This window comes from Arcobacter sp. F155 (assembly GCF_004116455.1).
Lineage (GTDB): Bacteria > Campylobacterota > Campylobacteria > Campylobacterales > Arcobacteraceae > Halarcobacter.
The window spans coordinates 1-171,804 of record NZ_PDJU01000007.1; the positions used below are offsets into that span (position 1 = coordinate 1).

The window sequence follows — 171,804 nt, forward strand, 5'->3', positions numbered from 1 at the left end:
CTGCTGTTTCTTCTAATGAAGCTGCTTGTTCATTTGCTTTTGCTGCTAGGTTATTCATTGATGCTGTCATTGTTGCTGAGTTATGTTCTAGTGTTTGTCCATTATTTAGGTTCGCTTTTGCGTTATTCCCTAAGGCCTCTCCTAGTTTGTTGATACTTTGCATTACTTCAAGCATTTTATCTTTTAGTTTAGGATTAATATTAACTTTATCTCTATAATCATCACTTGCAAAATGAGATACAGTTCTAACAACCTCAGTCATATTTCTTTCATTTTCATCAAGCATTTTATTGATTGTATTTTTTAAAGTAACGATCATTGGGTTTTCTGAAGTTGCATGGATTCTACATTTATAAATACCTTGTTCAACTTTATCACTTGTAAGAACAATTTCACCGATAACTCTCATATCTTCTTTTAGTTTTTTATCAAAAATATCAGCTGTCTCATTTAACATCACTAACATTTGACCAACTTCATCATTTGTATAAACAGCAGGTTTAGTAAAAGTATTTGTCTTAAATGAGATAAAATCTAAAAACTCGGCAAAAGAACGTTTAAACTTGTTTAATCCACCAGTAATAATTTTCTTAAATAAATAGTAAATTACAAAGACAAGAACTAAAGTTAAAATAACCATCATCACAAGCATAAAATAAACTAAGTTTGCAGATTCATTAAAACTTGTATCTACATGTTTGATATGGTCACCAACTAAATATGCCCCAATTGTATTTCCTTGGAAGTCTTTTATAGGAAATTGAGTATAAAAATAAGAACTATCAGTTAAATATCCCTTATTTATTAACTTTGTAAAGTCTAAAGATTTTACACTATTTTTAAAACTTTCATCAATAACTTTTTGTGAGATATAGTAGTTTCCAATTTTATCCTGAGATGTTAAAGCATTTCCTCTTTTTAATTTTTCATCCATTAAAACTAAAAGGAATTCATCATCTGCTTTAAAATCTTTTACTACAGAGTTAAAACCTTGAATAAACTCTAAAGAACCAATATATTCACCTGCATCGTTAAATACAGGAGCAAGTCCTCTTAGAACTAATCCTGCTCTACCAACTTCAATTGCAGCTAAAGGTTTTTGTGTATTTTTAACTTCTAGAATTGTTTTTCTAAAAGAACTTAAATCATCACCGTATTTTTCTGTTTTCCAGTTTCTTAAAAAAGAGTTTACATTTTTGTCATGAATATGAACTTTTACATTTTTAAATGAAGTTCCATTTTTCATGGCATTAGAGATAGAACTTAAAGCAGCTATTGCTAAATCTCTATTGTTTGTTTCTAAAGCTTCTATTACATCTGCATTTTTTGAAATTGTAACAGCATTTGAAATACCAATATCAAGCTTTGCTTTGATTCTTTCTTTTATTAAAATTTCAAAGTGTTCTTGTGTTTGAAGCTCAATATCTTTCTTCATTCCCATCACTAAATAGTACGAGACACCAGCAGCTATAACAATAACAATTGCAGCAACAATTAAAATCCTAAGTAGGATCTTATTTGCAATAGAACTCTCCTTCATACAAACTCCTTAAGAATGTTGCTATATTTTATCTACTGTAAACTTAATTTATTATTGTTTTTTTATCTCTTCAATCGTACATAAAGCAATTGTTTTCGGTGTCTGTAGAGTAACCTTATCATTTAAGTCAAGTTCTTCAAGATTAACTATTTTATTATTTATTGATAATTGAGCATATCCAGTTTTATATTTTCTATCAGGATTACTAAGAAGTAGTTGCTCTTTTAATAGCTCAATTCTGCTTTGTTTGTTTTGTATATTTTGTCTTAAAAGATTTGTAAACCTCTCCTTTAAAACCTTGATTTGTTCACTTATAAAGTTAAATTTTGCATCTAAAGAGTTTTGTTCAAAAAGAGAATACATATTTTTTAATTCAACTTCTTTTCTAGCAATTATGTTTTTTAATCTATTATCAAAATCCATTGTAATATTATCAAGATAAATTCTATTTTCATTTATATCAGGGAGTGAGATTTCCATTGCATTTGAAGGTGTTGCAGCTCTTACATCTGCAACAAAATCTGAAATTAAAAAGTCTGTTTCATGTCCAACTGCTGAAATAACTGGTTTTGAACAAGAGAAAATAGCATCTGCAACTATTTCTTCATTGAAAGCCCAAAGGTCTTCAATACTTCCTCCACCTCGTCCAACAACTATCAAATCTACATCTAAAGAGTTTGCATATCTTATTGAATCTACTATATCAAATTTTGAACTCTCCCCTTGAACTAAAGTTGGAATAAGTACTAACTCAATAAGTGGCCATCTATTTGTAGCTACTTTTTTCATATCTTCAATTGCAGCTCCTGTAGGAGATGTTACAAGTGCTATTTTTTTAGGGAAAAGAGGAAGTCTCTTTTTTCTTTCTTGGTCAAAATATCCCTTTGCTTGAAGTTTTGCTTTTAACTGCTCATAAGCTAAAGCTAGCGCTCCTTGTCCTGAAGGTTCAATCTTAGAACACATAAGCTGATAACTTCCCCTTGGTGTATAAACAGTTATAGTTCCAGAAACAATAATCTTCTGCCCTACTTCAAGTCTAAACTTTAAATATTTTGCATTACCTTTAAACATTACACAAGAGATTGTTGATTTTTCATCTTTTATTGAAAAATAGATATGTCCTGAGTTGTGGTAAGTTAGATTTGAGATTTCACCTTCAACACTAACATTTATAAAAGTAGTTTCCAGTAAGGATTTAATTTGAGTATTTAAAGTAGATACAGAAATGGGAGAGTTCAATTGTTTCCTTTGCAATACTATTGCAAGAAATTATATTTTTCTTGCAATTATAAGTGTAGATATTTTCATAGAGAAAGATTTAACATGAATTGGTTCAAGTCCTGCTTGTCTTAGCTCTTTGCATAAATTATCAGTTGTTAAAAACTCATCAATTGAGTCTGGTAAATATCTATATGCTTCTTTATTTTTTGAAATGATTCCACCAATAGTTGGTAAAACTTTATTCATATAAAAGTCTGTTAAGTGATCTAAGATATTTGTTTTTTCTTGTTTTGTAAACTCAGAAATAACTACTAACCCATCTTTTTTAAGTACTCTTGCAAACTCATCAAAGGCTTCTTGTCTTTGAACTACATTTCTAATTCCATAAGAAATAGAGATAATATCTGCACAATCACTATCTAGTGGCATTTGAGCAGCACCTGCTTCAATAAACTCAACTTCTGGAAACTTCTGTTTTGCAACATCCATCATTCCAACACTTGGGTCTACTCCAACAATATTTTTTAATTCAATACCATTTTTATTTGCAATTGTTTTCCAAAAGTCAATCATATCACCTGTACCACAAGCAACATCAACAACTTTTTCTAAACTATCTTTGTTATATAAACTTAATGCTTTGTTACAAGCCTTGTTTCTCCAAGACTTATCAATTCCCATACTTAAAATTCTATTTGCTATATCATATCTTCCAGCAATATCATTAAACATTGATACAATTTTTTCTTGTTTATCCATCAATTATCCTAAATTATAATAAATATTTTCCAACAAATAAGCCACCAATAAAACCAATATTAAGCATAATAATTAAATATAAAATTGATATTTTTTTATCTTTTTCTGGTAGCTGTTTTAAAACTTTTTTTTGTTCCATTACAGAATCATCTAACGATCTTCTTGCATGGTCCATGCTATCAAATGAGTTCCTTAAACTAAGTTCTGATAATTCAAGCCTTTCAACTATCTCTTTGGCTTGTTTAAAAGTCATATCACTCATATTTCAACACTTTACTTCTTAATCTCAAGCCACTTATCTAAATCAAAGAAGATTTTATTTAAAGTTCCTAAAACATAATCTTTTGCTTCTGTTTGAATTCTTCTAAAGAATAAAAACTTTCTAGCACTCTCTAAATCACCTAACTCTTTTGCTTGAATAGCTTTCTTAGCAAAATCAGTATTGTTGTAAGCCATTTCCCAAACAGTACTTCCTAAGTACCTACTCATAGTAATTACTTTGTCATTTTTTACTGCAAAATATTTTGGGTCTTTTAAAAAGTCACAAAGCACCGAATTACTATCTAAATATTTATGACCAAAGAAGTTAATAAACTGCTCTTCAATATACTCTTGGTCCATAGAGATAGCTCTATTTAAAGCAAATAGAACATTTTCTTCAAGATTATCTTCAATCTTTTTGATTTTTTTCATAGTTGCAATGGCATTTTTACCATCAAGTTCACCATCACCTAATGGAATAATCCATTTGATATTACCAAAAGAACCTACTTTTTTAATCTCTTCTAAAACCAATGAAGAGGTTTTATTTCCACCAACATCAACAATAATTTCATGCTTATCATCCATTAAGATAAGCTCATCAAGCTCTGTTAATTTGTTTGTTCCAAGCATTCTTTTTTCAACAATTTCAGTTCTTGTAAAAGACTTACTGTCATTGTTTTCATCATCAATTTCAATATAAGTGATTTTTTTACCATGCTTTTTGAATAAATAAGGAGCAATTACTTGCATTGCTACAGTAGATTTACCAACACCACCTTTAGTTTGTGGAATTATTATCATTTTTTTCCCTTATTAGACTGTTTATTTCTTATTTTCATATACTCAATAATCTTACCGTGAAATCGACAGTATAATTTATTAAGTGATATTTCATATCCGTAAAGTTCAAATATTTTATCTAAATTATCATTAATTCCATATTCACACCAAGCTTGTAAATCCTCATAGCTTTCAAACTCATAACCAAAAGAAGCAACTAACTTTTGTGTATATTTATCTACTACCATAAACTCTTGTTTACAAGCATAACAAAGTATTGCATCTGCTGTTTCTAGACCAATACCTTTTTGTTCTAAAAGCCACTCTTTACTAACTTTTTCACAAAAAGATTCAAAAGAGCCAAACTCTTCTAAAATATTTGAAACTATTTTTTTAATTCTTATTGATTTTTGATTTTTAAAACCACTTGGAGTAATTGCTAAAATAAAACTTTCTAAGTCTACTTCTTTTATAGCTTCTAAAGATAAAAGTTTTTTTTCTCTTAAGTTAGATAATGACTTTTCAACATTTTCCCATTTTGTATTTTGAGTTAGAATTGCACCTAGAAATATTTCAAAAGAGTTTGAGTTTGGCCACCAAAATTCGGGGTGAGCTTCAAGTAAGTTTTGTTCTTTTAAGTACTTTAATAAATCAAAGCTATCACTTATATCTACTTTTTCTTTAGTCAAAAATAGCCTCAGTTTTTATAATATCAGGTTTATCACAATATTTTTTTAGTTTAAAACAATCAACTGCTTTTCCATCTTCAATATCTATAACCATCATTTGAAGTATTGATTTACAAGCATTAGGAATAGTAAAGTGTCCACCTAAACCTGTAGTTGCCTTTTCAATTGGTATTTTACTATCCATTCCAATTACATTGTCTCTACAACCTGTAAGTCCAATATCTGTTAAGTATGCTGTTCCATTGATAACTTGTAAATCATCAGTTCCAATGTGAGTATGTGTTCCACAAACTCCACTTACTAATCCTTTTAACATCATAAAGATAACTCTTTTTTCACTTGTTGCTTCCCCATGAAAATCAATAAAAATATTTCTTATACCTTTTTCATGTAACTCATCTACAAGTTTAACTGCCCAGTTAAATGGATTTTCAACTGTTGGCATTGAGAACTGTCCCATTAAGTTTATTACTGCTAATTTTTCATTATTTACATCAAAAACTTTTATACCAGTTCCTGGAATACCTTTAGGGTAATTGTCAGGTCTTAAAACTGGTTTTGTTTCAAGAAGAGTAAACATTTCACTTTTCTTATCAAAAGAGTGATTTCCGCCAGTTATAACATCAATTCCTGAGTTTAAAAGTTCTTGACAGTTTTTTACTGTTAATCCAAAACCATGACTAGCATTTTCTGCATTTGCAATTACCATATCAAATTTATATTTTTCTCTTATATTTTGCAAATGTTGTTTAATAATCTTTCGACCAGGTCGTCCTACAATATCTCCTATAAATGCTATTCTCAAAATAGTCCTTTAATTAAAATAGTTGAAATTGTAGCTACTTATTCTTGTAATTTCAACTTTACATCAAATACTGCACCAACTTCATTGTTATATACTAGAATTTCACCCTTATGGTCATCGATAATCTTTTTAGCAATATTTAGTCCAACACCCATTCCACTATGAGTTTTAGAACTTACAAATGGGTCAAAGATTTTATCAATAATCTTTTCATCTACTCCACCTGCATTATCAGAGAATCGTACAATTACCTCATCAGCTTCAGAGAAGACATCAATTCTAAGTTCTCTTTGTTCATAGTCTTTTAAAGTTTTTAAAGCATCTAAGGCATTATTTATGATGATAATCCAAACTTGCTCTAACCTTTGCTTTTGAACTTTAGCAAAAACTTCAAAATCATTTTTATCAATATTTGTTGGAGTAAACTCTTTATTATTTAGATATATCTTACTTATTTGTTTTGAAACATTATATGCCATCGTTAAAGAAGTAAATAAAGTAGCATAAATATTTGTTTTCTCTTTAGCTTCTATTGATGTTTGAGACATCTCTCTCATTGATTCAACAATAACAGCAATACGATTTATCGCATCTTCCATCTTTTCACAAGAAAACAGCATATTGTTTTTAGTATCTTCATCTTCTAAATCTTCAATATCCATTGTTAACATCTCAAAGTTACCCTTTAAGTATGTCAAGGGAGTATTAATCTCATGGGTAATTCCAGCAGCTAAAGTACCAATAGAAGTAAGTTTTGCATTTTTAATTTGCTCTTCTTGATGAATTTTATCTTTTTCAATATTCTTTTTAACTTCTTGTGCAACTCTAAACTCTAAGTTATGGTTTAGCTCTTGAAGTTTTCGTTTATCTTCTAAAGAGTTTGCAACCATAACCATGTTTTTTCTATCTGGAAGAAGATTTAAAGATACATCTAAATATATCTCTTCTTGATTTTTTGATATAAAAACTAACTCTATATTTAAAATAGAGCCATGTTCTTTTACTTCATTAACAACTTTTCTTAATAAATCAATACTTCCTGCATCTACTAAATCAAATATTTTTTTCTCTATTATCTCATTTTCTGTATAGTTAAAAAGATTAAAGAACTTTCCATTAAATCGTTTGAAGTTTCCATCAAAGTCTACTAAGGCTATTCCACTATTTGCATTTTGGAAGATTGTATTTAATTGTTCAATCTGATAGTTTAACTCGTTGTACAGCTTTTCAATTCTTTTGTTATCACTAATATCTGTTCTAATATCTGTATATCCAATTAATTCGCCATATTCATTATAGTCTGGTTCAATATTTGATTTAACCCAATAATCACCAGCAATCTTTTTAATACTCTGAAGTTCTCCATTCCAAGAAACTGCATTTTCTAAAACTATTTTTACCTTCTCATTGAAAGTTTTTGTACTATTTTTATTTAATAAGAAAGTATAGTCTTGACCAAGAAGTTCTTCTTTTTCAAAACCTGTTACCCTTGAAAGATAAGAACTTATATTTAAAACTTTAAACTCAGTATCAAGTTTTACATACATAACATGTTTATCTAAAAGAGCTAAACTATCATTTAACATCAAACTATTTTTTCTAATAGAGTCACTTAGAACATTTTTTTCACTCTCTAGTTTTTTATTTATATTTGATAAAGGTGTTGTAAAAAGCATTGAAATTATAAATGAAATAACAAACATTAAAAAAGCAATATTATAAAAAGAGTTTTCATATCTATTAAAAAACTCTTTATAGGTAATTCTTTTATTATTGTCAACTAAGGTAAAATAGTGTTCATTATTGAAAAATATCTGTTTTAAATAGTTTGTATTTGTAACGATAAAACTATCACTAAAGACCCTATTGCTAAAGCCTTTTATAATACTTTTTATATCTAATGAAGGATTATAGTACTTTGACCAAGAGTTTAAACCTGTACTATCATAGATAATATTTAAATCTTTATCTACTAAATATTTTACATCTTTTAATTGTAAAGATTTAAAAAGCCTACTTATATCATAAGAGATGAAAACTGTTTTATCTTCTGTTTTATATACAAGTTCAATTAAAGGCTTCAAAGGTAGTGTTATCTCACCTTTTTTTTCTAAAAGATATGGTTCAGTTATAAAAAGTCTATTCTTTACAATCTCTTCACTACTTAGATAATAATGAATAATAGAGCTTAATACTAACTCTTTTTTCTCTATCTTATTTTCATTTTTATATAAAGAGATGATATTTTCACCACTGTTTTTGATAAGCTTTAAAGAAGTGATATCTTTATTACTTTTTAGTAAAACCTCTAACTTTGGTTCCATACCTGAAATATCACTATTCTTAACTGCTTTATCTTCAAGTATTGTTTCAATAATAGTTTTGTTTTTTCTAATAAAATCATCAACTCTTTCTTGAAAAAGTTCTGCTTTTGTTAAAAAGTTTTCTATATTTTTATGTTCTACTTTTGTTTGAAAAGTTTTATATGTTAAAAATGAAGTCAATAAAAAGAATATAAACGAAAATACTAAAAATGCTAAAAAAAGCTTTAATGAAAATTGAACCTTCAAACTACTGTACTCTCTTACTTTCTCTTCTATCTCTTGTGATTAGTTTTATATAAAAACAACACCCATCATCTTCATTTTTAGCCCAAATATCACCATCAAGTTTTTTTACAATAAGTTTTGCAATATGCAATGGTAATCCCCTTGAAGATAGATTCTCTTTAGTACTAAAACCTGTTTCAAATATCTTACTTATAAACTCTTGAGGAATTCCTCCTGCATTGTCTTTACACTTAATAAGGATATTTTCATTTGTTCTATTTACAGAAATAGTTATTTTACCTGATGTAATTCTTTTCTTTCTAAACTCTTCAAAGGAGTTATAAACTATTCCTAAGATGATTTTTCTTAAGTCGTATGAAACACCAAAAGTCTCTAAGTTTTCATCCCCTGATAACTCTATTTTAATATCTTTTTGAGGAACAGAAGCAATTGCTGTTTTAATTGCATTAAAAACACTATATTTATCTTCATTTGAGTTTTGAGAGAAAAGAGTTTTAAACTCATTTAAATGCATTGATAAAATCTTTAACTCTATACTTAACTCTTTAGATAAGTTTGTTAAATAGTTTTTATCATAAGTATTTTTATTTACACTATTTTCAAAGGCAAGTATTTTTGAAGATAGGTTTGAAATTGGTTTTTTCCATTCATTTGAAAAGGCATCTAAAATTTGTCCCATTAGAACAATTTTAGATTGATCAATTTTCATTTTATCTCTTGTTTTTATCTCATTTAGTTTTAAAAATAGGTCTCTTTTTAATAAAGAGTTCACTTTTAGAAGTTGTTTTTCATCACTAATATTAACCCTAATAGACCTATATCCTATTTTTTTATTATTGATATCAAAGATAGGTAAAATATTTCCTCTAACCCAATAAGAGTTTCCATTTTTATCAATATTTTTTATCTCACCTTCCCAAACTTCATTTGTAGAGAGTTTTTCCCACATATTTTCATAAAACTTTTTAGAAATATCAGGATGTCTTACTACATTTATTGGTTTTCCAATTAACTCATCCTTTTTATATCCACTAACATTACAAAAGGCTTGAGAAACATAAGTGATTTTTCCCTTTAGGTTTGTTTCTGCAACAATTACATATTTATCAATACTCTTACTAATATTATTGAGTTTAGATTTAGTTATTTTGTATTTATAGTAATACAGATTTATTAAAAATAGTAAAAGAACAATAATAAAAGAGATTAAAACACTTGCATAGGTATAAATATTATATCTTTCAACTATTTGATTATACTCTTCACATTCAACTGTTAACATCATATAAGAGGAATTATTTATCTCATAAAAACTTGTAATAAAACACTTCTCTTTTATTCGATAATCTACTACAAAGTTTTGTTTATTTTTCATCTTAGTTTTTATTTCAGATAAAAGCTCTAAGGGTAAGTTATTTATTAAAAACCTATTTTTATAAAATGATTGTACATACATAAAATTTGGATTTATATGATGGGCTAGATAATTTTTAAAATAGTTTTGATTCACATTACTTTTTAAAGAAGAACGCTCTATCATAAATTCAACATTTAAACCTTTTTCTATAAAGCTATTATGAGATAGTCTTGGAAGATCCATCACTATTTCAAATACAGCTACAGCTTTTAGGTCTTTATTAAAAACAGGTTTTAAGTAGTTTAGTGAAGCACTTGTGTCATTTATAGCAAAGATAACTTTAGGGTTAAACTTCTTTGCTACTTTAGTAATAAGAATTTTATGTTCTTCATTTAAACTCTCATCATAGGAGTTAAAAGAGCTTTTATAAATAGGCTTTCCTGAAGTTGAATAAAAGTTTATCTCTTTTATGTTGTGTTTTCTAAAGAAGCTCAACTTCTCTTCGTAGATTTTTTCTATCTCTTTAAAGTTTTGCTCATCTTTCTTTGGTTTTTCTAAGATAGCTAATAGTTTTTCATTTTTTAGCACATAGTTAAAGAAAAAAAGTTCTGATATCTCCAAAGTCTCTTTTTTATAAAGAGACAAGACTTTACTATTTTTCTCTTTAACTTCATTTTTTTGAAGTTCTATCTCTTCATTTTTATTAAATAAAAGAGCAAGGATTAAAACTGTTGACAAAAAAAGAAAAAGTAAACTATACCTAAATACTAATCTATTGCTCTTCATTTAACTCATTTCTCTAAAAGTGTTTTTATCTTTTCGTTTAAAGCTTCTAAAGAAGGAAATGGCTTCATAATATAATTCTCAGCTCCTTGCTTATGAGACTTTAAAACTTTATCTAAAGTAGAATATGCTGTCATCATGCATACCTTTTGTGCTGGTATCTCAGCTTTTATTTTCTCTAAAAACTCTAAACCATCCATTGCAGGCATCATAATATCTAATAATATTAAATCATACTTTGTTTTAATACAAGAGTCAAGGGCAATTTTAGGATTTGAAAAAGTAGTTACTCTATATTTCTTTGTTCTTTTTAGATACTTATCAATTATCTGTAAAATCTCCACTTCATCATCAACTACTGCTATTTCATAAATTTTTTCTTCCATTTTACTTCCTACTAATTAAATAGTTTTGTAGCTGCATCTTTCATCACAGCTGTATTTTTTTCTTCTAGGATTTTGTCTAAGTAAATAAATACATCTTCACTAGCATCCTCAACTAAAGCAATTTTTTGTTCAATTAACTGTTTAGAACAAGAGATTTCATTTCCAGAACACTCACTTGCTAACTCATTTGCTTCTTTATGAACAATTGAATGACAATGTTCTAAGTGTCTATAAGAAGGTACAAAACTAAACTCTTCTTTACCTAAGCCAGAGTCATACCATTTTCCTAATCTACAGTTATGGTGGTCAACTGCTTTAAAGTTGTGCTCTGCACCAAAGATTAATTGATAAAGATTGTTTTTATAAATTACGTGGTCTAATTTTGCAAGATTAATAAAGATTTTATTTGAAACACTCTCTACTTCATAAACAGACCTACTAGAATTTCTTTGGAAACCATTCATTAGTTCACTTAAGATTTCTACTCTACTTTTTGTTTCCCCAACTACTTGAGAAACCACATCTGAACTATTTTTAATCTTATGAGTTTCTTGTTGGATAGAATCAACTACATTTTTGATTTGTGAAGCTGCCTCGGCAGACCTATTTGCTAGATTTCTTACTTCTTGTGCAACTACAGCAAAACCTTTCCCTGCTTCACCTGCTGTTGCTGCTTCTACTGCTGCGTTTAGTGATAAAATATTTGTTTGGAATGCAATCTCTTGAATGATATTAATAACATCAGCAATATCCTTACTTTTAGAAACTAAAGAGTTTACAACTTCATGTTCTATCTCTATTTCTTTATGTAAGTTCTCAGTATCACTTACAATATCATTTGTTAAGTCTAATCCCTTTGTAGAACCATCTGCTGTCTCTTTAGACTCTTTCATCATACTTCGTAATTCATCTAAAAGGTCTAAATACGCATTTTGTGTTGAAGTTAAAGAGTTAGTCATATTTTTATTATGTCTTTCTAATAAACCACCCTCTTTATTATCATGAACAGAGGTTTGTCTTAATGAAGCAATTATCTTATCATCATACTTCTCTAATAAAATGAAAGCTTCACAATCATTTAAAACAACAGTATCACTTCCACTTTTGATTGCTTTTAATAAAGCTTGAGTATCAAGGTTATGATTTTTTGCTCTTCTATTTATAAATAAAACTTCATCATTTGTGTTAAATGCAACTAATCCCTCTTCTTGTGAGATTTCAGCAAGTCTTTTATAAAACTCACTTTTCTTTTCTAAACTTTCAATCTTTTGTTCATCATTTGAAACTAGTTGAATTTTATTTTCTAAGTTTTGGATTTTTTTGTCTTTTAAAGCTACTTCTTCTTTTAGTAGCTCTAGCTCTTTTTTAAGTTTTTCTACTTCTTGAGCATTTTTCTTTGAGTTCGAAAAAAACATCTCTTACGTGCCTTCATAATATTTTTTCAAGTTAAGTAAATATTATATCTCAATATCACTTTATAATCAAAGAAATTGCTTAATACTATTTAAAATTATTTGCACACAAATAAGCTTGAGAGAAGTAAAGCTGGAAATTATATCCACCTAATTCACCCGTTGGTTCTAAACACTCACCTAAGAAATATAACTTTTCTTGATGTTTACTCTCAAAACTATTTTTATCTATTGAAGAGATATCTATTCCTCCACTTGTAACTTCTGCTTTTGTATATCCAAAAGTTCCAGCAGGTGAAAACTCATAGTTTTTTATAGTTTTTAACTTATCTTGCTCTTCAGATGAAAGTTTACTAACAGGCTTATCTTTTAATTCAATTGAATCTAAAAACTCTTGCATAAACCTTTTTGGTAAAGGTAAGGCTGTAGAGATGTTTTTATTTCCCTTTAATAAAGGTTCTAACTTCTTTTTAGGCATAAAATCAATAGTAATCTTTCCTTTTTGCCAATATAAAGAAGCATTTAAAACAGCAGGACCAGAACAACCTTTATGAGCAAAAAGAAGTTTTCCATTGAATTTTTTCTCATCTACTTTTATATCAACTTCACAAGAAATACCACTAAGTTTTTTAAACCAAAACTGCTCTTTTTGAACAGTAAAACCAACTAGTGCTGGTTTTGTAGGTGTTACTTCATGTCCAAACTCTTTTGCTATTTCATAAGCAATTGGTGAAGCTCCAACACTAGCATAAGATAAACCTCCACTTGCAACTACTAAGTTTTTTGTTTTGATTAAGCCCTTCGAAGTATTTACTAAAAACCCTTTATCATACTTTACATCTATAACTTTTGTATTTAAAAACTTTTTTGTATGAGAAGTTAGTTTTGTAAACATATCAATAACATCTTGGGAAGAGTTACAAAAGTACGTTCCTTTTACTATTTTAGGGTTTACTTTAGGATAAACACCATTTTTATTTAAAAAGTTCAATAAATCTTTATTTGAAAAAAAGTCTAAACTATTTTTTACAAACTCTTTATCTCCTAAATAGTTTTTGAAACTTACATTTTCATTTGTGATATTACACTTTGCTCCACCACTTATTTTGATTTTTTGCCCTATTTTTGCATTTGATTCTATTATTGCAATCTTTTTATTCTTAACTTGTGATGCAAACATCAAACCACTTGCACCAGCTCCAATTACTACGATATCGTATTCTATTTCTCTTCCTTTTTACAAATAAAAATATTTTTTTCATCTTCATATTTATACTCTAAACAATAACCATTTGCTTTTAAAATATTATGAACTATATAAAGTCCTAATCCAAAAGAGTTGCTACTATTTTGTTCATTTGCAAAAAATGGTTCATAATAGTTTTCTAAGTCATACTTTAAGGCTTTTCCACTATTTTCAAAAATGATATTCTCTCTATCTGTTTTTACTAATACTTTTTTGTCATTTGAGTATTTTATAGCATTATCAAGTAGGTTTTTTAAAGCGATTGAAAATAGTTTGAAGTTTACTTCAAGTTTTAGATTATCGTGTTTTTCTTCTACAACATCATCTTCAAGCATCAAAATATCTTTTGCATTGTCTAAAATATCATTTAAAAAATATATTTTTTTATCTACATTTTTTGAAGAAATTAGCTCTTCAATAGAAGCAAACTCATTGATTAAAAGTTCAAGTCTATTAAATACTTCTTTTAGCTTTTCATCATTCTCTTTGTTTCTTTCAATCTCTGTTAAAAACTTTCCTTTTGTAATAGGAGTTTTTAGTTCATGCATGATATTTCTAATAAATATATTTCTAGCTTCTTTTAGCTCTTTTAACTTTTTAGCACTCTTTTTAAACTCTAAAGCAAGTAATGAAACCTCATCTTTTCTATCTGTGTTACAACACTCAAAATCAAAGTTTTCATCACCTAAAGTACTAACTTTATCTTTTAATATTTTTAAAGGCATTAGTTTTCTAAGTGTTACTAAAAATGAAAGGATAAGTGTAATCAAAATAATTGCAAAAACTGAAATTATATAAATAGAACTATTTTGTGTAAACTCATTTTTATCTTCCACTAAAAAGGTTTTTCCTTTTCTATTTAAGTATAAAAACTGTCTATCATTTAATTGAAGTACTCTCATAACTGTAGCTCTAAACTTTCTTTCTACAAGTACCTTTGTATTTATATTATAAGTTATAGCATCAATTCTATTTTTCTTTAAAAACAGATCATAATTAAAAGGTTCTAAACTCTTTTTAAAGTCCTCATTTAATTTTCCAAACTTGTAGTGTTGTCTATAAACCATTTTTGTCAAAGGTTGATATCTTTCAAAAAGATGATGCTCTAGCCTTTTTTGGTTTCCTATCATTATAATTATGAAACTAACCACAACTAATATCAAAGAAATAATAAATGTAACGGTAACTGTAAAAAATAAAGATTGTCTATTCATTTGTAAATTTGTACCCCATTCCTCTTATTGTATGAAGATATTTTGCTTCTTTTGGATTATCTTCAATCTTTTGTCTTATTCTATTTATTATAACAGCTAATGAGCCAGAATTTTCATAATCTGAGTTTAGTAGGTTTGAATTATCAAAAATATCTTCTCTACTTATTACAAAGCCTTCTCTTTTTATCATTAAAGAAAGAACTTCATACTCAGCGGCTGTTAGCTTAATAAACTTGCCATTTTTTGTAATCTCTTTTTTATCACAATTTAACTCAAAAACTCTTTTAATATCATTTTTTTCTTCTTCTATTTTGTGATTAAATCTTCTTAGGATAGTTTTTATTCGAACTTCTAGTTCTCTTGGGTCATAAGGTTTTGGAAGGTAGTCATCAGCTCCAAGCTGTAAAGCTGTAACTTTATCTGTAATATCACTTCTTGCACTTGAGATAATAATTGGTATATCAAAGTTTTTTACAACCTCTTTACATACATCAAGTCCGTCCATTCCTGGAAGTGTTAAGTCTAGGATTAATAAATCATATTTTTGCATTTTCAGACTACTTAGAGCCAAAAAAGGCTCTTCGTAGTTTGTAACTTCAATGTTATATTGCTTTAAATATTGAGTTAGAACATCTGCTAATTCTAAATCATCCTCTACCATTGCAATTTTTATCAAAGTTCATCCTTTTTTTCATCATAGAAGAGAATCTCTCTTTTCTTTTATCCATCATCTCTTTTAACTGTTTCTTTTGGTCTTTATTTAAAACTTTATAGATTTTATCAATCATTTCAGCTTTAGATTCTATCATATTCTCTCTTTTTTGTTTCATTAACTGAATATATTTCTCTTTATCAAAATCTGTAGCTGTAAATGCACTATCTTTCTTAGCAAATCTTTTTTCCATCATCTCTTTTTTAATAGTTTGAATTTGCTCTTTTTGTTTATCATCTAAATCTAAGTTGTAAACAAAAGACATAAATCCACCCTTGTGAGATTTCTTCATCATCTTACTTGATTTATTATAGTCACATCCTCTATCACAATTACCTTTTGCATAAAGACCTGTTGCTAAAACTGTAGCTAATGCCATTGATATAATTACTCTTTTTTTCATAGTAACTCCTTTTTATTTGTAAAATTATGACATTAGCTTTTTAACCACTTCTAAATTTATTATTAACCTAGTATTAACAACATTGCATTTATCATTTAAGTAAGATATAATTTCTTATGAAAATTTCCAATTTTATTTCAAAGTCAATATTCTTAGTCTCTATTATCTCTGTTATCTTTGTTCTTCTTGTAACTATTTTACTTCAATACAATAACTTTCAAAAAGAGAGTGGTGAAATAAAAAAAACCTACTTAAAGCAAAAGAAAAAGCATCTTGAAAAAGAAGTAGAAAAAGTATATAACTATATACAATTCAAAGAAAAAGAGATAAATGAAAAGTTAAAAATAGAACTAAAACAAAAAGTTGATAACGCTTATAACACGGCCATGTTTATCTATAAACAATATAAAAATAAAAAAAGTGATGATGAAATAAAAGAGCTTATTGTTAATGTTTTAAAAAACTATAGTTTTTCAAATGAAAGAAGCTACTACTTTATAAATAGCAATGATGGAAGAGCTATCTTATTTAATAAAAACGACTATCTAAATACTTACAAACATATATGGAATATGTATGACTCAAAGGGTGAATACATAATTAGAAAACAAAGTGCTATTGCATTAAAAAAAGGCTCTGGCTTTGTTAAAAACCATTTTGTAAAACCAGATATTAAAAACTCAAAGCAGTTTCCTAAACTTTCATATATTAGAAATTTTGAGCCTTTTAATTGGCACATTGGAACAGGGGAATATTTAGATGATGTTGAAGAATTAGCAAAAGATGAGATTCTAAACTATATAGCTTCAATAAGATATGAAGAGAGTGGATACATTTTTCTTAATACCATTTATAAAAAGGCTTTAATTTTTAATGGGAAAAAACAATTACCTGCAATTGAATACCCAAATTACGAACTATTAAAAAAACAACTAGATGCTTCTTCAAAAAAAGAAGGTGGTTTTATAAAATACAAATTTAAAAAACTTGATTCAAAAGAAGAGTATGGAAAAATTGCTTTTGTAAAAAGATTTGAAAAATGGGGCTGGATAATTGGAACAGGTGCATATATTGATGAAATAGATGAGATTATAGAACAGAAAAAACTATTTTTAAAAAATAGTGTATTTTTCCAGTTGGAGTTAGGATTTTTATTTATTCTTTTTATCATTCTTGTTATCTATTTTATCTCTCAAAAAACATCTTCTTTAATAAATAGTCATATAGAAAATTTTATTAATGAGTTTGATATAGCAACAAAAGAGTTTAAAAAAATAAATGTACATAATCTAGCATATAAAGAGTTTAAGACTTTAGCTAAGAATTTAAATAAAATATTAGAACAAAGAAATAGTGATTATGAAAAACTTGAAAACTATAATAAGATTTTAAATGAACATGTAATTAGTTCTACTACTGATTTAAAAGGAGTAATCACTGATGTATCACAAGCCTTTTGTGATATTACAGGATACACAAAAGAAGAGTTAATAGGAAAATCACATAATATAATTAGGCATCCAGATATTGAAAACAGCTTCTATCAAAATATCTGGAAAGAGTTAGAAAAGAATAATGTTTTTAAAGGTGAAATAAAAAACATAAAAAAAGACGGTGAAGTATATTGGGTAGACATAATTATTCAACCAATATATGAAAACAATACAAAAATCGGATATACAGCAATCAAACACGATATAACAGATAAAAAAAGAATTGAAGATTATTCAATAACAGATGAATTAACAAAACTTTACAATAGAAGATATTTTAATAGTAAGATAGAAGATGGTATAAAAATAGCAAAAGAGAAAAATAGTTTATTTTCTTTATTTATGATTGATATAGATTACTTCAAAGACTATAATGATACCTATGGACATCAGCAAGGTGATGAAGCACTATATAAAGTAGCAAATACGTTAAAAGAGTTTTTTAAAGGTTTTGATTCTTATAGCTTTAGACTTGGTGGAGAAGAGTTTGCTGTTTTACTATATCCTAAGAGTAAAGAAGAGGCAATAACACTAGCTACAGAGTTTAAAGAGAGAGTTAAAAACCTTCATATTAGACATGATAGCAGTAAAGTTTCTTCATTTATAACAGTATCTTGTGGAGTTGCTTTTTTAGAAGAAGATATGAAAAGTAAAGAGTTTTATATATGTGCAGATAAGGCTTTATATAAAGCCAAAGAGTCAGGAAGAGATAAAGTCTCTACCTTTTAAATATCACTCTTTTCTAGAAGTGTTTTAGTATCATTGAATGTTAAAGGTTTAGAGAATAAGTAACCTTGTCCCATATTACAATCAATCCCTTTTAAATACTCTTCTTGCTCTTCATACTCAATTCCCTCAGCAATAACACTATAACCTAAACTTTTTGCAAGGGCAACAATTGCTGTTGAGATTTGTACATTGCCATGATCCTTTGGAGTACCATCAATAAATGCTTTATCAACTTTAATTACATCAATAGGAAGTTTTGTAAGATAACTCATAGATGAATATCCTGTTCCAAAGTCATCAATTGAGAATCTAAAACCTAACTCTCTTAACTTATTCATACTATCCATATTTGTTTGAGTAAACTCCATCATATATCGTTCTGTAACTTCTAGTTCTATTTCATTTGGTTTTAGATTAAACATTTTAACAATTCTAAAAACATCGTCAACAAAGTTTTTATCTTTAAACTGAACACTTGAAATATTTATAGCCATATATCTAAGAGTTGGGTTAATCTTCTTAAACTCAACAAAATCTTTACAGGCAGTTTTAAAAATATATTTTCCTATATCTATAATCATCCCCGTATCTTCTGCAATAGTTATAAATTTATCAGGTCTAATAAATCCTATTTCTGGGTGTTCCCATCTAACTAAAGCTTCAAAAGAAACGATCTCTTTTGTATCTAATAGATATTGAGGTTGATAACATAAATAGAGTTCTTCCCTTTGAAGTACTCCTTTTAATGCTTGTTCAATAGATAGTTGTTCATGTACATCAATTGATAATTGTTTATCATAGTATTGGAAATTATTCTTTCCTTTCTCTTTTGCATGATACATTGCAGTATCAGCATTTTTAATTAAAGTTGAGATATCAGTTCCATCATCTGGATACATTGATACTCCAATACTTGCACTTGTATTTAGAACATGACCTTTTACTTTTATAGGTTCTTTAATTATCTCTAAAATTCTTTCACAAACATAGCCTGCTGCTTTTTTAGTTCTACTTGAATCTAATGTAACAATAAATTCATCACCACCCATTCTTGATACAGAATCAGTACCTCTTAATACCTTTTGTAATCTTTTTGCTAATACTTTTAATAACTCATCTCCCGTTTGATGACCTAAAGTATCGTTGATAATTTTAAATCTATCTAAATCAATAAACAGTACAAAAATATTTAAATCATTTCTTTTTGCAACTGAAATTGAATAAGATAAATCCTCTTCTAATTTTGCTCTATTTGGAAGTTTTGTTAAAGGGTCATGATATGCTAAGAAGTCTGCTTTTTCTTGAGTTTCTATAATCTCTTTTAGGTTTGTATGAACTGCAATAAATCTACTAAATTTACCATTTTTATCTTTTATTGCTGTAATATTTAACCAAATAGGAATAATCTCTCCATCTCTTCTTCTATCGTAGATTTTACCTCTCCAATAGCCATTGTCAATAATAGAACTCCACATTTTGCTATAGAATACTTTATCATGACGACCAGATTGTAAAATAGTTGGAGTCATTCCAATTAACTCAGATTTATCATAACCTGTAATATTTTCAAAGGCACTATTTACAGTAATGATTTTTTTGTCTCCATCACAAATTAAAATCCCCTCTTGAACATTATCAAAGGCAATAGAAGAAAGCTCTAAGTTCTCTTTTTGTTTTACATACTTTGTAATATCAAGTTTAATAGCAAGGTAATTAACTATTTTATTGTTAAGTAAAATAGGTACAATAGAAGCTTTTTCATAGAAAATTGTTCCATCTTTTCTTTTATTTATAAACTCACCTTCCCACTTTTCACCTTTTTCAAGCTTCTTATTTAACTCTTCATAGATTTTACTCTCTGTAGAACCAGAACTTAAGAATCTTGGATTATGACCTAATACTTCTTCTTTATCATATCCACTATTATGCTCAAAGTTTTCATTTACATAAATTATATTTTGGTCTGGGTCTGTAAGAATTATTGAGTTATCAGAGTTTTCTACAGCGTACTTAAAGCCTAATAACTCATTTTTTATTTTTCTAGTTTTCCTATGTTCAAAATAGATAACAATAATCATAAAAATTAAAAATAAGAAAAATACTGATGCAATAATTAACTGCATTAACATTTTTTTGTTATAACTATCAATTAAGAAAATATCTACTTTATTTAATTTTTTAGCTAAATCTAATTCACTTACTTTCTTATTGATTTCATTGATTTTTTCTATTTTTTCTATTGTTTTTTTAGTGTGAATATATAAAAGTTCTAATCTTTTATCTCTGTTTTTTTCTGATAATTTATGAATTGCTTCTAAGTTTTTAGCTAGTAGTTTTTTATTGTCATTTATATTAATAAAACTCTGCATTAATATAAAAAGAGTCTGGTTAATTAAAACCTTATCTTCATTAGCAAGTTTGCTTTTATTAAAATACTGGTTTAAATCATAGATAAAATAAATTGAGCTTAAATTAGAAGCTTGTAAGGATTTATATCTTTCTATATATTCTAATTTTTCAGTAAATAGTCCATGGGCTTCTGCTAGTTCAATATAAACAATATGAGAAAACTCTGTTTTAATTTCACTTGATAAGATATCATCAATTATTCGATTAAACTCTTTTGTGTTATTAACTATTTCATCAAAATTTACAAACTTATCTTGTTTCTCTAAAAAATTATCTAAATATAAATTTATAAATTTTAAGTCATTTATACCTTTTTTATATAAACTATAGTTTTTGATACTATTTTCTATATGGTATAAATATATAAAAAGAGAGCCAATGAAGAAAGTAAATAAAACTAACTTCATTTCAAAGGTTTTAAAAAGTTTTTTCATCTATTCTATTATTTTTAATTCCCCATTTAATGTTTTTAGAAATGCTACAATTTTTTCTATTTCTAAATCTGTAACAGGTCTACCTAACTGTACTAATGCCATAGTTTTTACTGCTTCTTTTAAATCGTAGTATCTACCATCATGAAAGTATGGTGCAGTTAAACTTATATTTCTTAATGTTGGTACTTTAAAATAATACTTGTCCAACTCATTTTTAGTAACATTATATTTACCTAGGTTTTTACTGTCAACATCTATAAGCATTCCAAACTTACTATATAAGTTTCCACCAATATTTACACCATTATGACAAGAGATACAACCTTTATTTTTAAATAACTCAAAGCCCTCTTTCTCAAAAGAGTTTATTGCATTCTCATCACCTTTTAAATATCTATCAAAAGCAGAATTAGGAGTAATTAATGTTTTTTCAAACTCAGCAATTGCATCTACAAGATTTTCTTTTGTAATTCCATCTTCATATATAGCTTTAAAACTTTTTTCATAAGAACTTGTTTTTAAAACCTCTAAAAGTTTAGTAAAATCATGGCCCATCTCAATTGGATTTTCAATAGGTCCTTTAGCTTGTTCTGCTAGATCTTTTGCTCTTCCATCCCAAAATTGTCTAAAATTAAATACAGAATTTAAAACTGTTGGAGCGTTTATATCCCCTAGTTTCCCATCTATCCCAACAGAAAATTTTAGTCCATCATCTCCACCTTTAGTTAAATCATGACAGCTTGCACAAGAGATACTATTATCCTTTGAAAGTCTTTTTTCAAAGAAGAGTTTTTTCCCTAAAATAGCTTTATTATAATCATATTCAAGTTTTAAAGGAATTGGTTCAATACTTGAAGCAAGAAGTGTTAGCGTAAGAAAGTTGAAAAGAAATATTTTTTTGAAAAACAATTAAAACCTTAGCTTATATATTAATTCGCGAATTATAACAAAAAAAAACAAAAATTTTGATATAATAATAAAAAATCATCAAGGATTATCTATGAAAAATATAGCAATTTTTTATGCTAGCAATACGGGTAATACAAAAGAGATTGCAAAGCAGATTTCAAAAAGTTTAGATGGTATAAAAGAGTATGATCTAAAAGTTACAGGTTGCGAATATATGCAAGACTATGAAAATATAATCCTTGGTGTATCCACTTGGGAAGAAGGTAGAATGCAAGATGACTGGGAAAAGGTCTGGAATCAGTTTTCAAAAATAAATTTTAAAAATAAAAAAGTTGCAATATTTGGCTTAGGAAATCAAAAAAAATATAAAAATAATTTTCTAGATGCCATGGGTAAAATTTATTTACAACTTATTAAAGCAAATGCTCAAGTTATAGGTTTTACTTCTACTTTAGGATATGAATTTGAAAAATCAGATGCAGTTATTAAAAACTCTTTTGTAGGATTAGCACTTGATATTGAAAATGATGAAAATTATTCAGAAAAAATAGAGGATTGGACGAAAGTTTTAAAAAATGAGTTTAAATAGGAAAAGTATTCCTATTTTTACTCTTGACAATCTGGACAAGTACCATAAAGTTGCATAGAGTGACTAGTGATTTTAAACTTGTTCTTCTTAGCAATTCTGTCTTGTCTTTTTTCAATTTCATCATCTAAGAACTCAATAATCTTTCCACAAGATGTACAAATTAGATGATCATGATGCTCTTTTTTATTACTCTCATACTTCTTACCATCTACACCAAAATTAATTGATGCAATTAAATTAACTTCTTCTAGAAAACTTAGTGCTCTATAAACAGTAGCAATACCTATATTAGAGTCTGGATTAGTTGTTTTAATCAGATTATAAATTTCCTCAGCAGTTAAGTGGTCATCAGCGTGAAGTAAAACATTTAGAACAATTTCTCTTTGCTCTGTATATTTTAAACCTTTTTGTTTAACAATTTTTTTCAGTTCATCAATTACTTCATTGCTATCTGCCATCAATCTACCCTTAAATATTTTATTATATAATTATTGCACAAAACAGTTCAATTTTACTTAAACTCTTTCACAAATAGCATTAATTTTAGTTATATTACACCAAAAACTCTTCATAGCAAAGAAATTAATTTAATATTTTAAGTATTTTTTCAGTACTATTGACTAATGATAATCATTATTAATGAAGGACCTTAATTGTATTTAAATGAACTATCTAAAAATGAGTGTGCGAAAATTATTTCTATCTCATGTACAGATAAACTAAAAGCAAGACTTAACTCTTTTGGTATTACAAGAAATTCAGAAGTAGTAGTTATAGAGCAAACCTTATCAAAAAACACAATCGAAATAAAAGTAAATAATACAAAGATTGCCTTACGAAAATCAGAAGCAAGATATATTGAAGTAGAGAAACTATCATGCAAAAACTAATTAAAATTGCCCTTGTTGGGCAACCAAATGTTGGTAAGTCTATGCTTATCAACTCAATTTCAAACTCAAAATTAAAAGTAGGAAACTTTTCAGGTGTAACTGTTGAGAAAACTGTAGTTGAATTTGAGTATGAAAACTATCTTTTAGAAATTACAGACTTACCTGGTTCTTACTCTTTAAGTGATTATACTCTAGAAGAGAAAGTGACAAAAAATTATTTACAAGATAGTGATTACGATATTATTCTAAATGTTGTTGACTCAACAAACTTAGAGAGAAATCTTTATTTAACAACAGAACTTTTAGAACTTGACAAAAAAATGGTTATTGCTTTAAACATGAGTGATGAAGCAAAAAAAGAGAATATCACTATAGATGAGGAGCAACTAAGTAAAATACTTGGCAAACCTTGTATTAAAACATCTGCAAAAAACAAACAAGGTGTAGATGAGTTAATTAAAAACTTAATAAAAAAATTTGAAACTAAAAAACTTGAATCAAAACTTATTTTTTCTGATGTTATTGAAGAAGAGATTTCAAATATTTGTAAACTATTAAAAGAAAAAAACTTCCCTTCAGATGTACCATATAGAGATTTAGCAGTTAAGCTTTTAAAAGAAAATAAACAAACCTTTCTAAAGTTCCACAATGAGCCAATATGGATAGAGTTACAACCTTTAGTAAATAACTCTTTTGAACATCTATATATTCACTTTCATACTAAAAATATGCAAGATATTTTTGATGATGAAAAGTTTGCTTTTGCAAAAGGTGCAGTAAAAGAGACTGTTACTTTAAATGAAAAAATTGAAGATAAATCTTTAAGTGATAAAATTGATAATATTCTAATCAATAAGTTTGTTGGACTTCCTATTTTCTTATTTTTAATGTGGGTTTTATTTCAATTAACCTTTGAACTTGGAAATATTCCAATGGATATTATTGATTCATTTTTTGCAAGCTTAATTGATAGTACAAAAAATGCTTTAGGGGATAATCAAATCTCCTCAGTAATAGCAGATGGTGCAATTGCAGGAGTTGGTTCTGTAATTTTATTCTTACCAAATATTGTGATTTTATTCTTTGGAATTGCCCTTTTAGAAACAACAGGTTATATGAGTAGAGTTGCTTTCTTACTTGATGGCTTCTTTCATAAATTTGGTTTACATGGAAAATCATTTATTCCTCTTGTTACAGGATTTGGATGTTCAGTTCCAGCTTATATGGCAGCTAGAACTTTAAAAAATGAAAAAGATAGATTATTAACTCTTTTCATCATAGGGTTTATGTCTTGTGGAGCTAGGCTTCCTATTTATGTTCTATTTACTGGAGCATTCTTTTCTAAAGAGAATGCAGGAAATATTCTATTTCTAATCTATATTAGTGGTGCACTTCTAGGTTTATTAGCTGCAAAAGTTTTAACTGTAACTGCATTTAAAAATGAAGATGAACCTTTTGTTATGGAAATGCCAAAATATAGAATGCCTTCATTTAAACTTATATGGCATACAGTTTCAAATCAAGCCTTAATGTACTTAAAAAAAGCAGGTACTTTTATCCTTGCAGCTTCTATTTTAATTTGGTTTGCTTCAAACTATCCTAAGCATTTAGAGTATGAAGAGATGGTTAATACAAAAATAGAACAAGCTTCTAGTATAAATGAAATTGAGAAACTTGAAAATGAGTTAGCTTTATACAATCTTGAAAACTCTTATTTAGGTAAAATTGGTAAGTTTTCTCAACCCTTATTTGAACCACTTGGGTTTGATTGGAGAATGACAGTTGCACTTGAAACAGGACTTGCAGCAAAAGAGATTGTTGTCTCAACTTTAGGTATTTTATATGGTTTAGGTGAAGATAATTCAGAAGAGAGTGATACACTTATAAATAAAGTAAAAGCAAATATTCCTTTTGTTTCGGCAATATCATTTATTGTATTTGTTATGATTTATTTACCTTGCTTAGCTGCTTCAATGGTATTTGCAAAAGAGGCTGGAGGTTGGAAGTATCTGGTTTATCTATTTGTTTTCACAACTGTAACAGCGTGGATACTGTCATTTATAGCTTATAATGTGGCAAAAGTAATAGTTAGTTAAACTAACTATTACTTGATTTCGAAAGTAGTTACTGTCTCTCTTTTATTATCTATAACTTTAAATTGCCATATTCCAGGAAGTCTACCTGCAATATATCTAAAATCATAAATTGATCCATGCCCTGCTGGAATAAGTAAAACTCTATCCCTTGAAATCTCACCATCTGGGTCAATCCACTGAACTTGAATCTCTTTGTCTTCCTCTGAACGCTCATGAATATATTTACAAACTATAGAGTTCTCATCCTCTAAAATTAAACAATCTGCACTATATTTTGTATCTTCATCAATTGTCTCTGCAAAAATTGTTGAAAGTAAAAAAAGAGATATTAATATAATTTTTTTCATATCTTCTCACTTTATTTATGTTGGAGAAATTATATCATATTTTGGTTACGATTTGTACTCTTCCCAAATAGCCTCTTCTTTAAGAGTTGCTCTATTAGTTAAAATTTCAAAAGGCTTATATGCATCTTTATATCCCATTGAAAAATGGTCTTTAATCCAATACCCTAAATAGATATATGGAACATTTAACTCTTTTGCTATTTTTATTTGAGCTAGAATTGAAAACTTCCCTATAGATAGGTCTTCGTAGTCATGGTCATAAAAACAGTAAATAGAAGAAATAGCCCCAGATAAAATATCAACTAAAGCTACTCCAATTAATTTATCATCCCTTACATATAAAAACTCTTTTGTAAAATCATCTTTCCCTTGAACGTAAGACCTGTCATACTCAGCAGGTTCAATTGGAGAGTAATTCCAGTTTTTCTTTTTGTTCATGTGGTAATGATATTTATCATAAAGTTTTAAATGGTCTAAAGTAAGAGATGGGGGTTGAATATAAACTTTTGTATCTAGATTCTTTTTAAATACTCTTTTTTCAGAACGAGAAAATTTATAGTTTTTTACATCGATACGCATAGAGATACATTTTGTGCAGTCTCTACATTCAGGTACAAAATGCATTTTACCAAATCTACGCCAACCATGTTCTAGCATGTTTTGGTAGTCTTCTTTTTTGCAATTACTTATGTACCTATATCTTATATCAGATATTTCATCATCAAAATATGAGCACTCTCGTTGCTCTTCTACAAATTCTACGTCCCGTTCTAAAATATGCATAATCTATCTATTCGTTTATCTTCTCTTTTATTTCTTTTGCGATTTTTGTTATTCTATCAATTTTTTCACTATTTGACAATGAAGTATCAATTAAGTGTTTTACAAAAGCACTTCCAACAATAACACCATCAACACCTTTAGCCTTCTCTTTACAAGTTTTTTCATCAACACCAAAACCTATGTATAAAGGAGTGTCTGAGTATTTTTTAACTGTATCAATAATGTAAGTTAAATCTTCACTTTGACCACTTCCCGTAATACCAGCATAAGCAACCATATAAATAAATTTTTCAGCATTTTGAACTACTTGCTTAATTCTATTTTCATGGTGAGTAGGAGCTACAAAGGCAATATTTGCTTTATTGTATTTATCAAATAAAGGTTTAACTAATTGTGCCTCCTCAAAAGGTAAATCTGGAATAATCATACCATTTACACCAAATTCATCGGCTTTTTTTAAGAAGTTTTCTAATCCATAATTATAAAAAGGATTCATATATCCCATCCATAACATATCCATATTTGGTGCTATTTTTGAAGAAACTTCAAATAAATCATTTAAACTAAAATTATTTGCTAATGCAATTTGATTTGCCTTTTCAATAACTGGACCATCTGCTACAGGGTCAGAAAAAGGAACACCTAACTCTAATGTATCAACACCTGCTTCTTTCATACTCAAAGCTAAGTCAACAGAAAAGTTATTATCAGGAACTGAAGATGTAATATAACCTACTAATTTTTTCAAAATATAATCCTAAAATATTAATTCAATAGGATTTATTCTATCAAAATTTATCTTGTAAGGGTATGAGTATTTAGTAAACAAAAATAAAAAGGATAGTTTTGATACAATAATCTTTTAAATATTACATATTATTAGGGAAATTTATGAGTATAATCAAAAACGATTTTGAAAAAATGAATGTAACAAAAATCAAAAAAGCTAAAAATAATAAAAACTTAACAATGATTACTGCATATGATGCACTTTTTGCCAAGCTTTTTGAAGAGATTGCCGATATTATTCTAGTAGGTGATAGCCTAAATATGAGCTTTGCAGGAAAACCAGATACTCTTTCTGCAAGCTTAGATCAAATGATTTATCATACAAATGCTGTTTGTGCTGGAGCATCTAAAGCTTTTGTAGTTTTAGATATGCCATTTGGAACATATATTAATAAAGATGAAGCCTTAACGAATGCTGTAAAAGTATATCAACAAACAAATGCAGCTGCTATAAAAATTGAAGGTGGAGAAGATAAAGCTGATATAGTAAAACATCTTACTTCTAACTCTATTGCAGTTATGGGTCATATTGGTTTAATGCCTCAATATGTAAGAAGTGAAGGTGGATATAAGGTAAGAGGTAAAACAGAAGAAGATACACAACAACTTATCCGTGATGCAAAAGCTATTGAAGAAGCTGGAGCATTTTGTATTGTAGTTGAAGGTGTTTTATCAGATGCAGCTAAAAAAATTACAGAAGCAGTAAATGTTCCAGTTATTGGAATTGGAGCAGGAAATGTAACTGATGGACAAGTATTAGTTTGGTCAGATATGTTAGGTTTCTTTGAAGAGTTTAAACCTAAGTTTGTAAGACACTATTTAGATGGAGCTACTTTAGTGAAAGAAGCTGTTAATAAATATAGAGATGATGTTCAAACAAGAGCATTCCCAGCAAAAGAGGAAGAATATTAGCATGATAAATTTTAAAGTGGAGCTTTAAAAGTGGAAAGAGTTGTAGAAGTAGAACAAGTATCCTTTGAAGATGAAAGTACAGAAGTAAATCTTCGTCCTTCATCTTGGGATGATTATATTGGTCAAGAAAAGATAAAAAAGAATTTAAAGGTTTTTATTGAAGCTAGTAAAAAAAGAAATGAAGCCTTAGACCATATTCTTTTTTATGGACCTCCAGGACTTGGTAAAACTACTATTTCATATCTTATTTCAAATGAGATGAATACAAATATCAAAGTTACTGCTGGACCTATGATTGAAAAAAGTGGTGATTTAGCTGCTATTTTAACAAACCTTGAAGAAGGTGATATTTTATTTATTGATGAGATTCACCGTTTAAGTCCTGCTGTTGAAGAGATTTTATATCCTGCAATGGAAGATTATAGACTTGATATTATTATTGGTTCTGGACCAGCAGCACAAACTGTAAAAATCGACCTTCCAAGATTTACTCTAATTGGAGCAACAACAAGAGCTGGTATGCTTTCAAATCCTTTAAGAGAGAGATTTGGGATGCACTTTAGAATGCAGTTTTATACTTTTGAAGAGTTAGCAAAGATTATTCAAAAAGCTGCATTTAAACTTGATAAACAATGTGATGATGATGCAGCATTAGAAGTATCAAAAAGAAGTAGAGGTACTCCACGAGTTGCACTAAGACTTTTAAGACGAGTTAGAGATTTTGCTGAAGTTGAAAATGAAGATACTATCAAAATAGAAAGATGTAAATACGCTTTAGATGAACTAGGAGTAAATGATTCTGGTTTTGATGAGATGGATATAAACTTACTTGAACTTCTTGTTTCAAATAAAGGTAAACCTATGGGACTTTCTACTATGGCAGCTGCTCTTAGTGAAGATGAAGGAACAATAGAAGATGCTATTGAGCCATACTTATTAGCAAATGGTTATATAGAAAGAACTGCAAGGGGAAGAGTTGCAAGTGTTAAAACATATGAGCTATTTAGATTAACTCACCCAGATGCACAAAAATTAAATGATGAAGGAACACTGTTTTGAAACCACAGTACTTCTTAATAGCTTTAACAATAGTTACTCTATTTTTTATGTTGGAGCTATTTAGTGCATTTTTAAAACCTATGATTGTTGCCCTACTTTTAGCTGTTGCAACAAACTCACTAAATATATATTTTAAAAGACATATTCCAAATCAGTTTGTTTCATCGATGCTTATGACAATATTTTTAACTTTTATTTTCTTTGTTCCAGTTTTATATTGTATCTTCTCATTTGCGACAATGATAAATAAAATCGACCAAAAAGCATTAATTGAAATGTACAATGCCTTGGAACATTGGGTTAAAAATATGCCTAATGACTTACTATTTATAAAAGAGCAATTAAATAAAATCCTTGATAAAGTAGATATTCCAGAGCTTATTCAAAAGCTTATTTCTATAGGTGCTTTTTTAGGTAAAAACTCTGCAAAATTTATTATTGATATGATAATGATTTTAGTATTTTACTTTTTCTTTAACTTTTATAGTACTAGTCTTTCTCACTATTTTAAAGAAGCACTTCCTCTTAAAAAAGAGGATTCAAATGCTCTATTTTATGAATCATCAAATGTTATGAGTGTAGTTTTATACTCTATTCTAGCAACAGCTGTACTTGAAGGTTTCTTATTTGGTATCTTTGTTTCTTTCTTTGGATATGATGGGATTTTATTAGGGGTTTTATATGGTTTTGCCTCTTTAGTTCCTGTTGTTGGAGGACTAATTATGTGGCTTCCTGTAGCTATTTATGAAATCTTTACTGGAAGTACTACAAATGCCTTAGCAATTGCTGGTTACTCAATTATCGTTATCTCTATTGTTGCAGATACTTTTATTAAGCCAGTAATTATAAAATATATCAATCAAAAAGTAGTAAAAACTCCAAGTGAAGTAAATGAATTACTTATTTTCTTTGCAATTGTTGCAGGACTTTCTACCTTTGGTTTTTGGGGAATGATTATAGGTCCAGCGATGGTTACATTCTTTATCTCACTAATTCAACTTCTAAATAAGTTTAGTGATGATTATTATAGTATTAAAAAGAGTATAAAGAACAACGAATAGTTGCTCTTTATATATCTACTTTTCTATTCACCTGATAAAAGTTCACCTCTGAAAGTCACTATTCCATAATCTAAATTTGCAACTGATTTAAAGCCCATATCAAGCATAATCTTTTGGCAATAAGCACTTCTACTTCCACTATGACAATAAACTACTATAGGTGTATCTTTTTTACCTTCAACTTGTTCTAAAGCTTGATAAAATGAAGTTGTAGGAACTAGAAAGTCTGTTCCTTTTATTCTTGCACCAACCCATTCCATCCACTCTCTTGTATCTACTAATAAAAAGTTTACAAGCTTTAGTTCTCTAGCTTCTAATAAAGCTTCTACTTCAGCTGCTGAAACTTGCTCTTTCTTTAAAAGATTTTCACAATCTTCTTTTGAAAGACCTTGAGAGTGTTCAACTTCTTGCTCTACTTCATCCTTTTGAATTAAAGAATCAACATGCTCTTTTGTACAGAATATTCCACAGTGACAGTGACCTTTTTCAGGAATTTCTTTTGTAAGGGCTGGTGTACAGGGACATAATCTATTGTCCTCTTTTTCTCTTTGAGATGGTGTTTCACCAACTACCATAAAACAGGGACAAAATCTTTGTCCATAAATCATCTTATTTCTAGTAAGTCCAAGTTGAATTGACTCATTTACATCTTCTTCTGGATTATAGAAAAAACCATGCTCTTCACATACCTTATCAGTAAACTGTTTTGTTAACTCTAATTGCGTTTGAAACTCATCACTTTGGATATCAATTTTTTTAATCATTACACTTCCTAATTTAAAAATAAAAAATAACATAAAGAACTCTATATAAAAATTAAACAAGAATATTAAAAAAATTAAAAAAGTTTTTACTATAATAATAAATAACAAATTTTAACACAAGAAGTTTCCAATGAAACCTAAGAAATTCTTTCTAAAAATCAAACCCACAATCTCCCTTATTTTAATATTTTTAATCTCCTCCGTTATAGTTACAACCCTTTCTTTACAGTACTACTTCTCAAAAGACTTGGCCTTTGATGCAACAGAAAACAACTTTAAACTCACAGCTGAAAAAATAGAACAAAAAATAATCTCTTTTGATAATTCAAATAGTAATATTTTAGAAGCTATTATACACTCAGAAGAGATGAGAGAATTTCCTTTAGAAAATGAAAGGCACAGACTACTTAAACAACTAACTGTTATTTTAAATAATAATAAACATATCTATGCCATATATGCAGGAAGTAAAAGTGGTAACTTTTATGAAGTAATAAACCTAAATATAACAAAAGATTTAAGAAAAAAATACAATGCAACTAAAGAAGCTAGATGGCTTATAGTAAAAATCTATGAAGAAGATGGCAAAAGATACCAATATGAGCAACTTTTAAATAAAGGTTTAAAAGTTTTAGATACTAAAAGAAAAGAAGCTTCATATGACCCAAGTATTAGGCCTTGGTTTAAAAAGGCTATTAATTCACATAGAAAAGTAATTAAAACAAAACCCTATCAATATACAAACATTGATGAACTAGGGATTACTTATGCAAAAAGAATTAGAAATGAAGATATTGTTTTAGGTTTAGATGTATCACTAAATAGTATTTCTAATTTTTTAAGTAAGCAAACTATTATGAAAAACAATGAAATTATTTTATTTCAAGAAGATGGTGAAATAATTGCTTCTGCAAATTTAGATAAAGATATGAAAACTGTACCATATAAAGAACTTCTTAACTTTGCAAAAGATGAAAAGATAAAAAAAGTACAGTTTAACGTAGGATTAGAAGATGAAGCTTTTGTCTATTATTCACTTATTAAATCTGAGTTTAAAACAAAAGACCACCTTGCAATAACTATTCCTGTTAATACTATCATGAAACCTTTTATTAGTAAGATATATAACTCATTTATGATTACCTTGGTAATTTTAACATTGACTATTCCTTTAATTTGGTATGCAACAAGAATCTTAGTTGAACCAATTCAAAAACTTGAAAAAGAAAATAAGAAGATAATGAGAAGGGATTTTGATAATGTCAAATTAATAAAAACAAGAATAAAAGAGTACCATGAACTTTCTCAATCATTATATAAGATGTCAATATCCATAAAAGAGTTTGAAGAAAAACAAGAAGAGTTAATGGACTCTTTTATTCAACTAATTGCAAGTGCTATTGATGCAAAGTCAAAATACACTGGTGGCCATTGTGAAAGAGTTCCTATATTAACTATTGCGCTAGCAAATGCTGCAGCAGCTTGTGATGAGGGGATTTTTAAAGACTTTAAACTATCTACTAAAGATGAAAAAAGAGAGCTTAGTGTTGCTGCTTGGTTACATGATTGTGGTAAAGTTACTACTCCTGAGTATGTAGTTGATAAAGCAACAAAATTAGAAACTATTTATAATAGAATTCATGAGGTAAGAACTAGGTTTGAAGTTGTTCATAGAGACTTAACAATTAAGATGTATGAAAATATCTTAGCTGGTGCAAATAAAGAGCAAGAAGAACATAAACTTCAAGAAGAACATAAAAAGCTACAGCAAGAGTTTGAAGCTATTGCCAAAGCAAATATTGGTGGAGAGTTTATGAATGATGAAGATATTGAAAAAATCAAGGAAATAGCTCAAAGAAAATGGACAAAATATTTTAATGACACAATAGGTTTATCCCATGATGAAACATCAAGAATAAAAGAGATAAACAGAACATTCCCAAAAGAAGAGAATCTTTTAAGTGATAAAGATGAACATATTATTCAAAGAGAAGACTTCTCTCAAGAAGAGTTTGATAAATATAAATTTAAAATGGAAGTACCTAAGCATCTTTATAATCAAGGAGAAATTTATAACTTAACCGTTAAAAAAGGTACTCTTACAGAAGAAGAGAGATTTAAAATCAATGAACACATGATTATGACAGTAAAAATGTTAGAGGAATTACCTTTCCCTAAAAATCTAGAGAAAGTTCCAGAGTATGCAGGAGCTCACCATGAAACACTTATAGGAACTGGTTATCCAAGAAGACTTAAAAAAGAGGATATGTCTATTCCTGCAAGAATTATGGCAGTTGCTGATATCTTTGAAGCTTTAACAGCTGCTGATAGGCCGTATAAAGAAGCAAAAAAACTTTCTGAATCAATTAAAATACTTAGCTTTATGGTAAAAGATGAACATATTGATGAAGATATATTTAAACTATTTTTAACAAGTGGTGTTTATATGAATTATGCAAAAGAGTATTTAAAAGAAGAACAAATTGATGAAGTAGATATTTCTAAATATGTATAAACAATCACAAAAGTGATTGTTTATCAATTATTAAAAAGAGGCTATATATTCTGATAATACTTCTAAATCTTCTTTAGATAAAGAGCTTACTTGAGCAATCATAACACCTTTCATAGCTGCACCATATGTACCTTCTTTATATCCAACTAAAGCATTTAAAACTTTATCTTTATCCCAACCTTTGATTACTTGAGATTTTCCTAAAGCTTTCATTTCTCCATTTTGTCCATGGCAACCTGCACATTTTAGATATAAAGATTTACCTTTTGAAGTAACATTAGTATCTTTTTTTGTTTCAACAATATTATCAATACTTGATTCAATACTTGTTTTTGCTTCTTTTGTTTTATTAACAATTTCATCTGTTAACTCTTTTGCTACAACTTCAGCCTTTGAGCTAATACTCTTTGCTGCATCAGTTCCTTTTTCAGCAATTTGTTTAGACTCTTCAACTACCTTTGAAGCTACTTCAGAACTTGCACTTTTAACTACTTCTGTAATTTTTGAAGTTGATTCTTTAACTTGATCTACAAGTTTTGATTCAGCACTTGCTTCTTTTTCAACTTTTACTTCAGCTTGTGCTACTGGTTTTTGAGTTTCTGCTTCTGTAGATTCAGAACATCCTGCAAAAATAGCTACTGCTACAAAAGAACTTAGTAAAATCTTTTTCATTATCAATCCTTGTATTTTTTTTATTTTAATTTTTTATTGTGTACTTTTTGTGGTACTTGGTTCTAAAGCTTTATATGTAAAACTAAACTCATCTTTTACAAAATCAATTTTAACTTGACCACCTTTTTTAAGTCTGCCAAATAAAATTTCATCAGTAAGTACATTTTTAATCTTATCAGAAATAACTCTATTAAGAGGTCTAGCACCCATTGTTTTATCATAACCAAGTCTTGCTAACTCATTTTTAGCTTTAGCTGTTATAGAGATTTTAATCTTCTTATTCTCTAACTGTTTTTCTAAATCTAAAACAAATTTACCAGCTACTTTAGCAACAATATCTTGCTCTAAGGCTGCAAAAGGTACTGTTGCATCAAGTCTATTTCTAAACTCAGGAGCAAAGAATTTATTTACAGCTTTATCTTCATTTAATGAATCATTTTTAGCAAACCCCATAACATTTGCTTCACTTGCCCCAAGGTTTGAAGTCATAATTAATACAACATTTTGGAAGTCTGCTTTATTTCCACTATTGTCTGTTAACTCTGCATTGTCCATAACTTGAAGTAAAATAGACATTAAATCAGGGTGTGCTTTTTCAATCTCATCAAGTAATAACACACAATGAGGATGTTTTCTAATAGCTTCAGTTAATAATCCACCATTTTCAAAGCCAACATATCCCGCAGGTGCTCCAATAAGTCTTGATACTGTATGAGCTTCCATATATTCACTCATATCAAATCTTTCAAAATGAATTCCTAATTGATTTGATAACTCTTTTGCAACTTCAGTTTTACCAACACCAGTAGGTCCAGTGAAAAGGAAACTTCCAATTGGTTTTTTATCAAGTCCAAGTCCAGCTTTATTTCTTTTGATTGATTGAACAATTGTAGAAATAGCTGTATCTTGACCAAATACTCTTTTTTGCATTCTAGATTCAAGATTTTTAAGTAATGATACATCTGATTTTGTAGCTGATTTAGAAGGAACATGTGCCATTCTTGCAACTGTATCTTCAATATCTTTTTGTAAAATTTTTACATTCTTTTTGTTTACTTTTGCATACTCGATTTTTTTACTAGCTCCGGCTTCATCAATAACATCAATTGCACTATCAGGTAAAAATCTATCCGAGATATACTTCTTACTTAATTCAACGGCTGATTCAATAGCAGAGCTTGTATAACTTACATTATGGAACTCTTCATATTTTGGTTTTAATCCATCTAAAATTGTAATTGCATCTTCTACACTTGGCTCATCAATATCAACTTTTGCAAATCTTCTACTTAAAGCCTTGTCTTTAGAAAAATCATTTCTAAACTCTGAGAAAGTAGTTGCACCAATACATTTTAGTTTTCCATTTGCAAGCATTGGTTTTAAGATATTTGAAGCATCCATCGCACTTCCACCAACACTTCCAGCTCCCACAATTGTATGAATTTCATCAATAAATAAAATTGCATTAGGAATTTTTACTATCTCTTTTAAAAGGGATTTTAGCTTTTTCTCAAAATCACCTCTATATTTAGTTCCTGCAACCATTGAACCCATATCTAAAGAGTATACTTTAGCGTCTTCTAAAAATTCAGGTACTCTTTTATTTGCAATTTCTAAGGCTAAACCTTCTGCTATTGCTGTTTTACCAACACCTGGTTCTCCTACTAAAATAGGATTATTTTTCTTTCTTCTTCCAAGAATTTGAATAACTCTACTTATTTCAGTTGTTCTTCCAATTACAGGGTCAATATCACCTTTTTTAGCAACTTCAACAAGCTCAGTTGAGTTTTTGTCTAAAACCTTATTATCATCTTTTTCTTCTTTATTTCCTAGCTCGTCTACTTCATTTTCATTTTCTCTATGAGAAATCTCTTCTAGGATATCAATTCTTTCTACACCTGCTGATTTTAGGATATATGTTGCATAGGATTTATCATTTTTTAATATAGCAACAAACATATCCTCTACACTAGCATTTCCTCTTCCACTAGTTTGAGTATGGGCTACCATATTCTCAATTGTAGAAGTTAGTGTAAGAGTTTCAATTGGCTCATCTTCAACATTTTCAGGGAAAACAGGAGTATTCTCTTCAATATATTTTTTAATCTCATTAAATATTTTTTCTTGGTCAAGTCCTAAATCTACAAATAGATTTTCAATAACCTCATCATGCAGAAGCATAAGAAAAATATGTTCTACTGTTAAATACTCGTGTCTGCTTTTTTTAGCATAACTTACAGCTTGCCCAAATATATTTCTTAATTCTTTACTTATCATTTTTTATTCTTCTTCCATAATAGCTTTAAGAGGGAAACCTTTCTCTCTAGCAAGTGTTTTTACTTGAGCAACTTTTGTAGAAGCAATTTCATGGCTATAAATTCCACAAACTTCTCTTCCATTGTTATGTATATTTAACATGATTTGAGTTGCTTCATCAACAGTTTTTCTAAATATATTTGTTAATACATCAATAACAAAATCCATAGTTGAATAATCATCGTTTAATAAAATCACCTTGTATTTTTTTGGTTCTGAAACCTCTAAATTACTGTCCAATTCTATCTCTAATTCATTTGCCACCTAGTTCACCTTTTGTTTAATCTATGAATATTATAACTAAAAAACTGATTAGCTTGGTAAAAGAAAGAGTCAAATAAATATTTTAAGCTATATTTATATTTTACGTTTTATGAACTTTATTAACTCTTCTTTTGAAAGTGGTTTACTGAAGTAATATCCTTGATAAATATCACATCCAAAACTTTCTAAAAGTTCTAACTCTTTTTGTTCTTCCACGCCTTCTGCTACAACTTTTAAATTTATATCTTTTCCAATATTTACAATTGATTTTACAAGCTTCATATTTTCATCATTTAAAAACATATTGTGAATAAAAGACTTATCAATTTTTAATTCAGAAATAGGAAGTTTACTTAAAATACTTAATGAAGAATAACCTGTTCCAAAGTCATCTAAAGAGATACTCACATTGTATGATTTGATTGTATTTAAAAACAGTATAATTCTTTTTACATCCCCAACAAAGATATTCTCAGTTATCTCAATCATAAACTTATCATTTGGGAAACTACTATTTAAAATCACTTTTTTAAATCTATTCATCTCTTTTATTGATACTAATTGCCTTGGAGAAACATTTACAGAAAGTGTAAACTCTTTTGAAGTCTCTTTCCAAACCTCTTTTATATCTGCTTGGGCTTTTTTTATTACAAACTCGCCAATGTCATTTATAATTCCACTTTTCTCAGCAACTTTGATAAACTTTTCAGGGGATACAAAACCTAGCTTTTTGTTATTCCATCTAAGTAAAGCCTCTACTCCTATAACCTCATGGGTTTTTGAATTGATTTTAGGCTGATATACTAAAGAAAACTCATTATTGTGAATAGCTTGTCTAAGTTGTGTTTCTATTTGAACAATTTCTTTTGTATTTCCATAAATTGCCTTTGAGAAAATCACATAAGAGTTTTTATTCTCTTTTGCTTTATATAAAGCCATATCTGCTTGGTTTAAAAGCTCTGAAGTTGTAGTTTTACTTTTGTTATATCTAGAAATACCAATACTTACACCAGTAAATAGTTCAATTTCCCCTATTTTAAAGTTATTTGAGAAGATATCTAAGATTTTCTTTGCAATTGTTCTAACTGTTTCTTCACTTCTTTCATCAATTAAAACAATAAACTCATCTCCAGCATTTCTTGCAATAAAATCTTTTTTAAATAATCTTGCTTTTAAACGCTTTGCAACATCTTTTAAAAGTTTATCTCCAACTAGATGCCCATAGGTATCATTTATATATTTAAAGTTATCAAGGTCTAAGAAAAATACATAAAAGTTTTTAGCTTCTTGCATTCTTTTACTAATCTCTTGATTTAATGAATATCTATTATAAACTCCCGTTAAAGTATCATGGTTTGCGATATATCTTAGTTCATTTCTTGTACGTGTTTGTATTTTAATACTATAACTAAATAAGAAATATAAAATTCCAAGAAGAATAAATAGTAAAACCATAGAGATTATAAGTTTTTTATTAAAATCTTTTGTCACTACTTCATAGGAAATAGAAACCAATGAAAACAAGTCATACTCTTCTATGTAAATTACAGACATCATGCATTTTTTGCCATTTGTAGTAACTGTTATAACATCAGGAGTAAGCTCTTTTATTTTATCAATTTGTCTAAATTTATTAAAATCATACTCATTAGAATAAGTCTCTTCTAAAGTTTTAGTAAGTGGTGTTTCAAACTGTATAAAACCATCACTTCTGATTAGTTGTACCTTTAGATTGCTTGGTAACTCTTTTAGATTAAATACACTACTTTCTCCATCGACTTGTATTCCAGCAGTCATTACTAAAGGGGTTTTTCCTGTTTTATCCTGAACTCCCATTCTAATTGGAATAACCCACTTTCCAAGGTTTTCCATAAAGTAGCTTCTACCTAAGTGCATTTTTTGACTATCTCTTGCTTCTTCAAAACTTTTACTTGTAAGTTTATTGTCCATTAAATTAGGTAAGTTAGTCAAGCTATCAATTGTAGAAACTAATATTAACTGACCATCATATTGAGCTAAACCAAAGGCAACTATTCCTTTATTTACTCTTTTCATATCATTGATTAGTTTTCTTCCATTTTCTGGATTATTTAAAGCGTCAAGCTCTAAAAGGTTCTCACCTAATATTTTTAAAGTAGACTCTTTATTTCTAAAAGAGGAAATTGTACTTTGAACACTGATTTTATTAAAATTTGTTAAGTTTTCCGCATACTTGTTTTTATTTATAATCCATTCATAATAAAAAATAAAAATTGCAGCTGTTAGAATCAATACACTAACAACGATATAAACAAGCCAAAAGTTAACTTCTTTGAGCTTTGACATAAAATTCCTATAAAAATAATTTGCAAATAAATATATATAATTTAATAAAAAATATACAATATATAGTTTTTAATTTTACTTAGGTAGAATTCCAAACAAAAGATAAAAGTAAGATTATGAAAGAAACAATTTTTATTACAGCTACAAATACCGATGTTGGCAAAACTTTCGCTTGCGAAAAGTTTATTAGATATTACTCAAAAAAAGGTTTAAAAGTAGGATACTTTAAACCTATTGAAACGGGAGTAATAAGCTCTCCTTTAGATGGTTCTAAAATGCTAAACTTAGTAAAAGAGTTAAATCCATCTTTTGATTTTGATATGAAAGATGTAGTTCCTTATCAATTCAAACTTCCTGCAGCTCCATTTGTTGCTAAAAATGATACAAAAATAGATTTAGATTTTTTATTGGCAAAAAAGAAAGAACTTGAAGCAAAGTGTGATATTTTGATTATTGAAGGTGCTGGTGGACTTATGGTTCCTATTGAAAAAGATTTTTTTATTATTGATTTGATAAAATTCTTTAAAGCAGAAGCAAAACTTATAACACCATCAAAACTTGGGTGTATAAATGATACTTTACTCTCTATAAATGCTTTAAAAGCAAAAGAGATAGAGTTTGAATGGTATATAAATCTATTTTTAGATAAAGATGAGTTCCCTGAAGTGACTTTACCTTTTTATAAAGATTATTTTAAAGAGATAAAATACCTTCAAGACATATAGAAATCAGATAATTTTTCTATTTCTATATGCAAGAACTATAAGTACTAAAATTACTACTAAAGTAACTGGTACAAAAGTAGGAATAGGAACAGGGTCACCTGCTGCATAAGAGTGTTTTCCTGCAAGATAATAGTTTACTCCAAAGTATGTCATAATAATTGAAGTATACGAAATTGTAGTTAAAACTGCAAATACAAAATCAGATAAAACATCTTTTATATATTTTAAGTGAATGATAATTGCATAAATAATAATAGATACTAAAGTCCAAGTCTCTTTTGGATCCCATCCCCAATATCTTCCCCATGATTCATTTGCCCAAATACCACCAAGGAAGTTTCCAATCACAAGAAGAACAAGTCCTATTAAAATAGACATTTCATTTATTCTATTTGACTCTTTTATACTAACTAAGATATTAAAAAACTTATCATCCTCTTTTTTAGGATTTGCTAAAGCAAAAAGAACTAAACATAAAAATCCAAGTAAACAAGAAAGCCCTAAAAATCCATAACTAGCAGTAATAACACTCACATGAATAGTTAGCCAGTATGATTTTAATACTGGAACTAACGTTGTGATTTGTGGCTCCATCCATGAAAGATGAGCTACAAAAAGAGTGATTCCACTTAAGATAGTAGTTGTTGATAAAGCAAGAATTGACTGCTTTGAGAAAAAGATTCCTGCTAAAACTATCGCCCATGAGATATAAATCATTGATTCATAACCATTTGACCAAGGAGCATGTCCTGCAACATACCATCTTAATCCTAGAGCAAAAGTATGAAAAATAAAAGCTATTACAAGTAATGATAAAACTATTTTAGAAATTTTTTCTAGTTTTACTTCACTTTTAAATATATTTATAAAAATTAAAACTAATAAAAAGAATCCAAGAATTAAATAAACAGGAGTTAGATTTTCAAAAATATTGTATTTATTAAAAGTTAGCTCTGCTTTGATTTTTAAATCACTTGGAATAACATTTGTATTTGCATTTTGTTTTTGGTAGTTTATAATATTTTCTAAAGAAGCATCAACCTCATCCCAAGAAACTTTATCTTTTGTTGCCAAATCAAGTTTTAAATAATAGTCTTGCATTAAGTTCTTTATAGTTTCTGAATCTTTTGAAATAAGTAAATTTACTGCTTCATTTGTATTTAGCCACTTATTATTTGTATCACCTTTTTTAGGGAATACTCTTAAAAAATCACCCGTAAAAAGAGTGTATGCAATATTTAATCTCTCATCAACTTTTATTAAATCTTTATCAAACTCATCTCTTAAAGAGCTTTTCTTTTTATTAGCTATTTCTAAATGACCTTCTAGTTTATAAAAGCCCTCTTTTGTATAAATATCATTAAAAGAGATAGTCTTTGCACTTTTTTCTACATCAACTATTGATTTTAATCTCTCACTTTTTACTTTTATAAAATCTACTTCTTGCCATACTTTTGGATATAACATCATACTTAAGAAAAATTGATTGGCATCTAAACCATAAACACTACTTTTTCTTGTGATTTTATTTATTATTTCTATTGCTAAAGAGTTTACAGGTTTGATTCTTCCTTGATAATCTTGAACTAAAAGAGAACCAAACTTTGTTGCATGAGTTTTATCTATATTTAAAACTTTAGGATTATTCTCTAATACAGTATTTGCAAAACTATTTGTTTGCATAAAGAACATACTAAAAGCAACAAGAATAAAACTAACCACAGCTTTTTTCGCATAATATATTTTCTTTATACTCTCTACATCATATTTTTTTGAACTAAGCTTTTTTAGTCTTCCTTTTTTTACAAAAAGGCTTAATAAAAGTCCTGTAAACAGTAAAAAATACCCTATATAAGTAGGAACTTTACCTGGGTCTTTATTTACTAAAAGTATTGTTCCATCTTCATTTTCTGTGTAAGATGACTGAAATAGTCTATATCCATTGTAATCTAAAGTATTATTCATATAAATTGTGTACTCTAATGTATTTTTATTTTCTGTGTCATAAATTTTAATATCACTCTCATAAGCAGAAGGAGCATTTGAACCAGGATATCTATGAAGTCTAAAGTCATTTAACATAATAGAAAAAGGAAGTTTCAACTGCTTTGTTCCCCATTGTAAAGTTAACTTTTCTCCTTCGATATCAATATTTCTTTTAAAGCCAGTGAAACCACTTTTTCCAAATAAAGATAGCTCTTGTTTTTTACCATCAATTAATAAATCTAAAACAACAGCAGATAATCTCTTGTTTTCAGGAATTTCTTCACTTCCATGTACAGTTTTTACTTCACCTTTTAATGAAGCTTCATTTATTATAAACTGTGTTTGCCCTACTTTATAAATAACATCTGTAAATAACTGCTCTTTTTGATTTGCTTTTATTGTTTTAGTTGAAGAGTAATCTTTTGTAAAAAGAGTTGTTTCAAGATTTGAACTATATAAAATCTTTTCTGCACTTGTTTCAAAATGAACATAGGCTTTATCACTATTTTTAACACTATTATTTAAAGAGAAGTCTAAAAACTTCGTTGTTTTCGTCTGCTTATCCCTTAAATCAATACTTTTAGCCTCTTTAAAACCTTTTACAATAATATTAATCATAGGTTTTCCATTTTCACTTGGAACAATTCTTTCAACAGCATTATCTACAAATCTGTTTAATTTTATCTCTATATCTTTATCTTTTATATTTGTATCATATGAAAAACTATCTTGAGCTAATTTTGTCATCAATACTTTCTTATCGTATATTAATCTTTCATCTTTATATACTTTTATGTACTCATCACTAGAGTACATTTTATTTTCCATTCGTCCTTCATATATAGTGATATTTGCTTCATAGCCCATATATCTAGTTAAAGCAGAACCTACAAAAATAAATACTAATGAAATATGAATCATAAATAAAAAGAATTTATCTTTTTTATACATTTTAAAGACAAAGATATTTACTATTACTGCAACTGTAAGTAAAAGCATTAGAAGTTCAAACCAAGTTTGCCCATAAATAAAAGATTTAGCTCCTAATGGGCCAAAATCATTTTCAATAAATGTTGCAATTGCACATGAAAGTGCAAAAAATAGTAAAAGCACAACAACAATTGGCATTGAGAATATAGTTTTAAGTTTTTTTAACATGATAAATTGCCTTGGTATTTTGTATTAGCACATGTAAGTAACATCAAGATTTAATTAAGTAAGGAGATGATTGCAATGAAAGTCATTGATGTTACTTACATGTACCAATAGAAACAAAGAGAACCGAAGTTCTCTTTATTTTATATTTTAGTTATAAGAAGTTTTATCTTCTACGTCTTTAGTAGACTCAGGGTTATAAACACCTTTTTTCTCTGCTTCTTTTTTCCACTCTTGCATTAATCCATTTCTAAATTTCATTTTTTCTTCAATTAATTTTTCAAATGGTAATCCAATAATCTCTTGAGCTTGTTTTTTGTCTTTAATCTCAGGAGCTTTATAATCAGCAGCACCATATTTAGCTAATACTTTAGCTAATTTGATTCTTGCATCACCAGCTTTTCCTAAAGCAGTACCAAGAACTCTTAAAGTCTCTTCTGGTGCATGGAAGAATGCTGGGTGAGAAGCAACTGCGTAATCCCATCTCCATTGAGCATGTCTAATATCTTTTAAGATAGGAGCCATCTCTTCTTTAGTAGCACCAAGATCCCAAGCTTTTCCTGCTTCTAAGTGAGCTGCCGCAATAGCTTTCATAGCTTTTTTATGTAGCTCATTTTTTCTTTCTCTTTTTTCATTAATATTAGCAAGTAATGATTTTTCACTTACTCTGTGACAATTCATACAAGATTTGTCCATGTTTTCTAATGGGTTACCAATGTTGTGGTCTGTATATTTAATACCACCTTCTTGAACATATGGCATATGGCAATCTGCACAAGATACATTGTTTTTACCATGAGCACCTGTTTTCCACATTTCCCAACCTGGGTGTTGTGCTTTTAACATAGGTGTTTTAGAAACTTTATGTGTCCAATCTTTGAACTCCATATTGTCATAGTATTTTTCCATCTCTTCAACTAATGTACCTTCAGCCCATGGTAAAGTAACAACTGCTGCTTTTTTACCATCTGCTAATGGAGTTTTTGCAAAGTAATACTCTACGTGACATTGTGCACAAACCATAGATCTCATATCTTGTTGAGTTGCTTCAGCTAATGATTTTTCACCTGCTGCTTTTAATCCCTCATCTAAATATTTTCTATTTACTTGAAGTTCCATTGTTTCTGGATTATGGCAATCTACACAACCTATTGGATTAATGATATCTGAACCATATTTAGCCCATTTACCAGTATAATACTCCATATCACCATCTTTATCCATCATTCTAGGAACATCAGGAGACTTACATGTCCAACATGCTGTTGGCATAGGACCTGTTTTCTCATCAACTGGACCACCAGTTCTTAGTGTATTTCTATTATCTTCTATTGCGTAGAAGTGCCCTCTAGGTGCATTATAATCTTTTGCAAAACCATAACCTGCCCATAATACAACTAACTCAGGATACTCTTTTAACATATCATGAATTTCATCAGAGTTTTTAGTTTGTTTCCAAGAATCAAACTGTCTTGGATAATGTTTTCTAAACTCTTCGTTTTTTGTTTCCCATCTATCTACTTTAGGAACCTCATTTAGTTTAACTTGTTCTTCTTTTTTCTCATTAATAGAAGCTACAAGAGCAGTCATTAGACCAATTGCAACTACACTTACTGCCATTAATATTTTGTATTTTTTCATAACAAACAACCTCTACTTATTCTTTTACTTTAACACCAAGATTATATGGAGTTGATGTTAAACTTCTAACTTTTCCGTGTGGCACAAATTTGTGACACTCCCAACATTTACGACCATTCTCAAGACTTCCAACCTCTTCACTGTGATATTTGTCAGCATTCATTTTAAGTGTTGCATTTTCACTTGCATGACATCTAACACAGTTTGCTTGCACACGGCTTGCCCCATCATCACTTATGTGAATATTATTCTCATAAGTGTTAAGAGTGAATGCAACAGAGTGATTCCACCCATCTATAGCTTTTGATTTGTATTTAGCTACAACATCCCCTACAGGTAAGTGACAATCAACACACCCTGCCACATTTTTATGTGAACTTTTTTCCCATGTTGCATACGCAGAATTCATCGTATGACAATTAATACAGGCTTTTGGATCACTTGACAAATATGACAACATATTTGATGCATAAACTGTGTAAACAAAAAGAGCTGAAGCAATTAGAAAACTTAAAATTGAACCGTAAACTACAATTTTTTTATTCTTCTCCATCACCTATCCTTTATTTACTTTGAAAGTATACAATTAGTTCTATATATTCAAATTGACATTAATCAAGAAATTGAATGAGCATTCATATATAGTTAAGTTTTTTTTATAATTAGAATGAGAAAGATTATTTTATTTTAAGTTGTGTTTTTGCTCATACATTCCATTTTAAGGCCTATTATAAGATTTGACATAAGTCAAACTTATAATAAAAAGAAGAACTAAAATGTTAAGTTTTTTTATGTAACTTTCTTGTAATTTTTAGAAATTTAGCTTAAATTCTTGATTTTAACCACTTATAATAAATAGCAACAAGAAAAAAAGCTGAGCCAAGGATTATAGTAATAATTTTTAATGATACTAGTTCAGCCATTATTCCAATGAATAAAGTTGTTACAACTGTAGTTACCATAAAAATCATATCATTATAAGAGATTACTCTTCCTAAGTATTTATTATCAGTTTTTTCTTGCAATAAAGCATAAGTATAAGACCAAATAGTTGTTGTAGTAAAACCAACAAAGAATATTGCTATTAAAGAGATGTAGAAATTACTTTGAACTAATGCCCAGAAAATTATTGCTGAACCTTGAAAGATAAAGATATAAAGTAATCTATCTTTATTTACCCAATTTGAAATAATAAAAGGACCTATCATTAAAGCTGTTGCCCTAAGAGCATTTGTAAGTCCAATTGCAAGGGGAACAGAAATCACATATTTATACTCATTTTTAGCTAATAACGTCACTATTGTATCAAAAATAGTAAGTCCCACAGAAGAGTGTAAAATTATTAGGTGAACTACCAACTTATTTCTCTTTAGATATAAAAAGCCATCTTTCATTAAAGACAAGATTTTCTCTTTTGTATGAATTACTTCTATTTTAAAATTGATATTTAAAAGTAGGATTATTGCAGCTAGTAGTATAAAGGCATCTATAATTATAGCCCATTTTACACCAACTAGATTAACAACTATACCACTAAGAGCCATACCAGCAGCAAAAGTAAATGACCAAATAATAGAGTGAATTTCATTTGCTTTTTGTAAAGCTATCCCTGAAATTAGCTTTGGAAGAAGTGACATTTCAGTTGAGAAAAACATTGAAGCACTTGCCATTCTAATAAAAATAAAAATCATTAAAAGCCAAACCTCTTCTTTACTATCAATAGTTAAAAAAAGTAAGGTCATAAGAAGTTCCATTGATAAAAGGCTTATCATTAAAGGCTTTACTTTAAATTTATCAATAATAGCTCCAGAAAGTGGTGCTATTATAATTGCTGGTAAAAAGTGCATTGCAGTAACTACAGAAATTGCAAAAGCTGAAGAGTTAAATTGCACTAACATAGTATAAATAGCTACATTTGAAAACCAAGCAGCAAAGTATGCTACTAACTGTAAAAGAGACAATTGTCTAATTACAGTATAGTTTGTTAATAATTCACGATAATTCAATTTCTACTAAAACCTCTTGAAATATAGCAGAGTATGCTTCTTGGTCAGTTAAAAAAGGTGTTACATAGTTTGCATATTTATTTCCAGAGTATGCTAATACGCAATTTTCTTTTATATCTTCACTATTTTTTATTTTAATCTTTGTTTCTCCAAACTCAGATTTTAATAAAACCTCATCATCATTATTAAAACCTAAAGATGGGTTTACATATAAATAGTTATCCACTTTAAATTGAGAGTTTAAAGAATCTTTTCTTTTAGCTGTTAAAAAATAGTATTGGTTCTGTTTTTTCTTTTCATATAATTCATTTACTTCTAGCTCTTCTATAAACTCAAAGTTTTCAATATACGAACTATCCTCAACTTTTGTATTTATATAATAGTCTAAAATCTTTTCTTCATCATCAAGTTTTTCAAAATCAAATTTTTCATTTAGAAAGTTAGCTAAGTCATATTCACTTATACTATTTTCATCTTTCTTTTCTGTATAGTTTGAAATAGCTTTTAGCTCATGTCCATATGAAAGTCTCACATCTTTTTTTGTTAAAAATGAAGATGAAGGGATTATTAAATCTGCATATTTACTTGTTTCATTTAATACTGTTCCAAAAAATACAACAAAACTATTTTTTAGTCCTTCAATTACTTTCTTAGTATTTGGAGCAGTTACAACAGGATCTGTTCCTTGTATAAATACTAAATCAAAGTTTGAAAAATCAACTGTTGGAAGAGCTATTTTCTTCTTTGCCTTTGAAACTAGCTGTTTATCATAACCATAAGAAGAGTCATCTAAATACCAAAGTCCACCCTTTTCTTTGTTGTGAACTCCTATATATCCTGCAAAAGAGTCAATTGTTCTAAAGATTTGAGCACCTTCATAATATTTTTGAGGTCCAAGTCCTAAAAGAATAGAAACACTTTTCCCTTCTATTAGCTCAAAGAACTTAGTTACTTCAGATAATGATACTCCTGTAGTATGTTCATATGAAACTACTGGTTTAGACCTTGCTAAATCAAAAAACCAATCTGCACCTTCATGAGTAGAGATAAACTCTTCATCCTCTTGATTTGACATATGAGCAAATCTTGTTAGTAAAAGTGCTAAATCATGGTCTGTTTTTGGATTTATTTGTAAATGAAGTTCTGATTTTTTGGCAATCTTTGTTTTAATAGGGTCAATAGTTATAAAGGTTTTATCTTTTACAAGATTATACATATGAGATGAAGTTACTGTTAGATTTCTTCCCCAAGCAATTATCACATCACTATTAATAAGCTTCTCAATTGGTGGGTTTACATTTATTCCACCTCTTCCTTGTTCAATACCTAGTGAACCAATTGCATCGCAAAGGCTTCCTTTTGTAAGAGTTGAACCATACTTAGCAAAAAAAGTTTTTACGCAGTTTTGCATAATTCCTAGGTTTCCAGCACCTTTGTAAAATAGAGTTTTATCACTATTTGTATTTCTTAACTTTTCAACTAAAATATCTAAAGCTTCATCTAGATTAACTTCTTCATTTTTATAAAATGCTGTTTTTAAAAAGTCTTCTTTTAAAAGATTTGCAAAGTTTACACATAGTTTTTTATTTGTAACTAGATGATCACTACTACCTTTTATATTACCTTTTTCATCAACATACCCCTGACATGTATCATAACAGTCTAAAGGACATGCTACTAAATTATTTAAATTCAACTTTTACTAACCTAGAGAATACTTTTGGGTCAGGTACAACAATCTCTACTTTATATGATGATATGTGTTTTGAATCAGCAACTTTATATACTTTGTCTAACTTAATATTGCTTTTCTTACCATTTAAATAGATTTGTTTTGTTTTAATATCTGCTATATCATCAATAGGAACAAATATTTCTAATTTACCTTTTGATAAATCTTTCGCTTCATAAAGTAAAGTTCCAGGATTAACATAATCACCTTCTTTTACTGCAATATTATAGATATATCTATCTTTCTCTTTAAGCATTTTATTTTTAATACTATCTTTTAAGTTTGCAATTTTAACTTCAATATCTGCTTTAGTAGTTCTATAGTTTATTGCTTTTAATTTTTGAGAATCTTTTTCAAAGCCAGATTTAGATGATACTTGAAGCATTCTATTATAGTTTTTTTCTTCAATCTCTAGCATTTGAGATACTGCTTTTAATTTTACTTTTGATTGTTTTAAATCTATTCTATCAACATATGAATCAATCTCTACAATTTTTGAATTATTTGCTTTTTTACCTTCAATCTCATCATTTACATATATAACCTTACCACTTACAGATGCTTTTATTTCATAAGAGTTTACAGGTTCTAATTTTGCATAAAATTCATAAGCAAATAAAGAGTTAACTAAAAAAAGTAGTGCAAAAATATATTTCATTTTTAACCTTTGATATCTAATTGTTTAACTAAAGAGATAATAGCTTTTTGTGTCCCTTTAAAATCCTTAGTCTTTTCACACTCAAATATTAATTCATCTAATTGTGAATCATATTTCAAATAAGGAAGTAGTAACTTTAACATCTCTTCTTTAGTTTTGCATGACTTTAGTTTTTTTATTAGGGGTTTATCTTCTTTTGTCTTTTGTTTGTAAATCCTAGCATAAATATATAAACCAAATATTAATATTGTAACTAAACTTCCTAATGAAAAATATAGAAGTTTATCTTTTAAAGTTATACTTTTTTCAATAACTTTTTCTATCTCTTTAGGCTCATTTGATTTTTCTAACTTAGAACTTATTTCTTGTTTATTTAGTGAGTTTACTTTTACTTTAAACTCTTTTGTTTCTTTCTCTATAACTTTTTTTTGTGTTTTATCAAAATATCTTAGTTTAAAACTTGGTATAGTAATTGAAGAAGAAGGAACAATTGAAAATATTTTTTCATAACTTCCTTCAAAACCTTTTTTAGAATATGCTGTTTTTATTTGAGGTTTATTATCATAAATAGTTGCATTTTGAATATCAAGTTTAAAATCTTCAAGGTCATCAAAATTTCCAACTCCTTTGATATCTAATTTTAATGATACAGATTCACCCTCTTTAATCTCAGTTTTATCAATAGTTGCATTTATATCAAAATCACCTATTAGATTTACACTCTTAGGTAAAGGCTTAATATCAAAATCTAAAGAGTTAGAATAAACTCTTTTTTCAACAGGAACACTTAAAAAAGAGAAATTCCCATAGTTTGAGTTTTGATTTACTAGCTGAACAATTATTGCTAAAGGATTGACTTTTAACTTTCCTTCTTTTTGAGGAAAAAGTAAATACTCTAACTCTTGAACAATATAACCATTTTCTTCATATCTTCTATTTTTATTATCAACTTTTTTATACCAAAAGTTCTCAAAATGTGGTGGTTCAAATCCTAAGTTTGTTATTTGCAAACTCTTTTTATATTTAAAAATAAGTTTTAATAAAATATCTTCACCCACATAAGCTTCTTGTTTTGAAGCGTTCAATTGTAAATCAAAATTATTAGAGATAGTTTTATTAACTATTCTTTGAGTGATTTTTCTTGAAGGAGATTGAATTTCAACTCCATCTATTTCAAAAGTAAAAGAAGGAATAGTAAAATCTTTTTGAGGTAGGATTTGAAACTTTTGGCTTATTTTTTCACTATAGTTACCATTGATTATCTGTAAAGACCTAGATGTTCCTAAGTTTTGTACAACATAAGAGTCTATTTTTTCTATTTTTGGAAATTTTATTGAACTACCAGTAACTTCAAGCTCAAAAGTAAAAGGTTCCCCTTTTACAAATGAATTTGCAGAGTTAAGATTAACACTTGAAAACAATTCTAAAGTTAATATAAAAATAATAATTAAAGATTTAACTACTGTTTTCATTAAAAGTCTAATGTTCCTTCTATTGCAAAGTTAGCTTTTGAATCAAGTTCTGCATGGGATAATACTGCAACTTGAAGTCCAAACTTCTCATAAATTTCAGAGATTCTTTTTCTTAGCATTGGATCAACAACCATTGCAACCTTACCAAAGCCTTTTGTCTCTATTTGCTCTAATAACTCTTTTGTTTTAGTTACTAAGTTATTAATTTCAGCAATTGAAAGCATTAACTGAGAAACGCCATGCTGTTCTTGTAGTTTTCCAATAAATTGCTGTTCAATTTCAGGTTTTATTGTAACAATATGAAGAGTATCATCAGTATCTTTAAATCTATTTGTAATAAGTCTGTATAACTTACTTCTTACATGTTCAAGTAATACATCAGGAGCTTTCGTAAACTCTGCAATATCTGCAACTGCTTCAATAATTGTTAACATATCAACAATAGGTATTTTCTCATGAAGTAAATCTCTACATACTTTTAATAATGCTCCATAAGAAGTCACTTTCATAGCCTCTTCAATAACAATTGGGAAGTCTTTTTTAAGCCTTTCAACAATATCAACTATATCTTGTCTTGTAATAATATCTTCTGCATGTTTCTTAATAAGTTCAGAAATATGTGTTGAGATAATTGTTGGAGCATCTACAACTGTAAATCCATTCATTAATGCATCATCTTTTTGTGACTCTTCAATCCAAACTGCATCAAGATTAAACACAGGCTCTTTTACTTTAAGACCCTTTAGTTTTCCTGGAATTCCACCCATAGCAAGAAGTTTTTCAACTTCAACTTTACCTTTAGTTAATGGTATTCTTTTTAAATAAAGCTCATACTCATTTGAAGGTAAATTTGCATCATCTGAAATTCTAATTTGAGGAATAACAAATCCTAAGTCAGCTGCAATTGTTTTTCTAATAGCTTTAATCTTATCAAGAAGCTCTGAATTTCCTTGAACTAATTGTAAAAGTCTAATTCCAAGTTTAAGCTCAAGAACATCCATTTTCATGATATTTTCCATTACTTGGTTTTCATCTGGAGCTGATTCTTGTTTTTTCTTCTCTTTTAATGCTTCAATATCTGATTTATCATCAATTGATTTTGCTTTCTTAGTAGTCTCTGGTGTAAATAATCTTGTAAGTGCATTATCTTTCCCATCTTCTATCATTGAAATTGTATATCCAATTGAAGCTAATACTAATCCCATAACAACTAAAATTCCTGTTGGGAACCCTGGAACAAAACCAAAGAAAATAAGACCTACTCCAACTAGAATCAATGATTTTGAGTCTTTAACTAATTGAGAAACAGATTGATTTGCAAACTTATCTTCATCCATATTTGAACGAGTAATAATTACAGCAGTTGCAGTTGAAAGAATTAATGCTGGAAGTTGAGCTACTAAACCATCACCAATAGTTAAAATTGTATATATTTCACCACTTTGTGCAACTGTCATATCATGTTGGAACAAACCAATAAGTAGTCCACCAATTAAGTTTACTAAAGTAATAATAATACCAGCAACGGCATCACCTTTTACAAACTTTGAAGACCCATCCATCGCTCCATAGAAGTTAGCATCAGAAATTAGTTCTTTTCTTCTTACTTGAGCTTCTTTATCATCTATAAAGCCTGCATTTAAGTCTGCATCAATTGCCATTTGTTTACCAGGCATAGAATCAAGTGTAAATCTTGCAGTAACCTCAGCAACTCTTGTTGCACCTTTTGTAACAACCATAAAGTTAATAAGTACTAAAATAATAAATACAATAATACCAATAACCATATTTCCACCAACAACAAATTCTCCAAAGGCTGAAATAATGGAACTTACAGAGTCTGGGCCATTATGTCCCTCACTTAGAATTGACCTAGTTGTAGCAATATTTAAAGATAGTCTAAAAAGAGCTAATATTAAAATAATTGTAGGAAAAGTCGTAAGGTCTGAGGGTCTTTGTATATATAAAGAAATTAATAATATTAATAAAGATAAAGACAAAGATATAATTAAAAAAAAGTCTAGTACCCCTTTTGGTAGAGGTACTATGATAATCATCAGTATTGCAACAAAAAGTGCAACAACAAATAAGTCTTTAGAAAACAGTCTTTTTATATTCATTTAGGTCTTTAGCTTATCTAACAAAATTAACTAAAGTAAGTTGATTCATCTTATTTATAGTTGAATATAAAGCTGTAAATGTTACTTCTAATGCTTTTGCTTCTACAGCAAGTTTAGTTAAATCTGCTGCACCTACCTCATGAGACATAATATCAAACTGATTTATTTTAGATTCTACTCTCTCTAAAGAGATTTCAAATACTTTATTTCTACCACCAAGTTTTGCATGACCAACATTCGCAGTATCAAAAGCTTGTGAAATCATATCTAAGGCTTCACCTAATTCTGCATCAGCTTCTGCTTTTGTAATAGTATTTCCTGCTGCATCTTTTAATTCAAGGGCATTAATAATTTTATCTACTACATCAAAAGTATTACCCTTTGCCTCAAATTTTGTACCATCTACATTTGGTAAAACAACTTCATAATCTTTATTTGTTCCATTTTTTACAGCTAAGACTTCATCTGTTTTATTTCCTTCTTCATCGTACTTAACAATTTGAATTTTACTAAGTTCTGTAGGAGCTGGATTGGCTCCTGAAGGAGTATAAGCTAAGGCACTCATATCTACAGAAAATGGTGCAGGAGCTGGTCCACCTGCTACGGCAATAGAATCTCCAGCATCATTTTCAATTGCTGTACCACCTGCATTTAATCTCCATTCAGTTCCATTTTCATCTATTAATGGTTCATTTGCATCGAAAGAAAGAACAGGAGAAGGAGAAGTTGCTGTTGTTGATGGAGTAACTCCTTCAAGCTTCCACTCAAAACGCCCTTCATCAATAATTCTATCAGTTTTTTCAAAGTTTAAAGTTTCACCCTTTAATCCTATCTCGGCAGTATAAAGAAAAGTCTCAAATCCAGTTACACCTTTTTCTCTATAAGAACCATCTTCAACTGCTGTTTTTCTTAAGAAGCTATCCCCTTGATATGTAACTTTTCCAGAAGCATCTTGCACAAATGGTTTAATCATTGAATCAGAACCAGCATAAATATATTCACCTTCAACCTGCTCATTTGATAACATATAAAGGTTCTCTTTTACACCCTTTAGATTTACAGCAATAGCTTCCCTTGCATTTTGACTAACTGTATCTGTATTTGCTTTAATTAATTCAGTTTTCACATATGTTAGAAGGTTTTTAATTTCATCTAATGTAGAGTCAGATACATTATTTTGGGCATTAGTTTTTTGTATTTGTAGCTTAATACCTTCATATACTTTAATTTTATCATCTAAGTAGATATCCCTAGTAAATAGGTTTGCATCATCACTTCCATATTGTAATATCTTAGTACTACTCATTTGATAACTAATTCTTTGTTGTTCATTATTTAAGTTACTTAACCTAAATAACATTTCTGAAGTTGATCTAATCATTGGAATACCTCCTTAAACTTCGCTACTATCTCATTAAAATTATACTGTTCTTTCATACCTTGTGTCAAGAAAGTTCTAATTTTCTCTTTTCTAGCTAAGGCATCATCTAGTTCTTTGTCCATTCCAGGTTTATATGCCCCTACACGAACTAAAACTTCATTCTCTTTTATCATAGATAATACCCTTTTTAGCTTTAAAAAATAATTATAGTGCTCATCATTAACAACTTTATCCATTACCCTTGATGCCGACTTCAGAAGATTTATTGGAGGATAAAAACCTTGTTCTGTTAATTCTCTTGTTAAAACTATATGTCCATCAAGAATTGATCTACTCTGATCAGCAATAGGATCATTCATATCATCACCATCAACTAAAACCGTAAAAAATGCAGTAATAGAACCCTTAGCATTATTACCAGCTCGTTCCATTAATTGTGGTAAAAGTGCAAAAACTGAAGGTGGATACCCCCTACTTACTGGTGGTTCTCCAGTACTTAATCCAATCTCCCTTTGAGCCATTGCAAATCTTGTTACAGAATCCATCATTAAAAGAACATCATGTCCTTTATCCCTAAAGAACTCTGCAATTGCCATTGCTGTAAAAGCACCATATTTACGCATTAAAGCTGACTCATCTGATGTAGCTGCAACAATAATTGTATTTTCTAGGTTATTATTTAAGTTGTAATGAATAAACTCAGGAATCTCACGACCCCTTTCCCCAATTAATGCAACTACTTTTATTTGAGCTTCGCAACCTTTAACAATCATTCCCATTAAAGTAGATTTACCAACACCCGAACCTGCAAAGATACCTACTTTTTGTCCTTTCCCAGCAGTTAACATAGAATCAATTGCTTTTACACCTGTTGAGAACCTCTCATCAATAACTCCCCTTTCAAGAGGAGACATAGAGACTTTATTAATTGCAGAACTTTCAGCTAAATCCTTGATTTTTCCTTTTTCATCAATAGGCTCACCTAAAGCATTTACAACTCTTCCTAAAAGACCATATCCTGTCTCAACAGATAATCCATCTTTTTGTAAAAATACCTTATCATGTATTCTAAAACCATCAATAAAAGAGAAAGGAACAATTGTAAAATCACTTGACTCAATTGATGCAACCATTCCTAAAACCGTATAGATATGCTGCTGTGACTCAATTCTTACAATATCACCTACAGCAACTTCTATTCCAGAAGCTTTAATTGTAGTTGAAGAGATATGTTTAATTCTTCCAAAAGGGATAGAAAGCTCAGTTGAGTCAATACTATTTAATAACGAATCAATATCCATATTTACATCTCATCACACATTTTCTTATATAAACTATCTGTTGTTCCTTCAATTGATTTACACTTATTGATAAATTCATCTTTTTTAATATTATTCTCAAACTCTTCATATAAAACTATTAACTCATAATAAACTTGTGCTAAATTATTTGGAGTTATTTTTCTTGAGTAATCCAGAGCATCTAAAAGTAAATTTAAAGACTCTTCATTTTTATTGTTTGTTTGAGCTATTTTTGCTAATTCTAATTCTACAAAAGGAGAATATACATGAGCATTATTCTCTTTTTGTTTTTTATATAATTTATTTAATATAACTTCAGCTTCATCTTTAAGCTCTCGTTTCATCAAATAAAGATAGTAATAATAGTAAAAATCTATTATCATAGGATTATTACTATTTGATTCAATAAATTGTTGATTTCGATGGGCATAGTTAAAGAACTTATCCATTGATATAGAGTCTCCTACAGTATTTTTAATAAGAAATCTATATAAAAACTCTTTTTCTAAAATCTTTTTATCATCAACCATATCAATTTTTGCAGAAAAGCTTTTTGCATCTGTAAAGTTTTGTAAAGAAAGTGCCATTCGCTCTAAATATAAATAAATAGTAGCATTTCTACTTGTACTAAAGGTATCTTTTAATAGGTTATATGCTTTTTCAGAAGGAACCTCAACTAAACATTCAAAAAACTTATCTTTTGTTGTTTTATCTTCAATTAAAGCTTGGAACGTCTCTGTTCTCGCACCATTTAAAGTCTCATTTAATAAAAAACACTTACCAGTTGCTAAATACTTTTTAATCATATCAATTGTAACTTCATCAAAGATTTCATCTACAGAGTCATAGCCAAATCTCTGTGCAATTGTGTTAGATATTTTTACATAGATTCTTTTTGATTTTAAAATTAAATCATATTTACCTTGTCTTTTATGATTAAGAAGCTCTTGTACTAAAACCTTTTGTTGCATGGCTTCAGATTCAGGATATTTTGCAGAAACTGCTGCTGGTTCCAAAATCCCTTGTCTCATTAAAATTTCATCAATGTACATTTTTGCTTTTTCGGCATAGATTCCACCTGCAAAATCATTTAAAATATCTTTATAGAGTTCCCTTGCTTTAATTAAATATTTTTCTGTACCATCATACATTTTCATATAAATTTCTGCTAATTTAAATTTGAAATCTTCTACAGATGCAGGTTTATCCGTTCTATTTAGTAACTCTTCTAAAATTCTAACTGCAAACTCTGGCATATCAGCATTAAGCAGTCTATTAACCTTTTCTAATGCTAAAAATGAATCTTTAGCATAATAGTCCATATTCTTTTCTAATACTTTGGAAATAAGTTCATATGCTTCTTTCTTTTGGTCATTTAAAACATATACATCAAACAGTTCATCTGCAACCAATGTTGCAACTAATAAATCAGTAGTTTTTGTTAATACTTCATATAAAATTTTAATTGACATATCATAATTTTTTTGGTGTTTATAAACTTTTGCTAAAAAAATCTTTCCATATGCATTTATAACTTCGTTATCAAAATTGTTTACAATAATATTTGCAAAGTATTTGGCATCATCAGCTTTATTAAGATTTAATTTCAACTCAACTAACACCATATAAGCTCTGGCTAAATCACCCTCATGTATTTTTGAATCATTAATAGCTTTTTCAAGTTCAGCTGCTGCATCAATAATAATTCTTTTAGACTTTTTCTTTATTGCTAATTCTGAGTATAAAATGATAATATCTGAATATAAAATCTCTACTTTATTTTGTTCTTTTAAAGCATTAATTTGAGTATATGCTTCATCGACTTTCCCTTCTTTAGAAAGCTGTCTAGCATTACTAATAGTTGAAAATCCATCATCAATTTCTTGGATTCTTTTTTGAGAAATCTGCTCACCAGTAGAATCTATAAACCCATAATAAAAGTCTTTTTTAGCAAAAGAAAAAGTAAATATCAATATAAAAAAAATAAAAAACTTCAAAATCTACCTTTTTTTCTTTTTCAATTCAAATACATAAGAGAAAATCTCAGCTAATGCCTTATAAAACTCACCTGGTATCTCTTGGTCAACTTCAATTTGTGAGTGTAAAGACCTTGCAAGTGCTGGGTTTTCAATAATAGGTATATCATTTTCCCTTGCAATATCTTTTATTTTTAAAGCAATAAAATCAATACCCTTTGCAACTACTTTTGGTGCATTATCTTTTGTATTATCATATCTTAATGCTACAGCATAATGACTTGGATTTGTAATTACAACATCTGCATCAGGAACATCATTCATCATTCTTTTTTGATGCATTTGCATTTGTATCTTACGAATTCTTCCTTTTACTTGAGGATCCCCCTCCATATTTTTAAACTCATCTTTAATTTCTTGTTTACTCATTTTTAAAGATTTAAAATAATAATGTCTTGTAAAAAAGAAGTCTATTATAGCAAAAAGTATTATAATTAGAAGAATTGCTGCTAAAAAATATATAATCAACTCTATAATAGTATTAAATGTAGCATAAAACTCCTTATCCATCATAGCTAAGAATGCTTTATGAGTTAATGCTAAAACTATAAACATAACAACTATAATTATTAGTAATTTTAGTGTTAATTTTAGAGCCTCTAAAGCCTTCTTAAATGCAAATACATTTTTCATCCCTTTAATTGGATCCAATTTTTGCAAATCAATTTTTAATGGAGTTATCAAAAAACCAAACTGGCTCCAATTTGTTATTAAAGCTAATAAAATCACCAATACAAAAATGGGTAAAAGTGCTTTTACAGCCGTCATAACAAAAGTATAAGCTATTGAATAAAAGACTGTTTCATTCATCTCTTGTCCCATAAAACCATATGAAAAAAGCATTAGTTTTTTTATTGATTCAAAAGTAAAACCAGAAAAAAATAGTAAATAGATTGACCCAAACAATAAAACTGCTGCCCCTGTAACTTCCATTGATTTAGGGACATTACCTTTTTCCTTTGCATCATCTATCTTCTTCTGGGTGGGTTCTTCGGTTTTTTCTTCTTCGTCTGCCATAATACCTACTCAAACTTTGTTATCATGTAATTAGTAAAACTCTCTGTAAAAACTTCCATTCCTAGAATTAGAAATATAAATATCAATGCAAATTTTAGCTGAAAGGTAATTACAAAAGGAGAAAAAGCTGGCATAGATTTTGTACCATAGCCATAATAAATATCTAAAATAAAACCAATAAAAAATAGTGGCAATGCAAAAGCAAATGCAAATGCAAACATTCTTTGAACTTCATCTATAGCAATTTGTATTCCATCATATGAAAAGATATTAAACATTCCTAAATGAACCATTGAAAAACTCTTTACAAGCATAATAATAGTTATTTCATACATTCCTGTTTGAAAAAAAAGCATTAATGCTACTAAATACAATAGTCTATTTACAAGCCCTGTATTACTTCCACTTGCAGCATCAAACATACTTGCCATAGATAAGGCTGTTGCATATTCAACAAACTCTCCAATAACCCTTACTGCTGCAAAAATTACATGTAAAAAGAATGAAGCTACTAAACCTAATGTTATTTCAGAAATTAAAGATAAGATAAAAGTGTCTTGAGAAAAATCACCCTTTACATCAATTAAAGGATATAAAAAAATTGTTAAGTAAAAAGCTACTCCAACTCTTACTGTAGGGTTTACAGAGTTATGGTCAAAAACGGGAGGCATAAAAGCAACAAAGGCTAAAATTCTTGCAAAAAGAAGTAAAGAACTGAAAAGGAGTTCTTCATTTAATAAGGATAAAAGTTGTTCCATTTACAAATAATTTAAATCATCAGCAACATTTTTATTATCATTCACTGCTTCTAAAATATCTGTAGAGGAATGTTGTTGTTGACTTGCTTGTTCCTGATTTCCTTCATTATTTCCTGATGAAGAGTTATTCTGACTTTCACCTTGCATACCAAACTCAAAATTTACATCTGTTTGATTGTTAAAGTTTCTATTTATAGCTTCTCTTAATGAACCTTGATTTTCAACAACTGCATCAAGTGTTGCTGAGTTAGACATATTCATTGAAATACTCATTCCACTATCTCTATCAGTTTTCATTAAAATTGCAATTTGTCCTAGTTGAGCAGGGAAAAGATTAATTCTAAATGCAGTAATAGGAGGCTTATAGTTTTCATACATATTTCTTGCTATATCTGACATCATTGATGACATTTGTTGTTGTGCACCAATAATTCTATTTTGAATAGTTAATGCTGCATTTGGTGAAACAGTTAAGTTAACTGTAGTTTCTTGAGTATTAGAGGAAGAAAGATTTAATTTTGATGTTGTTTCATTTGATATAGAACTACTTTTCATATTATTTTGATCCATAACCATTCTATCTATACTGTCTCTTTGTATTTTTGTATCTACTTGCTTATTAAACTCTTCCTTCTTTTGTGAAACTGCTTCTTTAGTAACAGATAAATCTTTTGCATTTAAATCTAGCTTATCTGCTCCTTTCTTTATATCATCAGTAGTTTTAGCCTCTTTTACAATCTTAACTGCTTCACTTTTAGTAGATAGCATTTGATTATAAATTGAGTTTTTTCGTGAACCCAAATATATATTAGTTAATAAATCACCATTTTTTGAAGATGAATTTACATTTGTTTCTAAGGCTTCACTTGATACAGTCTTAGTTTTGTTAGTATTTATTAGTTGATCCATTAAAGATTTAGTTTTAGTATCTTTTGAATTTTCTGTATTCTCTTGCTTTAGAGTCTCTTTTTTTACTTCAACTTTTTGTTCATCTTGAACAATTGCTTCTTTATCTAATTTTGCTAAATTACCTGGCTCTTTTTTACTATCATTTGTAGAAGTATTTATTTCTGTTTTCTTTGTTGAAGATTCAATATTTGTTGTTTTTTCTTCTTTTGGAATTACTTTTGTATCGTTCGTTTTTGGTTCTTCTTTTGTAGTGTTTTGCTCTACTTTAGATACATTGATATCTATTTTCTTATTTGCTTTTTCTTCATTAGTATTTAGTTCTTTTGTTTCTTCTAAAGAAGTTTTATTTACTTTTTCATCTTTTACATCGATAGATTTATTTTCTTCTTTATTTGAAAAACTTTTATTAATTATTTTATCTTCTTTTTTTTCTACTGAAGTTGAGCTAATTTCTTTTGATAATTTTTGCTCTTTTAAAGTATCTTTTACCTCAACATTATTGGCTACTTTTTCTTCTTTAGGACTATTAACTTCTTTCGCATCTTTATTTTCAACTAAACTATTTTTTTCTGCTTGTACTTTTTTTGTTTCACTTAGTGCTTGAGATATAGACTCTTTAGTATCTTTTTTCTCTTCTACTTTACTTAAAGTAGATTCTTTATCTTTACTTTCTAAATCTTTTTTAGTTTTATTTAATAATTGATCCATTAAAGAGGGTTGAGTCTGTTTTATCTTTTCATCATTAGATTTCTCATCTAATTTTTTAGATTCTTTATTATCGGATGTACTCTCGAATTCAGTATTTTTATTTACTGTCTCTTTTGATTCAGTTGATTCTTTAGTTTTTGACTCTTCTACTTTTTGAGTTTTATTCTCTACTTTATTTTCATTTTCTTCTTCACCAAATAAAGAATTTTGTTTTTGAGATAAATCCTTATTATCACTATTTTTTAAAGTTTTTTCGTCATGTTTTTGATTACTATTATTTTTAACTTTTTTATTAGCTTCTAAAATCATTCTATCTAATAAAGAACTGCTACTTTTTGTTTCTACTTTAGTTGTATCTTTTTTATTATCTGTATTTTCTGAAGTGTTTTCTTTTAAATCTTTCTTTTTGTCAGTATCTAATACATTTTTATTGTCATTTGACTTAGTATCAGTGGAGTCTTTCTTTTGACTATCTGTATCAAGTTTTTTTGAAGTTTTTTCTTTTGTTTTTGTAGTTTCTTCTGAAGAAGTGTCAACTTTTTTTAAGTCTGTAGATTCTTGAGTTTTTTCTTTTGTTTTTGTAGTTTCTTCTGAAGAAGTGTCAACTTTTTTAGTATTTTTAACTAGAAGAGAATCAAATAAAGACATACCTTCTTTTTTTGAACTCTCTGAAGTTTTATTATTAGTACTAGTTTTTGTATCTTGTGTAGTTTTACCAAGATTTAAAAAATTAACTTCTTCACTCATCTACTATGCTTTTAATATATCTAATGTTTTCACATCAATATTCTTATGTGTTGTAAATGCTGTAACATTTGCCTCATAAGAACGTCTAGCTTCCAGTAAATTAATCATTTCAATAACAGGATTAATATTTGGATAAGCAACATAACCCTCATCATTTGCATCTGGATGTGATGGTTCATATCTCATTACAGGATCAGAATCATCTTCTACTATTGATTTTACTCCCACTCCTCTTAAAGCTAATTGATTTTTATCACTATCGTCTTTATTAAAGTCTGTTTTAATATCATTTGATGCTTTCTCGTTTTGTTTTAATAAAACCTCATGAAAAGCAACACTTTGTCTTTTATATGGTCCACCATCTTCTGTGTGTGTAGTTTTTGCATTTGCAATATTTGCACTAGTAATATTTACTCTTGTTCTTTGAGCACTCATACCAGAAACAGCAATATCATATCCATCAAAAAAACCCATAATAAACTCCTACTAAACTGGCATCTTCATTATTTCTCTATAAGCATTAATCGCTTTATTCTTCACTTCTAAACCAAGTTTTAAAGAAAGCTCAGCCTCTTCAATCTTTTGTACAGCTTCTTGAAGATTTTTAACCTTTCCTGTAGCAATACCTTCCATGGCATTATATCCTTGAACTTGCGTATCATTTACTTCATTTACTGCATCTTTTAGCATATCTTTAAAACTTAAATCAGATTGTGCAGCTTGATTTACTTGATTATTTTGTTTTGAAGCAATTGATCCAATTGAATCCGTAATAGAATTAATATTCATCTACTTCTCCTTATTTACTTGAAGTTTCTTTATCTACTTTTTCTTGTGCATCTTGAACACTTAGCTCTGCTAACATAGCATCAATTTTATCTTCATTGTACTTATGTTTTAGTTCTTCTCTTTTATTATCTAAATTAAAAAGTAATATAATCAATGAAAGCATCATATTAGTGACACCTTTCAAAATAATAGTTACACCCATTATTCCAAAAATCATTTCCATTGGTGTAAATAAATCAGCATTTATTACGAAGAAAATTAAAGTTGCAAAAAATCCTGTAGCTATGTACAGTCTAAATATACCACTATTGATAAGATTTTGAGAAAATCTTTCTACAACCATATTTTTCCTACTAGTATAAAAAATATATAATGCTTATTTATTAGCACAAACTACCTTACTTACCTAATTTCTTTTAGTAAAATGTCGATTATTTTTTGTAATTGTAAAGTTATTTCATCGTTTGTGAATTCTTGAACGAATAACTTTCTTAGTCTTGATGTTGTTGAAATATTTGCAGATGTCGACACATTACCTATATATTTTACCATAAATTTTGAATTTAACCTATTTTTTTTAGCTAAATTTACTAAAGATTTAGAAATTGTCTCGCCAATATTATAATTTTTTGTATGATTAAAACAAATCAATAATTTTTCTTTATCTTTTGATAACATTTTTATCAATGCATATACATCAGTTAAGGCGGAAGGGTCCGTTGTAGTTAGGGCTAAAATATTGTCAGAAATTGATAAAAACTCTTGTACATATTCATTTAATCCAGCTCCGGTATCAATAATTATATAATCAAATCTATTTAAAGATTTAACATCTTCTACTATTCTTGTTAATACAAAAGAAGCTTTTAAACTTGAGTATTGATAACCACTTTTTCCTGCAATTAAAGAGATGTTTTCATATGAAGTTTGAGATATAACTTCTTCAATAGTATTTCTTCCTTCAATATAATCAAATAATGAATATCGTGGTTTAATATCAAATAAAACTTGCATATTTGCTAAGCCAATATCTGCATCAATAACAGCTACTTTAAAACCTCTTCTTGCAAGTAAATATGCCATGTTTGCAGTAAATGTTGATTTTCCAACACCACCTTTTCCTGAAGTTATTGTAAGTAGCTTAGTTTTAGATACAACAGATGAGCTTTTTGTTAAGTTTACAAGCTTACTTGCTTGTGCAGAGATTGAATTAAACAATACTATCTCCTTACACAAGCATTATTCATAAAACAATCTATTAAATAAGAAGAATCAGATACTATTAAATCATCAGGTACATTTTGTCCTATAGAGAAGTAAGTAATAGATTTTTTTGTTTTATGAGCAAAAGAGATTAAATTTCCAAAACTTCTTGTCTCATCTAATTTTGTGAAAGTTAAGTAATCAATATTTAATCTTGAATAGTTGGTATAAATATCTACTAAATCACTATGCTTTACGTTTGCAGGAAGAACAAGTACCTTTTCAATAGGTAGTTCATGTACCTTTTCTTGATATTCATTTATCATTTCAATTTTATCAACATCATATTGACTAGACCCTGCTGTATCAATAAAAATATAGTTACAATCTTTAAGTCTAAGTAGTGCTTCCACTAAATCCTCAGGCTTTTTAACTACTTCTAAAGGAAGTCTCATAATATCTGTGTATGCTTGTAATTGTTCTATTGCTCCAACTCTAAATGAGTCTAAAGTAACAATACCCACCTTATAGTTTTGTCCGAGTTTATAAGCATATCTTGCAGCTAATTTAGCAATTGTTGTTGTTTTTCCAACTCCTGTTGGTCCAACCATCATTACAATTTTTCTTTGATGTTTTCTTAATGGGATTTCTTGTTTTATGGGAATAATTCGTCTGAGAACTAGTTTAAAGAAATCATTTACTTTTTTAGGATTATTTTTTAAAGCAACAGGAAGTTGTTTAATAGTTTTTTTCATAATAGTATATGTCATCTCTTGGTCAAACTCATTTTGCTCAAAAAGATTATACATATCTACAAATTCTAAAGGTATTGTTAAATCATAAAGTTGACTTTTAGGGTTCCAAAGAGATTTTTGTACTTGCATAATTGCATCTTGCATTTTAAGAATCTCTTCTTTAAAATCATATACTTTGGCTTCAAATCTTTTATCTTTTTTATCGTCAATATATGAGGAATGTGTGACAGGTGTTGTTATTTTTTTAGTATGTTTAATCTCTTTATCGTCATCTTCTAAAGCAACAATAACCTCATACATATCTTTATTTCCATCTTTAGCACTAGAAATTTTTTTTGTAGAGATTACAATTGCTTCTTCACCACATTCAGCCTGAGCATTTTTAAGTGCAAGAGTAGGAGTTTCTCCTAAGAATGAAAGCATATTCATTTTATTCTTCCATCTTTATAGATTTTTTCAATATCACCATTACTCTTTTTAATCCTAATATATTCATCATTTTCAAAGATAATTTTTCCATTTTTTTCAATTTCAATTGAGCCAAAATTAAATAGTACTGATTTATTATTAAACTCTTTCACATCATCTTTACAAATAACAAAACCTTTTTTCATATAGTGAGTTGCTTGTAGTTTTTTAGTTTTAAAATCATTTATAGTTGTAGGATTACAATGTCTTTTCACATTCTGAACTTTTCCAGGAGTAATCATTTCTAAAGTAATAAACTCATTAAAGTGAATATCATTTTTTGCAATTACTACATTTATAGCAAAAAGTTTAGATGAAAAAATTGCTATTAAAAGTAAAAGACTACTAAGCCTTAACATCGAACATTTGTCCTCCATTTAATTCTGTTATCTCATCAACAATCTCTTTGTACATTTGCTGTATTGGTTGAACTATTAGTGCTAGTTTTCTATTAGCTTCATAAAGTTTTTTAAGCTCATCTTCTAAACTATCTACTTTATCTCTATAAATATTAACATCCACTCCATTTTCCATCTCTTGAACAAGTGCATTGTTTAAGTCTTGTTTATATGAAGTAATTTTTTCAATCATCTCTTCTTTTTCACTATTTCTAGTAAGAAGTTCTTCATGCCTTGCTTTTTTTATATCTTCAATATCTTGGTCAATATAGTCTTCCATCTTTTTAATTAGTACTAACATTTCATCTACAATTGAATTAACCATGCCAAGCCTTTACTTTTTTCTTTCACTTAAAAAATTATATAACATATCACTGATTCCTAAAGTACCAGCTGATTGCCTAGAAATAGTATCTGTGTACATACCTTTTATAATATCTGAACCACTACCTTGCCCTGCAAATGTACTATCTTTTAATGAAATATCTAATAGTTGCTTCATAAAAAAAGCTTCAAAATCATTACTTACTTTTCTTAAACTATCATCTTCAAGTTTTGATGAGTCAAGATTTTTATAATTATCTGCTGGACTCTTTTTTATTGTATTTATATCAAGATAATTAGTATTAATATCCATTTTTACTCCAATCTATCAAAGAAGCTCTCTTCAGATAAAATATCATCATTTGTATTATCTGCAAAAAACTTCATTTCAACTCTTCTATTATCAGAAGCTAACTCACTTTTAGGATGATAAGATGAGTATGCTGATACTTTTAAAGCACTAGGGTCAATTCTATTTTTTATAAGTTCTTTTACCACTGATATTGATCTTAATGCTGATAAATCCCAGTTATCTCTAGGTATCTTCTCATCTTGAAAACCATTTGTTGCTGTATGCCCTATAATCTCAATATTAAATGCTTGAGGCATTGTTCTTATTACTCTAGCAACTTTTGCTATAAATCTCTTTGAATTTGGATTAGTAATTGCATATTCGCCCTCTTCAAACATTATAGTAGAAGGTATGTCTAAAGTAAACTCATTTTGTCCTTTTTCCAATTGAATTTGCTCTGTTTCAACTGTACTTATGTCATTCATTTGATTTACTAATTCTGCAACCTCTTGCATACTCTCTTCCATAGACTCATCATTTGAGTCTGTATCATCATCTGAAGAGTTACTTGATTCAGTAGAATGTTTTTCTGACTGAGTTTGAACATCTGTTGAAGCATCAATGAATCCCATTGCTTTTTTCATAATATCAAAATACTCTTCTACTTTTTTCTTATCCATTACTGCCATAGATAAAAGTAAAATAAAAAAAGTTAAAAGTAATGACATTAAGTCACCAAATTGTACTAGCCAACCTGGTAAACATTTAGGACATTCAGGACACTTTTTATCTGCCATAGATTTTACTCTTCCTCATCATCAACTAAAATTGCATTTAGTTGCATTTTGATATTACCTATTGATTCTTCAGCTGCAATCATAGTTGTACCTAAGATAATTACTTCACATGCTTCTACTTCTTTTGCATGTTTTTGAGATAGTTTACTCTCCATTAAACCTGCAAAAAGAGTACCAATTAATGCACCATACATCGTAGTAAGTAAAGCAACTGCCATTGCTGGACCAACTGATGCTGGATCTGAAAGGTTTGCAAGCATTGCAACTAATCCAACTAGTGTTCCAATCATCCCCATAGAACCAGCTGTTCCACCAATATTTGCAAACATTTTATGCATTGTACTATGTCTTTTTTCCATATACTCTAATTTTGTTTCTAATAAAGGAGTTAGAGTTTCTGCTTTTGTTCCATCAACTAATAACTGAAAAGCTTCTTTAAAGAAAGGATTTTGTTCTTCTAAAACCTTTTGTTCAATATGCATTACACCATGTTTCTTAATCTCAGTAGCATAGAAAGTGATTTTTTCAATTAATTCAGGTAAAGGTTCTACTTTAACCTCATTAAAAGCTACTTTCATAGCTGGAATTATTCTTTTTAAATCAGCTGGTTCAAACTGCCCTGCTGTTACAGCTAATGTTCCTCCAATAACAATTATTACAGAAGGAACATCAATATAAGGTCCAAAACCAACACCACCTAACATAATGGCTAGAGAAACTAAGGCCCAACCACCAGCCAATCCACCTGCAGTACTTTTATCCATATGTTATATTCCTATTTGACTTAGTTTTGTCGAACTGTCGCCAATATTTTTAATTTTTAGACCAAACTTTCCTTCTACGATAACAGCTTCGCCTTCTCCTATTTTTACCCCATTAACTAAAATATCTAAAGGTTCGTTTACCATTTGTTCTAACTCAATGATTTCACCTATATCCCATCTTAGAATATCTTTTAATAAAAAGTTTTTAGTCCCCAGTCTAACACTTAATTTTAATTTGATATTAAAAAGAAGTTGTAAGTTTTCAGCTGATTCTTCTGATAATAGTGAGCTAATAGAACTTACACTTGGTCCCATACTAGGTTGAGAAACACTAGCAGTAGGAGCTGAAATAGCACTTTGTGAACTTGATGCTACTTCAGAAGCAGAAGAGCTATCATATCCTGTTATTGAAGCTAAATAAGGTAATATTATTTCATCAAGAGATAAATAAATTGGTAGTTTTTCACCATCTAAAGCTAAGTCTAAAGTATATACTCTATCGTTATCTTCGATATCACCACATACCTTAATTGAAAAGTCTAAAACTTCTGATTTTATTGAGCTTACATCAGGGAAACCTTGTGCATTTACTGATGTACATAAACTACCACATACATTTGAGATTATTTCATTTACTGCATCAGCAATTTCATCATCAATATGCTCTTTTAAGTCACCCATTCCACCAAGCATAAAATACTCAAACTTAGTTGCAGTAATTGAAGGTATATAAAACTTCCAATTTGAACTAATAGTTGAAAACTCAAATTTAACTGATACTTCAATACATTGTGAATCATCTAAGCTACTAACATCTAGTGCTGCTACAGAATCAACTGTTGTACTTTTTGATAATAACTGCTCTAAAGTATTAGCTAACTCATCTTTTAAAAAACTTGATAAATCAGATGCCAAAAATAAACCCTTTGCTTATATTTTATTATTTTTCTTGTTCATTTATAGACTCAAGCATGTGAGCTTTTATTCTCATCATATCTTCAGTAGGATATTTATACTCAATATCACCTCTTGTAACTTTTACAAAAAAGTCCTGAGATTGTTTGTTATATCCAAACTTTATGTTATCTAGTATAACTTCATTTTTTTCTGTCTCGTGTAATGAGCCTTGTACTTTTTTGTACTGGTCATCCTGAATAGACTTATGCTTTTCATCAACTTCTTGAACAGATTTAATTTTATCTGAATGATTAACTTGTGCATTATCAATTTCAGCAATTCTTCCTAGTTCCATGAGAACCTCCTTGAAAAGTACAGAATTACAATTATTATATCAAAAAAAAATTAAAATTGATGAATATTACTAAAAAAACGAGGGGAATTATATTATTTTTACATTGACTCTAAAAGAGAGTCAAAGTTAAGAAGTTTGAAATCAATTAAAGAATCTTTATAAGGTTCAATAAAATATTGTGAGGCACTATTTAGCTTTAGATCTTGAACAAGTTGTACACCTGTTAAAAAATCTGCTCCAGGGTCTTTTAAAATAGCTTTAATTAATGATATTTGTAAAAGAGCTTCGTTATATTTATTATCTTCTAATTGTGATGCAACAATTAGATACATTGTGTATTTGTCTTCTAATTTATATTTTTTTTGTAAACCATATAAAATTTTTAAACTCTCTTTAGGTTTACTGTTATGTAATTCTCTTAAAGCTTTTGTTCTTAAGTAAGAGGGATTCTCTTCACCTGCTAAAGTTAAATCAGCTTTATGAAATAAACCAATTGCTTTTAATAAATCAACATAATATTTAGTAATTACTAGTGGGCCTTCTAAAAAGTTATTATTTATATTTAATGGAGTTTTATCTTGAAGTCTTGCAAAGTAGTTATAATCATTTTCCCCTTCTCTTCGAATAGTTGACTTCATTAAATAAACTAATGGATCCTTATAATGTTCAACGAATAAAGGATGCTCTAAAGTTATTTTATTAATTGCTAACTTATCTAAATAATCTAAGGCTTTATAAAAAATAGTTTGATTATATGTTAAGGGATCAAAAACAACTTTAAATTTTGGCTCCAAATACTCCTTGTAAATTGTCTGACCAAAATACTTGTACATACCATCTTTTGATTTAATATTTTGAACTATATACTCTTTATCTTTTATATCCCTATTTATTTTTTCAGCACTTATTAATGTCATTACAGAATAAAGCTTATTTCCTGGATTTAGTTTATATGCTTTTGAAAAATATTTATAAGCATTATGGAAATCACTTATTTGAGCATAACAAAGAGCTAAATTATAGTAAATATATGAATTTGAGTCTTCCTTTAAAAGTGACTGCATTTTATTAACCCTAATAATAGGATCATCTTGAATTATTTCAATAAACTTAGCATTATATTTAACCATTTGCTCTAAGCTTTCCACATTTTGTTCGCTATTGAAAATAAATCCTTTTGATATATCATAAAGGATTTCTTGCTTATCAGAGAAAACAAAAGGGGCAAAATAAAAAAGAAAATCTATTTTTCTATCTTTATCAAATTTAGTTACAAACTTCAAGTACTCTTTTGGTGTATATTTTGATTTGTTAAAAAAAATCTTTAGGGGATATTCTTGGTTTACTTTAAAAGTATCTTTAACTTTTTCTAACTCTTTTAATCTATCTAAAAGTTTTTGTATATCATTTGCTTTTAAATCTCTATAAACCATTAACCAAAGTATCAAGTTTGTTCTACTTTGATTAAAGCTTTCTTCTTTTGCTCGCTGAAGATATCTCTCTGCTTTTATATAATCTTTTAATTTTAAATGTAATAAAGCTTTTTTCATATTCATCGGAAACTCCATAGTCTCCAAAATTTTTAAAGCTAATTCATAATCTTTTAATAAAATGAATGTATCAACAACTAATCTCTTTGAATGTTCAGTTAGTGTTTTAAACTTCTTTGTAATATTTACAATAGTTTCAAGGTATTTTCTTTCTTTTTTTATCAAATATAAGTAATAACTTGCAGAAATATATGAGTATGTATCTGAGTATATAGCCTCTTTATAATCATATATATTATTTAAATAGAGTAAAGCATTATCAATTTGACCCAGTTTATAATAAGCAATACCAATGTTTAAAAATGATGGAACCTTAAGCAACTCAGAAGTTACTTTAAAAGTTTCAATTGCCTTTTTATATTCTTCCTTTTCAAGTAATAAAATAGCTTTATTAAACTCAACTTGTAGTCTAAGTTTTTCTTGATTTTCTTTTAGTTTATCATACTTAAAAAGTATTTCTGGTTGGGAATCAATTTTACCCTCATTTGAAAAAGATATAAGAGGTAAAATAAGTATAATAAATAATAAATTATATATCTTTTTCAAAAAAGTATTCCTAAACCATTGTATTTACTTGAGCATAAAGTTCTTCTGTTCTATGTTCTAGTGTCTCAACTTGATGCTTTAATTCTGCATTTTCTAATCTTAATTTTTGTAAGTCATCTCTTGCTACCTGTAAAGAGTCTTGAGAGTTTTTTAGTGTACCTGAACTTACTTTTACTTGTTTTTCATATCTGTCTATTATCTCTTGTAGACGTTTGTTTTCATCTTCCACCATGTTTTTTTCTTCATTCACTTTTCTATATAAAGATTTATGAACATTTGCACTAGAAAAAAAGTATAAAAGTAAAATTCCAATTATTGTAACTAATAAAAAATTATCCAATTTCCCCTCTTTAGTCTATTAAGAAGGCTAAAAGCCTTCTTAATTATTATCTTTTTAGATTGATTAATGTATTTAATAATTGATCTGATGTAGTAATCGATTTAGCATTTGCTTCAAATGCTCTTTGGAATACCATTAAGTTAACTAAACTTTCTGATAAATCTGCTGTTGAAAGCTCTAACGTTTTACCTTCAATTTTTGCAGTCTTGTCATTGTTTAAGTTATATATAGGTTCACCAGACTCATTTGTTTTTGCAAGTAAATTATCTCCACTTGGGTTTAATCCTCTTGTATTATTAAATAGCGCAATAGAAACTTGACCAATGGCAAACTCAGCACCATCTTGCTTCATTGTAATAAGACCTGAACTATCTACAGAAAACTCACCAAATGCAGAATCAGAGATACCTAAAGTATCAAGTTTAAGTTGAAGTGAACTTTGAGTTGTTGTTTGATCAACTGTATTTACTAACTCAATAAATTCAGCCCCTGCACCTTGTCTTCCACTATAATCATTATTTTTATCAAGAGGAACACTTACTGGTGCTGCAAGGTTATTTGTCAAACTATTATTAGCTGCAGCTGGAACTGTAAAGTCAGCACCACCACTTGCAGAAGTAACTACTATATCACCAGCAGCATTAACTGTTGCAGTTAAATCTGCAATTGAGCTAATTTGTGTTGCAATATCAGCTAAACTATTTGCATCTGAAATATCTATACTTCCAGAGATAACACCATCATCATAGTTATAAGTAAAGTCTATACCTTTTCCAAAGTCTATATTTGCACCAGATATAGTTGCTGTTGTTGCTGTTGTTGTAGCATTTACATTAACAGGATTTACTGCATCTTTTAAACTTCCACTAAATTCTACATCATAGTTATCATCTTTTGTTTGAATAACTACATTTCCATTAATATTTAATGCTTCAACATAATCAGATAAAGCAGGAGATGAACTTGATGCTTGCGCATTAAACTGATCAACAAAGTCTTGAACACTTGATACATCTGAAATATTAATATCTACTGGCTGAGGAATTGTTGCATTATCATTTGGCACTGGAATAATTTTCTCTAACTCTTTATCAAAAATACTTAATGAATAAGTGAAATCATTTAAAGTAGAAGTAGAAGATAAGCCTAAATCTGCTGGAGTATAAACATCTTGTTGTTTACCTGTAATAGCTCTTGCTAATGCATCTCTAGCACTTTGTAATGCTCCAACACCTTCACCTGTTAAAGCTAATGTTGTAGTTTGATATGCACCAGCTACAGAGTTTGAACCAGAAATTTCACCTACTTCAGAAATTTCAAAAGCTTCTCCTGGTACTAGTGATTCAATTTGTAAAATACCTTTTAACATATCAGAATTAGATGTTGATAAATCAAAGATATCATTATCCTCTAATACATCATTATTAGTTCCACCATCTTCACTTACCATATATGCTCTAAGTCCTGGAATTTCAGAAATCTGATCAGCTAATGCTCTATACGTAGCAATTCTACTTGCTGCAATATCATAATCAATATCTAAATCACTCTTAAAAGTATTTGTAGAAGCTGAAACAGGAGCTGCACCTAAATCAATAGTTCCTGTTGAACTATCAACTGTTAATGTATAACTTCCAGATAAAGTAGCATTTGAAGTAATTGCATCTTGCAATCCTTCAGTAATCTCTTTTATTGTGGCATTTGAATCAGAGTCATAAAATACAGTTTCTCCATCAATTGTCATCTCATATCTTGCTAGATTTTCAGCTGCACCAACTGTAAAAGTTGTACCTGCAAAAGATAGATGTCCTAAATCAGTTCCTGTATCTAAAAAGCTCTCAATAAAATTATTACTTGCAGATGTTGAAACATAGTTTTGAGAAATCTTATTTCCATCTACATATGCATAAATTTGATCTCCCTCTTTAGTAATCAGTCCATCGGCACCTGATTTAAAGTTAATTTGAGAGATTTGAGAAGTAGAGCTTGCACTCCCTCCATCTGGCTCATCTTGAAGTTTTTGAAGCCAAGAAGCATAGTTAGCAACTAAAGTTTCAACATCTGAAATCTTTGCTGCTCTACTTTTCCCTCCTGCTCCTTCAAAAACTGAATCTGAGTCAGCTTTTGCAGTTTGTGAATAGTCTGTTGCTTTTGCAGTTATTGTCTCAACATAATTTGAGTGTTTAATAACCTTTGATGATAAAAGCTTTGTATAATCACTTGTAAAAGTTTTATTATTTGGATTTGTAGATACTACATCTTTATCAGTATCAATAGGTCTCATTGCCCATCCCTGAACTTCATTACCAGCTGCATCTTGTAGAGTTCCATTATCACCCATTCTGAAGTTACCAGCACGAGTATAATAGTTCTCTCCTGTACCACTAGCAGTTGTGTTCTTTACAGTAAAAAAACCATCCCCACTAAGTGCCATATCATAATCAACACCTGTAAGTTTTAAGTTACCCTGTACATACAACTTTTCTGCATCAAGTACTTTAGAACCTTTACCAATTCTATCTTGATACATTTGATCTGCAAATGAAATTCTTGAAGATTTATAACCTACCGTATTAACGTTTGAAATATTATGAGATTCGTTATCTAACGCTGTTTGATGAGACGAAAGTCCCGAAATCCCTGTCCATAATGCTCCAATCATGATTTATCCTTTAGATAAATTTTTAAACACTTTTACATGTTCAAATATTAATGCTTTAAAAAGCACTGATATTTAGACACAAAAAGTTAAAGAGTTTATCTCTTTAACTGTATTGCTGTTTTTAAAAACTCATCTGATGTAGTAATTGATTTAGAACTTGCTTCAAATGCTCTTTGATATACCATCATATCTACAAGTCCATCACCTAAATCAGTATTACTAAGCTCAATTGCACCACCAACTAAATTATTTACATTATTTGCATTTAACCTATCACCAGTTTCATCTGTGGCTGCATATAGATTATTTCCTTGAGGATTTAATCCTCCAGGATTAGTAAAATATGCCGTCTCTAATTTACCAACTAAAAATTTGTTATCACCATCTTTGGCATAGATAACCCCATCTTCTACAGATAAATTACCAAAAACATTTTCTGAAATATTTAAATTATCTAATCTTAATTGTAACTCACCTATTCCAGTTAAAGCTGCATTACTATTTCCAATAGTATGTGTCATCTCTAATAGTTTTGCGTCTGCTGCTTCTAATGCAGTTTTTAGTGCATTTCTTGCACTATCAACCATAGCTCTTCCTGAACCAGTAACAGGTGAAACAGTTTCAGTTATAGCTGGTGCACTATCATTTATAGCTGCTTCTTTAATATTAAAACTTCTTCCGGGGATTAAAGAATCAATAGTAACTAATCCAGTTCCATCAACACTTGCTGTAAGTCCAGTCACAGAAGAAAGCTTATCAGCAAAAAGATTCATTGTTGTTTGTGTATCAGTATCAAAATATTGTCTTACTTTTTCACCATCAATATTAACTTCTACAAAATCACCATCATTTTGTAGATCAGCTAAAAAAGCATTAAATGAAATCTGTGTTTGCTGAGAGACAGGAGCAGTGCTTGCTGCATTTGGGTTGCTTACAAAAAGATCTAGTTTTTCATTATAGTTCGTTATCATTTCTCTTATATCAGATATTTTAGAAGACCTATCCTTAAAACCATTTCCCGATACTCCACTATCTTGTGCTGTTTGAGTAAAGTCAGTTGCTTTAGCGTTTATTGACTCAACATAATCTGTTGCAGATATCTGTTTTGAAGTAATTGAAATATTATAGTTATTATCAAATTGAGTAGTTCCATCAGAACTAACAATATTAGATAGAACAGTTGATGAACCATAAACTGTTTTATTATCTACAGTTTGTAAAGTTCCATCTGCTCCCATTTTAAAGTTTCCAGCTCTTGTATAAAACTCTTCTCCAGTTAGAGGGTCATTTACAATAAAAAAACCTTTTCCCTCAATTGCGATATCTAAATCATTATTTGTAATTTTAAGTCCACCTTGAGAAAAATCTTTTTGAATAGATTGAACAGCAACACCTTTTCCATAACCTGATTGATACATCATATCAGCAAAACTAATTCTATCAGACTTATGTCCAATAGTATTTGAGTTGGTAACATTATTTGATTGAGAACTTAATGCCTTCTCAAAAGTATCTAATCCTGATATTCCATTCCATAAACCACTAATCATAATTTATCCTTAGAATATTTTTGTAATATTAGAGAAAGGTATACTAACTAACTGATCTGAATATACAGGCATTACACTACCATCAGCAGTGTAACCTGAATCTTCAATAATCTCATTATTCTCATCTAAAATCACGGGGTTGCCATCTTCTCCTAAAATTATTTGTCCAGGATTCTCTAACGCTACTTTATTCCCAGTAGGTTTTCCCTCATCATCTAATATTTCACCTTTTACGTTATAGTAGATATATTCACCATCTGGGTCTTTTATCTGATCTTCAATATAAAGAATCTGCTGAGCTTTTACCATTACTTGTCCATCAATATTCTCTACTGATCGTACAGTATAAGCTTTGTTTACTCCATTTTCTCCAACATTACCATCTTCAACATTTTTTCCAATTACTGTTGCTGCATTTGAAAGATTTGATTGTCTAAATGAATCAGCAAGATACTGCATAGTTTCAATTGTTTGAAGATTTGTATTAATACTTGACATCTGCATTTGAGTAGAAAGCATTTGTTGAGAATCCATTGGTTTAGTAGGATCTTGCATTTTAAGCTCTTCTATCATCAATCTTAAAAAGTCATTGTTTGTTAATTGGTCATTACTTACTGAAGAAGTATATGCATTACCATCCGCACCTGTTGAAGTGTTAACTGTTACATTTTCTACTGCCATAATAATCTCCTAATTTGCTTTCTCATCGAAGAAGTATCTAACAACATTATCTGAGTCCATTGCTTCTTGAACTCTTACTGCAAGTTTTTCATCAATTACAATTATGTCACCAGTACCAATAATTCTTTTATTAACAAAGATATCTCCACCTGATCCTGCTTGCTTATCTAAAGATATAATATCACCTTCTGAAAGTTCTAAAAACTCTTTTACAGTAATATTTGCACTCCCTAGCATTACATCAACAGTAATCTCGGTATCTACTAATAAGTCATAATCTCTTTCACTAATTTCCATAACTACGCTTTTTTGTTAAATTACTAGATTATACCACAAAATTTCAGTAAAAAAGATTATATAGTAAAAATATTTTAATTGTTTATTTTTGTAAGATTTTATTATAAGACATTATCTAAAGATTCAAGCATAGTATTAACTTTTGCTTCAATATTTCCATCAAAGTTTCCAAGATCACTTGCAATTACAACTCCACCTGCTGTAACGTTTGGATCATCAACTAATTGGATAAAACTTTCAAGGTTTAACTCATGTTTTAATATCTCATAATCCCTTGGGTTTAAATGAATTTTAACTTTTGATGCATTCTTGATTTTTTCTAATAAGTGAGTAATAGTCTGTTTTGCTATGGCTGCTGAGTTTTGTCCAACTTCTATTGCAATAATTTTCTGAGCGATAGAGATAGAAGTCTTAAGAATTTTTGTCTCCATTTGAAAAGTTGCTTGCTCAAAAAAGTTTGCATAATGTTTTAAATCTTTTATAGCTTGAACTACTTGTGCATCAATATCTTTAACCTTTGCACCAGCATTTTCTAAACCTGATACTTTTTGATTCATTTGTGCAAGTTGAGTACCTAAACTTTTTATTTCATTTAGTACAGCTTCCATATCACCATTTATATTACTTGTATTTAATACAGATGTTGGAATATTTACTTGTTGTGTTTGTCCTGATTCATCTTGAACAAAAGTACCAAGTTGATACTCTTGAACTTCACTGTTTTTTACAACTTTTGCATTTGAGTATACGTTTGCTTTATTCATTATTGATCATCCATATCTCTATCAATAGAGCCTTCTTCAATCATCTTCTGTGCAACATCAAGCATTTTTCTTTGTGCAGCTTCAATATCTTTAATTTTAACCTTAGTAAGCATTTCAAACTCTTCTTTGAATCTATCACTTGCTCTTTGAGACATTGCACTTGTGATTTTAGTCATATCATCTTCAGTAGCATTTTTCATTGCCACTGCAACATCAGCTGTATCAACATTTTGTAAAATTTTCATAACATGTTCTGATTCTAAGTTTAATAAATCTTCAAATACAAACATATTTTCTTTAATCTTAGTTGCCAATGAAGTATCAACACCATTAATATTTTTAAGAATATCTTGTGACTTAGGTCCCACTCTATTTAACATATCAGCAACAACTTTAACACCACCAACATCAACAATAGAAGAAAGAAGTGATTCAAGTTTCTTCTCTAATACTACAGAAATAGTTCTTACAACATCTGGTGATACATCTTTAATAGTTGCCATTTGCATTGTAACTTTAACTTTTATATCTTCTTCAAGTTGCATTAAAACATCTGCTGCTTTTGTTGCTTCCATATGAGAAAGAATAACCGCAATTGTTTGAGGAGACTCATCTTTAATGAAGTCAGATAACTGTTTTGGATTAATTGCATCTAAGTAAGCAAATGATTGTGCAGCAAGTTTCATTCTTGAAAGTTTTGCTAAAACTTCATCAGCTTCACCTTTTCCTAAAGATTTATATAAAATATCTTTAGCATAATCATAACCACCAGAACTAATAAAATTTTTAGATCTAGTGAATAAGTGAAACTCTTCTAAAATAGCTAAAGATACTTCTTTATCAACAGATTGAATCATTGTAATTTCAGTAGAAATATCTTCAACGATATTTTTTGGTAAATGTTGGAAAATCTTTACTGTAGCATCTTCGCCAATAAGGACACAAAAATGTGCAACCTTACTCAGCATTGACATCCCTTTTAATAAATCTTTATACTCTTCAGCCATCTCTATTTTCTTTCCGGTTTAAATTTTCCACTTCCTTCAGAAAGTAGTAGTTCAATCATTCTTGCTATTTCTTCTGGATTATTATTAATCTCTTTATCAATTTCTTCTATTAATACCTCGTACTTAGCAGCACTCTCTTCATCTAAGCCTTCAATATTATTCATAATTTGACTTTTAACTTTAGACTTAAGTCTACCTTTTGCAGTATTAGAATCAAACTCTTGTTCATAGTCTCCCAAAAACTCATTCATAAAGTCTTCATCAATAGGATTACCTTCTGCATCAACTTTTCTTTTTCCATCATCACCTAAGATAACAACTTCATGATTTACAATAAATTTCTTATAGAAAATAAATAAAAGTACAGCAGCAATTAAATATTGGAAATATTCACTAAATTCTTTAAGTATTGATTTTACCATACTTAAAGTACTTACAGAAGAGTCTGATTCAGTAGCATCTACAATTATAGGGTTACCATTTTCATCAACCTGAACCTTCGCATTTTTCATAGTAACAAACTTAAAGGCTTTTACAGCAATTTTATCACCTCTTTTTGCACTAAAACCTATTGTTTCTTGAACTATAGATTCAATTGATGCTAAGAACTCTTCTTTATTTTCATTATTTTCAAAAACTGTTGAGTCAAAAGTTACAGCTGCACTTACTTTTTTAACAGAAGAGTAGTTATTGTTTTTTTCATCAATTATTTTTTTAGAGATTTCATAGTTAGTTATATTTTTAGAACTTTCACTACTTGATTGAATCCCATTATTTCCATTTGCTTCATCTGGAGGTTGAATATTGTTTTCAACTCCTGCAGTACCACCAGTACCATTATTCCCACCAGTTGCACTTGAAATATTTTCAGTTGTTTGTTGACTTCTTATTGTACCTTCAGGTTCATAGATCTCTTCTTGAATATGTCTTTTCTTAAAATCAAGTTCCATTGTTACTCTTGCAACAACTCTTCCTACTCCAACAACTGGCTCTAATAATTCAACAATTTTCTTCTCATAATCTTTTTCAAGCTTTTGTTTATACTTATTTTGTGTTAATGATTTTTCATTTTCTATTTCATCATTTGACATTTGAAGTAAAGCACCATCTTGATCAATAAGTTTAATGTTTTCAACTTTTAAATCAGGTACTGCTGATGATATAAAATTTTTAATTCCATCAATTTGTTTTTGAGTTAAAAAAACTCCAGGTTTTAAAGAAAGTACAGCAGATGCTGTTGGGTCAGTTTTTCTTTCTGTAAAAATAGTATTTTTAGGAATTGCTATTTTTACACTTGCACTTAAAACTCCAGATAGAGACTCTAAAGACCTTGATAGTTCACCTTCTGTTGCCCTTAAAAATTTTACATTATTTTCAAAGTTTGTTGTACCTAAAGAGGATTTTTCAAATATTTCCCAACCTACGTGTTTACTCGTTGCTGCTTCGCTTGTTACAAGTTTAATTTTTGCAATATTAATGAACTCTTTTGATGTTTTAAGTGTAAGAGAATTTCCACTTCCAATAACAGAAAAAGGAACACCTGATGCTTCAAGTTCATTACTTGCCATCATTACTTGATTTTTTGTTAAGTTACTTGCGATTGTATAATTAAGTTTTTTATCTTCTGCTTTTATATTTGAATATACCAATAATCCAACTAGCAGCACAAATAAAATAGAAAAACCTCCAATTATTACAGCTCTTTGTGCAGCATTTAAGTTGTTAATAAACTTTACAAGTTGATCCATAAAATAATAATCCTAATTAGTTTTTTTGTGATGATTCTATAACTGATCTAAATAGTCTTGAATCTTTTTTGATTGATGATTGGATAGCATCAAAAATAATCTTATTTTTTGACATTTCACTCATTTGATTATCCATGCTAACATTATTTCCATCATTTTGTTCTTTTAATCCCTTTACATTAACTAATCTAGGCTCATTTAGTTTGTTAATATCATTTAAAGAAGGGTTTATGTGTTTTGTATTTGTAGTAAAAAGCTCTAACTCATTATTACCTTTTACTTTACTCATTTCATCTTCAAAAACTAACTCTTTAGTTTTATAACCTGGTGTATTTACATTAGCAATATTACTTGAAATAACATTTTGTCTATCACTTCTAAAGCTTAAATGTTTAAATAATAAGTTAGTTACTCCACTTGCTTCCATTATCTACTTGTATCCCCAATTTTTTGAACTAATACTTCATTCATTTCACTCTCTGATTGAATAGCTTTTTGAGCTTGTTCTAGTCTTCTATGAGCATCAATTAAAGCTACCATTGATGAAACACTATTTACATTTGATTTTTCTAAAGAACCTTGCATAAATTGACCATCATTATTCTCTATTGGAAGAATATTAGCTTGATCATTTTTTGCCATAAAATTATTATCTTTATATTTTTGTAAATCATCATAATTAATTCTTACCACTGCAATTTGTGCCTCGAAGTCTTCACCAGCTTCAATTGCTATTGGTTCATCATCATTTGATAATACAGGCTGTCCATTTGAATCAACAAGAATTCCATTTAAGTTTTTAAATGAGCCATCCCTTGTATAAACAACATCACCAGTGTTTTCATCTCTAACTTTAAAAAAAGTATCAGATTGTGTTAAAGAAAAATCTAATGCATTTCCAGTTGGAACAATTGGTCCAAGTTCTGCATTTATATACTTTGTATCCATTTTTGGAATTGTGTTAACTACTTCATTCAGTTTTGTAGGGTCAAAGCCATCTCTTTGGGCTCTTTGCATATAATAATTAAAAGACCCTTCAGCTGTTCCTTCTTGTTTAAAACCAACTGTATTTACATTTGCTAAATTATTAGAAATCACATCAATTCTATTTATTTGATTGATCATTGATGCAGCTAAAGGATATTTTGCCATTATTATCTCCTACTTATTAAACTCTGCAATTAATGCGTCTAAGTCATCTTCTGCCATTAAATCGCCAGTTGATGAATCTCCATGAATATGTTTCGCAACTGCAATCTCTTTGTAATCATTTTCATCTTCAAAAAGATTATTTAAATATACAGTTAATTTTCTAATAACAGACATAACTCTTTCGATTTTTTGTCTATTAATATCATGGTATTGCATTAATTCCATCGCTTGAAATATTTCCATATTTCCATTATTTATCTTGTCATTAATATCAGAAATAAAGCTACCCATTTTTTCTGCTTGCTCAAGATTTTGCTTGAAGGCATCAATATTAGGAAACTTTTGATTTAATGAAGACAACATAGCTGTCTGTTTTTCATTAAAACTTGCTAACTCTTGTACGTCATTTTGTATTTCATTATTATAATCTAATATATTACTTAATACATCAAATATCTTTGTTGCTTTTTCTTCTGAGTCATTAGCAACTTGACTTAATTGATTTACAACTTTATTATCTTGCTCTACAGGCAAAGGAAAAACTCCACTATTAATTTTTGAATCAATATCTTCTATATCAGGATCAATTGATGGAATATCATCTGGAATTTCTACTTTCTCAGGTTCAGAAATAGCTTCTTCTTTAGGTTCATCCTCTTGTACTCCATCAATAGAAGATAGAATATCATCAAAATTATCTTTTTCTATAGATGTTTCTTCTGTAATACTTTCTTCCTCTGGTTCTTCAACTGAAGGTACATCAGTTTCATCTATTGAAGGAACATCAACAGACGGTATACTACTTTCTGTAATTTCAGGTTCAGATGCATTTTCAATTGCTTCAACCTCTTTTAAAACATCATCAATACTTTCACTTGTATCAACAACAGAAGTTGTTTCTTCAATATTATTTAGAATATCATCAACGGATTCTTCTTCAATATTTTCATCTTTATTACTTACTATCTCTTCAGTTTGCGCAATCAAATCATTGATATCATCTTCTGACATTTTAGAGTTTTCTGTCGTCTCTTCTGCTTGAGGCTCTGGTGCTGCTTCTTGGCTAGGTTCTGGCTGCTCTGCAGGTGCAGCCTCTTCCTTTGAACTATCATCTTCAAAGTCTAAACCATTCATTAAAGCTTCAATTTCTTCTTGACTCATACTCATTTTAAAACCTTTTATTGGTACTGTATATTATTATTTATTATTTTAAAACTCCATCAAGCTTCTCTTTTAAAACTTGCGCATTAAATGGTTTAACAATGTAGTTATTTACACCCGCCTTAAGTGCTGTAATAACTTCCCCTTTACCACCTTCCGTAGTAATCATAATAATAGGAACTTTCTGATGGTTACCTTCTGATCTAACCTTTTTAACTAAGTCTAAACCATTCATGTTAGGCATATTCCAGTCTGTTAAAATAATATCATATTGACCCTCTGTTAAAAGCTTCCATGCTTTAACACCATCTTCTGCTTCATCGAAGTCTTCTTTTGCAAAACCTAGTTGCATAACAACATTACCAATGATTCTTCTCATTGTAGAACTATCATCTACTATCAAAATTTTCATAATTTAACCCTTATCAAAAAACTATATTCAAAATCTATATATTATATTAAATTTGTTTTAAATTTATACTTAATAAATAAAAAATTGCTTAATACAATTTATCAAAGTTTAAATGTACTTTAAATATAATTATTTAATATTACTTTAATTAAAAGGGATACCATGATAAGAGGTTTATATACTGCAGCAACAGGAATGAATTCTATGCAACATCAAATTGATGTTACATCTAATAATATCTCAAATGTGAATACTTCTGGGTTTAAGAAAGATAGAGCAGAGTTTCAAGACTTAATGTATGAAAGTTTAAACTACACAGCAGGTAGAACTTCTCAAAACACAATGAATCCAACAGGTATGGATGTAGGTCTAGGTGTTAGAATCTCTGGTATTCAAAAAGACTTTCTACAAGGTGACTTAAAAAACACTTCAAATCCCCTTGATGTAGCAATAGAAGGAAAAGGTTTCTTTCAAATCACTCAACCAAATGGTGAAATAGCTTATTCAAGAAATGGTCAATTTAAACTTGACAATGAAGGAAATATAGTAAATGGAAATGGTTACCTTTTAGAACCGCAAATTACTGTTCCAGATAATTTAGTTGATATTTCAATTGGTACAGATGGTATTGTAACAGGTAAAGACCCACAAACTGAAGAAGAAGTAGAGATTGGGCAAATTACAATAGCTGATTTTATTAACCCTGCTGGTTTAACACCTGCTGGAGAGTCGCTTTACAAAGCTAGTGAAGCATCAGGTGATCCAATTGTTGGAAATCCTACAGAAGATCAATTAGGTGGATTAAGACAAGGTATGATTGAATTATCAAATGTAAAGCTTGTTAATGAGATGGTTGACTTAATTACAGCTCAAAGAGCTTATGAAGCAAACTCTAAAGCAATTACTACGACAGATAGTATGCTTGATACAGTTAATAGATTAAAAAGATAATTATTAATTTTTTAGTTCCATGGATTTAGAAAGATTAAAAAAACTCAGAGAAGAGAACTTTTTAAAACATAAAAAGAAGAAAAGAGAATATTACTTAAAAAGTAAAAATAAAGACTCTTCTTCTGCTAAGTATAAAGACTTAAAAAGTATTGACTACTCAGAAGAGTTAAGTGATGAAAACTTTTTAAAAAATATGAAACTTATTGCAAAAAAGCAAAAAGGACATATTGATGATAGAAAAGAACAAATCATAAAAAAAATTCAAGACTATAAAAAACAGAAAAAAGATTACTATCAAGAGAATAAAGAAGATAGACTAAACTATGATAAAGAGTATAGAGAAAAGAAAAAAGAAAAACTTCGAGAATATAGAAAAGAATATTACAGAAAAAATAGAGAAAAAATATTAGCAAAACAAAAAGAAAAAAGAAAACAAAATAAAGAGTAGAAAATGGCAGAAAAAACAGACCAAGAGATAATTGAAGAATTAGGTTTAGAACAAGACAATAATCAAGCTACTGATACAGATACACTTCAACCTGTAAATAGTGATGAAAATCTATCTGCAGATAATCCTGCAGAAGAAAACAACTCTGATACTGAAACAAATGAAGAGTATGATAGTAATACTATTGAAAATGAAGATTTAGATGAAGAACCTATTCAAAAGAAAAAACCCAAAATTTTAAAAATATTAATTGGTGTAATTGCTGCTTTATCTGTTGTATTAACTTTAGGAACTATTATGTATTTAGCTGGTTTCTTTGATGATGAAGAAAACAAAGAACCTCAAGCTAAAGCTCAAGCAGTTAAAGTAGAAAAAAAACCTGATGTTGATATTGATGATATTGATAAAAACAAATTGAATAAAAAACTTCAAATGCTAACTAAAACTGAAATTCTAAATAAAGAAGAATTAGAAGCCGAAGAGAAAAGAATTCAAGAAGAAGAAAAAAGAAAAGAAGAAGCTAAACAAAAAGCAATAGAAGAAGAAAAAAGAAAAGAAGAAGAAAGAATTGCAAAAGAGAAAGAAGCTTTAGAAAAAGAGAAACAACTTCTTGAAGAAAGACAAATGACTATTAAAAAAGAGCAAGAAGAGTTCTTGAAACTTCAAGAGCAAATTAAACAAGAGTTTGAAGCACAAAAAGCTAAAATATTTGAAGAGTTACAAAAACAAAAAGAGAGTATTCCTTCAAAACCTGCAGAAGAAACAACAAAAACAAATGTTGAAAAAATTATTGAAAAAACAATTAATAATGAACAAACTTCAACAAATCAAGAGACTGAAGTAACTCAAAACCAAATGGTTGATACTAAAGAAGAGATGATTCCTCCTGCACCAAAAGAAGAGCAAAATGATATTATGAATGCAAATCTTTTCTTATCATTTATTAATGTAGCAGTTATAAAGGGGGATCTTCATAAATCATACTTAGATAAAGTAGAAAGCTTTGATAAGAAAATTTCATTATGTAGAGACTCTAAAAATAGAATTGAAATATACTTTGGACCATATGAGTCACCTATTGAAAGAAACAAAGTATTTAATAGTTTAATGGATAATGGATTTAAAGATGCATTCTTAGTAGATTTTACAAAAGAAGAGTATCAAAAAAGATGTAATTATTAGAAAACTTTATTAAGAGTTTTCTAGTATTACTAATGAATCTTTAACTTCTATTTTCTTCTTATCAGTATCTACACTTACAATATAGTTTTCAACATTATAAGGGATTAAAAAAGTCTTTGGAAGACCTTTATCTACTAACTCAGTAGATGTTTTAATTTCTAAGTAATCTTCAATTGGATATCGATGTATTTCTACAATCTCACCTAAATCTAAATCATTTTCAAATACATGGCATGAAACAATATCAAACCAGAAGTGTTCATTCTCTTCTAATTTACAGTCATTTTTTGTTTGTTCCATTGTTACATATAAAAGTTGATTTGTTAGTTTTTTTGCAGTATCTACATCATCGTAATTCTCAAACTTAACTAAGTCTCTATTTGAATTGTATTCTTCAAGAATTAATGTAAGTTTTTTGTCTGTAGTAAAGCTTGCGCCTTTTTTGAATTGCTCAGGGAAGTCAGAGTCAATAAAAAGTCTTAAGTGACCTTTTAAGCCTACTGCCTTACCTAATTTAGCAACATAGATTTTATCATTCATTCTAGTTTGACAACACTTGTATTTTGTAAGATACACCATCTTTGGCTTTACAACCGTTTGCCATAGTTTTTAATGCATTTATCATGTTTCCATTTTTACCGATAAGTTTACCGATATCTGCACTATTAGCATTGATAGTTATCTCTGTAAAAGTTTCATCTACTACATTCGTTGAGATGCTAACATCTTCAGGGTAACTTACTATAAGTTTTGCATAGTTTTCTATAAAATTAGTAATCATGATAAAATCTTATAATAAATTTACTTTTTTTCAGCTAATTTCTTAACTCTCTCAGATGGTTTTGCACCAACACTTAGCCAATAGTTATATCTTTCTTCGTCTAATTTTAATACTTTTGGCTCAACTACTGGGTTGTAGTAACCAATTGATTCAATCCAACCTGAATCTCTTCTTTTTCTTGAGTCTGTTACAACGATTCTGTAAAATGGTTTCTTGTTTCTACCCATTCTTGTTAATCTAATTACTGTCATTTTTATTCCTTCTGTTTAATTATAGTATTGAATTCTAAACTCCTCTTCTTTCAAAGTAAGTTTACAACTCAATACTATTTAGTTATTACCTATTTAGGTAAGTTAAGTCCTCCTGGACCACCTTGACCTTGCATTTGTTGCATCATGTTTTGTAAACCTTTCATTCCACCTTTAGAAGAAAGTTTTTTAGCCATTTTAGATGCATTTTTAAACTGCTTAAGTATTTTGTTTACTTGCATTTCTGAAAGTCCAGAACCTTTTGAAATTCTTTTCTTTCTACTTGGATTCATTAAGCTTGGATTTTCTCTCTCTTTTGGAGTCATTGAACCAATTAATGCTTTAATTCTTTTAATCTCATCTGAGTTTTCAAAGTCCATATCTTTTATTGGTCCAGCCATTTGAGAAAGACCAGGAATCATTCCAATAATTGACTTCATAGAACCTAATTTACTCATCATCGCAAGTTGGTCTAAAAAGTCATTAAAGTTAAACTCACCCTTTTTAATCTTTTTAGATACGGCTTTTGCTTTCTTTTCATCAATTACTGCTGCAGTTTTTTCAGCTAACCCTTCAATATCCCCTGCACCCATAAGTCTAGATACAATTCTATCTGGAATAAATACTTCAAGGTCTGGCATCTTTTCACCAATACCAATAAATCTTAAAGGAACACCTACTTGATGTGAAATAGAGATTGCAACCCCACCTTTAGTATCACCATCATATTTTGATAATACAACTCCATCAATTCCAATTTTTTCTTTGAATGTAGTTGCTGTTTTAGTAGCGTCATGTCCTGTTAATGAGTCCGCAACATAAAAGATTTCATCAGGTTTTACTGCTTCTTTTACATCATATAATTGCTGCATTAGCTCTTCATCAATAGCAAGTCGTCCAGCTGTATCTATTAAAAGTACATCATAGTGTTCTTTTTTTGCTTTCTCTTGAGCTGCAAGTGCAATTTTAATTGGATTTGTTTCATTATCGTCAAAGTAAATATCAACTTCAATTTGTGCTGCAATTTGTTTTAATTGTTCAACTGCTGCAAGTCTTTGTAAGTCACAAGCTGCAACTAAAACTTTTTTCTTTCTAAGTTTTAAGTAGTTTGCTAATTTACCAGTTGTTGTTGTTTTACCAGAACCTTGTAATCCTGTCATTAAAATAGTTGTTGGAGGAGTAGCAGAGAATACAAAACCTTGATTCCCTTCAGTTGTTAAGATTTTACTAAGCTCACTTTGTAATGCTCTTAAAAATGAGTCTTGACCTATTCCATTCTTTTTTGTTTCTAATTCAACTGCAGTAACAAGTTCTTTTGTAGTTTTATGGTGAACATCTGATTTTAATAACGACTTTCTAAGTTCTGTTGTTGCTTTTTTAAGTGATGCTGCATCATCTTTATGTCTTATTTTATTAACTGCATTTTTTATTGAACCGGTTATTGAATCAAACAAAATAAACTCCAAACTTTAATAATTTTTGTGGATTATATTGAAAGTATACTTTAAGTTAGTTTAAGAGAGGTATTGTTTTAAGGATTTTTTAAATTTATTATTTTAAAGAAATCCCTATTTTAGGGATTCTTTATTTTCGTAAAGCTTAAATTCTAATTAAACTCATACACTTTAAACTCTCTTGGTTCCCTTGCTTCAAAGTCATAATCAAATATTTTTGTTCTTTTTGAATGAAGTAAAACTCTATTTATATTAGCAACAGGTTTTCCATAAATAGTATCTCCAATTATTGGAAGTCCTATATTATTTAGGTGTACACGGATTTGATGTGTTCTCCCTGTATCAATTACAACTTTTACTTTTGATTTATTTCCCTCAACGAACATTGGGTATACAGTTGTTTTAGCTGGTTTCCCTTTTTTATCTACTTTAGATTTTGCTTGACCTCTATCTTTAGTAGTTAAAATTGGTTTATCAATTTCGATTTCATCAATTACTTTTCCATCTACAATTGCAACATACTCTTTGTATACATTGTTTGCTCTAAACTCTTTAATAGCTTTTTTCTGAAACTCTTCATTTTTTGCAAATAGCATAACACCACTTGTCTCTTTATCAAGTCTATTTAGCATAATTGCCTTTGGAAACTTTCTTGCTATTTCATCTGAAGTCAAAAATGCTGGTTTGTCAACTGCTAAAATATCATCATCTTGGAAAATTACTTTAACTACTCCAATCTCTTTTACAGTAAACCTTGTATCAGTATCTATCTCACCTCTGGCAATCATTACTTTTTTTCCACCAGCTTTTACTAAGCCTTTATCAATAAGCTCTTTTGCTTTAGAGTTTGAGATTCCTTCTTGTTTTGCAAGAACTTTATATGCTTTATCATATGCCATGTAATTCCTTTATTATTGGCTGTATATCACCTTCTTGTACTAAAGATGAATTTTCTAAATCTTGAGCATTTTCTAATGCTTCTTTTAATTCATTGTCTTCTATTAACTTATAATTTTTAACACACTCAAATAGTGATTTTTGATTAAAAATTCTTTTTCCTGAAATTAACTTACATCCAAAGTAAGCTGGCTCGACAGGATTATGTCCGCCTACATTTGCAAAAGCTCCACCTAAAATCACAATATCAGAAATTGCATAGATATTGTTTAGCTCGCCTAACTTGTCTACTAAAATTATATCAGAACTGAAGTCTTCTTTTTGTGAAAACCTATGAAAAGTTAAACTATTTTTTTGTGTAAACTCTTCTATTAACTTTGCAACCTTCTCAAATCTTTCTGGATGCCTTGGAACAATAACTAATTTTCCATACTCTCTATCATAAGAGTTCAAAATTAGTTCTTCTTCTTTCTCATGAGTACTTCCAGCTGTAATCAAAGTATCATTTGGCTTTTCAAAACTTCTTGTTACCTTTGGAAGTTGAGCAAGTTTAATATTTCCTATAACTTTTACATCTTTTGCCCCAAGTTCTAAAAGTCTTTCTTTATCTTCTTTTGTTTGAGCAAAAATTTTATCAATATTTGCAAACACTCTTTTATAAAAAAATGAAAACTTTTTATATGAGTTATAAGACTTATCAGAAATACGTGCATTAATTAAATATGTTTTAGCACCTTTTCTTTTTGCAAACAAAAATAAAAAGTACCAAAGCTCTGCTTCCATTACAACTAAAGCTTTTTGCTTTTTTATCCAAAAAGGTAAAAAGATTTCAAAAGGTAGATATCTAACATTTGAAGTTAAACTACTAGCTTCCTCAAAACCTGTATTAGTTATTACACTAATATTTGTTTCATCAAGTTTCTCAACTAGTGGCTTAATAGCTTTTGCTTCTCCCATAGAACAAACATGAAACCAAATAGAACTTTTTTCAAAGGGTTTATTGTTTCTTAAAAAAAATTTTGCAGGTATTGCTTCTTTGTATTTTTTGTTTTTTGTTTTATAGAGTAAGTAGGGAATTGCCAGTATATAAATTACTAGAGAAACTAGATAATATATAATACTAAAAAGGCTCAAAATTAAGCCTCTTCAGTCTCATTTTCTTTGTAAAGAATTCTTCCACAGTGTGGACAGTTAATGATCTCTTCTGATTTAATAACTTCTGAATAAGTTTTGTCATTGATTTTCATGAAGCACCCATAACACGCTTGGTCTACTACAGGAACTACAGCTGAATCTTTTGCCCATCTTCTAATTTTTTCATAGAAAGTTAAAATTTTATTATCAAATTTCTCTAATAATTCACTTCTTTCTTGGTAAACTGCATTTCTTTCTTGGTTGATTTCATCAATTGCATTATCAACTGCAACTTGAATCTCTTTAATTGAATCTTCTTCTTCAGCTAATTTTGCTTGTAATTCTTTTAATTCTTCTTCTTTAGCTGCTGCAATTTCATCTAATCTTTCAATCTCTTCATTAGCAAAAGTAATTTGCTCTTTAGCAATTTCTTCTTCTAATTGTAAAGCTTTTACTTCTTTTTCATTTGTAACTTCGTTATGCTTTTTAGAAATCTCTTCTAATTTAGTTTTTAATTCTGCTAAATGAATATTGTTTTTTGTTCTTTTTGATTTTACATCATCAATTTGTGCATAAGCATCGTTAATTGAAGTTTTAATCGATTCTGCTACTTCAATAAATGTAGATAACTTTGCTTTTTCATTTTCAATTTTTGGTTCAAACATACTGATAGAACCATCATACTTAGATAGTTTTACTAAATCCTGTAAATACTTATTCAACCGTGTCTCCTTGTGTACAAAACTTAAATGGGTTTTTTGAAGCTGTTATTATAGCTTTTAATTGATTTTTTTTCAAATATTCACTGATAAGTCCCTCTAATAGAGTGCTGAAATACTTTTCACTTTCATAGTGTCTTATATCAATTAAGGAAATACCTCTTGCTTTGGCTTCCATTGCATCATGATATTTTATATCTCCTGTTAAAAAACAGTCAGCTTGAACTTCATTTATTAGTGACATACCTGCACCAGTTACTAATGCAACTTTTTTTACTTCTTCGTTACATTTTACATATTTTAAATACTCTAATCCTAAACTACTAGAAATCTTTTTAGCAAAGTTTTCAAAGCTATCATTTACATTTGCATAACAAATAAACTCTTCACTATCAATAACTTCTAAATCTAAAACTTCTTTTGCTACATACTTATTTAAATGTGTTTTATCAATATTAGTGTGCATAGAGATTAAAGCAATATTTTTTTGAATTAATTTTTTTACTAACTTAGAACTATAAGTATCATAGTTAATAGTTCTTAGGGCTTTGAAAATTAAAGGATGATGAGTTATAACTAATGAGTTTTCTTCCATCTCATCAATTATTTCCTCATCTAAATCTATAGAAATATAAACTTGGTTAAACTCATCTTCAAAGTTTCCAATAAGCAGACCTGAATTATCCCATTTTTCTTGTAACTCAAAAGGTGATAATTCATCTAAAAAACTATATATTTCTTTTATTTTCAAAACGTTTCCTAGTTAAATAATTCTGGGTTTGTTTCTTTTAAGTTTGCTAATGCTTTTTTAGCAGACTCACTTCCTACTTTTTTTAATCTTTGAACTTCTTGTTTCTTGTAAAGCACAGCACAACCTTGTGCTAACTCTCTAACTTTAAGAATATAATTTTGTCTTTCAGTAACAGAAATAGCTTTTCTTGCATCAAGAGTATTAAATGCATGTGAAGCAATCATACACTGATCATATGCTGGTAATGGAAGCCCTGCATCTAAACAAGCCTTGCATTCATTAAAAGCATCATCAAAGTGTCTAAATAACATCTCTGTGTTAGCTATCTCAAAGTTATATTTAGAAAACTCATACTCATCTTCTTTGTGAACATCTGCATAAGTAGTTGTCCCATGTTCATTTTTGTTCCAAACAATATCAAATACAGAATCAACACCTTGAAGATACATTGCAAGTCTTTCAGTACCATAAGTAATCTCAACTGCAACAGGGTCACAAGGAAGTCCTCCTACTTGTTGGAAATAAGTAAACTGTGTTACTTCCATTCCATCAAGCCAAACTTCCCAACCAAGTCCCCATGCTCCAAGAGTTGGAGATTCCCAGTTATCTTCAACGAATCTAATATCATGTTTAGAAAGGTCTAATCCTAAATACTCTAAAGACTGTAAATACAGATCTTGAATATTGTCTGGACTAGGTTTAATTAAAGTTTGGAACTGATAGTAAGCCCCTAATCTATTTGGGTTTTCTCCATATCTTCCATCTGTTGGTCTTCTACTTGGTGCAACATATGCTGTACTCCAAGGTGTAGAATCTAAACTTCTTAGAAGTGTAGCTGGGTGAAAAGTTCCAGCTCCCGCAGGGATATCATACGGTTGTACAATATTACATCCTTGCTTTGCCCAGAACTCTTGTAACTTTAATAGAATTTCTGAAAATGTTACCATCTATTTTATTCCTAACTCTTTATTAAATTTTTGTTTATTGAAAGTAATAGCTTACTTCAATTAATATACAGGCTTTTTTGTTTGTACTATAAAATTACTTCTATGTTTTTAGAAACAGTTTCAACTTTTTTAGATTGAACTATTCTATCTTCTTTTAATTTTACAGCCAACTCTTTATCTGAGATTGCTAAAATTTGCATCGCAAAATATGCAGCGTTTATAGCTCCTGTTTCACCAAGTGTTGCACTACAAACAGGAATTCCTGCTGGCGTGTAAACTGTAGAAAAGGATTCATGAATATCACTACTTTTTGTTTGATGTGATACAACTGGCTTAGTAGTTAAAGAACTAACCATTCCTGCTAAATGAGAAACAACCTTAGAAGCAGTAATAAAAACTACAGCTCCTTTTTTTTCAGCGTCTAAAACATACTTTTCTGTTCTTTTGGGAGATTTAAGGGCAGAAGAAACAATAAGCTCATATTTAACTGCAAACTTTTCAAAAGTTTCAACACAACACTTCATTGTTTCATAGTCAGATTCACTACCCATAATAATAGATACAAACTTCATTTTCTCACCTGTGATTTTTTAAACACGTGATTTTATCAAAGTTTTTCTAATAATTTAATTACTTTGGAAGCTTTAAGCTCTTGCCATCCATCAAAGCGATATAAAAGTAACGATTCATTTTTAAATATAAACTGACTATAGTCTTTTGATTTATCTTTTACATAGATTGCTTTAGAGTATTCATACTCTTTTATATCTCTTTTTTGGTCATAATCTGTAAGAACTACAACACTTGGAATAAAAAAGGCATCTGCAACATGATAAGTTGATGTATTAACAGTAAATGCTTTTTCACAATTTGAAACAATATAACAAAAGTCAATAAAACTACTTGAGTCATTTGATAAATCAAAATACCTATCATTTTTAAATTTAGGGTCTAACTTTAAAGTAGAAACAAATACATATTCAGGCATCTTTTCTATCATCTTTTTAAGTAGCTTAATTGCAATCTCTTTAGGTATAGATTTAGCTGCATTTGCTGAATATGGATGGAAAAGTAAAACCTTACCTTTTTGCTTTATTGTTCTTATTTTATCTTGTAAATCTTTTTTAGGTTTGTATGAAGTGAAATTTATTTCATTATATTTTTGTTCATTTGAAATAGCTTTATAGTCAATACCTAACTTATGAAGCCAAGCATCTGTATAGTTTAGTGTTTGATAAAAACTTCTTTTAGTAACTGAACTTGCATCAACAAAAAAATCATAAGAGCAGAACTCTTTAACATCAATTGATAAAGCACTAACTTTATTTACAAAGGCTTGGTTTGAAAAAATCATTTTATCCCTAGAATAAAACCTATTTTCTGAAGCATTGATATATATGTCTAAGCTTACACTTCTAAACTGTTTTGATAGTTTTTCATACAAAATTCTAAGGGCAGTACTAGCACAAATCATTTCAGAGATACTTGAACCTAAACTACCTAAAATTAGAACTTTTACATCTTTTTTTAATGTACCACTAATTTGTTTTTTTAAATCACTTTTCTCTTCATTTAAATAAATAGACTCTACTGAGTTTTCTTCACTTTGTATAGCTATTTTATCTTTATATTTATAGTTTAGATTATTTGTAATATTGTATTCATTGATATTTGTAATACCTAATTCTCTAGGAAACTGACTTAGATATCTAACTTTTGCTTCATCAATAATTTTAGCTTTGTATTTATTACCAACACTTGCGAAGACTTTTTTTAAATCGCTAAAGTCTTCTAGTGTTGTTATATAGATAGTTTCATTTAATAAGTTAGATGGCCCTTTTACTTTTGTATATTTTACTAAAGTTCCATCTGTAGTTTTTATATTTATATTATCTGTAACTCTAAATACTACCATTCTTAACTATTACAAGCACCTTCACAAGAATTACTTTGTTCTTCTTCATTTTTAACTCTAAGCATTGTTAAATAAGGAAGTTTTCCTGGAAGTTTTATTTTATTTGTATTTCCACTATGAACAGATTCTAACTCTTTATTTGTTTCAGTTAAAATCTTTTTAAATGATACATAAAACTTACCATCTTCTTTTTTATAGATTTTTCCTATTTCATTTTCTACTTCCTCAATAGGAGTGCCTATAGGAGCAAAAATTTCAATCTCATCATTTGGATAAGTTTTATATTTACACATAAAGTGTTCTTCATCTTCTGTAATAAGTCCACTTACCTCATAGCTTCCTTTACTTAAAGCATATTCATGGTTTTGTGTATTTGTTCTATCAAAAGGTCTATGTACTAAATAAGCATCAGTAAACCCTCTATTTTTTGTAGTTGCAAGCTCTTCTTGATACTTGTCTGCTTCAAATTTTCCAGCTTCAAAATCATCAATTGCTTTTCTATAGGCGTATGCTGTAACTGCTGCATAATATGGAGATTTTGTTCTACCTTCAATCTTAATAGAATCAACTGCGCCACTTTCTAAAATTTCATCTACATGAGAAGCTAGGTTCATATCTTTTGCATTAAAGATATATGTTCCCACACCTGGTTCTTCTTCAAGTCTAAATAGTGTACTATGGTCTTCATTTGCTGCATATAAAGTATATTCAAATCTACAGTCATTTGCACATGAACCTCTGTTTGGAACTCTTCCCATTTGTACAGCAGATACTAAACATCTTCCTGAATAAGCAAAACACATAGAACCGTGTACAAAAATCTCTATTTCCATCTCTGGTAAATGTTTTTTAATCTCTTGAACATCTTTTAAAGATATTTCTCTAGCTGCAATTATTCTTCTAACACCCATATCCCAAAATACTTGGGCATCTAAATAGTTTAATACATTTGCTTGTGTTGATAAATGAATTGGTATTTGAGGAGCAAGTTCTCTACAAAGTCTTACAACTCCTGGTGCTGCTACAATAAATGCATCTGGTTCTAACTCTGCCATTTTAATAATATGTTTTTTTAATAAGTCTATTTGAGAGTTAAAAGGAAAACCATTGATAGTTGCATAAACTTGTTTACCTCTTGCATGGGCATAATCAATACCCTCTTTAAAAGTTTCAAAGCTAAACTCTTTTCCACTTCTGATTCTTAAACTAAAGTGGCTAACACCACCATAAACTGCATCAGCACCATAGGCAAAAGCAATTTTTAATTTCTCTAAATTACCTGCTGGTGAAAGCAATTCTACTTTATTATCTTTTTTCATTATATTCCTTTGTGTTTCCAAGACACTGTTTTTAAAACGTGATTATATCAAAAAATTCTGTAGATTAAAGTTTAAAAAAAATTAGTTAGATTTTATAAGATTTAGATTATGAAGATGAGAAGAGAAGCTTCTTAGAAGCTTTCCCATTCATCATCGTCGTTATTGTTTGCAGTAATCGTTTTGTTTGATGAAGTAGAAGTTGGCTCTACTTTTTTAGAAGAAGGAGTTTCTCTTACTGCTTGTCTTTTTACAGGTGTCTCTTTCTTAGTCTCTACAGAAATAGGTTCTTTTACTTCTGACTCTTGAGTATAGTTTCTACAATGTTCAACCTTAATGTTATCCATTATGTCAAATAAAGCTTGTGTAGAGTCTTCTAACTTCTTAGAAATCATTTCTAGTGTAGCATTTGAAGCATTCTTAGCATTTTCATCGATATACTCTTGTACAGCTTTATGTACATTTTCATGCTGTTGTTTTAATGTTGTCCAAGTAGAACCTCTAGTGAATTCTTTTCCAGCACTCTCTTGTTCTAAAATCCATCTACCAAAATCACACTCTTTGCAAGTTTTTACTGTCCAAGAACTATTTGAATCCCCTACTTTTGCAAAGTTATCATTCTTGAACTTAATATGGTCATTTTTTAGTTTTGCAATTTCAAATACTAAGTTAATATCACAAATCTCATTCTTTTTGTCTTGATTAAAGTTTGCTCTATCTGCAATCTCAAGCATATTTGTAGATAAGCCTGCTACTTCATTTGCAAGATTACTAATCTGTGTTGAAGACTCAGCATTTCTTTGTGTAGCTTGGTCTAAAGAGTTAACTACATCATTGATTTGAACAATACCTGTTTCTTGTTCTTTACTTGCTCCATTTACATCAGATATTAATCCAATTGTTTCTGTAACTTTTGAACTTAAATCAGAATATCCACCAATCATATTATTAGCGATTTGTTTACCTTCATTTGCTTTTGTAGTTGCTCTTTCAACTAACTCTTTAATCTCTTTTGCTGCTTCAGCAGATCTATTTGCTAAGTTTCTAACTTCACCAGCAACAACTGCAAAACCTTTTCCTGCTTCACCTGCTGTTGCCGCTTCAACTGCTGCGTTTAGTGAAAGAATATTTGTTTGGAAGGCAATTTGATCAATTACAGTAATTGCTTCATTGATTGAACTAACTTGTACATCAATCTCTTCCATTGCACTTGTTGTTTTAGTAGCTAACTCTTGTCCATCTTGTGCTGACTTATTTAAGTCATTTGCTAAAATAGACATTCTATTTACTTTTTCATTACTTGATTTAATAATTGAAGTAATCTCTTCAACAGCAGCTGCTGTCTCTTCTAATGAAGCTGCTTGTTCATTTGCAGATGTTGATAAAGTAGATGAAGAAGAAGATAAGATATCTGTATCATTATTTAACTTTTCACCTGTTGTTGTAATCATAGATAAGAACTCTGATACTGTTCCCCCAAGTTGTTTTGTACTTGTGAAAATTGAACCAATAATACCATTTGATACAGCATGTTTACTGCTTGTTTTATAATCAAAATTAGAGTTACCATACTCAATTAATATTTTATTTATCTCTTCAAGTTTTGTATTAGTACCTTCAATCATAGAGTTAATTGAAGTTTTTAACTCTTGAATTTGAGGATTTGTTGAACTTGCATTTACTTTGTAAACATAGAATCCATTATTAACTTTTTGAATTACATCTTTTACTTCTTCAATTACAACAGCATCTTGCTCATGCTCATCTTGTAAAGACTTGATATAACTATTAAAGGAATCAATAACCTTTCCAACTTCATCATCACTTTTCTTCTTAATCATATCATTAGTACTTGAACTTCTTAGATTATCAATTGCATCTTTTAAGTCCTCAAGTGGGTCACCAATTACTTTTTTTAATAAGTATGAATAAACCGCATAGATAATTACTACAGAAACTAAAATAAAGATAAGAATATATGTAATAATAGAGCTAATCTCATCATTTGTTCTTTGTTCCATTGCTAAGATACTATCTTCTACATCATCAACATATTCACCAGTACCAATAATCCAATCCCATTGCTCAAATCTTTGTACAAATGAGAACTTTTGTTGAGGCACATCTTTCCCTGGTTTTTCCCACATATACTTAACAAGTCCACCTTCAGATTTTGCATTTGCAACTTTAGACATTTCATTAAATAGAAGTTTTCCTGCTTTATCTTTTACTGCTGATAAATCTTTTCCATCAAGAGAAGGTTTAATTGGATGCATAACCATTTTTGGATGAGAATCATTTATCCAGAAATATCCATTATTTCCATATCCCATATTTTTGATAGCTTGTAGGGCATCTTTTTTAAGATTTGCAGAAACATCAGAAACATACTCTCCTGTTCCAACTACCCAATTAAAAGGTTCAAATAGTTTTACAAAAGATACTTTAGGTTGTGGCTTTTCAAAACCAGGCTTTGGCCATACATAATCAACAAAACCTGCACCATCTTTTTTTGCTACATCAGCAAAAACTGTGAAGATTTTCTTTCCACCTTTATCTTTAAACTCAGATAAATCTTTGTTATTTAACTGTGGTTTAATAGGATGCATTACGATAACTGCATCAGTGTCATTTATCCAGAAATATCCAGTCTTTCCATATCTTGTCCCCTCAACGATACTTCTAAGTCTTTGTTTTATTTCTTCTTGAGATACTTTTCCATTTAATCTTTTATATTCTGCTTCTAAGATTGAAAAAAGAAACCCTGTTTGCTTTTTTAGTTCTTCTTGAACTTCAACTTTTACTTTGTCAATAGCTGTTCTTTTATAATAAGAATCAACTGTTTTCATAGCTAAAGAAACATAGTTTTGCAACTCTTTTTCTTTTTTTAAGTAAGCTTCCTTTCTAAAATTTTCAACGTCCTTCTTAGATAACCCTTTTATAGAGTAAATAGATTGTACTGCAGTTATCACTGTAACTAATACAATTGCTATTAAGGAAATAAGTAGTAATTTCCCTTTAATAGATAATGCGCCCATATTAGTATCCCTTTTTATTATTTTGATTTATTTTAGCTTGATAAAACAAAATTTGTCAAGTTAAATAGAGATTTTGTAAAAATTATTTTCATTTTTCTTTATTTATGATAAAATCCAATTTTAATGGAGAAAAAATGATTGGAAAACTATTTAAAAAAACTGCCGATGATTTAATTGAAGAGATTAAAAGTAAAGATTTTAATGAATCAAAAGCAGATTCAATTTTAGAACATATTAATATAAACCATACAAACCAAAATTTACAAAACTTTTTACATATTGCTGCATTAGAAAACAACCATAAAGCTATTGCTTGGCTATTAAAAAATGGAATAAATGTCAGAGATGTTGATGGAGAAGGTCAAACTGCACTATTGATTGCTTGTAAATATAACTATGTAAAATGTATAGAAGAGCTTATCAAATACAATGTTGACGTAAATAAATTAGACTATGATAAAACATCTGCTGTTGAATATATTATTGAAAATAATTTAATTGAAGTTTACAAAAAAATCAAAGATAAAATTACAGACGTAAATAAGAAGAATCATAAAGGGCTAACTCTTTTACAACTTGCAATAAAAAATAAATCAATTGAAATAGTTCAAGACTTACTTGATAATAAAGATTTAAAAAATAAAGAAGACATACTTTTTTATAATGAAACTTTCTTAGATGAAAAGATTTTCAAACTTCTAATTCCTAGGTTTAGTAAGTTTAGTGTAGAAGATGAGCAACAAAGAAATGCTCTATTTTATATTGTAGAAAATGGAGTTAAGAGTAAAAAATTATTTGCTCCTTTTACTCAAATTGTAGATATAAATCATGTAGATGAAAAAGGTAATAATATTCTACTTCATTTACTTTCTATTGTTTTAGAAAAAGAGTACAAAATAGAGAATGATATAGTAGAAGATTTTGAAGAAGACTCTAAAGAGTTAGAGAACTTAATAGCTATGATTCCAATAGTTGCAAATAGTGGAATTGATTTAGAAACATGCAACTATGCAAATGAAACAGCTATATCTTTGCCTGTAAAATATAAATCTATAAAAGTATTAAATATACTACTTGAGTGTGAGATTGATATAAATATATTAAATAGAGATAGACAAACTGCACTTAGTCAATCAATTATTCAAGACGCAAGTTTTACAGAGATAAATCAAACGCTTGTTGATTTTGGGGCAGATCCAAATATAAAAGATAAAGATAATGTAACTGCTATTGAAAAACTAATTGAGGCAATATTAACTGTTAAAAGTGATAAGAAACCAAGGTTTCCAGAGATTAGCTCAAACACAGACTATATTACACTATTTGAAGCAGTACTACAAAATACAAATGCAAACCTTACGATGCTTAATTCAAAAAGAGAACCATACTTCTTTGAAGCACTAAGATATGGAAATTTTGATTTAATCAAACTTCTAATTAAACATGGAGCAGATATAAATCAAACAGATATGGAAGGTGTACATGTTCTTTATAAATATATGGAAGAAGGATTAAAAGAAGAGAATGAAGTTAAGAAGAAAAAGTATTATGAGAACCTAGGTACTATTTTACTTCTTGGGGCAAATGTAAATGCAACTGACTCTTTTGGTGGGGTTGTATTACATAAAGCTATTTTGGATTTAGATATTAGTGTTGTTAGAATATTAATGAAAAATGGAGCAAACCTAAAAGCTGTTGATAATAAAGGTCGACATATGCTTCATAATGCTGTATGGAAAAATGATTTAAAGATGTTTAAATATATCTATGCACATTGTCAAGAGCTTTTAAATACTCCTGATAAGTTTGGTGTTTTACCTATAAATTATGCTGCATTCTTAGGATATACAAAAATAGTTTCTGAGATGTTAGAAAAAGGGGCTCATATTAATAACCCTCATAAAAAGACAAAATATATTTTAACTTTCTTAAAAAAGTTCCATGGTAACTTACCAAAGGTTTTAGAAGGAACAAAAGACCCTATCAAAAAAGAGAAAGTTACTAAACTTATCTCAAATATGAAAAAAGAGTTTGAGGTTTCTTCTTAAACTCTTTTTTCTAAAAGATTCTTTGCAAAAGTGTATGCATCTTCTGTTATATCTGCACCACTAATCATTCTTGCTATTTCATCTACCCTTGACTTATCATCAAGTTTTTTCACAGTAGAAACACCATCTTTTTTATCTACTAAAAAGTGGATATCTGCTGTTGATGTTAACTGTGGTTGATGAGAGATTGCAAATATTTGATAGTTCTCTGATAGTTTTTCTAAAACTGTTGCAATAGCTGAACTCTCTTTACCACTTAAGTTAGCATCTATTTCATCTAAAAATAAAATTCCATTATTTACTATTTCGAACTCACTAATAGAAGTTAATAATGCAAGTCTTAATCTATTAAACTCACCACTACTGATAGTATCAAGGTTAACTCCATTTAGTTCAAAAATAACTTCATCTATTCCAGTTTGGTCTAACTCTTTTTTATCTAAAGTTATAGTTGCATTTGAAAGATATAAATATTTTAAGTAGTGATTTATTTTTTTAACTAAAACTACAACTGCTTCTTTTCTATATGAAGAAATTTTCTCAACTAATACAGAAATGCTCTCTTCTAGTTTTTTTAAGTTCTTTTCTAAAATAGATTTTTCAAAAGAGATATTTTCATAGCCATCTAACTCTTTTTGTTTCTCTTCTTTATAAGCTATTGCTTCTTCTATAGAACCAAACCTTTTTTGTAGACCTGAAAGCTTTTCTAGTCTATCTAAAACTGTTTCAATATCTAACTCTTCTAACTCATAAAGTGAGTCATTAAACTTTTCAAAGATATTATTTAATTCATTTAAACTCTCATCAAAAAAACTTGAATCCTCATCTAATAATTCTAAAGCACTATTTACATGAGAAGTATAATCAAAAATAGGACTAGCTAGTTTTATTGCCTCTTCTATTTTCTCTTTTCGTGATAGTTTCTTTTTTATTGAGTCTAACTCTTCAAACTCATCAACTTTTGGATTAATGCTTTCTATCTTTTCAATTTCAAACTTTGCAAACTCTTTTAAGTCTTCTAATTTTAGTTCATCTTCTTTTATCTTTGCAAGCTCTTTTCTTGTTTTTTCTAACTCTTTAAACTCTTCATCAAACTGCTCTTTTAAAGCTTTAAACTCTTTATTGTTTTTTGTACATAATGAGTCTAAAAAAGCAATCAATTTTTTACTATCAAAATCACTTGTATCTTTTAGGTGTAAATGTTTAATAAGTTTTTTTGAAAAGCCATTTAAGTTCTTTTTAGAGATACTTTGCGCATTTAAAAAGAATCTTACTTTATCTTTTTTAATCTGTTTTATGATGATATCATCATCTTTTTCTATATCATAAGCTTCATCTTCTATTTTAGAATTAATAAGAGATACTTCCCCAAGACTTGGCTTACTATCAGTTATAGCAAATAAAGATAAAATTGATTGCATCAATACAGATTTACCAGCTCCTGAAGGTCCTGTAAAAACTACAAGTCCTTTGTCAAGCTCCATCTCTACTTTTTTAAACGATAAGAAATCTTTTAAATAAATTCTTTCTATCATAAATTAATTACCCCACTGTAGTTTATCATTTAAAACTTCAAAGAAATTTCTTTTTGTTCTATGAATAAGTTTTGCTTTTTGATGTGCAATAGTTACTTTTACTACAGTATTATTTTCAACTTCATAAGTATCTTGTCCATCTATTAATAAAACTGCACCTTGCTCATCTTTTATTTTAAACTCAATTTCTATATCTGCTGGCATTACTAATGGTCTTTGAGTAAGACTATGAGGTGCAACAGGTGTGATAATAAAGGCCTCAGTTAAAGGATAAACAACTGGTCCTCCAACTGATAGATTATATGCAGTTGAACCTGTAGGAGTTGAAATTATCACTCCATCTCCATAATAGTTATTAAAAGAAGCACCATCAATCTTTGCTTTGATTTTAATCATTGAAGATACAGTTTTTCTTGAAATAACAATATCATTAAAAGCAACAAAAGTTTTATCATTTACTTGACACTCTACAAGCATTCTATTGTCAATTCTATAGTTATCATTAAAGAAGTCTATTAAAAATTTTGGTAGTTCCTCATAAACAATATCAGTTAAAAAACCTAAAGTTCCCATATGAACTCCAAGGATTGGAATATCATATTTAAATGAGTTTCTAACAACTGATAATAAGGTACCATCTCCACCAACAGATACTAAAAAATCTACACTTTTACATAAATCTTCAAGTGAATGTCCATTGTTTAGATTAATCATTTTAGAACTTTTTTCTTCTAAAAATGTCTCTATATTATGAGCTTTAAAATAGTCAACTATTTCTAAATACTCTTTTTTGATTTCTGGTGATTCTGGTTTTAAGATAATCCCTGCTTTACTTTTTCTTTCAAGCTTTTTTGCACTTCTTGTAAGTTTCAAATATTTATCCTATTTGATTATATAATTTGTAAGATTTTATCTAATTAAAAGTTAAAAAGCAGTGGGTATAAAAAAAGCCTAAGCCGAAGCTTGAGCTTTGAAGTGAAACTACTCACAATTATGTATGTGCTTAGTTCAGACCTTTTCTATGTAATTACGAAATTAAAATTTCTATTACATATAGAAAAGTTCGTTAATCACTAAAGAAGTGAAGAAATTCACTTCTTATTGACGTGATTAACCATTTCTCTTAGAGATGATTTCTTCAGAAACATTCTTTGGAACTTCAGCATAGTTATCAAATAACATACCATAAGTTGCTCTACCTTGAGACATAGATCTTAAGTCAGTAGAGTATCCGAACATTTCAGATAATGGAATCATTGCAGTAACTAGTTTAACACCAGCTCTTTCATCCATAGATTGAACTTGTCCTCTTCTTTTGTTAACGTCACCGATAACATCTCCCATATATTCTTCAGGAGTTTCGATTTCAACTTTCATCATTGGCTCTAAGATTATAGCTTGTGCAGCTGCACTTCTACAACCCTCTTTGAATCCCATAGAAGCAGCTAATTTAAACGCCATCTCAGATGAGTCAACGTCGTGGTAAGAACCATCGTATAAAGTAACTTCAATATTAACCATTGGATAACCAGCAAGGATACCACCAGCCATAGCTTCTTCACAACCTTTTTGAACTGCAGGAATATACTCTTTTGGTACAACCCCACCTTTAATGTTGTTATTAAACTTGAAGTTATCTTCAGAATCAGATGGTAATGGGTTGATTTCTAAGAATACGTGACCATATTGACCTTTACCACCAGATTGTTTAGCATATTTGTACTCATTTTTAACTGGGTTCTTAATAGTTTCTCTATAAGCAACTTGTGGAGCACCTACTTCAGCTTCAACTTTGAATTCTCTTTTCATTCTATCTACAAGAATCTCAAGGTGTAATTCACCCATTCCTGAAATAATAGTTTGTCCAGACTCTTCATCAGTATTTACTCTGAATGATGGATCTTCTTCTGCTAATTTTCCTAAAGCAATACCCATTTTTTCTTGGTCAGCTTTAGTTTTTGGCTCAACTGCAACAGAGATAACTGGCTCAGGGAATTCCATTCTTTCTAAGATTACTGGATCTTTATCAGAAGCTAGAGTATCACCTGTAATTGTAGTTTTAAGACCAACTACTGCACCAATTTCACCAGCATAAAGTTCTGAAACTTCTTCTCTGTTATTTGCGTGCATTTTAAGTAATCTTCCGATTCTCTCTTTTTTCATTTTAGTTGAGTTCATTACATAAGTACCAGACTCTAATTGTCCTCTATATACTCTTGTAAATGTTAATTGTCCAACAAATGGGTCAGTCATAATTTTAAATGCTAATGCTGCAACTTCACCATCATCAGTTGAAGGAACGATAACAGCTTCACCATCTTGAGTTTCACCTTTAATATCAGCAACCTCAGTTGGAGCTGGTAAATACATAGCTACAGCGTCAAGTAAAGTTTGAACACCTTTGTTTTTGAATGCAGTACCACAAGTCATTGGAGTAATTGTCATTGCTAAACAAGCAGCTTTTAATCCTGAAACAATTTCTTCTTCAGTTAATTCACCCTCTTCAAAGTATTTTTCCATTAAAGCTTCATCTGACTCAGCAGCAGCTTCAACCATTTTTTCTCTATATTCTTCAGCAGTTTCTAATAACTCAGCTGGAATTTCTTCTTCAGAATAAGCAGAACCCATTGCAGCATCATCATCCCAAACGATAGCTTTCATTTTTACTAAATCAACTACCCCTCTAAAGTTCTCTTCTGCTCCAATAGGAATTTGAATAGGAACTGGATTAGCTTTTAATCTCTCAGCTACTTGCTTCTCAACGTTGAAGAAATCTGCACCTGTTCTATCCATTTTGTTTACAAAGATCATTCTTGGAACTTCATACTTGTTTGCTTGTCTCCAAACTGTTTCAGATTGTGGTTGAACTCCACCAACTGAACAAAATACTGCAACAGCACCATCAAGAACTCTCATAGATCTCTCAACTTCAATTGTGAAGTCAACGTGACCCGGAGTGTCAATGATGTTAATTTGTAGTTGTTCGTTTGTTTTTGGGTGAGGCCAGTTACAAGTTGTAGCAGCAGAAGTAATTGTAATACCTCTTTCTTGCTCTTGCTCCATCCAGTCCATAGTTGCAGCACCCTCGTGAACCTCACCAATTTTGTGAGATACACCAGTATAGAAAAGAATTCTTTCTGTTGTTGTTGTTTTTCCTGCATCAATGTGAGCAGCAATACCAATGTTTCTAACTCTGTTAAGTGGTGTTTTTCTAGCCATGAATAATTCCTACCATCTGTAGTGAGCAAATGCTTTATTAGCTTCTGCCATTCTATGCATATCTTCTTTCTTCTTGAATGATGCACCTCTTTCATTAGCAGCTTCGAATAATTCGTTTGCTAATCTCTCAACCATAGTTCTTTCGTTTCTTTTTCTTGCAGCATCAACTAACCATCTTAATGCTAAAGTTTGTCTTCTTACAGCTCTAACTTCAACAGGAACTTGGTAAGTAGCTCCACCAACTCTTCTAGATTTAACTTCTAAAAGTGGTTTAACATTTTCAATTGCTTTTTCAAATAATTCAATACCAGCTTCTTCACCTCTAGCATCTAAGTTTGCAATTGCACCATACATAATTTTTTGCGCAGTAGATTTTTTACCATCTAACATTACAGTATTAATAAACTTTGTGATCACTTTACTATTGTAGATAGGATCAGCCATTACTTCTCTAACAGGAGCTTTTCTTCTTCTCATTATCTTATCCTTCTACTTATTTCTTTGGCTTTTTAGTACCATATTTAGATCTTGCAACAGTTCTGTTTGCAACACCAGCAGTATCTAAAGCACCTCTAACGATGTGATACTTAACACCAGGTAAATCCTTAACTCTTCCCCCTCTAACTAATACGATAGAGTGTTCTTGTAAGTTGTGACCCTCACCACCGATATATGAGATAACCTCAAATCCAGTTGTTAATCTAACTTTTGCAACTTTTCTTAAAGCCGAGTTAGGTTTCTTTGGTGTAGTTGTATATACTCTTGTACATACTCCTCTTCTTTGTGGACATTTGTCTAAAGCTGGTGATTTAGATTTTTTGATCACCTTTTTTCGCTCTTTTCTAACAAGTTGATTGATAGTAGGCATTTCTTTCCTTATAAAATTTGGTTTGAGCTTTAAAGCGGCTCATGCTTCTCGTCTACTTTGACATATGTTTAAGCTACATAATCAAAACGATACTACCATTCTAGGAAACGTTGAGTTTTCTAAAAAAGTCATGGATTATACTTAAGTTAACCTTAAATTAGACTTAGCTTAAACTTTATGCCTTTTGAATTATATGATAGAGATATTTCATATAAATTACATATAAAAATGTTAATATTTCAAAAAAATAAAGAGATTTTATGACTATATTAAATTATAAAAAAATAGGTACTGGTGATATTCCTATTATAGTTTTACATGAACTTATGGGGTCTTGCAAAAACTATGAGCCAATATTTCCATATCTAGATACTACAAAATTCACATACTATTTTACTGACCTTAGAGGTTATGGCTTATCAAAAGATTACAAGGGTGAGTATTCATGCAATGAAGCTTCTAGTGATGTAAAGAACCTCATCACACATTTAAACCTTAATTCTGTACATATTGTTGCGCACTCTATGTCAACAATGATAGCTCAAAAACTTGCTTTAATAGACGCTAGAGTTAAACAACTAATTCTAATCACTCCTATTTCTGCAGCTGGTATAAAAATGAAACCAGATGCACAAGAAAAACTACTTGAAAGTATGAAAAGAAATGAAAACCTAATCGAACATGTAGTTGAAAGTGCAAGTAAAAGATATAACCAAGCTTGGAAAAACTATAGAATCAAGATGGGGTATGAAGCTTCAACCTTAGAGGCTAGAACTGGATATATGACTATGTATCTTACAACTGATTTTATAAAAGAAGTAAAAGATATAAAAGTACCTATAAAGATAATTGTAGGTTACCATGATTTACCTGCTTTTCATAAAAACAATGTAAAAAAACAGTTTGAATCTTATTATAATGATTTTGAGATAATTGAGTGTATGGAAGCAGGACACTATCCTATGATAGAGTGTCCTGTATATTTTGCTACAAAAGTAGAAGAGTTTGTTTTAAAAATATAAATTAAAGTTTTGAAGATAAAAACTCATTAAATTCATAAAAGGAAGTCTTATTATTATGACCTCCTTTTTCTACTAATTTCAAAGAAGAGTTCTTAAGCATTTTTGCTGTTTGTTCTACTGCTTGATATGGAACTTCTGTATCATCTTTTGCATGGTGTAAATATACTTTGGTCTTTACATCCTTTATAGAAAAGCCCCAATCTTTGCTTTGAAGTTTTACTTCTTGTCCTAAAGCTTTATTATCATTACTAAGAGTATCTTTATATCTGTGGCTTTTTTTAAACTCTTCATCAAAGATTTCATTGTAAAAGTTAAACATAAAATCACCATTTTGTTTATTACTCTGTTTTGCAAAAAACTCATAAAATCTTTTTATCTGTTCATAGTTTCCATAACACTTGATAACCTCTTCTTCATTAACTGCTGCCATAGAGCTATATACAAAAATGTTTTTTATTCTATTTGAAATTAAAGTATCTAGACAATAGCAGTGTAAAGCCCCAGCAGAAGTTCCTAAAAGTGAAAACTCTTCTACTTCTAAAGTATCAAGAAGTTTGATTATAATATTTGAATATGCAAGGTAGTTTTCTAGTTCTTTATATGTTGAGTTTCCATAACCAATACGGCTTATAACTATAAGTCTTGTCTTTTTTTCTTCATAAAACTTTGCTAACTCATCTTGTTTTATAGTTCCAAAGGTTCCATAAAGCATAACAAGAGTTTTAGAAAAAGAGCTGTTATATTCACTATATTCTAAAAAATGGTCTTTTTCATATTCAAACTTTCTAATAGACAAAACAAACCTTTATTTTAAAGAGTATCTTTTAGGAATAAAATACATAACTGTCTCATATATTCCTTCCATATAGTGTCTTAAATAAATATCATACTCAGAACAGATATTTAATATTATCTCTGGAACTTTATACCAGTCCTGGGCTTTATGATAGATACAAACAGCTAAGATAGGTTGATACTTTTTGATAGTATTTGTAGCTCCTATTAATGCATCTTGTTCTGCACCTTCAATATCTAGTTTAATAAAGTCAACTTTTTGTTGTATAAGATTATCTATAGTATCTATATTTAAAGCTTGGTAATCATGTGCTCCATGATGTTTTATATGACTGTTCTCTTCACTTACTACTTTCTCTTTTCCTAAACCGCAGTTTATAAACTCAATTCTTTCATGGCTTCCAAAATCTCTTTTAGCAATATTTATATGAAGTTCATTTGGTTCTACGCAATATATTTTTTTATAGTCAGGAAAGTTTTTTATTATTGAAGGAAGAGTATCTCCAACATAAGAGCCACCATCTAAGAAAACAATCTCTTTTATATCTGGAATCAACTCTTTATCAAAATACTGTTCTTTATGGTTATTTGTAAAGCCTTCCATAAACTTTAAATCAAAACTTATTTTAAAGTTTATAACTTTTGTAAAAACCTCTTTAGATTTCTCATCACACAAAGAAGAGTAAACTTTTTCATATTTTGATTTATTGTTTTTATAGTCTTCTTCAAAGTCACATATAAAAGGAGGTTCTTTTAAATCAAAGTTTGAGTGCTTATAAAAGGCTAAATAATTTATATTTTCAAAGCCTCTTTTATCAAGCCCTTCTTTTACTTCTAAAGGACTTCCAGTAGAAACAGAAAGAATAAGTGCCTCTTTAGGAACATCTTCTATTTTATAGATTGATTTCTTTCTTGAGCTTTGTACCCTTGTAAAGTCATCAATTACACCATCTACTTCTACATACTTTTGAATAGATTTTGTAAATTTATTAATTCCTAAAATGAACTTCTTTCTAGTTGAAGAGATAAACTCTTCTACTAGCTGCTTATCTTTTGTATTAATATAGTTTTCATCAATAAGATTTTTCATAGAACTAGTTAACTAATGCTTTTAAACTCTTTATTGTAAATAACCTAAGACTCTCATTTTTTTGAGACTTAAGTTCGTTTGTAAAACCACTCTTTGAAAATAAAACCACATAATCAGGAATAAGTTCTAACTCTAAACAAAGCTCTTTTAGTTTGTTAATCTCATTACTTTTCATTTTTGAATTAGTATATTTACAAAGTCCAACTATAACTTTTCCACTAGTGGTTTGGGCTAAAAGATTTATTTCTCTTTTTTCATCATCCCAATATCTTCCTATCTCTTCTATCTCATCATCTGAGAAGATTTCTTTTATATACTCATGACATAACTGTTCAAAAATAAAGTCCATAAACTCTGCTTGATAATTATCAAACTTTTTGAAACACTCATCATAATTTTCCCTTGCTATTCCCTTATATAAAGGAGAAACAAAAGCAAACCAAAATCTTAAAAATGGTGTTGTAAAAAGAAGTTTATCAGCAGATTCATTCTCTTCAAATTGATTTGTTAAAAAGTCCATTGAAGTTTCTTCAGTAATAAATTGTAAATCTTCTAAGTCATCAATACAATCAATTGCTTCTTCATAATCTAAATCAGCTCTTTTAAAAGCACTATTGATTCTTCTATCGCCTAAAGAAATCCCTGTTAAAATCTTATGAAAAAGTGATGAGTTTTTAGTTTTCTTCTCAATATAGTCATGTATCTCATAATATTCATCTAAAATATGTCTGATAATCAAAGTTCGTAGAGGTTTTGTTAAATCAAGTTTAACATTTAGTCCACCAAATACCGCAAAATAGTTTACTGCTGTTTGCATATCCTTTGGTTTATTTGTTTCACAAAAGTCTTGAAACTGTTCAATTAGAGTTTTATTAGTTAATATAATAATAAAGCCTTTTTTAAATTTTTTAATTACCGTATTATATCAGATAAATGACATATTATTTTGCTAAAATTATAAAAGATATTTATATTACAAAGTATTCTCTATGAAAAAACATCTACTTGAACAATCAGTTATATTTTTTAGCGTATTAAAATGGGTGCTTCTATCTTCTGCAATTGGAGCTATAATTGGAGCTATAGTTACATTTTTTTTAAATGTTATACATGAGTCAGATAACTTAAAAGAGTTCCTACCCTTCCCCTCATACTTTTTATTACCCTTTGGTTTAGTTATTACTGTATTTCTTATTAGAACTTATGCGCCAAGTGCTTCAGGCCATGGAACAGAAAAGATTATTGAAGCTGTGCATAAAAAAGAAGGGAAAATAGATTTTGCAGTTATTCCTATAAAACTTGTTGCAACTGTTATTACTATCTTCACTGGTGGTTCTGTAGGAAAAGAAGGTCCAGGAGCACAAATTGGTGCAGGTGCTGCTTCTTTTATCTCAAAGCTTGCCAAATTTTCTGCAAAAGATAGAAAAAAACTTGTAATCTGTGGTATTAGTGCGGGTTTTGCTTCAGTATTTGGAACGCCTATTTCTGGTGCAATTTTTGGTATTGAAGTACTAATTGTGGGTATTATTATGTATGATGTTTTATTACCCTCATTTATTGCAGGTTTTGCAGCTTATACAACAGCTAAACTATTAGGAGTTCATTATACTTATTATTTCATGGACTTTATTCCCTTTGATATAACTCTTATTTTACAAGTTGCAGTTGCTGGGGTATTTTTTGGTTTGGTTTCATATATGTTTATTATATTTATCAAACAAGCTGAAGTAACTATAGGAGCTATCAAGTTAAACCCTTATTTAAAAGCCTTTATTGCTGGTGTTTTTCTTGTAGCTTTATCATTTTTTATTGGAGACCAGTTCTTTGGTCTGGGTCTTGATACTATTTCAAAACTATTTTTCTCAAATCCTGAACTTATAGAAGATATTCCTTGGTATTCCTTTATTGCTAAGACTTTATATACCTCTGTTACTTTAGGAGCAGGAGGAAGTGGTGGAGTTATCACTCCAATATTCTATGTGGGAGCTACAAGTGGACACTTCTTTGGAACACTAGTGGGAGATAACTTAGCACTATTTGCTGCACTTGGATTTACAAGTGTATTAGCAGGAGCTACAAATGCTCCTATTGCAGCAACTATTATGGCAGTTGAACTTTTTGGAGTTGATATTGCTCATTATGCAGCTATTAGTGCAGTAATTACCTTCTTACTTACTGGACATAGAAGTGTATTCCCTTCTCAAATTTTAAAGTTCTCAAAATCAGATATGCTAAATATTGATTTTGGAGATAATATAGAACAAAGCAAAATAGATCTAAGTACTAAAAGTAGAACGAAGGTTGAAGACTTTAAAAAGAAATTTAACTGGAGAACAAAAAAATAGATGAACCTAAGATTTGCAACATTTAATCTTTTTCAGTTTTGTGCTCCTCCTTTCTCATACTACACAAAAAAAGAGAAGTTTAATCAAGATGAGTGGAATAAAAAAACAGCTTGGATAAAAGAACAAATCACTAATATGAATTGTGATGTTATAGGTTTCCAAGAAGTATTTTCAAGTAAAGAGTTAGAAAAATTAACAAAAGAGTTAGGTTTTGAGTACTTTGTAACTGTTGATGAACCAAGAATTAGTAAAACTCATCCAAATATCTATATAAGTACAACTTTAGCTCTTGCTTCAAAATATCCAATAAAAAAAATCTCAGAAGTAAAAGCAAATGGCTATAGTCTAAAAAAGTATAACTTCAAAGGAACATTTAGATTTTCAAGAGTTCCAATAAAAGCTTTAATAGAGTTTCCAAACAATTTAAATATAACAGTTTATGTAAACCATTTTAAATCAAATAGACTAAATGAGTTTGAATATATTTTTACAAAAAAAGATACACTAAAGAATAAAAAAGAGAAAATAAAGGAGGCTTTAGAAAAAGATTACTCCCCTGCTTTAAAACAAAGACTTTGTGAAACTTCATCTTTATATTATGATTTTAAAAGAACACGAACGCCTATTGTATGTCTTTGTGATTTAAATGACAAAGAGTTTTCATTAAGTATTGATGCTCTTACAAATAGAGCTTATCATGAAGACTTAGATAAAAACTTCAATCTACTTCATGATGCTTACTATTTATATGACAAAAAAGTTTATAATCCACATCCAGAACAAAAAGAGATTAAAAGAACACCTACTAGTTACTATCAATCATATGGAAATGTTATTGACTATATTTTTGTTTCAAAAGAGTTTGATAAAAGATTTAAAAAACATCTTGGGAAAATAAACTCTTATGAAGTTTTTGATAAACACTTACAAGAGAAGCAAGATGGTAGTTTAGTTCAAAGTGACCATGCTCCTGTAGTTTGTGAAATCACGTTAAACTCTTAAGCTAGTATATTAAGACAGGCTACTTTTACTAGCTTTTTGATTGTTTTTTAGTAAAGTTGATAAGTGAATTTGCTCTTGTCTATTTATAATTTCACCTTTTAAAAGTTCACCTAAAATAGCTCCTGTACTTCTTTCTAACTTTGAAGCTATAGTAGCTATATTTGTATCTTTTTTAAATAGGCTTTTTAGTTTTATTCTATCTTCTAAACTCCATTTTAAGCCACTTTTTTTAGCTTTACCACTCTCAAGATTTTTTTGTTCTTTAAGTTTTTGAACCTCATCATAATCCATTTTTGAAACTGCTTTTTTCTCATCACCTTTTTCAAAACTATCTTTTGCTTCATCAATTTTAGTGTCAATTAGTTTTTCAAGTTTTGAACTCATAAGATAATGGAAGTTTTCACTATCTTTTACAAGACTCTTCTTTGCTCTTGTAAGTGCTACATAAAAAAGATTGAACTCATCTATTAACTCTTGATTTGATAGTTTTTCCAACTCTTCTTTAAACTGCTTTAAACTATCGCATCCTAAATCGAAGATTAGTTCTGCAAAGTTTGGAAAATCATCTGCAACAATTACACTATCCCACTCTAAACCTTTTGCGGTGTGAGCTGTAGTTAAAAATAAAATTTCTTCTATTCTTCTTTCAAAGTTGTTCATCTTTCTATTTTGCCATGCTTTATAGAACTTAATAGCTATCTCTTTAAATTCAAAAATTCGCTCACTATACTCTTTTACTACTTTTATTGCTGTTCTTAATTCAAAATCATCAACCTCTTTTGCATAAGAAGCTAACTCTTCTTCGTCTTTAAAACCTTTTAAAAACTGGTTTCTTCTAATTTGGTCACTTTCATTATTTAGTAAATAATAGACTTCAATACTAAGATTAAATATCTCTTCTGGGTTTCTAACAGTTACGAAAGGATTTCTTTGTTCTATTCTTTTTGAGATAACAGAGATAAGCTGAGCATTTGTTCTTGATACATAGCCATGACTTTTTATCTCTTTAGTTTTTGAGTTTGGATTTAAGTGAGATTGAATACTTACTTTTTCATTTTTAAAGTTTTGTAAAAGAGTATTTGCATAAGAAGCAATCTCTTCATTAAACCTAAAACTTTGAGATAAGAAAAGCTCTTTATCACAAGAGATTTTATCAAGGGCATTTTTACTTCCCCTAAAAGAGTAAATCTGTTGATGTCTATCTCCAACATACACTTTAACCTTAGAACTTAAAGCTTCAAAAATACCTAAAGTCACTTCATTTGTATCTTGTGCTTCATCAAGCATCACAATATCATACTCAAATTGAGGGATTTGCTCTTTTGATATAAGAAGGTAGTAATACTTTAAATAAAAACTATGTGTGGGCTTTAAAACACCAATTAACATTTGGTCAAACATCTTTTTTGCAGTCTTATGCTCAGTGTCATCTTTTGAGATTTCATCTTGAGTATTATTACAAAAGTTTTCAAATATTCTTAGTGCGCTAACTGCTTGTGTGTAAGGTATGCTAAACTCATTTGCGATATCAATTGCACGATAATTTACAAGTGAGTTTAAATCTATTTGTGTATATTTTTTGATTGCAGAGTATGCAAGTCCATGGGTTGTTTTTACATTTGTATTATTTGGAAAAATTGAGCTTGCTTCATTTTTGATTGCACTATTAAATGCTAGATATAAAATCTTTTTATCACTATACTCATTTGCAACTTCTTTTAAAGTAGTTGTTTTACCAGTACCTGCAAAGGCATTTATCTTTATGTTTTTATTTCTACTAACAGCTTTTATAATATCTTTTTGTTCTTTGGTTAAATTCATGAAGGAATATTATCTAAATATTTACAAGAGCAAATAAAGTATTACAATTTGAAAGATTATTAAATCACAATTCGACAACCAAAACTTGGAATAGTTTCAATAACTTTATGATTTAGTTTACTTCTTAGCCTAAAAATAAGACTTCTTAAAGTACTATCTGCAATTGCTTTTTCTGGCCAAATATTATATTCAATATCTGAAAAAGAGACTATTGAGTTTTTTGATTCAAGCAAGAGTTCTAAAAGCTTTTCCTCTTTCTGACTTAACTTAACAGGAACAGTATTAAAATATAAATTCTTGTTCTCTTTATCATAAGTAAATCCATCTCCTAAAGAGATATGCTTATTATCTAACTCTTTTAAATCCATTTTATGTAAAGCAAGTTTCAATGTAGATTTTAATTCATTGCGATTAAAGGGTTTAACTAAATATGCCAAAGGATTAGTTTCTACTGCACGGTCAATAGTCTTGTCATCAGTAAAAGCAGTTAAATAAATAATATCTATATCTTTAAATTCTTGAATTGTCTTTGCAATCTCAATACCGTCTTTAGAGTTTTCTAAATTAATATCAAGCAAGATTAAGTCTGGCATATTTTCTTTTACACTGTTTATAGCATCGTCATAGTTTTCAACTGTATCGGTAACAATGTAACCAAAAGACTCTAATGCCATTTGAATATCAAAGGATACAATTGATTCATCTTCTACAACTAGTATTTTCATTTATTATTACTCCATTGAATATTTACTTCAACTCCATTATTAGAGTTAAACACAACGCTTCCTTTTAATTGCTTTTGAACTAAAAGTTTTATTAATGTCATTCCTAAAGAGTTTTTACTAGACTCTTTTTGGAAACCCTTACCATTATCTTTTACTCTTAAGTAGTAAATATTTTTCTCTCTTTTTAATTCTATAAAAATAAGACCAGAGTCATCATCATATGCATATTTTATGGCATTGGTTATCAGCTCATTTAATATTATCCCTACATAGATTGCTTGTGAAATATCCAAATCCACTTTAATGTCATACTCTATATCAATATTTGACTCAAATCCACTTTTTAAATCACTAATAAGTAACTCTATATAATCATCTGCATGGATATGAGTAGTATTATTTTGTGTATACAGTAACTCATGAAAATGACTCATTGCATTAATTCTATTTTGAATAGTCAACAAAATTGACTTTAACTTTTCATCTTTTATGCTGTCTTCTTGTAACCTTAATAAAGAGATAATCATTTGCATATTATTTTTAACTCTATGATTTAACTCTTTTAATAATAAAGCTTTATCTTCTAATGCAATTTGTAAATCTTTTGTTTTTTCATCAACTTGTTTCGATAACCTTATTTTTTCACTTTTTTTTCGTTGGATATTTTTATAAAGAAGTAAGATAATTATAAGTGCTGCTAAAGTTAATATTTGCCAAATTATAGTCCAATCAAAACTCTCTTTTATAACCTTTGGAACCCATTTATTATGGATTGCTTTTCTTTGCTCAACTGTTAATTTCTCAATAGTTTTTAAAAGAATACTTTTTAATACCTGATTATCTTTATGTAACGTAAAAGAGATTGGAATATTTTGTGTTTTTATCTGTTTGATACTATTGTCATCTTGGGTTATATCCTTGATAAACTTTTCTTCTTTTAAGTTAAAAATAGTTTTCGTAGATAGAAAATTTTTATTATTAAGCTCTTGTATTGTAATAATTAAATCTAACTCTTTTTTTTCAAGCTTTTGAATACTCTCTGTATCTTGTATATAAATAAATCTAAGTCCAGTATTTTGAGAAACAAACTTTAAAATATCATTAGCAACGCCACTATGCAATCCAAGTTTATTTATAAAATCTATAGGAACTGAATCTTTTTTCACTCCTACTTTTATAACTGGATTATCTTTTATATAAGCCTTCTCTTTTTTTGTTAGGTAGCTATTTTTATCTTTACTTGTATAAATAAAATCTGTAAAGTCTGTTTTTGTACTTTCTGTTTTTCCTAAAAGTTTAAAGGTATTTGCAATCTTTTCTAACTTAACAGGATTTATATCTCCAAAAGGAATTCCAGGAAAAAATGCAAGCTCTTTAAAAGCATCTGCTTCATACTCTAATAACTCTTTTTTTAAATTTTGAGTATTATATTTTTCTTTTATAACATCTATAGTTTCATCAACATTAGCAAATGCATACTCCCATCCCTTTAAAGATGCTTCATAAAAGTTTTTTACAATAAGTGGATTTTCTTTTGCATACTCATCAGTTGTAAAAAGGATATCACCATAAAAATCAAATCCATAATCTTTAGGATGGAAAGAGACTGGATTATAACCTTTATTTTTAAAAATATTTGGAGTAATAGTTGAATAACCAGCTACAATATCTGCTCTACCATCCATAATCTCTTCTAAGTCATATCCCTTTGCTTTAACCCATGTATAATCATCTGATTTAATCCCATTTGTTTCAAGCATTCCATAAATTGATGCAAAAAGTTCAGGGGTATCAAAATACAAAATCTTTTTGCCCTTTAAGTCTGATAATTCTTTGATTCCACGTTTTTCTATAGTATTAAGTTCTAAAGGAGAAGCTTGGCACAAAGCAAACAATTGTAAGTAGTTTGCCATTCCATTAAGTCTATGAATAATTAAATCTGAACGGCTTATTCCAAACTGTGCTTTGCCATCTCTTACTTCATAGATTGGTGCATTATTAGCTTTATACTCTTTTAAAGTTACATCTAAACCCTTTAGAGAATAAAAGCCTTTCTCTTTTGCCATAATATAACCAGCAAACTGAAACTGATACATCCAAGTTAATTGCAAACTAATTGGTGTTAGTTCCTTAGAATATAAACAATTAACACATAAAAATATATAAATTATAATTTTCTTCACTTTTATTTACGCCCTAATAATATTTTTTATTATACATGATTTTATATAAATGCAACGCAAATTGAAACACTAATGTAATAAAATTATATTAGAAAGAGGATTGATTAGATGGTAGATACAATTTATAAAATATTAGATGAACTAAATTCTTATTACTATGTGTACTGTTTGGAAAAGAATAGTATAGAAAGAACTAGAATACATGAAAATGCAGCTTGTATTAGAGATCTAGTAACCATAACAAGTAAATTAGATAAACTAAAGATTAAATTTATTGTAACTGAAAATAAAAGTATCCAACTATTAGAAAAAAATTAGTTATAACCTCAACAATGTAGTTTATTGAAAAGGAGAAAGTACTTGAACACATATTTAGCAACTTGGGATAGTGCTTATAGCATTGGACATGAAAAAGTTGACCAAGAACATAAAAAGCTTTTTGAGATTGCTTCTAAGGCATATAAGTGTCAAAATAATAAAGCAGAACTTATGTCAATTATTAAAGAGCTTATCAAATATACAAAGTTTCATTTTTCAAATGAAGAAAACTATATGGAGTCTATTGGATATAAAAATGTAGAAGAGCATAAAAGTATTCATAAAGAAATAGTGAATAAACTAAATCAATTAATCAAGAAACTAAAAACATCATCTATTGAAGAGAATATAAAAGAGTTATCAGATTTTATTAATACAAATTTATTACAACATATCCTACTTGTAGATAAAAAAGTTCATCATACTATGAAATCAAGAGAGGATTTAAAAAAGCACTTTGCATGGAAAAATAGTTATGAAGTGAAAAATGAAAAGATAGATAATGAGCACAAGGAGCTTTTTAAACTTGCAATTGAGGCATTAAACTATCACGACAAAGATATTAAAAAACATATAAAGATTACTATTAATAAATTATATGAATACATGAAGTATCACTTTGAAAATGAAGAAAAGTATATGGCTAGTATTGAATATCCACATTTAAAAGAGCATATTGCCCAACATAAAAAAATCATAAATGAAATGAACAGTTTTATTAAATCAATTCCTCTTTTAACATTAATTGATTTTGAAAGAAAATTAATAGAGTATATTGATATATGGCTAATTGGGCATATTATTTATGAAGATAGAAAAATTGTAAATGAAAATAATAGTTACTAGCTTACTAACTATTTAATCTTTTGCAAAAATGCATTTAAAGAGTTTGCAAACTTCTGTGCATCTTTTTGTGTAAAGGCACTAGGACCTTTTGTTATTTCCCCACTATCACGTATCTCTTGCATTAGATTTCTAACTGCTAGACACTCTTTTATATTATCTTCTGTGTACTCTAAGCCTCTGTGGTCTATTGCATGGGCTTGTTTTTCTATAGTCCTAGAAGCTAAAGGAATATCAGCAGTAATAACTAAATCACCCTCTTGTAAAAGCTCAACTATTTTGTTGTCAGCTTCATCAGCTCCTTGGTCTACTACCATATAAGTGATATTTGAAGATTTACCAATATTGATTTTTTTGTTTGCTATTACAAGGGTTTTTAAACCTAACCTTTCTATTGCTCTTAAAAGAATAGGTTTTAAAAGGTTAGGAAAAGCATCACCATCTACATATAAAGTCATTATAAAATCTCTTTTACTCTTCCTACTTGTCCATCTTCTAACTGAACTTTTATTCCATGTGGGTGATATGAAGAGTTTGTTAAAAGCTTTTTTACTACACCTTGTGTAAGTTTATTTGTTCTTTGATCTTTTTTCAAAACGATATTAACTTTTAATCCTATGTTAATATCGTCTCTTTCTTTTGGGTCTCTTATCATCTATTTAGCTTCGTAAGCTAAAGCTTTTTTAGCCTCATCTAAATGGTAAAAGAAAAGTGCTTTAAAAGCAAAAGTTACTTTAGTTTTCTTTTCAACACTTGTATCTAAGATAGAAAAAGAGAAAGACTCGCCTGAATCTTTTGATTCAAAAGTCACTGTAGTTGGCTTTAAAGTTTTAATCATATTCATTACAACTTTATACTCTTTTGGATTGATTCCATCTAACATATCACCAACTTTTTCTTCTCTTCTTATTGAATCAAAAAGCGTTGTAAATGTATCTTTAAATAAAGATTTACTTAATGAGATTCTTACTTTACTTGTATGAAAAGCACCACTTTTATTTAATAAAGGGTTTGGTTTAATATCTCTTATCTCTTCTAATGCAGTTAAAAAAAAGTTCTTCCCACCTAAAGTTTCACAATACTCTTTAAACTGAGAGCTTAACTCTTCTTTTGTTTTAGTATCTAATTTATTAAAATCCATGATTGTCCTATGTAATATATTAGCGTAAGTATATCTAAAATTCTTAGCAATTAATTTGCTAATTGATTTTTTCTAAAGAGTTTTCTTTTAATCTATAAATTGTCGGAGCTAGACTTTCAATAAATGACTTATGATGTGAAACTATAATCATCGATTTTTTTATACTATTCAAAATATTTACTATTTTCTTTTCTGCTTCTTCATCTAAAGCATTTGTAGGTTCATCAAGTAATAAAATCTTTGGTTTAGTAATTAAAATACTAGCAAGGGCTACTATTTTTTGTTCACCTCCGCTTAAATCATAAATAGTTCTATTTTCTAAATGCTCAATTTCTAACTCTTTTAAAATCTCAAAAGCTTTGCTATAAGCATCATCTTTTTTTATTCCCTTTGCTCTTAGATTAAACATTACATCTTCAATCACAGTAGGACATAAAAAAAAGTCATTTACATCTTGAGGTAAATATCCAATATCAGACCTATATTTTCTAAAGTCTTTTAGTTTTTCCATTTTATCATGGAATAAAAATACCTCACCCTCTTTTGGTTTTATTAGTCCTGCAACAATTTTTAAAAAAGAGCTTTTCCCACTTCCATTTGAACCAACAATTGCTATTTTCTCTTCATGGGAAACATTTAAAGTAATATCTTGAAAAAGTACTCTTTCATTTATCTCATAGGATACATTTTTTACATTTATTGAGCAACTCATACAATAAACCTTTTTATATAAATAAGTGTGATTAAGAATATTAGTATTAAATCATAATAAGAGATTTTAATAGTATTTATAAGGTATATTCTACCATGAAAACCTCTTAGGTTAAAAGTTTGCTCTAAAGCTTGGGCTTTTCTTATAGATTTAACAAAAATATGTCCAAATAGATTTCCATAAGTTTCATATGCAAAAAGTGAAGAACTAGCTTTAAAACCTCTAGCCTTTAAAGTCTGTCTTATTGTTTTTAATTCATCACTTAAAACTTGTATCATTTTTAGAGTAAAGTATATTGAACTAACAACCCTTTTTGGAAATCTCAAATCATTTAAAGCTCTTACAATATCATAACCACTAGAACGGAAGAATAATGCAATATTAAAAGCTATAATCATATTTGTTCGTAAGTAGATATTCAAAGCTTCTTCTAAAGAAGTTTGTAAAAGTAAAACTATAAAAATCATCACAATAAAAATATTAAGTAAAACTACTCTTTTTAATATTTGAAAAAAGTTTTTATATTCACAAAATAAAACATAAGCTAAAGGAAGAAAATAAAGAATTTCAACATTTGAAAAACTAATAAAAATTGAATAAAAAATTGCAGCTACAAAACTAGCAGTGGGAGAAAGACTTATCATCTTTTAATTCTTTTTAAACCTATGAAAATTAAGATTATTAAAGCAATTGCAATAATAGATGACAAAAGTGAGTTTTCACTTTTTAGCTTGGCTTTTTTATCTTTTGCTTCAGTTAAAGCATTGTCAATTTTTCCTTTTGTAGAGTGTCCACCTATAGCTTCAACTTTTACGTAAGTTACGTTTTCATAATCTTTTAAAAAGTATTCACCCTTTTCGTTAGTTTTTAAAGTTTTTAGCAGTATTTGTTTTGAGTCAAAAAGTTCTAATTTACAATTTTTACATGGACTACCAGAGTTAAAATAAGAGTATATATAAAGTTTGTCTTCTTCATAATCTAAAAATAGGTTTAGCTTATGGGCAAACAAACTTAATGATAAAAAACATAAAAAGAGAGCTATTCTCAAACTTTTGCCTCGTCTAACAAATCAGGAATTGATTTTTTTAAATAGTTTATTAAAAATAGCGTTACTAAACCTTCTATAAACATAGCTGGAACATTTGCTAAAAATACTGTGTAAGATGCGTATAAATACTCTTCTTTTGATAAAGCCAATATTAAAGCTAGTAATAAAGTAGATAGTAAAACTGCTAAGAATCCTATCATAAAATATTTTAGTTTTTCTGGAAATATATTTAACAATTGCATTTTTGATGCTAAATATATTAGGTATGCAGGTAAGGACATGATAATTAAGTTTGCACCTAAGGAGCTAATTCCACCATAACCTAAAAGTGTTGCTTGTAAAAGAAGTGCTATAAAAATAGCAAGAAATACTTGAGCTCCTAAAACAATACCTATTATTCCAATAAGTATTAAATGTATTTGAACAAAACCTAATGGAATATGTACAAAAGAAGCTATAAAAAATAGTGCAGACATAGCTGAAACTATAGCTATATTTTTGTTTTTTAAATCCTTAAAAGATAAGGCTAAAAGACCAACTGTTAGTACAGCTGTTCCTATAGCTACTTCACTTGTCAAAATTCCATCAGAGATATGCATTTCTAGTAAGCCTTAATCCAAATTAATGCACCATTTTCAATAGGATACATTTTTCCTTTATACTCTTTTTCACCCTCTTCTATAAGTGCAGCAAATCCCCACCAACCTTTATGGTTCATAGCAAAAGAGAAATTACCATTTTCATCTGTTTTAACAACTTGAGTAATATGAGTATCACTTGGTGCTTTTAATCCAAACTCATTATAAAGTTCAACTTCTACTTCTACATTACTTGCAGGTTTACCATTGTGTAAAACTTTTCCTGAAAAGATATTTCCTGCATATAAAGCAAATGGCTTTGTTGTTGGAATAATCTCATATTTTAATCCAAGTGGTTCATCCCATCCATCTTCCATTCCATATGCTGAAATAATTGATTTTGGTACATGAGAAATATATTTCCCTTCATCAGGTTCAAAATATGGTTCTGGTTGAACAAAAAACTGATAAACACCAGGTCTTTTTATTTTGTATGAAGTCTCCCAAGCTTTGTGCTCAAACTTTGTAGTTTCACTTAAAGGTAGTTCCTCTTTTTTATTTCCTACATAAATCCCAAAAGGTTTTTCCATTGTCATACCAGTTTGCTCAAAAGGATGTATAAACATGGCATCAAACTTTATATTTGATTGTTCTTTAGAGTTAACATTGTCTGTTGATGGTAAAAATGTCAAAAAGTGTGCATTTGCAATTGTAGCTGCTGCGATTGCTAAAGTTGAAATAAGTTTTTTCAAGATATGCCTTTCATTTTTTAGAAATTATATTTATAAGGCAGTTATAGAAGAATAAATTTTAAAGATACTTATGTACTTTATGAACTAATTATTATAACTTGCAATTGCTACAATTAAAGCTTGCAATCCTAAAACAATCCAAAGAATCTTATTTGAGTTTTCATCAAACCATTTATTAAATTTTTGAAAGGGTGTCATAGAGTTATTTTATAAAAGTAGCACTTAAAAAGTGCTACTTCTTTATATAATAAATAGTGCTAAAAGAACAAGTCCCGCTAAATAAATAGCTCCAAAGATTGCTCCTAACATCCACCATTTTGCCTGAGATATATACCCAGCTCCATACCATATAGGTGATGGTCCTGTTGCATATGGTGTTAAAATTCCCATTAAACCTAAAGACCCAACTAATAATAGTGCTAAAGAGTGAACCATATCAGCTGGAATAAGATTTACACCAATTCCAATAAATAAAGGTAAAAGTGCTACAACGTGTGCAGTAACACTTGCAAATAAATAGTGGAATAAGAAGAATAAAACGACAAGAACTAATACTACTATTGAAGGAGATAAACCTTCAAGCCAAGTAGAGATTAATCCTGCTGCCCAATCTAAATATCCTACTTTTTTAAGACCACCGGCCATTGCAACTAAAGTGGCGAACCAAATAAATACATTGATTGCAGCTTTATTTGTAATTACGTCTTCCCATGAAATTACATTTGTTAAAACTAATAAACATAATACAGAGATAGCGGCAACTGTACTATTTACACCAATTTGTTTACCAAATATCCATAATACTAAAGCTAAAATCCCAAGTCCAAGCATGATTAACTCTTTTTGAGTTATTGAACCCATTTTTTTAAGCTCTTCTGCTGCCCAAGCTGGTGCTTCAGGAGAGTGTTTTTGTTCTGGTGGATAAATAAGGTATGCTAAATATGGTACTAATAAAAACAGTGGAATCATAACTATTGCTAGTGTTGAAAACCATTGTCCCCAAGTAATAACTATATCAGCATTTTTTTCAACTAAAGAAACTGCTAAAAGGTTTGGAGCTAGTGCTGTTAAGAACATCGAACTAGTTACACAAGTAGCTGCAATAGCAACCCATGAAATATATGCTCCTAATTTTCTAGGTTCATTTTCTGGTGTTGAATTAAACATCTGAGGAATATTAATCGCAATTGGGAAAATTGTCCCTGCACTTCTTGCAGTATTTGAAGGCATAAATGGAGATAAAATTCCATCTGCAAATGCCACTGCGTAACCTAAACCTAAAGAAGTTTTCCCTAGTTTTTTTACTAATAATAAAGCAATTCTTTTTCCAAGACCACTTTTTTTATAACCAAGTGCAAACATAAATGCCGCAAAGATAAGCCAGATAACTCCATTTGAGAAACCACTTAATGCCCAATCTCTACTCGCTTTTGCACTATCACTTACTAATCCAAAAGTAGCACTAAATGCAACACCTACTAATCCAATCATTGCTGCAGGAATAGGTTCTAAAATTAAGCCTACAATCACACCAATAAATACTGCGAAAAAGTAATGAGCATTTGCTGTAAGACCTTCGGGAGTCGGAAGTATAGCAATAAATATTGCAACTAAAATGGGTAAAGCCATTTTCATTTTGTTAGATAACATAATTAACTCCTTCTTATTATAATTATGTAATATATTTATAATTATTGCACAATATTACTTTTATTATATTTAATTTTAATGTTACAATTAGAGGTATTTTTTAAGTTATTTAGTAGTTTTGTAAAATGAGCATAGGAATGTATTCCTATACTATTTTATTAGTTTGGTAGAAGTTTAACAGGAACGATTTGGAACTAAATTATATCAATATACATACTATTTTATGGATACTTTAGTAATGTAGCTATTTTATAGTACCGTATTAAATACCGTTAAATAAAATCTTTTTATTTACTGAATATAGAAAATAAATTATTTATTCTAACTTTTTTTTAGTTTTTCATATTCTTCTACTAATTTTAGATTAATGAAACATTTATTGTAAGCTGAAGCACCAAAACTTAATTTTAAATTATACTTTTTTATTATTTCATTAAGTAATTCATGAATATCTTGAGTTGTAATACCTTGTTTAAGAGATATCCTTTTATCACCAATATTCTCAATTCCCAATTTATGTAAAGTTTCAAAATCATTAAAAAGTACAATAAAATGAGAGATATCATAACTATACTTACTTGAAAAAATTTCAGTGTCATTAATAAATGCTTCTCTTAAAAAAATCAAATCCTTTACTAAAAGAGATGATATTAAATTATAGTAACTTTTAGTTGCAATAAGTTCTTCACTATATGTGTCAACATAAGACTTTTCAAACAAATTAATTACGGTACAAAGCTGCAATAAATAGCTTTTCATTCTAATTTTGATAGATTTTTCTTTTTCTTTTCTTTTTCTTAATTCTATTTTCTTTGTATTATTTATACTCTTTAAAACACTTAAAGAAGCAATTGATGCAGACAGTATAATTCCTAATGGAGCAAGTAAAGTTATAAACTTATCTAATGTAAATTGAAATAGCAATATGCAAAAAATTGAGAAAAAAACAACTCCTAATAAATATGCAATTACTTTATACAAAAAATCTATAGAAATATTTTTTTGAATCTTGTTATCAATTACTTTTTCAATAGGTGTGCATACGTATTCTTTTTTCTTATTCATCTTCATAGATCTTTATACTTCACAACTGTTGCATTAAGATGGTGTATATTTGTACTTGAAACACTTCCTCCACTTCTTGAAGATATGCTTCCATTTACATGTGTTGACACATTATCACTATTAATTATTATTGCATCAGCATTTAAATTATAAGCATGTTTATATAAATTAAACATAATTCTATCAAAATCTTTAGATTTAAGATTTACTACATCTAAGGTATCATGTTTTTCTGGTACAAATTCACTTAATAATGGAAACTTCTTTTTAAAATATTTATATACTTCTAAACTCCTAGCATATCGTTCTTTTGGTTTTTTTGAAAATTTACTTTGAATAAAAAATAAAATAGATGCAATTATTATAGATATAATAAAATTTTGCATTTCTCCTTCAAATAAACCTAAAAAACCCAGAAATAGAATAAAGCCGCCTGCTCCGCCAAAAAAACCTAAACCTGGTTCAATTAAAGACTCATCACCAATAATTTTGATTTCTTCATCTTTTTTATTTATTGTTGTGTTTTCATTATTTATTTTTTCACTTAAGATATTACTTTCTTTTTGCGTCATTGGATTTCCACAATGAGGACAGCTATAAGCTTTATCACTTATTTGTTCATCACATTCTTCACAATTAATTAATGCCATATTTTAACCTTGTAATATATTTAAATTTAATTATATAAAAATTTAATTGAATTATAAATTATTTTTTGAATACTTTTTGTTATAATAAATTGTTAAAAAAAGAAAAAATTATAGAAAAAATACAAGCTTAAAAAAGTAAAAACTATAAAGTAAAAGAATTTTAAAACTATTAAAAAGGATAAATATGTATGAAAATGATTTAGCAACAGGAACAGACTATCAATATAATTCTAATCTTGAAAGCATAATAGTAAAAAAAACAGAGCCACAGGCAAAAGTAAACTTAGATTTAGTAAGCACTTTGTTAGAAGTAAATAAAACATTTAATGACCTTTCTAATGAAGATTTACAAAGGTTAAAAAAGGAACATGAAGATTTATTTGATAGCTTACCACAAAAAGATTTATCAATTGAGGAACAATCGGACTTAGAAAAAGCAATAAGAGAAGATTACAGAGAAATTTGTGAAGTACTAAAAAATAGAGAATAAACTTATTTTATAAAATTACAAATAAGTATCTAATACATAAAATAATATAAAAAATTTGGAAAACTATATAAAGTTATATAGTTTTCTATATTTTAAATTGAAGGATATCAAATGACAAAAATATTTCTTGGAAGTTTATTGGCTTCTTTTCTTATAGCTTTTACGATAATGTGTGGTCTTACCTATAGTATGAGTTACTTTATTGATTTATATAATAAATCTAATACTAGTAAATATGTGAATAACAACACAAATAAAAATAATGAGAATATTAATTATTTTAAATTTGGGAATAGTCAAGAAAGAGCATTTGTTGGTACTTCAAAAGAATATAAAATCAACAGTAAAGCAAATGATAATAATATAAATCCACATATTTATGTGCCAATTATATTTGGTATTGGAATATTTTTATGGATATATTTTTTTATTAAGCAAATGAGATCTCGTATGGCAATAGTAATAAGAAACGAAGGTAATTTTGAATTATCAAAAGAAATAGAGGAAAATGGAATTATTAAAACAATTTTTAAAGAGTATAAAAGAAACAACAAATAATTTATAAAATGTATAAAAACTTACAGGTGAGTGGCAAGGAGACCGTTAAAAACTCCCTGTATTTTTAAATGAGACCGTTAAATATTACGTGTCAATTTAAAATCTGATATGGAAATCCTATCATATCCAAACTTAAATTTAAAGATTTTAAAAAATTATATCCTTTAATTACTTTTCTTTACAACTACACAAACTCTACATATTAGAATATTATAATATGTTTAAATAAGAAAGGAATCTTATGAATATAAACCCACAATGTATTAGAAAAAAAGTTGATTATGAACTAATCAATCAGGCACAGGATTTAATAAAAGAGCAGAAGAACTTACTAAAAAAGAAAAGTGAAATATTCTCTTTAGTAGGTAATGAAACCAGACTTTCAATTGTTTATTTATTAATTAATTATGAAAAGTTATGTGTCTGTGATATTAGTGATATTTTAAATATCAGTCAATCAGCAACTTCACAGCATTTAAGAAAATTAAAAGATGGTAATGTTATTGATAATGTAAGAGATGGAGCAACTATCTTTTATTTTATTAATGATGATATTAAACACTTTTTTGAAAACAGTATTAAGGAGTAAGTTATGGATAAAAAAATTCTAACAGGTATTATTGCTTCACTTGGAGCTTCCTTGTGTTGTATTACTCCAGTTTTAGCTGTATTAGCAGGTTCAGCAGGTTTAGCTTCTACATTTTCTTGGTTAGACCCATTTAGACCTTATTTTATAGGATTGACTGTATTAGTATTAGCTTATGTTTGGTGGGAAAAACTAAAACCAAAAGAAGAAATTTCTTGTGAGTGTGAAACCCAAGAGAAAATAAGTTTTGTAAGAACAAAAACATTCTTATCTTTAGTAACAGTATTTGCAATTGTAACGATTTCTTTTCCTTATTATGGAGATTACTTTATAAAAGAAGATAGTAAAAAAGATGTTGTGATTGTACAAGAAAAAAATATAGTTACATATGATGTGAAAATTTCAGATATGACTTGTCCAGCTTGTGAGGCTACCGTTGGTAATGCAATACATACACAAGATGGTATAGTTAATTTAGATATATCATATAAAACTGGAAATGCAAATATAAAGTTTGATAGTAGTAAAACAACAATTGAAGATATTAAAAAGGCAATTGATACAACAGGTTTTACATCTACTACGCATAAGAAAATTGAAAAGGATAATTGATGTTAAGTTTTTATACAAAAGACGTCTGCCCCATTTGTAAAGACAAAGCTAAAGAGGTATCGCCTATTACCATTAAATCTTTAGTTAAAAATGAGTATATAAAAGAACTTTTATCAATTGAAGACTTCTTTTATTGCCAAACTCCAAATTGTGAAGTTATCTATTTTAAACCTAATGAGATAATTAAACAAGAGCATTTAATAAAAGAAGTTGGCATAAAAGAATGGTCAAGTCCTAAAACAGTTTGTTACTGTTTTAATTGGACAAAAGAGAAAATATCTGATGAAATAAGTAAATTTGGTAAAACAAATGCCATTGAAGATATTTCTGGAAAAATGAATAGTATTGGGTGTGATTGTGAACATCAAAATCCATCTGGAAAATGTTGTCTAAAGGATGTCAAAAAGGTTATTAAAGAGTTATCATAAAAGGAGTAAGTTATGGAAATTCAGTTAAAATCAATAATCACTTGTCCTAAGTGTGGACATAAAGAAGAAGAGACTATGCCAACTGATGCATGTCAATTCTTTTATCAATGTAAAAATTGTAATGAAGTTATTAGACCAATAGGAGAAGACTGTTGTGTTTTCTGTTCCTATGGAACCGTTCCTTGTCCTCCTATTCAAAAACAAACTAACAGCACTTTTACTTCTTAAAGAGAGTATAAAACGCTCTTTAAGAATTTAGTAATTTTATAACATTAAAAATATATATTAATACTTCATATAATCTTTTAAATTTTAAGTTCATCCTCCAATCTGCCTTCAAAAAATATAGCCAATTGAGAGAGGGTAAGGTTCCAATTCCACATAGGCATATTCCATTTCTTAGTAGCATTTTGTATTCCCATATAGAGCAGTTTTAAAAGTGAATTCTCATTAGGAAATGCTCCTTTGGTTTTAGTCAGTTTTCTAAATTGACGATGTACAGATTCAATAATATTGGTCGTATAAATGACCTTTCTAATCTCTGGCGGGTATTTAAAGTACACAGATAGATTTTCCCATTTATTTTGCCAAGATTGAATAACAATAGGATAGAGTTTACCCCACTTCTCATCAAGCTTTTGAAGTTCTTGCTCGGCTACTTCTTTAGATACCGCTTGATAAACAGGTTTTAAATCAGACATAAATTCTTTATGATTTTTAGAAGCCACATATCTTATCGAATTTCTAATTTGATGTATAATGCACAGTTGTACCTCAGTTTGTGGAAATATTGTCTTTATAGCTTCAGGAAAGCCTTTTAAACCATCAACAGAAGCAATGAGTATATCTTTTAATCCTCTGTTGTTTAAATCGGTTAGAACACTAAGCCAGAAATTGGCTCCTTCAGATTCAGATAGATATAACCCTAATATATTTTTCTTCCCTTCCATATCAACTCCAAGAACAGTATAAACGGCTTTTGATACATACTTACCACCATCTTTTATTTTATAATGAATAGCATCAAGCCATACAAAGGGATAAATTGAATCAAGTGGTCTGCTTTGCCACTCTTTAACCTTTGATATAATTTTGTCTGTAATTGTACTTATGGTTGCTGTTGATATAGATACGTTATATATCTCTTCAATGTGAGATGATATATCATTATAGCTCATTCCAAGTCCATACATTGAAAGTATTTTTTCTTCTATTTCATTTGAGATTGTAGTTTGATGCTTTTTTACTATTTGAGGTTCAAAGGTACCATTTCTGTCTCTTGGGGTTTCAAGTTCAAAGGTTCCATCACTGGTGCCTTTGATAGTTTTTTTATTGACACCATTTCTTCTGTTCTTATTTCCATTTAGAACATCATTAGCAATATGCGATTCCACTTCAGCTTCTAAAGCTGCTTCTGTGAGTTGTTTTATAAGTGGAGATAAAAGTCCACCTTTACCTGTAAGTTTCTTTCCACTTCTAAATTCTTTTAAAACTTCATCGAAGTCAAATTGTTCTTCCATTGTCAATCCTTGATATTTTAATTTTATCAGATTGACACGGAATTTCTAACACTCCCTTTTAAATTGATTAAATCTTAGATTATCTAGTCCATTTTTTAAACCATACATTTTAGCTATACCATCAATTTCAGGTGTTTTATTATTATGGTAAAAAGATGGTTTATCCTTAAAACTATTTACATCAAACTTTAATTTTAAGGGTTTTCTAGTTAGGTAGCTATATAAATATGCACCTCTCATTCTAGCCTGTTTGGATAAGCTTTTATCTTCTGCATACCTTTTCCACAAGAAATAGTTTCTACTTAGAAGCATTGGATATAATTCTTCTTCAAAATCTAGCAAAGAAGTAAAATATTTTTCATTTTCTAACACTTTTATATATTGTTCTTTAGTTCTTTTTAAAGTAAGTTCTTTTGCCACTTCGTAGTCTAAATTTTCTAATAATTGATAGAGGTTTTTATTAAACTTTTTAACCTCTTTTTTGTCTACATTGAATATTTCTTTTATCTGTTTATTATTCATAATTTATCACTTTCATTTTATTACTTGTTACAAATATCAAGTATTTATATACTTTTTACTACTTAACAACTTAAATTACTTGTTATTTATAACAAGTAATCCTTTTAAAATATTATGTTTTACTATTTGTCCAACTAATATATTAACAAATAGCTATTTTTTAATAATATCCAATTAATATATTATATTGTCTAGATAATATATTAACGAAATTATCAATATTGAGTAATCATTAATATATTAACAGGATAAAATCAATATTTCTTATCTATTAACTTTCTTTTTGAGATGTGAAGTATCAGGAATAGGCTCTAATTTTAGTTTATTATCACTATTAAAAGTCTCTGCATTTGACTCTTTTTCTTCACTTCCATTACCTATATTAACAATAGGACTATTTCTTATACTACTTTTACTTACAAAAGCTTTTATTCTTTCCATTCTACTTTTATGTTCCTCATTACTAATAAAATCTTCTTGACTATTCTCTTTATCTTCTAAACTCATTTTTTATTCCTTTTTATTTTTTTCTAAATTTTCTTTTAGTGTTATTTTGATTTGAACTTTCTTCTAAAGGTTCTGCTTTTGATTGGTAGTTATTTGTATGTTGCTTTATTCTACTCATTATATTTTGATGTGAATTTTCATCCATATTATCAATAGTCTGATACAAGCTTATATTTTCTTTTCTAAGCTTATCATTTTCAATTTCTAAAGCTTGTATATATTCTTTTAGATCTCTATTCTCTGAATGAAGATTTTTATTAGATTCTTTTGATTTTTCAAGTTCATTATATAAGCTTGTTAAAGTAAACTTAGCTTGTTTTAGTTCTTTACTTACATCTGCATTTAAATTTAAATACATTGTACTTTTATTTTTAAGTTTTTCAATATCAGCTTCTAAAGTTTTAATTACTTGTTTGTATATTTCAACTTCATCTTTTACATCTTTAAGAGATTCTTTTAACTCAATATTTTCATTAATAATTTCATCAATTTTGATTTTTAACTTTTCATATTCAGTTTTAAAATATGAAGCATTACTAACAATATTTTCAATATCTTCTATACTTAAATTATCATCTTCTAATTGTATTTTTAAGCTTTTATGTAAAGCTTCAAGTTTTGCATGTTCTTCCCTTTTTGCACCTAACTTTTGAAGTTCTTTTCTTTGTTGTTTAATAATCTCTTTTAAATCATTATTAGAAGCTTTCTTTTTTATTTTTTGTTCTCTAACTTTTGCATGTTCCTCTTTTATCTGAAAATGATTTTTTCTTTTAGTTTTGCTCCAAACTGTTCCTCTTTCCATTTTTAAAAACTCAGCTACTTTTGTTTGAAGTAAAGACATTTGAGTTCTGCTTAATCTTGCGCTCTTACAAGTATCTAAATCATATAAAGAAAATATAGTATGTGCATGATAATTCATTTTTAATTGTAACTTTGACATATCAGCTTTTATTTTAAATTCTTTATCTAAATACCAATTTTTTGTATCTTCATTATAAAAGATATCCTTACTTGGTTTATAATCAATAATCTCATCTGTAACATCTAAATCATCGTGATACCATTTTAAATTGATACTGTCATAGACTAATTCATTTTCAGGATATGGACTATCTAAAAAGACTCCTTCATCTCTATGGATAGAGACATCAAGTAATTCAAATCCTATAAACTCTTTTTTAAGTTCTGTAAAGAGTTTTTCAATATCTTTTAAATTATGTTCTTCTTTTAAATTTATCACTGCTTCTAAAAATAGATTATCAACTTGTTTTTTCTGCATAGATTGATTATGTTTTTGTTTGTATGAATCAATTGCTAATTTTTTAAATTTGTCATAGTCCATATATCTTTTGTTTTCATTTACTTTATTAGAATCAATATGTTTTAAAAGATATGTAATTTTTGAAGTTCTTGAATTGTGTTCTTCGGCTCTTTGTAAGTCTGCTTTTTGAAAATTAAAACTACTTTTAGAAACTGCCATTGTTACCCCTTAAGTTTTATTCTAAAACTTTTCTCATACCCCTTGTGGGTTAAAAGAAAAGCAAATTTATACCTCACATAGTTGGGGTGTTAATTTGCAAATTAACACCCTAAAGGATGAAATTTGAAAATCATTGCTAACCCACGAGGGGTTTATGATTTTTCTTTGTTCTACCCCTCAATCTTTTTTAGCTTTTCTTCTAAAGCTTCAATAACTTTTTTTTGAGATTTATTTTGTTTTATTAATTCTTTAATCAATAAATCTTGCTGGTTAATCTCTATTTCTAAATTATCTTTTTCTGTTAGCTTTTTCTCAATTACTTTACCATTCACCATTAAATTTCCATTTTCATCTTTTGTTAATTTATATCCATCAAAATTAACACCAAATCCAAAACTAACTATTACTGCTACTAATAAAATCTTTTTCATTTCTATATTCCTAAATCATAAATTTCTTCTATTTGATTTAATGATAAATCTTTCATTAAATCACCAAACGTTGGATATCCTTGAATATACCAACCTGAAAACTCCTCGCCACAAACTTTAAGTACCTTTTTTGTGACTACAGGTACTATCCCATACATTTTTTGAATTGCCATTAATCTATTGTTTCTATTGTTTACTCTCATTGCCCTACTCCTTTTAGATTAAATTGGATTTTGCCATCTAGCTGTTTTCCCTTCTACATTCCCTATAACTTGATTCTCTGAAACAGCTTCTCTTATTCCAAATATGTCTAAAATCATATTTGCACCATTAAAAACTAGATAGAAAACAACAAATACACCTATAATTGAGTTTCCAATCAATAGAAAACCTTTAATCGTCACCAAACCTAAAGTATCAAAGAAGCTACCAATAGAAAAACTAGAAGCTTCATTGAGTGCATACATTGGCTCGAATTGTAGATTTATTAACATCACATTTATTGTTTCAAAAAATTCTTTTGCAAATAATGCCATTACGATAGATATCACAATTAGTAAGGGTTTAAAAGCTAGTGTTAAACCTACTTTCATAAATGTTTTAAGGTGTTCTAGTTGATTAGTTGAAAATGCAAAAGCTATCATAAATGGAACTGCTAAGTAATAAATTTCAATCATAAAATAGTAGAAAAATATAACCATAAAAGAAGCTGTAGAAATAGCTATAATTGGTAAATATGAAATTAAATATTTAATAATTAATATAGCTAGAAATACAGATAATATTTTTATTAAAGCGTCAATTATTCCCTCTGCCATATCAGCTACTGTTCCCAAAACTAAGCTTTTAAAATTAGAAGCCATTGTGTATAAAGAGTTTTGTTTTACAGGCTTTTTATTGGTAATTTTTGAATGAACAGAATTAGAATTATTGCCTTTATTTATGATATTTGTATTTTTTGATTGAACATTATTGCTAACATCATTTACTAAGCTTATAAGCTTAGTAGGAAACAATTTTAAAGGTGACAATATAGTCTCTGTAAACTTTTGAATAGAATCAAATCCAGGAACAAGTACATAAGGTATATTTGAAAAAGACCAATTAATAGATGAATCTATCCATCCTTCACCCTCTGCTATAGCACCAATTTCATAACCACCACTTTTTCTATAGTCTTTTATTGTCTGTTCTCTTTGTTCTTCTTCAAAACTACCTTTTAAGCCTATATTATCAATGAAGAAACTTGTTGTTGCTAACATTGGTAAACTTGTAAAACCTAGCTCTGCATTATTTCTATATTGCATATTAGCTATTATTTCAACTTGCTTTTTAATTACATCATTTTCTTTTGCATTTTGATATGATTTAATTAAATAGTTTAATGATTTTAATTCTGTTTTATTCTCTAAATATTTTCTTTCAAATTGGTAACAAGAACTAACAGAATATAATCCATTCATTTTTATAAAACTTTCATTTTTTAAAAAGCTTGTATTATAAAAATTAGTATATGTATCACCAGCAATTTGAGAACTATATCTTTTTAGATTTTCACTTGGTGGATATGTTTGATTAAGTCCTGTTAGAATACTCATATACTGTTTTAAAGCTTTTGTATTATAAATAGATGAACAAGTATTTAACAAGCTTATTAACTTAGCTTGTTCATAGTTTATTTTTTCTTTTTCTAAGCTTATTTCATTTATTGTAGAAACAGGAGCTAAACCTATGTCTCTAAGCTTATATTTTAGGTATGCATTAGTAGCACTTGAACTTGCTAAATCTGCTAAATAAGAACCTTTGTAGAATACTGGTCTGATCATTTGATGGAAATTAGTTTGAGATATTTTGTTATCTTTATCATCAACTTTAATATTACTTGTTGAAAAGAAAAATATAAACATAGTTGCAACACCTAATATTATTCTTTCTGCTATATCATCAAAATCACTAACATTACTTACATATTTTGTTAGTTTTGAAAGAACTGCCATACCTATAGTTATTGGAACTATAGTAAATAAAATGAAAGTTTTACCTATTAGCATTACATCATTATATTCATTTAGAAAATTCATAATAAATATTATTGAGTTAGTTAAAAAACCTTTTACACTACTTACTAAATCTTTATTTTCAATAGAAGTATTTGTATTATTTGTATCAGATTGAGATTCCTTTACATTTATTCCTAAGCTTTCTTGGAAGGAAGTTCTAACAAAATTTACTATTGATTTTAATTCATCAAGTAATGATTTATTTTCATTCACTACAATTGAATTTGGGTATAAAGTATATCCAGCATTTAAAGTGACTTGGTTATATTTTATAGTACTTGGTACATCAATAATTTCTTCATCTACAGTTAAACCAGCGATCATATATTTTGAAAGATTTACGAATTCTTGATTAGTACCTACGTTACTATAGTTTTTATATTTTTCTTCAATCTTTTTTAGATCTTCAAAATTTTGTAAACTCATTGATTCATTTGTTTTAGATTCTAAAGGTTGAATTTTTATATTATTATATTCACTTTTACAAGATTGATTTACATTTGAAACTCTTGCAATTATTTTATCAGCTAATTTACTATCATACACATAACATTGAGTTTCACCTCTTTCAATATCAATATTTGCAATTCTTGAAAAATATCCATCTTTCAAAATAGGACACTCGTAATAACAACTATTTCTTTTTGGATATGACTTTATATAACTCTCTTTTTGATTTAAAGTGTCTTCAAAGCTATTTATAACTTCATTTGGAGTTTGACTTGCAAAAAGATAGTTTAAGGCTAATAAGCCTATTAGAATTAATTTATTCAACTTCATTTTCAATCCTCATAAAATATCCACCTACACTAAAATTAAATCCTAAATTGAACCCTCTTTTAACTCTTAATAATCCCTTTCCTTGCCAACCAAAAGAATCTACTCTTGGAAGTAGAGGTATAAGTGGTCTATTGTGTTGTTTTGTTAGATTTACTTTATTTACTTTTTTAATATCTTTTAAGTAATAATAGTTTTCATATTTCTTTTTAACTATATCTCTTATTAAAATAGCTAATATGATTATTTGAGAAGCATACATTGCATAGCTTTCTACATACACACCAATTTGTATATAATTATAAAATACTAAGAATCCACCCACTAACAATAGAAATAAAAACTTCATAAAGTATTTTGGAAATTTAATAAGTACAAACCCACCGATAATAACTGATACCAAAGAAGCACCAAATATTTTAAAATCTAAAAGCTCTTTTGGATATGTAAATAATCCAAAGATTATTAACATAAAAACACCGTACTTCATTAGAAGAACTTTCCATAGATCAACTTTTTTAAATTTTGATTCTGCAACTTCACTAACTGCTTTCATATATTTAAAATCTAAATCTATATCAGTTGTATAGCCTAACCAAAGCAAATAAGGATATTTATTTACTCTAATCTTATATTTTTTAAAATCCATATTATAATCCCAATATTTGGCAAGCGACATAGCAAAACTTTTAGATAGTTAAAATTTCACTGCAAACGCTTGCTACCGCCTTTCGCTTACGCTCCAGTTGGTCTATGATTAAAGAAAATTAATTTTATGAATAAATAATTGGCTTACCCATAAAATTAAAATTTCTAACCCTATTCCACGATTTTTGATTTATCAAAAATGTGGGTACTGCGTACCTTGTAGTTATTTAGCACCATTAAAGTTGCCTAAGCAGTATTATGAGCAGTTGATTTGGTTTTAAAATTCTTATAATTTTGAATAGTAAACTTATCTCCCTCAAGAAGTTTCACTTTTATTGTGTTCTTGTGCATATGAATTGATTTTGTAGCTACTACACCTATCGAATTTAAATATTCATAGAAGTTTTCAAAATTTTTGTTTAGTTCTTCTTCATCTATATTTGATTGATGATTCAAGTTGTTCACGCAAACTATTTTTTTTGCTTGTTCTCTTTGTGAACTTACGTCCCTTTTTTTACTTTTTTTGTATTGTTCACTTTGTGATTTTTTATTCTTTCGATTGCTTTTTTCAGCTTTATAATTTCTAACATCTTGATATTTTTTTTGATATAAATCTTCAATTTCTTTTATCTTTAACTCTAATTCTTTTTCTTCTTTTTGTGTTAAATTTTTATATCTAAACGTATATTTTTCTTCAATATTCTTTAAATTAATAATATAAGCGGATGATGTGTTTCTACCATTATTCGCTTGTCTTTTAACTTTTTGAATTAATTTGATATTCTCTATTGCCCGTAAGTGATAAACAAGTGTTGTCTTTTTAAAGCTTGTTTTATATCTTAATGTTCTCAAACTAGGGAAACAATATCCACTATCATCTGCAAAATCTGCAATTGCTACTAAAATATGTTTTGGTGCATGAGGTAATACACTTTCAAATACAATAGTCATTGCCTTTAATGACATAATTATTCCTTTTCTAAATTAACTGTTTTAATTAAGCAGAAGTGTACTATTGAAGATTGTTTTCAAATGTAGTATAATTAACTTAATTAATGCCTTCACGTGGTTTTAATTACTCACTCTCTTAAAAGTTGGGGAACCGCTAAGAGAGATGAGTTTAATTTACTACTATTCTATTTTTTTCCATTTGTAATTTAACCCACTCATCAACTTCATTTTCAGAATATAGTTTAGTTTTTGTATTTGCTAATCTAAAAGGCTTTGGAAAAGTTTTATCAGTTGCAATATCGCCATAAAATTTACGGGTTGATACCTTCAATTTTTCTTGTACTTCTAATCTCTTTAAAAGCTTAATACTCATTTTTATCCTTTCAATTTTGATACTTATATCATAATTAAAATTGATGATTTTGTTAATAAAAGATCCTATTTTTAGTGTTTTAGAGAGAAAGTTATATAAGGTTATATATCTTTTTTATTAAAAAATATACTATTAAACTAGGCTTAATGTACCCTTTTATGGTATATCTTTATTTAAGTAAGTTTTTTTATTATTAGTTTTCTTAAGAAATAAAATTAATTTTTAACAGATTTATAAAGTTTTTCGCACTTTTGAAAAAGAATTATAAATTATCCAACCAATTTGCATACCATTGAATAAGTTCTTTTTTCTCTTCATAATATTTAAACTTTGATTCCCTATTATATGAAGCTTTTACTCTATTTCTTTCTTTATGAGCTAAACAAGATTCTATAATGTCAGAATGAAATCCATGCTCTTTATAAAGATTATGTGCAGTAGTTGAGAACATACTTCTAAAACCATGTACTGTATGTCTATTTTGATATCCAAGTCTTACTAATGTATCACTTAGTGTTGCACCTGATACACCTCTGTCACTCTTTTGTGGAGAAGGGAATACAAACTCACTCCTATGTCTTGAATATGGCTCTATTTCTTTTATAAGCTTAACAGCTTGATGGGGTAAAGGACAAACAAACTCTATATTCATTTTCATCTTTTCTTTTGGTATAGCCCAATAGCCCTCTTCTAAATTTAACTCATTCCATCTCATTAGTCTTATATTTTCACTTCGTACAAATACATAAGGAAGTAGTTTAAAGATAAATATAGTACTTATATCACTTCTGTATTTTTCACTTATTGAATTTATATCAATAAGTAATTGTTTAATATCTTTTGGTTCTATAAGTGCTGGAAGATGTGCATCTTTTTTATTAGGTACAAGAATTGATTTCTTATCTATGTCAGCAATGATATTATGCTCTACATATTCATTTGTAACTGCATACATATATATTTTATTTACTAAAGCTAGTAATCTATGAGCAGATTCTATTACACCTTTTTCTTGATACTTTTGTAAAGCATTTATGATATCTATTCTTCTAATATCTTTTATTGCTATATTACCTAACCATATAGTGATATTTTTTAATATTCTTTTATTTTGAGTAATAGTAGCTTCTGATTTACTCTTTTTTCTTAATTTTAGCCAATCTTCTATTACATCACTTAAAGTTATTGTTTCAGATGTTTTTTTTGCTTTTTTAATGGATATAGGATTTACATTATTAGCCAGTGAGTACTTAGCTTCATCTTTTTTTGTTCTTGCATCTTTTAAAGATACAGTAGGATAAATACCAAAAGACATAGACTTTCTTTTTCCACCATAAGAGAAGTCGTATCTCCATGACTTTGTTCCATTTTTTTTAACTACAAAATAAAGACCTTCTCCATCACTTAGTTTGTAATCTTTTTCTTTTGCTTTAGCATTTTTAAGTTGCGTATCATTCAGGGGTTTAACAGTTCTTGCCATTTTATTACGGTACTCACTTTCTAAAAGTTTCTCAGTACCGTCAATAATACCGTAAAAATACTGTAATTATTCTAAAAACTTTGGAAAGTTTTAGGAAGGTTTTGCAAAACTAAAACCCATAAAAGTTCGATTTATAGGCTAGTTTTGAGAAGTTTTGTTAATCTTTAGGAAGTAGCTTAACAGGGACAATTTGGAACTCTTCCATATTCCAAACATTGTTTTGTACATATGGTTCATTTGATAGCCACTCATTGATTTCATCATCATTTTCAAAATCAACATATAAAGTTGAACCCACCATTTGATCTTCTTCAATTAAGGCACCAGCTTTAATCACTTTACCTTCAGCCATTAATTTCTTTGTACCTTCAATATGAGCATCTCTTACTTTAAGTCTTTTCTCTAAAGCACCCTCATTATCATACGCTATTACTAAGTATTGCATCTGGACTCCTTCTTTTTTAAAAGTATATCATTTTATGATTACTAAATTATTAAAATAGTAGCCTTGCATATAGTCACACCCTAGTTTTTTTGCTAATTGATAATCCTCTTTAGTCTCTATACCTTCAATAATAGACTTCTGTCCATTTTTATTTATTGTTGTAAGAAGTCCTTGAAGATAAAATATATAATTTTTATTTGAAGCTATTTGTCTTAAAAATGATTTGTCTATTTTAATATAGTTACTTTGTCCCATTAAAAAGAAAGAGAACATTGAACCATCTTGTCCAAAATCATCAAGAGCTGAATCTATATTTTTATTATTTAGCCATTGACTAAATTGTCGAATTATATCTGCACTCTTTTCATCATCACTTCCATTTTCTGTTATCTCTACTACTACTCTATTTTTATGTGGTTTTAAAAAATCCTCCCAATACTCTTTTTGATCAATTGTATTTACAATATCAGCATCAAAATTTAAAAATAATTTTTTATCCATATCAAAACATTCAACTTGTAACTCTTTATTTCTTCTTTCTAATTCAAAGAAAAGCATATTATTATGATGAAGTTTTCTAAAGATTTCTTCAGTACTAATAATGTCCTCTTTAATTTCAAACTTTGAAAGTGCTTCATATGCGTATATTGAATTGTCAGTTGTTGAAATTATTGGTTCGTATTTTGTTCTATATTTTGCGTTTTTTATCAGGTATTTAAATTCTTGTGTATTCATGGATAAATAATATCCATATTATTCTTAATCTTTATTAATAGTGATTATCAATTTTATAAATTAAAATAATTTGTTGCGATTAGAAATGTTATTGGATAGATTACTACATTTGCATATCTAAATAGTAAGCCTATTCTAATATTAGGCATAATATCTTCAAGTGGTGTATTTTCATTAATTTTAGACATAATATTAAGTTTAAATGCAATATCTAAAAACTTAATACCAACAATACTTAACATCCAAAATGAGTTATTCTGTAAATATATTACTAAAAATATTGAATAAATAAAACTAAAATTTAATAAGAAAAATAAAAAGATATTGTATCTGTATACTTTGTAGTTATTTAGTAAGATTCCGTGTATAGAATTGGCTTTTTGCCAATTTGTTTCAAAAAGTTCAATGGCTATAAAAATGAAAAAAAGTGAAAGGATATCCATCTTTATACACCATTAGGGCAAAAGCCCTATTTGGTTTTACTCAGCTTCTTCTTCAGTTGAAGCGAATTTGATCTTTTGATCTTTGTATAGACCAGTTCCTACTGGAATTGTTCTACCAATTACAACGTTCTCTTTTAAGTCTTCTAACATATCCATCTTAGCTGAAATTGCAGCTTCTGTTAACACCTTAGTCGTTTCTTGGAACGATGCAGCAGAGATAATAGAATCTGAAGTAACCGCAGCTCTTGTAATACCAAGTAATAATGGCTCTGCAATTGCAGGTTTACCACCAAGCTTAATGATTCTTTCGTTTTCAATTTTAAATCTCTTTTTAGATACCATATCTCCAATGATGAATTTAGTATCTCCACCATCTAAAATAGATACCTGTCTTAACATTTGAGATAAAATAACCTCAATATGTTTATCAGCAATATTTACCCCTTGAGATCTATATACTTGTTGTACTTCAGATACAATAAAGTAATGTAATGCTTTTTCACCTAAAATTCTTAATACATCATGAGGAGAAACTTGACCATCAGTTAATGCCTCACCAGCGTGAACAAACTCACCTTCGTGTACTAAGATTTGCTTAGATTTTTCAACTAAGTACTCTGCTTTGTTACCATTTTCATCAGTAACAATGATTCTTTGTTTATTTCTAAGTGGCTTACCAAATGAAACAATACCATCAAAAGATGCTAATACAGCAATTGCTTTTGGTCTTCTTGCTTCAAATAGCTCAGATACTCTTGGAAGACCTCCAGTAATATCTTTCGATTTTTGAGTTGCTTTTGGAGTTTTACCAATAATATCTGCAACTTCAACTTGTTGACCTTCACTTACAAATAATGAAGTTTTAGGGTCTAAAGAGTATCTTAATAACTCTTTGTTTTCAGTAGCTAATACAACTGTTGGTTTATAACCAGCAGGGATATACTCATTAACAACAAGTTTAGATGTACCTGTTAATTCGTCAAATTGCTCAGCAACTGTAACACCTGGAATAACATCTTCGAATGAAATCTTACCTTTTTCTTCTGCAATAGAAGGGTTTGAGTATGGATCCCACTCAGCAATTACTACTTGCTCTGCACTTGCAGGGTTTGCAATAACTGAATCTTTTTCTACTTCTGAGTTATCATCTAATTCAACAACAGAACCTCTTGCAACATAGTGTCTTAAAGCTTCTCTGTCTTCACCATCAACGATAACAGCAAATAGACCTTTTTCATTTACAGCTTCACCAGCTTTGATGTCATGTCTTCTTTCTAAATAATCACCTTTAAGCTTATAGTATTTAACCATACCTTTAGCCCCAGAGATAATAGTAGAAGTAATAGGTGCTCCATCTTGAACTCTTAATTCAGATGCAAAAGGAATTCTGTTTGGAACGTTCCATCCATCTTTAATCATCTCAACGATAGATTCATTTTCTTCAACTTCAAACTCATCTTTATATGGTAAATATAACTTACCTTCGATTTTACCAGATACACCTGCAAGCTCATTTGGCTTAGCAACGTCATTCTTTCTTAGGTAGTATTTTTTCTCTTCTTTACCATTAGTAATAGTTAAGATTGTCTCTTCGTGAATAGTTTCAACAGTTACTTTACCTTTGAATGGAGCATTAATTTTAGGCTCAACTAAAAGGATACCAGCATTTCTTCTGTTTGAAACAATTTCTTTACCATTTCTATCTGTATAAGTTCTGATGTTGTAGTATCTAATGAAACCTTCTTTATCAGCTCTTAATTCTCTTTCTGTTTGAGTTGCAGATGCAGTTCCACCAACGTGGAAAGTTCTAAGTGTAAGCTGTGTTCCTGGCTCACCAATAGATTGTGCAGCAACAACACCAACAGCCTCACCTGGAGTAGCTTTTCTTTGCTCACCTAAGTTAAGACCATAACATTTAGAACATAAACCATGCTCAACTTTACAAGTTAATGGAGTTCTAATAACTACAGATTTAACTTCAGCTTCTGCAACAACTTTTGCGTCATCTTCTGAAATTAATGAACCTTCAGCAAATAGAATCTCATTTGAAATAGGATCAATAATATCTTCTGCAATTACTCTACCAGTAATTCTTTCTTCTAAAGACTCAATTAGTTCATTACCTGAAGAGATATCAGTAATTTCGATACCTTCGTGAGTACCACAATCTTCAATTGTAATTCTAACATTTTGAGAAACGTCAATCAGCTTTCTTGTTAAGTAACCAGCATTCGCTGTCTTAAGTGCTGTATCCGCAAGACCTTTTCTAGCACCGTGAGTAGAAATAAAGTACTCAAGTACGTTTAGACCTTCTTTAAAGTTCGAAATAATTGGTGTTTCAATAATAGTACCATCAGGTTTAGCCATAAGACCCCTCATACCTGATAACTGTCTAATCTGTGCAGCAGAACCTCTCGCCCCAGAATCGGCCATCATATAAATAGAGTTGAACCCATCTTTATCAGTTTGTACTAAATCCATCATCTCTGTACCAAGTTTATTATTAACTTCAGTCCAGATATCAATAATCTTATTATATCTTTCTTGCTCAGTTAATAAACCTTGTGCAAACTGTTTTTGAACTTCAATAACTTCTTTTTTAGACTTAGTAATATGCTCTTCTTTAGTTTCAGGAACTCTAATATCATCAATTGATACTGAAATACCTGCATCAGTTGCATACCTGAAACCTAAGTTTTTAAGGTTATCTAAGAATTTAGGAGTTACTTTATATCCACCATATTTATAAATATAGTCAACTAAAGCTCCAATATCTTTTTTCTTTAAAATCTTGTTCCATAATTCAGTTGGTACAAACTCTGGTAAAATCTCTTTAATAATTAATCTACCAATTGTTGTATGAATAACTTTATCATTAATTTTAGTTCTAATTTTTGCATGTAAGTCAACTTGACCCATTTCTAAGGCAATAGTTGCTTCATTTACATCTGTAAATAGTTTGTGCTCACCTTTTACACCATCTTTTTCTAATGATAGGTAGTAAATACCAAGAATCATATCTTGTGATGGTACAGCAATAGCTCTACCAGATGCTGGTAAAAGAATGTTCATCGAAGACATCATAAGAATTTTTGCTTCAGCAATAGCTTCTTGTGATAATGGTACGTGAACTGCCATTTGGTCACCATCGAAGTCGGCATTAAATGCAGAACATACTAATGGGTGTAACTGAATTGCTTTACCATCAATTAATACTGGGTGGAAAGCTTGAATAGAAAGTTTGTGAAGAGTTGGTGCTCTATTTAATAAAATAGGATACTCATCAACGATTTCATTTAAACATTCCCATACTTCGTTTGCTTCTGACTCAATTAATCTTTTTGCAGATTTTAAAGTAGTTGCATAACCCTTTTCTTCTAATTTAGCCATTAAGTGTGGTTTAAATAGCTCAAGAGCCATTTTCTTAGGAATACCACATTGGTCCATATTTAAAGAAGGTCCAACAACAATTACAGATCTACCTGAGAAGTCAACCCTTTTACCAAGTAAGTTCTGTCTAAATCTACCTTGTTTACCTTTAATAATTTCAGATAAAGATTTAAGAGGTCTTTTATTAGCTCCCTTAACAGCATTTGCAGTTTTACCATTATCAAATAATGCATCTACTGCTTCTTGAAGCATTCTTTTTTCATTTCTGATAATGATTTCAGGTGCATCAAGTTCTGTTAATCTCTTAAGTCTGTTATTTCTATTAATAACTCTTCTATAAAGGTCATTTACGTCTGAAACAGCAAATTTACCACCATCTAAAGATACTAATGGTCTTAAATCAGGTGGAAGAACTGGAAGTTGAGTTAACATCATCCACTCAGGTCTATTTCCAGAGTTGATAAAGTTTTCAACAACTTTAAGTCTTTTAACAATAGTTTTTCTTTTAGCTTCAGATTTAGTAGCTGACATATCAGCTTTTAATTGAGTTAATAATTCAATTAAATCAAGATTTTCTAATAAATCTCTAATTACATCTCCACCCATGTTTGCTTCGAAACCTGTGTGGTCAAATAAATCTGAAATAGTTCTATATTGTTCTTCATTTAAGATGTCATATTTGTTAACTTTTTTAGTTTTTTCATTGTCATAGTATGCTTCACCTGGTTCAGATACAATATATGCTTCATAATATAGTACTCTTTCTAGGTCTTTTAATTTAACACCTAATAAAGTACCAATTCTTGTTGGTAAAGAAGATACCATCCAGATGTGAGCAACTGGAGATACTAAATCAATGTGACCCATTCTGTGTCTTCTAACTTTAGAAGAAGTTACTTCAACACCACATTTTTCACATACAACACCTTTGTATCTCATCTTTTTGTATTTACCACAAAGACATTCGTAATCCTTTACAGGTCCAAAAATCTTTGCACAAAAAAGACCATCTCTCTCAGGCTTTAATGTTCTATAGTTAATAGTTTCTGGTTTTTTAACCTCACCAGAAGACCATGAAAGGATTTTTTCTGGACTAGCTAATCTTAATTGAAAAGCAGAAAAATCTTGTGGTCTTTCTAATTCTTTTATTTCAATAGGTTCTAATACTTTTTCATTATTGCTCATTATCTTCTACCTCGTCAAAAATATCAACATCTAAACCTAAAGCTTTAAGCTCTTTAGTTAATACGAAGAATGTTTCAGGAACACCTGATCTTGGAACATTTTCACCGTTTGCAATCGCTCTATAAGCTCTTGTTCTACCCTCAACGTCATCCGACTTAGTCGTTAACATCTCTTTAAGAACATTTGTAGCTCCATATGCTTCAAGAGCCCAAACTTCCATTTCCCCGAATCTTTGTCCACCAAATAGTGCTTTACCACCAACTGGTTGTTGTGTAACAAGTGAGTAAGGTCCAGTAGATCTTGCGTGAACTTTTTCATCAACTAAGTGGTGAAGTTTCAGCATATACATATAACCTACGTTTACTCTTTCTTTCATTTTATCACCAGTCTTACCATCGTAAAGAGTAGACTTACCATCAGTATCCATTTTTGCTAATTCGAATAGTTTTTCAAACTCTTCTACTTCAACACCATCGAATACTTGAGTTGCAAATCTTACACCTTTTGCCCAGTCTTGACCATATTTAATAAGCTCTTCATCAGATAATGAATCCATAAACTCTTTACCATTCATAAGCTTAGCAACTGATGCAATTTCAGTCATTTTTTCTCTTAGTTCTTTAACGAACTCATCTCTTTTTGCTTCGAAGATATCTTGGATTTGGTTACCAATCTTTTTACCAACTAATCCTAAGTGAACTTCCATAATCTGACCAATATTCATCCTTGAAGGTACCCCTAGTGGGTTAAGAATAACGTCAACAGTAGTTCCATCTTCTAAATATGGCATATCTACTTGAGGAACGATGTTAGAAACGATACCTTTGTTACCGTGTCTACCAGCCATTTTATCCCCAACTTTGATTTTTCTCTTAGTAGCTACATAAACTTTAACTTGTTTAATTACACCACTTGGTAAAATATCATCGTGTTCTAATACTTGAAGTTTCTCTTCATGGTCTTCTCTTAGAGTAGACTTTTCTTTAATGAAGTGATCTTTGATAGTATTATATTTTGTTTCAATCTCTTTAGAATAAGAAGCAACAACTTTTTTCATAGCAAATCTATTTACACTTGCTAATACATCAACAGGGATATTATCACCTTTTTTGTATGTTTTACCGTCTAATTCTAAATCTTTTTCTAATGGTGACTTAGATAATAAATCATTAATTTTAAGAATCTCTTCTCTATCAAGCATTAATAATTTATCATGGTGTTTAATATCTAATTCACTCTTCTCAGCTTCAATTTCTGCAACTGCTCTTTCATCTTTTTCGTATCCTTTTTTAGTGAATACTTTAACGTCTACAACTACACCTTCCATTGAAGTTGGACAGTATAATGATTTATTAATTACGTGTCCTGCTTTTTCACCAAAGATAGCTCTTAATAGTCTTTCTTCAGGAGTAGGTTTAATTTCACCTTTTGGAGTAACTTTACCAACTAAAATCATTCCTGGTTTAACATGAGTACCAACTTTTACAATACCTGAGTTATCAAGATGAGTAATTGACTCTTCTTTTACACCTGGTAAATCTCTAGTAATCTCTTCGTTACCATGTTTAAGCTCTCTACACTCTACATCTTTTTCATAGATATGAACAGAAGTAAATGCATCTTCTTTAATTAATCTTTGAGAAAGAACAATCGCATCCTCATAGTTATATCCATTCCAAGGCATGAAAGCAACCATTGCGTTTACACCAACAGCTAACTCACCATTATCCATAGAAGGACCATCAGCAATAACTTGACCTTTTTCTACAAAGTCACCAGCTTTAATAGCAGTTCTTTGTCCAAAAGATGTATTATTATTTGTTCTAACGTTTTTATTTACTTCATAGTGATCAATGAATGCACCATTTTCGTCTTCACCAGAAATATAAATATTTTTAGCATCAGCTTTTTCAATAACACCAGCTCTTCTAGCTTTAATAGCTTCCCAAGAGTCTCTTGCTACTGTTTTTTCTAAACCAGTACCAACTACAGGAGCATTTGGTCTTAATAATGGAACAGCTTGTCTCATCATATTCGATCCCATTAAGGCTCTGTTGGCATCATCATGCTCTAAGAATGGAATTAAAGATGCAGCAACACCCATAACCATTTGAGAAGAGATATCAATTAAATTAACTTTTGCTCTTTCTACTAATAGGATTTCACCATCTTGTCTTGCTTCAATAAGGTTTTCTGAAATTTTTCCATTGTCATCAACTTTAGTTGAACCTGGAGCAATAATCATTCCCTCTTCTTGAGTAGCAGTTACATAGATAATTTCATCTGTTACAACACCATCAACAACTTTTTTATATGGAGCTTCAATAAATCCTAACTCATTTACTTTTGCAAATGTAGATAAAGTATTGATAAGACCAATATTTTGTCCCTCTGGAGTTTCAACTGGACAGATTCTACCATAGTGAGTTGGGTGAACGTCCCTTACTTCGAATCCAGCTCTCTCTTTAACAAGACCACCTTCACCAAGTGCAGAAAGTCTTCTTTTGTGAGTAACTTCAGATAATGGGTTAGTTTGATCCATAAATTGTGATAACTGACCAGATGTAAAGAACTCAGTAATTGTTGAAGTAATCATTTTAGAGTTAACTAAATCATGTGGCATAATATCTTCTAATGTACCAGATAATGTAGTCATTTTATCTCTAATAGCTTTTTGCATTTTAATTAGACCAGAGTGTAACTCATTTGCTAATAATTCACCAATAGCTCTAATTCTTCTGTTACCTAAGTGATCTCTGTCATCAATATGTCCGTGACCAGCTTTTACTTTTACTAAGTATTGAACAGTTTTAATAATATCTTCATAAGTTAATACTGTTACATATTCAGGAACATCTACACCTAACTTGTGGTTCATTTTCATTCTACCAACTTTAGTTAAGTCATATCTTTCTGGATCAAAGAATAGTTTTCTAACGAACTCTTTTGCAGCTTCTTTAGTTACAGGCTCTCCTGGTCTCATCACTTTATAAATTCTGATTGCTGATAAATCGTTTTCATCATCAATTTGTTCAGTTTGTTTTAGTAATTTTAAAGACTCTGCATCTGCTTTAAATGCATTGATAATAGAATCATCAACACCACTAGCTAAATCATTTGCAATATCAAAATTATCAAAACCAAGGTCAAGTAATTTTTTTAATTTTAATTCATCTAATGTAGTTAAAGCATCAAATAATACTTCTCCTGATTCTGGATCAAAGATTGTATTAGCTGTTGATCTATCCATTAATAAATCAACTGGATATTCAACTAATTTAAGACCACCATCAACTAAAGCTTTTGCTTTTCTTTCAGTAAGTCTTTTTCCAGCAGCAATAACTAAGTTACCTTTGTCATCTTTAATATCAAACTCAACTCTTCCTGTGAAGTCTTGAGGATTAAACTCTGTTAAGAATTTATTATTTTTAATTTTGATATTTAATACTGGGTAGAATAATTTAACAATGTCTTCTTTTGAGTAACCAAGTGCTCTAAATAGAATTGTTACAGGAACTTTTCTTCTTTTATTAATTCTTACATATAATACATCTTTTGCATCATATTCAAAGTATAACCATGAACCTCTATCAGGAATAATTTGACCTGTATAAATTAATTTATTTCCAGCAGTGTTAGATTCTTCTTCTTTAAAGATAACACCAGGAGATCTGTGTAATTGGTTAACAACAACTCTCTCAACACCATTTACGATGAAAGAAGTTCTGTCTGTCATTAATGGAATTTCTCTGATGAATAAAGATTGTTCTTTCATATCTTTAACACCGATTTTTTCACCAGTCTTTTCGTCTAAATCCCATAAAGTTAATCTAATATTGATTTTTAAAGGTATTGAGTAAGTAAGTCCTCTAACCATTGACTCTCTAACATCATATTTAGGTTTACCTACATCTGAACCTATATATTCTAATGTTATTCTGTTTTGTGCATCATGGATTGGGAATACTGATTTGAAAACTTTTTCGACACCAGCTTCAGCTCTGTCATCTTTTCCTATCATTAGGAAGTTTTCATAACTATTTTGTTGTAATTGTAATAAATTTGGAATTTCAATTTGTTGAGGATTTTTTGCAAAATCAACTCTAAGTCTATTACCAGATTTTAAAGAGTTTAACATTGTCGACCTTATTAAAAATGTGGTTTACTTTTAGCTTTGTGTATAAAGCGCAAAAGCATCCTTAAAGGATAGGGTTAAAATTCCTAAAATTCTAACCTTAACCTTCAAAGATGCTAATCTTATACAAGGCTTTTGTAGCCTTGTATACAGGTAAAAAATTACTTTCGAGTAATTATTTTAATTCTACAGATGCTCCAGCACCTTCTAATTCAGCTTTTGCAGCTTCAGCATCTTCTTTTGAGATACCTTCTTTAACGATTGCACCAGCTTCTTCAGCCATTGCTTTAGCTTCTTTTAATCCAAGACCAGTTAATGCTCTAATTACTTTAATAACATTAATTTTCTTAGCACCAGCGTCTGCTAATACTACGTTAAATTCAGTTTGCTCTTCAGCAGCTTCAGCAGCTCCACCAGCTACAGCACCAGCTACAGCTACAGGTTGTGCAGATACACCAAATTTTTCTTCGAATTCTTTTACTAATTCAGATAACTCTAATACAGATAATCCAGAGATATACTCTAATACGTCTTCTTTAGAAATTGCCATTTTATTTCCTCTAAATTTTTTATTTTTATATTTATAATATGTATTGCTTAATTATTAAGCAGCCTCTTCTTCTTTTTGCTTTCTAAGAGCATCAAGACCGATTGTAAAGTTAGTAACTGGAGCCATCCATGTAGCTGCAAGCATACCAAGAAGTTCATCTCTAGATGGTAATTTAGCAAATGCATTAACAGTTGCAAGATCAGCAATTTGACCTTCTATAATACCAGACTTAATTTCGAACTTATCTTTATTTGCAGTAGCAAATTTATCAGCAACTTTACAAGCAGAGATTTGATCTTCAGACCATAAGAAAATGTTAGTTCCATTTAATTCAATGTCACCTAACTCTGCATTTTTAACTGCAATAGTTACTAAAGTATTTTTAGCAACTTGAACTTTTGTTCCGTTTGCTTTTGCATCATTTCTTAAGTTTTCTAACTCTTTATGAGAAAGACCTTTATAATCACATACTACGATTGCTTGAGATTCTTTAAACTCTCCAGTTAAAAAATCAATAACTTCTGATTTTTGTTGTTTAGTCATTTTTGTTTGTTCCTCCCTTCAAAACATCGACTTAGGCGGGACTTACAAGAAACGAAGGAAGTTCCTTACCAGCTGTCTTTAGTTTTATATCAGTGCTTTGAAATAACACTCAAACATAAGGATCAAAATCCTTACTATTGAATGTTATTAAATAAGGGGAAAGCCCTTATTTAATATCCATAATCTCTAATGTATCTAAGTTAATAGATGGAGACATAGTTAAAGATACAGCTGCAGTAGTAATATATTTACCTTTTGCAGTTGATGGTTTTGCTTTGTTAATTGCTGCAACGAATGCTTCAATGTTTTCTTTAATAGCTTCTTCTGAGAATGATACTTTACCAACAGCAGCTTGCATGTTACCTTTTTTATCAACTCTATATGCTACTTGACCACCTTTAGCATCGTTAACTGCTTTAGTTACGTCCATTGTAACAGTTCCAGTTTTAGGGTTAGGCATTAAACCTTTTGGTCCTAAGATTCTACCTAGTTTACCAACTAATCCCATACAATCTGGAGTTGCAATTAAAACATCAAAGTCAATGTTTCCAGCTTGAACAGTCTCTACTAAATCATCATTACCAACGATATCTGCACCAGCAGCTTTTGCTTCGTCTACTTTAGCACCTTTTGCAAATACTGCTACTCTAACAGTTTTACCAGTACCATTTGGAAGTACAACAGCACCTCTGATCATTTGGTCAGCATGTCTTGGGTCAACATTTAAGTTTAACGCAACTTCTACTGACTCATCAAATTTAGCAGATTGTAATCCTTTTAATAAAGAACAACCTTCCGCTAATGAATAATCTCTATCTTCAATTTTTTCAGATAGTGCTTTAAATCTTTTTGAAACTTTTTTTGCCATTTTTTTCTCCGCAATTTTTATTTTTTTGCTACCGCTATTTAAAGCCAGTGGTCAGGCTTGTATTGAATTATAGTTCTACTTCAATACCCATTGATCTTGCTGAACCTGCAACAATTTTAGCAGCTTGCTCTTTGTCATCAGTATTTAAGTCAGCAATTTTCATATCAACGATTTCAAGTACTTGATCTTTCGTTAATTTTCCAATTTTATTTTTAAGTGGGTTATCTGAACCTTTTTTGATTCCAGAAACTTTTTTAATTAAATCTGTCATTGGTGGTTGTTTTGTAACAAATGTAAAACTTTTATCTTGATAAACAGTGATTTCAACAGGAATGTTTAATCCACCCTTATCTTTTGTTTTCTCATTGAATGCTTTACAAAATTCCATGATATTGATACCTCTTTGACCTAATGCAGGACCAACAGGAGGTGATGGATTTGCTGCACCAGCAGGTATTTGAAGTTTTAAGTAACCTTCTACTTTTTTAGCCATCGTAATTCCTTTTTAAATTTTGTTTTTAATGATTTAGGCATTAGGGAATAAAACTCTAAAGGAAGCGAAGTTTTATTGCCTAATGCCTAAAAATGATGAAAGAGTTAAACTACTCTTTCTACTTGTGTATATGTAATTTCTACTGGAGTATTTCTTCCGAAAATAGAAACATTTAATTTTAACATTCCAGATGCCATGTCAAAGTCTTCAACGATACCATTAAAGTTTGCAAATGGACCTTCGTTAATTCTTACAGTTTCACCTTCATCGAATGAAACTTTTGGTTTAGCAGCTGCTCTATTTTCTACTTTATCTAAGATAGCATTGATATCTTTTTTTGATAAAGGAGTAGGTTTTTTAGATTCACCAATGAATCTTCCTACTTTTGGCATTGATTGAATTCTATGCCATAATGCTGTATCTAAATCAATTTTAGCAAATGCATATGCAGGATATAAAGGTCTTTCAACAATTGTTTTCTTACCTTTTTTAACCTCAATTAAGTCTTCTGTTGGAACTAATACTTCTGAGATTCTTTCATCTGCCATTTCATCAGCAAGTCTTTCAAGTGCTCTTTTAACTGCTAGTTCGCTACCTGAGTGTGTTTGTATTGCATACCATTGTTGTGCCATTAGTTTATCCTTAGTTCATTACAGCTGATAAGCTTAAAGACATGATTGTGTCAATTAATGCTAAAAATAATGTGATTACTGTTACTACAACAAAAACAGAAAGATAAGCAGATCTGATTTGTTCTTTGATAGGGAAAATTACTTTGAATAGTTCTTCTTTAGCATTTTTATAGTATGTTTTAAATTTATTCACAATCGACTCCAAGTATTTAAGCTTAAAAATTCTTTTAAAAAAAGTCGAAACTGTTTTTAAAAAAATTTTATCGTGGCAGGCCAGGAGGGACTCGAACCCCCAACCATCGGATTTGGAATCCGGCGCTCTACCATTGGAGCTACTGACCTATGAGATAAAAAGGTTAAGTAAAGTCTTACGACTTTAACTTAACTTCTTTATGAATTGTATGTTTTTTTAATCTAGGACTATACTTTTTAATCGCTAATTTCTCTGTGTGAGTTTTAGGATTTTTGTAAGTAGTGTAGTTGATATCACCACACTCCTCACATTTTAGTCCGATTTTAATGCTTACACCGTTACCCATAAGTTATCCTTACTCGATAATCTCAGAAACAACTCCAGCACCTACAGTTCTACCACCTTCTCTAATAGCGAACTTAGTTCCCTTTTCAAGAGCAATTGGAGCAACTAATGAAACAGTTAATTCTACGTTATCACCTGGCATAACCATCTCAGTACCTTCTGGTAATTCACAAGAACCAGTTACGTCTGTTGTTCTTACATAGAACTGTGGTCTATATCCTGAGAAGAATGGAGTATGTCTTCCACCCTCTTCTTTAGATAAGATATATACCTCACCTTTGAATTTAGTGTGTGGAGTAATTGAACCTGGCTTAACAAGAACTTGTCCTCTTTGAACTTCTTCTTTTTTGATACCTCTTAAAAGGATACCAGCGTTATCACCAGCTTCTGCGTAATCCATTTCTTTTCTGAACATTTCAATACCAGTAACTGTAGTAGTTTGAGTCTCTTTTAATCCAACGATTTCAATAGTATCACCTAACTTAACAGTACCTTGGTTAATAGCACCAGTTACAACTGTACCTCTACCTGCAATTGAGAATACATCTTCAACAGGCATTAAGTAATCTTTATCAGTTGATCTTTCTGGAGTTGGGATATAAGCGTCAACTTCAGCCATTAATTGATAAATTTTTTCAGACCACTCACCAGATTGACCAGCTTTTGCTTCTTCTAATGCTTGGAATGCAGAACCAGCAACGATTGGAGTATCATCACCTGGGAAGTCATACTCAGAAAGTAATTCTCTTACTTCCATTTCAACTAATTCTAACATCTCTTCTTTATCTTCGTCATCTAATTGGTCTTCTTTGTTTAAGAATACAACGATGTATGGAACACCTACTTGCTTAGATAATAAGATATGCTCTCTAGTTTGAGCCATTGGTCCATCAGTTGAAGCAATAACTAAAATAGCACCGTCCATTTGTGCAGCACCAGTAATCATGTTCTTAACATAATCGGCGTGACCTGGACAATCTACGTGAGCGTAGTGTCTAGTTTCAGTTTCATACTCAACGTGAGAAGTAGCAATAGTAATTCCTCTTTCTCTTTCTTCTGGAGCATTATCAATTTGATCATAATCCATAGTTGCTTGACCATTTTTAAGCCCTAAACACATAGTGATTGCAGCTGTTAAAGTAGTTTTACCGTGGTCAACGTGACCAATAGTACCAATATTTACGTGCGGTTTACTTCGCTCGAATTTTTCTTTTGCCATAAAATTCCCCTTAAAAAATTTTGGTTATTGCCCTCTGAGTAGATAAGTCCGATAACTTCTCTATTCAGAGGGGGGTTTGTTGTTATTAAATACAAAAAAATACATGTAATATTCTTTTGCGATTGGTATTTTATAAAAAAAATACTAAATATAAACTTTAATGGGAGTTACTTTGAATAAAAAGGAGTTATAAATGAATAATTGCGTTATAACTCAGCTCCCAGTAATCAATAAATAATTAATGGAGCGGGAGACGAGACTCGAACTCGCGACAATCTGCTTGGAAGGCAGAGGCTCTAGCCAACTGAGCTACTCCCGCAACATTTGCGTGGTGGTGAGGGAAGGATTTGAACCTTCGAAGCCTAAGGCGACGGATTTACAGTCCGTAGGATTTGACCACTCTCCAACCTCACCGGTTGAAAAATATTATTGTTCTGGTCAAGCGCTGGTCTTAAGACTTACGCACGACAATTTGAATGGAGCTGGTGAAGGGACTTGAACCCCCGACCTGCTGATTACAAATCAGCTGCTCTAGCCAGCTGAGCTACACCAGCATCCAAATTTAATTTAAGTGGTGGTTCGAGGCAGAATCGAACTGCCGACACAAGGATTTTCAATCCTTTGCTCTACCGACTGAGCTATCGAACCAGATACGCTTTTGATTGCGTCCTTCTTAAATTGGAGTGAAATTATATACAGACCTTGCTTAAATAATCCTTAAATTAAAAACAAGTTCTTTAAATTCTTTTCCTCTTTGCTTATAAGAAGGGTATTGATCAAGAGATGCAGCAGCAGGAGAAAGCATTGCAACCCCCATATTATCGTGCTTTTGAGAGATTTGCTTTACTGCTTCTTCTAATATTTTACATTCATAAAAATTTATAGAAAATTTTTCAGCTAATTTATTTAATCTCTCAAAATTGCTTCCAATAGTATATATTTCAATGTCTAAGTTCTTTATATATTCAAATAAAGGTTCTAAATTTGCACCTTTATCATCGCCACCAAGTATTAAATATATCTTTTTTTCTCTATAAGTTACTATTGCATTTATAGTTGCATCTACATTTGTAGCTTTAGAATCATTTACCCAAAGTCTATTTTTTTTATCTTTTATCTCTTCTACTTTATGTTCATCTACTTTATATGTATTAATAGTTTTGTAATCTACCTCATCAAATATTATCTTTTTTGCTGCTAAGGCAAGAAGTGCATCTAATAAAAAAGGTTCTTTAAAATTAATTTGTGATTTATCTATATTAAACTTCTCACATAAATCATCACTATCTTTATATGTAATAAGATGACATACTGTATTTATATCTTTATATTTTTCAGGGACAATTGCAATTTCACCCTCTTCCATCATATATAAAGGTTTTAACTTTGCTTTCTCATACTCTTCAAAACTTCCATGCCAAGAAACATGATCATCTGAGATTGGTAATAATAAGTAAAGATTAGGTTTTGCGTAGTTAGTATAATGAAAGGTAAAAGAAGAAGTCTCAAGAATCCAAATCTTAGATTCTTTATCTAGTTTGGAAACGGGGGTTCCTATATTTCCTCCACATACACTTTTCTTTTCTTTTAATATGTGTTGGCACATTTGAGTAGTGGTTGTTTTTCCATTTGTTCCACTTATCCATATAGAAAATGGCATCTGCTCATATATAAGGTCATAGTCACTTATTATATTCTTTGACTCTTTTACCATCTTATTATTAGGAGGAATACCAGGACTAACAACTGTTACCTCATCAGAGTCTTTATCATAAGTATCAAAGTCACTGTCATCATATAATGTTACATCATTATACTCTTCTTTTATAGCTTGTGCTGTTAAGCCTTTTCCAAGTACTCTAATCATCATTGCTCCTTATCGTATCTTAAGACTCATAAGAGCTACTAAGTTTGCCATAAAAGATATAATCCAGAATCTTACAATTATCTTATTCTCTTTCCAGCCCTTTTCTTCAAAGTGATGATGAATAGGAGCCATTAAAAATACTCTTTTTTGTCTTAACTTATATGAGCCCACCTGTAATATAACCGATACTGTTTCTATAACAAAGATAAATCCTATTACTACTAATAATATTTCTGATTTACCAACTATTGCCATATAACCCATAAAGGCTCCTATAGGTAAAGAACCACTATCTCCCATAAATACTTGCGCAGGATGACAGTTGTACCAAAGAAAAGCAATAAGGGAACCAATCATAGCTGTTCCAACTATTGCTAACTCTCCTGATGTTTTTATATTTGGTAATAATAGATATGAAGAAAAGATTGCATGTCCACTTACATATACTATTGCTGATAGAGTGAATAGTCCCATTATAGAAGGAACTGTAGCAAGTCCATCAAGTCCATCTGTTAAGTTAACGGCATTTGAAGCAGCTACCATAACTAATATCCAAAAAATAAGAGCAAAAATTCCCATATCAAAGATAGGATACTTATAAAAAGGAGTATATAAAGTAGTAGTATGATTATATACTATTAACACCCCTGCAACTATTAAAGCGCCTATAAACTGCAAAATTAGTTTTGCCCTTGAAGACAATCCTGCATTGTTTGCATTTTTTGCAATCTTTGAGAAATCATCTTTCATTCCAATTAAAGAGAAAAGCCCTAATGTTAAAAGTGCTCCTACAACATAAAAGTTATTTAGCTTAACAGTAAGTAGTGTTGCTATAATTGTTGAAAAAATAAATACTATTCCTCCCATAGTAGGAGTTCCTGCTTTTTCTTGATGCGAATCTGGAGCATACTCATAAATTGGCTGTGAAGCTTTCTTTGACTTAGCCCACCTAACAAACTTTGGTAATAAATACATTGTAAGAAAAAATGAAATAAAAAATGCAAGACCTGCACGAACAGAGATATATTGAAAAATATTGATGTCTAAGTGTCTATAAAACCAGTAAAACAAATTAAAACCTTAATTTTCAGGAAAAATAAATCCTGAGTTTTGCAAAACTTTCCTGCCTTTTAGCAAAGGCTTATACTTCAGCAAATATAGTAGTAAGTTTTGATATAATCGCGAGATTATACTAAAAGTTAACTTAATAATTTTACTGGGGTTATATTATGACAAAAAAAGCAATATTGATAATTACAGATGGAATTGGACACAATGAATCTGACAAGTTTAATGCATTTACAAATGCTACTACACCTACTTATGATAACTTATTCAAGAATGTTCCTTACTCATTAATTCATACTTATGGAGATCATGTTGGATTACCAAATGGACAAATGGGTAACTCAGAAGTTGGACATATGACTATTGGAAGTGGAAGAGTTTTATACCAAGATTTAGTAAAAATAAATATGGCTATTGAAAACGATAATTTAAAAGACAATGAAGTTCTTAAAACAACAATAGATTCATCTAATAATATTCATCTTCTTGGATTAATTAGTGATGGTGGTGTTCACTCTCATATTAATCATATTATTGCCTTAGCAAAAATTGCAAAAAATAAAAATAAAAAAGTATTTATTCACGTAATTACAGATGGAAGAGATGTAGCTCCTAACTGTGCAAATAAATATATCCAACAGCTTGTAGATATCTGTGATGATGATATTAAAATTGCAACTGTAGCTGGAAGATATTTTACAATGGATAGAGACAATAGATGGGAAAGAGTTCAAAAGGGTCATGATGTTATTGCATTTGCAAACCCAAAAACATCTACAAATATTTTAGAATATCTAGAAAATTCATATAAAAATGAAGTATTTGATGAATTTATTGAGCCAACTGCATTTGATGGATATGAAGGTTTAGAAGAGAATGATGGTATTATTTTCTGTAACTTTAGATCTGATAGAATGAGAGAAATATCAACTGCAATTGCAAATAAAGATTTCTCTGAATTTAAAAGATTTGAAGGTAATCTAAATATTGCAACTATGACACAATATGATAAAAACTTACCTCTTCCTATACTATTTCCTAAAGAGACTCCTAAAAATACTTTAGCAGAAGTTATTTCAAATGCAGGATTATCACAAGTTCACACAGCAGAAACAGAAAAGTATGCACACGTGACTTTCTTCTTTAATGGTGGAGTTGAAGAACCTATGTTAAATGAAAGTAGAGTTTTAATTCCATCACCAGATGTTGCTACATATGATTTAAAACCAGAGATGAGTGCGCCTGAAGTAAGTGTTGAAGTTCAAAAATCAATGGACAATGAAACAGACTTTATTGTTGTAAATTTTGCAAATGGAGATATGGTTGGACATACTGGTGTTTATGAAGCTGGTGTTAAAGCTGTTGAAGCAGTAGATAAAGAGCTTGGAAAAATCTTTGAAAAAGCAAAAGAGCTTAATTATAGTGTTGTTTTAACAAGTGACCATGGTAACTGTGAAATGATGAAAGATGAGTCAGGAAAAACTTTAACAAATCATACTGTTGGTGATGTATATTGTTTTGTTATGGCTGATAATGTAAGTAAAGTAAATGAAGGTAGTTTAAATAATATTGCACCTACAATTCTTAAACTTATGAATTTAGATATTCCAGAAGAAATGGATGAGGCCTTAGTTTAACTATGTCTAATGCTGTAGATATTCAAAAATTGCTAATTAAAGCTAATAATACAAAATTAGTAGATATAAATTTTTCTATAAAAAACTCTACAGCACTCATAGGACAAAGTGGAAGTGGAAAGTCTTTAACTTTAAAAGCTATTTTAAATCTACTTCCCTCTTCTTTATCATGTGATAAAAAAATATCTTCTAGTTTTAACCTTGATTCTCAAACTATTGGTTTCATTCCCCAAAATCCTTTTACCTCTTTATCTCCTATGACTAAAATAAAAGATCAGTTTTTTTGTGAGGAAAAAAGAAAAGAAGAACTTTTAAAGTTAGTAAGTTTAGATACTTCACTTTTAAATCGTTTCCCAAAAGAGTTAAGTGGAGGACAACTTCAAAGAGTTGTTATAGCTATTGCTTTATCTAATGATGCTAAACTACTATTATTAGATGAACCAACCACAGCTTTAGACGAGACATCAAAAGAGACAATATTAAATCTAATAAAAGATATAAGTACTAAACTAGATTTACTTATTCTTTTTGTTACCCATGATATTGAATCAATAAAAGATTTATGTGAAGAACTTATTATTATAAAAAATGGTTCTATTATAGAACAAGGTTTAACAAAAGATATATTATCTAATCCAAAAGAGGATTACACGAAAAAGTTGATAAACTCAACATTTAAAAATAAAGAATTTAGGAAATAAAAATGATTAAATATTTTTTTGCTTTTATTATATTTGTAGGAGTAGCTATTTCAGGTTGGCTAATACATCTATATTCTGAAATAAGACATGATATTGATACTATTGTAAACTATAAACCAAATGTTACTACACAGTTTTATGACAAAAATGGAAAACTAATTGCAAATATTTTTGATAAAAAACATAGACTATATGTAAACTATGACAATATTCCAGCAAGAGTTGTTGAAGCATTAGTTGCAATTGAAGATACACAGTTCTTTGAACATGCAGGTGTAAACCCCGATGCTATCTCAAGAGCAATGATTAAAAATATTAAAGCAATGGGATATGTAGAAGGTGCAAGTACATTAACTCAACAACTTGTTAAAAGTATTGCCCTAACAAGAGAAAAGAAACTTATTAGAAAAATTAAAGAAGCTCTACTATCAATAAGACTTGAAACAATTCTGACAAAAGAGCAAATTTTAGAAAGATATTTAAATGAAGTATATTTTGGTCACGGTTATTATGGAATTAGAACTGCTGCAAAAGGTTACTTTAGAAAAGACTTATATGAGTTAAATATCAAAGAGATTGCAATTTTAGTTGGACTACCTAAAGCTCCAAGTTTCTATGACCCAACAAGAAATTTAAAATATTCACTTACAAGAGCAAACCAAGTAGTAAGCAGAATGCATAAGTTAGGTTGGATTAATGAAACACAATATAATGAAGCAATAAATTACATCCCAACTATTTATGATGATACTCTAACTCAAAATAAAGCTCCTTATATTATCGATTATGCATTAAAACTTTTAAAGAAAGATATTCCAGATATTAAAACTGGTGGATATATTGTTAACCTAACTATTGATTTAGAAGCACAAAGAATTGGTAGAGAGTCTTTAAAAGTTGCCTATGACAAAATTTTAGCTAGAGATAAATGGCTGCAAAGAAATCCTAAAAACAATGTTGACATAAATGGAGAACCTGTAGATGAAGGTTACTTTATTAATACACTAAATGGTGCATTAGTTTCTATTGAAAATAATACTGGAAAAATTCTTGCTCTTGTTGGAGGAATTGATTATAAAGAATCAAACTTTAATAGAGTAGTTCAAAGTGAGAGACAACCTGGTTCTGCAATTAAACCATTTTTATATCATACTGCTATTGAGTTAGGATATTCTCCTGCTTCTCAAGTTGCTGATATTGGTAGAACATATGAATATAAAGTTGGAGAAGAAGAAAAAAAGTGGAAACCTAAAAATTATGGGGGAACATTTAAAGGTGTTATTACATTAAGAGAAGCTCTAATGAAATCAAGAAATCTTGCTACTATCAACTTAGTTACTGATGTAGGTATTAATGAAATGTATAAAGGTTTAGAATCTTATGGAATAACAGGTATTCCAAGAGACTTATCTATTACATTAGGTTCATTCTCTATTTCACCATTAAATTTAAGTAAAGCCTTTTCATTTATATCAAATGATGGAACACAAGTAGAACCATACTTAATTAATTCAATTACAAACCTAAAAAATGAAACAATAACTTTTGAACCTCAATATAAATACATTAGTTCCCCTGAACAAGTTTTCCTAACAAAATCAATTATGCATGATACTGTAGTTAGAGGAACAGGAAGAAAAGCAAGAGTAAAAGGTATTGAACTAGCTGGAAAAACAGGAACTACAAATGATAATATTGATGCTTGGTTCTGTGGTTTCTCGCCTACAATTCAAACAGTTGTTTATTTTGGTAAAGATAATAATACACCTATGAGAAGAAGTGAGACTGGTGGTACTACAGCAGGTCCTGCTTTTGCAAACTTCTATAAAGAGTATATCCAGATTCATCCAGAAATAGAAAGAAAATTTAAGAAGCCAGATGGAGTTAAAACTTCAGTTATAAATGGTAGAAAAGAGTACTATACAGATAAGTCACCTTTACCAGAATTAGATTCTATTCCTACAAATAATAATTCGCAACAACAAACTATTCAATTCTAAATTTATATTAAATAAAAATTAGGCATAAAAAAAGGTAAGTTCATATGAACTTACCTTTTTTATTTTACTATTTTTGCTATTAGCAAGAATAAGTTGATTTAAATTCAAACGCAGTTGGTCTAGCTTCGTCTGGCCAAACTTGAGTTTCAAATTTATAGTGTTGATATGTATCAATCATATCTTGAGTAAATACTGGTTTTAAGAAATCGTTATCTCTAATTAATGCTTCTAATGAACCTCTTAATGTATGAGGCATTTGAGGAATTTTTCTCTCTCTAATTTCATCTAAAGGCATTTCGAATAAATCTTCATCCATTGGGCCAATAGGTTCAGTTTTGTTAGCAATTCCATCAAGACCAGCCATTAACATAGCAGCAAATGCTAAGTAAGGACAAGCAGTTGAATCTGGGAATCTCATTTCGATTCTTGTTGCTTTTTCACCTGCTCCATAAGGAATTCTACAAGATGCAGATCTATTTTGAGAAGAGTAAGTTAAGATTGAAGGAGCTTCAAATCCTGGGATTAATCTTTTATAAGAGTTTGTTGATGGGTTAGTAAACGCAGCAACTGCTCTAGCATGTTTGAAGATACCACCTACATAGTGTCTTGCCATATCTGAAAGGTTTCCGTACTCACCCTCTTTGTAGAATAAGTTTTTACCATCTTTCCAGATTGATTGGTGTACGTGCATACCATTACCATTATCACCAAATAGTGGTTTTGGCATAAATGTAGCAGATTTACCATTTAAGTGAGCTACCATTTTTACAACATACTTATATTTTTGTACGTTATCAGCTGCTTCAATTAAATCTCCAAATACGATACCAATCTCACCTTGTGCTTGTGCAACTTCGTGGTGTCCAAGAACAACTTCTAAACCAACTTGCTCTAAGATTTGCATCATTTCTGCTCTTAAGTCTACCATTGAATCTGTTGGTTGAACTGGGAAGTATCCACCTTTAGTTCTAGGTCTATGACCCATGTTACCCATTTCATAATCAGTATCATCTGACCAACAACCCTCTTCTGAATCTACTCTATAGTAAGACTCATTGATGTCATCTCTAATTTTTACGTCATCGAAAATAAAGAATTCATTTTCTGGTCCAAAGTATGCTACATCACCGATTCCAGCTTCAGCTAAATGCTCTAATGATTTCTTAGCAATAGATCTTGGACATTTTTCATACATTTGACCTTTATAGATATCATAAACATCACAAAATACGATAATTGTAGAATCAGCAGTAAATGGATCTAAGAAAGCAGTCTCTACATCTGGCTTTAAAATCATATCTGATTTATTAATTGGTTGCCATGCATCTACTGATGAACCATCAAAAGGCATACCACCTTCTAATTGCTCTGCACTTACAGCATTCATCATGTAAGTTAAGTGATGCCACATACCCTTAAGATCAGAGAATCTAAAATCAACAAATTTTACTTCGTTCTCTTCACAAAATTTGAAAAACTCTTCAGTGTTGTTAACAAATTTTCCCATTATTATTACTCCTTGAAATTGTTATGGTCTATTGTAGCTAAATAAAAAAAATATAAGATAAAAAAACTGTATAAAAAATATACAATGTAATATTTTTTATATTATTTTAATAGTATTATTTGTTTAGAAATTAACTACTATCTTTTCTCTGTTTTTAAATTTTATACAAGTTGTATAACCAATATCCTTTGCTAGTTTACTTACCTCATCATACTTAAATCCTATTTGCTCAATTTCATGAGCATCTGAAGAGAAAGTGATAGGAATATCTAACTCAAATGCTAACTCTAATAATTCCTTTGAAGGATAAGTCTGAGCTATTGGTTTTCTTAAACCTGCTGCATTTATTTCTAATACCATATTAGCTTTTTTGATTTCTTCCATTGCTTTTTTTGCAATAGATTTTATATCTTTGTTTGGTAAATACTTGAATACTTTTATTAAATCTAAGTGTCCTACCATATCAAATAGTCTTGATTTTGCAAGTTCTTCAATTGCTTGAAAGTAATCAATCCAAATATCATCAATATTTTTTTCTTTGTACTTACCAATAAATTCAGGATTATCAAAACCCCAAAGAGAGTTGTTTTTTTCTTGTATAAAGTGAACAGAGCCAATAAGATAGTCAACATCTGCTTTTAAAATTTCATCTAACATAAGATTTTTGTCTTGCATAAAATCTACTTCATAAGCAAGAAGTATCTCAATTTTATCTTTATATTTATTTTGTAAAAACTTTACATCATTCTCATAAAACTCTTTTTGAGATATATCCATTCTATATTTTGGATCAAAAGGCATAGGAGCATGGTCTGAAAAACCAAATACATCAATTCCTACTTCTATTGCTCTTTTTATATACTCTTCTGTAGTTCCATTTGCATGATTACATAAAAAGGTGTGATTATGTAAATCAACTCTTTGTTTTAAGATACTCAATTTAGGATACCTGAACCTTGAATTTTTGTACTTCTATCTTCTGCATAAACTCTTTTTCCATCAATAATATCATACTTCCAGATTGGAGCTTGTGCTTTAAAGTCCTCTACGAATTCATCTATCATCTCTAAAGCAACTCTTCTTTTAGGAGAACAAACAGCTGCAATATAAGAACTCTCATGATTTAAAACATCACCTCTTGAGTGAGCCATTAAAACAATTGCATTCTTTTCATTTGCTTTTTTTTGCCAAGAATCAAACCAAGAGTTTAAGATAGGTTCATATATATCAAATGATAATCCATCAATTGAATTTTCATCTCTAACAACACCAACAAAAGTTATGATTGCTCCATAGTTAGAAGATTTAAACTCTTCATACCAAGAGTTTGTTATTTGTTCTACAGGAAGTGAACCTTCAAATAGTTGTAACTTTTCCACTTCTAATTATCCACCACATACAGGAGGTAATAATGAAACTTTATCTCCATCACTTAATGCTACATCTTTTGATGCAACTAATGTATCATTTACAGCAACTGCACATGTCTCTAACCATTTAGAAACATCTTGGTCTTCTTTTAATAATGCACCTAATTCATTTAAATTAGAAATTTCAACATCTAATGCTTCTTTATTGATTGGGCCAAGAAATTCTACTTTAACCATATTTAACCCCTTATTTACTAAATTTCATGTATTATATCAAATTTAATTTAAGTTAGGATGACCTAAATCAATGTTATTTGCTAAAATAGATTTTATTAATTTACTACCGTTTCATGTATTTATAAAGAAAAATATTAAATCCAATCAAGTTAAAGCTATCATAGAGTATAAAAAATCTTACCCTTCAGTTATAAATAAAAAGTTTAAAAAAAGAAAAGTAGATTCTGCTTTTATTTCATCTATTGCTTCTAGGGGAGAAAAAAGATTAGACTTTGGAATTATTGCAAGAGCTGATGTTCAATCTGTTATTTTAATTCCAGGAGAAGAGAAAGAGGATTATCAAAGTGAAACTTCTAATGCCCTTGCTAAAGTTTTAGACCTAAAGGGAAAAGTTTTAATTGGAGATAAAGCCTTAAAATATTTTCATGATAGTAAAGATAAAAACTTTATTGACTTAGCACTTGCTTGGCAAGATAAATATAATCTACCTTTTGTTTTTGCAACTTTATGTTTTAACAAAAATGAAAGATACTTAAAAAAAGTTACAAGAAGATTTAACAAAAGAAAAATATATATTCCTCAATATATATTAGAAAACTATTCAAAAAGAAGTGGCATTTCAAAAGAAGCAATATTAGAGTATCTAAAAAGAATAGATTATGATATTGGAATAAAAGAGAAAAGAGCCATAAAAAAATTTTTACAATTGACAAAGAGTTTATAATGACAATATATGATTCATTTATTTTAGGAGTTATTGAAGGAATAACAGAGTTTTTACCAATTTCTTCAACAGGACATTTAATAGTTGCAAGTGAGTTTCTAGGAATAGATCAAACAAGCGTAAATAAAGCTTATGAAGTAATCATTCAATTTGCTGCTATCTTAGCAGTTGTACTAAACTATCCTTCAAAGTTTACTTTTTCACATATTAATCTTTGGACTAAAGTTTTTATTGCCTTTTTACCTATTGCAATAATTGGTTTTATCTTCTCAGACCAAGTAAAAGCAATGTTCTCAATTGAAATAGTTGCTTGGATGTTTATTATTGGAGGAATTGTTTTCTTAATAGTAGAAAAGTTTTATGATGAATCACAACATACAACCTCTGATGTAGAAGATATTAGTTTTAAACAATCATTATATATAGGTCTTGCTCAAATTTTTGCACTTATTCCTGGAACATCAAGGGCTGGGTCAAGTATCATTGGAGCTATGCTTGTGGGATTAAATAGAAAAGCAAGTGCAGAGTTCTCTTTTTTACTTGCTTTTCCTGTTATGTGTGCAACTACAGGCTATGATGTAGTAAAACACCATGAAGAATTATTCATGGCTGGAAATCTAATCAACCTTGCAATAGGTTTTGTTGTATCTTTTGTTATTGCATTTATTGCAATAAAACTATTCTTAAAATTCCTAGAGAACTTTACTTTTGTTGCCTTTGGAATATATAGAATAGTCTTTGGTATTTTACTGTTAAGCTTTGCCTAACATATCATCAACAATTGACTCTATAGCATTATACTTTATAGAGTCAACAAGTTTTTTACTTATACTATAATTATCTTTTTTCAAAATATTCATAAACTTTTCAGAGCTTAGTTCATTTTCTCTTAATACATAACATAAGCCTTTGTTCTCTAAAAACTTAGCATTTGTATATTGATGGTCTTTTGCAGCATAAGGGAAAGGGACAAAAAGTGTAGGTAAAGAGTTTGCACATAACTCCCATAAAGTTGAAGCTCCTGAACGACTTACTGCAAAATCTGCTTCACCCATTTTTGAAGCTAAATCATCACTAAAGGCAAAAACATCAACTTCTAAGCCTAGTTTTTTATACTCTTTACTTACTCTTTCAAAATCATTCTTTCCAGTTTGATGAATAATATTTAGATTTAACTTCTTTAAATCCTTTGCAACACTAAGGGCAAAATCATTTATTGCTTTAGCCCCTTGAGAACCACCTAGAAAGATTACTGTTTTTAACTCATCCCTTATTCTTGCATTATCAAAAAACTCTTCACTAACTGGATAGTCCTTAATTGGTGAATCAACTAAAAATGATGAGTAAACTTCTGAAGCAAATCTAGCTGTTTTTTCATTTAGTTTACCCATAACTGAGTTTTGTTCATGTATAAATAAATAACAATCAACTGTTGTAATAGCTGCTAATGTTGCAGGTGCAGCAGAAAAACCACCAACACTAACTACTGTAGATACTTTAAACTTTTGAAAAATAGTTCTACATTTACTTACTTGAGAAACAATTTGCATTAAAGATTGTATTTTTCCTAAGAAGTTTTTATTTACAACTCCCCTTGTATCTAAAAATATTGCTTTTTTTAATCTTTTATCATCTTCAAACCAACTAGGGTCTTGTCCATTTGCAGAACCTATAAATATAACTTTATATCCTCTTTTATGAAACTCTTCAATAAAAGCATCGGCAACTTTTAAATGTCCACCAGTTCCTCCACCAGTAACTACAACAGTTTTCTTCATTATTTAACCTTTTTTCTCATATCAACTGATTTACTTATAGACAATACCATACCTATTGCTATTGCCATAGATAGCATTGAAGAACCACCATAAGATAAAAGTGGAACTGCAATACCTTTAATAGGAATCATTCCTGAGATTCCATATGAATTAATTAAGAATGCAATTATAATCATTAAAGCTATACCAATAGTAAACAGGTGATAAATCTTATTTTCAACTCTTCCACTTATTTTAAAAATTCTAAGAACAATTAAAAACATAATTATACTAATAAGTACTAAACCAATAAACCCTATCTCTTCTGTCATTCCTGCTAAAACAAAGTCTGTATGCACTTCGGATAAAAACCCAAGTTTTATATCACCTAAGCCTAAACCTTGTCCAAAAAACCCACCATTATTCATTGCATTTAGTGAGTGTGAAACTTGATATGGTTCAGGTAAGTCTTCAATTCTTAAATACTTATCTGCCCACGATGGTAAAACCATTAGAATTCCATCTTGTACCATTGCCCACCAAGAAAAAATTCTTTGAATTCTATGTGGTGCTGCTAAAATTAATCCAACAAGAGCTAAAACTCCTACTAAACCTAAAGTAACAAAAACTTTGTAAGATCTATTTGCAAATATTAAAAGAATAAATAAAATTCCACCTAGTAAAACAACTTGTCCTAAATCCTTTTGTAAAAAAGCAATTATAAATACAATAATAATAAAACTAAAAAAATAAGGTAAAAGTAAAATAAACTCTTCTTTTAGTGTGATTTTTTTGGGTATCTCAATTAATCTTCTATGAAATGACCATGAAAGAAAATAGATAAAACCTATTTTAAAAAACTCTACAGGGGACAATGAAAATCCAGGTAACCTAATCCATCTATTAGCTCCACCTGAAGCAGTTACTAAAGAAGAAGGAAGAAATGGCATTACTGCCATAAGTATAAAAAATAAAATAAATAAAAACATTCCTAATCTATTGACAACTTTATCGGGATCTATTAATGAAAACCCCCACATCAAAAGAATTGAAACAATTCCAACAAATAGCTGTCTTAAGAAAAAGTGAAATTGATTATACTCATAATACTGCACTGTATAGACACTTAGGGAGTAAGAGAATATAATACTTATTATAATAAGTGAAGATACAAGTAGAAATAGTACATAATCAGCTTGATAAACTCTATTATTTTTAATTTGATTTTTGTTAGAATGCATTCGCTATTATATTATATTATGGATAAATATGTCTTCAAAACTTAACGATAATGATAACAAAATTAAGAAAATTGTAATTCTGTTTTTTTTCATACTTTTTTTAATTATTATTCTAATTACATCTGTATACTTTACAGTTAACAATGAAAGAGATTTACCTAGTTTAGAAAGTTCAAAAAAAGAGCTTTCAGTTAGAGGTGAAATAATCAGTGCTGATAACTTTAAAATCACTAGCTCTAAAAAAATTTACAAAGCTTCAATTGACTCTAGATATTTAGATAAAAATAAAAAAGAACTATTTATAAAGCTATTTTCTATTTATAGTAATATTCCCTATGAAAAGATAGAAGAAAAGATTAATGAGTCTTTTCTCAAACCTGGATACTTAGTACTTTCATATAATATTGACTCAAGAACTGCAAAAAATTTAAAAGAATTAGGTTTTAAGCTTAGAAAACTAGGAGTTTTTAAAGCAAGAAAAGTAGATGGAGGAAGAATCCTTAGAGGACTAAGTATTGTAGAAAGTGGCGAAAAAAGAGTTTACTCATATGAAGATACTTTAACTCCTGTTGTAGGTTATATTAGAAAATATGAATCTGAAAATGGAAAAACAAAAGTAAAAGGAATTAAAGGTTTAGAAAAAAAGTTTAATGACCTTTTAAATAGTAGTAAAGATGGAGTACTTAGTGGAAATAGAGATGTATTATCATATATTTCATTTAACAAAGACTCAACTATCAAAAAAAGAATTGATGGAGCAAATTTAGTTTTAAATATTCCACTTAAACTACAAAAAAACAATGAATCAATATTAGATAGATATAAAGAGAAATTAGGTGCAGAAGAGATCATTGTTTCAATTATGGATAGTAAAACAGGAAAAATTCTTTCACTAGCTTCATCAAATAGATTTAACCCTGAAAGAATTTACCAAAAAGATATTCCATCACTAAATGTTAATGCCATAGAATATCAATACGAACCAGGTTCAGTTATAAAACCAGTTTCGATTGCATTAGTAATGGACAAAGGAAGAGTAAAAGACAATGAACTTTTCTTTGCATACAATACAAAAGGAAAACCAAATAAAAAAGGAGAATATCCAAAAGCTAGATATAAATTAGATAGATTTTTTATTAAAGATGACCATAGATTTAAAAAACACTATTTAACACTTGATGATATCTTTATTTTCTCTTCAAATATTGGAACCTTACAACTTGCACAAAGACTTACTGGTCCAGAGTTTTTTGAAGGAATGAAAAGGTTTGGTTTTACAAGAAAAACAGGTATTGATTTACCATATGAAAAGAAAGGTGTTATGCCAAAAGTTTGGCAATTTGCTGCAAATGATAAAGAAAAAGAAGATAATGTATTTAAAGCAACAGTATCTTATGGACAAGGTATGACATCAACATTTATGCAAATTATGAAAGCTTACTCAGTTTTTAATAATGGAGGGAAAACTGTTACTCCAAGAATTGTTTCACATATAGAACTAGATAATGAAAAGTTTAAGAAAGATGTATTAGAGGGTGAAAGAATTATTAAAAAATCAACTGCTGATGAAATAAAAAGACTTCTAATTAAAACAGTTCAAAAAGGAACTGGTAGAGCAGCACAAATTGATGGATTAGAAATCGGTGGAAAGACTGGAACTGCTCAAGTAGCAGAAGGTGGAAAGTATGTTAGAAAATATATTTCTTCATTCTTTGGTTTTGTTAATGATGGAGAAAGTTCATATACAATAGGTGTAACAGTAGTAGACCCAATTTCAAGGGGTAAATACTGGTACTATCATTATGCAGCATGGTCAGCTGTACCTGTTTTCAAAGAAACAATAAATAACTTAGTAAAGTTAAACTATCTTACACCAAAAAAAGATATAATTTCAAAAAATTAAATTAATAAAAGGATAAATATGTTTGGTCTTGGTAGAAAAGAACTAAAAGAATATAATTACTCAGCTGAAGAGTTAGCAAAATTTCAATATGCAAAAATAGATACTGAAAAAGGAACCATCTTTATTAAACTTTTTAATAATGAAACTCCGAATACTGTTTCTAACTTTGCAACATTAGCAAATGATGGATTCTATGATGATTTAAACTTCCACAGAGTTATTCCAGGTTTCATGGCACAAGGTGGATGTCCAGAAGGTTCTGGAATGGGTGGTCCTGATTGGGCAATAGAATGTGAAACAGATGCTGAAAAGCAAGTACATAATAAAGGTAGCTTATCTATGGCTCACGCTGGTCCAAATACTGGTGGTAGTCAATTCTTTATTTGTTTTGAATCTCAGCCTCACCTAGATAATCAACACACAGTTTTTGGTGAAATCGAAGAAGGTGATGAAGATAGTTTTGAAGTTCTTGATTCAATTAGACAAGGTGACAAAATAAACTCAATTAAAATCTTAGAAAAAAAAGATTAATACAATACTAGAGAGAAATATCTCTCTAGTATCTCTATCCTAATAACTCTTCAATTAAATCTTCGTATAATACCTATATAAATCCAAATAAAGTGCAGTTATGCTAATAAAGTTTATTCTTATACTGATACTACTACCTAATGTATTAATAGCAAATACTAATGATTACTGTATTGCTAAAACCAATATTGAAAAAGTGATTGGATTAACAAAGTTTAATACGAAAGAAGAGTTTATTAAAAAATGCAATGGAAAAATGATATTCATATATGAAAACAATAATTGTAGATTCTTTACTATGAAAAATATGAAGTTTAATATTTATATAAAAGATGAAAAAAATACAAGCTTATTTAAAATAAATGAACGAAAAAAAGTATGCGGTAAAAAAATAATAGAATATGTTAAATAATAAATCAATAAAGAAGCGAAGCCCCAAAAGTATGGGCTAAAAAAAAAGCTTCACTCAGTTCAACCACAATGTTGAATAGAATGAAGCTTCTGTAAAAAACTGTGCCTTAAAAAGATAAAATCTTTTTGAGAAACAATACTCAAGAGCTGGCAGCGACCTACGTTTCCACAAGGGGGCCCTGCAGTATTATCAGCGCAGAAGTGCTTGACTTCCAGGTTCGGAATGGAGCTGGGTATTACCACTTCGCTAAAACCACCAGCAATATGAGTATCAAACATACTTTATAAGTATGCTCTGT

Annotated in this window: 164 protein-coding genes, 5 tRNA genes and 1 rRNA gene; 32 read left to right on the forward strand and 138 right to left on the reverse strand. The window is 29.0% G+C overall.

Features of this window, described 5'->3' with window-relative positions; genetic code table 11:
* The 15 genes from CRV03_RS08375 to CRV03_RS08445 all read right to left on the reverse strand — a co-directional run.
* Positions 1-1,540: cache domain-containing protein (locus CRV03_RS08375; protein WP_309109189.1), on the reverse strand; the 1,540-nt coding region annotated here is incomplete at its 3' end.
* A gap of 51 nt (positions 1,541-1,591) precedes the next feature.
* A complete protein-coding gene (gene xseA / locus CRV03_RS08380) occupies positions 1,592-2,779 on the reverse strand; it encodes an exodeoxyribonuclease VII large subunit (RefSeq protein ID WP_129084695.1) in 1,188 nt (395 codons plus the stop codon).
* 30 nt (positions 2,780-2,809) lie between these two features.
* Positions 2,810-3,520, reverse strand: coding sequence for a bifunctional demethylmenaquinone methyltransferase/2-methoxy-6-polyprenyl-1,4-benzoquinol methylase UbiE (gene ubiE / locus CRV03_RS08385; RefSeq protein WP_129084696.1), 711 nt, complete (start codon positions 3,518-3,520; stop codon positions 2,810-2,812).
* Between the two features lie 13 nt (positions 3,521-3,533).
* The gene (locus CRV03_RS08390) at positions 3,534-3,773 is read right to left on the reverse strand and encodes a hypothetical protein (RefSeq protein ID WP_258239048.1); all 240 of its coding nucleotides are present in this window, start codon (positions 3,771-3,773) and stop codon (positions 3,534-3,536) included.
* Positions 3,774-3,793: 20 nt separating this feature from the next.
* Entirely contained in the window at positions 3,794-4,585 is a 792-nt protein-coding gene (locus tag CRV03_RS08395; RefSeq protein WP_129084698.1) for a hypothetical protein, read from the reverse strand.
* Positions 4,582-5,253 (reverse strand): 3-methyladenine DNA glycosylase, encoded by a 672-nt coding sequence (locus CRV03_RS08400; protein ID WP_258239049.1) that lies wholly within the window; start codon positions 5,251-5,253, stop codon positions 4,582-4,584. The genes CRV03_RS08395 and CRV03_RS08400 overlap by 4 nt, the downstream gene beginning before the upstream one ends.
* A complete protein-coding gene (locus CRV03_RS08405) occupies positions 5,246-6,058 on the reverse strand; it encodes a TIGR00282 family metallophosphoesterase (protein ID WP_129084699.1) in 813 nt (270 codons plus the stop codon). The genes CRV03_RS08400 and CRV03_RS08405 overlap by 8 nt, the downstream gene beginning before the upstream one ends.
* Before the next feature lie 38 nt (positions 6,059-6,096).
* On the reverse strand, positions 6,097-8,628 hold the full coding sequence (locus tag CRV03_RS08410; RefSeq protein WP_164968641.1) for a PAS domain S-box protein: 2,532 nt from the start codon (positions 8,626-8,628) through the stop codon (positions 6,097-6,099).
* Position 8,629: 1 nt separating this feature from the next.
* Positions 8,630-10,771 carry a PAS domain S-box protein gene (locus CRV03_RS08415; RefSeq protein WP_129084701.1) on the reverse strand — a complete coding sequence of 714 codons (2,142 nt, stop codon included), beginning with the start codon at positions 10,769-10,771 and terminating at the stop codon, positions 8,630-8,632.
* A 5-nt stretch (positions 10,772-10,776) separates the two neighbouring features.
* The gene (locus tag CRV03_RS08420; RefSeq protein ID WP_129084702.1) at positions 10,777-11,154 is read right to left on the reverse strand and encodes a response regulator; all 378 of its coding nucleotides are present in this window, start codon (positions 11,152-11,154) and stop codon (positions 10,777-10,779) included.
* A gap of 11 nt (positions 11,155-11,165) precedes the next feature.
* Entirely contained in the window at positions 11,166-12,569 is a 1,404-nt protein-coding gene (locus CRV03_RS08425) for a methyl-accepting chemotaxis protein (RefSeq protein ID WP_129084703.1), read from the reverse strand.
* An 85-nt stretch (positions 12,570-12,654) separates the two neighbouring features.
* A complete protein-coding gene (locus CRV03_RS08430) occupies positions 12,655-13,791 on the reverse strand; it encodes an aminoacetone oxidase family FAD-binding enzyme (protein WP_129084704.1) in 1,137 nt (378 codons plus the stop codon).
* On the reverse strand, positions 13,788-15,026 hold the full coding sequence (locus tag CRV03_RS08435; protein WP_129084705.1) for an ArsS family sensor histidine kinase: 1,239 nt from the start codon (positions 15,024-15,026) through the stop codon (positions 13,788-13,790). The genes CRV03_RS08430 and CRV03_RS08435 overlap by 4 nt, the downstream gene beginning before the upstream one ends.
* Positions 15,019-15,702, reverse strand: a complete 684-nt coding sequence (locus CRV03_RS08440; protein ID WP_129084706.1) for a response regulator transcription factor — start codon at positions 15,700-15,702, stop codon at positions 15,019-15,021. The genes CRV03_RS08435 and CRV03_RS08440 overlap by 8 nt, the downstream gene beginning before the upstream one ends.
* Complete coding sequence (locus CRV03_RS08445; RefSeq protein ID WP_129084707.1) at positions 15,674-16,141, reverse strand: Spy/CpxP family protein refolding chaperone; 468 nt, start codon at positions 16,139-16,141, stop codon at positions 15,674-15,676. Before CRV03_RS08445 ends, CRV03_RS08440 begins: the two co-directional genes overlap by 29 nt.
* Positions 16,142-16,257: 116 nt before the next feature.
* Between CRV03_RS08445 and CRV03_RS08450 the strand changes: the two genes are divergently transcribed.
* Complete coding sequence (locus tag CRV03_RS08450; RefSeq protein WP_129084708.1) at positions 16,258-18,363, forward strand: cache domain-containing protein; 2,106 nt, start codon at positions 16,258-16,260, stop codon at positions 18,361-18,363.
* Here CRV03_RS08450 and CRV03_RS08455 read toward each other — a convergent pair.
* Both CRV03_RS08455 and CRV03_RS08460 read right to left on the reverse strand, forming a co-directional pair.
* Positions 18,360-21,206: an EAL domain-containing protein gene (locus CRV03_RS08455; RefSeq protein ID WP_129084709.1), complete on the reverse strand. Its 2,847-nt coding sequence runs from the start codon at positions 21,204-21,206 to the stop codon at positions 18,360-18,362. The genes CRV03_RS08450 and CRV03_RS08455 overlap by 4 nt on opposite strands.
* A complete protein-coding gene (locus tag CRV03_RS08460) occupies positions 21,207-22,115 on the reverse strand; it encodes a cytochrome-c peroxidase (RefSeq protein ID WP_129084710.1) in 909 nt (302 codons plus the stop codon).
* Between the two features lie 91 nt (positions 22,116-22,206).
* On the opposite strand from CRV03_RS08460, the gene CRV03_RS08465 reads away from it, so the two are divergent.
* A complete protein-coding gene (locus CRV03_RS08465; protein ID WP_129084711.1) occupies positions 22,207-22,704 on the forward strand; it encodes a flavodoxin in 498 nt (165 codons plus the stop codon).
* A gap of 17 nt (positions 22,705-22,721) precedes the next feature.
* Here the strand turns inward: CRV03_RS08465 and CRV03_RS08470 are convergent, their stop codons facing one another.
* Positions 22,722-23,162 carry a Fur family transcriptional regulator gene (locus CRV03_RS08470; protein ID WP_129084712.1) on the reverse strand — a complete coding sequence of 147 codons (441 nt, stop codon included), beginning with the start codon at positions 23,160-23,162 and terminating at the stop codon, positions 22,722-22,724.
* A 195-nt stretch (positions 23,163-23,357) separates the two neighbouring features.
* On the opposite strand from CRV03_RS08470, the gene CRV03_RS08475 reads away from it, so the two are divergent.
* On the forward strand, positions 23,358-23,594 hold the full coding sequence (locus CRV03_RS08475) for a FeoA family protein (protein WP_129084713.1): 237 nt from the start codon (positions 23,358-23,360) through the stop codon (positions 23,592-23,594).
* Positions 23,582-25,690, forward strand: a complete 2,109-nt coding sequence (gene feoB / locus CRV03_RS08480) for a ferrous iron transport protein B (protein WP_164968643.1) — start codon at positions 23,582-23,584, stop codon at positions 25,688-25,690. The genes CRV03_RS08475 and feoB overlap by 13 nt, the downstream gene beginning before the upstream one ends.
* Positions 25,691-25,698: 8 nt before the next feature.
* Here feoB and CRV03_RS08485 read toward each other — a convergent pair whose 3' ends face one another.
* From CRV03_RS08485 to trpA, 3 genes are read right to left on the reverse strand one after another with little or no spacing between them, the layout of a single operon-like run.
* Positions 25,699-26,037, reverse strand: a complete 339-nt coding sequence (locus CRV03_RS08485) for a hypothetical protein (RefSeq protein ID WP_129084715.1) — start codon at positions 26,035-26,037, stop codon at positions 25,699-25,701.
* Positions 26,038-26,082: 45 nt separating this feature from the next.
* Positions 26,083-26,820 (reverse strand): arginyltransferase, encoded by a 738-nt coding sequence (locus tag CRV03_RS08490; protein WP_129084716.1) that lies wholly within the window; start codon positions 26,818-26,820, stop codon positions 26,083-26,085.
* Positions 26,821-26,827: 7 nt separating this feature from the next.
* On the reverse strand, positions 26,828-27,568 hold the full coding sequence (gene trpA, locus CRV03_RS08495) for a tryptophan synthase subunit alpha (RefSeq protein ID WP_129084717.1): 741 nt from the start codon (positions 27,566-27,568) through the stop codon (positions 26,828-26,830).
* 143 nt (positions 27,569-27,711) lie between these two features.
* Here trpA and panB point away from each other — a divergent pair, with 143 nt between their 5' ends.
* From panB to CRV03_RS08510, 3 genes are read left to right on the forward strand one after another with little or no spacing between them, the layout of a single operon-like run.
* The gene (gene panB, locus CRV03_RS08500) at positions 27,712-28,521 is read left to right on the forward strand and encodes a 3-methyl-2-oxobutanoate hydroxymethyltransferase (RefSeq protein ID WP_129084718.1); all 810 of its coding nucleotides are present in this window, start codon (positions 27,712-27,714) and stop codon (positions 28,519-28,521) included.
* Positions 28,522-28,551: 30 nt separating this feature from the next.
* A complete protein-coding gene (gene ruvB / locus CRV03_RS08505; protein WP_129084719.1) occupies positions 28,552-29,580 on the forward strand; it encodes a Holliday junction branch migration DNA helicase RuvB in 1,029 nt (342 codons plus the stop codon).
* On the forward strand, positions 29,577-30,641 hold the full coding sequence (locus CRV03_RS08510) for an AI-2E family transporter (protein ID WP_129084720.1): 1,065 nt from the start codon (positions 29,577-29,579) through the stop codon (positions 30,639-30,641). The genes ruvB and CRV03_RS08510 overlap by 4 nt, the downstream gene beginning before the upstream one ends.
* Before the next feature lie 23 nt (positions 30,642-30,664).
* Here the strand turns inward: CRV03_RS08510 and CRV03_RS08515 are convergent, their stop codons facing one another.
* Entirely contained in the window at positions 30,665-31,405 is a 741-nt protein-coding gene (locus tag CRV03_RS08515; RefSeq protein ID WP_129084721.1) for a ferredoxin-thioredoxin reductase catalytic domain-containing protein, read from the reverse strand.
* Between the two features lie 130 nt (positions 31,406-31,535).
* Between CRV03_RS08515 and CRV03_RS08520 the strand changes: the two genes are divergently transcribed.
* The gene (locus tag CRV03_RS08520) at positions 31,536-33,920 is read left to right on the forward strand and encodes an HD domain-containing phosphohydrolase (RefSeq protein WP_129084722.1); all 2,385 of its coding nucleotides are present in this window, start codon (positions 31,536-31,538) and stop codon (positions 33,918-33,920) included.
* 30 nt (positions 33,921-33,950) lie between these two features.
* Here CRV03_RS08520 and CRV03_RS14320 read toward each other — a convergent pair whose 3' ends face one another.
* From CRV03_RS14320 to CRV03_RS08540, 4 genes are all read right to left on the reverse strand, one after another.
* Positions 33,951-34,592, reverse strand: a complete 642-nt coding sequence (locus CRV03_RS14320; protein WP_309109190.1) for a c-type cytochrome — start codon at positions 34,590-34,592, stop codon at positions 33,951-33,953.
* Positions 34,593-34,625: 33 nt separating this feature from the next.
* Positions 34,626-36,869, reverse strand: a complete 2,244-nt coding sequence (clpA, locus tag CRV03_RS08530) for an ATP-dependent Clp protease ATP-binding subunit ClpA (RefSeq protein ID WP_129084723.1) — start codon at positions 36,867-36,869, stop codon at positions 34,626-34,628.
* A 3-nt stretch (positions 36,870-36,872) separates the two neighbouring features.
* Complete coding sequence (clpS, locus tag CRV03_RS08535) at positions 36,873-37,172, reverse strand: ATP-dependent Clp protease adapter ClpS (protein ID WP_129084724.1); 300 nt, start codon at positions 37,170-37,172, stop codon at positions 36,873-36,875.
* Between the two features lie 93 nt (positions 37,173-37,265).
* Positions 37,266-39,497 carry a bifunctional diguanylate cyclase/phosphodiesterase gene (locus CRV03_RS08540; RefSeq protein ID WP_129084725.1) on the reverse strand — a complete coding sequence of 744 codons (2,232 nt, stop codon included), beginning with the start codon at positions 39,495-39,497 and terminating at the stop codon, positions 37,266-37,268.
* Positions 39,498-39,613: 116 nt separating this feature from the next.
* Between CRV03_RS08540 and bioD the strand changes: the two genes are divergently transcribed.
* Positions 39,614-40,222, forward strand: coding sequence for a dethiobiotin synthase (gene bioD, locus CRV03_RS08545; protein WP_129084726.1), 609 nt, complete (start codon positions 39,614-39,616; stop codon positions 40,220-40,222).
* Between the two features lie 3 nt (positions 40,223-40,225).
* Here bioD and ccsA read toward each other — a convergent pair whose 3' ends face one another.
* The 39 genes from ccsA to CRV03_RS08740 form a co-directional block, all read right to left on the reverse strand.
* Positions 40,226-43,366, reverse strand: coding sequence for a cytochrome c biogenesis protein CcsA (ccsA, locus tag CRV03_RS08550; protein ID WP_129084727.1), 3,141 nt, complete (start codon positions 43,364-43,366; stop codon positions 40,226-40,228).
* A 147-nt stretch (positions 43,367-43,513) separates the two neighbouring features.
* On the reverse strand, positions 43,514-45,004 hold the full coding sequence (nrfA, locus tag CRV03_RS08555; RefSeq protein WP_129084728.1) for an ammonia-forming cytochrome c nitrite reductase: 1,491 nt from the start codon (positions 45,002-45,004) through the stop codon (positions 43,514-43,516).
* A gap of 16 nt (positions 45,005-45,020) precedes the next feature.
* A complete protein-coding gene (gene nrfH, locus CRV03_RS08560; protein WP_129084729.1) occupies positions 45,021-45,557 on the reverse strand; it encodes a cytochrome c nitrite reductase small subunit in 537 nt (178 codons plus the stop codon).
* A gap of 271 nt (positions 45,558-45,828) precedes the next feature.
* Positions 45,829-47,010 carry an MFS transporter gene (locus tag CRV03_RS08565; protein ID WP_129084730.1) on the reverse strand — a complete coding sequence of 394 codons (1,182 nt, stop codon included), beginning with the start codon at positions 47,008-47,010 and terminating at the stop codon, positions 45,829-45,831.
* Positions 46,997-48,706, reverse strand: a complete 1,710-nt coding sequence (locus CRV03_RS08570) for a molybdopterin-dependent oxidoreductase (protein WP_129084731.1) — start codon at positions 48,704-48,706, stop codon at positions 46,997-46,999. Before CRV03_RS08570 ends, CRV03_RS08565 begins: the two co-directional genes overlap by 14 nt.
* Positions 48,693-49,400: an HlyD family efflux transporter periplasmic adaptor subunit gene (locus CRV03_RS08575; RefSeq protein WP_129084732.1), complete on the reverse strand. Its 708-nt coding sequence runs from the start codon at positions 49,398-49,400 to the stop codon at positions 48,693-48,695. The genes CRV03_RS08570 and CRV03_RS08575 overlap by 14 nt, the downstream gene beginning before the upstream one ends.
* Before the next feature lie 2 nt (positions 49,401-49,402).
* Positions 49,403-50,872, reverse strand: coding sequence for a BatD family protein (locus tag CRV03_RS08580; RefSeq protein WP_129084733.1), 1,470 nt, complete (start codon positions 50,870-50,872; stop codon positions 49,403-49,405).
* Entirely contained in the window at positions 50,872-52,992 is a 2,121-nt protein-coding gene (gene flhA, locus CRV03_RS08585; RefSeq protein ID WP_129084734.1) for a flagellar biosynthesis protein FlhA, read from the reverse strand. Before flhA ends, CRV03_RS08580 begins: the two co-directional genes overlap by 1 nt.
* Positions 52,993-53,005: 13 nt before the next feature.
* Entirely contained in the window at positions 53,006-54,373 is a 1,368-nt protein-coding gene (locus CRV03_RS08590) for a flagellar hook-associated protein 3 (protein ID WP_129084735.1), read from the reverse strand.
* On the reverse strand, positions 54,370-55,674 hold the full coding sequence (gene fliI, locus CRV03_RS08595; RefSeq protein WP_129084736.1) for a flagellar protein export ATPase FliI: 1,305 nt from the start codon (positions 55,672-55,674) through the stop codon (positions 54,370-54,372). Before fliI ends, CRV03_RS08590 begins: the two co-directional genes overlap by 4 nt.
* A 2-nt stretch (positions 55,675-55,676) precedes the next feature.
* Positions 55,677-57,671: a lipopolysaccharide assembly protein LapB gene (locus CRV03_RS08600; RefSeq protein WP_129084737.1), complete on the reverse strand. Its 1,995-nt coding sequence runs from the start codon at positions 57,669-57,671 to the stop codon at positions 55,677-55,679.
* 3 nt (positions 57,672-57,674) lie between these two features.
* Positions 57,675-58,727, reverse strand: a complete 1,053-nt coding sequence (gene flhB / locus CRV03_RS08605) for a flagellar biosynthesis protein FlhB (protein WP_129084738.1) — start codon at positions 58,725-58,727, stop codon at positions 57,675-57,677.
* 5 nt (positions 58,728-58,732) lie between these two features.
* Positions 58,733-59,485, reverse strand: coding sequence for a flagellar biosynthetic protein FliR (locus CRV03_RS08610; RefSeq protein WP_129084739.1), 753 nt, complete (start codon positions 59,483-59,485; stop codon positions 58,733-58,735).
* Positions 59,486-61,849, reverse strand: a complete 2,364-nt coding sequence (locus CRV03_RS08615; protein ID WP_129084740.1) for a flagellar hook-length control protein FliK — start codon at positions 61,847-61,849, stop codon at positions 59,486-59,488.
* A gap of 3 nt (positions 61,850-61,852) precedes the next feature.
* Positions 61,853-62,323 (reverse strand): flagellar basal body rod protein FlgC, encoded by a 471-nt coding sequence (gene flgC, locus CRV03_RS08620; RefSeq protein WP_129084741.1) that lies wholly within the window; start codon positions 62,321-62,323, stop codon positions 61,853-61,855.
* Positions 62,324-62,335: 12 nt separating this feature from the next.
* Positions 62,336-62,638, reverse strand: coding sequence for a flagellar hook-basal body complex protein FliE (fliE, locus tag CRV03_RS08625; RefSeq protein ID WP_129084742.1), 303 nt, complete (start codon positions 62,636-62,638; stop codon positions 62,336-62,338).
* Between the two features lie 10 nt (positions 62,639-62,648).
* On the reverse strand, positions 62,649-62,981 hold the full coding sequence (locus CRV03_RS08630) for a hypothetical protein (RefSeq protein WP_129084743.1): 333 nt from the start codon (positions 62,979-62,981) through the stop codon (positions 62,649-62,651).
* Positions 62,982-63,040: 59 nt separating this feature from the next.
* Positions 63,041-63,856 (reverse strand): AAA family ATPase, encoded by an 816-nt coding sequence (locus CRV03_RS08635; protein WP_129084744.1) that lies wholly within the window; start codon positions 63,854-63,856, stop codon positions 63,041-63,043.
* A gap of 2 nt (positions 63,857-63,858) precedes the next feature.
* Positions 63,859-65,025: a flagellar biosynthesis protein FlhF gene (flhF, locus tag CRV03_RS08640; protein ID WP_129084745.1), complete on the reverse strand. Its 1,167-nt coding sequence runs from the start codon at positions 65,023-65,025 to the stop codon at positions 63,859-63,861.
* Positions 65,022-65,423: a hypothetical protein gene (locus CRV03_RS08645; RefSeq protein ID WP_129084746.1), complete on the reverse strand. Its 402-nt coding sequence runs from the start codon at positions 65,421-65,423 to the stop codon at positions 65,022-65,024. The genes flhF and CRV03_RS08645 overlap by 4 nt, the downstream gene beginning before the upstream one ends.
* Complete coding sequence (locus CRV03_RS08650) at positions 65,410-65,787, reverse strand: hypothetical protein (RefSeq protein WP_129084747.1); 378 nt, start codon at positions 65,785-65,787, stop codon at positions 65,410-65,412. The genes CRV03_RS08645 and CRV03_RS08650 overlap by 14 nt, the downstream gene beginning before the upstream one ends.
* Positions 65,788-65,796: 9 nt before the next feature.
* Entirely contained in the window at positions 65,797-66,099 is a 303-nt protein-coding gene (locus CRV03_RS08655) for a rod-binding protein (protein WP_129084748.1), read from the reverse strand.
* Positions 66,100-66,101: 2 nt separating this feature from the next.
* Complete coding sequence (locus CRV03_RS08660) at positions 66,102-66,875, reverse strand: flagellar motor protein MotB (RefSeq protein ID WP_129084749.1); 774 nt, start codon at positions 66,873-66,875, stop codon at positions 66,102-66,104.
* A 5-nt stretch (positions 66,876-66,880) separates the two neighbouring features.
* Positions 66,881-67,639, reverse strand: a complete 759-nt coding sequence (locus tag CRV03_RS08665) for a motility protein A (RefSeq protein ID WP_129084750.1) — start codon at positions 67,637-67,639, stop codon at positions 66,881-66,883.
* 3 nt (positions 67,640-67,642) lie between these two features.
* Positions 67,643-68,554 carry a FliM/FliN family flagellar motor switch protein gene (locus tag CRV03_RS08670; RefSeq protein ID WP_129084751.1) on the reverse strand — a complete coding sequence of 304 codons (912 nt, stop codon included), beginning with the start codon at positions 68,552-68,554 and terminating at the stop codon, positions 67,643-67,645.
* 25 nt (positions 68,555-68,579) lie between these two features.
* Positions 68,580-68,891, reverse strand: a complete 312-nt coding sequence (locus CRV03_RS08675) for a flagellin (RefSeq protein WP_129084752.1) — start codon at positions 68,889-68,891, stop codon at positions 68,580-68,582.
* A gap of 98 nt (positions 68,892-68,989) precedes the next feature.
* Positions 68,990-70,987 carry a tetratricopeptide repeat protein gene (locus tag CRV03_RS08680; RefSeq protein WP_129084753.1) on the reverse strand — a complete coding sequence of 666 codons (1,998 nt, stop codon included), beginning with the start codon at positions 70,985-70,987 and terminating at the stop codon, positions 68,990-68,992.
* 10 nt (positions 70,988-70,997) lie between these two features.
* Positions 70,998-71,327 carry a hypothetical protein gene (locus tag CRV03_RS08685; protein ID WP_129084754.1) on the reverse strand — a complete coding sequence of 110 codons (330 nt, stop codon included), beginning with the start codon at positions 71,325-71,327 and terminating at the stop codon, positions 70,998-71,000.
* A gap of 46 nt (positions 71,328-71,373) precedes the next feature.
* Positions 71,374-73,989, reverse strand: a complete 2,616-nt coding sequence (locus CRV03_RS08690; RefSeq protein ID WP_129084755.1) for a flagellar hook-basal body complex protein — start codon at positions 73,987-73,989, stop codon at positions 71,374-71,376.
* A 95-nt stretch (positions 73,990-74,084) separates the two neighbouring features.
* Positions 74,085-75,539 carry a flagellar hook-basal body complex protein gene (locus CRV03_RS08695; protein ID WP_129084756.1) on the reverse strand — a complete coding sequence of 485 codons (1,455 nt, stop codon included), beginning with the start codon at positions 75,537-75,539 and terminating at the stop codon, positions 74,085-74,087.
* Positions 75,540-75,548: 9 nt separating this feature from the next.
* Positions 75,549-76,220, reverse strand: a complete 672-nt coding sequence (locus CRV03_RS08700; RefSeq protein ID WP_129084757.1) for a flagellar hook assembly protein FlgD — start codon at positions 76,218-76,220, stop codon at positions 75,549-75,551.
* Positions 76,221-76,229: 9 nt separating this feature from the next.
* The gene (locus CRV03_RS08705) at positions 76,230-76,517 is read right to left on the reverse strand and encodes a FliM/FliN family flagellar motor switch protein (RefSeq protein ID WP_129084758.1); all 288 of its coding nucleotides are present in this window, start codon (positions 76,515-76,517) and stop codon (positions 76,230-76,232) included.
* Positions 76,518-76,618: 101 nt separating this feature from the next.
* Positions 76,619-77,281 carry a FliH/SctL family protein gene (locus CRV03_RS08710; protein WP_129084759.1) on the reverse strand — a complete coding sequence of 221 codons (663 nt, stop codon included), beginning with the start codon at positions 77,279-77,281 and terminating at the stop codon, positions 76,619-76,621.
* The gene (gene fliG, locus CRV03_RS08715; protein ID WP_129084760.1) at positions 77,281-78,288 is read right to left on the reverse strand and encodes a flagellar motor switch protein FliG; all 1,008 of its coding nucleotides are present in this window, start codon (positions 78,286-78,288) and stop codon (positions 77,281-77,283) included. Before fliG ends, CRV03_RS08710 begins: the two co-directional genes overlap by 1 nt.
* Before the next feature lie 2 nt (positions 78,289-78,290).
* Positions 78,291-80,036 (reverse strand): flagellar basal-body MS-ring/collar protein FliF, encoded by a 1,746-nt coding sequence (gene fliF / locus CRV03_RS08720; protein ID WP_129084761.1) that lies wholly within the window; start codon positions 80,034-80,036, stop codon positions 78,291-78,293.
* Positions 80,037-80,052: 16 nt separating this feature from the next.
* On the reverse strand, positions 80,053-80,463 hold the full coding sequence (gene flgB, locus CRV03_RS08725; protein WP_129084762.1) for a flagellar basal body rod protein FlgB: 411 nt from the start codon (positions 80,461-80,463) through the stop codon (positions 80,053-80,055).
* Positions 80,463-81,188 (reverse strand): flagellar hook-basal body protein, encoded by a 726-nt coding sequence (locus CRV03_RS08730; protein WP_129084763.1) that lies wholly within the window; start codon positions 81,186-81,188, stop codon positions 80,463-80,465. Before CRV03_RS08730 ends, flgB begins: the two co-directional genes overlap by 1 nt.
* Positions 81,189-81,197: 9 nt before the next feature.
* Complete coding sequence (locus CRV03_RS08735; protein WP_129084764.1) at positions 81,198-82,349, reverse strand: hypothetical protein; 1,152 nt, start codon at positions 82,347-82,349, stop codon at positions 81,198-81,200.
* A 43-nt stretch (positions 82,350-82,392) separates the two neighbouring features.
* On the reverse strand, positions 82,393-82,761 hold the full coding sequence (locus CRV03_RS08740) for a response regulator (protein ID WP_129084765.1): 369 nt from the start codon (positions 82,759-82,761) through the stop codon (positions 82,393-82,395).
* A gap of 162 nt (positions 82,762-82,923) precedes the next feature.
* On the opposite strand from CRV03_RS08740, the gene flgG reads away from it, so the two are divergent.
* Genes flgG through CRV03_RS14110 form a run of 3 tightly spaced genes read left to right on the forward strand, consistent with a single transcriptional unit; the run spans position 82,924 to position 85,342 of the window.
* Positions 82,924-83,712: a flagellar basal-body rod protein FlgG gene (flgG, locus tag CRV03_RS08745; protein WP_129084766.1), complete on the forward strand. Its 789-nt coding sequence runs from the start codon at positions 82,924-82,926 to the stop codon at positions 83,710-83,712.
* A 19-nt stretch (positions 83,713-83,731) separates the two neighbouring features.
* Positions 83,732-84,160 (forward strand): hypothetical protein, encoded by a 429-nt coding sequence (locus CRV03_RS08750; protein ID WP_129084767.1) that lies wholly within the window; start codon positions 83,732-83,734, stop codon positions 84,158-84,160.
* A 3-nt stretch (positions 84,161-84,163) separates the two neighbouring features.
* On the forward strand, positions 84,164-85,342 hold the full coding sequence (locus tag CRV03_RS14110) for a hypothetical protein (protein ID WP_164968644.1): 1,179 nt from the start codon (positions 84,164-84,166) through the stop codon (positions 85,340-85,342).
* Between the two features lie 9 nt (positions 85,343-85,351).
* On the opposite strand, the gene rimM is transcribed toward CRV03_RS14110, so the two are convergent.
* The 13 genes from rimM to CRV03_RS08815 all read right to left on the reverse strand — a co-directional run bounded on the left by rimM (position 85,352) and on the right by CRV03_RS08815 (position 98,542).
* Complete coding sequence (gene rimM, locus CRV03_RS08755) at positions 85,352-85,921, reverse strand: ribosome maturation factor RimM (protein WP_258239051.1); 570 nt, start codon at positions 85,919-85,921, stop codon at positions 85,352-85,354.
* Positions 85,884-86,123: a KH domain-containing protein gene (locus tag CRV03_RS08760; RefSeq protein ID WP_129084769.1), complete on the reverse strand. Its 240-nt coding sequence runs from the start codon at positions 86,121-86,123 to the stop codon at positions 85,884-85,886. Before CRV03_RS08760 ends, rimM begins: the two co-directional genes overlap by 38 nt.
* A gap of 20 nt (positions 86,124-86,143) precedes the next feature.
* A complete protein-coding gene (gene rpsP / locus CRV03_RS08765) occupies positions 86,144-86,374 on the reverse strand; it encodes a 30S ribosomal protein S16 (protein WP_129084770.1) in 231 nt (76 codons plus the stop codon).
* An 89-nt stretch (positions 86,375-86,463) separates the two neighbouring features.
* Positions 86,464-87,825 (reverse strand): signal recognition particle protein, encoded by a 1,362-nt coding sequence (ffh, locus tag CRV03_RS08770; RefSeq protein ID WP_129084771.1) that lies wholly within the window; start codon positions 87,823-87,825, stop codon positions 86,464-86,466.
* Between the two features lie 152 nt (positions 87,826-87,977).
* Positions 87,978-88,724: an RNA pseudouridine synthase gene (locus CRV03_RS08775; RefSeq protein ID WP_129084772.1), complete on the reverse strand. Its 747-nt coding sequence runs from the start codon at positions 88,722-88,724 to the stop codon at positions 87,978-87,980.
* Positions 88,714-89,859, reverse strand: coding sequence for a lipid IV(A) 3-deoxy-D-manno-octulosonic acid transferase (waaA, locus tag CRV03_RS08780; protein ID WP_129084773.1), 1,146 nt, complete (start codon positions 89,857-89,859; stop codon positions 88,714-88,716). The genes CRV03_RS08775 and waaA overlap by 11 nt, the downstream gene beginning before the upstream one ends.
* Positions 89,859-90,578, reverse strand: a complete 720-nt coding sequence (locus CRV03_RS08785; protein WP_129084774.1) for a zinc ribbon domain-containing protein — start codon at positions 90,576-90,578, stop codon at positions 89,859-89,861. The genes waaA and CRV03_RS08785 overlap by 1 nt, the downstream gene beginning before the upstream one ends.
* Positions 90,571-91,326: a Nif3-like dinuclear metal center hexameric protein gene (locus CRV03_RS08790; RefSeq protein ID WP_129084775.1), complete on the reverse strand. Its 756-nt coding sequence runs from the start codon at positions 91,324-91,326 to the stop codon at positions 90,571-90,573. The genes CRV03_RS08785 and CRV03_RS08790 overlap by 8 nt, the downstream gene beginning before the upstream one ends.
* 8 nt (positions 91,327-91,334) lie before the next feature.
* Entirely contained in the window at positions 91,335-92,273 is a 939-nt protein-coding gene (gene glyQ / locus CRV03_RS08795; RefSeq protein ID WP_129084776.1) for a glycine--tRNA ligase subunit alpha, read from the reverse strand.
* An 86-nt stretch (positions 92,274-92,359) separates the two neighbouring features.
* On the reverse strand, positions 92,360-92,845 hold the full coding sequence (locus CRV03_RS08800) for an AIR carboxylase family protein (protein WP_129084777.1): 486 nt from the start codon (positions 92,843-92,845) through the stop codon (positions 92,360-92,362).
* Between the two features lie 35 nt (positions 92,846-92,880).
* Complete coding sequence (locus CRV03_RS08805; protein WP_129084778.1) at positions 92,881-94,188, reverse strand: hypothetical protein; 1,308 nt, start codon at positions 94,186-94,188, stop codon at positions 92,881-92,883.
* Positions 94,189-94,190: 2 nt separating this feature from the next.
* Positions 94,191-95,507, reverse strand: a complete 1,317-nt coding sequence (locus CRV03_RS08810; RefSeq protein ID WP_129084779.1) for a peptidase U32 family protein — start codon at positions 95,505-95,507, stop codon at positions 94,191-94,193.
* 131 nt (positions 95,508-95,638) lie between these two features.
* The gene (locus CRV03_RS08815) at positions 95,639-98,542 is read right to left on the reverse strand and encodes a cache domain-containing protein (RefSeq protein WP_129084780.1); all 2,904 of its coding nucleotides are present in this window, start codon (positions 98,540-98,542) and stop codon (positions 95,639-95,641) included.
* A gap of 134 nt (positions 98,543-98,676) precedes the next feature.
* On the opposite strand from CRV03_RS08815, the gene CRV03_RS08820 reads away from it, so the two are divergent.
* A complete protein-coding gene (locus CRV03_RS08820; protein ID WP_164968645.1) occupies positions 98,677-100,590 on the forward strand; it encodes an ankyrin repeat domain-containing protein in 1,914 nt (637 codons plus the stop codon).
* Here CRV03_RS08820 and CRV03_RS08825 read toward each other — a convergent pair.
* The 5 genes from CRV03_RS08825 to rpsL all read right to left on the reverse strand — a co-directional run bounded on the left by CRV03_RS08825 (position 100,587) and on the right by rpsL (position 106,212).
* Positions 100,587-102,125 carry an AAA family ATPase gene (locus CRV03_RS08825; protein ID WP_129084782.1) on the reverse strand — a complete coding sequence of 513 codons (1,539 nt, stop codon included), beginning with the start codon at positions 102,123-102,125 and terminating at the stop codon, positions 100,587-100,589. The genes CRV03_RS08820 and CRV03_RS08825 overlap by 4 nt on opposite strands.
* 3 nt (positions 102,126-102,128) lie before the next feature.
* Positions 102,129-102,998, reverse strand: a complete 870-nt coding sequence (locus tag CRV03_RS08830) for an NAD(+)/NADH kinase (RefSeq protein WP_129084783.1) — start codon at positions 102,996-102,998, stop codon at positions 102,129-102,131.
* A 237-nt stretch (positions 102,999-103,235) separates the two neighbouring features.
* A complete protein-coding gene (gene fusA / locus CRV03_RS08835) occupies positions 103,236-105,344 on the reverse strand; it encodes an elongation factor G (RefSeq protein WP_129084784.1) in 2,109 nt (702 codons plus the stop codon).
* Positions 105,345-105,353: 9 nt separating this feature from the next.
* Complete coding sequence (gene rpsG / locus CRV03_RS08840; protein ID WP_129084785.1) at positions 105,354-105,821, reverse strand: 30S ribosomal protein S7; 468 nt, start codon at positions 105,819-105,821, stop codon at positions 105,354-105,356.
* A 16-nt stretch (positions 105,822-105,837) separates the two neighbouring features.
* On the reverse strand, positions 105,838-106,212 hold the full coding sequence (rpsL, locus tag CRV03_RS08845; protein WP_129062302.1) for a 30S ribosomal protein S12: 375 nt from the start codon (positions 106,210-106,212) through the stop codon (positions 105,838-105,840).
* Positions 106,213-106,472: 260 nt separating this feature from the next.
* Between rpsL and CRV03_RS08850 the strand changes: the two genes are divergently transcribed.
* Complete coding sequence (locus CRV03_RS08850; protein WP_129084786.1) at positions 106,473-107,234, forward strand: alpha/beta fold hydrolase; 762 nt, start codon at positions 106,473-106,475, stop codon at positions 107,232-107,234.
* Position 107,235: 1 nt separating this feature from the next.
* Here CRV03_RS08850 and CRV03_RS08855 read toward each other — a convergent pair whose 3' ends face one another.
* The 3 genes from CRV03_RS08855 to CRV03_RS08865 are packed head-to-tail and all read right to left on the reverse strand — an operon-like array spanning position 107,236 to position 109,936.
* The gene (locus CRV03_RS08855; RefSeq protein ID WP_129084787.1) at positions 107,236-108,030 is read right to left on the reverse strand and encodes an alpha/beta fold hydrolase; all 795 of its coding nucleotides are present in this window, start codon (positions 108,028-108,030) and stop codon (positions 107,236-107,238) included.
* A 9-nt stretch (positions 108,031-108,039) separates the two neighbouring features.
* Positions 108,040-109,119, reverse strand: coding sequence for an FkbM family methyltransferase (locus tag CRV03_RS08860; RefSeq protein WP_129084788.1), 1,080 nt, complete (start codon positions 109,117-109,119; stop codon positions 108,040-108,042).
* Positions 109,120-109,123: 4 nt separating this feature from the next.
* Positions 109,124-109,936 carry a DUF234 domain-containing protein gene (locus tag CRV03_RS08865; protein ID WP_129084789.1) on the reverse strand — a complete coding sequence of 271 codons (813 nt, stop codon included), beginning with the start codon at positions 109,934-109,936 and terminating at the stop codon, positions 109,124-109,126.
* Between the two features lie 172 nt (positions 109,937-110,108).
* On the opposite strand from CRV03_RS08865, the gene CRV03_RS08870 reads away from it, so the two are divergent.
* Together CRV03_RS08870 and CRV03_RS08875 are read left to right on the forward strand one after the other, a co-directional pair.
* Entirely contained in the window at positions 110,109-111,464 is a 1,356-nt protein-coding gene (locus CRV03_RS08870; RefSeq protein WP_129084790.1) for a chloride channel protein, read from the forward strand.
* Positions 111,465-112,466, forward strand: a complete 1,002-nt coding sequence (locus CRV03_RS08875; protein ID WP_129084791.1) for an endonuclease/exonuclease/phosphatase family protein — start codon at positions 111,465-111,467, stop codon at positions 112,464-112,466.
* Between the two features lie 9 nt (positions 112,467-112,475).
* On the opposite strand, the gene CRV03_RS08880 is transcribed toward CRV03_RS08875, so the two are convergent.
* Genes CRV03_RS08880 through CRV03_RS08890 form a run of 3 tightly spaced genes read right to left on the reverse strand, consistent with a single transcriptional unit; the run spans position 112,476 to position 117,108 of the window.
* A complete protein-coding gene (locus tag CRV03_RS08880; protein WP_129084792.1) occupies positions 112,476-114,287 on the reverse strand; it encodes a 3'-5' exonuclease in 1,812 nt (603 codons plus the stop codon).
* Positions 114,288-114,346: 59 nt separating this feature from the next.
* On the reverse strand, positions 114,347-115,012 hold the full coding sequence (locus CRV03_RS08885) for a response regulator (protein ID WP_129084793.1): 666 nt from the start codon (positions 115,010-115,012) through the stop codon (positions 114,347-114,349).
* Complete coding sequence (locus CRV03_RS08890) at positions 115,009-117,108, reverse strand: ABC transporter substrate-binding protein (protein WP_258239054.1); 2,100 nt, start codon at positions 117,106-117,108, stop codon at positions 115,009-115,011. Before CRV03_RS08890 ends, CRV03_RS08885 begins: the two co-directional genes overlap by 4 nt.
* A gap of 195 nt (positions 117,109-117,303) precedes the next feature.
* Here CRV03_RS08890 and CRV03_RS08895 point away from each other — a divergent pair, with 195 nt between their 5' ends.
* Positions 117,304-117,513 carry a hypothetical protein gene (locus tag CRV03_RS08895; protein WP_129084795.1) on the forward strand — a complete coding sequence of 70 codons (210 nt, stop codon included), beginning with the start codon at positions 117,304-117,306 and terminating at the stop codon, positions 117,511-117,513.
* Between the two features lie 42 nt (positions 117,514-117,555).
* The gene (locus CRV03_RS08900; protein WP_164968647.1) at positions 117,556-118,359 is read left to right on the forward strand and encodes a bacteriohemerythrin; all 804 of its coding nucleotides are present in this window, start codon (positions 117,556-117,558) and stop codon (positions 118,357-118,359) included.
* 8 nt (positions 118,360-118,367) lie between these two features.
* Here CRV03_RS08900 and CRV03_RS08905 read toward each other — a convergent pair whose 3' ends face one another.
* The 11 genes from CRV03_RS08905 to CRV03_RS08955 form a co-directional block, all read right to left on the reverse strand.
* Positions 118,368-118,814, reverse strand: a complete 447-nt coding sequence (locus tag CRV03_RS08905; protein WP_258239052.1) for a YaiI/YqxD family protein — start codon at positions 118,812-118,814, stop codon at positions 118,368-118,370.
* Positions 118,814-119,011, reverse strand: a complete 198-nt coding sequence (locus CRV03_RS08910; protein ID WP_129006787.1) for a YwbE family protein — start codon at positions 119,009-119,011, stop codon at positions 118,814-118,816. Before CRV03_RS08910 ends, CRV03_RS08905 begins: the two co-directional genes overlap by 1 nt.
* A complete protein-coding gene (locus tag CRV03_RS08915; RefSeq protein ID WP_129084798.1) occupies positions 119,012-119,497 on the reverse strand; it encodes a hypothetical protein in 486 nt (161 codons plus the stop codon).
* Positions 119,498-119,555: 58 nt separating this feature from the next.
* Positions 119,556-120,209 (reverse strand): energy-coupling factor ABC transporter ATP-binding protein, encoded by a 654-nt coding sequence (locus CRV03_RS08920; protein ID WP_129084799.1) that lies wholly within the window; start codon positions 120,207-120,209, stop codon positions 119,556-119,558.
* The gene (locus CRV03_RS08925; protein ID WP_129084800.1) at positions 120,206-120,853 is read right to left on the reverse strand and encodes an energy-coupling factor transporter transmembrane protein EcfT; all 648 of its coding nucleotides are present in this window, start codon (positions 120,851-120,853) and stop codon (positions 120,206-120,208) included. The genes CRV03_RS08920 and CRV03_RS08925 overlap by 4 nt, the downstream gene beginning before the upstream one ends.
* On the reverse strand, positions 120,850-121,257 hold the full coding sequence (locus CRV03_RS08930; RefSeq protein WP_129084801.1) for a hypothetical protein: 408 nt from the start codon (positions 121,255-121,257) through the stop codon (positions 120,850-120,852). Before CRV03_RS08930 ends, CRV03_RS08925 begins: the two co-directional genes overlap by 4 nt.
* Positions 121,254-121,856, reverse strand: a complete 603-nt coding sequence (gene cbiM / locus CRV03_RS08935) for a cobalt transporter CbiM (RefSeq protein ID WP_129084802.1) — start codon at positions 121,854-121,856, stop codon at positions 121,254-121,256. Before cbiM ends, CRV03_RS08930 begins: the two co-directional genes overlap by 4 nt.
* A gap of 2 nt (positions 121,857-121,858) precedes the next feature.
* On the reverse strand, positions 121,859-122,587 hold the full coding sequence (locus CRV03_RS08940; protein WP_129084803.1) for a DUF4198 domain-containing protein: 729 nt from the start codon (positions 122,585-122,587) through the stop codon (positions 121,859-121,861).
* Between the two features lie 240 nt (positions 122,588-122,827).
* Complete coding sequence (locus CRV03_RS08945) at positions 122,828-124,237, reverse strand: DASS family sodium-coupled anion symporter (RefSeq protein ID WP_129084804.1); 1,410 nt, start codon at positions 124,235-124,237, stop codon at positions 122,828-122,830.
* A gap of 321 nt (positions 124,238-124,558) precedes the next feature.
* Complete coding sequence (locus tag CRV03_RS08950) at positions 124,559-125,302, reverse strand: hypothetical protein (RefSeq protein WP_129084805.1); 744 nt, start codon at positions 125,300-125,302, stop codon at positions 124,559-124,561.
* 2 nt (positions 125,303-125,304) lie between these two features.
* Positions 125,305-125,952 carry a hypothetical protein gene (locus tag CRV03_RS08955; protein WP_129084806.1) on the reverse strand — a complete coding sequence of 216 codons (648 nt, stop codon included), beginning with the start codon at positions 125,950-125,952 and terminating at the stop codon, positions 125,305-125,307.
* A gap of 184 nt (positions 125,953-126,136) precedes the next feature.
* On the opposite strand from CRV03_RS08955, the gene CRV03_RS08960 reads away from it, so the two are divergent.
* From CRV03_RS08960 to CRV03_RS08985, 6 genes are all read left to right on the forward strand, one after another.
* Positions 126,137-126,442, forward strand: a complete 306-nt coding sequence (locus CRV03_RS08960; protein ID WP_129084807.1) for a hypothetical protein — start codon at positions 126,137-126,139, stop codon at positions 126,440-126,442.
* Between the two features lie 111 nt (positions 126,443-126,553).
* Positions 126,554-127,000: a hypothetical protein gene (locus CRV03_RS08965; RefSeq protein WP_129084808.1), complete on the forward strand. Its 447-nt coding sequence runs from the start codon at positions 126,554-126,556 to the stop codon at positions 126,998-127,000.
* 241 nt (positions 127,001-127,241) lie between these two features.
* The gene (locus CRV03_RS08970) at positions 127,242-127,589 is read left to right on the forward strand and encodes a metalloregulator ArsR/SmtB family transcription factor (RefSeq protein WP_099333686.1); all 348 of its coding nucleotides are present in this window, start codon (positions 127,242-127,244) and stop codon (positions 127,587-127,589) included.
* Between the two features lie 3 nt (positions 127,590-127,592).
* Entirely contained in the window at positions 127,593-128,198 is a 606-nt protein-coding gene (gene merTP, locus CRV03_RS08975) for a mercuric transport protein MerTP (protein ID WP_099333687.1), read from the forward strand.
* Positions 128,198-128,626 (forward strand): copper chaperone Copz family protein, encoded by a 429-nt coding sequence (locus CRV03_RS08980; protein ID WP_099333688.1) that lies wholly within the window; start codon positions 128,198-128,200, stop codon positions 128,624-128,626. The genes merTP and CRV03_RS08980 overlap by 1 nt, the downstream gene beginning before the upstream one ends.
* A 12-nt stretch (positions 128,627-128,638) precedes the next feature.
* Positions 128,639-128,854 carry a GDCCVxC domain-containing (seleno)protein gene (locus CRV03_RS08985; protein ID WP_099333689.1) on the forward strand — a complete coding sequence of 72 codons (216 nt, stop codon included), beginning with the start codon at positions 128,639-128,641 and terminating at the stop codon, positions 128,852-128,854.
* A gap of 77 nt (positions 128,855-128,931) precedes the next feature.
* Here CRV03_RS08985 and CRV03_RS08990 read toward each other — a convergent pair whose 3' ends face one another.
* The 31 genes from CRV03_RS08990 to mraY all read right to left on the reverse strand — a co-directional run bounded on the left by CRV03_RS08990 (position 128,932) and on the right by mraY (position 157,489).
* Positions 128,932-130,146, reverse strand: a complete 1,215-nt coding sequence (locus tag CRV03_RS08990) for an IS256 family transposase (protein WP_099333690.1) — start codon at positions 130,144-130,146, stop codon at positions 128,932-128,934.
* A gap of 45 nt (positions 130,147-130,191) precedes the next feature.
* Complete coding sequence (locus CRV03_RS08995; RefSeq protein WP_129084809.1) at positions 130,192-130,668, reverse strand: hypothetical protein; 477 nt, start codon at positions 130,666-130,668, stop codon at positions 130,192-130,194.
* Between the two features lie 264 nt (positions 130,669-130,932).
* On the reverse strand, positions 130,933-131,175 hold the full coding sequence (locus CRV03_RS09000) for a hypothetical protein (RefSeq protein ID WP_129084810.1): 243 nt from the start codon (positions 131,173-131,175) through the stop codon (positions 130,933-130,935).
* Positions 131,176-131,188: 13 nt separating this feature from the next.
* Entirely contained in the window at positions 131,189-132,655 is a 1,467-nt protein-coding gene (locus CRV03_RS09005) for a hypothetical protein (RefSeq protein WP_129084811.1), read from the reverse strand.
* Positions 132,656-132,825: 170 nt separating this feature from the next.
* The gene (locus tag CRV03_RS09010; protein WP_129084812.1) at positions 132,826-133,086 is read right to left on the reverse strand and encodes a hypothetical protein; all 261 of its coding nucleotides are present in this window, start codon (positions 133,084-133,086) and stop codon (positions 132,826-132,828) included.
* A 2-nt stretch (positions 133,087-133,088) separates the two neighbouring features.
* On the reverse strand, positions 133,089-133,289 hold the full coding sequence (locus tag CRV03_RS09015; protein WP_129084813.1) for a hypothetical protein: 201 nt from the start codon (positions 133,287-133,289) through the stop codon (positions 133,089-133,091).
* 18 nt (positions 133,290-133,307) lie between these two features.
* On the reverse strand, positions 133,308-135,926 hold the full coding sequence (locus CRV03_RS09020) for a hypothetical protein (protein ID WP_129084814.1): 2,619 nt from the start codon (positions 135,924-135,926) through the stop codon (positions 133,308-133,310).
* Complete coding sequence (locus CRV03_RS09025) at positions 135,913-136,602, reverse strand: hypothetical protein (protein ID WP_129084815.1); 690 nt, start codon at positions 136,600-136,602, stop codon at positions 135,913-135,915. The genes CRV03_RS09020 and CRV03_RS09025 overlap by 14 nt, the downstream gene beginning before the upstream one ends.
* A gap of 215 nt (positions 136,603-136,817) precedes the next feature.
* On the reverse strand, positions 136,818-137,537 hold the full coding sequence (locus tag CRV03_RS09030) for a helix-turn-helix domain-containing protein (RefSeq protein ID WP_129084816.1): 720 nt from the start codon (positions 137,535-137,537) through the stop codon (positions 136,818-136,820).
* A gap of 154 nt (positions 137,538-137,691) precedes the next feature.
* On the reverse strand, positions 137,692-137,895 hold the full coding sequence (locus CRV03_RS09035) for an AlpA family transcriptional regulator (RefSeq protein ID WP_129084817.1): 204 nt from the start codon (positions 137,893-137,895) through the stop codon (positions 137,692-137,694).
* A 262-nt stretch (positions 137,896-138,157) separates the two neighbouring features.
* Positions 138,158-139,375 (reverse strand): integrase arm-type DNA-binding domain-containing protein, encoded by a 1,218-nt coding sequence (locus CRV03_RS09040; protein ID WP_129084818.1) that lies wholly within the window; start codon positions 139,373-139,375, stop codon positions 138,158-138,160.
* Between the two features lie 157 nt (positions 139,376-139,532).
* The gene (locus tag CRV03_RS09045; protein ID WP_129084819.1) at positions 139,533-139,820 is read right to left on the reverse strand and encodes a YciI family protein; all 288 of its coding nucleotides are present in this window, start codon (positions 139,818-139,820) and stop codon (positions 139,533-139,535) included.
* A gap of 27 nt (positions 139,821-139,847) precedes the next feature.
* Positions 139,848-140,555 (reverse strand): EAL domain-containing protein, encoded by a 708-nt coding sequence (locus tag CRV03_RS09050; protein ID WP_129084820.1) that lies wholly within the window; start codon positions 140,553-140,555, stop codon positions 139,848-139,850.
* Between the two features lie 53 nt (positions 140,556-140,608).
* Positions 140,609-140,998 carry a hypothetical protein gene (locus CRV03_RS09055; protein ID WP_129084821.1) on the reverse strand — a complete coding sequence of 130 codons (390 nt, stop codon included), beginning with the start codon at positions 140,996-140,998 and terminating at the stop codon, positions 140,609-140,611.
* Between the two features lie 36 nt (positions 140,999-141,034).
* A complete protein-coding gene (gene rpoC / locus CRV03_RS09060) occupies positions 141,035-145,573 on the reverse strand; it encodes a DNA-directed RNA polymerase subunit beta' (protein WP_129084822.1) in 4,539 nt (1,512 codons plus the stop codon).
* Positions 145,563-149,711 (reverse strand): DNA-directed RNA polymerase subunit beta, encoded by a 4,149-nt coding sequence (rpoB, locus tag CRV03_RS09065; protein ID WP_129084823.1) that lies wholly within the window; start codon positions 149,709-149,711, stop codon positions 145,563-145,565. Before rpoB ends, rpoC begins: the two co-directional genes overlap by 11 nt.
* Before the next feature lie 172 nt (positions 149,712-149,883).
* Positions 149,884-150,258, reverse strand: a complete 375-nt coding sequence (gene rplL, locus CRV03_RS09070; protein ID WP_129084824.1) for a 50S ribosomal protein L7/L12 — start codon at positions 150,256-150,258, stop codon at positions 149,884-149,886.
* Positions 150,259-150,312: 54 nt separating this feature from the next.
* Entirely contained in the window at positions 150,313-150,801 is a 489-nt protein-coding gene (gene rplJ / locus CRV03_RS09075) for a 50S ribosomal protein L10 (protein ID WP_129084825.1), read from the reverse strand.
* Positions 150,802-150,967: 166 nt separating this feature from the next.
* Positions 150,968-151,669 (reverse strand): 50S ribosomal protein L1, encoded by a 702-nt coding sequence (rplA, locus tag CRV03_RS09080; protein WP_129084826.1) that lies wholly within the window; start codon positions 151,667-151,669, stop codon positions 150,968-150,970.
* Between the two features lie 67 nt (positions 151,670-151,736).
* Positions 151,737-152,162, reverse strand: a complete 426-nt coding sequence (rplK, locus tag CRV03_RS09085) for a 50S ribosomal protein L11 (protein ID WP_129084827.1) — start codon at positions 152,160-152,162, stop codon at positions 151,737-151,739.
* A 104-nt stretch (positions 152,163-152,266) separates the two neighbouring features.
* Entirely contained in the window at positions 152,267-152,794 is a 528-nt protein-coding gene (gene nusG, locus CRV03_RS09090) for a transcription termination/antitermination protein NusG (RefSeq protein WP_129084828.1), read from the reverse strand.
* A gap of 10 nt (positions 152,795-152,804) precedes the next feature.
* Positions 152,805-152,987: a preprotein translocase subunit SecE gene (gene secE / locus CRV03_RS09095; RefSeq protein WP_114838272.1), complete on the reverse strand. Its 183-nt coding sequence runs from the start codon at positions 152,985-152,987 to the stop codon at positions 152,805-152,807.
* A 73-nt stretch (positions 152,988-153,060) separates the two neighbouring features.
* A tRNA-Trp gene (locus tag CRV03_RS09100) sits at positions 153,061-153,136 on the reverse strand.
* A 26-nt stretch (positions 153,137-153,162) separates the two neighbouring features.
* A complete protein-coding gene (rpmG, locus tag CRV03_RS09105; RefSeq protein ID WP_129084829.1) occupies positions 153,163-153,333 on the reverse strand; it encodes a 50S ribosomal protein L33 in 171 nt (56 codons plus the stop codon).
* Between the two features lie 9 nt (positions 153,334-153,342).
* The gene (gene tuf, locus CRV03_RS09110) at positions 153,343-154,551 is read right to left on the reverse strand and encodes an elongation factor Tu (RefSeq protein ID WP_129084830.1); all 1,209 of its coding nucleotides are present in this window, start codon (positions 154,549-154,551) and stop codon (positions 153,343-153,345) included.
* 242 nt (positions 154,552-154,793) lie between these two features.
* Positions 154,794-154,870: transfer RNA gene (locus tag CRV03_RS09115), tRNA-Gly, on the reverse strand.
* Positions 154,871-154,880: 10 nt separating this feature from the next.
* A tRNA-Tyr gene (locus CRV03_RS09120) sits at positions 154,881-154,965 on the reverse strand.
* Between the two features lie 63 nt (positions 154,966-155,028).
* A tRNA-Thr gene (locus CRV03_RS09125) sits at positions 155,029-155,105 on the reverse strand.
* Positions 155,106-155,123: 18 nt separating this feature from the next.
* A tRNA-Phe gene (locus CRV03_RS09130) sits at positions 155,124-155,199 on the reverse strand.
* Positions 155,200-155,257: 58 nt separating this feature from the next.
* Positions 155,258-156,418, reverse strand: a complete 1,161-nt coding sequence (murD, locus tag CRV03_RS09135; RefSeq protein WP_129084831.1) for a UDP-N-acetylmuramoyl-L-alanine--D-glutamate ligase — start codon at positions 156,416-156,418, stop codon at positions 155,258-155,260.
* A 9-nt stretch (positions 156,419-156,427) separates the two neighbouring features.
* The gene (gene mraY, locus CRV03_RS09140) at positions 156,428-157,489 is read right to left on the reverse strand and encodes a phospho-N-acetylmuramoyl-pentapeptide-transferase (protein WP_129084832.1); all 1,062 of its coding nucleotides are present in this window, start codon (positions 157,487-157,489) and stop codon (positions 156,428-156,430) included.
* A gap of 158 nt (positions 157,490-157,647) precedes the next feature.
* Between mraY and gpmI the strand changes: the two genes are divergently transcribed.
* From gpmI to CRV03_RS09155, 3 genes are read left to right on the forward strand one after another with little or no spacing between them, the layout of a single operon-like run.
* On the forward strand, positions 157,648-159,123 hold the full coding sequence (gene gpmI, locus CRV03_RS09145; protein WP_129084833.1) for a 2,3-bisphosphoglycerate-independent phosphoglycerate mutase: 1,476 nt from the start codon (positions 157,648-157,650) through the stop codon (positions 159,121-159,123).
* Between the two features lie 2 nt (positions 159,124-159,125).
* Entirely contained in the window at positions 159,126-159,824 is a 699-nt protein-coding gene (locus CRV03_RS09150) for an ATP-binding cassette domain-containing protein (protein ID WP_129084834.1), read from the forward strand.
* A 2-nt stretch (positions 159,825-159,826) separates the two neighbouring features.
* Positions 159,827-161,824 carry a penicillin-binding protein 1A gene (locus CRV03_RS09155; RefSeq protein WP_129084835.1) on the forward strand — a complete coding sequence of 666 codons (1,998 nt, stop codon included), beginning with the start codon at positions 159,827-159,829 and terminating at the stop codon, positions 161,822-161,824.
* Between the two features lie 79 nt (positions 161,825-161,903).
* On the opposite strand, the gene glnA is transcribed toward CRV03_RS09155, so the two are convergent.
* From glnA to CRV03_RS09175, 4 genes are all read right to left on the reverse strand, one after another.
* Entirely contained in the window at positions 161,904-163,331 is a 1,428-nt protein-coding gene (gene glnA, locus CRV03_RS09160) for a type I glutamate--ammonia ligase (RefSeq protein WP_129084836.1), read from the reverse strand.
* 123 nt (positions 163,332-163,454) lie between these two features.
* The gene (locus CRV03_RS09165; protein ID WP_258239053.1) at positions 163,455-164,270 is read right to left on the reverse strand and encodes a histidinol-phosphatase; all 816 of its coding nucleotides are present in this window, start codon (positions 164,268-164,270) and stop codon (positions 163,455-163,457) included.
* A complete protein-coding gene (locus CRV03_RS09170) occupies positions 164,267-164,710 on the reverse strand; it encodes a molybdenum cofactor biosynthesis protein MoaE (protein WP_129084837.1) in 444 nt (147 codons plus the stop codon). Before CRV03_RS09170 ends, CRV03_RS09165 begins: the two co-directional genes overlap by 4 nt.
* Positions 164,711-164,716: 6 nt before the next feature.
* Positions 164,717-164,938 (reverse strand): MoaD/ThiS family protein, encoded by a 222-nt coding sequence (locus tag CRV03_RS09175; protein WP_129084838.1) that lies wholly within the window; start codon positions 164,936-164,938, stop codon positions 164,717-164,719.
* A 70-nt stretch (positions 164,939-165,008) separates the two neighbouring features.
* On the opposite strand from CRV03_RS09175, the gene CRV03_RS09180 reads away from it, so the two are divergent.
* Both CRV03_RS09180 and CRV03_RS09185 read left to right on the forward strand, forming a co-directional pair.
* Entirely contained in the window at positions 165,009-165,662 is a 654-nt protein-coding gene (locus CRV03_RS09180) for an MqnA/MqnD/SBP family protein (protein ID WP_129084839.1), read from the forward strand.
* Complete coding sequence (locus tag CRV03_RS09185; RefSeq protein ID WP_129084840.1) at positions 165,662-166,429, forward strand: undecaprenyl-diphosphate phosphatase; 768 nt, start codon at positions 165,662-165,664, stop codon at positions 166,427-166,429. Before CRV03_RS09180 ends, CRV03_RS09185 begins: the two co-directional genes overlap by 1 nt.
* Here CRV03_RS09185 and murG read toward each other — a convergent pair.
* Both murG and CRV03_RS09195 read right to left on the reverse strand, forming a co-directional pair.
* Positions 166,415-167,440, reverse strand: a complete 1,026-nt coding sequence (murG, locus tag CRV03_RS09190; protein WP_129084841.1) for an undecaprenyldiphospho-muramoylpentapeptide beta-N-acetylglucosaminyltransferase — start codon at positions 167,438-167,440, stop codon at positions 166,415-166,417. The genes CRV03_RS09185 and murG overlap by 15 nt on opposite strands.
* Positions 167,440-168,660 carry an FtsW/RodA/SpoVE family cell cycle protein gene (locus CRV03_RS09195; RefSeq protein ID WP_129084842.1) on the reverse strand — a complete coding sequence of 407 codons (1,221 nt, stop codon included), beginning with the start codon at positions 168,658-168,660 and terminating at the stop codon, positions 167,440-167,442. Before CRV03_RS09195 ends, murG begins: the two co-directional genes overlap by 1 nt.
* 28 nt (positions 168,661-168,688) lie before the next feature.
* Between CRV03_RS09195 and CRV03_RS09200 the strand changes: the two genes are divergently transcribed.
* The 3 genes from CRV03_RS09200 to CRV03_RS09210 all read left to right on the forward strand — a co-directional run bounded on the left by CRV03_RS09200 (position 168,689) and on the right by CRV03_RS09210 (position 171,506).
* Positions 168,689-170,563: a penicillin-binding protein 2 gene (locus CRV03_RS09200; protein ID WP_129084843.1), complete on the forward strand. Its 1,875-nt coding sequence runs from the start codon at positions 168,689-168,691 to the stop codon at positions 170,561-170,563.
* A gap of 18 nt (positions 170,564-170,581) precedes the next feature.
* The gene (locus CRV03_RS09205; RefSeq protein ID WP_129084844.1) at positions 170,582-171,094 is read left to right on the forward strand and encodes a peptidylprolyl isomerase; all 513 of its coding nucleotides are present in this window, start codon (positions 170,582-170,584) and stop codon (positions 171,092-171,094) included.
* Positions 171,095-171,194: 100 nt separating this feature from the next.
* Positions 171,195-171,506, forward strand: a complete 312-nt coding sequence (locus CRV03_RS09210) for a hypothetical protein (RefSeq protein WP_129084845.1) — start codon at positions 171,195-171,197, stop codon at positions 171,504-171,506.
* A 144-nt stretch (positions 171,507-171,650) separates the two neighbouring features.
* Here CRV03_RS09210 and rrf read toward each other — a convergent pair.
* Positions 171,651-171,766 (reverse strand): 5S ribosomal RNA (gene rrf, locus CRV03_RS09215).
* Between the last annotated feature and the right edge of the window lie 38 nt (positions 171,767-171,804).

Bases quoted from the DNA above. Each gene is read 5' to 3' on its own strand.
- rpoB (WP_129084823.1), bottom strand. From the start codon at position 149,711: ATGTTAAACTCTTTAAAATCTGGTAATAGACTTAGAGTTGATTTTGCA.
- glnA (WP_129084836.1), bottom strand. From the start codon at position 163,331: ATGGGAAAATTTGTTAACAACACTGAAGAGTTTTTCAAATTTTGTGAA.
- rpoC (WP_129084822.1), bottom strand. From the start codon at position 145,573: ATGAGCAATAATGAAAAAGTATTAGAACCTATTGAAATAAAAGAATTA.
- CRV03_RS09180 (WP_129084839.1), top strand. From the start codon at position 165,009: ATGTTATTTGCTAAAATAGATTTTATTAATTTACTACCGTTTCATGTA.
- rpsL (WP_129062302.1), bottom strand. From the start codon at position 106,212: ATGCCTACTATCAATCAACTTGTTAGAAAAGAGCGAAAAAAGGTGATC.
- CRV03_RS08965 (WP_129084808.1), top strand. From the start codon at position 126,554: ATGACAAAAATATTTCTTGGAAGTTTATTGGCTTCTTTTCTTATAGCT.
- cbiM (WP_129084802.1), bottom strand. From the start codon at position 121,856: ATGCATATCTCTGATGGAATTTTGACAAGTGAAGTAGCTATAGGAACA.
- fliI (WP_129084736.1), bottom strand. From the start codon at position 55,674: ATGGATATTGATTCGTTATTAAATAGTATTGACTCAACTGAGCTTTCT.
- CRV03_RS08540 (WP_129084725.1), bottom strand. From the start codon at position 39,497: ATGTCAAAGCTCAAAGAAGTTAACTTTTGGCTTGTTTATATCGTTGTT.
- CRV03_RS08730 (WP_129084763.1), bottom strand. From the start codon at position 81,188: ATGGCAAAATATCCTTTAGCTGCATCAATGATCAATCAAATAAATAGA.
- CRV03_RS08985 (WP_099333689.1), top strand. From the start codon at position 128,639: ATGGAAATTCAGTTAAAATCAATAATCACTTGTCCTAAGTGTGGACAT.
- fliE (WP_129084742.1), bottom strand. From the start codon at position 62,638: ATGAATATTAATTCTATTACGGATTCAATTGGATCAATTGCTTCAAAA.
- CRV03_RS09150 (WP_129084834.1), top strand. From the start codon at position 159,126: ATGTCTAATGCTGTAGATATTCAAAAATTGCTAATTAAAGCTAATAAT.
- CRV03_RS08980 (WP_099333688.1), top strand. From the start codon at position 128,198: ATGTTAAGTTTTTATACAAAAGACGTCTGCCCCATTTGTAAAGACAAA.
- rpmG (WP_129084829.1), bottom strand. From the start codon at position 153,333: ATGGGTAACGGTGTAAGCATTAAAATCGGACTAAAATGTGAGGAGTGT.
- CRV03_RS08645 (WP_129084746.1), bottom strand. From the start codon at position 65,423: ATGTTAAGGCTTAGTAGTCTTTTACTTTTAATAGCAATTTTTTCATCT.
- flhB (WP_129084738.1), bottom strand. From the start codon at position 58,727: ATGGCAGACGAAGAAGAAAAAACCGAAGAACCCACCCAGAAGAAGATA.
- CRV03_RS09020 (WP_129084814.1), bottom strand. From the start codon at position 135,926: ATGAAGTTGAATAAATTAATTCTAATAGGCTTATTAGCCTTAAACTAT.
- CRV03_RS08700 (WP_129084757.1), bottom strand. From the start codon at position 76,220: ATGGCAGTAGAAAATGTAACAGTTAACACTTCAACAGGTGCGGATGGT.
- CRV03_RS08760 (WP_129084769.1), bottom strand. From the start codon at position 86,123: ATGATTACTAATTTTATAGAAAACTATGCAAAACTTATAGTAAGTTAC.
- tuf (WP_129084830.1), bottom strand. From the start codon at position 154,551: ATGGCAAAAGAAAAATTCGAGCGAAGTAAACCGCACGTAAATATTGGT.
- CRV03_RS08650 (WP_129084747.1), bottom strand. From the start codon at position 65,787: ATGGTTAATTCAATTGTAGATGAAATGTTAGTACTAATTAAAAAGATG.
- CRV03_RS08955 (WP_129084806.1), bottom strand. From the start codon at position 125,952: ATGGCATTAATTAATTGTGAAGAATGTGATGAACAAATAAGTGATAAA.
- murG (WP_129084841.1), bottom strand. From the start codon at position 167,440: ATGAAGAAAACTGTTGTAGTTACTGGTGGAGGAACTGGTGGACATTTA.
- CRV03_RS08485 (WP_129084715.1), bottom strand. From the start codon at position 26,037: ATGAAAAAAATTATATTAATATCTCTTTTTTTACTTTCAACAATTTTT.
- CRV03_RS09205 (WP_129084844.1), top strand. From the start codon at position 170,582: ATGTTTGGTCTTGGTAGAAAAGAACTAAAAGAATATAATTACTCAGCT.
- CRV03_RS08860 (WP_129084788.1), bottom strand. From the start codon at position 109,119: ATGAAAAATCTTATTGATGAAAACTATATTAATACAAAAGATAAGCAG.
- CRV03_RS08750 (WP_129084767.1), top strand. From the start codon at position 83,732: ATGGATTTAGAAAGATTAAAAAAACTCAGAGAAGAGAACTTTTTAAAA.
- CRV03_RS08575 (WP_129084732.1), bottom strand. From the start codon at position 49,400: ATGAAATATATTTTTGCACTACTTTTTTTAGTTAACTCTTTATTTGCT.
- CRV03_RS08695 (WP_129084756.1), bottom strand. From the start codon at position 75,539: ATGATTAGTGGTTTATGGAATGGAATATCAGGATTAGATACTTTTGAG.
- CRV03_RS14110 (WP_164968644.1), top strand. From the start codon at position 84,164: ATGGCAGAAAAAACAGACCAAGAGATAATTGAAGAATTAGGTTTAGAA.
- CRV03_RS08465 (WP_129084711.1), top strand. From the start codon at position 22,207: ATGAAAAATATAGCAATTTTTTATGCTAGCAATACGGGTAATACAAAA.
- CRV03_RS08885 (WP_129084793.1), bottom strand. From the start codon at position 115,012: ATGAAAATACTAGTTGTAGAAGATGAATCAATTGTATCCTTTGATATT.
- CRV03_RS08655 (WP_129084748.1), bottom strand. From the start codon at position 66,099: ATGGATATTAATACTAATTATCTTGATATAAATACAATAAAAAAGAGT.
- CRV03_RS09200 (WP_129084843.1), top strand. From the start codon at position 168,689: ATGTCTTCAAAACTTAACGATAATGATAACAAAATTAAGAAAATTGTA.
- flgC (WP_129084741.1), bottom strand. From the start codon at position 62,323: ATGGGTTTTTTTGATGGATATGATATTGCTGTTTCTGGTATGAGTGCT.
- CRV03_RS08395 (WP_129084698.1), bottom strand. From the start codon at position 4,585: ATGATAATAATTCCACAAACTAAAGGTGGTGTTGGTAAATCTACTGTA.
- CRV03_RS08675 (WP_129084752.1), bottom strand. From the start codon at position 68,891: ATGGAACTAGGAAGAATTGCTGAAATTGATAATGCACAAGTTAATCAT.
- merTP (WP_099333687.1), top strand. From the start codon at position 127,593: ATGGATAAAAAAATTCTAACAGGTATTATTGCTTCACTTGGAGCTTCC.
- CRV03_RS08925 (WP_129084800.1), bottom strand. From the start codon at position 120,853: ATGATAAGTCTTTCTCCCACTGCTAGTTTTGTAGCTGCAATTTTTTAT.
- rpsG (WP_129084785.1), bottom strand. From the start codon at position 105,821: ATGAGAAGAAGAAAAGCTCCTGTTAGAGAAGTAATGGCTGATCCTATC.
- CRV03_RS08950 (WP_129084805.1), bottom strand. From the start codon at position 125,302: ATGAATAAGAAAAAAGAATACGTATGCACACCTATTGAAAAAGTAATT.
- CRV03_RS08880 (WP_129084792.1), bottom strand. From the start codon at position 114,287: ATGAATTTAACCAAAGAACAAAAAGATATTATAAAAGCTGTTAGTAGA.
- CRV03_RS08805 (WP_129084778.1), bottom strand. From the start codon at position 94,188: ATGGTAGTATTTAGAGTTACAGATAATATAAATATAAAAACTACAGAT.
- CRV03_RS08520 (WP_129084722.1), top strand. From the start codon at position 31,536: ATGAAACCTAAGAAATTCTTTCTAAAAATCAAACCCACAATCTCCCTT.
- CRV03_RS08990 (WP_099333690.1), bottom strand. From the start codon at position 130,146: ATGGAAGAACAATTTGACTTCGATGAAGTTTTAAAAGAATTTAGAAGT.
- CRV03_RS08390 (WP_258239048.1), bottom strand. From the start codon at position 3,773: ATGACTTTTAAACAAGCCAAAGAGATAGTTGAAAGGCTTGAATTATCA.
- rimM (WP_258239051.1), bottom strand. From the start codon at position 85,921: ATGGTGTATCTTACAAAATACAAGTGTTGTCAAACTAGAATGAATGAT.
- CRV03_RS08915 (WP_129084798.1), bottom strand. From the start codon at position 119,497: ATGGATTTTAATAAATTAGATACTAAAACAAAAGAAGAGTTAAGCTCT.
- CRV03_RS08815 (WP_129084780.1), bottom strand. From the start codon at position 98,542: ATGGGCGCATTATCTATTAAAGGGAAATTACTACTTATTTCCTTAATA.
- CRV03_RS08690 (WP_129084755.1), bottom strand. From the start codon at position 73,989: ATGATTGGAGCATTATGGACAGGGATTTCGGGACTTTCGTCTCATCAA.
- CRV03_RS09195 (WP_129084842.1), bottom strand. From the start codon at position 168,660: ATGCATTCTAACAAAAATCAAATTAAAAATAATAGAGTTTATCAAGCT.
- CRV03_RS08735 (WP_129084764.1), bottom strand. From the start codon at position 82,349: ATGAGTCAAGAAGAAATTGAAGCTTTAATGAATGGTTTAGACTTTGAA.
- CRV03_RS09055 (WP_129084821.1), bottom strand. From the start codon at position 140,998: ATGGATATCCTTTCACTTTTTTTCATTTTTATAGCCATTGAACTTTTT.
- CRV03_RS08920 (WP_129084799.1), bottom strand. From the start codon at position 120,209: ATGAGTTGCTCAATAAATGTAAAAAATGTATCCTATGAGATAAATGAA.
- CRV03_RS08810 (WP_129084779.1), bottom strand. From the start codon at position 95,507: ATGAAAAAAGATAATAAAGTAGAATTGCTTTCACCAGCAGGTAATTTA.
- flhA (WP_129084734.1), bottom strand. From the start codon at position 52,992: ATGAATATAAAAAGACTGTTTTCTAAAGACTTATTTGTTGTTGCACTT.
- CRV03_RS08435 (WP_129084705.1), bottom strand. From the start codon at position 15,026: ATGAATAGACAATCTTTATTTTTTACAGTTACCGTTACATTTATTATT.
- CRV03_RS08630 (WP_129084743.1), bottom strand. From the start codon at position 62,981: ATGGTTGTAGAAAGATTTTCTCAAAATCTTATCAATAGTGGTATATTT.
- CRV03_RS08895 (WP_129084795.1), top strand. From the start codon at position 117,304: ATGGTAGATACAATTTATAAAATATTAGATGAACTAAATTCTTATTAC.
- fliG (WP_129084760.1), bottom strand. From the start codon at position 78,288: ATGGCTGAAGAGTATAAAGATTTATTAAAAGGGATGTCAATGCTGAGT.
- rplK (WP_129084827.1), bottom strand. From the start codon at position 152,162: ATGGCTAAAAAAGTAGAAGGTTACTTAAAACTTCAAATACCTGCTGGT.
- nrfH (WP_129084729.1), bottom strand. From the start codon at position 45,557: ATGGAGAAGAATAAAAAAATTGTAGTTTACGGTTCAATTTTAAGTTTT.
- CRV03_RS08515 (WP_129084721.1), bottom strand. From the start codon at position 31,405: ATGATTAAAAAAATTGATATCCAAAGTGATGAGTTTCAAACGCAATTA.
- ccsA (WP_129084727.1), bottom strand. From the start codon at position 43,366: ATGTTAAAAAAACTTAAAACTATATTCTCAATGCCAATTGTTGTTGTG.
- CRV03_RS08905 (WP_258239052.1), bottom strand. From the start codon at position 118,814: ATGACTTTATATGTAGATGGTGATGCTTTTCCTAACCTTTTAAAACCT.
- CRV03_RS08910 (WP_129006787.1), bottom strand. From the start codon at position 119,011: ATGATAAGAGACCCAAAAGAAAGAGACGATATTAACATAGGATTAAAA.
- rpsP (WP_129084770.1), bottom strand. From the start codon at position 86,374: ATGACAGTAATTAGATTAACAAGAATGGGTAGAAACAAGAAACCATTT.
- clpA (WP_129084723.1), bottom strand. From the start codon at position 36,869: ATGATAAGTAAAGAATTAAGAAATATATTTGGGCAAGCTGTAAGTTAT.
- CRV03_RS08945 (WP_129084804.1), bottom strand. From the start codon at position 124,237: ATGTTATCTAACAAAATGAAAATGGCTTTACCCATTTTAGTTGCAATA.
- CRV03_RS09185 (WP_129084840.1), top strand. From the start codon at position 165,662: ATGACAATATATGATTCATTTATTTTAGGAGTTATTGAAGGAATAACA.
- fliF (WP_129084761.1), bottom strand. From the start codon at position 80,036: ATGGATCAACTTGTAAAGTTTATTAACAACTTAAATGCTGCACAAAGA.
- CRV03_RS14320 (WP_309109190.1), bottom strand. From the start codon at position 34,592: ATGAAAAAGATTTTACTAAGTTCTTTTGTAGCAGTAGCTATTTTTGCA.
- CRV03_RS09015 (WP_129084813.1), bottom strand. From the start codon at position 133,289: ATGAGAGTAAACAATAGAAACAATAGATTAATGGCAATTCAAAAAATG.
- panB (WP_129084718.1), top strand. From the start codon at position 27,712: ATGAGTATAATCAAAAACGATTTTGAAAAAATGAATGTAACAAAAATC.
- fusA (WP_129084784.1), bottom strand. From the start codon at position 105,344: ATGGCTAGAAAAACACCACTTAACAGAGTTAGAAACATTGGTATTGCT.
- CRV03_RS08615 (WP_129084740.1), bottom strand. From the start codon at position 61,849: ATGAGTGAAGAAGTTAATTTTTTAAATCTTGGTAAAACTACACAAGAT.
- CRV03_RS08420 (WP_129084702.1), bottom strand. From the start codon at position 11,154: ATGGAAGAAAAAATTTATGAAATAGCAGTAGTTGATGATGAAGTGGAG.
- CRV03_RS08875 (WP_129084791.1), top strand. From the start codon at position 111,465: ATGAACCTAAGATTTGCAACATTTAATCTTTTTCAGTTTTGTGCTCCT.
- CRV03_RS08890 (WP_258239054.1), bottom strand. From the start codon at position 117,108: ATGTATCAGTTTCAGTTTGCTGGTTATATTATGGCAAAAGAGAAAGGC.
- glyQ (WP_129084776.1), bottom strand. From the start codon at position 92,273: ATGGTAACATTTTCAGAAATTCTATTAAAGTTACAAGAGTTCTGGGCA.
- CRV03_RS08775 (WP_129084772.1), bottom strand. From the start codon at position 88,724: ATGGCATATGATAAAGCATATAAAGTTCTTGCAAAACAAGAAGGAATC.
- CRV03_RS08610 (WP_129084739.1), bottom strand. From the start codon at position 59,485: ATGGAACAACTTTTATCCTTATTAAATGAAGAACTCCTTTTCAGTTCT.
- CRV03_RS08450 (WP_129084708.1), top strand. From the start codon at position 16,258: ATGAAAATTTCCAATTTTATTTCAAAGTCAATATTCTTAGTCTCTATT.
- rplL (WP_129084824.1), bottom strand. From the start codon at position 150,258: ATGGCAATTTCTAAAGAAGACGTATTAGAGTATATCTCTGGATTATCT.
- CRV03_RS09005 (WP_129084811.1), bottom strand. From the start codon at position 132,655: ATGGCAGTTTCTAAAAGTAGTTTTAATTTTCAAAAAGCAGACTTACAA.
- nusG (WP_129084828.1), bottom strand. From the start codon at position 152,794: ATGGCACAACAATGGTATGCAATACAAACACACTCAGGTAGCGAACTA.
- CRV03_RS08825 (WP_129084782.1), bottom strand. From the start codon at position 102,125: ATGATAGAAAGAATTTATTTAAAAGATTTCTTATCGTTTAAAAAAGTA.
- CRV03_RS09175 (WP_129084838.1), bottom strand. From the start codon at position 164,938: ATGGTTAAAGTAGAATTTCTTGGCCCAATCAATAAAGAAGCATTAGAT.
- feoB (WP_164968643.1), top strand. From the start codon at position 23,582: ATGCAAAAACTAATTAAAATTGCCCTTGTTGGGCAACCAAATGTTGGT.
- flgB (WP_129084762.1), bottom strand. From the start codon at position 80,463: ATGGAAGCAAGTGGAGTAACTAACTTATTATTTAAACATTTAAGCTTT.
- CRV03_RS08710 (WP_129084759.1), bottom strand. From the start codon at position 77,281: ATGAATAAAGCAAACGTATACTCAAATGCAAAAGTTGTAAAAAACAGT.
- CRV03_RS08445 (WP_129084707.1), bottom strand. From the start codon at position 16,141: ATGAAAAAAAGAGTAATTATATCAATGGCATTAGCTACAGTTTTAGCA.
- CRV03_RS09030 (WP_129084816.1), bottom strand. From the start codon at position 137,537: ATGTCATTAAAGGCAATGACTATTGTATTTGAAAGTGTATTACCTCAT.
- CRV03_RS09000 (WP_129084810.1), bottom strand. From the start codon at position 131,175: ATGAGTTTAGAAGATAAAGAGAATAGTCAAGAAGATTTTATTAGTAAT.
- CRV03_RS09155 (WP_129084835.1), top strand. From the start codon at position 159,827: ATGATTAAATATTTTTTTGCTTTTATTATATTTGTAGGAGTAGCTATT.
- flhF (WP_129084745.1), bottom strand. From the start codon at position 65,025: ATGAATATGCTTTCATTCTTAGGAGAAACTCCTACTCTTGCACTTAAA.
- CRV03_RS08995 (WP_129084809.1), bottom strand. From the start codon at position 130,668: ATGAATAATAAACAGATAAAAGAAATATTCAATGTAGACAAAAAAGAG.
- CRV03_RS09035 (WP_129084817.1), bottom strand. From the start codon at position 137,895: ATGAGTATTAAGCTTTTAAAGAGATTAGAAGTACAAGAAAAATTGAAG.
- CRV03_RS08865 (WP_129084789.1), bottom strand. From the start codon at position 109,936: ATGCAAACAGCAGTAAACTATTTTGCGGTATTTGGTGGACTAAATGTT.
- CRV03_RS08740 (WP_129084765.1), bottom strand. From the start codon at position 82,761: ATGAAAATTTTGATAGTAGATGATAGTTCTACAATGAGAAGAATCATT.
- bioD (WP_129084726.1), top strand. From the start codon at position 39,614: ATGAAAGAAACAATTTTTATTACAGCTACAAATACCGATGTTGGCAAA.
- rplJ (WP_129084825.1), bottom strand. From the start codon at position 150,801: ATGACTAAACAACAAAAATCAGAAGTTATTGATTTTTTAACTGGAGAG.
- CRV03_RS09050 (WP_129084820.1), bottom strand. From the start codon at position 140,555: ATGAATACACAAGAATTTAAATACCTGATAAAAAACGCAAAATATAGA.
- gpmI (WP_129084833.1), top strand. From the start codon at position 157,648: ATGACAAAAAAAGCAATATTGATAATTACAGATGGAATTGGACACAAT.
- rplA (WP_129084826.1), bottom strand. From the start codon at position 151,669: ATGGCAAAAAAAGTTTCAAAAAGATTTAAAGCACTATCTGAAAAAATT.
- CRV03_RS08660 (WP_129084749.1), bottom strand. From the start codon at position 66,875: ATGGCAGATAAAAAGTGTCCTGAATGTCCTAAATGTTTACCAGGTTGG.
- CRV03_RS08820 (WP_164968645.1), top strand. From the start codon at position 98,677: ATGATTGGAAAACTATTTAAAAAAACTGCCGATGATTTAATTGAAGAG.
- CRV03_RS09025 (WP_129084815.1), bottom strand. From the start codon at position 136,602: ATGTCGCTTGCCAAATATTGGGATTATAATATGGATTTTAAAAAATAT.
- CRV03_RS09210 (WP_129084845.1), top strand. From the start codon at position 171,195: ATGCTAATAAAGTTTATTCTTATACTGATACTACTACCTAATGTATTA.
- CRV03_RS08850 (WP_129084786.1), top strand. From the start codon at position 106,473: ATGACTATATTAAATTATAAAAAAATAGGTACTGGTGATATTCCTATT.
- CRV03_RS08665 (WP_129084750.1), bottom strand. From the start codon at position 67,639: ATGGATAAAAGTACTGCAGGTGGATTGGCTGGTGGTTGGGCCTTAGTT.
- CRV03_RS09040 (WP_129084818.1), bottom strand. From the start codon at position 139,375: ATGGCAAGAACTGTTAAACCCCTGAATGATACGCAACTTAAAAATGCT.
- CRV03_RS08970 (WP_099333686.1), top strand. From the start codon at position 127,242: ATGAATATAAACCCACAATGTATTAGAAAAAAAGTTGATTATGAACTA.
- CRV03_RS08580 (WP_129084733.1), bottom strand. From the start codon at position 50,872: ATGAAAACAGTAGTTAAATCTTTAATTATTATTTTTATATTAACTTTA.
- CRV03_RS09010 (WP_129084812.1), bottom strand. From the start codon at position 133,086: ATGAAAAAGATTTTATTAGTAGCAGTAATAGTTAGTTTTGGATTTGGT.
- CRV03_RS08470 (WP_129084712.1), bottom strand. From the start codon at position 23,162: ATGGCAGATAGCAATGAAGTAATTGATGAACTGAAAAAAATTGTTAAA.
- CRV03_RS08960 (WP_129084807.1), top strand. From the start codon at position 126,137: ATGTATGAAAATGATTTAGCAACAGGAACAGACTATCAATATAATTCT.
- murD (WP_129084831.1), bottom strand. From the start codon at position 156,418: ATGATTAGAGTACTTGGAAAAGGCTTAACAGCACAAGCTATAAAAGAA.
- flgG (WP_129084766.1), top strand. From the start codon at position 82,924: ATGATAAGAGGTTTATATACTGCAGCAACAGGAATGAATTCTATGCAA.
- CRV03_RS08490 (WP_129084716.1), bottom strand. From the start codon at position 26,820: ATGCATATTTTAGAACGGGACGTAGAATTTGTAGAAGAGCAACGAGAG.
- CRV03_RS08455 (WP_129084709.1), bottom strand. From the start codon at position 21,206: ATGAAAAAACTTTTTAAAACCTTTGAAATGAAGTTAGTTTTATTTACT.
- ubiE (WP_129084696.1), bottom strand. From the start codon at position 3,520: ATGGATAAACAAGAAAAAATTGTATCAATGTTTAATGATATTGCTGGA.
- CRV03_RS08415 (WP_129084701.1), bottom strand. From the start codon at position 10,771: ATGAAGAGCAATAGATTAGTATTTAGGTATAGTTTACTTTTTCTTTTT.
- CRV03_RS08590 (WP_129084735.1), bottom strand. From the start codon at position 54,373: ATGATTAGATCAACTTCAGAAATGTTATTTAGGTTAAGTAACTTAAAT.
- nrfA (WP_129084728.1), bottom strand. From the start codon at position 45,004: ATGAAAAAATACAAAATATTAATGGCAGTAAGTGTAGTTGCAATTGGT.
- CRV03_RS08705 (WP_129084758.1), bottom strand. From the start codon at position 76,517: ATGGAAATTAGTGAAAGAGATTATGACTTATTAGTAGATACCGAGATT.
- CRV03_RS08870 (WP_129084790.1), top strand. From the start codon at position 110,109: ATGAAAAAACATCTACTTGAACAATCAGTTATATTTTTTAGCGTATTA.
- CRV03_RS09045 (WP_129084819.1), bottom strand. From the start codon at position 139,820: ATGCAATACTTAGTAATAGCGTATGATAATGAGGGTGCTTTAGAGAAA.
- CRV03_RS08800 (WP_129084777.1), bottom strand. From the start codon at position 92,845: ATGAAGTTTGTATCTATTATTATGGGTAGTGAATCTGACTATGAAACA.
- CRV03_RS08425 (WP_129084703.1), bottom strand. From the start codon at position 12,569: ATGTTTTTTTCGAACTCAAAGAAAAATGCTCAAGAAGTAGAAAAACTT.